Annotated in this window: 204 protein-coding genes, 1 tRNA gene, 3 rRNA genes and 2 pseudogenes (2 of these 210 only partly in view); 121 read left to right on the top strand and 89 right to left on the bottom strand. The window is 61.2% G+C overall.

What is annotated here, in order from left to right:
- Together N675_RS01325 and N675_RS14710 are read left to right on the top strand one after the other, a co-directional pair.
- On the top strand, positions 1-12 hold the 3' end of the coding sequence (locus tag N675_RS01325) for a YceI family protein (RefSeq protein ID WP_051913797.1). The gene continues 816 nt to the left of window position 1, outside the view; 12 of the gene's 828 nt are visible here — the last part of the coding sequence; its start codon lies beyond the left edge, outside the window; its stop codon occupies positions 10-12.
- Between the two features lie 551 nt (positions 13-563).
- Positions 564-698 (top strand): hypothetical protein, encoded by a 135-nt coding sequence (locus N675_RS14710; protein WP_277870620.1) that lies wholly within the window; start codon positions 564-566, stop codon positions 696-698.
- A gap of 131 nt (positions 699-829) precedes the next feature.
- Here N675_RS14710 and N675_RS13375 read toward each other — a convergent pair whose 3' ends face one another.
- The 16 genes from N675_RS13375 to csx2 all read right to left on the bottom strand — a co-directional run bounded on the left by N675_RS13375 (position 830) and on the right by csx2 (position 20,167).
- A complete protein-coding gene (locus N675_RS13375) occupies positions 830-3,325 on the bottom strand; it encodes an AAA family ATPase (RefSeq protein WP_156100767.1) in 2,496 nt (831 codons plus the stop codon).
- 1,326 nt (positions 3,326-4,651) lie between these two features.
- Positions 4,652-5,653: a 3,4-dihydroxyphenylacetate 2,3-dioxygenase gene (gene hpaD, locus N675_RS01310; RefSeq protein WP_081886754.1), complete on the bottom strand. Its 1,002-nt coding sequence runs from the start codon at positions 5,651-5,653 to the stop codon at positions 4,652-4,654.
- An 18-nt stretch (positions 5,654-5,671) separates the two neighbouring features.
- Positions 5,672-6,262, bottom strand: coding sequence for a flavin reductase family protein (locus N675_RS01305; protein WP_197066249.1), 591 nt, complete (start codon positions 6,260-6,262; stop codon positions 5,672-5,674).
- A 15-nt stretch (positions 6,263-6,277) separates the two neighbouring features.
- A complete protein-coding gene (gene hpaB, locus N675_RS01300; protein ID WP_038037504.1) occupies positions 6,278-7,771 on the bottom strand; it encodes a 4-hydroxyphenylacetate 3-monooxygenase, oxygenase component in 1,494 nt (497 codons plus the stop codon).
- 38 nt (positions 7,772-7,809) lie between these two features.
- Entirely contained in the window at positions 7,810-9,348 is a 1,539-nt protein-coding gene (hpaE, locus tag N675_RS01295; protein WP_051913793.1) for a 5-carboxymethyl-2-hydroxymuconate semialdehyde dehydrogenase, read from the bottom strand.
- Between the two features lie 12 nt (positions 9,349-9,360).
- The gene (locus N675_RS01290) at positions 9,361-10,104 is read right to left on the bottom strand and encodes a fumarylacetoacetate hydrolase family protein (protein WP_038037502.1); all 744 of its coding nucleotides are present in this window, start codon (positions 10,102-10,104) and stop codon (positions 9,361-9,363) included.
- Between the two features lie 3 nt (positions 10,105-10,107).
- Positions 10,108-11,031 (bottom strand): 4-hydroxy-tetrahydrodipicolinate synthase, encoded by a 924-nt coding sequence (gene dapA, locus N675_RS01285; RefSeq protein WP_038037500.1) that lies wholly within the window; start codon positions 11,029-11,031, stop codon positions 10,108-10,110.
- Positions 11,032-11,077: 46 nt separating this feature from the next.
- Positions 11,078-11,851 (bottom strand): GntR family transcriptional regulator, encoded by a 774-nt coding sequence (locus tag N675_RS01280; RefSeq protein ID WP_231577886.1) that lies wholly within the window; start codon positions 11,849-11,851, stop codon positions 11,078-11,080.
- 243 nt (positions 11,852-12,094) lie between these two features.
- Positions 12,095-12,937, bottom strand: a complete 843-nt coding sequence (locus N675_RS01275; RefSeq protein ID WP_038037499.1) for a sugar phosphate isomerase/epimerase family protein — start codon at positions 12,935-12,937, stop codon at positions 12,095-12,097.
- A 14-nt stretch (positions 12,938-12,951) separates the two neighbouring features.
- Positions 12,952-13,995 (bottom strand): Gfo/Idh/MocA family protein, encoded by a 1,044-nt coding sequence (locus tag N675_RS01270; protein WP_038037497.1) that lies wholly within the window; start codon positions 13,993-13,995, stop codon positions 12,952-12,954.
- The gene (locus N675_RS01265) at positions 13,995-14,822 is read right to left on the bottom strand and encodes a sugar phosphate isomerase/epimerase family protein (RefSeq protein ID WP_051913791.1); all 828 of its coding nucleotides are present in this window, start codon (positions 14,820-14,822) and stop codon (positions 13,995-13,997) included. The genes N675_RS01270 and N675_RS01265 overlap by 1 nt, the downstream gene beginning before the upstream one ends.
- Before the next feature lie 18 nt (positions 14,823-14,840).
- Complete coding sequence (locus N675_RS01260; protein ID WP_081886752.1) at positions 14,841-15,488, bottom strand: sugar phosphate isomerase/epimerase family protein; 648 nt, start codon at positions 15,486-15,488, stop codon at positions 14,841-14,843.
- A 113-nt stretch (positions 15,489-15,601) separates the two neighbouring features.
- Complete coding sequence (locus tag N675_RS01255; RefSeq protein ID WP_051913787.1) at positions 15,602-16,435, bottom strand: SDR family NAD(P)-dependent oxidoreductase; 834 nt, start codon at positions 16,433-16,435, stop codon at positions 15,602-15,604.
- Positions 16,425-17,270, bottom strand: a complete 846-nt coding sequence (locus tag N675_RS13370; RefSeq protein WP_231577885.1) for a 5-deoxy-glucuronate isomerase — start codon at positions 17,268-17,270, stop codon at positions 16,425-16,427. The genes N675_RS01255 and N675_RS13370 overlap by 11 nt, the downstream gene beginning before the upstream one ends.
- Positions 17,271-17,280: 10 nt before the next feature.
- Positions 17,281-18,282, bottom strand: coding sequence for a LacI family DNA-binding transcriptional regulator (locus tag N675_RS01245; RefSeq protein WP_051913782.1), 1,002 nt, complete (start codon positions 18,280-18,282; stop codon positions 17,281-17,283).
- Between the two features lie 670 nt (positions 18,283-18,952).
- Positions 18,953-20,167 (bottom strand): TIGR02221 family CRISPR-associated protein, encoded by a 1,215-nt coding sequence (gene csx2, locus N675_RS01240; protein WP_038037495.1) that lies wholly within the window; start codon positions 20,165-20,167, stop codon positions 18,953-18,955.
- 162 nt (positions 20,168-20,329) lie between these two features.
- Here csx2 and N675_RS01235 point away from each other — a divergent pair, with 162 nt between their 5' ends.
- From N675_RS01235 to N675_RS01195, 9 genes are all read left to right on the top strand, one after another.
- Complete coding sequence (locus N675_RS01235) at positions 20,330-22,036, top strand: methyl-accepting chemotaxis protein (protein ID WP_051913781.1); 1,707 nt, start codon at positions 20,330-20,332, stop codon at positions 22,034-22,036.
- Between the two features lie 288 nt (positions 22,037-22,324).
- Positions 22,325-23,683: an ABC transporter substrate-binding protein gene (locus tag N675_RS01230; protein WP_038037494.1), complete on the top strand. Its 1,359-nt coding sequence runs from the start codon at positions 22,325-22,327 to the stop codon at positions 23,681-23,683.
- 976 nt (positions 23,684-24,659) lie between these two features.
- A complete protein-coding gene (locus N675_RS01225) occupies positions 24,660-25,487 on the top strand; it encodes an IclR family transcriptional regulator (protein WP_051913779.1) in 828 nt (275 codons plus the stop codon).
- A gap of 48 nt (positions 25,488-25,535) precedes the next feature.
- On the top strand, positions 25,536-27,101 hold the full coding sequence (locus tag N675_RS01220; RefSeq protein ID WP_038037493.1) for an ABC transporter substrate-binding protein: 1,566 nt from the start codon (positions 25,536-25,538) through the stop codon (positions 27,099-27,101).
- Between the two features lie 12 nt (positions 27,102-27,113).
- Positions 27,114-28,301, top strand: a complete 1,188-nt coding sequence (locus tag N675_RS01215) for a carbohydrate ABC transporter permease (protein WP_231577884.1) — start codon at positions 27,114-27,116, stop codon at positions 28,299-28,301.
- Between the two features lie 9 nt (positions 28,302-28,310).
- Positions 28,311-29,345: a carbohydrate ABC transporter permease gene (locus N675_RS01210; RefSeq protein ID WP_051913972.1), complete on the top strand. Its 1,035-nt coding sequence runs from the start codon at positions 28,311-28,313 to the stop codon at positions 29,343-29,345.
- A 57-nt stretch (positions 29,346-29,402) separates the two neighbouring features.
- A complete protein-coding gene (locus N675_RS01205; protein WP_038037492.1) occupies positions 29,403-30,158 on the top strand; it encodes an SDR family NAD(P)-dependent oxidoreductase in 756 nt (251 codons plus the stop codon).
- 21 nt (positions 30,159-30,179) lie between these two features.
- Positions 30,180-30,575, top strand: a complete 396-nt coding sequence (locus tag N675_RS01200) for an L-rhamnose mutarotase (RefSeq protein ID WP_081886749.1) — start codon at positions 30,180-30,182, stop codon at positions 30,573-30,575.
- A complete protein-coding gene (locus N675_RS01195) occupies positions 30,568-31,563 on the top strand; it encodes an aldo/keto reductase (RefSeq protein ID WP_051913777.1) in 996 nt (331 codons plus the stop codon). Before N675_RS01200 ends, N675_RS01195 begins: the two co-directional genes overlap by 8 nt.
- Here the strand turns inward: N675_RS01195 and N675_RS01190 are convergent.
- The 6 genes from N675_RS01190 to N675_RS01165 form a co-directional block, all read right to left on the bottom strand.
- A complete protein-coding gene (locus N675_RS01190) occupies positions 31,560-32,399 on the bottom strand; it encodes an amidohydrolase family protein (RefSeq protein WP_038037491.1) in 840 nt (279 codons plus the stop codon). The two genes, N675_RS01195 and N675_RS01190, sit on opposite strands and share 4 nt — an antisense overlap.
- Before the next feature lie 62 nt (positions 32,400-32,461).
- Positions 32,462-33,271 (bottom strand): energy-coupling factor transporter transmembrane component T family protein, encoded by an 810-nt coding sequence (locus N675_RS01185; protein WP_051913775.1) that lies wholly within the window; start codon positions 33,269-33,271, stop codon positions 32,462-32,464.
- Positions 33,258-34,118, bottom strand: coding sequence for an energy-coupling factor ABC transporter ATP-binding protein (locus tag N675_RS01180; protein ID WP_051913773.1), 861 nt, complete (start codon positions 34,116-34,118; stop codon positions 33,258-33,260). The genes N675_RS01185 and N675_RS01180 overlap by 14 nt, the downstream gene beginning before the upstream one ends.
- Positions 34,103-35,011: an energy-coupling factor ABC transporter ATP-binding protein gene (locus tag N675_RS01175; protein ID WP_051913771.1), complete on the bottom strand. Its 909-nt coding sequence runs from the start codon at positions 35,009-35,011 to the stop codon at positions 34,103-34,105. The genes N675_RS01180 and N675_RS01175 overlap by 16 nt, the downstream gene beginning before the upstream one ends.
- A 12-nt stretch (positions 35,012-35,023) precedes the next feature.
- Positions 35,024-35,617: an ECF transporter S component gene (locus tag N675_RS01170; RefSeq protein ID WP_051913768.1), complete on the bottom strand. Its 594-nt coding sequence runs from the start codon at positions 35,615-35,617 to the stop codon at positions 35,024-35,026.
- A gap of 120 nt (positions 35,618-35,737) precedes the next feature.
- Complete coding sequence (locus N675_RS01165) at positions 35,738-37,006, bottom strand: MFS transporter (protein ID WP_038037490.1); 1,269 nt, start codon at positions 37,004-37,006, stop codon at positions 35,738-35,740.
- 282 nt (positions 37,007-37,288) lie between these two features.
- Here N675_RS01165 and N675_RS01160 point away from each other — a divergent pair, with 282 nt between their 5' ends.
- The 7 genes from N675_RS01160 (at position 37,289) to N675_RS01130 (ending at position 43,498) form a co-directional block, all read left to right on the top strand.
- Positions 37,289-38,425, top strand: coding sequence for a substrate-binding domain-containing protein (locus N675_RS01160; RefSeq protein ID WP_038037489.1), 1,137 nt, complete (start codon positions 37,289-37,291; stop codon positions 38,423-38,425).
- 25 nt (positions 38,426-38,450) lie between these two features.
- Complete coding sequence (modA, locus tag N675_RS01155) at positions 38,451-39,419, top strand: molybdate ABC transporter substrate-binding protein (protein WP_038037488.1); 969 nt, start codon at positions 38,451-38,453, stop codon at positions 39,417-39,419.
- A 228-nt stretch (positions 39,420-39,647) separates the two neighbouring features.
- Positions 39,648-40,505: an ABC transporter permease gene (locus N675_RS01150; protein WP_038037487.1), complete on the top strand. Its 858-nt coding sequence runs from the start codon at positions 39,648-39,650 to the stop codon at positions 40,503-40,505.
- Between the two features lie 5 nt (positions 40,506-40,510).
- Complete coding sequence (locus N675_RS01145) at positions 40,511-41,347, top strand: hypothetical protein (protein ID WP_051913766.1); 837 nt, start codon at positions 40,511-40,513, stop codon at positions 41,345-41,347.
- Positions 41,348-41,361: 14 nt separating this feature from the next.
- A complete protein-coding gene (locus N675_RS01140; RefSeq protein WP_051913764.1) occupies positions 41,362-41,991 on the top strand; it encodes a molybdopterin-dependent oxidoreductase in 630 nt (209 codons plus the stop codon).
- 351 nt (positions 41,992-42,342) lie between these two features.
- The gene (locus N675_RS01135) at positions 42,343-42,831 is read left to right on the top strand and encodes a hypothetical protein (RefSeq protein WP_231577883.1); all 489 of its coding nucleotides are present in this window, start codon (positions 42,343-42,345) and stop codon (positions 42,829-42,831) included.
- Between the two features lie 193 nt (positions 42,832-43,024).
- On the top strand, positions 43,025-43,498 hold the full coding sequence (locus N675_RS01130) for a TIGR03668 family PPOX class F420-dependent oxidoreductase (protein WP_231577882.1): 474 nt from the start codon (positions 43,025-43,027) through the stop codon (positions 43,496-43,498).
- On the opposite strand, the gene N675_RS01125 is transcribed toward N675_RS01130, so the two are convergent.
- The 5 genes from N675_RS01125 to N675_RS01105 all read right to left on the bottom strand — a co-directional run bounded on the left by N675_RS01125 (position 43,452) and on the right by N675_RS01105 (position 47,594).
- A complete protein-coding gene (locus N675_RS01125) occupies positions 43,452-43,760 on the bottom strand; it encodes a hypothetical protein (RefSeq protein ID WP_051913759.1) in 309 nt (102 codons plus the stop codon). The two genes, N675_RS01130 and N675_RS01125, sit on opposite strands and share 47 nt — an antisense overlap.
- Complete coding sequence (locus N675_RS01120) at positions 43,732-44,670, bottom strand: universal stress protein (RefSeq protein WP_081886746.1); 939 nt, start codon at positions 44,668-44,670, stop codon at positions 43,732-43,734. The genes N675_RS01125 and N675_RS01120 overlap by 29 nt, the downstream gene beginning before the upstream one ends.
- 23 nt (positions 44,671-44,693) lie before the next feature.
- Complete coding sequence (locus tag N675_RS01115; RefSeq protein WP_051913757.1) at positions 44,694-45,980, bottom strand: Nramp family divalent metal transporter; 1,287 nt, start codon at positions 45,978-45,980, stop codon at positions 44,694-44,696.
- A gap of 106 nt (positions 45,981-46,086) precedes the next feature.
- Entirely contained in the window at positions 46,087-46,902 is an 816-nt protein-coding gene (locus N675_RS01110; RefSeq protein WP_038037485.1) for a cyclase family protein, read from the bottom strand.
- A gap of 29 nt (positions 46,903-46,931) precedes the next feature.
- Positions 46,932-47,594, bottom strand: coding sequence for an orotate phosphoribosyltransferase (locus N675_RS01105; RefSeq protein ID WP_051913755.1), 663 nt, complete (start codon positions 47,592-47,594; stop codon positions 46,932-46,934).
- A gap of 281 nt (positions 47,595-47,875) precedes the next feature.
- On the opposite strand from N675_RS01105, the gene N675_RS01100 reads away from it, so the two are divergent.
- From N675_RS01100 to N675_RS01070, 7 genes are all read left to right on the top strand, one after another.
- Positions 47,876-49,246, top strand: coding sequence for a bifunctional folylpolyglutamate synthase/dihydrofolate synthase (locus N675_RS01100; RefSeq protein WP_038037484.1), 1,371 nt, complete (start codon positions 47,876-47,878; stop codon positions 49,244-49,246).
- Between the two features lie 79 nt (positions 49,247-49,325).
- Positions 49,326-50,243, top strand: coding sequence for a Gmad2 immunoglobulin-like domain-containing protein (locus tag N675_RS01095; RefSeq protein ID WP_051913751.1), 918 nt, complete (start codon positions 49,326-49,328; stop codon positions 50,241-50,243).
- A gap of 44 nt (positions 50,244-50,287) precedes the next feature.
- Positions 50,288-51,097: an alpha/beta fold hydrolase gene (locus N675_RS13365; protein WP_081886744.1), complete on the top strand. Its 810-nt coding sequence runs from the start codon at positions 50,288-50,290 to the stop codon at positions 51,095-51,097.
- Positions 51,098-51,228: 131 nt separating this feature from the next.
- Entirely contained in the window at positions 51,229-52,605 is a 1,377-nt protein-coding gene (locus tag N675_RS01085; protein ID WP_038037483.1) for an MmgE/PrpD family protein, read from the top strand.
- Positions 52,605-53,543, top strand: a complete 939-nt coding sequence (gene prpB / locus N675_RS01080) for a methylisocitrate lyase (RefSeq protein ID WP_081886743.1) — start codon at positions 52,605-52,607, stop codon at positions 53,541-53,543. The genes N675_RS01085 and prpB overlap by 1 nt, the downstream gene beginning before the upstream one ends.
- Positions 53,524-54,672, top strand: coding sequence for a citrate/2-methylcitrate synthase (locus N675_RS01075; RefSeq protein ID WP_038037482.1), 1,149 nt, complete (start codon positions 53,524-53,526; stop codon positions 54,670-54,672). Before prpB ends, N675_RS01075 begins: the two co-directional genes overlap by 20 nt.
- Positions 54,673-54,745: 73 nt before the next feature.
- On the top strand, positions 54,746-56,209 hold the full coding sequence (locus N675_RS01070) for an NCS2 family permease (protein WP_081886742.1): 1,464 nt from the start codon (positions 54,746-54,748) through the stop codon (positions 56,207-56,209).
- Positions 56,210-56,393: 184 nt separating this feature from the next.
- Here the strand turns inward: N675_RS01070 and N675_RS01065 are convergent, their stop codons facing one another.
- Both N675_RS01065 and N675_RS01060 read right to left on the bottom strand, forming a co-directional pair.
- Positions 56,394-56,579: a hypothetical protein gene (locus N675_RS01065; protein WP_038037480.1), complete on the bottom strand. Its 186-nt coding sequence runs from the start codon at positions 56,577-56,579 to the stop codon at positions 56,394-56,396.
- 79 nt (positions 56,580-56,658) lie between these two features.
- Complete coding sequence (locus N675_RS01060; RefSeq protein WP_051913748.1) at positions 56,659-57,639, bottom strand: cation diffusion facilitator family transporter; 981 nt, start codon at positions 57,637-57,639, stop codon at positions 56,659-56,661.
- A 42-nt stretch (positions 57,640-57,681) separates the two neighbouring features.
- On the opposite strand from N675_RS01060, the gene N675_RS01055 reads away from it, so the two are divergent.
- Positions 57,682-58,614 carry a YihY/virulence factor BrkB family protein gene (locus N675_RS01055; protein ID WP_038037477.1) on the top strand — a complete coding sequence of 311 codons (933 nt, stop codon included), beginning with the start codon at positions 57,682-57,684 and terminating at the stop codon, positions 58,612-58,614.
- Here N675_RS01055 and N675_RS01050 read toward each other — a convergent pair.
- Entirely contained in the window at positions 58,575-60,257 is a 1,683-nt protein-coding gene (locus N675_RS01050; RefSeq protein WP_038037475.1) for an FAD-dependent thymidylate synthase, read from the bottom strand. The two genes, N675_RS01055 and N675_RS01050, sit on opposite strands and share 40 nt — an antisense overlap.
- A 181-nt stretch (positions 60,258-60,438) precedes the next feature.
- Here N675_RS01050 and N675_RS01045 point away from each other — a divergent pair, with 181 nt between their 5' ends.
- On the top strand, positions 60,439-60,843 hold the full coding sequence (locus N675_RS01045) for a hypothetical protein (RefSeq protein ID WP_038037474.1): 405 nt from the start codon (positions 60,439-60,441) through the stop codon (positions 60,841-60,843).
- Positions 60,844-60,861: 18 nt separating this feature from the next.
- Positions 60,862-61,416: an NUDIX domain-containing protein gene (locus tag N675_RS01040; protein ID WP_051913745.1), complete on the top strand. Its 555-nt coding sequence runs from the start codon at positions 60,862-60,864 to the stop codon at positions 61,414-61,416.
- A gap of 38 nt (positions 61,417-61,454) precedes the next feature.
- Here the strand turns inward: N675_RS01040 and N675_RS01035 are convergent, their stop codons facing one another.
- The 3 genes from N675_RS01035 to N675_RS01025 are packed head-to-tail and all read right to left on the bottom strand — an operon-like array spanning position 61,455 to position 64,720.
- Entirely contained in the window at positions 61,455-62,921 is a 1,467-nt protein-coding gene (locus N675_RS01035) for an ABC transporter substrate-binding protein (RefSeq protein WP_231577881.1), read from the bottom strand.
- 25 nt (positions 62,922-62,946) lie between these two features.
- Entirely contained in the window at positions 62,947-63,783 is an 837-nt protein-coding gene (locus N675_RS01030) for a carbohydrate ABC transporter permease (protein ID WP_038037473.1), read from the bottom strand.
- Complete coding sequence (locus N675_RS01025; RefSeq protein ID WP_231577880.1) at positions 63,773-64,720, bottom strand: carbohydrate ABC transporter permease; 948 nt, start codon at positions 64,718-64,720, stop codon at positions 63,773-63,775. Before N675_RS01025 ends, N675_RS01030 begins: the two co-directional genes overlap by 11 nt.
- A gap of 208 nt (positions 64,721-64,928) precedes the next feature.
- Between N675_RS01025 and N675_RS01020 the strand changes: the two genes are divergently transcribed.
- From N675_RS01020 to N675_RS13360, 6 genes are all read left to right on the top strand, one after another.
- Complete coding sequence (locus N675_RS01020) at positions 64,929-65,777, top strand: glycerophosphodiester phosphodiesterase (protein ID WP_051913743.1); 849 nt, start codon at positions 64,929-64,931, stop codon at positions 65,775-65,777.
- Between the two features lie 80 nt (positions 65,778-65,857).
- Positions 65,858-66,496: a TetR/AcrR family transcriptional regulator gene (locus N675_RS01015; protein WP_038037472.1), complete on the top strand. Its 639-nt coding sequence runs from the start codon at positions 65,858-65,860 to the stop codon at positions 66,494-66,496.
- Entirely contained in the window at positions 66,493-67,791 is a 1,299-nt protein-coding gene (locus N675_RS01010) for an isochorismate synthase (RefSeq protein ID WP_051913741.1), read from the top strand. Before N675_RS01015 ends, N675_RS01010 begins: the two co-directional genes overlap by 4 nt.
- A complete protein-coding gene (gene menD / locus N675_RS01005; protein ID WP_038037470.1) occupies positions 67,781-69,574 on the top strand; it encodes a 2-succinyl-5-enolpyruvyl-6-hydroxy-3-cyclohexene-1-carboxylic-acid synthase in 1,794 nt (597 codons plus the stop codon). The genes N675_RS01010 and menD overlap by 11 nt, the downstream gene beginning before the upstream one ends.
- A 107-nt stretch (positions 69,575-69,681) precedes the next feature.
- Positions 69,682-70,518 (top strand): 2-succinyl-6-hydroxy-2,4-cyclohexadiene-1-carboxylate synthase, encoded by an 837-nt coding sequence (gene menH / locus N675_RS01000; RefSeq protein WP_038037469.1) that lies wholly within the window; start codon positions 69,682-69,684, stop codon positions 70,516-70,518.
- 80 nt (positions 70,519-70,598) lie between these two features.
- Entirely contained in the window at positions 70,599-71,030 is a 432-nt protein-coding gene (locus tag N675_RS13360) for an acyl-CoA thioesterase (protein WP_051913739.1), read from the top strand.
- 182 nt (positions 71,031-71,212) lie between these two features.
- Here the strand turns inward: N675_RS13360 and N675_RS00990 are convergent, their stop codons facing one another.
- Complete coding sequence (locus N675_RS00990) at positions 71,213-72,550, bottom strand: acetyl-CoA carboxylase biotin carboxylase subunit (protein ID WP_038037467.1); 1,338 nt, start codon at positions 72,548-72,550, stop codon at positions 71,213-71,215.
- A gap of 9 nt (positions 72,551-72,559) precedes the next feature.
- On the bottom strand, positions 72,560-72,784 hold the full coding sequence (locus N675_RS00985; RefSeq protein WP_038037465.1) for a biotin/lipoyl-containing protein: 225 nt from the start codon (positions 72,782-72,784) through the stop codon (positions 72,560-72,562).
- A gap of 168 nt (positions 72,785-72,952) precedes the next feature.
- Here N675_RS00985 and N675_RS00980 point away from each other — a divergent pair, with 168 nt between their 5' ends.
- The 22 genes from N675_RS00980 to N675_RS00880 all read left to right on the top strand — a co-directional run bounded on the left by N675_RS00980 (position 72,953) and on the right by N675_RS00880 (position 93,169).
- On the top strand, positions 72,953-74,152 hold the full coding sequence (locus N675_RS00980) for an acyl-CoA dehydrogenase family protein (protein WP_038037464.1): 1,200 nt from the start codon (positions 72,953-72,955) through the stop codon (positions 74,150-74,152).
- A 49-nt stretch (positions 74,153-74,201) separates the two neighbouring features.
- A complete protein-coding gene (locus tag N675_RS00975; protein WP_038037462.1) occupies positions 74,202-75,734 on the top strand; it encodes an acyl-CoA carboxylase subunit beta in 1,533 nt (510 codons plus the stop codon).
- Positions 75,735-76,091: 357 nt separating this feature from the next.
- Positions 76,092-76,259: a hypothetical protein gene (locus tag N675_RS00970; RefSeq protein ID WP_156100763.1), complete on the top strand. Its 168-nt coding sequence runs from the start codon at positions 76,092-76,094 to the stop codon at positions 76,257-76,259.
- 16 nt (positions 76,260-76,275) lie between these two features.
- A complete protein-coding gene (locus N675_RS00965; protein ID WP_038037459.1) occupies positions 76,276-77,256 on the top strand; it encodes an NAD(P)/FAD-dependent oxidoreductase in 981 nt (326 codons plus the stop codon).
- Between the two features lie 30 nt (positions 77,257-77,286).
- Positions 77,287-77,418 carry a hypothetical protein gene (locus N675_RS14705; RefSeq protein ID WP_277870618.1) on the top strand — a complete coding sequence of 44 codons (132 nt, stop codon included), beginning with the start codon at positions 77,287-77,289 and terminating at the stop codon, positions 77,416-77,418.
- A 79-nt stretch (positions 77,419-77,497) separates the two neighbouring features.
- Positions 77,498-77,881, top strand: a complete 384-nt coding sequence (locus N675_RS13355; protein ID WP_051913737.1) for an ArsR/SmtB family transcription factor — start codon at positions 77,498-77,500, stop codon at positions 77,879-77,881.
- 16 nt (positions 77,882-77,897) lie between these two features.
- Entirely contained in the window at positions 77,898-78,122 is a 225-nt protein-coding gene (locus tag N675_RS14805) for an FmdB family zinc ribbon protein (protein ID WP_051913735.1), read from the top strand.
- 50 nt (positions 78,123-78,172) lie between these two features.
- The gene (locus N675_RS00950) at positions 78,173-78,592 is read left to right on the top strand and encodes a DUF302 domain-containing protein (protein ID WP_038037458.1); all 420 of its coding nucleotides are present in this window, start codon (positions 78,173-78,175) and stop codon (positions 78,590-78,592) included.
- A gap of 4 nt (positions 78,593-78,596) precedes the next feature.
- Positions 78,597-79,997, top strand: coding sequence for an MBL fold metallo-hydrolase (locus N675_RS00945; RefSeq protein WP_038037457.1), 1,401 nt, complete (start codon positions 78,597-78,599; stop codon positions 79,995-79,997).
- 49 nt (positions 79,998-80,046) lie between these two features.
- Positions 80,047-80,385, top strand: a complete 339-nt coding sequence (locus N675_RS00940) for a rhodanese-like domain-containing protein (RefSeq protein ID WP_081886739.1) — start codon at positions 80,047-80,049, stop codon at positions 80,383-80,385.
- Positions 80,382-81,173, top strand: a complete 792-nt coding sequence (locus N675_RS00935; protein WP_038037455.1) for a sulfite exporter TauE/SafE family protein — start codon at positions 80,382-80,384, stop codon at positions 81,171-81,173. The genes N675_RS00940 and N675_RS00935 overlap by 4 nt, the downstream gene beginning before the upstream one ends.
- 97 nt (positions 81,174-81,270) lie before the next feature.
- Entirely contained in the window at positions 81,271-82,590 is a 1,320-nt protein-coding gene (locus tag N675_RS00930; RefSeq protein WP_051913734.1) for a molybdopterin-dependent oxidoreductase, read from the top strand.
- A gap of 18 nt (positions 82,591-82,608) precedes the next feature.
- Positions 82,609-83,148, top strand: coding sequence for a cytochrome c (locus N675_RS00925; RefSeq protein ID WP_231577879.1), 540 nt, complete (start codon positions 82,609-82,611; stop codon positions 83,146-83,148).
- Positions 83,149-83,231: 83 nt separating this feature from the next.
- Positions 83,232-84,275 carry a TIGR03617 family F420-dependent LLM class oxidoreductase gene (locus N675_RS00920; protein WP_081886738.1) on the top strand — a complete coding sequence of 348 codons (1,044 nt, stop codon included), beginning with the start codon at positions 83,232-83,234 and terminating at the stop codon, positions 84,273-84,275.
- A 224-nt stretch (positions 84,276-84,499) separates the two neighbouring features.
- Positions 84,500-85,624, top strand: coding sequence for a thiamine pyrophosphate-dependent dehydrogenase E1 component subunit alpha (locus N675_RS00915; RefSeq protein WP_051913732.1), 1,125 nt, complete (start codon positions 84,500-84,502; stop codon positions 85,622-85,624).
- Between the two features lie 16 nt (positions 85,625-85,640).
- Entirely contained in the window at positions 85,641-86,615 is a 975-nt protein-coding gene (locus N675_RS00910) for an alpha-ketoacid dehydrogenase subunit beta (RefSeq protein ID WP_038037451.1), read from the top strand.
- 29 nt (positions 86,616-86,644) lie between these two features.
- Positions 86,645-88,060, top strand: coding sequence for a dihydrolipoamide acetyltransferase family protein (locus tag N675_RS00905; protein WP_038037449.1), 1,416 nt, complete (start codon positions 86,645-86,647; stop codon positions 88,058-88,060).
- 232 nt (positions 88,061-88,292) lie between these two features.
- Positions 88,293-89,123 (top strand): 1,4-dihydroxy-2-naphthoyl-CoA synthase, encoded by an 831-nt coding sequence (gene menB / locus N675_RS00900; protein ID WP_038037447.1) that lies wholly within the window; start codon positions 88,293-88,295, stop codon positions 89,121-89,123.
- A 15-nt stretch (positions 89,124-89,138) separates the two neighbouring features.
- Positions 89,139-90,053 carry a 1,4-dihydroxy-2-naphthoate polyprenyltransferase gene (locus tag N675_RS00895; RefSeq protein ID WP_038037446.1) on the top strand — a complete coding sequence of 305 codons (915 nt, stop codon included), beginning with the start codon at positions 89,139-89,141 and terminating at the stop codon, positions 90,051-90,053.
- Positions 90,050-91,186: a mandelate racemase/muconate lactonizing enzyme family protein gene (locus tag N675_RS13345; protein WP_197066247.1), complete on the top strand. Its 1,137-nt coding sequence runs from the start codon at positions 90,050-90,052 to the stop codon at positions 91,184-91,186. The genes N675_RS00895 and N675_RS13345 overlap by 4 nt, the downstream gene beginning before the upstream one ends.
- On the top strand, positions 91,161-91,571 hold the full coding sequence (locus N675_RS00885) for a hypothetical protein (protein ID WP_038037445.1): 411 nt from the start codon (positions 91,161-91,163) through the stop codon (positions 91,569-91,571). Before N675_RS13345 ends, N675_RS00885 begins: the two co-directional genes overlap by 26 nt.
- Positions 91,572-91,597: 26 nt before the next feature.
- Positions 91,598-93,169 carry an o-succinylbenzoate--CoA ligase gene (locus N675_RS00880; RefSeq protein WP_038037845.1) on the top strand — a complete coding sequence of 524 codons (1,572 nt, stop codon included), beginning with the start codon at positions 91,598-91,600 and terminating at the stop codon, positions 93,167-93,169.
- An 84-nt stretch (positions 93,170-93,253) separates the two neighbouring features.
- Here N675_RS00880 and N675_RS00875 read toward each other — a convergent pair whose 3' ends face one another.
- From N675_RS00875 to N675_RS14190, 3 genes are all read right to left on the bottom strand, one after another.
- Positions 93,254-94,243: an ABC transporter permease gene (locus tag N675_RS00875; RefSeq protein ID WP_038037444.1), complete on the bottom strand. Its 990-nt coding sequence runs from the start codon at positions 94,241-94,243 to the stop codon at positions 93,254-93,256.
- Between the two features lies 1 nt (position 94,244).
- The gene (locus N675_RS00870; RefSeq protein ID WP_197066246.1) at positions 94,245-95,177 is read right to left on the bottom strand and encodes an ABC transporter ATP-binding protein; all 933 of its coding nucleotides are present in this window, start codon (positions 95,175-95,177) and stop codon (positions 94,245-94,247) included.
- Between the two features lie 76 nt (positions 95,178-95,253).
- A complete protein-coding gene (locus tag N675_RS14190) occupies positions 95,254-95,784 on the bottom strand; it encodes a hypothetical protein (protein WP_156100761.1) in 531 nt (176 codons plus the stop codon).
- Positions 95,785-96,098: 314 nt separating this feature from the next.
- Between N675_RS14190 and N675_RS14770 the strand changes: the two genes are divergently transcribed.
- The 3 genes from N675_RS14770 to N675_RS00845 all read left to right on the top strand — a co-directional run bounded on the left by N675_RS14770 (position 96,099) and on the right by N675_RS00845 (position 100,421).
- Complete coding sequence (locus N675_RS14770; protein WP_081886736.1) at positions 96,099-98,609, top strand: malic enzyme-like NAD(P)-binding protein; 2,511 nt, start codon at positions 96,099-96,101, stop codon at positions 98,607-98,609.
- Between the two features lie 209 nt (positions 98,610-98,818).
- The gene (locus N675_RS00850) at positions 98,819-99,355 is read left to right on the top strand and encodes a hypothetical protein (RefSeq protein ID WP_038037439.1); all 537 of its coding nucleotides are present in this window, start codon (positions 98,819-98,821) and stop codon (positions 99,353-99,355) included.
- Between the two features lie 16 nt (positions 99,356-99,371).
- The gene (locus N675_RS00845) at positions 99,372-100,421 is read left to right on the top strand and encodes a S1C family serine protease (protein ID WP_156100760.1); all 1,050 of its coding nucleotides are present in this window, start codon (positions 99,372-99,374) and stop codon (positions 100,419-100,421) included.
- A gap of 199 nt (positions 100,422-100,620) precedes the next feature.
- On the opposite strand, the gene N675_RS00840 is transcribed toward N675_RS00845, so the two are convergent.
- Positions 100,621-101,256: an HD domain-containing protein gene (locus N675_RS00840; protein WP_051913725.1), complete on the bottom strand. Its 636-nt coding sequence runs from the start codon at positions 101,254-101,256 to the stop codon at positions 100,621-100,623.
- The gene (locus tag N675_RS00835; RefSeq protein ID WP_038037437.1) at positions 101,253-102,038 is read right to left on the bottom strand and encodes a fumarylacetoacetate hydrolase family protein; all 786 of its coding nucleotides are present in this window, start codon (positions 102,036-102,038) and stop codon (positions 101,253-101,255) included. The genes N675_RS00840 and N675_RS00835 overlap by 4 nt, the downstream gene beginning before the upstream one ends.
- Before the next feature lie 169 nt (positions 102,039-102,207).
- On the opposite strand from N675_RS00835, the gene N675_RS00830 reads away from it, so the two are divergent.
- Positions 102,208-103,236 carry an NAD(P)/FAD-dependent oxidoreductase gene (locus N675_RS00830; protein ID WP_038037434.1) on the top strand — a complete coding sequence of 343 codons (1,029 nt, stop codon included), beginning with the start codon at positions 102,208-102,210 and terminating at the stop codon, positions 103,234-103,236.
- A 414-nt stretch (positions 103,237-103,650) separates the two neighbouring features.
- Here N675_RS00830 and queF read toward each other — a convergent pair whose 3' ends face one another.
- The 3 genes from queF to N675_RS00810 all read right to left on the bottom strand — a co-directional run bounded on the left by queF (position 103,651) and on the right by N675_RS00810 (position 107,896).
- Entirely contained in the window at positions 103,651-104,034 is a 384-nt protein-coding gene (gene queF / locus N675_RS00820) for a preQ(1) synthase (RefSeq protein WP_038037430.1), read from the bottom strand.
- Between the two features lie 300 nt (positions 104,035-104,334).
- Positions 104,335-107,286 (bottom strand): DUF7948 domain-containing protein, encoded by a 2,952-nt coding sequence (locus tag N675_RS00815; RefSeq protein ID WP_231577878.1) that lies wholly within the window; start codon positions 107,284-107,286, stop codon positions 104,335-104,337.
- A gap of 79 nt (positions 107,287-107,365) precedes the next feature.
- Positions 107,366-107,896 carry a hypothetical protein gene (locus N675_RS00810; protein WP_038037424.1) on the bottom strand — a complete coding sequence of 177 codons (531 nt, stop codon included), beginning with the start codon at positions 107,894-107,896 and terminating at the stop codon, positions 107,366-107,368.
- A gap of 983 nt (positions 107,897-108,879) precedes the next feature.
- Here N675_RS00810 and N675_RS14505 point away from each other — a divergent pair.
- Entirely contained in the window at positions 108,880-110,472 is a 1,593-nt protein-coding gene (locus N675_RS14505) for a helix-turn-helix domain-containing protein (protein ID WP_038037421.1), read from the top strand.
- Positions 110,473-110,662: 190 nt separating this feature from the next.
- Here the strand turns inward: N675_RS14505 and N675_RS00800 are convergent, their stop codons facing one another.
- The 4 genes from N675_RS00800 to N675_RS00785 all read right to left on the bottom strand — a co-directional run bounded on the left by N675_RS00800 (position 110,663) and on the right by N675_RS00785 (position 114,467).
- Complete coding sequence (locus N675_RS00800; protein WP_038037419.1) at positions 110,663-111,709, bottom strand: NAD(P)-dependent alcohol dehydrogenase; 1,047 nt, start codon at positions 111,707-111,709, stop codon at positions 110,663-110,665.
- Positions 111,710-111,767: 58 nt separating this feature from the next.
- Positions 111,768-112,796 (bottom strand): amidohydrolase family protein, encoded by a 1,029-nt coding sequence (locus N675_RS00795; protein ID WP_038037418.1) that lies wholly within the window; start codon positions 112,794-112,796, stop codon positions 111,768-111,770.
- Positions 112,793-113,548 carry an iron-sulfur cluster assembly protein gene (locus N675_RS00790; protein WP_038037417.1) on the bottom strand — a complete coding sequence of 252 codons (756 nt, stop codon included), beginning with the start codon at positions 113,546-113,548 and terminating at the stop codon, positions 112,793-112,795. Before N675_RS00790 ends, N675_RS00795 begins: the two co-directional genes overlap by 4 nt.
- 160 nt (positions 113,549-113,708) lie before the next feature.
- Positions 113,709-114,467: an IclR family transcriptional regulator gene (locus N675_RS00785; protein WP_038037416.1), complete on the bottom strand. Its 759-nt coding sequence runs from the start codon at positions 114,465-114,467 to the stop codon at positions 113,709-113,711.
- Between the two features lie 413 nt (positions 114,468-114,880).
- Between N675_RS00785 and N675_RS00780 the strand changes: the two genes are divergently transcribed.
- From N675_RS00780 to N675_RS00770, 3 genes are all read left to right on the top strand, one after another.
- Positions 114,881-115,813 carry an ABC transporter permease gene (locus N675_RS00780; RefSeq protein WP_038037414.1) on the top strand — a complete coding sequence of 311 codons (933 nt, stop codon included), beginning with the start codon at positions 114,881-114,883 and terminating at the stop codon, positions 115,811-115,813.
- Between the two features lie 20 nt (positions 115,814-115,833).
- Entirely contained in the window at positions 115,834-116,760 is a 927-nt protein-coding gene (locus tag N675_RS00775; RefSeq protein WP_038037411.1) for an ABC transporter permease, read from the top strand.
- A gap of 138 nt (positions 116,761-116,898) precedes the next feature.
- The gene (locus tag N675_RS00770) at positions 116,899-118,755 is read left to right on the top strand and encodes a peptide ABC transporter substrate-binding protein (RefSeq protein ID WP_038037408.1); all 1,857 of its coding nucleotides are present in this window, start codon (positions 116,899-116,901) and stop codon (positions 118,753-118,755) included.
- 72 nt (positions 118,756-118,827) lie between these two features.
- Here N675_RS00770 and N675_RS13340 read toward each other — a convergent pair whose 3' ends face one another.
- Complete coding sequence (locus N675_RS13340) at positions 118,828-119,616, bottom strand: anti-sigma factor (protein ID WP_051913723.1); 789 nt, start codon at positions 119,614-119,616, stop codon at positions 118,828-118,830.
- Positions 119,613-120,200 (bottom strand): sigma-70 family RNA polymerase sigma factor, encoded by a 588-nt coding sequence (locus tag N675_RS00760; protein ID WP_038037405.1) that lies wholly within the window; start codon positions 120,198-120,200, stop codon positions 119,613-119,615. The genes N675_RS13340 and N675_RS00760 overlap by 4 nt, the downstream gene beginning before the upstream one ends.
- Positions 120,201-120,339: 139 nt before the next feature.
- Between N675_RS00760 and N675_RS00755 the strand changes: the two genes are divergently transcribed.
- The 6 genes from N675_RS00755 (at position 120,340) to N675_RS13335 (ending at position 126,448) form a co-directional block, all read left to right on the top strand.
- Complete coding sequence (locus N675_RS00755) at positions 120,340-121,500, top strand: S1C family serine protease (protein ID WP_038037403.1); 1,161 nt, start codon at positions 120,340-120,342, stop codon at positions 121,498-121,500.
- A gap of 84 nt (positions 121,501-121,584) precedes the next feature.
- The gene (locus tag N675_RS00750) at positions 121,585-122,475 is read left to right on the top strand and encodes an oxygenase MpaB family protein (RefSeq protein ID WP_051913721.1); all 891 of its coding nucleotides are present in this window, start codon (positions 121,585-121,587) and stop codon (positions 122,473-122,475) included.
- Between the two features lie 62 nt (positions 122,476-122,537).
- Positions 122,538-123,512, top strand: a complete 975-nt coding sequence (locus tag N675_RS00745; RefSeq protein ID WP_081886734.1) for a D-alanyl-D-alanine carboxypeptidase family protein — start codon at positions 122,538-122,540, stop codon at positions 123,510-123,512.
- Positions 123,509-125,293 (top strand): LysM peptidoglycan-binding domain-containing protein, encoded by a 1,785-nt coding sequence (locus N675_RS00740; RefSeq protein ID WP_051913716.1) that lies wholly within the window; start codon positions 123,509-123,511, stop codon positions 125,291-125,293. The genes N675_RS00745 and N675_RS00740 overlap by 4 nt, the downstream gene beginning before the upstream one ends.
- A 132-nt stretch (positions 125,294-125,425) precedes the next feature.
- Entirely contained in the window at positions 125,426-125,836 is a 411-nt protein-coding gene (locus N675_RS00735; protein ID WP_038037401.1) for an ester cyclase, read from the top strand.
- Positions 125,837-125,974: 138 nt separating this feature from the next.
- Positions 125,975-126,448: a molybdopterin-dependent oxidoreductase gene (locus tag N675_RS13335; RefSeq protein WP_051913714.1), complete on the top strand. Its 474-nt coding sequence runs from the start codon at positions 125,975-125,977 to the stop codon at positions 126,446-126,448.
- Here the strand turns inward: N675_RS13335 and N675_RS00725 are convergent.
- Positions 126,445-127,704 carry a WD40 repeat domain-containing protein gene (locus N675_RS00725; protein ID WP_038037400.1) on the bottom strand — a complete coding sequence of 420 codons (1,260 nt, stop codon included), beginning with the start codon at positions 127,702-127,704 and terminating at the stop codon, positions 126,445-126,447. The two genes, N675_RS13335 and N675_RS00725, sit on opposite strands and share 4 nt — an antisense overlap.
- Before the next feature lie 141 nt (positions 127,705-127,845).
- Between N675_RS00725 and N675_RS00720 the strand changes: the two genes are divergently transcribed.
- The 5 genes from N675_RS00720 (at position 127,846) to N675_RS00700 (ending at position 133,098) form a co-directional block, all read left to right on the top strand.
- Positions 127,846-128,142: an SWIM zinc finger family protein gene (locus N675_RS00720; RefSeq protein WP_231577877.1), complete on the top strand. Its 297-nt coding sequence runs from the start codon at positions 127,846-127,848 to the stop codon at positions 128,140-128,142.
- Positions 128,143-128,269: 127 nt separating this feature from the next.
- Positions 128,270-129,178, top strand: coding sequence for a type II secretion system protein E (locus N675_RS00715; RefSeq protein WP_156100759.1), 909 nt, complete (start codon positions 128,270-128,272; stop codon positions 129,176-129,178).
- Between the two features lie 94 nt (positions 129,179-129,272).
- The gene (locus N675_RS00710) at positions 129,273-130,673 is read left to right on the top strand and encodes a sigma 54-interacting transcriptional regulator (protein ID WP_038037398.1); all 1,401 of its coding nucleotides are present in this window, start codon (positions 129,273-129,275) and stop codon (positions 130,671-130,673) included.
- A gap of 31 nt (positions 130,674-130,704) precedes the next feature.
- On the top strand, positions 130,705-132,804 hold the full coding sequence (locus N675_RS00705; RefSeq protein ID WP_038037396.1) for a VWA domain-containing protein: 2,100 nt from the start codon (positions 130,705-130,707) through the stop codon (positions 132,802-132,804).
- Positions 132,805-132,846: 42 nt separating this feature from the next.
- On the top strand, positions 132,847-133,098 hold the full coding sequence (locus N675_RS00700) for a hypothetical protein (RefSeq protein WP_038037393.1): 252 nt from the start codon (positions 132,847-132,849) through the stop codon (positions 133,096-133,098).
- Between the two features lie 31 nt (positions 133,099-133,129).
- On the opposite strand, the gene N675_RS00695 is transcribed toward N675_RS00700, so the two are convergent.
- Together N675_RS00695 and N675_RS00690 are read right to left on the bottom strand one after the other, a co-directional pair.
- On the bottom strand, positions 133,130-134,959 hold the full coding sequence (locus N675_RS00695) for a S9 family peptidase (RefSeq protein ID WP_038037392.1): 1,830 nt from the start codon (positions 134,957-134,959) through the stop codon (positions 133,130-133,132).
- 103 nt (positions 134,960-135,062) lie between these two features.
- A complete protein-coding gene (locus N675_RS00690) occupies positions 135,063-136,241 on the bottom strand; it encodes an NAD(P)/FAD-dependent oxidoreductase (RefSeq protein ID WP_038037389.1) in 1,179 nt (392 codons plus the stop codon).
- Positions 136,242-136,416: 175 nt separating this feature from the next.
- Between N675_RS00690 and hemC the strand changes: the two genes are divergently transcribed.
- The 7 genes from hemC (at position 136,417) to N675_RS00655 (ending at position 145,427) form a co-directional block, all read left to right on the top strand.
- Positions 136,417-137,337, top strand: a complete 921-nt coding sequence (gene hemC / locus N675_RS00685) for a hydroxymethylbilane synthase (protein WP_038037384.1) — start codon at positions 136,417-136,419, stop codon at positions 137,335-137,337.
- On the top strand, positions 137,327-138,148 hold the full coding sequence (locus tag N675_RS00680; protein WP_051913710.1) for a uroporphyrinogen-III synthase: 822 nt from the start codon (positions 137,327-137,329) through the stop codon (positions 138,146-138,148). The genes hemC and N675_RS00680 overlap by 11 nt, the downstream gene beginning before the upstream one ends.
- The gene (gene hemB, locus N675_RS00675; RefSeq protein ID WP_051913709.1) at positions 138,145-139,203 is read left to right on the top strand and encodes a porphobilinogen synthase; all 1,059 of its coding nucleotides are present in this window, start codon (positions 138,145-138,147) and stop codon (positions 139,201-139,203) included. Before N675_RS00680 ends, hemB begins: the two co-directional genes overlap by 4 nt.
- Before the next feature lie 20 nt (positions 139,204-139,223).
- Positions 139,224-140,516 (top strand): glutamate-1-semialdehyde 2,1-aminomutase, encoded by a 1,293-nt coding sequence (gene hemL / locus N675_RS00670; protein ID WP_038037383.1) that lies wholly within the window; start codon positions 139,224-139,226, stop codon positions 140,514-140,516.
- Positions 140,517-140,527: 11 nt separating this feature from the next.
- Entirely contained in the window at positions 140,528-141,790 is a 1,263-nt protein-coding gene (gene hemA / locus N675_RS00665; protein WP_038037381.1) for a glutamyl-tRNA reductase, read from the top strand.
- Positions 141,791-141,898: 108 nt separating this feature from the next.
- Positions 141,899-143,983, top strand: coding sequence for a glycosyltransferase (locus tag N675_RS00660; RefSeq protein WP_231577876.1), 2,085 nt, complete (start codon positions 141,899-141,901; stop codon positions 143,981-143,983).
- Positions 143,934-145,427: a hypothetical protein gene (locus N675_RS00655; protein ID WP_038037380.1), complete on the top strand. Its 1,494-nt coding sequence runs from the start codon at positions 143,934-143,936 to the stop codon at positions 145,425-145,427. Before N675_RS00660 ends, N675_RS00655 begins: the two co-directional genes overlap by 50 nt.
- On the opposite strand, the gene N675_RS00650 is transcribed toward N675_RS00655, so the two are convergent.
- From N675_RS00650 to N675_RS00615, 8 genes are all read right to left on the bottom strand, one after another.
- Positions 145,424-148,090 (bottom strand): phosphoenolpyruvate carboxylase, encoded by a 2,667-nt coding sequence (locus N675_RS00650; RefSeq protein ID WP_038037378.1) that lies wholly within the window; start codon positions 148,088-148,090, stop codon positions 145,424-145,426. The two genes, N675_RS00655 and N675_RS00650, sit on opposite strands and share 4 nt — an antisense overlap.
- A 102-nt stretch (positions 148,091-148,192) precedes the next feature.
- Entirely contained in the window at positions 148,193-149,038 is an 846-nt protein-coding gene (locus N675_RS00645) for a phosphosulfolactate synthase (protein WP_038037377.1), read from the bottom strand.
- An 18-nt stretch (positions 149,039-149,056) separates the two neighbouring features.
- Positions 149,057-151,405 (bottom strand): penicillin acylase family protein, encoded by a 2,349-nt coding sequence (locus tag N675_RS00640; protein ID WP_051913707.1) that lies wholly within the window; start codon positions 151,403-151,405, stop codon positions 149,057-149,059.
- 46 nt (positions 151,406-151,451) lie between these two features.
- On the bottom strand, positions 151,452-152,264 hold the full coding sequence (locus N675_RS00635) for a type 1 glutamine amidotransferase family protein (RefSeq protein WP_197066245.1): 813 nt from the start codon (positions 152,262-152,264) through the stop codon (positions 151,452-151,454).
- Positions 152,265-152,417: 153 nt separating this feature from the next.
- Complete coding sequence (locus tag N675_RS00630) at positions 152,418-153,185, bottom strand: class I SAM-dependent methyltransferase (RefSeq protein WP_231577875.1); 768 nt, start codon at positions 153,183-153,185, stop codon at positions 152,418-152,420.
- Positions 153,186-153,198: 13 nt separating this feature from the next.
- Complete coding sequence (gene ileS, locus N675_RS00625; protein ID WP_038037826.1) at positions 153,199-156,390, bottom strand: isoleucine--tRNA ligase; 3,192 nt, start codon at positions 156,388-156,390, stop codon at positions 153,199-153,201.
- 503 nt (positions 156,391-156,893) lie between these two features.
- Positions 156,894-157,718 (bottom strand): lipoate--protein ligase family protein, encoded by an 825-nt coding sequence (locus tag N675_RS00620; protein ID WP_081886729.1) that lies wholly within the window; start codon positions 157,716-157,718, stop codon positions 156,894-156,896.
- Positions 157,715-157,996: a lipoate-protein ligase small subunit gene (locus N675_RS00615; protein ID WP_038037376.1), complete on the bottom strand. Its 282-nt coding sequence runs from the start codon at positions 157,994-157,996 to the stop codon at positions 157,715-157,717. Before N675_RS00615 ends, N675_RS00620 begins: the two co-directional genes overlap by 4 nt.
- Before the next feature lie 416 nt (positions 157,997-158,412).
- Here N675_RS00615 and N675_RS00610 point away from each other — a divergent pair, with 416 nt between their 5' ends.
- The 5 genes from N675_RS00610 (at position 158,413) to N675_RS00590 (ending at position 163,469) form a co-directional block, all read left to right on the top strand.
- Positions 158,413-158,958 carry a YIP1 family protein gene (locus N675_RS00610; protein ID WP_038037375.1) on the top strand — a complete coding sequence of 182 codons (546 nt, stop codon included), beginning with the start codon at positions 158,413-158,415 and terminating at the stop codon, positions 158,956-158,958.
- A 10-nt stretch (positions 158,959-158,968) separates the two neighbouring features.
- Positions 158,969-160,381: an MmgE/PrpD family protein gene (locus N675_RS00605; protein ID WP_038037371.1), complete on the top strand. Its 1,413-nt coding sequence runs from the start codon at positions 158,969-158,971 to the stop codon at positions 160,379-160,381.
- A gap of 313 nt (positions 160,382-160,694) precedes the next feature.
- The gene (locus N675_RS00600; RefSeq protein ID WP_051913705.1) at positions 160,695-162,038 is read left to right on the top strand and encodes a cytochrome ubiquinol oxidase subunit I; all 1,344 of its coding nucleotides are present in this window, start codon (positions 160,695-160,697) and stop codon (positions 162,036-162,038) included.
- Between the two features lie 2 nt (positions 162,039-162,040).
- Entirely contained in the window at positions 162,041-163,084 is a 1,044-nt protein-coding gene (locus N675_RS00595) for a cytochrome d ubiquinol oxidase subunit II (RefSeq protein ID WP_051913703.1), read from the top strand.
- Positions 163,071-163,469 (top strand): response regulator transcription factor, encoded by a 399-nt coding sequence (locus N675_RS00590; RefSeq protein ID WP_038037365.1) that lies wholly within the window; start codon positions 163,071-163,073, stop codon positions 163,467-163,469. The genes N675_RS00595 and N675_RS00590 overlap by 14 nt, the downstream gene beginning before the upstream one ends.
- Here the strand turns inward: N675_RS00590 and N675_RS00585 are convergent.
- The 4 genes from N675_RS00585 to N675_RS00570 all read right to left on the bottom strand — a co-directional run bounded on the left by N675_RS00585 (position 163,444) and on the right by N675_RS00570 (position 168,538).
- Positions 163,444-164,559 (bottom strand): NAD(P)/FAD-dependent oxidoreductase, encoded by a 1,116-nt coding sequence (locus N675_RS00585; RefSeq protein WP_051913701.1) that lies wholly within the window; start codon positions 164,557-164,559, stop codon positions 163,444-163,446. The two genes, N675_RS00590 and N675_RS00585, sit on opposite strands and share 26 nt — an antisense overlap.
- A 77-nt stretch (positions 164,560-164,636) precedes the next feature.
- Positions 164,637-165,482 (bottom strand): carbon-nitrogen hydrolase family protein, encoded by an 846-nt coding sequence (locus N675_RS00580; RefSeq protein ID WP_038037364.1) that lies wholly within the window; start codon positions 165,480-165,482, stop codon positions 164,637-164,639.
- 57 nt (positions 165,483-165,539) lie between these two features.
- Positions 165,540-166,961, bottom strand: coding sequence for an L-lactate permease (locus N675_RS00575; protein ID WP_038037361.1), 1,422 nt, complete (start codon positions 166,959-166,961; stop codon positions 165,540-165,542).
- Between the two features lie 266 nt (positions 166,962-167,227).
- The gene (locus N675_RS00570) at positions 167,228-168,538 is read right to left on the bottom strand and encodes an MFS transporter (RefSeq protein WP_038037359.1); all 1,311 of its coding nucleotides are present in this window, start codon (positions 168,536-168,538) and stop codon (positions 167,228-167,230) included.
- A gap of 143 nt (positions 168,539-168,681) precedes the next feature.
- Between N675_RS00570 and N675_RS00565 the strand changes: the two genes are divergently transcribed.
- From N675_RS00565 to N675_RS14395, 3 genes are all read left to right on the top strand, one after another.
- Positions 168,682-170,676: a hydantoinase/oxoprolinase family protein gene (locus N675_RS00565; RefSeq protein ID WP_038037352.1), complete on the top strand. Its 1,995-nt coding sequence runs from the start codon at positions 168,682-168,684 to the stop codon at positions 170,674-170,676.
- Positions 170,677-170,680: 4 nt separating this feature from the next.
- Complete coding sequence (locus N675_RS00560; protein WP_038037350.1) at positions 170,681-172,303, top strand: hydantoinase B/oxoprolinase family protein; 1,623 nt, start codon at positions 170,681-170,683, stop codon at positions 172,301-172,303.
- Positions 172,304-172,405: 102 nt separating this feature from the next.
- On the top strand, positions 172,406-173,848 hold the full coding sequence (locus tag N675_RS14395) for a hypothetical protein (protein ID WP_038037348.1): 1,443 nt from the start codon (positions 172,406-172,408) through the stop codon (positions 173,846-173,848).
- 106 nt (positions 173,849-173,954) lie between these two features.
- On the opposite strand, the gene N675_RS00550 is transcribed toward N675_RS14395, so the two are convergent.
- The gene (locus N675_RS00550) at positions 173,955-174,695 is read right to left on the bottom strand and encodes a DUF554 domain-containing protein (RefSeq protein ID WP_038037821.1); all 741 of its coding nucleotides are present in this window, start codon (positions 174,693-174,695) and stop codon (positions 173,955-173,957) included.
- A gap of 836 nt (positions 174,696-175,531) precedes the next feature.
- On the opposite strand from N675_RS00550, the gene N675_RS00545 reads away from it, so the two are divergent.
- A complete protein-coding gene (locus tag N675_RS00545; protein WP_051913697.1) occupies positions 175,532-176,674 on the top strand; it encodes a VIT1/CCC1 transporter family protein in 1,143 nt (380 codons plus the stop codon).
- Positions 176,675-176,688: 14 nt separating this feature from the next.
- Here the strand turns inward: N675_RS00545 and N675_RS00540 are convergent, their stop codons facing one another.
- The 7 genes and pseudogenes from N675_RS00540 to N675_RS13325 form a co-directional block, all read right to left on the bottom strand.
- Positions 176,689-177,648 carry a glycosylasparaginase gene (locus N675_RS00540; protein ID WP_038037347.1) on the bottom strand — a complete coding sequence of 320 codons (960 nt, stop codon included), beginning with the start codon at positions 177,646-177,648 and terminating at the stop codon, positions 176,689-176,691.
- A gap of 115 nt (positions 177,649-177,763) precedes the next feature.
- Positions 177,764-178,915 carry a hypothetical protein gene (locus N675_RS00535; RefSeq protein WP_051913695.1) on the bottom strand — a complete coding sequence of 384 codons (1,152 nt, stop codon included), beginning with the start codon at positions 178,913-178,915 and terminating at the stop codon, positions 177,764-177,766.
- Positions 178,916-178,978: 63 nt separating this feature from the next.
- Positions 178,979-179,656, bottom strand: coding sequence for a DUF2249 domain-containing protein (locus N675_RS14800; RefSeq protein WP_422396421.1), 678 nt, complete (start codon positions 179,654-179,656; stop codon positions 178,979-178,981).
- A 35-nt stretch (positions 179,657-179,691) separates the two neighbouring features.
- Positions 179,692-180,144, bottom strand: coding sequence for an RrF2 family transcriptional regulator (locus N675_RS13330; RefSeq protein ID WP_051913692.1), 453 nt, complete (start codon positions 180,142-180,144; stop codon positions 179,692-179,694).
- A gap of 425 nt (positions 180,145-180,569) precedes the next feature.
- Positions 180,570-180,908: pseudogene (locus tag N675_RS00520) on the bottom strand (peroxiredoxin family protein); the annotation flags it as partial.
- Between the two features lie 12 nt (positions 180,909-180,920).
- The gene (locus N675_RS14765) at positions 180,921-181,052 is read right to left on the bottom strand and encodes a redoxin domain-containing protein (RefSeq protein ID WP_338417735.1); all 132 of its coding nucleotides are present in this window, start codon (positions 181,050-181,052) and stop codon (positions 180,921-180,923) included.
- A 46-nt stretch (positions 181,053-181,098) separates the two neighbouring features.
- Positions 181,099-182,076, bottom strand: coding sequence for an alpha/beta fold hydrolase (locus N675_RS13325; protein ID WP_051913691.1), 978 nt, complete (start codon positions 182,074-182,076; stop codon positions 181,099-181,101).
- 148 nt (positions 182,077-182,224) lie between these two features.
- On the opposite strand from N675_RS13325, the gene N675_RS00510 reads away from it, so the two are divergent.
- The 3 genes from N675_RS00510 (at position 182,225) to N675_RS00500 (ending at position 183,909) form a co-directional block, all read left to right on the top strand.
- On the top strand, positions 182,225-182,623 hold the full coding sequence (locus tag N675_RS00510; RefSeq protein WP_038037345.1) for a PPOX class F420-dependent oxidoreductase: 399 nt from the start codon (positions 182,225-182,227) through the stop codon (positions 182,621-182,623).
- Between the two features lie 25 nt (positions 182,624-182,648).
- Positions 182,649-183,401, top strand: a complete 753-nt coding sequence (gene cofE / locus N675_RS00505) for a coenzyme F420-0:L-glutamate ligase (protein WP_156100756.1) — start codon at positions 182,649-182,651, stop codon at positions 183,399-183,401.
- 76 nt (positions 183,402-183,477) lie between these two features.
- Positions 183,478-183,909: an OsmC family protein gene (locus N675_RS00500; RefSeq protein ID WP_038037340.1), complete on the top strand. Its 432-nt coding sequence runs from the start codon at positions 183,478-183,480 to the stop codon at positions 183,907-183,909.
- 74 nt (positions 183,910-183,983) lie between these two features.
- On the opposite strand, the pseudogene N675_RS00495 reads toward N675_RS00500, so the two are convergent.
- Positions 183,984-184,382: pseudogene (locus tag N675_RS00495) on the bottom strand (acetamidase/formamidase family protein); the annotation flags it as partial.
- Between the two features lie 793 nt (positions 184,383-185,175).
- Between N675_RS00495 and N675_RS00485 the strand changes: the two are divergent.
- The 8 genes from N675_RS00485 to N675_RS00450 are packed head-to-tail and all read left to right on the top strand — an operon-like array spanning position 185,176 to position 191,227.
- Positions 185,176-185,460, top strand: coding sequence for a hypothetical protein (locus N675_RS00485; RefSeq protein WP_038037336.1), 285 nt, complete (start codon positions 185,176-185,178; stop codon positions 185,458-185,460).
- Positions 185,453-188,236, top strand: a complete 2,784-nt coding sequence (locus N675_RS13320; RefSeq protein WP_051913689.1) for a toprim domain-containing protein — start codon at positions 185,453-185,455, stop codon at positions 188,234-188,236. Before N675_RS00485 ends, N675_RS13320 begins: the two co-directional genes overlap by 8 nt.
- A 2-nt stretch (positions 188,237-188,238) precedes the next feature.
- Complete coding sequence (locus tag N675_RS00475; RefSeq protein ID WP_038037334.1) at positions 188,239-188,577, top strand: VRR-NUC domain-containing protein; 339 nt, start codon at positions 188,239-188,241, stop codon at positions 188,575-188,577.
- Positions 188,574-188,894 carry a hypothetical protein gene (locus N675_RS00470; RefSeq protein WP_038037332.1) on the top strand — a complete coding sequence of 107 codons (321 nt, stop codon included), beginning with the start codon at positions 188,574-188,576 and terminating at the stop codon, positions 188,892-188,894. The genes N675_RS00475 and N675_RS00470 overlap by 4 nt, the downstream gene beginning before the upstream one ends.
- Positions 188,879-189,661 carry a CRISPR-associated protein Cas4 gene (locus N675_RS13315; protein ID WP_051913687.1) on the top strand — a complete coding sequence of 261 codons (783 nt, stop codon included), beginning with the start codon at positions 188,879-188,881 and terminating at the stop codon, positions 189,659-189,661. Before N675_RS00470 ends, N675_RS13315 begins: the two co-directional genes overlap by 16 nt.
- A 3-nt stretch (positions 189,662-189,664) precedes the next feature.
- Positions 189,665-190,159, top strand: a complete 495-nt coding sequence (locus N675_RS00460) for a hypothetical protein (protein WP_038037329.1) — start codon at positions 189,665-189,667, stop codon at positions 190,157-190,159.
- A 4-nt stretch (positions 190,160-190,163) separates the two neighbouring features.
- Positions 190,164-190,754 carry a hypothetical protein gene (locus N675_RS00455; RefSeq protein WP_038037326.1) on the top strand — a complete coding sequence of 197 codons (591 nt, stop codon included), beginning with the start codon at positions 190,164-190,166 and terminating at the stop codon, positions 190,752-190,754.
- A 56-nt stretch (positions 190,755-190,810) separates the two neighbouring features.
- Entirely contained in the window at positions 190,811-191,227 is a 417-nt protein-coding gene (locus N675_RS00450) for a hypothetical protein (RefSeq protein WP_156100755.1), read from the top strand.
- A 772-nt stretch (positions 191,228-191,999) separates the two neighbouring features.
- Here N675_RS00450 and N675_RS00445 read toward each other — a convergent pair.
- Both N675_RS00445 and N675_RS00440 read right to left on the bottom strand, forming a co-directional pair.
- Positions 192,000-192,338: a hypothetical protein gene (locus tag N675_RS00445; RefSeq protein WP_038037324.1), complete on the bottom strand. Its 339-nt coding sequence runs from the start codon at positions 192,336-192,338 to the stop codon at positions 192,000-192,002.
- A 22-nt stretch (positions 192,339-192,360) separates the two neighbouring features.
- Positions 192,361-192,603, bottom strand: a complete 243-nt coding sequence (locus N675_RS00440; RefSeq protein ID WP_038037322.1) for a hypothetical protein — start codon at positions 192,601-192,603, stop codon at positions 192,361-192,363.
- Positions 192,604-192,834: 231 nt separating this feature from the next.
- Between N675_RS00440 and N675_RS00435 the strand changes: the two genes are divergently transcribed.
- Both N675_RS00435 and N675_RS00430 read left to right on the top strand, forming a co-directional pair.
- Complete coding sequence (locus N675_RS00435) at positions 192,835-193,056, top strand: helix-turn-helix domain-containing protein (protein WP_038037321.1); 222 nt, start codon at positions 192,835-192,837, stop codon at positions 193,054-193,056.
- 64 nt (positions 193,057-193,120) lie between these two features.
- Positions 193,121-194,794, top strand: a complete 1,674-nt coding sequence (locus tag N675_RS00430; RefSeq protein ID WP_081886719.1) for a recombinase family protein — start codon at positions 193,121-193,123, stop codon at positions 194,792-194,794.
- Here N675_RS00430 and N675_RS00425 read toward each other — a convergent pair.
- Positions 194,697-195,437, bottom strand: a complete 741-nt coding sequence (locus N675_RS00425; RefSeq protein ID WP_081886718.1) for an acetamidase/formamidase family protein — start codon at positions 195,435-195,437, stop codon at positions 194,697-194,699. The genes N675_RS00430 and N675_RS00425 overlap by 98 nt on opposite strands.
- 163 nt (positions 195,438-195,600) lie before the next feature.
- On the opposite strand from N675_RS00425, the gene N675_RS00420 reads away from it, so the two are divergent.
- Positions 195,601-196,272 carry a response regulator transcription factor gene (locus N675_RS00420; protein ID WP_038037316.1) on the top strand — a complete coding sequence of 224 codons (672 nt, stop codon included), beginning with the start codon at positions 195,601-195,603 and terminating at the stop codon, positions 196,270-196,272.
- A 23-nt stretch (positions 196,273-196,295) separates the two neighbouring features.
- Positions 196,296-197,594 (top strand): sensor histidine kinase, encoded by a 1,299-nt coding sequence (locus N675_RS00415; RefSeq protein WP_051913685.1) that lies wholly within the window; start codon positions 196,296-196,298, stop codon positions 197,592-197,594.
- A gap of 157 nt (positions 197,595-197,751) precedes the next feature.
- On the opposite strand, the gene N675_RS00410 is transcribed toward N675_RS00415, so the two are convergent.
- The 7 genes from N675_RS00410 to N675_RS00380 all read right to left on the bottom strand — a co-directional run bounded on the left by N675_RS00410 (position 197,752) and on the right by N675_RS00380 (position 202,919).
- Positions 197,752-198,312, bottom strand: coding sequence for a ferric reductase-like transmembrane domain-containing protein (locus tag N675_RS00410; RefSeq protein ID WP_051913683.1), 561 nt, complete (start codon positions 198,310-198,312; stop codon positions 197,752-197,754).
- Complete coding sequence (locus N675_RS00405) at positions 198,309-199,277, bottom strand: FAD:protein FMN transferase (protein WP_051913682.1); 969 nt, start codon at positions 199,275-199,277, stop codon at positions 198,309-198,311. Before N675_RS00405 ends, N675_RS00410 begins: the two co-directional genes overlap by 4 nt.
- 10 nt (positions 199,278-199,287) lie before the next feature.
- Complete coding sequence (locus N675_RS14390; RefSeq protein ID WP_038037314.1) at positions 199,288-199,713, bottom strand: hypothetical protein; 426 nt, start codon at positions 199,711-199,713, stop codon at positions 199,288-199,290.
- Complete coding sequence (locus N675_RS00395; RefSeq protein ID WP_051913681.1) at positions 199,706-199,975, bottom strand: ferredoxin; 270 nt, start codon at positions 199,973-199,975, stop codon at positions 199,706-199,708. Before N675_RS00395 ends, N675_RS14390 begins: the two co-directional genes overlap by 8 nt.
- Before the next feature lie 2 nt (positions 199,976-199,977).
- Positions 199,978-201,285, bottom strand: coding sequence for an NADH-ubiquinone oxidoreductase-F iron-sulfur binding region domain-containing protein (locus N675_RS00390; protein ID WP_051913678.1), 1,308 nt, complete (start codon positions 201,283-201,285; stop codon positions 199,978-199,980).
- A gap of 270 nt (positions 201,286-201,555) precedes the next feature.
- Positions 201,556-201,963, bottom strand: a complete 408-nt coding sequence (locus N675_RS00385) for a TIGR03667 family PPOX class F420-dependent oxidoreductase (RefSeq protein ID WP_038037313.1) — start codon at positions 201,961-201,963, stop codon at positions 201,556-201,558.
- Between the two features lie 62 nt (positions 201,964-202,025).
- Positions 202,026-202,919 carry a hydroxymethylglutaryl-CoA lyase gene (locus N675_RS00380; protein ID WP_038037310.1) on the bottom strand — a complete coding sequence of 298 codons (894 nt, stop codon included), beginning with the start codon at positions 202,917-202,919 and terminating at the stop codon, positions 202,026-202,028.
- Between the two features lie 349 nt (positions 202,920-203,268).
- Between N675_RS00380 and N675_RS00375 the strand changes: the two genes are divergently transcribed.
- The 5 genes from N675_RS00375 (at position 203,269) to N675_RS00355 (ending at position 209,618) form a co-directional block, all read left to right on the top strand.
- Positions 203,269-204,786, top strand: a 16S ribosomal RNA gene (locus N675_RS00375).
- A gap of 332 nt (positions 204,787-205,118) precedes the next feature.
- Positions 205,119-208,086: ribosomal RNA gene (locus N675_RS00370) — 23S ribosomal RNA — on the top strand.
- 94 nt (positions 208,087-208,180) lie between these two features.
- A 5S ribosomal RNA gene (gene rrf / locus N675_RS14795) occupies positions 208,181-208,300 on the top strand.
- Together the 16S, 23S and 5S rRNA genes with 1 tRNA gene alongside form the textbook arrangement of a ribosomal RNA operon.
- A gap of 21 nt (positions 208,301-208,321) precedes the next feature.
- Positions 208,322-208,393 (top strand) — tRNA-Met (locus N675_RS00360).
- Positions 208,394-208,460: 67 nt separating this feature from the next.
- Positions 208,461-209,618: an aminopeptidase gene (locus N675_RS00355; RefSeq protein WP_051913676.1), complete on the top strand. Its 1,158-nt coding sequence runs from the start codon at positions 208,461-208,463 to the stop codon at positions 209,616-209,618.
- 126 nt (positions 209,619-209,744) lie between these two features.
- Here the strand turns inward: N675_RS00355 and N675_RS00350 are convergent, their stop codons facing one another.
- Positions 209,745-210,599: an amidohydrolase family protein gene (locus N675_RS00350; protein WP_038037307.1), complete on the bottom strand. Its 855-nt coding sequence runs from the start codon at positions 210,597-210,599 to the stop codon at positions 209,745-209,747.
- A gap of 74 nt (positions 210,600-210,673) precedes the next feature.
- Positions 210,674-212,071, bottom strand: a complete 1,398-nt coding sequence (locus N675_RS00345; protein ID WP_038037304.1) for an aminomethyltransferase family protein — start codon at positions 212,069-212,071, stop codon at positions 210,674-210,676.
- 209 nt (positions 212,072-212,280) lie between these two features.
- Between N675_RS00345 and N675_RS00340 the strand changes: the two genes are divergently transcribed.
- The 3 genes from N675_RS00340 to N675_RS00330 are packed head-to-tail and all read left to right on the top strand — an operon-like array spanning position 212,281 to position 216,893.
- Positions 212,281-213,876 carry a long-chain fatty acid--CoA ligase gene (locus tag N675_RS00340; RefSeq protein ID WP_038037299.1) on the top strand — a complete coding sequence of 532 codons (1,596 nt, stop codon included), beginning with the start codon at positions 212,281-212,283 and terminating at the stop codon, positions 213,874-213,876.
- Positions 213,873-216,092 carry a 3-hydroxyacyl-CoA dehydrogenase NAD-binding domain-containing protein gene (locus N675_RS13310; RefSeq protein WP_051913675.1) on the top strand — a complete coding sequence of 740 codons (2,220 nt, stop codon included), beginning with the start codon at positions 213,873-213,875 and terminating at the stop codon, positions 216,090-216,092. Before N675_RS00340 ends, N675_RS13310 begins: the two co-directional genes overlap by 4 nt.
- Before the next feature lie 27 nt (positions 216,093-216,119).
- The gene (locus tag N675_RS00330) at positions 216,120-216,893 is read left to right on the top strand and encodes an enoyl-CoA hydratase/isomerase family protein (RefSeq protein WP_038037298.1); all 774 of its coding nucleotides are present in this window, start codon (positions 216,120-216,122) and stop codon (positions 216,891-216,893) included.
- 328 nt (positions 216,894-217,221) lie between these two features.
- On the opposite strand, the gene allE is transcribed toward N675_RS00330, so the two are convergent.
- Genes allE through N675_RS00310 form a run of 4 tightly spaced genes read right to left on the bottom strand, consistent with a single transcriptional unit; the run spans position 217,222 to position 222,027 of the window.
- Positions 217,222-217,983, bottom strand: a complete 762-nt coding sequence (gene allE / locus N675_RS00325; protein ID WP_231577873.1) for a (S)-ureidoglycine aminohydrolase — start codon at positions 217,981-217,983, stop codon at positions 217,222-217,224.
- 16 nt (positions 217,984-217,999) lie between these two features.
- Positions 218,000-219,355: an allantoinase gene (locus N675_RS00320; RefSeq protein ID WP_038037295.1), complete on the bottom strand. Its 1,356-nt coding sequence runs from the start codon at positions 219,353-219,355 to the stop codon at positions 218,000-218,002.
- An 18-nt stretch (positions 219,356-219,373) separates the two neighbouring features.
- Complete coding sequence (locus N675_RS00315) at positions 219,374-220,627, bottom strand: allantoate amidohydrolase (protein WP_038037293.1); 1,254 nt, start codon at positions 220,625-220,627, stop codon at positions 219,374-219,376.
- A complete protein-coding gene (locus N675_RS00310) occupies positions 220,627-222,027 on the bottom strand; it encodes an aldolase/citrate lyase family protein (RefSeq protein ID WP_051913672.1) in 1,401 nt (466 codons plus the stop codon). The genes N675_RS00315 and N675_RS00310 overlap by 1 nt, the downstream gene beginning before the upstream one ends.
- A 125-nt stretch (positions 222,028-222,152) precedes the next feature.
- Between N675_RS00310 and gcl the strand changes: the two genes are divergently transcribed.
- From gcl to N675_RS00275, 7 genes are all read left to right on the top strand, one after another.
- The gene (gcl, locus tag N675_RS00305; RefSeq protein ID WP_038037291.1) at positions 222,153-223,880 is read left to right on the top strand and encodes a glyoxylate carboligase; all 1,728 of its coding nucleotides are present in this window, start codon (positions 222,153-222,155) and stop codon (positions 223,878-223,880) included.
- Between the two features lie 23 nt (positions 223,881-223,903).
- A complete protein-coding gene (gene uraD / locus N675_RS00300) occupies positions 223,904-224,449 on the top strand; it encodes a 2-oxo-4-hydroxy-4-carboxy-5-ureidoimidazoline decarboxylase (protein ID WP_051913670.1) in 546 nt (181 codons plus the stop codon).
- 43 nt (positions 224,450-224,492) lie between these two features.
- Positions 224,493-225,428, top strand: a complete 936-nt coding sequence (pucL, locus tag N675_RS00295) for a factor-independent urate hydroxylase (protein WP_038037288.1) — start codon at positions 224,493-224,495, stop codon at positions 225,426-225,428.
- A gap of 14 nt (positions 225,429-225,442) precedes the next feature.
- On the top strand, positions 225,443-225,796 hold the full coding sequence (gene uraH, locus N675_RS00290; RefSeq protein WP_038037285.1) for a hydroxyisourate hydrolase: 354 nt from the start codon (positions 225,443-225,445) through the stop codon (positions 225,794-225,796).
- A 56-nt stretch (positions 225,797-225,852) separates the two neighbouring features.
- Positions 225,853-227,265: an FAD binding domain-containing protein gene (locus tag N675_RS13305; RefSeq protein ID WP_051913668.1), complete on the top strand. Its 1,413-nt coding sequence runs from the start codon at positions 225,853-225,855 to the stop codon at positions 227,263-227,265.
- Positions 227,253-229,442 (top strand): xanthine dehydrogenase family protein molybdopterin-binding subunit, encoded by a 2,190-nt coding sequence (locus N675_RS00280; RefSeq protein WP_038037283.1) that lies wholly within the window; start codon positions 227,253-227,255, stop codon positions 229,440-229,442. The genes N675_RS13305 and N675_RS00280 overlap by 13 nt, the downstream gene beginning before the upstream one ends.
- A 217-nt stretch (positions 229,443-229,659) precedes the next feature.
- On the top strand, positions 229,660-230,686 hold the 5' portion of the coding sequence (locus tag N675_RS00275; protein WP_038037279.1) for a BMP family ABC transporter substrate-binding protein. It continues 143 nt past the right edge of the window; 1,027 of the gene's 1,170 nt are visible here — the first part of the coding sequence; its start codon is at positions 229,660-229,662; its stop codon lies beyond the right edge, outside the window.

Raw genomic sequence — 230,686 nt, 5'->3', positions numbered from 1 at the left:
ACGAGTTCCTAATCCCCCTCCCGCCACAGCCGTTGCGGCGCTGCGCTGGGGATGCCCTGGCGCGGCGCCGTCATGTGGCGCACCTCGCCTCCGCGACGTCCTGCCCGGCGTTCAGTCCGTACGGTCGGAACGCCGCTGGTCCGTGCGTGGTTCGCTGGCAGCGCCTGTAGCCATGGAAGCTGCCCGAACCAGCCCCGTAGGTGCACGTCCCGGCTGTCCGGGTTCACGAGCCAACACGCCGGTAGTGCCGCGCCATCGCCGCGCCCGGCCCCGCATACGTGCAGCCCCGCGGGTGAGCAACATCGCGCGCGAGCAGCAGCGCATGCGCGCGGCAGTGTGCGCGTCCAGCAGCGTGTGTAAGCAGCAGCGTGCGCGGAGCACGAGTGTGCGTGAGCAGCAGCGCATGCGCGCGGCACTGCGTGTGAGCAGCCCCGCATGCAAGCCGCCCCGCACGCAAGCCGCACCACGGGTGAACATGGCCTGGCGTTCGGCGTCGCGCGTGGCAGCCGTGAGAAGGCGGGGCCGATAGCGTATGCTCAGCGGCAGGAATACTGGAGGACGTGATGTCGCTTCTGATCCGAACAATCATGACAGCGCTGTTCAGCGTGCCGGCCGTCGTGCTCGTCGTCATCATCATCGGGCCACACCGCGTGCGCGCTGCGCTGGCAACGCTCCGCCGCCGTCTGCTCGGCCGCTAGCGCCCTGCCGCTGCTCGCGCTCGGTTGCCGGGAAGCCGGTGGGGAGCGCGACGGCCGCGCTGGCCGCTGCCCCAGGCACACGTCGCCAGGGGTGAGGCGGGTGCAGCCTGGGGCGAGCGCCCGCGGCGCCCTCAGGCAGCCGGCGGGGAAGGCGAGAGGGGCAGCTTGGCGAGCAGCCGGGCGATGCGGGCACGGCGCGGGTCGAGCCACTGCCGGCGCAAATGGGCGAACTCCGCTGGATCCAGGTCTGGGCCCGGCACGATGCGGTAGCTTGGCCCGGCCCGCTCCAACCGTGCCCCGACCGCCCGCATGCCGCGCAGCGTGCCGACCAGCTCGGAGGAGCCGGGGACGCCCCCGTCCAGCTCGTAGGCCAGCCGGAAGAGCTGCTCCCAGAGCGCAGCGTCGTCGGGCGAGTCGTCGCGTGGGTCAACAAAGTAGCGTTCGGCTCGTGCAAAGCTGTCGCTGTACTGTATTCCGCTTAAAGAATGCGATTGAGCAGTATCGTTCCTCTCTTTTGTCTCGATACTCTGAGCCGCACACGCTTCGTCCACTGCCTCAGCTTCGCGCGCCCAGCCTGCCGCTGGCTGGCCTGTCTGTCCTGCACCACTGTCAGCTGCCTGCGCGGTTGCCGGCGGAGCGGGGGCGTCCTCGTGGTCCGGCGATCGTGACGGAGCAGGCGGCGTGCTGGTGGGGGATGCGGGTGACGCCGGTGGCTCGGTTGCCCGTGACCGGGCGAGTGCGCTGGTGCGGTGGGGCGCATCGGGTGCGTGGGCGGGCGCGGGTGATGGAACCGATGGCGTGCGCGTCGCAGTGCTCGACGCGGTTGACGCGGGTGATGCGGGTGCGTCGGTTGACGTAACTGACATCGGTGATAGTGGTTGACAGTGGTTGAGTTGGTTGAGCGGTTGAGTGGTTGAGTGCGGTTGAGTGGTTGAGTGCGGTTGAGTGGTTGAGTTGGTTGAGTGCGAGTGGTGTAAGTGGTGTGGAGCAGCGGGCTGAGAGGGGGACAGTGGTGCGTCACTCAACCCACTCAACCGGTGCTGGGTCAAGGTGGTTGAGTGGATTTCCGCGTCGTCATGCGGTTTTTGCCGGTACTCAACCGACTCAACCACCTGTGCACGATGTGCGTGTTTTGGGGTTGAACTCGGGATGGCGTACGCTCCGTTGGCGTCGGCCTGGACGATGCCTTCCGCGGCGAGCTTCTGCAGGAGCTTCCACGCAGCCTGGAGCGATGTCCCGCGGGCGCGGGCGAGCTCGCTCGCGGTCATCGGCCCGTGCTGGTGCAGCAACTCGAGCACGGCGCGGCGTTCGGGCGACTGGGCTGGCGCCGAGAGTTCGTTGGCCGACTTCATGAGTTGCCAGTGCCCAGCCCGGAACTGTAACGCATGTTCTCCGTCTTCCAGGTCGCGGCCGGTCGCCATCAGCGTCGCCTCGGCTGAGCCGCGCGAACGCTGGAGCACCAGTACGGCATCGGCGGCGCCGGTCAGGCCAGTTGTGCCGCTCACCAGGTCGAGCGGGTCGTCGGCGTCGGCTTTGCGGGTGTGGTGGACGACCAGAACAGCCAGGCCACGGCTGGCGGCGAGCTCAGCCAGTGGCTGCAGCGCCTCGTAATCGACGTCGTAGAGCGCCTGGCGCATTCGTTCGCGCGGGCGGATCCGTTTGAGCGTGTCGATGACGACGAGCCGGCAGTCGGGGTGGACGGCGAGCCAGGCGGCCAGCAGTTCCAGTCCGCCGTCGTCGAGCCGCGGCCAGTGGGTTTCGAGGGCGAGGCGCTGGAGCATGCCGGGTTGCCATTCGGGCAGGAGCCAGCTCATGCGGTCTTTGAGCCGGCGTGGCGTGTCTTCGAGCGCGAGGTAGAGGACGGTGCCGGCCTCGACGGGCACGGTGCCGAGGGCGCGGCCGCCGGTGGCGACGGCCAGCGCAAGGTCGAGCGCGAGCCAGCTTTTGCCGAGCTTGGGGCGTCCGGCCAGGATGGTGAGGCCTTCGGGCAGCAGGCCGGGCACGATCCAGCGTGGTTCGGGGAAGTCGCGGGCGAGGAGCTCGTCGGCGGTGATGGTCGGTGGGATTGGCGGAACAGACTGCTCGTTCGGCTCAACTGTGGGATCCGGCAGCGGCCAGGGCGCGGCGGTGGCGAGCAGCTGTTCCACGTCGGCACGGGTGTGTCCTGCGGCCAGGTAGTCGGCGGCATCCCCGCCGGGCGGGGCGTCGGGCCAGCGGATCTGCCGGATGGCGGAGCAGCCGAGGGCGTGGAGCCGGGCGGCGATGCGGGCCATGTGGTCGTGGCCGACGGGGTCGTGGTCGGGCCAGAGGTAGACGGTGCGGTCGCGGAGGGGGACGAGGGCGGCGTCGCTGGGGGTGGCGCTGGCGCCGGTGACGGTGCCGACGGCGGGCAGGCCGTGCTGGCGGAGGGCGTCGGTGGCCTTTTCGCCCTCGCAGACGATGGCGATGGGGCTGGGGCCGAGCTGGTCGATGCCGTAGAGGGGGAGGGCGGTGGTGGGGCGGCCGGCGAGGCCGGGGGCGCCGTCGGGGGTTTCCCACCAGAGGCGCTTGCCGGTGGGAGTGTCGCGGCGGCAGTGGACGGCGACGAGCTGGCCGGTGGCATCACGCACCAGGTAGCGGGTGACCACGCCAGCCTCCTGCTCGGCCGGCGCAGCCGGAGCGCTGCTCCCTGTGTGGGTAGCCGCGCTGCTCGTGCGGGCAGCACGGCTGCCCTCCGCCGGCGCAGCCGGGGCACTGGCCACACCGCTGGCAGCACGGCTGCCTGGCCTGGTGGGGGTGACGGGGGTGGCGGGCCAGAGGCCGCGGGCGCGCAGGGCGGCGAGGACGGCGGTCTGGGGGCAGCCGGCGTGGCAGTGCACGAGCAGGTGGTCGCCCTGGAGGGAGAGGCTGAGGCTGGGGTGCTGGTCGTCGTGGGCGGGGCAGTGGGTGCGGCCGGAGCCGCGCTGGGCGGTGCGGTGGCAGGGGCAGCGGGGGTTGGGGCAGGTCAGGGCGGCGAGGAGGGGGGCTGCCAGGGGAGCGGTGGTGGCGTATACTGAAGGGGAACCGGGGGGCATTCCCGGGATCCTTTCGTGGTGGGGGCCGAGCTGGGGCGCGCTCGGCCCCTTCTGCTGCACGGCGACTCCGGCCGGGGCGCGGGGTGGGATGGTGCCGGAGGGGACGGGAAGCGGGCTGCGGGGTGGTCGTGGGAAGGGAGAGGTTGTTCCCCGGGTGTCCCCACCGGCTTCCCGTTCCTGTTCGGAGTGTAGCAGGTGTTCGAGGGGAATGCAAGCTAATGTTTTGACATAACATGCTGAATGGAACGAGAGGGGGTGGTGCGGCGGAGCCGAGGAGTGGGGGCGGGCGTGGGGCGTGGGGGCGCGTGCTGGGCGCGACAGCCGGGCGTGGGCGCGTGCGCCCGGGGCTGGGGCGGTCGCTGCGAACCGGCGGGGCAGCCCGCTGCAGCCGACTGCAGTCTGCTGGCGTGTGACGGCGGTGTGGTGTGTGCTCCGGCCGCGGCGACCTGGAGGCGTCCCGTGGGCGATGGCGTGCGGGATGCCCCCGGCGTTGGCCGGTGGTGCTCGTGCGGGGGTGTCCGTGAGCGAGCGGCCAGGGTGAGTGGAGCTGGGGCGCGTGCGCCCGGGCGGCTGCCCGCCGCTGTTGTGATGGCGGCCGAACAGGTATGCCACGGCGACGGAGTGCCGTATGCCTGGGCGGAGCTGAACGAACAGGCCGGAACAGCCGCGCTCGGGCGGGGCAGGCTGGTCAGGAACTGGTCAGGAGCTGGTCAGGCGCTGAGGGCGGCGACGTCCGGGGCGGCGATGCTTAGCGGCGTCAAGGGGCAAGCGTGGGGCGTCGTGACCAGGGGCGCTCTCCCGGCTGATCCGCGCAGCGACGTTCAGCAGTGTCAGCGGGCAAGCGCCGGGCGGCTCAAACCCTGCGCCTGCTCCGTGCGGCGTACGATCACGCTCCCGGCGTCAGTGGGCGAGGGCGGGGCGGTCGGCCAGGGTCGGCGGGGTGAGTGGCACGAATGTGCTGCCACTGAAGTCTTCGACGTGGGCAGCGTCGTCGAACCAGCTCGGCGGGGCTGGATGTCCCCAGAAGGTCTGCCGCTGCGGGTCGTTCAGCCGCCAGCAGATCGGCGGGAAGTCGGGGTCGGGGATCAGGTAGTCATTGGTGTAGAGCTCGATGCGGTTGCCGTCGGGATCGCGCAGGTAGAGGAAGAAGGCGTTGGAGATGCCGTGCCGCCCCGGCCCGCGTTCCAGCGCGCTGCCCTGTCCGGCCGCTGCCAGGATGTCGGCGGTCCGCAGCACGTCGACCGGCTCCTGCACCCAGAAGCCGATGTGGTGCAGCCGTGGCCCGTGCCCGGTCATCAGCGCCACGTCGTGGACGTTCTGCTTGCGGTGGAGCCAGCTGGCCCACACCCGCGGCGGTTCCTCGTCGGTGATCGTATATTCTGATCGCTGGAAGCCGAGCGTGTCGATGTACCAGGCCTCGCCGGCGGCGACGTCGGGTACGTGCAGGTTGACGTGGTCGATGCGCATCACGTGGGCGCCGCGCTGGCGGTCGAACCGTTGCAGCAGCCGCTCCACGGGCTCGACGGTGTGGTAGAACTCGACCGGGAAGCCCAGCGGATCCTGGATGCGCAGCGCCCGGCCCTGGCCACGTTCGGCGCCGGGCTCGATCCAGCGGTGCGGCAGGCCGCGGGCGGCGACGAGCTGGGCCAGCTGGTCGAGGTCGTCCTCGCTGGCAACGCGGAAGGCGATGTGCCCCAGCCCGGGTGTCGCGGCCTGGCGGAGGATCAGGCTGTGGTGCTCCCACTCCTCGTAGCCACGCAGGTAGAGCCGCCCGTCCTCTTGCGCGGTCTCGACAAAGCCGAGCAGGTCGACGTACCAGGCACGGGCACGGGCGAGGTCGGTCACGCGCAACTCGACGTGTCCGGTCTTCAAGATGGTAAACGGCAGGCGGTTCGGTGTCATGCTGCCCCCCTTTCGCCGCTACTCGTCCCAGGGCACTGGATCCGGCGTGCCTTCATCGTAGTAGAGCGCAGCGCCGAGGCTGTCGAGCAGGTCGGGCGCGGGCGCGGGGGCCGGCGCGGCGGGCGCGAGCGTGCGGTATTGCCCGCCGTAGTAGAGGAGCGGCGTCCCCGGCTCACCCAGCGCCAGCGCGGTCACTTCGCCCACCACCAGCCAGTGGTCGCCTCCGGGCAGCCAGCCCACCACACGGCAGGCGATGGCCGCCAGGCAGCCAGCCAGCCGCAGCCCGCCCTCCCACGGCTCAATCGGCAACTCCGGCCGTGGCCCCAGCACTGGCTGCCCGGCGAAGTGGCGGGCGATCGGCTCCTGGTCGCGCGCGAGGATGTTGATGACGAAGTGCCCGGCCTCACGCAATACCGCGACCATGCGGGCCTCGCGGCGCACGCTGATCAGCACCAGCAGCGGCTCGAGCGACACCGAGATGACCGCGTTGGCCGTCATGCCGTGCTGCACCGTGCCGGCCTGCGCGGTAATCAGCGTGACGCCGGTGGCCAGTTGCCCCATCACCCGGCGGAACGTTGCCGGATCCCGTGCCACATCGGTCAGGCCCATCACCCGCTCCTGACGCTAGATGCCGCTGGCCGGGGCGGGCTCTTCGGCAAGCTCGCGCTCGACCCGCTCCAGGAACGCCGCGATCCGGGCCTTGTAGGGCTCCTTGTCGTAGCTGGTGTAGAGCGCGCCGGCCATGCGCACCGGGTCGCCGAAGAAGAAGCGTTCGTAGAGCACCTGGCGTGAGCCGAAGGCGCTGAGCGTGGCATCCCAGGCCAGCCGGAACAGCTTGAGCCGCTCGTAGGCTTCGCAGTTGCGCCCCTGCAGGTACTTGTCGATCAGCGGCCCAATTGGACTCTGAACATCGGCCTCGGTCGGGATCGCCATCAACCCGCTCGCGCCCAGCAGCTGGATGATCTCGATCATCCGCGGGTAGAGCCGTGGGAAGAGGTTGCGTGCGGCGTTGAGCGGCGCCCAGGCCGGGGTGACGATGCCCCAGCGGCTGCGGGCTGCGTCGGCTTCGGCCGCCCGCAGGAAGGCGCGCATCATCTCCAGGTACATGATCAGCTCGGCCAGCTTCTCCTGCACGTGCTGGAAGCCGTCGATGCCGATCTTGTCGGCAATCTGGGCGGCCAGGCCGAAGAGGAACTCTGCCTTGGCGACGTTCTTGACTACGACCTGGTGCGCCATGTGCACCACAGCGTTCGTCTCGGCGAAGACGCCGTTGCAGCGCTCGACGTCTTGGTAGAGGAACACGCGTTCCCACGGCACCAGCACGTCGTCGAAGACGACGACCGCGTCCATCTCTTCAAAGCGCGAGCCGAGCGGGTGGTCGAACGGCGAGCGTCCGTAGTCGAACGATTCGCGGCAGAGAAACTTCAGGCCCGGCGTATCGACCGGGATGGCGAAGGCGAAGGAATAGGGGGCATCTTCTTCAGTGCCTCGGAGGACGGTCGAGGGGAAGACCTCGATTTCGTCGGCGATCGGCCCGAGCGTGGCCAGCATCCGCGCCCCGCGGATGACGATGCCCGCGTCCGTCTCTTTCACCACCCGGGCGACGATGTACGGATCGGCTTGCCGGGATGGCCCGACCGCGCGGTTGACCTGCGGGGTGATCAGCGTGTGCGTCAGGCAGAGGTCGTTGTCGCGCACGTAGGCGTAGTACTGGCGGATATTCTCGCCGAAGCGCGGGTCGTTCTGGGCGAAGTAGTCGGCGGCCGCGGCCATCGCCGCCAGCCCGGCGTTCAGGTAGTCGGGCGTGCGGCCGAGCATGCCGCCCGAGTAGTCGGCCCACCGCTTCATCATCCGGCTGCGGCGCTGCAGGTCGTCGAGCGTCCGCGGCTGGATGAACGACAGGCCGGTGCGCTCTCCCGTCGAGGGCTCGAGGTAGGTCAGCTCGTCGCGCAAGGCGGGGTCGTGCTGCATGTCGTAGAGCGCGGCGATGCTGCGGGTAATGTTGCGGAAAGCCGGGTGGGCGGTGATATCGCCCTGCACCCGCTCCCCGTGAATCCAGACTTCGCGCGGGTGTTCGCGGAGCCGCTGGAGGTATGCGGCGCCAGTCCGTGCTCCCATGGTGCTCCTCCTTCGTGCTGCTGGGCATCCACTGTCACTTATTGTCCCACACCCATTCGCGGGATCCGGTGGGTGCCGAGCGCGACATGGATCGTCTTGACCTCGGTGTAGAACTCGAACGAGTAGAAGCCGCCCTCGCGGCCGATCCCGCTCTCCTTCATCCCCCCGAACGGCGTGCGCAGGTCGCGGACATTCTGTGAGTTGACCCACACCATGCCGGCCTCGAGCGCCGGCGCCAGCCGCATGGCCCGCGTGACGTCGGACGTCCAGAGGTAGGCCGCCAGCCCATACTTCACGCCGTTGGCGATGCGGAGGGCCTCCTCTTCAGTGGAGAAGGGGATGACGCACAGCACCGGGCCGAAGATCTCCTCCTGCGCGATCCGCATCGTCGGCTGCACGTCGACGAAGAGCGCGGGGCGCAGGTAGTTGCCGCGGGCAAGTGCGGGGTCGCTGGGCCGCTCGCCGCCGACGGCAAGCCGCGCGCCTTCCTGCTGGCCAAGCGCGAGATACCCCTGCACCCGGGCGAGCTGGCGCTGGTGGATCAGCGGCCCGACCTCGGTCGCGGGGTCGAGCGGGTCGCCCACGCGGATGTTCCGCACCCGCTGGATCAGCCGGTCGACGAACGTGTCGTAGATTGTGCGTTCCACCAGCAGGCGTGACCCGGCAGTACAGCGTTCGCCGTTGAGCGAGAAGACGCCGAAGATGGCAGCGTCGAGCGCGCGGTCAAGGTCGGCGTCGGCGAAGACCAGCACTGGCGACTTGCCGCCGAGCTCCATCGAGAACCGCTTCAGCGTGTCAGCGCCCACGCGCATCAAGCGCTTGCCCGTCGTCGTCTCGCCGGTGAAGGAGACGAGGTTGACGGCCGGGTGGGCGGCGAGGGCTTCGCCGACCTGCTCCCCTGGCCCGTAGAGGAGGTTGAACGCGCCCGGAGGCACGCCGGCCTCCTGCACGATCTCCGCCAGCAGCGTGGCCGAGAGCGGCGACCAGCTGGCTGGCTTGAGGATGCAGGTGTTGCCGGCAGCCAGGCAGGGGGCGACCTTCCAGGTCTCGAGCATGAACGGCGTGTTCCACGGCGTGATCAAGGCAGCGACACCGACCGGCCGCCGGACGGTGTAGTTGAGGAAGGTGGTGTCCACCGGGTAGCTCTCGCCGGTAATGCGGGTGGCCATCTCGGCAAAGAAGTCGAAGTTGTCAGCGGCGCGCAACACCTGCGCCTCGCGAATCTGGGTAATCGGGATGCCGGTATCGGTGCTCTCCAGCACAGCGATCTCGTCGGCCCGCGCGCGGATCCCCTCGGCGATGCGGCGCAGGATGCGCGCGCGCTCAGCCGCGGGCAGCCGTGGCCATGGCCCCTCGTCGAAGGCGCGTCGGGCGGCCTGCACCGCGCGCTCGACGTCAGCCGGGCTCGCCACTGGCGCCGTGGCAATCGGCTCGTTCGTTGCCGGGTTGAGGGAAACGAACGTTTCCGTGCTCTCGCCAACGGTGAACGTCCCATCGATAACGTGCGCCAACTGCTGTACGCGTGGCAGGACGCGCTCGCGCAACGCCGTGTAGTGTGCCTGCTGGGTCGTTGTCATCGTGCTCTCCTCTCATGCTGGTTCGGCGACGATGGGGTTCTCCAGTGCCCCCACGCCGACAACCTCTACCCGCACGACGTCGCCCGGCTGCACGAACCGGATGCCCTCCGGCGTGCCGGTCAGGATGACATCGTCGGGTTCGAGCGTCAGAAAGTCGGTGAGATAGGCGATGAGGTCAGCGACCTTGTGGATCAACTGGCTCGTGTGCCCCTCCTGGCAGAGTTCGCCGTTGACGAACGCCCGCAGCGTCAGGTTGTCCGGATCGATCGCCTCCCCTTCGACCAGCCACGGGCCGAGCGGGCAGAACGTGTCGAACCCCTTCGCCTTGACCGGCGGCCGGAAGTAGTTGGTGATAAAGTCGCGGGCCGTCACATCGTTGGCCACCGTATAGCCACGGACAACCTCCAGCGCGCGCTCCTTCGGCACCTTCCGGCAGCGTCGCCCGATCACGACGGCAAGCTCGGCTTCGTAGTGCAGCTGCGTGACCCCACGGGGATAGACGATTGGCGCGCGGTGGCCGATCAACGCCGTCGTTGGCTTGAAGAAGAGCACCGGCGCCGTCGGGGCTTCCATCCCCAGCTCGCGCGCGTGTGCGGCGTAGTTCAGCACCAGCCCGATGATCTTGCGCGGCTCAACCGGCGGCAGCCACGTCACCGCGTCGAAGGCGTAGGCGCGCCCAGCCTCGTCGATGAGTCGCTCGTCCTCAACCTGCCCCACGTGCAACCGGCCGTCGGCGAGAAAGCGTGCGGTGCGCATGCGTCAGGCTCCATTCCCCACCGGCGCTGCCGCTGTTTCAGCTACCAGGCCGTAGCGTGCCGCGACCGCGCGCAGCCGAGCCTGGTTCTCCGGCGACGGCAGGACGAGCGGAAGCCGCAGCTCGGGCTGGATTTTGCCCATCAGCCCCAGCACGTACTTCACCGGCCCCGGATTCGTCTCGATGAACAGCGCCTCGTTCATCGCCAGCAGCTGGTAGTGCAGGGCGCGGGCTTCGTCCCAGCGTCCGGCGACGGTCAGTTCGTACAGCTGGGCACACTCGCGCGGCAGCACGTTCGCGGTGGCGCTGAAGTAGCCAGCACCGCCCAGCGCGAGCAGCGGGAAGCAGAGGGCCTCGATGCCGGAGTAGACCAGCAGGTCGCTGCCGCAGCGGTCGAACAACCGGCTTACCTGGGTGAAGTCGTAGTTGGCCTCCTTCACCCCCACCACGTTCGGGCAGGCGCGTCGGATGCGGGCCAGCGTCTCCGGCTCCAGGTTGACTGCCGTGCGCCCGGGGATGTTGTAGAGGATCAGTGGCAGGCGCACCGCGCGCGCCAGTGCCGTGAAGTACTGGTAGAGCCCCTCCTGGGATGGCCGGCAGTACGGCGGCGTAATCACCAGCGCGGCGTCGGCGCCAGCCTGCTCGGCGAACTGCGTCAGCCGGAGGGTATCGGCGAACGAGTTCGCGCCGGTGCCGGCGATGACCGGCACGCGGCCACGCACGGCCTCAATCGCTGTCGCGATCACCTGCTCACGCTCTTCGAGCGAGAGCGACGCTGGCTCGCCGGTCGAGCCCGTCACCGAAATCCCATGGCTTCCGCTGGCCAGCTGCCACTCGATCAAGTCGCGCAGCGTCGCCAGGTCGACCGCCCCATCGCGGAACGGCGTCACCAGCGGCACCAGCGACCCACGCAACCCAGACGTCTCCATCACCCTTCACCCCTTTCGCTGGACTGCCATGCGCTGCGCTGTGTGGTCATTCGATCCTCCTCCTTTCCTCCGCACGGTCTGCGTGCTGGTCATGGCCATCGGCGGCAACCACGCCGCGGCCAGCCTCACGGCGGGGCGCCCGCTGGGCAAGCGTCCAGGCGTGGAAGGCGTCGGCGGTGGCCAGCTTGTGCTGGCGGACGACACGCTCGATCTCCTCAGCTGGCGCGCGCTCGGCGATCAGCTGGGTGATCCGCCGGTGGTCGTCGAGTGAGGCGCGGGCGCGCGTCGGCAGCAACACAAAGATCGACTGCCGCATCGAGTCAAGCTGCGTCCAGGCTCGCTCAATCTGCCCCACGAGATAGCGGTTCGGGCAATGGGCGTAGATGGCCTCGTGGTATGCCCGGTTCAACGCGCCGTACCGTAACATGTCGCCCGCATCCACGGCCGCTGCCATGTCGTCTTCAAACGCGCGCAGGATCGCGACATCGCGCGGCGTCATGCACGGGGCGGCCAGGGCTGTCGCGTACCCCTCGAGTACGGCCAGGGTTGACAGCACGTCGAGGTACTGCCGTTCGTCGATGGTGACCACCCGGGCGCCAGCATTCCGCACGTACTCCACCAGCCCCTCCGCCTCAAGGCGGCGCACGGCCTCGCGGAGCGGCGTCTGGCTCATCTGCAGCTCGCGGGCGAGCTCGTCGATGATCAGGCGATAGCCAGGACCGTAGACCCCGCTGACGATCCGCTGCCGAAGAATCTGGTACGCCACTTCCTGCTTGTTCATCGCCATCCCTTGTCTGGCCTGCTGTACTGCAGCGATCATACAGGAAATCCTACACGATGTCAACTGCCACGCTATCCACCACTCCCTGCGCCCTCATCGCTGAACGGCAGCGTCACGCGACGTCGGGCACGGCCGCGGCATTGGCCCCTGCCTCATCTCCGGCGCGTCGCCTCAGTGCCCTGCACACAGGCGCACGCGTGGCCAGCCCCCACGTTAGCCCATGCGGCCGCGTCGGGCGTGATCGCTGCCGTGCCCGCGCGGCCGAACATCCCCTTGCCGGTATTAGCTGGAAGCGTGTGGCGCGGGAAGCTGCGCAAGAAGGCGCTGCAGTGCCGCGACAGCACGGGCAAACGCCTCCGGTCCGCTGAAGCCGCCGCGCTCGCCAGCGAGTGTCAGATGCGGTTCAAAGGAGAGATAGCCGTCATAGCCGCGGGCGGCCAGCGCAGCAAGCGTCTCGGCGACCTCGCCGTCGCCTTCCCCCGCCGGTGTCACCTGGCCGGTCGCCAGCTGCGCGTCCTTGATGTGCACGTGGGCAATGTACGGCGCGAGCAGCGCGAATCCCTCGGTATGCGGCCGCACGCCACACTGGACAAAGTTCGCCGGGTCCCACACGGCCCGGAGCCACGGCGAGTTGATCGAGGCGAGGATGTCGTGGCACCGCTCGGGGATATCCCCGTAGATCAGCTTCTCGTTTTCGTGCAGCAGCACAATGCCCCGGCGCGCGGCTCGCTCAACAAACTGCTGCAGGCGCGCGAGCACCTCTGCACGATACTGCTCTGGCACGGCCCCAGCCGGCAGATAAAACGAGAAGATCCGGATGCCCCAGGCCCCGAGTTGCTCGGCGATAGCAAGCGCACGGTCGAGCCGCGCCAGCTCGTGATCTACTGGGTCAGTAATCGGCGTCTTCCCGATCGGCGAGGCGATGACCGGGATGGGCATCCCGCGCGCGGCCGCTTCCTGCTGCACGATGCGCAGTTCATCATCGCTCAGCTCAAGCACGTTCTTCCCCCAGGCACTGCGGAGTTCCAGGGCCTGGACGCCAGCCTCGTGCATCACGGCTAGCGCGGCGGCTGGCTCAGCAGCAATCTCATCGCCGATCGCGGCAAGCTTCCACCCACCTGTCACGCGTGAGACTCCCTTCACCGTGCGCCCACTGGCAACGGCAACGTCACGGGCTCGCCATGGCGTGCCGAGGCATAGACCGCCAGGATCAACTCCAACGCGGCGCGCGCCTGTTCTGGCGTCACCGCCGGTTCACGGTCCTGCTCAATCGCCTCCAGAAAATCGGCAATCTGCTGCCGGTGGCCCTCGCTGGACAAGCTGCCCGGATCTGCTGCCGCGCTCGGGCGGGCCTGCTCAGCCACCTGCCGCGGACTGTCTGGCACGCCCCACAGCGTGAGGGCTCCCTTCTCCACGCGCACCGTTCCCCGTGTGCCGGTCACCTCAAGGCGCTCGTCAAAGCCAGGGTAGGCGGCTGTCGTTGCCTCGATCACGCCGACAGCGCCGTTGCGGAACCGCAGGTGCGCCACTGCCAGATCCTCAACCGGGATCGTGTGGGCGACGGTTGCACACGTGGCGTAAACGCGTTCCACCGGGCCGACGAGCCAGAGGAGCAGATCAACGAAGTGGACGCCCTGGTTCATCAGCGCGCCGCCGCCGTCGAGTTCCCAGGTTCCCCGCCACGCGGCGCTCTCGTAGTACGCCGCTGACCGGTACCATTTCATGACGACATCAGCCAGAAAGACGTCCCCGAGTGCGCCGGCCTCGAGTGCGCGCTTGAGTTCCTGTACCCCTGGATCCCACCGGCGCTGCGAGATGACGGTAAGCTTCACTCCCGTTTGCCGACAGGTCGCAATCAGCTGGTCGGCCGCTTCGAGCGTCACGTCGATCGGCTTTTCAACAATCACATGCTTGCCTGCGCGAGCTGCTTGCATGCCAAGCGTGGCGTGCAACCCACTCGGAGTCGCGATGCAGACAACATCGATATCCGGGCGGGCAAGCACAGGTTCCAGCTCGGTGTAGGCCTCGACGCCAAACTCGGCTGCTCGGTGCTCGGCAACCTCTGGCACAACGTCCACGATGGCACGCAACTCCGCGTTCGGTAGCGCCTGGATCGCCCGTGCATGGATTGGCGCAATCACCCCGCCGCCAACGATTGCAAACCCATAGCGTCGCTCTGCCATCACTCTGCCTCTCTCCGTTCTTGTCCGATTGCCGCAAGCCATTCCCGCAACACCTGCACGTGCTGCGGCAGCGCAACGGCTGGATCAGCCAGTTCTGGATGCCAGCGCTTCTCCCACTCGACGGAGAGCCAGCCGCGGTAGCCGTGCTGCGCCAGCAGCCCCAAGATCGCGCGAACCGGGACATTGCCTTCGCCAAGCAGGCAGAGTTCCCATGCTGGCCCGTCAACCCGCGCATCCTTGATGTGGACAAGCATCAGCCGGTCGCCGAGCAGGCGCATTGTCGCGTCTGGCGTCTCGCCGACCCGGAAGGGATGCAAGGTGTCCCAGAGTGCCCCGACCGCGCGGCTCGGCACCATGTCCAGTACGGCAGCGACGCGCTCGCCGCTGGCAAAGCTGTCATGGGTTTCGAGGGCAATTGCCACGCCCGTTTCCTCAGCCCATGGCGCTGCACGGTTCAAAATGCGTGCTGCGCGCGCCCGAACCGCTTCCCATGCCTCCTCGGGCGCAAATGGCCCGCCGAACACCCGAATCATCGGTGCGCCGAGCGTCTTGGCGAGGGTCAGTGCGGCCCGAATCGCCTCGCAGACTGCTGACTCGTCCTCGTCGCCAACGAGCCGGATCGAGGTGTCGAATGCCACGGGCGAAAGCCCGGCACGCTCAAGCGTCTCCCGGATCATGGCCTGGTGCTCCGGGGGAAGCGCGAGCGGGATCACTTCCCCGTTGAGGAGGCGTAACTCAATCCCCTCATATCCCCATTCCCGTGCTGCGGCAACAGCCTGGTCCAGCGACCAGCCTGGACAGGCCAGGTTGGAAAACGCCACGCGCATGCTGCTTCTCCCCACTGCTTACCCCTGCTCGCACAGGGCACGAACCATCCGGACACTGATTGGCAACTGCGTCGCCAAATCGTCCCAGCGGCATTCAAACGAACACAGCCCGCTGTATCCCGAGGACTGCAGGGTGGCCAGGAAGCCCCGCACGTCAGCCGTGCCGAACCCCGGTGGCTTGCGTTCGCTATCAGCCAGGTGTGCGTGTACAATCCGCTCGCGGTGCGTTGCGATCGCGCTGAGCGGCTCATGTTCAGCAAGCATGTGGTAAAAGTCGGCGACCACGCCCACGTCATGGAGATCGTAGGCCGTGAGGAATGCGACGGCCTCGCTGATCGTGTTCCAGACATTGCTTTCAGCCCGGCGCAGTGGCTCGAGCGCGAGCTGCAACCCGGCTTCCCGCGCGTGCTGGGCCAGCATGCGCACGATGCGGGCAAGGCGCTCGTTGGCCCGTTCAATTGACATTGATGGCGGGATGCTCCGCGCTTGCCCACTGCCGAACACCACCACCCGCCCACCAAGCCGCGCAAGCCGCCGAAGGAGCCCCCAATAAGGGTCACGTAGAATGTCCGTTGTACCACGGCAGCGATGACAGAAAGCGGAGGCGCAACAAGCACACCTGGTAGTACGAGCGCGATCCGGAGACGCTTGCGAACTCAGTGACATTCCCTGCCAGTGTTGTCTCGAGCCCTGGCCGTAGCAACGTCCGCCGTGTACGCCGGAACGTGGTCGGTTGTCTGTCGTATGCCTACTACCTGGCTCATACTTTCTCCCCGCTCTTACACCCCAGCGTCACTCAAGAACCCGCCGTCGACCGTCACCACCGTCCCCGTCACGAACTGCGCTGCCGGGCTCACCAGCCATAGCACTGCCCCACACAGGTCATCTGGCGTACCGAAGCGCCCTTGTGGGGTATGGGCAAGCACACTCCGCCCCCGCGCGCTCAATCCATCTGGTGCAGCCGGGTCAGTCAGCAGGAAACGGTTCTGTTCGGTGAGGAAAAAGCCCGGGACAACCGCGTTCACCCGAATGGCCGGGCTGTATTCCCGGGCGAGATACGTCGCGAGCCACTGGGTGAAATTCACCACGCCAGCCTTCGCCGCGCTGTACGCCACGACGCGCGTGAGTGGCCGGATGGCCGCAACCGAGGCAATGTTCACAATACTCCCTTGTCCCACCTCCACCATGTCTTGGCCAAAAACCTGACACGCCCAGATCGTGCCCAGCAGGTTCACCCGCACGACTGCGTCAAGCGCTGCCGGATCTAGCGCAAAGAACGATTGCTCAGGCCCCGTGGTCGCGTCGGGGCGATTGCCGCCTGCGGCATTGACCAGCACGGTCACTGGCCCGAGCGTGCGGCGAATTGTGGCGTGCGCCTCGACCAGCGAGACTGGGTCGCTCACATCCGCCGCAACACCCAGAGACTCCGGTTGCACGGCACGCACCTGCGCCACGGCGCGCTCGAGCCGCTCGCGCTGCCGGCCAAGAATCGCCACGCGAGCCCCCGCCTTCGCCAGTGCCAACGCAATCGGCAAGCCCAAGCCGCCAGTCCCGCCGGTCACGCAGGCCACGGTCTCACGCAGGTCAACAGTGCCGCGCGCTTCACCGCTCACGGTGTGCTGCCTCCGTCTCCCGTGTCGTCTGGCCAACCCACTGGTGTGCAGGGTCCTCGGTCCAGGCCCCGTACTGCTTGCCTTCTCCGCAGAGCGCCCACACGTAGCCCATGGCGTACCCCGGCGCAGCCACAACCGGGTGATAGCCGCGGGGGATGACGATGGCGTCCCCGTCTTCCACTGTGAACGCAACATCGAAGGGCGTGCCATCAGGGTGCTGGCCATAAATCCGCTGGAGCCCGAACCCCCCAGGTGGATCGAAACGGAAGAAATAGACTTCTTCATAGGGAAGTTCGCGTGGTGGATTGACCGTGTCGTGCTTGTGGGGCGGGTAGGACGACCACCCGCCAGGCGGATTGAGCGTCTCGCCAACCAGCAGCCGCTGGGTCACCGCCAGCGTTGACGTGCCTGGCCAGACTGTCCGCTGCCAGCTGCCTCGTCCAACGTCCCGCGCCGGCGCATCATGAGGCAACACGACCGCCCAGTCACCGCCCGTGGGCGCTGGCGCATGGACGGCAAGCAGGGTAGCAGGCGTTTCGGCCATGACCGCATAGCGTGACGCTGGTGGGATGCAGATCAACACTGGCCCGTGTTGGAAGAAGCCAGGCCGTGTCACGGTCTGCCATGGCTGCCCCTCGCGCAGCACCTGGACCGTGCCCGCAAGGAGATCGAGTACGTATTCGTGCTCGCCTGTCTCACCGCGTAGCTGCTCACCGGCGCGCACCACGTGCAGCGTAACCGTCAGCCAGCGCACTGTCCCGTCATCAGGCGAGACCAGCACGTGGTGACCCGGTTCCCCCAGCCGACTCGGCCGTTTCCACTGCTCCACCATCATCCCTCCCTGCCTATGGCGCACTGGCACGGACCACAAGCTCCGGCTCAACGACCACCTGACGCGGCTCCTGGCGCCCGGCGAGCCGCTCAAGGAGGAGCCGCGCGGCATGCTCACCGAGCATGTGCTTCGGTACACGCATCGTGGTCAGCGCTGGTGTGACCAGGCCAGCCACGGTGATATCGTCGAACCCCGTCACGGCAATCTCAGCGGGTACGGCACATCCTGCCTGCTGACACGCCTGGAGCGCACCGAGTGCGACCAGGTCGTTGTAGCAGACAAAGGCGTCAACACCCTGTCCTTGCTCAAGAATCTGCCGTGCGGCCACGACGCCCCCGTCGATGAATGGCGGGCAATCGACCATGGCAACGAGGTCGGCATGCCCCTGCAGTTCGTTCAAGGCCCGCAGCAGCCCGCGCCGGCGGCCTTGCCCGCTGTACGAGCGCGGCGGTCCGGCCAGGAACGCAAGCCGTCGCCGGCCGTTTTCCACTAGCCAGTGCACCAGCCGGTACATCGCTGCCTCGTCGTGCAGCAAGACGGCATCCGCTTGGTCAGTTGCGAGCGCCCGGTTGACGAGGACGACGGCAGCAAACTCGGCGAGCATCGGCAGCAGGGCTTCGTCGGCCAGACGCGTGCCGCAAAGGATGACGCCGTCGACGCGTTTCTCAGCCAGGGCGTGCAGCGCCTGCATTTCACGTTCTGGCTGCTCATTCGTATTACTGAGGAACACCTGGTAGCCTGCCGCCTGGGCCGTCTCTTCGACTCCACGCGCGATCTCGGGGAAGAAGGGGTTGGCGATGTCGGGCACGATCAGGCCAATGGTCAGCGTTCGACGCGTGACCAGGCTGCGTGCCACGCCATTGGGGCGATAGCCTAAGCGCTCAATCGCTGCAACGACGATCTCCCGGGTACGTGGACTCACTTCGCCTTTCGCATTCAACACACGCGACACAGTCTGCACGGACACACCAGCCTCACGCGCGACATCGACAATGGTGACCTTCTTACGGCCCATCACCCCGCCCGCTTCCTGAGGACGATCCGCTGCCACTCCGGCAACTGTGAACGTTCCCGTGAACGTTAACAGATGGCTCTATCATAGCGGACAGCTCCACGGCTGTCAACCCTCGGTTCACGAGGTGAAGTTGCCAGAGCGTATCCAGAATCTATCGCTGGACGTCGTCTATGCGCACATGCCAATGAAGGCGCGCACCCTTGCTGCGGCGACGTCCGCCGGAACGATGTGCTTGTCGCCAATGCTTGCAGGACCAGGGCTCACGTCGCGGCGAGATACGCAGGTGCTGCGCGCACGCGCGCTGTCGTCGTGCCCAGCGTCCGGAAGCTCACCGCCTGTTCATGCGTTGCGCGAGCCGAAGGCCATGGCGACGCACGCAGTGAGCTTGCGAAGGGCGCGTCGCCGCGAGCGCACGATGTTACCAGTGAAAAATGACATGCTGTTCGAGCAGCACCAAAGCGCCCCTTGAAGAGGGGACACGCACAGTGCCTGTCGGTTCTGCCGGATTCCCTGAATGGGGTGACTGCGCAGCTGACGGCCCTGTGCGTCGTGTTCGCGGGCAGCGTGGTGTGTGGGACCGGGGTGGCCTTGCCGGATCAATGAGAATGACATATCCCAGCAGCTATCCCAATAGCCGCCCCATCTCCCCAAGACATCGAACAGGCACATCTCATACAGCACTCAACACCTGCCGCACCTGGTTGATCAGCTTTTCTGCATGCGCACGCACCTGCTCTGGCTCCGGCCGCTGGCTCTGTGGACGCATGCCACAGTGGGCGAGGTCATTCCGGAGTTGTCCAAGCTGATCCCACAGCAGAAAAACCCGGCGCTCTGGGACCTGCCACGCAATCGCCGCACCCTCACGGAGTTTCCTCGCTCCGTTGTTGAGCGCTCGTCCCGCCTGGTCGCGGATCTCCGGATGCAGCCACCGCTCAGCGTTCTCCGGGAATCGCTCAAGGATGTACCAGCTGACCAGCCACTCGCGTGCCAGCGTGACTGCCTGGAGCACAAGTCCCTTTGTGAGGGCATAGTCAATCAACGCGAGCTGTGCCTGGAGGTTCGCGCGGGTAAGGCGATCTGGTTCGTGATGCGCAATCGCCGCAACCTCATCAGCGATCTCCTGCGCCAGCAGTGCAAAGGGCCGAACCCAGTGTGCAAGTTCCTCCTGTGCGGCCGCAATCGTATTCACCACCGTCCTCGCGGCTGTGAGCGCCTCGTGCGGCCGGTTCAGCTGCACCGCGGTCGAAAACGTCCCCAGCGCCTTGCCCACCCGCTGCAATTGGCGTGGCTTCGCATGCCCGTTCCCCCGACGCCACTGGCGGCGCTGTGTCTCGCCCAACCGCTGGGCAAGCAACTGGCCGTTGCCTGACTGCACCAATGCTTCAATACCGCTGAGCCAGTCAATGAGATCGACAAGCGGCGTCAGGTCAAACACCGGCGCATTCCCCGCAGCATCACGCGCCTCATACGCCCCATAGAGCACGCGCTCGATCGTGACGTCGCGCACGCGATGCAAGAAGAGTGCCGCCGACACAGCAAAAAGCGGCAGCGCTCGAAACCCGTGTGTGACGTCGAACAGCAACCGCGCCTTTGCTGGCACGCGCGTGACGAGCGCGTCGAAGACGTCCCACAGCTCCCGCTCGTTCCTGCCGATGGGAATCAGCACTGGCTCGGCTCGCTCACCGAGGAATGCCTGTAACGCCTGCCAGTTGTCATGCTCGAGCGCTTCGGGGGTAAGGAGAACCAGGACACGTTCAGGCGCAAACCATTCGGCCAGCGCTGTAGGGAAGAGGCGGGTGCGACAGCGTCGCCAGGTGTCCCCATCCCGCAGCTGATACGTGGCTTCCTGATAGTCGCCAGTCCCCAAGACGGTCACCAGCAGCATGACACACCGTCCCAACTCTTCGGCCGAACCATGATGTCGCAAGAGTATGGGCAACGGGACAGCGGTCTGTCAACATGTCAGACCATCGGGGCTCTTTCGCCTTCGGCTCGTTGTGCCGAAGACCGTGAGTGGGAGTTGCAGTCTGGTGAGGAGGCACAAGACGTGACAGGATTGCGCTTCAACCCCACGGCACCAGTAGCGCACGACGATGACCGGCCAGCTGAGCCGCTGCTGCTCGACACGCTGGTGACAATCCTGACGGATGGCCTCAACGCGCTCGCCCATCCACCGGCCATTGACGGAGCAGACCCGCGCGCTCGCGAGATCCGCCGTGCGCTCGAACGGCTCGGGAGCGATCTCCGCGGCTTGCTCGGCGAACTCGAAACCGTTGTCCAACGTTCCGCCATCGGCGTTGCGCGCACGAGCGTGCGGCTACAACACGTCGCTCGCCAGATCGACACGGCCCGCCAAGGCGCAGAGCACATCACTGCCGCGTTGCGGGAAGTGAATGCCGGGGTAGAAGAGATCGCGCAGTCGGCTGAAAGCGCCGCCACCGCTGCCCAACAGGTCGACGCCCGGGCTGCGGACGGCTTACGCGCCAGTGTCGCGGCAGAGGAGACCGCCGCGGCGTTACGGGCGCAGATGCAAGACGTAGCGAACCGGCTCGAGACACTCCTCACCCAAATCTCCGCCATCATGCGCGTCAGCGACGTCATCGCCAGCATCGCCAAACAGACCAACCTGCTGGCCCTCAATGCCGCAATCGAAGCAGCGCGCGCGGGCGAGCACGGCCGCGGATTCGCCGTTGTCGCCGAGGAGGTACGCAAATTAGCCGAACATACTGCAGCACAGACGCGCGAAATTCGCTCGTTGACTGACACCCTTGCTGCTCAGCTGACACCGGCACGCCAAGCTCTGGCCCGGAGTGTCGACCTTGTTGGGGCCTCAGTCGAGGCGATTGACCGGCTCAGCCAGGTTCTGCGAGAAACAAGCACGCTCGCCACCCAGGCAGCACACGCGATTGATGCGATCGCCGCTGCCGTTCAGCAACAAGCTGGAGCCTTGCAGACCGCAACCGGATCACTCGAACAAACGACAGAAAGCATCAGTGGCCTTGAGCGAGAGACGCAGCACATTGCTGAGGAAACCTTTGCGCTCGCACAACTGGCGCAACAGGCCTATGAGGGCTTTGCCCGCGTCGATCTGGACACCCCCTTCCATCGTGCGCTCAGCGCCTGCCGCGAACTCGCTGACCGTTGTCGTGCGGTTTTCGAACGTGCGATTGCCGAGCGGCGCCTCCGGCTCGACGATGTACTCGACTTGCGTTATACCGAGATCAAAGGCCCGGCAATCCGTTCGCTCGCCCGCCTGTTCGATGTCAGCCGTGTCCCACCTGAAGGCTTCCAGCCGCCGAAATACAGCACAGCCTATGACGCCGTTGTCGACTTGGCCCTTCAAGCCGAAATGGACGAAATCCTACGCCGCGACTCCCGCTTCGTCTTCGCCCTCGTCATCGACCTCAACACCTACGCGCCGATCCATAATCGAGTCTTTTGTAAAGACTGGACGGGCATTCCTGAACGCGACCTTGCCGGCAATCGCGTCAAACGCTTCTTCTCTGATCAGCCCGTGCTGGTGAAGGCTGCGCGTATCGGGCTCGGTGAAGCAGCCGAGCACCTGCCGCCGCGGGCGACGCGCCAGCAGTTCGTCCAAGCCGGCTGTGACCTCCGCGAACCACCCGGCGGTGATCAGCGCTTCATTGCCCAAACCTATGCCCGCGACACCGGCGAGGTAATGTCACTTGTCGCCGTGCCGCTCTACGTTCATGGACAACGCTGGGGTGCTGCCGCCATTGGCTGGCGGGTCTGAACCTGTACTGCACCCATCCTCCCACACAGTCCGGCGCAGACGCTCGTGTCACGATGCCGGTAAACCAACGCGCGATCGGCCTGAAAGGGATCACACACGAGCACCAACCCCCTGCTCTTCTCGTCCACCCCCGTTGAAACGGGGGTGGACATCGTTCACCGAGTGCGCCATGCCACGACAGCCAGCGTTGTGTGTCCAACATTGTTGAACATCAGACTTGTCGCTGCCTCGCCTACCTCGCTATCGTGTGACCAGTGAGCACACCGCAGAACGAGCGAGGAGGAGCACATGGAACGACAGCGTGCAATAACGCGACGAGCAGCTCTACGATTGCTTGGTGGGGGGATGCTCGGTGGCCTGCTGCTGAGCGCGTGCGGCGGCAATGCGACGCCGACACCGACCCGTGCGCCAAGCAGCGCCGCAAGTCCAACAGCGGCGGCAACGCCAACCCCTGCACAAGCGGCCACGGCAACGCCAGCCACAACGACCGCGACAGCTGCGGCGAGTCCCACCGTCATCGCGACGACGCAAGCAAGTAACCAAGGGCCGGTACTCGTTGGTGTCCTCGGTGACCTCAGCGGAACCTATTCGTCCCTTGGACAAAACGTGCTCCGTGGCATGCAGCTCTATTTAGAGCAGGTCCAGAACAAGGGTGGCGGCCGCCCGATTGAACTGCATTCCGAAGATTGTGCTGGCAGTCCAGACCAGACGCTTTCCAAGACGCGCAAGCTCGTCGAACAGGATCGCGTGCACATTCTGGCTGGCGTGACCCTCAGTAACGAAGCAGCGGCTATCCGTGACTACGTCGTACAGCAGCAGGTTCCGCTCATTGTCGCCAATGCCGGCTGGCAACCCCTCACGCGCGATCCCAAAGTGCGCAGTCCGTATCTCTTCCGCGTGTCCTTCGCCAATGGGCAATACGAAGCTCCGTTTGGCGATTATGCGTACAACAAGCTTGGCTACAAGCGCGTGATCCTTACCGCTCTGGACTATTCAGCTGGCCATGAGAAAGCCGATGCCTTCCGCAAGCGCTTTGAGCAAGCGGGCGGCAAGATTGCCGGTGAGGTCTACGTGCCAATGAACACGCAAGACTTTGGCCCGTACCTGCAGCGCATCCAGCAGTATCAAGCTGACGCTGTGTGGGCCTTCTACAGTGGCGCTGATGCCGTGCGCTTTGTCTTGCAATATACCGATTTTGGTCTTAAAGACAAGTTCCCGCTGACCGGGGCTGGCGACACGGTCGACGAGAACATCTTGAATCAAGAAGGCGATGCCGCTCTCAACGTTGTGACGTCGCTCCACTATTCGCCACTCTATAACTCGCCCGAGAACAAGGCCTTTGTCGACGCCTTCCGCGCCAAGTACAACGCTCAGGCGAACCAGTTTGCGTATCAAGGCTATCTGGCGGCTCGCGTGATTGTCGAAGCATTGAATGCGACAGGCGGCAAGGTTGAGGATAAGCAAGCCTTCCTGCAAGCCCTGCGACAGGTGCATTTTACCGGGCCGACTGGCGAGTTTCGCTTTAACCCGGAGTCGCAAGGACCGATCATCACCGTGCTCATCCGGAAGGTTCAGAAGTTACCAGACGGCAGTTATGGAAACGTTGTGATTGACACGATTGGCAACGTCGATGACCTTTCCTTCTAACTACGATGTTGTGGCTTTGGTGCGCTCGGCAGCGCAGTTCGTGACGGGCAAGGAAGACGTTAAGCGCGTTTAAGGGAAGGGGCAAGCGCTGCAGCTGATGTAGCCATAGTGGGATTGGTGCCTAACGGAGCAGTCTGGCGTGTAACGGAGAGCGGTGCACAAAAGGCACCGTCGAGCACGTCTTGGGGGTGTCAATAGCTTTCCGAAGCGTAGCGCATCACTGCCTGAGCCATTATCCATGTTTTTAAGCTGAACGCAGCCGCTGACGTGATGTACAGTGCGCCTGGGGCTGCGTAGTGAACGCAACAGGGATATGTCATTTAAAGGAACGTTCTGCTTTCACGTTGCTAAGAGCGGATCTGCTTGGCTCGCAGGCTCCTCCATGTATGTCTGCCATGCTGTTGACACGCGTGAGGAGATGTTGTGGGTGGCCAACATCGCCATCACGCATGGTACGGCCCGCCCAAGCACGCGATCCAGCAGCTCGTGTTCTAACTATCACTCGGTGAGCTGGACAAACACCGAGCCGCGACCAGTTGCGCAAGAACCCGGCTTAGTCTCGTGCCGGGCTGGATGACGGTAGTGTTGAAGTGAGGCTGAGCGGAAACGCGGTCAAGCCTGGAGGCTTACCTCCTTATAACACTCCGTCCGTCGAGCGTTTGACTGCGACGCAATAACCCATTAGCCACCAAACCTGTAGGGCTGCGCCTGCCTGTCCGTCTTTCTGCTGTCAGGCAGGAATGGAGTAGCCGTGCCCTGCTGCTTTGCAGGATGGCCTGAGACAGTCAATCAATGATGGTTGCCATGAGGGCTTTGTTTCCCAACCTGTCGCTTGCATCCTCAGCTCGCTCCCTGCAGCAAGCCGATAAAAGAGCAATACGTGCGCATATCTCTTTAACTTGCCAGCGGGTCTTGACGTTGGCTGAACACGATATTACAGTGAGAGTAGTCGGAATCATGAATGGAGTTCAGAATTTTGAACATTGGCGTACTCTTACCCCGTAATCGACAGCAGGCTTCACCAGCAGTCGCGCGAGCGCTGGCCACACTCGAGGCCCTTGCTCACACGCCGGATGGGATGACACTTGCCGAACTCAGTCGGACACTCGGTGAAGCAAAGAGCAGTCTCTTGAACGTTCTCCGGACATTGGAAGATGGGGGATTCGTTAGTCGTAATCCTGAGACAAAACGCTATCATCTTGGACCACAGCTTTTAGTGCTCAGCGCTGCCTATGCACGGCAGAGTAGCTTGCTACGTGAGTTCTATGCACTCGCTCCCGATATTGCCCGAGAGTTGGGAGAGACGGTGCAACTCGCTGTCTTACGTGGGCGATTCGTGCTGTATGTTGCCAAACAGGAGGGTACCCAATGGGTACGACTGGCATCCGAAGTCGGCACGCTCCTCCCCGCCCATGCGACTTCGCTTGGCAAATGTCTCCTTGCCTGGCTCGACGAGGCAGCGCTCGATGCCCTCCTTGCCGGCATCAAACTGGAGCAACTGACCCCATATACGATCACTGACCTTGCGCAGCTCAAGACCGAACTTGCTACCGTGCGCGCCCGAGGTTACGCAGTTGACCGTGGGGAGACATTAGAAGAGGTACGGTGCGTCGGCGCACCGATCCATGACGCTTCAGGTCGGGTTGTGGCGGCAATGAGTATTTCAGTTCCAAGTTCACGGTTTGACGGTCAGCGCGAACAGGAACTCATCGAAGCAATCAGAGCAGCAGCAGCGACGCTTTCGGCTCATCTTGGCTATCGAGAACCAGAGTATCGACGGCCTTTAACAGGCAGCGCTTCCTAGCATGTGCGGCTAGGAGTGCCACGGAATGAAAGAGGGAGGAGGAGCCCCATGGTTGAATATCACTCACAAGCAGGCACACGGATAACGCGGCGTTCTCTGCTTAAAGGTGCAACCTTGCTGGTCGGTAGTGCGCTCCTGGCCGCCTGTGGGGGTGGAGGAGGCGGTGGAGGGAGCAAGACTACTACAACTACAACAGGCGGCAGTGCACAGTCCTTTGCTGGGGTAACAGTCAATGTAGTGACCTTCACCGGGCCGCAGATTGCTGAGCCGCTCCAACGACATGCGCCGGAATTCGAAAAGCTCACTGGCGCGAAGATCAACGTGATCACGGTGCCATTTAGCGACCTCTACCAGAAAATTCTTACTGACTTCTCGACCGGGACCAACAACTACCACGTGATTGTCTTCGATCCACAATGGATGGCCGATTTCGTCACGCCGGGCTATCTCGAAGACCTCACGGATCGTGTCAAGAACGATCCAGCACTCCAGTGGGATGACATTGCTCCATTCTTCCGCAACTTTAGTGCAACCTTCAACGGCCGGGTCTATACGGTGCCACTCGATGGTGATTTCCAGATGGTCTACTACCGTACCGATCTCCTGGAGCAGGCCGGGTTGAAACCGCCCGAGACCTGGGAAGACTACTTGAATCTTGCCAAGACCTTCCACGGCAAAGACCTCAACGGCGACGGCTCTCCTGACTTTGGTTCAGTCATCGCCAAGAAGCGTGGGGCGCAGTCCTACTGGATGTTCTGGTCCATTGCGGCATCCTTCCTGCAGAGTCAGGGGACGAAGCAAGGGGCATTCTTCGACACGGATACAATGGATCCGCTCACGAATAACGAGGCCTTTGCCATGGCCCTCGACATCTACAAGGAGACGTCAAAATATGGACCACCGGACGAACTTAACTTTGATGTCGGCGATTCCCGATCAACGTTCATTACGGGTCGCGCCGCACTCTCCATCGACTGGGGCGATATTGGAACACTAGCGATCGACCCGCAGCAATCCAAGGTCAAGGACAAGGTCGGCGCAGTCATCTTACCTGGGACCAAGCAGATTCTTGATCGGAAAAGTGGTAAGCTCGTCGCGTGCGACCAGACCACGTGTCCATACGCAACCAATGGGATTAACCATGCGCCCTATGCTGCCTATGGTGGCTGGTCAGGAGCGATCAATAAAGCTGCCCCGGCCAAGGTTAAGGATGCTGGCTATGCCTTCCTATCCTATGTGAGCCAGCCCGCGCAGTCGAATGTCGATGTAACGATTGGCAAGACGGGTTTCAACCCATATCGCACCTCGCAATTTACGAATCTAGACCAGTGGATCAAGGCAGGCATGAGCCAACAAGCGGCGCAGAACTACCTGGGAGCAATTAAAGCCAGCCTCGAGAGTCCGAACATGGTGTTGGATCTGCGGATTCCTGGCACCCAGCGCTACCAAGGCGTCGTTCTCGATACGGTGCTTTCACGGTTCCTGGCTGGTGAGATCACTCGCGACCAAGCCATGAAAGAACTGACCGACGGCTGGAACCAGATCACAAATGAACTCGGCCGTGACAAGCAACTCGCGGCCTACCGCGCGAGCTTAAGCCTACCAACCAAGTAGGAGACGCTGGCTATGGCAGAGCGCCATGAGCATGTAGATATGACTGGACAAGTAGCCGCACCGCCGGTCGCTCCAGCACGGCCGCGTCGCCTTTCGTGGGTCACGGTGAGCGCATGGGCTGACCAGCAGGCAGGAGCAGTGATGCTCCTGCCTGCGGTCTTGATTATCCTCTTGCTCGCGATCTTTCCACTGATCTTCTCCCTCTACCTGTCTCTGTCACGGTTCCAACTGGTCAGTGGCGGCTTCCGTATCCAGTTCGTTGGGCTCCTGAATTACCAAAAACTCTTCTTCGGCGTAGAGCACGAGCACTTTCTTGGTACATTCGCCCCATCAACGCCACTCAGTTGGGTCATCTTGGGCATCGGGGCTATCATCCTGATTGGCTGGTTGCTGCGCTATGCCCGTAGTCGTCCACCACAACTGATACTAGGCCTGCTAGGCCGCGGGATCGTCGCTGCCGGCATCCTGGCAGCGCTCTGGCTGCTTGAAGCAACCCTTCGCTCAGGGGGAAGACCAGGGACACTTATTGTGACCCTCATCTATGTCGTCGTCGGTGTTGCCCTCCAATATGTTGTTGGCCTCGGCCTCGCTCTTCTCTGCACACAACAGATTCCTGGACGGCGGTTTTTCCGGGTTGTATTCCTACTGCCAATGATGATTACCCCTGTCGGTATCGCCTACATGTTCCGGATGTTGACCGACACCACAAAGGGCCCGCTGGCACCATTGTGGGAGTTCCTTGGGCTCGCAAACTTCTCATGGGTTAACGATCCGTGGGGGGCACGGATTGCAGTGATGATCGGCGACCTCTGGCAGTGGACGCCGTTCATGTTCATCGTCCTCCTCGCCGCACTCGAGGGGCAACCACAAGAACTCCTTGAGGCAGCGACCGTTGATGGAGCTAATCTTTGGCAGATCTTCTGGAAGATTACGCTCCCGCAGATTGCCCCCGTTAGCAGCACGCTTATCTTGATCCGCTTGATCGAAGCCTTCAAGATCTTTGACATGCCGAACGTGCTGACCGGTGGTGGCCCAGGAACAGCGACCGAATCGTTAACTCTCCACGCCTATGTGACCTGGAGGGCGTTTGACTTCGGAACCTCGGCAGCAATTGCCTACACCCTGCTCTTCATTGTCACCTTCGTTGGACTCAGCTACGTCAATCTGATCCACCGCCGTCTCACGGAAGCAGCAGGATAGGAGATGGCTATGTCCACGCGTACTGCGTTAGCCCGACAACGCTCGCCGCTGGCTCCTTCACCCTTGCGACTTGTCTTCTCCTATGTCGTGCTCGGCCTCTGGACACTTATCGTCCTCTTCCCACTCTACTGGCTGGCAATTACCGCGTTTAAGCTCCCGGTCCACGTCTACAATGGGCCACTCTATATACCTTTTGTTGACTTTCGACCGACGCTGGAGAATTGGCGCTATATTTTCGTCGATCTGCGCAACGATACGATTCGACCGTATATCAATACGGTTATCGTTGGGCTCTCCAGCTCGGTCTTAACACTTCTCTTCGGAGCGGCCGCGACCTATGGACTGAGTCGGTTTCGTTATCGTGTACCGCTTGGCATTGTCCTCACGTTCCTTCTCTGCTGCCTACTCGCGCTACTGGGGATGAACCTTGGCCTGCCAGACAGTCTGGCGATTGCCGCTGCCACTGCCCTCTTTGTGATCGGTGCGTTAACACTGGGCCGCCGCACGAAAGCAGCGCTCGGCAACAACGACATTGCCTTCTGGATCATCTCCCAGCGGATGCTTCCTCCCGTGGCGGTTGTGATCCCGATCTACATCCTCTTCCAACGACTCCATCTGCTCGACACACGGACGGCCCTCGTCATCGCCTATATCGCCGCGAACTTGCCGATTGCGGTCTGGTTGCTGCGCGACTACTTTCGTACAATCCCTCTCGACCTTGAAGAGAGTGCTGCAATCGATGGGGCATCACGTTACCAAATTCTTTGGCACATCGTACTGCCGCTCGCGCTTCCAGGTCTTGTAGCGACCTTTCTCTTTGTTCTCGTACTCGCCTGGAACGAGTATTTGCTTGCGCTCTTTCTCAGTAGCGCCAACGCCCAGACCATGCCGCTGCTGGTTGCTGCGCAGAATGCAACTCGTGGTCCACAATGGTGGTACATGTCAGTGCTGATCTTAATTATGATCGTGCCAGTCATTGTGCTGGCAATTGTGCTCGAGCGGTACATCGCACGCGGACTGCTGATTGGCGCGGTCCGTGGATAATTCCACATCAGATTTCAACTCGGGGGTCGAGGGCCAAGGGAATCGCGAGGGGAATGCATGGGTAAGCTGGATAACCAGATTGCACTCGTGACCGGGGCAGGGTCAGGCATTGGGCGGGCAATTGCGCAGCGCTTTGCTGCTGAAGGGGCAATGGTCATCGCCGCTGATATCAACCTCGAGGCTGCAGAAGCGACTGCCCAAGCGTCGCCCGAGCACATCGTGCCGCTTTTGGTTGACGTGACGGACGAGGCAAGTGTTCAGGAGCTTGCTGACATAGCCTTGTCACGTTTTGGGAAGATCGACATTCTCGTCAACAATGCAGGAATCGGCACAACAAAGGACCTGCTAGAGACGCCTCTGGAGGAGTGGGAACGAGTCTTTGCCGTCAATGTCCGTGGTGTCTTCCTCTGCACGCGCGCCGTGCTGCCACAAATGCTCAAGCGGCATCACGGCATCATCATCAACATCGCTTCAGTCGCCGGTCTCATCGGCATCCCTAAACGCGCAGCGTACTGCGCAAGCAAGGGAGCGGTGGTCACACTGACAAAACAAGTCGCGATTGCCTACGTCAAAGACGGGATTCGCTGCAATTGCATCTGTCCTGGTACCGTCGATACGCCATGGGTTGAGCGACTTGTTGCGCAAGACGCTGATCCGGTTGCTGCTCGCCGAGCGCTTGAAGCACGGCAGCCGATGGGACGGCTGGTTCGAGCCGAAGAAGTCGCCGCTGCTGCACTGTACCTCGCGTCGGACGAGGCGGCGGCGGTGACCGGCACCGCCCTGGTCGTTGACGGCGGCTGGCTGGCACAGTGACCAGTGGGAAAGAGGGCAGTCATGAAGGCCTACGGACTCACCCTCTGCCTGCGCGATGATCCAGACGCCATTGCTGCCTATCGTCGCTACCACCAGGCCGTCTGGCCACAGGTCTGCGCACGGCTGCGTGAGGTGGGTGTGCAGACAATGCGGATCTTCCTACGCGGCCGTCGCCTTTTCATGTATGTTGAGGCAGATGATGCGTTTGATCCAAGACGCGACTTCGCTCGTGTGAATGACGACCCAGTGTCGGCAGAATGGAACGCGCTCATGGCAACTTTCCAGGAACGCGCGCCAGAGGCGGACACGAACGAATGGTGGGCGCTCATGGAACTGGTCTTCGACCTTGACTGGCCCCAACACCGTACTCTTCCAGCGAGCGAAGGACACGACGGGGAGGAAGCAGGCCATGGCTGAAGCAGCATTGCCGACGCTGCCGCGCAGGCCTTTGGGAACGACGGGATTGCTCGTTACCCCGATCTGCGCTGGCGGGGCACCGCTTGGCAGCATGCCAGATACCTTTGGGTATGCTGTGCCTGAGGAGCAGGCGATTGCAACAATCCGGGCCATTTTTGCAAGCCCCATCAACTTCCTTGACACAGCGGCAGCGTATGGTGACGGTGAAAGCGAGCGACGCATCGGTCTGGTCATCCGCGAACTCGGCGGGCTCCCCAACGGATTCGTGCTTGCCACCAAGGCCGACCGTGATCTCGCGACGAGACGCTTCGATGCTGAACAGGTGAAGCGCTCAGTCGAACGGAGTCTCCGGCTTCTTGGACTCGCCCGCCTGCAACTTGTTTACTTCCACGATCCTGAGCATGCTGGGCTTTCTGTCGCCGAGGCAATGGCTCCGGGCGGGCCAGTGGAGGCATTGCTTCGTCTGAAAGCGGAAGGCGTCATCCAACACGTTGGTATTGCCGCCGGTCCCATTGAGATGATGATGCAGTACGTTGCAACAGGTGCCTTCGAAGTGGTCATTACGCACAACCGCTACACGTTGCTCAACCGCACCGCGGAGCCGTTGATTGCATTGGCAGCCGAACGCGGCCTTGGGGTGGTCAATGCTGCGCCCTACGGGAGCGGTATCCTGGCCAAGGGCCCTGACGCTTACCCGCGATACGCCTATCGTGACGCCTCACCAGCACTCCTCGAGCGTGTGCGCCAGCTCGCTGCCATCTGCGCGCGCTACAACGTCCCGCTTGCCGCTGCAGCACTGCAGTTCTCCCTGCGCGACCCTCGCATCAGTGCGACCATTGTTGGGATGAGTCGGCCCGAGCGTATTGCTGAGACCGTGCGATTGGCGACACTGCCCATTCCTGAAGGACTCTGGGACGAACTGCTCCAGGTTCCGCCATTCGCCGAAGACCCGCAGACTGGCCAGCCGGTGCGGCTGCCGTCTTCCTAGGGCAAACGGTAAACACGGCGAGCATTCTCACGGAACAGCATTTGCTCGTCATCCAGGGTCAGTGGGCCAAGCGCAGCGCGGAGCGTTGCATACGTTTGCTGGTAATCGGCAGCAAGTGTGCAGACAGGCCAGTCGCTGCCCCAGAGCATTCGCTCGATACCAAATTGGTCGAGGACGAACGCGATCACTGGACGAATTACTTCAACCGTCGGCTGTGGCCCAGCCTCTGTCAGGAGGCCAGACAGTTTCAACCAGACGTTGGGATATGGCACTAATCTCGCAATCTGCTCCCGCCAGCGCTCAAGTTGCCCAGTCGCAATTGGTGGCTTGGCAAGGTGATCGACCACCAGGGTCAGGGTAGGGAATCGCTCGGCCAGAGCTGGGACATGCGGCAGGTGCTCAGTTCGGACGAGGAGGTCGAGCGTTAAGCCCCGCTCAGCAACAGCAGCAATGCCACGTTGGACGTCTTCCCGGGCGAGCCAGGCAGAGTCCGGCTCATTTTCGGCCGTCGCCCGCACGCCACGAAACGCTGGATGGCGTGCATACATGTCCAGGTGGAGGTCAACCGCTGGCGCAGCGAGGTCGACCCAGCCAACAACGCCCGCAACAATTGGATATTGCTCGGCAAGTGAGAACCACCAGGCATGATCCCAGGCCGAACGCGCCGCTTGGACAATGACGATCTGGCGAACGCCAACGCGCTCAAGCCAGGGCAGCAGGTCGTCAGGGGTGAAACTGCGCTGCAGTGCCGTCAACTCAGGCGTCATCCAGTAGAGATCCGACCGTCCATACTGCCAAAAGTGCACATGGGTATCAACCCAGCCGGCTGCCTCCATGCCAACCACCTCCCGCCGCGAGTGGTATATCGCATGCCATAGCGTATTTTCGCGCTTCTTGCTTACCGTGGCGAGAGTGGCGCAAGCAGCGCACCGCCAACTCCCCAGACAACACGTGCGAGGAGCAGCCCAACGAGAAGCGAGCCGCCAGCGAGCAAGGCTACCCAGTCCTGCCAGCGCATCGTGAGGTCACGCAGCGCGGTTCGTTGGCGCGACGCCCCAACGCCGCGGAGCGCGAGCGCCCAGCCGAGTTGCTCGCTATATCGGAGGCTCGTGATCAGGGCTGCAATGAGAATGGGAACAAGCGCTCGCAGACGTCGCCAGCCACGTGGTGGCAGGATCAGTCCCCGCGATTGCATGGCGGCAGAAACCTGCTCGACAATGGCAGCAAAGAGTGGGATAAAGCGTAAGCCGATCGTTAAGGCAATGCCAAGGCTGAAGGGCATCCCCAGGCGAACAAAGCCTCGCACAAGAGCTCGTTGATCAGTTGTCCCCAGCCAGAGGAGGGCGATGAATGCCGTAGACGCAACACGCAGGGCCGCACTCACGCCAGCGAAGAGCGCTGGTAGCGTGATGTGCACTGGGCCAGCGGTCACCAACACTGGCGAGCCACCAGGATGAAAAACTGGCCACAGCAACACGATCAGGAGGAGGAACGGCCGGAGCGCACGCCAGAACGCCAGCACTGTTGCTCGTGGATAGCGGATGTGCCAGAGGACAAGCTGCGTCAACACCAGGAAGGCAGCAAGGAGCAGTACGCTATCCCAGCTCAACACGAGTGCACCCGTGAGGAGGGCAAGCACAAACTTGACTCGTGGATCAAGACGATGGAGCGCAGAGCGACCAGGGACAAAAAGATCAGCGTGGGCCATTGGCATCGTCCGTTTTTGTCGCAACCCGTGCCTGGCTCAGCAGGGCAATGAGTTCATGAGGAGAAAGCACGCCCCGTCGATGGAGGAGTCGATCGGCAAGTGTCGTTGCGGGCAGCGGATCGAGCCCGGCACGTTCCAACAAAGCAGCATCGCCGAGTATCGCACGGGCTGGGCCATCAGCCAGAATGCGCCCGTGTTCGATGAGCACAACACGCTCGGCCCAGGCGGCCAACTGTAAGTCATGGGTGATCAGCACAATGCTCCGCCCTTGGTGGCAGTCACGCTCTAGCATGCCTAGCACGTGCATCGCTTGTGGCACGTCGAGCGCACTGAGCGCTTCATCAAGCACAAGCACAGCCGGGTCGAGTGCATAGACAGCAGCGAGGGCGATCAGTTGACGGAGACCTCGACGCAAGAGGGTCGGATGCTGCCGGCGATAGGGTGTTAAGCTGAACAGGGCGAGCATTGCCTCTACACGCTTGGCGACAGCCGAAGGCGAGAGGCCGAGCGTGCGCGGGCCAAAGGCAATTTCCTGCTCGACAGTCGGTTGAAAGAGCTGATGATCGGGATTTTGGAAGACATAGCCGACGATACGGGCAAGTTCTCCCGGGGCACGTCCACTCGTGTCATGGCCAGCAACGATAACACGTCCTGCGTGCGGACGTAATAACCCGTTGCTGAGCTTGGCAAGCGTGGTCTTTCCCGAGCCATTTGGGCCGATAACCGCAACGCGTTCCCCAGCCGTAATCTCCAGGGAAACGTCCAACAGCGCTGGCACATCACCATAGGCATACTGCACGTGCTCAAACCGTAGCAATGGAGTGCCAGGAGCTACATCGCCAACCACGACGCGAGTGCCTCTTGCGCTTCATCGACTGTGCGCCAGGCCACCGCTATGCCGGTGCGTTCAGCGAACCAGGCAGCGAGTTCAGCCAGCTGTGGCACCGGTAGACCAAGGGCTTGCATGTGCGCACGTGCCGAGACGAGCAGTGCTGGTGAGGGGCCATCGAGCACACACTGGCCGTGATCAAGCACGATGATGCGGTCTACCAACGCGCTAAGCCAATCAAGGTTCCGTTCAGCAACGATCAACGTGAGTCGCTGCCCAAGCACCTTCCGCAGCTGCATCAGCGCCCGCAAGAGCTCACGGCGCCCGCCCGGATCAAGTTGTGCCGTTGGCTCATCGAGCACCAGTACACTCGGTTGCATGCTCAACGCTGCCGCAATGGCTAACCGTTGCTTTTGTCCACCGGACAATGCCCAAGACGGACGAGTTCGCACGTGGGCTAGCCCCATTACCGTCAGCGCCCAGTCGACGCGTCGGGCGATTTCGGCCGGTGGCACACCCATATTCTCTGGTCCGAAGGCAACCTCGTCCTCAACAGTCAAGCCCAGAAGGTTGCTCTCTGGATCTTGTAAGACAATGCTGACAGCAGCAGCTAACGCTGCAACGCTTACCCGGCGCGTATCATACCCAGCAACCAGCACACGGCCTTCAATAATACCGCCGGTTTCTTGGGGTACGAGTCCGGTAAGTGCTAAACAGAACGTGCTCTTTCCACTGCCCGCTGGTCCAGTAACGCCAACTGCCTCCCCGGATGTGATCGTCAGTGTCAGGCCATCAAGCGCGAGGGGCGGGGCTTGCCCAGCTTCGACTGGTGGATACCAGTAGCGCAATCCCTCGATCTGAACGGCTGGTGCTTGTGAAGCACGCTCGGCAGGGGTTGACGTTTCGTGCACGCACCGCCCCTCCTAGCGCGTGGAGGAATGTGGCTCAGACGGACTCTGCTCACGCCAGCGCTGCTGTACGGTCCACATGGTTGCCGGTGGATAGGCTAATCGCACAGCAGCCGCAAGGATTGTCCCGATAATCCCGCCACTCACTGCTTGCCCAACGTTGAACCAGAGGTCGGTCACGGCCGCACCGGAGCCAATTCGCAACACGAAGAAATCGTAGAGGAAGTAGCCGCCCACAATCACCAGGCCACCAACAATGGCGGCAGCGATCATTCGCCAGACGCCAGCGCGCCAGGCGATGAGGCCAGCCAGCACCCCCTCGGCCCCGTGGATGATGAAAGTCGCGGGCGCATAGTTGGCGTAGCCGGATGTCAGGTCAGCGAGGGTCGCGCCAAATGCTCCGGCGATGCCACCAGTCAAGGGGCCAAAGGTGAACGCGCTAAAGTAGATCATGCTGTCACCAAGATGCACATACCCTCCAGGAATTGGTACTTGGATGAGTCGAGTCGCGACGAACACAACAGCCGTCATGACTCCGACAACAGCAATGAGGCGAGGGTGCAGCGCCCAGCGCGCTTGTGTCGTCCGCTCCTCAGGTACGCGTTGCATTGGTGGTCCTGCCTTCCCCGAATCCACCCAGTTTCTAAACGGGACACAATGGCCGACCGACCGTGCCCAGTCAACAGCCAATTGGCCCCATCCAATATGCACGGGTGTTGCCTGCGTACCCTATGCGCTTAACCGCAGGCGCAGCACCTGCGCTGCTCGCCACTCAGCGAGCCAGGCCGCGAGGCCAGCCAGTCCGCCAGCACCGACAAGCAACCAGAACGGCAGAGCAAAGCCATTCCAATGGCTTACCAGAAGGCCAACGAGCGTCGGCGCAATCGCTCGAGCGATCGTTGCCCAGAACGCGATCACGCCGGCAACGCTGCCATATCGCGCACTACCGAACAGCTCAGCCGGTCGTGCCGCTCGAACGAGAGTGATCATGCCATTGCCAATGCCGAAGAGGGCAACGGCCAGAATCGCCCCAGCTGTGCTTGGGAACAGCAGCAACAATGCAAGTCCAGCGGCCTGTAGCCAGAACATGACTGGAGTGGCAAAGCGTTCGCTGAGCACGCGAGCCAGTGGTACAAAGAGCAACCGCCCAGGCAATTGGGCGAGGCCAACCAAACCAGCCACTGAACTCGCTGCAAGCACGCTCATGCCTCGCTCCACCAGGTACGAGACGAGATACACACTCACGGTTGCTGTCAGGAGTGCACTCAACACAAGGGCCCCTGTCAATCCCCAGAATGCCGCGGTGCGCACTGCGCTTGCCAGCTCCATACTCCGCTCCGGCTGCGCAGTGGCGTGGGCATCATCGGTAGCAGTTCCACCTTCTGCTGCGAGGATCTCCGCTGCTGATGGAGCGGGACGCAATATCAGGGCGTGAAGTGGAACTGTGCCAAGACCAAGTACGAGGGCAAGCACCACCAGCGCATGACGCCAGCCCAGTTGAGCAATCAGCCATGCATTGAGGGGCGAAAAGATAACGCTGGCGAGGCCCGCGACGAGTGTAAGCGTGGTTAGGGCAGCGCGGCGACGCCGCCAGAACCATTTGGCGATGACGGCGAATGCCGGATCATAGAGCACACAGGCCATACAGCAGCCAAGGCCAGCCCAGACGAGATAGAACGGCACGACAGTGCTGACATGCGCCCAGGCAAGCAGTAGCCCGGTCGCCGCAAGTGAGCCAGCGGTCATGACGAGCCGTGGCCCGTGCTCGTCTAGCCAGCGCCCAACGATTGGCGCAAACAAGCCCGAGAGGAGCAACGCCACTGAGAACGCGCCAGAAAGCACCGACGTCGGCCAGCCAAACTCGCGGCGCATGGCAGGCAGGAAGACGCCGAAACCATAATAGAGAATGCCCCATGAAATCGTCTCGGTGAACGACAATGCAGCAACGATGCCCCATCCAGCGTAGATACGCCGCCTCGGCCAACTCGGTCTGCGCATGCCTGCCCCTCTATCGGCCCCTATTCTACGCCGCTGACTTGGTGCATTGAAGCGTTCTGCTTGTGGGATGTACTCCCGCACCCCAGGCAACAGCACTCGATAGTCGGCGAACAGGCTGTACTCACACGGCACGAGAGCGAGCGGTTTGATGGCATCAGCTGCATGCGGCCTCAAGCCGGCAACATGCAGGCGATCTTCTGATTGCGTATTGGAAGATGTCAAGTTTGATTGACATGATGTTGGATTTTTCTTACAATCCCGAGGCAAGAAAGGGAGCGGGCTATGGGGCGCTATAGTGAACCAACGCCGCTGACCAGCACTGTCCGCACGTGGCGCCTGCGGCGTGGGCTGAGCCAGGAGGCGCTGGCCCGCGCTGTTGGTCTCAGCCGTCAGGCAATTCACGCGATTGAAACGGGGCAGAACATCCCAAGCACAGCTATCGCGCTGCGGCTTGCCCACGTGCTTGGCTGCCGTGTCGAGGATCTCTTCACCCTTGCCGAGCCAATGGTTGATGTCGAAGCTGAACTGCCACAAGTACTCCCACATGCACGGGAATCGCGGCGCGTTCGGCTGGCACGGGTTGGAGATCGCCTGGTTGCTCACCCCCTCGCTGGCGCCGATGGCATGGCATCGCCGGCTGATGGCACGGTCATCCAGTATGTCGCGCCGCAACGAGTACGGGTGCGACTTCACGATCCCGAGGAGCCACTCGATCAGACGCTCTTGCTCGCCGGCTGTGCGCCAGCGCTTGGTTTGCTTGCGGCGCTCGCGCGTCGCTGGGAGCGCGAGCTACGGGCTCACTGGATCCCTGTTGGTAGCCTCACTGCCTTGCGCGCGCTCGCCAATGGCGACGTGCACCTTGCAGGGACGCACCTCCGCGATCCGCAGAGTGGCGACACACTCCCGATGATCAAGGAGACGCTCGGAGCACGGCCGGTGATCGTGGTGACGCTTGCCCGCTGGCTCGATGGGCTCTTGCTGCCACCCGGCAATCCGCTCCACATTCGCCAGCCGGAGGATCTGCTCAATCCGGCAGTCACCATCGTCAATCGAGAGGCAGGAGCCGGGAGTCGCATGGCCTTCGATCAGTGGCTGACGCAAGCTGGCATCAACGGCGAGCAGATTCCTGGCTACAACCGCATCCTCGCCAGTCACGAAGCTGTAGCGATGGCCATTGCACACGGTCTGGCCGATGCTGGCCCCGGCATCCAACCGGTTGCTGAGGCGTTTGGCCTCGCATTTTTGCCGCTTTCGGAGGAGCGGTTTGACCTCGTGATCCCAGCCGAGCAGTTTGAGACGCCAGCAGTGCAGCGGCTTCTTGACCTCGCGACAACAGCACGCTTTCGGCACGAACTCGAAGCGGCCCGTGGCTACGATGTAGAGCCGCTTGGAACAGTTGTTGCCCGAATTGGCGGATAGTGTGACGAGAGGGAAGGGGAGAGAGATGCAACGGCGAACCACGACGCAGATCGTGCTGTGGGCGATCATGCCGATGTTGATCGGCCTTTTGCTCACAGGCTGCGGAGGGAATGCCACGCCAACAGCGACACAGCCCGCAGCTGCGGTGACCGCAACAGCAGCAGCCACACGGCCCGCCGCGACAGCAACGCCAACGGCGCAAGCGACAGCGACCACGGTCGCTGCGACGGCAACACCGACTACCGCCATGGCAACACCGTCAGCTAGCGCCACGATCACTGGGCAAGTAACAGTCTTTGCTGCGGCTTCACTAACCGACGCGTTCAAAGAGATTGCCCAGCAATTTCAGAGCCAGCACCCTGGCGTCTCGATAACCTTTAATTTCGCTGGCTCACCGACATTACGCACGCAGCTTGCGCAAGGCGCAAAGGCGGATGTGTTTGCGTCTGCTGACGAACCCAACATGCAAGGGGCAATCCAAGATGGCACGATTGCTGGCCAGCCCAAGATTTTCGCACGCAATGCCCTCGTGATTGTTGTGCCAGCTGATAACAAAGCTGGGATCACAAGCCTGAAAGACCTGGCCAAGAGCGGCATCAAGTTAGTCATTGAGCAGAAAGACGTACCAGCAGGCAACTATGCGCGTCAGGTGCTCAACAATGCCAGCAAGGACCCGTCATACGGCAGTGACTTTGCAAATAAGGTACTCGCCAATGTTGTGTCGGAAGAGACGAACGTCAAGTCCGCGCTCTCGAAGGTTGCGCTTGGCGAGGCTGACGCGAGTTTTGTTTATCGCACCGATGTCACACCCGACTACAAGAGCAAAGTCAAGATCATCGATATACCCGATCAATTCAATGTCATTGCCAAGTACCCGATTGCACTCGTCAAGAATGCGCCGAATGCGCAAGCTGGCCAAGCGTTCATCGACTACGTCCTCTCTCCAGCCGGGCAGGCGGTGCTGCAGAAGTGGGGCTTCTTACCACCGCAGTGAGGTGAAGCCGACGATGAAGCGAACGACCCTACGACCAGCATCATTCGGGAATACACTCGGGCGCCTTTGGCGCAGTGTGATTGCTCAAGTTGAGCAGCCAACGGCATGATGCCGAGGAGGGTGCCCTCCTCGGCATCCCAACACGGCCTAAGCCCAAGGCGGAACCGACACGCTTTGCTCACAATCAGCTGGTATGGAGGATCCACAACAAGGGCAGAGAGGCAACGAATGGCAAGTCAGCGCGCGCAGACAACGAGTTTCCCACACGCAGTTACCGAACAGCCCGCTTGGCGCAGACGGCCAGCGCGCCAGGCATCGTTGCTGATTGCGCCAGGGATCCTTTTATTGTTGTATCTCACTATCCCACTCGTTGCCTTAATCTGGCGTGGAGCACGCGCAGAAACGTTCCACGCGCTGTTTGACCCATTCGTCCTCTCGGCCTTGCGGCTCACCGCTCTGACAACTGCTGCAGTGCTCGCCATCGCGCTGGTCGGCGGCACACCGCTTGCCTATCTGCTGGCTCGACGGCACTTTCCCGGCAAAGCGCTGGCGGAAACACTTGTTGAGTTACCAATTGCACTTCCGCCGGTCATCGCTGGGGTTGCGTTGCTCATGGCGTTTGGTCGCCGGGGGCTCTTCGGCCCCACGCTGGAGCACGTGGGCATTACGTTACCATTCACGCCAATCGCTGTCGTTATGGCGCAACTCTTCATTGCTATCCCCTTCTACATCCGCGGCGCTTCACTTGGCTTTCGTAGCGTCCCCCGTGAAGTCGAAGAGGCTGCTGCAATCGACGGAGCCAGCGCCTGGCAAACCTACCGTCATATCACTTTCCCCCTTGCGTTCCCCGGTATTCTCTCTGGTCTCTTGCTCTGCGGTACACGTGCTGCAGCCGAATTTGGCGCAACGCTCCTCTTCGCTGGCAATTTGCCCGGCCGAACGCAAACGATGACGCTGGCCATTATGACAGCGATGGAGACCAATCTCACCCAGGCGCTGTCGCTCTCGGTCCTGCTTTTGGGCTTCTCCCTGGTGATTGTCATGGCAGCCTGGGTATTGCTTGGTCATCGGGAAGTTCTGGAGTGAGCACCATGCACAACCGTATCGCTGTGCTTGGCGCAAACGACGTCGCCTCAGCCGTGGCTCACCGGCTCTTCAGCGAAGGCTACGCCGTCGTTATCGCAGAAGACCGAGCGCCAACGACCACGCGTCGGCGCATGGCATTCACCGATGCCGTCTTCGACGGCGCAGCGGAACTTGCTGGCATCGTTGCCCAGCGTGTGGTGACACGAGCGGCAGTGGAGCACCTGCTCGAGAGCCGACGTGCCATCCCGCTGGTTGTCGATTGGAGCGTGCCAACGCTTGTCCAGGTGCTGGACGTTACGGTGCTCATCGATGCACGGATGCGCAAGCGCGAACAGCCGGAACGGCTTCGCGGGCTTGCTCCGCTCACGATTGGCCTTGGCCCCGGTTTCGTCGCCGGTGACCACGTTGATGTCGCGATCGAGACAGCATGGGAACGCCTTGGGGCAATCATCTGGGAAGGGCCAACCTTGCCGCTTGCCGGCGAACCTCGTGAGATTGCCGGGCACAGCCGCGATCGCTTCGTCTACGCGCCGATCACTGGTCGTTGGCAAACCGAGCGAGACATCGGTCACGCCGTGCATCAGCACGAACCAGTCGCCCAGATCATCCCGGATACCGGCGAGCCATACACGATTGAGGCTCCACTTGACGGCGTAATCCGTGGAATCACACGGAGTGGCGTGACGGTACGCACTGGAACCAAAGTGTTGGAGATTGATCCACGCGGTGCGAACGCCCAAATCCAGGGGCTCGGCGAGCGACCGATGCACATTGCTGAGGGCGTTCTTGCCGCCATAATGGTATGGCAACGCCAGGTCAACCCTACGTTCGTACTACGGTAAGTGAGGGGGGAGCAATGCGCAGCCGACTCATCGTTGCGCTGCTTATGTTCGTGCTCACAGCCTGCAACACAGCCGTGACCCCAACACCGGGTGCAACGCCGCGCAGTGCAGCTGGAACAAGTCCAACCGTTGTCCAGCCAACCGCGACGCCAACAGTCTCTACTCCAACCGCCCAGCGCTCGACGCCAACCTCAGGCGATACGCTCACCATTACTGGCCTTGTGAAGCAACCTGGGCAGCTCACGCCGGACCAGGCCAAGCAACTGGGGAGCGAGACCGTTGCCGTCCAATTTGTGAGCAGCAAGGGAACGGAGGAGCACCGCTATACTGGCGTACGGCTTTGGGCAGTACTCCAGCAGGTTGGCCTGCAACTCGATAGCACACGCAAGAACGATGAGCTCCGCAAATACGTCGTTGTGACAGGACGCGATGGGTATGAGGTTGTGCTCTCCCTTGGGGAACTTGATCCAAATTTTGGGAATCGTCCCGTGCTCCTCGCCTGGGACGAAGATGGCACGCCCCTCAGCGGCGACCGAGGGCCGTTCCGGCTCGTTGTCCCAGGGGATCAACGTGGCGGACGTTACGTCTCTGGTGTCATCAAGCTCGAGGTGCGGGATATCGATAGCCCGCCGCGAAGCCGATAGGGCGATCTGCTGTCCGGTGCTGTTCCTGGCTCGGCTAAACAACGCAGCGCCGGCCAGATCTCTCAACATTCAAACCGAGGAGCCATCAGTGATACGGCGGCTGCTGGGTATCCAGCGCGATAGCCGATGCGGTTCCTCCTCGGGCAGACTGGCTTGCGGGCAAGAAGCATCTCCGGAGCAATGAGATCGCCGACGGCCATATCCGCAGCATGATGCAGTCCAGTAACCATCGTCCTTGGGCAACCGTTGCGCCCCAGGTCGCCGACACCTCATCTGGCTATCTCCGCCGCCTCCCATCGTGCTACCCTTGAGCGTCGTGGATGTGACGAGATTGTTGGGGAGGATCACCCAGTGCAACGGCAACTGATCCCGTGGATGACATGGCTGAAGGCGGCAGGATTCGGTCTGGCTGCGGCAGGCATTACCATGATCGTCATCGGCGTGCCGACTGTCCTGATCCCGAACCCATGGTTCAGCCGGATGACGCCTGTACGCCCGATCGACTGGGTCTTCCTCGGCACGGCCACGCTCCTGGCCGGTTTGCTCGGTGCGAGCTATGCCTTCCCGGCTGCATGTCCACTGCAAGAGGGCAAGCTCTCCCTGGGCGGGCTGCTCACCTTCTTCGCCGTTGGCTGTCCAGTTTGCAACAAGCTCGTCGTCCTCGCCCTGGGGGTCAGCGGGGCACTCCAGTTCTTTGCCCCGCTTCAACCGATCCTCGGCCTGCTTGGCCTGCTCCTCCTCCTTGTCGCACTTTGGAGCCGCTGGCGGGCAATCGCCCAGGCAGTGCACGCACCGGCTCTCCAACTGAAGCGACCAGCCGGGCCACGCGGTGGCCAGTGAGGGTACGGCACGCACCAGGGGGTGAGGCAGATCCAGCAGGGGCGTCGCCAATAGGATCTCGCTGCGCAGCCGCGCGGCAGAAGGAGAGACACCCGGCTACCTGACGGCGCCAGGCATGCAGGCAAGAGCTTCGCTGGTGCAGTGTAGCAGAGCTTGGTGCTGAGACCATAGCATGAGGGACATGGCCGTAGGGATGGTAAGGCTGTCGCAGGCAGAGCAGGCATTCGTCGAAGTCCAGCGGATTGGGCACCTGGCAACCGTCAGCCGAGCGGGTGAGCCAACAGTTGTTCCAGTCTGTTACGCCTATGACGCAGCAAGTGGTCGCTTCTACACGCCGATTGACGAGAAGCCCAAGGGCTCGTGGGAGCAACTTGCACGCGTACGCAACATTCGCCACACTGGTCAAGCCGCGCTCGTGATTGACCGCTATGATGAAGACTGGTCACGACTCGCCTGGGTACTCGTTCGTGGTCCGGCTGAGCTTGTCATGCCGGGCTCAGCTTCCCACCAGCAGGCCATCACCCTGCTCCGGGCACGCTATCCGCAGTATGCGACGATGCAGTTGGAGGCACTACCAGTCATCGCGCTTACCCCGCGTCATGTGCGGAGTTGGGGACAGCTTACACCACCGAGCGAAGAACATGGACGAGCGTATACCCGCCCATAGCGAGCATGCTCAACCCAGCCAGCGCTGCACCCCAGCCACGGCGCCGGCCCTGTAGCACCAGCCAGCCACCCGAGAGGGCAATTGCCCCCGCAGCGGTTGATGAGGCCGCAATCATCACTGGGCGCCCAGTCTCAGCGAAGCTGCTGCGCCGTACCATCGTTGCGGTGACAAAGAGCACGAACAAGACGAGTGCACTGACGAGCGGGGGAAGCCAAACAGGCCACCGCGTGCGTTCATGCTCTCGTTCGATCAACGTCTCCATCGCGTCCATCCTTCCGTTCAGCTGGAATGAGCAGCAGCGGGGCCTCCAATCGTTCCAACAACCGCGCCGCTACGCTGCCACTCAGCCACCCTTCAAGGCCGGCCTTCCCATGCGTCGACATGACAACGAGGTCGGCATCACGTGAGGCAGCAGCCAACTCCGCAATCACGTCACCGCGACGCACAACGCCTTCAGCAACAACCCCAGCTGGACGACTCGCGAGCAACCGCACGAGATAGTCGTTTGCGTCACGCGCCTCAAGATCAAGGAGTGCACCGGATGTGGCCGGCAAGAATACAACCGGCGCGCGCTCGCGTACGCTGACGGTCTCCAGCGTGGGCACGACGCGGACCAACTGGACACGCGCGCCAACCTGCTCAGCGAGCGCCCAGGCCACGGGTAATGCGGCTTCAGCGTCTGGGGTGCCATCAAGTGGAACGAGGATTCGCTGGCAGCGATACTCCGCTGGCATACCACGTCGAGCACGCACAACGAGGACTGGACGACGCGCGAGTTGCAGCACCTGCTGTGCAATACGTCCAAACAGCAAGCCGCGCAGCCCGCCTCGACCATGGGTTGCGAGCGCGATGAGATCAGCGTGCACTTCCCGTGCGACTTTTGCGATCGTAGGCGCAACGCCATCATCCGTTACTGACACCACGCGGCTCTCGACTGCCACGCCTGCAGCGCGCAGGCGCTCAGCAACCTGTACGAGATACGCCTCGGCTTCCGCGGCGGTGCCAAGGTGCGGCTCGCCATGCACTTCTTCTGGGGGATTCCCTTCGACAACGTGCAACAACGTGACATGTGCAGTGCAGCGTGTTGCCAGTTCAGCAACAACCGGCATGATTCCTTCGGCAAGTCGGGACCCATCAAGGGGCACAATAATATGAGTAAATGGCCGTGTCATCGCTAAGTCTCTCCAATTTCATTCTATCCAATGCCAAGAAACGTGGAGACGAGGAGAAACACATTGAGCGCGATGATGAGCCCGGCGAGCACCCATGCCACGACCGTCGTTGCTCGACGATTGACAAGGATACCCATCAAGCGATGATCGCTCGTGAACTGGACAAGCGGCACGAGTGCAAAGGGGATGCCGAAGCTCAAGACGACCTGGCTAATTACCAACGCTTGAGTAGGATCAATACCAAGGCCGATAACAATTAACGCTGGCAGCATGGTTAATCCACGCCGCAGCCAAAGGGGAATATGCCACTCCAAGAACCCTTGCATGACAACCTGGCCAGCCATTGTCCCAACCGTTGATGAAGACAGCCCTGAGGCCAACAGTGAGAGCGCAAAGACCACGCTTGCCAGGCGTCCCAGGAGTGGCTCGAGCGTTCGATACGCTTCCTCAATTGACGCGACATCGGAGAGTCCTCGGGTGTGGAATGTGGTCGCAGCCATCATCAGCATCGCGGCATTGACAAGGCCAGCAATTCCCATCGCGATGACAACATCTAAGACCTCGAAGCGAAAGATCCGCTGTGCTTCTTCGGCCGTTCGCGGGACGATGCGCCGCTGTGTTAACGCAGAGTGCAGGTAAATGACGTGGGGCATCACTGTGGCACCGAGAATACCCGTTGCGAGCAAGACGCTTTCTGGGCCAGCAAAGCGTGGCGGCAGCAATGACTGCCCAACAGCCATCCAGTCTGGTGGCTCGAGCGCAAGCTCAATGACATAACTCACTGCGATGATCCCAATGAACCCTGTGATAACTGCTTCAATCGGGCGATGTCCATAGCGTTCAAACGCAAGGATGACAAACGTGATCACGCCAGTAAGTAAGCCAGCGGCGAAGAGGGGAATGTGGAACAGCAAATAGAAGCCAAGCGCCGCCCCAAGAAATTCTGCAAGGTCTGTGGCCATCGCCACAATCTCAGCAATGATCCAGAGCGCGTAAACAACCCAGCGCGGAAACCGTTCACGGCAGAGTTCGGAAAGATTTCGCCCTGTTGCAATTCCTAATTTGGCAGAAAGCGCCTGAATCAGCATAGCAGCAAAGTTGGCGGCGAAGACGACCCAAATTAGGGTGTAGCCGAATTGTGCGCCACTCTGAATATTCGTTGCATAGTTACCAGGGTCCATATACGCAACGCTGGCCACGAACGCCGGCCCAAGATAGGGCAGGATTCGTGCCAGTCGCCATGCCCGTACTGGTTGCGCCGCTTGCCCTCGGCCTTCTGGCGCTGATGCTGCTTGCCCCGGTCGCGCCATCGTTGTTCCCTTCCCGCGCCACTATAATTTAGCCGAGGCTAAATTGCCTCGGCACAAGCGTACTCCTGAAAGAGCCAGAGACGCAAGGGGAAGAGTTGAGGAATGACTAAGTGAGCGGGACGAGGGCAATCGGCCGCACGGGAGAGCCCGTCGCGCCGACGAACTTTAGGGGAGTGCAAACGAACGTGCAGCGGTGTACCCCGGCAGCGACAAGTTCTTCAAGATAGAGGTTCTCGATGATGAGGATGCCGCGTCGAGCAAGCAGGATGAGATGCCCTGGCAAATCACTGCCGATATCCGGATCAACGACACCGATGACGTCCCAGGCCATATTGTCTGCTCCAACAGCGCGGATTCCGCGTTCAGCAAGCCAGTGTGACGTTTTGCCAGCAATGCCCGGACCAGCCAGGTACCGCTCAGTGTCATGCCAATAGCGGGCATTCCCAGTTCGCACAAGCACAATATCACCAGGTTCGATGGTGACGCCCTGCGTTGCGCAACAGGCTTCAAGATCTTCAACCGTAATGGCATAGCGATCTGGCAGTTCATCAACACCTTTTGCCCGTGGCACATCGAGCACAACGGCTGGGCCAACCAACGGTGCTACCTGGTCGATCGAGAGCGTTCGGAAGCCAGACGGTCCTTCAACGTCTTGCGCACGAACACCCCCAGTCAACATCAGGTGTTCTGCCTGATGACACGGCGCATCAATATGCGTACCACTGTGCTCCATGCAAACAACGAGACCAGACGCGCTTGACCGCGGGCCTCGTTCTGGCGCGTACGTATCTTCATGGCGCCGATAAAGCGCGTAGTGGTATCCAGGGCGATGTGAGGGATGGATCGGCATCGTCGCAGTACGTGGCTGCTCTAAATCGAAGAGTTGGGCGCGCAGACCCAAGACATCGACAACCTCAGCCATGCTTTCCCTCTCGGCAATACGTTATTCCTTCATTCCTCTTCAGGCGGCAGTGCAGCCGGCCGGCGGCCAGTCTGCTCGAGATACGCCATAATCGTGCGATACCGCGCGCTGTCAAGCTGGCCGCTTTCATAGTAGTAGGTGAGCATCGTGCGGAGCCGGAGGATTGGCAGAACATGATAGCCGTGCTCACGTAGCCGCTCAACGCCGCCTTGCTCCCGATCGATCAGGACAATGAAATCCCGCACGACCAGTCCAGCGTCTTCGAGCGTTTTGGCTGTACGGAGCAAGCTTGTCCCGCCAGTCATGAGGTCATCGATGACAAGGACCGTTTGACCAGGAATAATTCGCCCTTCGATCACTGGTTCCTGCGTGTCAGGACGAATGTAAATCAGCGGGGTATCACTAACCAGCGCAAAGGCGGTGGCCAGATGCAAGCCGCCCATTGGGACGCCGGCAACAGCCCGAAAGCTCGCAAGTCGTGGACGACGGCGTGCTTGATCGGCTTGAATCTCATGATAGATCAGCTGAGCAATACGTCGCAAGACGCTTGGTTCGCTAATGAGAACCCGCGGGTTAATATATACCGGCGAACGCCCAGCTGTTGGCCCTAAATCGAACTCGCCAAACAACACACCGCCGAGGTCAAACAGGGCCTGCGCAAGATCGAGATTAGATTCTGCCCCGAATAGCACGTCCCTTCCTCCTGTATTGTCTTGCCTTTGCCACAGCCGATGGGGAACCAGCAGAAGGTTGACTTGCCTCCGGCATACCAGGAATAGCAGGAATAGTCGGTATGCCGCGCTCGCCCTTTACCCCTCCCGCGTGCTCCTGCCTCCATATTCACCGGGCTGTTCGTGTGTCGCGACGGCACAATGCCTGGACACAGCGCTGCCGCAAAAGTATAAGCGAACCAGGAAACAAGCGAAAATCCCCCTCCTCCGGGTATGCTAAAGCCAGCAGAGGAGGCCTGCCGATGACTCGCGCTCACCCATGGAGCTATCACGAGGCGATTCGCTATCTCAGCGCTCGCGCTGGCTATGATCGCGGCTTTGTCGCCAATCCGTTTGGTGATGAAGGTGCCGGTCTGGAGCGCACCCGGCACTTGCTGGCCCTCGTTGGCAATCCGCATCAGCAGTATCCCGTTGTGCACATTGCAGGGACAAAGGGAAAAGGCTCAACTGCTGCGTTCATCGCCACCATTGCGCATGCAGCCGGCTACCGCACCGGTCTCTACACCTCACCACACTTACACACGTTTCGCGAGCGTTTTCAGCTTGATCATCAGCCCCTTGCTCCTGATGTCTTTGCAACGCTTTTACAGGAACTTGCAAGCGCAAACGAACATCTTGCTGCTGCGCATCCTGACCTTGGCGAAGCGACCGCCTTTGAACTTACCACGGCCCTTGCTTTTCTTGCCTTTGCACGCGCTGACGTGGATATTGCTGTTATTGAGGTAGGCCTCGGTGGCCGACTGGATGCCACGAATGTCGTCCTACCGACCGTTGCAGCCATTACCCGGATTGGGTTTGACCACATGCACATTCTCGGCAACACTCTGGATGCAATCGCGCGTGAGAAAGCAGGCATTATCAAGCCGGGACGTCCAGTCGTCTCTGCGCCACAAGCGCCCGAAGCTGCAGCAGTGATCATTGCGACGGCTGCACAACAGAACGCGCTACTCTGGCTCGGTGATCGCGATTGGCATGTTCGGGGAACGCCCGAAGCGTTTACCTACGTCGGGCCAGGAGGCCAGCTAGAGGGGCTGCGAAGCGGCTTGCTGGGGCAGCATCAGGTGGAGAATGCAGGCGTTGCCATCACTATCGCCCACTCGCTTAGCCAGCAGGGCATTGATGTGCCCGACACTGCAATCCGCCACGGGGTAGCAGCGGTGCGTTGGCCTGGCCGACTCGAAGTTGTGCAGGAACGGCCAACGATTGTGTTGGATGCCGCACACAATCGTGAATCCGCTCAGGCACTTGCTACGGCGCTCTGTACCCACTTTCAGTGGACACATTTGACTGCAATTATTGGGCTGGCGCGCGATAAAGACCTGCTGGCGTTCCTCACGCCGCTCTTGCCGCTCTGTACCCGCCTCATTGCCGTTCCCACCCACAGCCCGCGAATCCGCGCGCCAGAAGAGATTGTCGAAGTCGCACGACAGCTTCGTCCTCACGTTGACGCCATGACAGCACCAAGTGTTGCGGCAGCACTCGCATTGGCTCGTGAACAGGCTGGTGTCGACGACCTGATTGTTGCAACAGGCTCCTTGACGGTCGTCGCTGAAGCACGAGAAGCACTTGGCTTGGCAAGCGCTGACCCTGACGAACGAGCCCTGCTCGGCTAAGGAGTCAGTGTGTTACCCTAGAAGCGTAAAATCGCCCGCCATGCCTGCTCCCCACTACTCGAGGATTGAAGGAGTGAGAATGCGTGTGCAATCAAAGCTGATCCTCCTTTTGGTGCTTGGCCTGCTCGTGATCGTTGCTTGTCAAGCAGTACCGTCGCCGACAACGACACCGCTCGTCCCATCAGCGACATCAGCAAGCACAGCGACCGCAACCCCCTCCGACGCTACCGCGACGCCGCCCCCGACCCCTGCCGTAACCGCTACGCTAACCCCAACCACAGCGACAACGACCACACTCTCCCTCTACTTCTTCCGGAACGGCAAGCTAGGCGTTGTGCATCGCAATCTTGAGCGCACAAGCCAAATCGGCAGCACCGCACTGCAGGCACTTTTGGCTGGACCGACCCAAGCCGAACAGTCACTCGGATTTCGCAGTGCAATTCCGTCTGGCACACAGCTTCACAAACTCACGATCAACGGCGACCAAGCAACTGTTGACCTTTCAAGCTCCTTCACAAGCGAGGCAACAGCAAGCCTTCTCAAACAACGGGTTGCGGAAGTCGTCTTTACGCTCACACAGTTTCCAACGGTTCGGAGTGTGCTCATTACAGTCGACGGCGTACCGATCGAGCCACAAGCCGCTGGTCTGACTTCCAACGCACCATTCACTCGGGCAGTCTTCGAAGACCTGCTGCCGGCAATCTTCATCGAGTCGCCAGCGCCGGGCGATACCGTGTCAACGCCCCTGCGAATCTGGGGGACCGCCAACGTCTTCGAAGCGACGTTCCATCTGTCCATCACTGACACGCGTGGCACAGTTCTGGCCGATCAACCAGTCACTGCAACCTCCGGCAGTGGTACACGTGGCACCTTTGAAGTAACGGTGCAACTGCCACTCCAGAAACCGACACCGGTGAATGTCATTGCGTTTGAGCTCTCGCCACGCGACGGCTCACCAACAAATCGCGTTGAAATTCCAATAACAGTTGCACCGTAACGCAGGCTGCAGCGTGGCCAATATAACATGTGAATCACGGAGGGATGATGACAGAAGCAAGCGTTCCGATCCAGCATGGCATGAGGCTGTGGGTGCACCGTGCTGGCGATGCAACCGCTCCACTCCTCGTCTTACTTCACGGCCTGTTTGACCGCTGGGAGAGTTGGGAACCAGTATTGCCAACGCTGGCAACCCACTTCCAGGTGCTCGCTCCCGACTTGCGCGGTCATGCACGGAGCGCCAAACCTGCCAGTGGCTACACGCTTGCCGACTATGCTGCTGACATCGCAGCACTCATCGCGAACACGAGTAGCCAGCCCGCAATGGTCATCGGCCATTCGTTAGGCGGCCTCATCGCACTCAAACTTGCTGTTGCCTATCCAACACAGGTTACCCGCATCGTTCTCGAAGATCCACCGCTTGCCGGTATCACGCCGAGCACACGCCTCTGGCTTGAAGCACTTCTCGAAGCAAAGCATGGTGGGCTGGCTCGTGCTGAAGCACTGTTCGCTGAGCTCGAGCCTGAGCGTGACCCTGCTGACCGGCAACGGGCGGCACAGTGGCTTGTCGAGACTGCTGACGGACCTTTCCTTGCCTTGCTTGATCCTGTGCCGGAAGACCGCGAGCCACTGGCCCTTCTCCATCAACTCCACCAGCCAACTCTCCTGCTCCGTGGCGACCCACAGGTTGGTGGCGTCATTGACGATGAGACTCTGTACGCAATCCGTGAGGCTGCCGCGCATCTTGCCGTCGTCGAGTTCCCAGGGCATGGTCATAGCATTCACACCGAAGCGCCAGTGGCCTTTCTGTCCGCTGTCGTACCGTTCCTTACCGAAAGTTCCCACGCGCACTGACGCTCGCGTGGGAACTCCTTACCATCGACCAGGACAGCTGGCCTGTCCATTACGGATCAACTGCGCGATAATAAAGGCAGACAGGGGGCTTGGCCCGCGCTGGCCGAGCCGGAGGGGGAAGGACACCAGCAATGAGCGACCGGATTTCCCGCACGCTTGCGGAGTATAGCGTCGCACCTCAGCTGGCATTTCCGCCGGAAGCACTCCACGAAGCGAAACGACGCATCCTTGATGCGATTGGCGTGGCGTTTGGTGCGTTCGGTGCTGCCGCGCCACGCGCCGCACGCCGCTATGCCTACACGCTGCCCACTGATGACCACGGCAGCGCCATCTGGGGCACGACACGGCGTGTGCATCCAGAGGCAGCGACACTGGCAAATGGCGTTGCTGTTCGTTACCTCGACTTCAACGATACCTACTTAAGCCTGGAGCCACTCCACCCGAGCGACATGATTCCTGGGCTCGTGGCTCTGGCTGAATGGGCTGGTCTCGACGGCCAACGGCTGCTCGAGGCCATTGTTATTGCTTACGAAGTTGGGGTTTCGCTGTGTGACGCCTTCTCGCTGCGCGCCCATGGCTGGGACCACGTGAGCGTCACAGCGATTGGCACGGCCTGCGGCGCAGCGAGACTGCTTGGGCTCACGACAGAACAGGCCGAACACGCGCTAGCCATCACCGTTGTCCCACACGCTGCGATGCGACAGACGCGGGCTGGCGAGCTATCCATGTGGAAAGGCTTTGCAGCCGCCGATGCTGTGCGTCACGCCGTCTATAGCACGTTGCTTGCTGCACACGGTGTCTCCGGCCCCTTCGCTCCATTCCTCGGTGAAATGGGCTTCGTCCGCCAGCTCCTCGGCGGCGAGATCCCGAACCCTGCCGCCATTGACCGCCTTGCGCAGTTTCCTGCACCACGGCGCATCTGTGACACGTACATCAAGGCCTGGCCAGTTGAATATCACGCACAGAGTGCGGTCGATGCTGCGCTGGCATTGCGTGCTGAGATCGGTGATCCCAAACAGATCGCCCACGTTGAAATCGAGACATTCCGGGCAGGCTACGAGATCATTGCCAAGGATCCAGAAAAGTGGCGGCCGAAGACCCGTGAGACAGCGGACCATTCACTGCCCTACATTACTGTCGTTGCACTCTTCGATGGGAAGATTGATGCCGAAAGCTTCCGGCCTGAACGATTCCAAGATCCAGCGATCCTCGATTTCCTTGCGAACCATGTCCAGCTCCGCGAAGATCCTGAGCTGACGGCGGGCTATCCCGAGGGCATTCCCAACCGAATCACCGTCACAACACAGGATGGACGGCGGTTCTCACGCGAAGTGCGGTATCCCCTTGGTCACGCGAAGAATCCGATGACCGATCAGCAAGTCGAGCAGAAATTCCGCCACATGGCAACACCACTGCTCGGCGAAGATGGATGCACCCGGGTACACGACATCATTTGGCAACTGGAGAACCATTCAGTCCGGACATTGACAGAAAGCCTGGTGTTGTGATGGACGAGGACAATACCACAACGCTTCCGCCGGCCTTCCAGCCACTTCCGCCAGCTGGAGCACTCGCTCGCGAACTCGCGCAGCTGCTCCGTGACGAGCGACTGCTGATTACCCCTGGCGTCTTCGCCCCAGTCATCGCTCTGCTCGCCCGAGAAGCCGGTTTTCGCTGCCTCTATTTCTCCGGCGCAGCCTTCTCCGCCCTTCTTGGCCTTCCTGACCTTGGGCTCTTTACGCTCTCCGAACTCGTGACAGCAGTACGACAGATCGTTGCCGCATCGCGACTTCCGCTCATTGTCGATGCCGACACCGGCTTCGGAGGAGCCCTCAACGTCGCACGAACCGTGCGCGAGCTGGAAGAAGCAGGCGCAGCCGCAATACAGATTGAAGACCAGGAAAATCCCAAACGCTGTGGGCACCTCGAGGGCAAGCGACTCATCCCACCTGACGCAATGGTCGAGAAGATTCACGCCGCGCGCCGTGCACGACACAGTCTCCTCATCGTTGCACGGACCGATGCACGCGCCATCGAGGGATTGGACGGTGCCATCGAGCGGGCTCGGCTCTATCGTGCTGCTGGTGCCGATATTATCTTCCCCGAAGCCCTGCTGTCACGTGACGAATTCGCAACCTTTGCCCAAGCTGTCGGTGGGCCGCTCTTGGCCAACATGACCGAATTTGGCAAGAGCCCACTCATTCCTGCCGACGAACTTGCGGCATTGGGCTACCAAATTGTGATCTATCCAGTTTCAGCGCTCCGTGTCGCGTTGCAGGCAGTCCACCGCTTCTTCACCGCACTTGCGCAGCAGGGAGACCAGCAGGCGTGGATCACACACATGTTCACGCGAAGCGAGCTGTACCAGCTTATTGCGTATGATGCGTATGAGCGGTTTGACCGTCAGTTAGCGGAGGAGGCGCACCATGGCGCAAGAAACGTATAGTCCCGGACTTGAAGGGGTGATCGCGACGATCACCGAGATCTCATACCTTGATGTCGACCACGGCCAGATTCTGGTGCGGGGGTACGACTTAATTGAATTGGCCCGTCACCTGTCGTATGTCCCGGTCGCCTATCTCGTCATCCACGGCCATCTCCCCAATGACGAGGAACTTGCCGCGTTCGACCAACGGTTGCGTGAGGATGCCGTTGTCCCCCAAGAGGTCTATCAGCTCTTCCAGTTGATGCCGAAGACAACGGCTGTCATGGACGCCCAGCGAACAGCAATCTCCTTCCTTGCAAGTTACGAAGACCCCGCGATGCTCCGCACACCAACACCCGAGAATGACATCGCGATGGGGACACGACTCCTCGCTCGTATGCCAGTCATTACGGCAAATGCTTACCGTGTGCTCCATGATCAACCAGTTGTTGAGCCCGATCCATCTCTCGGCTTTAGCGAGAACTTTCTCTACATGATTACCGGACAGAAGCCAGATGAGACTGCCCGTCGCATCTTCGACCTGACACTCACATGCTACATTGAGCATGAGATGCCGAATTCAACCTTCGCCGCCCGTGTCATTGCCTCCACGTTATCTGATCTCTATGGTGCAGTCACTGGCGCAACCGCCTCGCTGAAGGGGCCACTCCACGGCGGCGCCAACGAAGCGGTCGCGCACATGTTGCTGGACATTCTGGAGCAAGGCGGGGCCGACGTGGCCGAGCGCTATATCCTTGACCGGCTCGCGCGCAAAGAGCGCATCATGGGCTTTGGCCACCGGGTTTACATGAAGAAGTATGACCCACGCGCTGCCTTGATGAAGGACTTCATTCCCGAACTCGCCAAACGCCATCCCCAGGGCGAGGAACTCTATCGCATCTACCAGATCGTTGAAGAAACAATGCATCGCGAGAAGGGACTCTTCCCGAACGCGGACTACCCAGTTGGCCTCATTTACTACTTGCTCGGCATCCCGATTGATCTTGATACGCCGATTTTCCTGGTAGCCCGTACTGCTGGCCTGGTCGCCCACGTTGCCGAGCAACATGCCCATAATCGGCTCTTCCGGCCGCGAGTACGCTACGAAGGGCCACGCGACCTGCATCCGACCCAAGTTACTGTGCACTAACAAACCTATTGCGTTCTCCACGCCGCGACCGTACACTACACTGCCGTTGGTCGCGGCGTGGAGAGGAGGTTGCATGAGCAGCCAGGCAAGCCGCCCCATGCGGAGTGCTGTCCCCAAGGCGCAGGAACAGGGCTTCTTCGATCGAATCTTCCATCTCAGTGAACTCGGCACAGACCTTCGTACCGAGATCATGGCCGGTCTCACGACCTTTATGGTCATGGCCTATATTATCTTCGTCAATCCAGCAATCCTTACCTCAGCGAAGGTTCCCGATCAGCTGACCGTCTCGGCGGTTACTACCTCAACGGCACTCGTTGCCGGGATTATGACCATTGCCATGGGCTTGGCAACGAACCGCGCCTATGCTCTGGCTCCTGGCATGGGATTAAACGCAGTGGTGACCTATCAGCTCATGGGGGCAATGGGACTCACGGCACACCAGGCAATGGGTGTGATTGTTGCTGAAGGCATCGTCATTACCCTGCTCGTCGTCCTCGGCATCCGCCGCTATGTGATGGAGGTTGTGCCACTCGAGCTCAAGCAAGGCATTTCTGTCGGAATTGGTCTCTTCATCTTCTTCATCGGGTTAGTTGATGGCGGCATTGTTCAGGCTGATCCAGCGACGCTCGTTCGGATGGGTGATCTCAAGGGAATTCCCGTCCTCATTACCTTCATCGGCCTCGCGTTGACGCTTTTCCTTCTGGCACGAAACGTTCGGGGCGCACTGCTCTGGGGGATTCTCGGCACAACCATTATCGCCATCATTATTCGTGCCGTGACCGGAACCAACGCGTTTCCGCCCGGCGTCGCCCAATTGCCCTCCCGTTGGTTTGCAGCACCGGATTTTAGTCGCATTGGCGATGTTAGTTTCAGTTTCTTCACTAAGCTCGGCGTCATCACAGCACTTCTGATTGTGCTGTCGATCATGATGGCCGACTTTTTCGACACCATGGGCACCCTCATTGGTGTCGGTCGTCAGGCTGGCTACCTGAATGAAAAAGGCGAGTTTCCACAGGCACAGCGCGCGCTGCTCGTCGACTCACTCGCTGCCATAGCAGGTGGCTTGGCGAGCTGCTCGTCGGCGACGACGTACATCGAATCAGCCGCTGGCATTGGAGTCGGTGGACGGAGTGGCCTTGTCTCAGTCGTAACGGGATTGCTCTTCCTGCTCGCCATGCCATTTTGGCCAATTGTTGGTGTTGTGCCCCAACAAGCAACAGCACCCGCACTGATCATTGTTGGCTGGATGATGATGGGTGTACTGAGCGAAGCTGAAGCTGAGGCTGAAGACGGTCGCCAAATCCGTCTTGGTGGCATCGATTTCACAAACCTTGAAATCGGTTTGCCAGTCGCCGCAACGATGCTCCTGATGCCGCTGACATACAACATTACCAACGGAATTGGCGCAGGCTTCGTTCTATGGACCTTGCTTAAGATCTTCCGTGGAAAGGCGCGGCAGGTTCATCCAGCACTCTATATTGTTAGCCTGGCATTCCTGATCTACTTCCTCCGCCATCACTTTGGCATCGCACTCTAGCCAGGCACGACGTCGAGCGTGACACGCAACGGGCACAGCGCCACTTGAGGGGTCGGAGGCCAGCATGTACAGCCACCGTATCCCCTCAAGTGGCAATACGTTGGCTGACAGTGCGGCTCCTGTTCCCTACCAAAAGCAAGCAGCGATGCGGTCAACACTCGTGTGCCTTACCTGACGCCATTGTCTATGGTGACGGGCGCCGCTCATCGCTCTGCCGGGTGAGCAGCAGCGCAAGAAAGATGAATCCGGTTAGCACGATGAGCAAGATGCCAGCAAGTGCGCCACTCACCCATCCAGCAAACGTGAGCAGGCCCAAGAGCGCGAAAATCGGGAGCACAAACCAGAGGACAACTTGCAACCGCGATGACATGGTACGCTCCTCCAGGCGAGGTACCGCCTGCTCTTCTCAGAAGCTGGAAGCTAGGATAAGGATAGCACAGGCACAGGATTCAGGTTGAGCGACCGCGCCATGGTTCGTAGCCGCGCTGTGGCTGTAAGTGTTCTGCGGTCGCTGGCTCGACGTGGACAACAACATCAGCGGGAAGGCCAAGGGCTGCTTCCACCTGTTGGGCAACTTGGCTCGCAATCTCATGGGCTTCATCGACCCGCAGCTGGGGCGCAACCTGGATATGCAGATCGACCCAAATCATGCCTTCGCCGCCTCGTGTTCGTACGCCATGAACCCCAACAACACCGGGAACGGCCCGGGCTGCTTGTTCAACCGTTTCGGCGGAAACTACGGCACGATCGGCTAAGACCTGCGCTGCATCGCGCAACGCCGTCCATGCACCCCACGCAATGACGCCTGCGACACCAATGCTGACGACCAGGTCTGCCCATGGATACCCAAGCCGGACACCAACAAGGCCAACGATAACGCCAGTTGAGACGAGCGCATCGGCAGCAGTATGTTTCGCATCAGCACTGAGGATCGAGCTATGCAATGCTACTGCACGCCGCCGCTCGAGGAAAGACACGCCGAGGTTGATCACCAAGGTTATAACCATCACGACGAAGCTCAGCGGGGTAACATCCGGGCGCTCACCGGACTGAATGCGATGCCACGCTGATTCAAGAATTTGTGTCACCGCGAGCACCATGGTGGCAGCGATGAGCAATGACGCAAGGGTTTCAAACCGTCGGTGGCCATACGGGTGGCTACTGTCTGGAGGACGCGCAGCCACTTCCACGCCGACTAAGCCCACAATATTCGCTGCAGCATCCATCAACGAGTTGAGCCCATCGGCGGTCATGCTGAGACTCTGGGTGAGCAATCCATAGCTAAGCTTCGCGAGGGCGACCAAAAGGTTGCAGGCCAGCACGAGAATGAGCGTCCGGCGCACCTGCCGTTGCCGCTCCTTTGGATCACGGAAGATAGGTATGGTACGCTGGCCATTGAATGTAATGCTTCCCGACGTTTCACTCGGCATTATAACTGCCTCACGGAAGGAGCAAACGTTGTGCATTCACCAATGGAAACTCGTTCAACTCGTGAGCGGGTCAGAGTTCGCGAGCAGCGCCCACCGCAGAGCCGCAGTGCACAACTTCGTACGCTTTGGCAGCGTATCCAGCTTACGCCAGTGCTTGGCACCATAATCCAAACAATCTCGTTGTTCACCAGTCGGCAGGGCGGTACCTATGCCGCTGCTATCGCCTATTATGCGCTCTTTTCATTGATCCCGTTGCTGTTCGCACTTGTTACGGTCGTAAGCATCGTGCTCCGTGATGTCAACGCTCAAGCACGCGTCTTAACGTTTCTTTACACCCAACTACCGGCAACTTCACAAATCCGCGATACACTGGCACATCTCGTTGAGTCTCTTGCTACCCGCCAGGGTGGAGTTGCGGGGATCATCAGCCTTGTGCTCGCAGCCTGGTCCGCCAGTCAAGCAGTTGGCGCACTGCGCCAGGGGCTCAACGTCTTCTTTGGTCCTGGGACCCCACGCTTTGCATTACTCGTGCGCTTACGGGATACACTTCTGGTTATGGTGAGTGGAATACTGCTCGTCCTCTCGACTGTTGCGACTGCTGGTCTCGTGATCCTTCGGCACCTTATGCAATGGCTTGGCATTGGGCCGCTTGTGCCTGTTTTTAGCTCGCTCGTCGCCCTCGCTCTTTCATTCCTGCTCTTTCTCGCTGTGTTCCGGATCATTCCCAGTCAGCCGCCCGCTTTACGCCACGCCTGGCCAGGTGCATTGCTCAGTGCTGTTGGATTTGAGCTCCTCAAGCTTGGCTTTGGATTCTACATCAGCCGGATTCAACACGTTGAAGCGATCTCAGGCACGCTTGGTAGCGCCGTGATCTTCCTTGTCTTCGGTTATCTCAGCGCGACACTCATGTTACTTGGAGCAGCCTTCATTGTGGTTCAGAGAACACGTCGATCCGCCAAGTCCTCGAACACGTAGTTGCGCCAGACAGGGATGCCGCAGTAGCGCTCGCCTTCCGGACACGGTGGTCGCGTGCCAGCACGATCACGCAGGACACACGGTGGGCAGGCGATATATTGACCGATCAGGGGAAGAACACGCTTGACCTGCTCGGTCTCCTGTCGCGCTGTCTCAAAAATTTCCCGCTGCGCGTTGAAGCACAACCGCTTCACCCACTTCCACAGATAGTTCAACAAGCTACCAGTCTCATAAAAGCGTACCCGGTGTGCATTCGGCAGAAGATAGAGGGCAACATCGGGTGAAACCCCGGCATCCAGCAGCCGGTTTTTCGCATTCCAAAGCGCTTGGATTGTCGCATGGTATTCCTCGAGTGCAGCCGGAACGCGCGCGATATCCTCCGGCACAATAACGTCTGCCTCCGGTCGGAGATGGGCCAGCAGGACGGGGCGTGAGGCAAAAATACTGCGGTGGCGCTGACTTTGCGCATCTTCAGCACCACTAATACGCTTTTGGAACGTAAACGTTACGTGGCTCAGGGTGAGCATCAACTTACTGTGCATCCCAAGGAACAGTGGGTGGCCGAGATATGGATTCTGCGCTGGATCGAGCACACGTGCAATAGCATCAGCATCAGAGAGTGCACGGCGTGGGAGCCCAAGGACAGCACGGACAGCATCAGCAAGTAGACGCTCGGCATTTGGGTTATAGCTCACCAGCTTCGAGGAATAACCATCCAAGGCCGCATCAAACTCTTCGAAGAACGCCTCATCGGCAGCATGGACAAGGCTGTCACGGAAATTCGTCAGAACCTGATATTCCAGCGTGTCTTCAAGCGACAGTGCGCGCAGGTCGAGCGGCCGCTCAGGCGTCCCGAGGAAGTTGGGGTCGACTTTCAGCACTTCCTGGACCATTTGCCCGACGATGTAACGCACTTCAGCCGGGGCATCGAGTTGCTCAGCCAAGACGGCATACCGGAGCAAGGTCAACCCGTTAATCGTGTGGTAGAGATGTGCAGGCGTTGCGAGGGGCAAGACGTAGCGCGCAACCTCTTGCGCATGGCGCTGCACTGCCGTTCGGACACGGCGCTCAGCTTCAGGGCCCTGCGCCTTTACACGCGCTGGGAACACGCGAGCATACCGAGCGGTAATGTCAGGAGTGAGGAGTTCAACCAGGCGACGGTAGCCGTCAAGCGCCCGTTGAACAGCCTGTTGATAGATTTGCAAGAGGGGCTCAGGCAAATCAGGCGTCACCATCGTTTTGCCTGAGACTTCACGATAGCGCTGGGAAACCTGTTCGGAGTTATAGTAAGGGTGCTGATGAAAAAACGACCAGATCGCAAGCCGTGAGACACCATCGAGCACAAAGACAAAGTGTGCATGCTGGAACGTCGTGTGATGGCCTGCTTCGAACAGCTCGGGATACAGTCGCATCGCACGTTCTCGACGAGCCGCCCGCACGTCATCACTCGGTTGGCCGTCAGCGGCGAGAACATCGAGCACTCGCTCAACACTTGAGGGCCGGGCACCGTAGCAAGACCACGCAGCTGCGACCGTTAAGGCAAACGGATGGTTCGCTGATTCCGTCCGTACCAGCTTCACGACCGGCGGAGCTGAACGGAATGGGAATGGACTGGCTTCCAGCTCTGGCATCACGGCGCCCATTGCCTTATCCCTCGCATTCACATGTCGATGCACCACGATCGAGCACCCTGGTTTTACTCCAGTATGCCATAGTGTACGTACACAATCCAAGCGATGCAAGGCACGAGAGCAGATCGCCCATCTGGCGAAGGCAGTGTAGTGGGCTATACTTAGTGGTGTGGTGGGAGAGGACGGTTCATCTGTGGAGTCACATGAAGAGAGCCCCGGCGCGCTGATCGGGGATCAAGAACAGCCAGGTGATTGTCCCTGGCTGGCTAGCCGACCACGCTACTGGATCATTCGTCATACAAGCCCGGTACCGATCGTTCCGGGCATCGCGTATCTTGCTACCAATCGATTCTGCGATGGTGCTGACGAGACGTTGATTACCATGCGTGAGGGCGAACTCGACGTTCTCTCGTTCCTCGCCCAATCGCCGAGCGTGATTAGCGTCATGCCAGCCTCGTTCCGCTACTTTGTCGAACATCTCGATGCCGAAGTCATTGCGGTGCTGAATCCAACTGAGGCAGCCTGGTTTGCCTCGCTTGATGAGGCGCTCCAATGGGACCCGTTTGAAGACGCCTCCTGCGGCACGCCTGTCGCCTAAGGCAGAGGAGCAGCGGTGATGCCCGGCATAATGCCGTCTGGCATCGAAGCATATACCTGCATTGTGTTGCTCCATGGCCGCTCGTGTCTCCTCTTGCAGCGGTCGCCACACAAAGCCTTCGCAGGTCAATGGACTGGACTTGGCGGGCGCGTTGAGCCCGCCGAGTTTACTGACCTGTCCGCTGCTGCTTGGCGAGAACTTGCCGAGGAAGCTGGCATCACTCCTGAGCATGTTGATCGGTTACGACTCCGACGGGTCTTGTTGCATGCGCGCCCTGGCGAGGCGCTTACTCTCCTCTGCTACTTTACTGGGACGATTCGCACGCTGCCCCCAACGCTCCAGCCCCCGCTCGAACGAGGCGATACTCTAACCTTGGCGAGAACAATGCGGGAGGGTGCACTGTTCTGGGTACCGATTCCGCTACTCGACACCCTCCCGCTGATTGACAATACGCGAGAGACGATCCCATTACTCCTGCGGGATCTTGCCCACGATCCGGTCGGCCATGCGCCCATCCATATCGGGATTGCCCGAACGAACGAGCATGGCAAACTCCTGCTGCAATGGGCATGAGCATCCAATGCTCATGCCCACGCTTGTGCGGATCCTCGCTAGCCTTCTCGCCGCTTGAGCTGCTCGACCACTGGTTTCGCCGCATCCGTCAAGGTACGCGCAACATCGTTAAACACATTTTGGGGATCTTCGCGCTGAATCGTTACGCGTTCAAGGCCTTTGCCGATGATCTGGTCACCATTCGGAATCCACACCCGTGCGGCATCCTGCGGCCGGGTCTTGGGCAACTGATCAACTGCAGTCTTGAAATTGGGATGATTCTGGAAGTACTGCTGCATTGCTGTGCTTTGGGCTGCCGATTTACGCACAGGCATGTATCCAGTCTTTTGCGACCAGAACGTCGTCATTTCCGGTGACGTCGCGAAGGCCACGTACTGGAACGCAGCTCGCTGCACCTCAGCGGGCTTGCCTTTGAGAATCGCTAAGCCTGATCCACCGGTGCAGCAACCGAATCCGGCCGGCCCCTTCGGCAGCATCGCTGTCCCAACGGGAAACTTCGCTGATTGTTCCAGCCCGGCAAGGCTGCCGGTTGAAGCGAGCATTGCTGCCGTGACGCCATTCAAAAAGTCAGCATTGGGATCCTTTGATGAAACCGCCCAACCCTCAGTGATCGAGCGCTGCCAGAAGCGCCCCGCCTCGACCGCTGGTTGCTCCTGAAGATGAATGGTGAAGTCAGGGTCAGAATACTTTCCACCCCACTGCCACACTACCGGCTGGAAGACCCAGGCAGCATAGCTGGCAGCGTTTGGGTGAGCAAAGGCGAAACGAGTAGTTTTGCCCCCATCCTGTTTCAGCAGTTTGGGCACCCACTGGAGAAACTCATCCCAGGTCTCAGGACCACGATCGGGCAATCCCGCCTCCGACCAGGCAGCCTTGTTGTAGTAGAAGAGCGGCGTCGAACGCGCAAATGGCACCCAGTAGACCTGGCCTTTCCGTGTTCCTTCGTTAATCAGAGGATCGACATAATCGCTCAGATCGATCTTGGCCTGTGCAAAGAAGTCATTGAGTGGCTGGAGTACGTCGTTGAGATAGAATTTGAACCACCAGACATCCGAGAGGAGGACGATGTCAGGCGTCTGTTTTGCAGCCAACGCCTGGGTAAGCTTTTGTGCCGTATCCTCATAGCTCCCCTGATACTGGTAGGTGACTTCGACGTCATTCTGGGAGGCATTGAATCGGCGCACCACCTCCTGCTCGGCTTCGCCTAAGTTTCCACTAAAGGATCCCCAATAGGTGACCTTCACTTTGGAGCCAGTCTGTGTCACCACTGCAGGCGCACCAGTCGCTGCCATCGTCTTACTCGGGGTTGCGGCTGACGCTGCAGTCGCTGGGGCAGGCGTAGGGGTAGCCGCCTGCACAGCCGGTGCATTGGCCGTTGGACTCGCTGATTGGTTCTGACCGCAGGCTGCAAGGAGGGTAGCCGCGCTCATTCCAACGAGACCAGCCATCAGACGTCGCCGCGTCAGCTGGACACGCAACATGCCATGGTCCTCCCGCTGTACCACATGTTCCTCCTTCTCGCCCAAGAACCTATCCCTTCACAGCCCCACTAGTGATCCCACTGACGATCCAGCGTTGGGCGACGATGTAGACCAGAAGCACTGGCACCATGACAAAGAGGGTTCCGGCGAAGATCGGCCCCCAGTTCTGCACACCTTCGACCTGGTAGAGATAGGTGATGCCGACTGGTAATGTCCGCATCTCAACGGTATTGGTCACGACTAACGGCCAGAGAAAGTCATTCCAGCGTCCGACTAACGCTAAGAGTCCGACTGTCACAGCAACTGGACGCGACATCGGTAAGACAACATCCCACAGCAATCGCCAGTGCCCACAGCCATCGATGACGGCTGCATCAAGCACTTCGCGGCTCAGCGTGCGGAAGTGTTGGCGGAAGAGGAATGTGCCGAAAGCAACGGGCATCATTGGGACAATAAGGCCAAAATAGGTGTTGATCCAACCCAAACGACCTACAGTCAGATAATTCGGCAACAAGGTAACTTGCACGGGCACAAAGAGCGCAGCGAGCACGAACAAGAACACAAGGTTGCGCCCACGGATGTTGAGAAAGACCAATGCGTAGGCGGTGGTAAGCGCAAAGAAGAGCTTGGCGGCAGTGTCAGCTAGTGTCACGATGATGCTATTCAGATAGAACCGCCCGAATGGAGCAGCATGCCAGGCAGCAGAAAAGTTGTCCCACCGCGGATGTTGAGGTAGCCACACCGGCGGGAAGGTATAGATCTCGCGTGTTGTCTTCAGTGAGCCAGTCGCTACCCAGAAGAGGGGCAAGCCAATAGCGAACACAGCGACGAGCATGAGACCATACCAGGGCAGCTGACGCAGCAATCGCCATGACTTAGCCGCCATAGTGCACTCTCCGTTCACCAAGCCGCAGTTGCAGCAGACTCAGCCCAAGGAGAAGCACGAACAGCACGATCGAGGCCGCCGCAGCACGTCCAGCGTTAAAGGCCACAAAACCCTGCTGGTAGATGTAGAAGAGCAAGGTCGTGGTCGCATTGACCGGGCCACCGTCCGTTAGCACCTTGATCAAGTCGAAGGCTTGGAAGGAGTTGATCACCGATACGACCAGGACGAAGAGGGTTGTCGGGCCAAGCTGCGGGAGTGTCACATGCCGAAACGACGCGACAGCACCCGCTCCATCGATCCGCGCGGCCTCATAGAGCTCGTGGGGGATGTTCTGCAGGCCAGCGAGGTAGAGCACCATGCTGAAGCCAGTGTTTTGCCAAATGTAGACCAGTATGACCGCCACCATGGCCCAGTGCGGTGAGTTGAGCCAGTCGGGAACAGGCAAGCCCAGCCAACGCAACGGTAGCGCGACGAGCCCGAAACGGGGATCAAGCATGTTGATCCAAAACACGCTAATCGCTGCCCCACTCAACAGGACCGGGGCGAAGATAATGGCGCGAGCAAGTGTTCGGCCGCGGAGACGCAGGTTCAGTAACAGCGCTAGCGCAAGCCCAAGAATGGTCGTTCCACCAACGGTACCGAGCGCGAAGATCGCGGTGTTAAGCAGTACTGTGCGAAATTCCGCGGAGGCAGCAAGGTTGCGATAGTTTGTCAAACCAACAAAAGGCTTGACTGGAGCGATCAAATCCCAGCTTGTCAAGCTTAAGTACACGTTATAGAGCAGTGGCCAATAGGTGAAGATGGCGAGCAAGACAAGATTTGGACCAGCGAAGAGTACAAAGAGCGGCCAATCGCCAAGCTTCTGCTGCATCCAGGTCAGCATGGCTCGCCAGTGAAGTCCTGAGACGGCCGCTGGCTGCACAACATCACGTGCCATTGAGGGCTCACCCCCTTCGTCAACAGGCCTGCTGCCTGTTTTCATTGCAGAGGCTAGCGAGCTGTGACGCCGTACATGTTGCAGCCGTGTGAACGCGCGATGATCCAAATCGCAGCATTATTCACGATCCTTTCACGCCTTGGGCAGTCATCGAGCGCACACTTGTTAGTGGATTGGCGGTGCTGGTAGGAAAACAAGGAGAGTGCAGATGGATGTCGAGCTGGGGGTACGGTCTGGAGCAACGCGAGTGACGACACACACATCACCCCGGGTGATTGCACACCGTGGCGCGTCAGTCTATGCGCCGGAGAACACCGTGACCGCATTTGTGCTGGCTGCCGAGCTTGGCGTTGACATGGTCGAACTCGACCTGCGTCTCACCAGCGACGGGCAGCCGATCGTCTGTCACGATGCTGAAGTTGATCGAACCACCAACGGCCATGGCCTTGTCCACGAGATGACGTTGGCTGAGCTCCGACGGCTCGACGCAGGATACTGGTTCACGCGCGATGGTGGGGCAACGTATCCCTTCCGTGGATTAGGGATCATGCTCCCAACGCTTGACGAGGTGCTCGAGGCGCTCCCCAGTCATGTTGGCATCAACGTGGAAATCAAGGCCATGCCTTGGGACGCCGCCGACCGCGCCCGTGGGCAAGCTATCGCCCGTTGGCTTGCCACGCGCTGTCAACAAGAACCGGCTCTCGCAGAGCGCCTCCTCGTCTCATCGTTCACGCCATCCGTCCTTGACGTCCTGCGAGCACATGGTCCCACTATTCGCGTTGGTCTCTGCACCTTGCCAATCACGACACTCGCTGAACAACTCGACCACGTCCGCAGCGCTGGGTACGACGCCCTCCATCCGATGGATACCCAGTGCGACGCGGAGCTTGCCTTGATCCTCCCCACAGCCCACGCCGCTGGCATCGCGGTGAACATTTGGACCGTCGACACTGGCCCACGCATCGCTGCGCTCGCCGCGCTTGGTGTCGACGGTATCATTACCGACGTCCCAGACGTTGCGGTCCGTACCGTTCGGCAACTGCAACACCGGCGATAGCCTTGCGTGCTTGAGCCGTCACTGCTACACTCCCTACAGAAACCGACGCATGAGTCGGTTTTCAGCAAGGGGTGTGTACCGTGGCACCAGCCAGCCAAGCTCGTGCTCGTGCTCGCCGCGAGCGCATTCTCGATGCAGCACTGGCAGTCTTCACGAACCGTGGTTACCATGATGCTGCAATGGATGAGATTGCCGAAGAAGCGGCGACATCCAAAGGCGGTCTCTATTTCCACTTCCCAAACAAGCAAGCCGTCTTCCTCGCACTGATTGACCGTCTCGGTACACAACTGCTCGAGCGTGCTGAAGCGGCGATAACCGCGGAAACAGATCCTGGACGGCAACTCGACGCCGCATTGGCCGTCGTCCTGCACACGTTTGCCAACCACCGCTCCCTCACGCGGTTATTTCTCGTCGATGCTCTCGGAACAGGGCCGGAGATCCGTCACGCCCTGCTTCAGATGCATGATCGCGTCATTGCACTGATCGCACGCAGCCTCGACGCGGCGATTGCCGCTGGCACACTGCCGGCAATGGACAGCTGGCTTATCGCGACCGCGTGGTTCGGCGCATTGCATGAGGTCGTGCTTCGTTGGGCATTGACCGGCGAGCCTGCACGACTGGAGGACGCGTATCCCACGATTCGCGCTTGCCTCCGGCGCAGTGTTGGCCTTCCGGTTGGCCCTGATGAGACAAACGATGAGAGGCAGCGCAACGCATGACCCACCATGCCCTTACGCTCACCGAGGCAATCGTCTGCACGCAGCGCGTCGTAGCCCCCTTTGATCCTATCTGCCGATTCCTTGCTGCACCGTCCGTGTGGCGTTTCCTCTGGCTTCAGCCGACTGAAGGACTGCACATCGTCGCGTACGGTATTGCTGATATGCTGCCCACTTGGCCGACTGGCGACCGCGCGCGAGCAATCCAGGAAGCACTCGCAGCCATACAGGTTGCACTGCCTGGTCTGCCGCTCAACGGGCCACTCCTCATCGGCGGCCGATCGTTTGATCCTACTTCTTCTGGTACTGCTGGTACTGCCCCTTGGGAGAACTTTCCTCCAGGGTTGCTCGTGTTGCCCAAGCACCTTGCAATTGGCACGCAGGAACAGGCATGGGAGCTGACGATCACGGGGCAGTTGCCGATCGAGCACGCGTGGTCAGTCTCACCGCAAACAGATGTCAGCACGCGTGCCAATACGAACCAGATGCTCTCCTTCGCAGCGTGGACACAACTAATTGCGCGCGCACAAGCAGCGATGCGCGCCGGTATCCTCGAAAAAGTCGTGTTAGCCCGCGCTGTCGTTGAACGTCCAACAGTCACGCTCGAGCATACGCTTCGTTGGCTTACAGCCGCCTACCCAACCTGCACCATCTGTGCACTCGGCTGGGGCGATGCCTTCTTTCTGAGTGCGACACCCGAACGTCTCGTCCGAGTACAGGGTCAGCATATCGAAACGATGGCACTTGCGGGATCAGCACCGCGCGGCACCACGCCAGCCGATGACGCCGCAAAGGCAGCGGCATTACTTGCCAGCGCGAAAGATCGCCATGAGCATCAGCTCGTTGTCGAGGCGATTCGTGACGAGCTGGCTCCGCTCTGCCGCGAACTCACCATTTCCCCAGCACCATCAGTGCTCACGATGCCGAATGTCCAGCATCTGGCTACCCCCATTTCGGGAACACTCAATAGCACAGCAACGATTTTTGACCTTGTCGATCGGCTGCACCCAACACCGGCTGTGGGTGGCCAACCTCGCGCAGCGGCGCTCGCCTTCCTGCGTGCGAACGAGCCAATTGCTCGTGGCTGGTATGCGGGGACGCTCGGCTGGATCGATGCAAGAGGATCTGGGGATTTCGTCGTCACACTCCGCTCAGCCCTTCTCCGCGGCGGAGTCGCGTGGCTTTATGCGGGTTGTGGCATTGTTGCCGCCTCTCAGCCGGACAGCGAGTGGGAAGAGACAGAGCTGAAACTGCGGCCGATGCGTGCTGCCCTGGGAGTGTTAGCTGATGAGCGCTGATCCACGGGCCCTCGCAGCGTTTGTTGGTTCGTTCCTTGATGAGCTTGCTCGGAACGGCGTGCAGCATCTCTGCTTTGCTCCTGGATCACGCTCAACTCCGCTGGTCATGCAGGCAGCTCGCCTTGGACAGCTGCGGCTGTGGGACCATCTTGACGAACGATCCGCCGCATTCTTCGCCCTCGGCATGGCCAAGGCACTGCACGAGCCTGTTGCACTTGTCTGCACGAGTGGCACGGCTGCGGCAAATTTCTTGCCAGCCATTGTCGAAGCCTCTGCGAGCCACATCCCCTTGCTCGTTCTGACGGCCGATCGCCCACCGGAAGTACGTGACTGGGGCGCAGCACAGACAATCGACCAGATACGGCTCTACGGTCCATTCGTCAAATGGTTTGTGGACGTTCCACTGCCAGAGCACCATCCTGAGATCCTCCGCTATGCCCGTGCACTAGCAGCCCGTGCTGTGATGACGGCACGTGCCTGCCCGCCGGGTCCGGTCCATCTCAACTTCCCGTTTCGCGAGCCACTGATCCCTGCAACTGACGGCATTGCCCTCCACGACGGTCGCCAACAGACCGATGACACGAACCGGCCATCCGTCTGTGGCTGGCCAGCAGTGCTAATGGCCGATCCGCTTGCTGTGGCACAGGTTGTAGAACGGATTCGCGCACACCGGCGCGGCCTGATCATCGCCGGGCCGCAACCTGACCCACAGCTTGGGCCAGCAATCGTCAAACTGGCAAGCGTAGCTGGCTATCCGATTCTCGCTGATCCGCTTTCACAGGTACGAGCTGGCCCGCACGTGGATACGCTTGTTCTTGACGCCTATGACGCGCTTCTACGTGATGAGACGCTGCGTTACCTGCTCAGGCCAGACTTCGTGCTGCGCGTGGGTGCTATTCCGACATCGAAGGCGCTCTGGCAGTTCTTGGAAGGGCAACCAGCAGCCGACCATGTCCTCGTCGACCCTGCAGGCTGGCCCGATCCCTCCCACCTGGCACATGAACTTATCCAGGCACCGCCGACGCCATTCTGCCAGGCGGTCGCTGATGCCTTAGCCAATAACCAGCCACCCCTGGACATTACTTGGGTCAAGCAATGGCAGGAGGCTGATCGGGCAGCCCGAACAGCTCTCAATGCAGCACTTGCTGCAATGCCGGAGATCGCTGAACCACGCCTCTTCTTTGAGTTGGCTCAGTTACTTCCAGAGGGTGCGACCCTGTTTGTCGGCAACAGCATGCCGGTACGAGACCTCGATAGCTTCTTCCCAGCAACCACCCGCTCACTGCGCATCGTGGCGAATCGTGGTGTCAATGGCATTGACGGTGTTGTCTCAACAGCACTTGGGGTCGCCGCGGTCAGTTCGGAGCCGGTTGTGCTCGTCATCGGCGATCTCTCGTTTTATCACGATATGAACGGCTTACTTGCCGCTCGACGTCACGCGCTTCGCGCGACGATCATGCTGCTCAACAACGATGGTGGCGGGATTTTCTCATTCTTGCCCCAGGCAGCCTATCCCGACCATTTCGAATTGCTCTTCGGTACGCCGCACGGCCTCGACTTCCGCCATGCCGCGGCACTCTATGGGCTCCACTATGTTACGCCGAATTCCTGGCCAGCTTTCCAGTCAGCCCTTCGTGACAGTCTTGCTAGCCCAGGGGTTACAGTCATCGAATTGCGCACTGAGCGAGCACGGAACGTCGCACTGCACCGTGCGCTTTGGTCGCAGGCGATCGCCGCTGGCCGCGACGCCCTTGCTGCTGTCGCCACTCGATCAGCCGGCTAGCAGGCAAGGCGGCCAGGTCGAGCGCTGCAGGCAGCTGTTAACTAAGGTTTTTCTTGGTTTGTGAGGAGGACAAAATATTCGCGGACAATACGAGCAATGAGGGACCCATGGAGCCCACAACACGCCTGGTTACTGTTCGAGGGATACCATTTTCCCTTCAGACGGCCGGTACTGGACCAGGGTTGCTTCTTCTCCACGGCTTTACTGGCAGCAGCGCAACGTGGGCCGCGTTTTTGCCAGAGTGGTCAACACAATATCAGGTGCTTGCTCCCGATTTAATCGGCCATGGGCAGAGTGCTGCTCCAACCGATCCCGCACGCTACACGCTTGAAGAAGCAGTAGACGACTTGCTCGCCTTGCTGGACACGCTCGGTATCGACCAATGTATTGTGCTGGGCTACTCACTTGGTGGTCGCCTCGCGCTCACATTTGCCGTGCATGCGCCAGCGCGTGTAAGCGCGCTCATCCTCGAGAGCACATCACCTGGCATCGCTGATCCCAGCGAACGAGCGGCTCGTAAGGCCCAGGACGAGGCCCTCGCGGCCATGATTGAAGAACGGGGTATTGCCTGGTTCGTCGAATACTGGGAACAGCAACCCCTTTTCGCTTCGCAGGCGCGCTTACCGGCTGATGTCCGTGCTCGGATTCGCGCCGAACGGCTGGCGCAGCGCCCGAGCGGGCTCGCACATAGCCTACGCGGTATGGGCACTGGTGTGATGACACCGCTCTGGGATCACTTGCCACAACTGGATCTGCCGGTCCTCCTCATCGTCGGCGCGTTTGACACCAAGTACGTCACGATTGGTCAGAGCATGGCAGCGCAACTCCCGCATGCTGAGCTTGTCATCGTGCCGGACGCTGGCCATGCCGTTCATGTCGAGCAACCCGAGATCTTCCAGAACCTAGTTAGCACGTTCCTCCAACGAGTCACGTCACCCAGGTGATCTGCTGCATCTTACCGGCACATGAAATACTTTGGTATGCTGACTGCGGAACACAGCAGTGTGGCGCAAGGGGGGCAACAGTGCTAGAAGCGAGCGTACCGTTTGAAGTGACGTGGGGCGATGTCGATCCTTCAGGCTTTATCTACTACCCGGCAATCTTCCGTTACGTTACGCAAGCAGAAGCAGCGTTGTGGCGGAGCATTGGCTTTTCAGCTTTGTCGATGATCAATCAGGGATACGCCAATCCACGCGTCCACGTCGAGGCAGACTATCATACGCCGCTTGTTGTCGACGACATCGGCACCTGCCGGGTATGGCTTAGCCGCATCGGACGCTCGTCACTCCGGCTCGATTTCGCCCTCACCAAACAAGGGGAAAGCGAGCCAGCCGTTACTGGCCACCTCGTGATGGTCATGATCGACTTTGCAACAAAACGGCCGATTCCGATCCCTGAGCCAGTCCGGCAGGCGATCGCTGCTGTTGCGCCTGAACTCTTCGTCCCCACGACCTAAGGCGCTGACGCTGGAGCGCAGCCTAGTTTTCCACAGCGCGGCTGTGCTGCTTGTCTACTCGCCCATCTCGTCGCCACAGCTCGCCATCGTAGCTTGATAACACGGTGCGGGCCATACAAGCCTGCGCCCACCTTCGACTCCAGGCAATGTCACCGTAGGCAAAGCCTTACTCCGTGCGTGCCTTATCCAGTGCGCGCCGCAAGCAGGGTCGTATCGTACATACCCGAGCAAAACGCTGGATCATGCATGAGTTCCCGCAAGAGCGGCACGTTGGTCTTAATTCCCTCAATGACTATGCCATCAAGCACAGCCCGCATCTGTTCAATTGCCGCATCACGGGTCTCAGCCCAAACAATGACTTTACCAACCAGCGGATCATAGTACGGCGTCATTCGATTACCAGCCTCGACGCCGAACTCATATCGGGCGCCAGGTGGCAATTCGAGGCGTGTAATCTGGCCGGGCGAGGGCAAGAACGTCCGAGGGTCTTCAGCATAGACTCGGCACTCGATAGCATGTCCACGCTGGCGGATCTCATGCTGGTTTAGGCCAAGCGGCAAGCCAGCAGCAATCCGCAGCTGCAACTCAACGAGGTCGAGGCCCGTCACCTCCTCCGTGATCGGATGCTCAACCTGCAAGCGCGTGTTCATTTCAAGGAAATAGAACTGCCCTGCTTGGTCAAACAAGAATTCAATGGTACCAAGGTTCGTGTAGTCGAGAGCTTCAATCCCCCGTAGGGCGGCAGCACACAGTGCCGCACGCCGTTCTGGCGTGAGGAATGGCGACGGCGTCTCCTCAATGACTTTCTGGTGCCGACGCTGAACCGAACATTCGCGTTCGAAGAGGTGAACGCCATTCCCATGCACATCGCGAGCAATCTGCACTTCGATGTGCCGGGCATGTGGGATGACACGTTCAAAGAAGAGCGTGCCATCGCGAAAATAGCGCTGTGCGCGCTCGCGCGCTGAGTCAAACGCTTGAATAAGCTCTGTCTCAGAGGAAAGGTACTGCATGCCAATGCCACCCCCGCCCGCGCTGGCCTTCAGCATGAGGGGATAACCGAGCTGGGCAGCTACTGCGCGTGCCTGATCCAGATCCGTCAGCGGCTCATCCCAGCCAGGCAGCACCGGCACGCCAGCTTGGCGCATAAAGCGACGAGCGCCGATCTTGCTCCCCATTGCCGCGATCGCTTCGGGACGAGGGCCGATGAACACGAGTCCTCGCTCAACACACCGAGCAGCAAAGACGGGATTCTCTGAAAGAAAGCCATAGCCAGGATGAACAGCTTCAGCTCCGGTCGATTGGGCAACATCAAGGATCTTGTCAATCGCCAGATAGCTTTCACGGGCTGGAGGCGGCCCGATCAGCACCGCCTCATCAGCTTCGCGGACGAATGGCAGATCATGGTCGGCTTCGGAATAGATGGCAACGGTTGCAATACCAAGTCGACGGCAGGTACGAATGATCCGGCGGGCAACTTCGCCGCGGTTGGCGATCAAGATCTTGCGGAAGTACGACACCCTGTCCCCCTATGCAGGCTCACCAGCATCGAGCTCAACGAGCACTGCCCCTTCGTCGACAAACTCACCTTCCCGAACACGTACATCCTTGACCACACCACCATGTTCAGTCGCGACGGTAACCTCCATCTTCATCGATTCAAGGACAACGACCGTGTCTCCTGGCTGGACGACATCGCCAGGCTGGACACAAATTCGGGAGACAATCCCGCTCATACTCGCGGTCACCTGCATTCCTCCCGCCTTTCCATCGCTTCATCGCGCTTCACTCATGCTGCCGCCTTTGTGGTAGCTGATGCAGCAGGGTTTGTCAAGGCAAACGAGGCAGCGCTTGACAACGAGGTTGCCGATTCAGTACAACCAGGCTGTCACGCAGGCAAGCGGAGTGTAAGGAGCCGAGCGATGACAGGCGGAGAAGCGCTGCTCAGTGACGAGCTGCGAATGGTACGCACGACTGTTGAAGAGCTGTTACGGCGACTCGAGCCAAAGCGTGAGGAATATTACCGCCAGATTTTCGACGAGGTTGAATATCCACAAGAACTCTGGGACAAGGCCGCCGAGTTAGGTCTCCTCGGTGCGCTCATCCCAGAGCAATACGGCGGCACGGGCATGGGGTTACTGCCGTTGACCGTCGCTGTTGAAACCTTCGCAAGCCACGCGCTCGGCAATACCATGGTGATGCTAACGGCGATGGACACAGCCGCCATTCTCGAAGCAGGCACGGAGGAACAGAAACAGCGCTGGTTGCCAGCCATTGCCCGCGGGCAGCGCTGCTTGGCCTTTGCGATCACCGAACCCGACGCTGGCACAAACACCTTCCGGATTCGCACGCTCGCACGGCGTGATGGTGATGGCTACCGACTCAATGGACAAAAAGCCTGGATTACTGGCGTCGACCGCGCCCAGAGCGTGCTTGTGGTAGCACGGACGCTGTCATATGAAGAAGTGCAACGCCGTGGTCTACCGCGGAGCGCTGGACTTGGGTTGTTCTTTGTTGACCCTCGTGCCCCTGGAGTTACCCTCCAGGAGATGGATACCGTTGGTATTGAAGGGTTTCGCCAATACTTCGTTTTCTTCGATGACGTCTTTGTCCCAGCTGAAGACCGTCTCGGTAGTGACGAACAGGGGCTGACGCCGCTGTTCGCGGCCTTGAACGTCGAACGCATCCTCACAGCCGCGCTGTGTCTTGGTATGACGGAGTACGCCTTGCGGGCAGCAGCAGCGTACGCCAAAGAGCGCAAGGTGTTTGACGACACGCCGATTGGTGCGTACCAAGCCGTGCAACATCCGCTTGCTCGGCTTGCTGTCTTGCACGAGGCCGCTCGGCTCCTAACGTACCGGGCCGCCAAGGCCTATGACGATGGCGTGCCAGGGCGTGAGGTCGGGCTGCATGCCGCTATGGCCAAATATCTCGCCTCGGAAGTGACCTTTGATGCCTTCGACCGGGCTATCCAGACGCATGGCGGCAATGGATTCGTTAAAGGCTATCACCTGATTCAGATGCTCGCGCCAGCTCGGCTCTTCAAGACGGCACCGATCAACAACGAAATGTTACTGAACTACATAGCCGAACACGCTCTTGGGCTCCCACGCTCCTACTAACTAAGCATAGTCTAGTGCCGGGATGTGGACAGGGAAAGTGAGGAAACCGGTGGGTGAGCGTGAGGAACGAGTACGGCAGGAGATCGCCCGGATCAAGCAGGGCGGGCCACCGCGCGGCCACGAGCGTCAACAAGCAGCTGGCAAGCTCTTCGTCCGCGACCGATTACGGCTGTTCTTCGACGAACCAGAACCGTTGGTAGAGACTGGCCTTTTCGCCCGTAACTGGGATCCTGAGCTGGCAGCTGACGGCGTCGTGACCGGAGCCGGGCACATCGACGGACGTACGGTCTTCTTTGTCGCGAGCGACTACACGGTCAAGGCGGGCTCAATTGGCCATCTCCACGCGCGGAAATTCGTGCGCACCCAGCAAGCGGCAATTCGCGCACGGCGGCCCATCCTCTATCTCATCGATTCCTCAGGGGCCCGCATTGACGAGACCGGCGGGCACCATGTCGACAAAGACAGCGTTGGCGAGATCTTCTACCAGCACAGCATCATGTCCGGCGTGGTGCCACAAATTGGCGTGCTCTACGGGACCTGCTTCGCTGGAACAGCCTACACGCCAGTCTTCTGCGACCTGCTCGTGATGATGCGTGATTCAGCAATGGCGATCGCGTCTCCGCGCATGGTGGAAGTGGCGATTGGACAGAAAGTCACGCCGCAAGAACTTGGCGGCGCGGAGATGCATGCACGCAAGAGCGGCTCGGCCCACTTCGTCGTTGACACTGAAGAGGAGGCAGCAGCGCTCGTCAAACAGATTTTCAGCTATTTACCCGATCACTGTGAGACCACACCACCAGTTGCCCCGCCACGCGACCCTGCACTCGATCCAACGCAGATTGACGATCTGATTCCGCAGGATCCAAACCGCGCCTATGACGTGCATCGACTGATCGACGCACTTGTCGATGCCGGCAGTTTCCTCGAAGTCCGAGCCCAATACGCTGCCGAACTCGTCACTGGTTTTGCCCGGCTCAACGGACATGTCATTGGCATTGTAGCGAACCAGCCAGCTGTCCGTGGTGGGACAATCTTCCCAGAGTCGGCCGATAAAGGAGCAGAGTTTGTCTGGTTCTGCGACGCGTTCAACATCCCCCTGCTCTATCTTGTTGACACGCCTGGCTTTATGGTGGGAACCGCCGTTGAGCAGAACGCGATTCTTCGTCGTGGGAGGAAATTTATCTTTGCGACCGCCTGCGCCACCGTGCCGCGAATCTGCGTAGTCGTGCGCAAGGCGTACGGCGCAGGAATCTACGCGATGTCCGGCCCAGCCTACGACCCTGAGCTCACCATTGCTCTGCCATCGGCTGAAATTGCGGTCATGGGGCCAGAGGCAGCAGTCAACGCGGTCTACTATAACCGGCTTCAAGCAATCACTGACCCCGAGGAACGCCGACGTGTCGTCGAACAACTACGAGCTGAGTACCGAGCAGGGTATGACATCTTCCGGCTGGCAGGGGAACTCGTTGTTGACGCCCTGGTGCCGCCCAGCGAACTGCGTTCAGTGCTGATAGACACATTTGAGGTCTATCGCACAAAGCGTGTCGAGTTGCCATACCGTAAACACGGCACGATTCTCTAGGCATGTTCTCTCAGGTGAAACAACGGGTCATGCTCTGCTTCCGGAGCATGCGGGAGCGTAGCGCACGACTGATTGCCAAAGACAGGCTCGACTGGTGAGTAGCGCTTACGCTGCCCCTGCCACCCTGAGCGAGCCGATCGAGACCAAAGAATCGAGGCAGAGGACAAGCTGACAAACGGTGCTCTCACACACCGTTCCGCGACGCAGGCAACAGTCTATCCAGCGCTCGTCTGACGGCGGGCTGGATGGGCCGTCCTGCTTCCCAGGGTGGAGGAGTAACGTCCTTATCTTGCGTTGATGCATTTATTCGTGTATATTGATATTCAACTCCAGCAATTTTCCAGCAAGGAGGTGACCATGCGAGGAGAGTGGCGGCTTTGGTTCCTGCTACTGGGCGTGGCCGGACTGGCTCTGTGGTTGACCCCAGTTGGTGCGCGGTTAACAGCAGAGCTGAAAGCACTCAGTGACCGCCTTCTCATCTGGGGACTTCAAGTCACTTCGGAGTTTGAGAGCGAAAGCAGCTAAAGCAAAGGAGGGATCGATGACACGCAAACGCGTCGTCGTGCTTGGTGGTGGTATCGGTGGTGTCTCAGCCGCCGTGAACCTAGCCCAGAAGCTTCGGGGCAAGCATGACGTTATCCTCATCGATCGGCGCCCGTACCACATCTACCAGCCTGCGAATCTCCTTCTCATGACGGGCGAGCGTCGCCCAAGCGACATCACGCGTGACTTGACCCGGACAGAGCGATATGGTGTTCGAGTCATTCTGGGGAACATTTTGGGGATTGACCCCTCGACTCAGACCGTTGAACTGGAGAGTGAGCGTATCGGCTACGACTACCTCATCCTAGCGCTTGGTCTTGAAACCCACCCGGAAGAGATTCCTGGTGCCTGTGAGGGCGCGTACCATGCCTGGGAACTCGAGGCTGCTGTCCGGTGTTATGATGCCCTCCGCAATTTTTCGGGCGGAACCATCGTCGTGGGAATGCCAGCGACTCCCTATCGTTGCCCACCTGCTCCGTTCGAGGCGCTCTTCAGCATTGACACGTTCTTGCACAAGCGGGGCGTACGCCAGCGCACAGAGATCCACTTTGTTGCGCCGATGGCGCGCCCGGGCGGTGACCCCAAATCAGCTAATCGTTGGCTCACGGAGCACGCCGAGGCACGCGGGGTGATCACTCATTTCGATTGGCCTGTTGCAGAAATTGACCACGAACACAATGTCGTGCGCAATGCTCACGGCGACGAGCTACACTATGACCTCATGTTCATGATTCCACCGCATCGTCCTGCTCAGGTGCTACTGGACAGTGGGCTTGCAGAGCCAGCTGGGGTCCAAGTTGACTATGACACCCTTGCCACCCGTTACCCCAATATCTACGCCTTAGGAGACTGCGTGAACTTCCCTGCATCGAAAGCGGGAGTTGTGGCTCACCAACAGGCTGACTTGATCGCGCACAACCTCGCCGTGGAGTTGACTGGCCACGGTACCAAGGAACGATTCCGCCTGCACACAACCTGACTCGTTACCTACGGCGCCGGGCGCGCCGCGATGAGCCGGACGACTTACCCCAAGGGGTTTCCACCGAAAGGCGAAGGCCGTGGGCGCATGTGGGAGCCATCACGCGCGCTCTTTGTGGGCAAGCTCTTGTTTGAGAAATGGTGGCTCTGGCGTTACTTCTAACTGCCGGCCGTGCTTGACAGCGACTATGCTTCCCTTTATCATTTCATTCAGTTATTCGAATATATTCGGGGAGGTGGCAATGACCGACGACCGCACGCAAACACGACAGCTCTACCAGCTCCAGGCCGAGTTCTGTCGGGTACTTGCCGACCCAACGCGGATCGAGATTCTGGAACTACTGGCCGAGGGCCCACTGCCAGTCAAGCGACTCGTTGAGTTAACTGGCCAGCGACAGGCCAAGATCAGCCAGCACCTGGCCATCATGCGGCAGCTGGGCGTGGTGCAGGCCGAGCGCGTCGGTACCGAGATGCACTACTCCTTAACCGACCGCCGAATTCTCGAAGCCTGCCACCTGACGCGGGCCATCTTGATCGACCAGCTAGCGTGCCGGGGTTCCTGGGCAACGCAGCTGCGGGAGCAGATCCCGGTCGGGTCGACACCAGTGACCGACACAGCGGAGTGAGGAGAGGAGGATCGTAATGCCGCTGTATGTCTATCGCTGTGAGGCCTGTGGCACGTCGTTCGAGGTGCTGGTACAGCGACGAGAGCAGCAAACCGTCTCCCCCTGCCCCCAGTGTGGGGCCAGCACAGTGCGCAAGCAATTTGCCGCTTTCGCGACCGTCGGGCGCGAGACAAGCACGTGGACCAGTGACGCTGGGCCAAGCTGTGGCCTCGGTGGCTGCTGTTGCACCCCGAACGACTGACGCAGTCAAGCAGATACCGGGAGGTCGGTATCTGGAAAGGAGTTAAGGCGATGGGAAGCTATGGATTTGGTGTCACGGTTGCCGTGCCGCCTGAGGAGGCAGTCGCACGGATTACCGAAGCGCTCAAGGCTGAAGGCTTTGGCGTGCTCACAGAAATTGATGTGCAGCAGACGCTCAAGCAGAAGCTGGGGCAGGAGATGCCGCCCTATCGCATTTTGGGAGCGTGTAATCCCACCCTGGCACATCAGGCGCTTGAGCGTGAGCCAGAGATCGGCCTGCTGTTACCCTGCAACGTCGTCGTCCGGGCAGTCGATGGGCAGACGCGGGTAGAAATTGCCGATCCGCAGGCGATGCTGGGGATTGCTGGCAATCCAGCGCTGGAGCCGATTGCTGCTGAAGCTCGAGCCCGGCTGGAGCGCGCGCTGCAAGCGTTTGCTGCGGCGGTTCAGACGGCGGAGACACGGAGGTAATGCCATGTTCTTCCAGCAACTCGTTCGCACGGACATTGGCTGTGCGGCCTACCTTGTGGGATCGACGGCAAGTGGGGAGGCAGCCGTCATCGACCCACGCATCGATATGGTCGAGGAAATCCTCACAATCCTGGCTCGTGAGGGATTGCGCCTACGCTACATTATTGAGACGCACAACCACGCTGACCACGTCGCTGGGCACCACCAGCTGGCAGCCCGCACCGGGGCAACGATCGTCGTTCATGAGGCGGCGGGAGTGGCCTATCCACACCAGGCCGTACGGGACGGCGATGAGCTTGTGCTGGGCGATGTGGTGCTCCGGGTCATTCACACGCCAGGGCATCGGCCAGAGCATATCGCGATTGCAGTCATCGACACGACCCGTGGGCCGGAGCCGTGGGTCGTCCTCACTGGTGATTCGCTCTTCATTGGTGACGTTGCTCGGCCCGACCTGGCAGTCGATGGACTAGAGGGCGCCCACGGGCTGTTTCACAGCCTGCACGAGCGACTCCTCCAGCTACCTGAAGGCACAATCGTCTGTCCGGGCCATGTGGCGGGGTCGCTCTGTGGTCGGGTGGCCAACCGCATGACAAGTACATCAATCGGCTTTGAGAAGCGCTTCAACCCGGCGATCGCCATCGGCGACGAAGCGGCGTTTGTGCGTTACATGAACGAGCGGCTGCCGGTGCGCCCGCCGAACATGGAGCGGATCGTGGAACTCAACCGCGGAGCCGTGCCACTGGCCGTTGCCGAGCCACAGCCGCTCACCCCGGCGGCAGTGCGCCAGTTTCTGCGCGACGGGGTGCTCGTCCTCGACACGCGGGCGCCAGCCGCATTTGCCCAAGGCCATATCCCGGGAGCGATAACCGTCTGGTTCAAGGGTAGCCAGTTCCAAAACCGGGTGGGGCTGGTGGTGCCGCCTGATGCCCGCCTGCTGCTGGTGTTGGACGACGATACTGCCGCACGAGAGGTGGCGCAAGCGCTGGCAGTCATTGGTTTTGACCAGATCGTCGGCTACCTGGCCGGTGGGATGGCAGCCTGGCAACAGGCTGGTGAGCCGGTGGCGACGCTGTCACAGTGGACGCCACGGGAACTCGCTCAGGCATTGACTGAGCGGCGGCCAGTGCAGGTACTCGATGTGCGCGAGCCTGACGAGTGGGAGGCAGGGCATGTACCCGGCGCGATCCACCTGCCATTCTACCGGGTTGAGGCGGAAGCCCGCCAGCGACTTAACCCCACTGAGCACGTCGCCGTGGTCTGCGGCGGGGGCGAACGGAGCATCATCGCGGCCAGCCTGTTGCGCCGCCTGGGCTTCGGAAACGTCATCGACGTGGCCGGTGGAATGACTGCCTGGATTGCTGAACGGTTGCCGCTCGAACCGTTAACGACGGCCACGGCTGCCTGAGTTCCAGTGGCAGGAATCTGAACAGCAGGGAGAGGAAAGGACGGACAGGGTGATCTTCCAGTTGTTTCGGCGGGAGCCGCTGCCCGAAGTGACACCTTTAGAAGCACGGCAACGGCAGCAGAATGGGGCGACGATCCTCGATGTGCGCGAGCTGGATGAGTGGCAGGCTGGCCACATTCCAGGAGCCTGGCACATTCCTCTCGGGCAACTGCCACACCGGTTACACGAACTTGACCCGAACCGAGAGTGGATCGTCGTCTGCCGGAGCGGCAGCCGGAGTGCTCGGGCGACGGCGCTACTGCGGCAGGCTGGGTTGCAGGCCACGAACTTGGCTGGTGGCCTACTGGCCTGGCAGCAGCACCGCTTACCGGTGACGCGCGAGCGATGAGTGCGGGCTGGCTGGCACTGGTGCTCTGTGGTCTGCCGATTGGCCTCTCGCTCGGCCTGATCGGCGGCGGGGGGTCGATCCTCGCAGTGCCGGCGCTGGTCTACGTTGCCGGGCAGGATGCCCACGCGGCAACCGCGACCTCGCTGGTGGTGGTTGGCCTGACGGCTGGGGTCGGCGCACTGCCCCACTGGCGGGCGGGGCGCGTCGACCTCGGCACGGCCCTGCCGTTCGCGCTGGCTGGTATCCCTGGCTCATTTCTCGGAGCGATAGTGAACCGGCGCCTGCCGAACGCCGTGGTGCTTGTACTCTTCAGCCTGCTGATGCTGGTCACCGCGGCCCGGATGTTTCAGAGCGCGCGATCGGCACAACTGACGGGCGATGCAAGCAGTCGCCCGATCCAGCCGGGAAGCCAGACGAAGCGCTCGCAGCTGGCGGCCCTGGCTGCAGGCTTCGGCGTGGGGGCACTGACCGGGCTGTTCGGGGCAGGCGGCGGGTTCATCATCGTCCCGGCTCTGGTGCTGTTCCTGGGATTTTCGATGCGCATGGCCGTTGGGACCTCACTGGCGATCATCGCACTCAACGCGATTGCCGCTCTTCTCGTCCATCTGCACTTCGGCGGGCTGGACCTGCGCGTGGCCGGACTCTTCGCAGTAAGTGCGTTGGCCGGGGTGTTAGTGGGAGCGCGGCTGAGCGAGCGGGTGGGCGAGCGCTGGCTGCGGCTCGCCTTCGCTGGGCTGGTAGCGGCCCTGGGGGTGGCGCTACTCAGCACGGCACTGCTGGCTGTCTAGCGGGCATTGCGAAAGGAGGCAAACCGCGCGCCACAGTAGTCCGTAGAACCCATGGAGACCAGCGTGGAGGAGCGGAGTATCCGTGAGGAGGGATTCCATGGCGGAAAAGCACGAACGGCTTGGGTGGCTGGGGCGGGGGATCCAGCGCCGGCGGTTCCTGCAGGGGGCCGGTATCTTGGCTGCGACTGGTGCACTTAGCGGCCTGCTTGAGGCGGCCGCGGCCCAAGAGACCGGGCCGGTGCAGGAACCGATCCCATCGTTTACCGGTCCGGGGCCGAATCCCTACTGGAACAGTGTGAGCCCTTACGCAGTCTATCCCCAGAAAGTGCCCCTCTTACGCCTGACCGACCGCCCCGTCCAACTGGAGACCCCACGACATTACTTCCTGACACCACTTACGCCGAACGCTGCCTTCTTCGTCCGCTACCATCTGGATGTGATTCCCAATGCGGTCGACCTTAGCACCTGGCGGCTGCACGTGGAGGGAAACGTCGAGAACCCGCTGGCTCTCAGCCTGCCCGAGTTGTTAAAGCTAGAGGCAACAAAGCTGGTAGCCGTCAACCAGTGTTCGGGTAACTCGCGTAGCCGCTTCCAGCCCCGAGTCGCAGGAGGACAATGGGGCAACGGCGCAATGGGCTGCGCCGAGTGGCTGGGAGTTCGCCTGCGCACCCTGCTCGACATGGCTAAGCCCAAGTCCGGCACCGTCCAGATTCAGTTCCAAGGGCTTGATTCCGGGAAGGGACCTGAGGGCAAGGGCTCGCACGCGTTCCTCAAGTCGCTCGACCTCACCGACCCGGTGATCGACCAGTGCCTGGTGGCCTACGCGATGAATGGCGAACCATTGCCGATGCTCAACGGCTTTCCGGTCCGCCTTATTGTCCCCGGCAAGTTTGCCACCTACTGGGTCAAGCACCTGACGTGGATTCGGGCCTTGACTCAAGAAGACTCTAACTTCTGGATGGCTTCAGCTTATAAGATCCCGGACACGCCGAACGGCTCGACTACGCCTGACGCGGTGGCCGCTGGGACAGTCAAGATGGTACCGATCGGCAAGGTGAACATGCCGGTCCGGTCATTCATCATTGTGCCCGACGGCACCGTGCCGCTGGTTGCCGGGGTACCAACCGAGGTGCGCGGCATCGCCTTCAGTGGCTCGGGCCGAGTGGTCAAGGTGGAGGTCTCAACTGACGACGGGAAGACCTGGGTAACTGCGCAGCTCGGCGACGACCTTGGCCCCTACGCGTTCCGGACCTGGTCATGGACGTGGACGCCGGAGCAGCCGGGGCAGTATACCCTGGCCGTCCGCGCCACTGATGAGAAAGGGAATACCCAGACTGACGAGGGCGTCTGGAACCCGGGTGGCTACCTCTGGAACAAGATTGAGCGTCAGCCGGTTACCGTGCTGCAAAACCACTAGCGGTGAGGAGGAGAGGCGATGCTCCGCGCACGCGTTGCCATTCCGGTTGCGGTCGTGATCCTCGCGATCGTGGCCATCGTTGCATTTGTAGCCACCCGCGGGGGCACGACGATGAAGCCGCAGGCGGTGGCAAGTCCGTCTACAGCGACGGCCACTCCCACGGCAAAGCTCGATACGCCGACAGCCGTGGTCTTAAGCGGGCTGCAGAACACGAGTGTCGGCCTGCAGGCCGGGGGGAACTACATGACCGGTGCGCTCGGGCTCGTTGCCCAGCCAGCGCCGCCGACAGTACCGCCCGGCAGTGTCTACACCGTTGGGCCCTACCCGCTCTATACAGCCCAGCTGGCCGATGGTCCAGGCAAGGAGCTCGTGCTGGGCTACTGTCAAACCTGCCACAGCGTGACCTATATCACCATGCAGCCGCCGTTGCCAGCCAACACCTGGGCCGCTGAGGTCAACAAGATGATCCAAACTTACGGCGCGGTGATTCCTGACGACGCTGCGAAGCAGATCATCGCTTATCTGCAGAGCCATTACACGCCAGAGACGCGCAAGTAACACTAGCTGCATGGTTGCACGGGTCGGGCAAGGCGACTATCCTTTTGTCAGCCTTGCCCGACCCGTGGATGAGGAAGTGCTGTATGCGCGTAGAGTACCCACTCGATCTCGATGATCTTCGGGCTCTCCCACAGCTTATCCGGACGCTTGAGGCAGTTGGCTACGATGGTGTCGCAACAGTTGAGACACGCCATGATCCATTCGCACCGCTGGTGCTGGCAGCAGAGCACAGCCAGCGGCTACAACTTGCAACGGGCGTTGCCATTGCGTTTCCCCGCAGTCCAATGATCACGGCCTACGCCGCCTGGGATCTCCAGGCCTTTTCTGGCGGGCGCTTTGCCCTCGGGCTCGGGCCACAGGTGAAAGCCCATAATGAGCGGCGTTTCAGCGTGCCGTGGAGTGCTCCAGTACCACGACTCCGCGAGTACATCTTGGCGCTCCGAGCAATTTGGGCGTGTTGGCAACACGGCACCCCACTCAATTTTCGTGGACAGCATTACACCTTCACCTTAATGACACCGTTTTTCACTCCGCCGCCCCTTGAGCATCCAATGATTCCCATCCACTTGGCTGCCGTTAACCCAGCCATGGCGCGCCTGGCCGGCGAACTCGCCGACGGCATTCGCCTCCACCCGTTCATCTCGCCGCGTTACTTGCGCGAGGTCATCTTGCCAGCCGTGCATGACGGCGCAGCGCGCGCCGGCCGGACGCTTGCGTCATTCACCGTCGTCGGCGCTGGGTTCATTGTCACCGCTCGGCACGAGCGCGATCTGCACCAACAGCGCGAGCACGTACGCCAGCAGCTTGCATTCTATGCCTCGACGCCGTCATACCGGCGGGTGATGGAAGTGCACGGGTGGGCAGAGACGGCTGATACGCTTGCGCAGCTCGCGCGCCAAGGTCGCTGGGATGCTATGGCAGCCTGCATGACCGACGAGATGCTCGAGACATTTGCCCTGATTACACCTGATGCCGCATTACCCGAACGTCTTGCGGAACGGTACGGCGGGCTCGTTGACGTCGTGCAGCTTGCACTGCCGCTTGAGACGCCGGAGCAACAAGCCCGTGCCGCCGACCTCATTGCTCGCATCCACGCCTTGCCCGAGGCCCACGCTCCCCAGCCCTAACGCCCCCTTGTCCACACCCTTGCCGATTCGGTATACTTTAGCTGAAGCCGGGAACAGTTAGGGAGACCCAGCGATGGGCGTCAGGTACTGCCAGAACACGCGCATGATACAAGGCATGGTAGGCCTTTACCTTTTGATTCTTGCGCTTACGGCGGTCCTGACCGTCAGCTAAGAGCGAGCCCCCGGACTTCCGGGGGCTTTGCATTTGGGTAAGGAGTAGCGCCATGGTCCATGAACCGATCATTGCGACAGGCACCGCCTCGTTTGAGCCGTTTACGGCTCAGCCGATTGCCCTCCTCAACGAGGAGGGCGAGTGGATCGGTCATTTCCCCATTGATCTTTCCGATGCGCAGTTGCAACAGCTCTATCGCGATATGTTCGCGATGCGGCTGCTCGACGAGCGCTTCACGGTGCTCCTGCGCACTGGTAAGACCAGCTTCACTGCGCCGATGGCTGGTCATGAGGCCGCACAAGTTGCCATTGCCCACGCCGTCCGGCGAGGGCATGACTGGCTTTTCCCCTACTATCGCGACTACGGCTTGGCACTAACGCTGGGCGTACCGCTCGTTGAGATCTTTGGGCAAATGTTGGCAACACAAGCCGATCCAGCCAAAGGTCGGCAGATGCCCTGTCACCCCGGCTCACGACCACTCAACATCTTCACTGCAGCTTCAACGGTTGCTTCCCACGTCCCGCCGGCCACTGGGGCAGCCATCAGCATGAAACTGCGACGGACTGGACAAGTTGCTGTCTGTACCTTTGGTGATGGTTCGACCAGCGAGGGTGACTGGTATGCCGCGGTCAACTTCGCGGCGGTCCAGCGCGCTCCAGCGGTCTTCGTCTGCGAGAACAACCGCTACGCGATTAGCGTGCCGCTCGCCTTGCAATGCGCGACACCAACCATCGCGGAAAAGGCCCGCGCGTTTGGGATCCCCGGTTATCACGTCGACGGCATGGACGTCCTTGCAAGCTACTACGTGGTACGCGAGGCTGTTGAATATGCCCGGGCCGGCAATGGGCCTGTCCTGGTCGATTTAGTCGTCTATCGCTATGGTCCGCACTCGTCAGCCGACGATGACAGCCGCTATCGCCCCCGCGAGGAGGTGGAGTACTGGCGCCAGCGTGATCCACTGCTCCGCTTCCGCCGGTTTCTCGAACGACGTGGGCTCTGGAGCGAAAACTGGGAGCGACAGTTGCGTGAGGCAATCACACAAGAGCAGGCTGAAGCACTTGAAGCCGCTGAACGCGCTGGCGACGTCCCCGCTGACTGGATGTTTGACGACGTCTACGCCACTCCGCTTTGGCATTTGGAGCGGCAGCGGGCACTCCTTCGAGCCGAGCTGCAGTAACGCGGAGGCGGAAGCCATGGCTGCAGTGACGATGGTGCAGGCAATTGCACAAGCGCTTGCCGAAGAGATGGAGCGAGACGAACGCGTTGTTGTTCTCGGCGAGGACGTTGGCAAGCGTGGTGGCGTCTTCCTCGCAACCGAGGGTCTGCTCGAACGCTTCGGGCCGGAGCGTGTGCTTGATACCCCACTTGCCGAATCAGCAATCATCGGTGCGGCAGTTGGAATGGCGGCCCATGGTCTGCGTCCCGTTGCCGAGATTCAGTTTGCTGACTATGTCTTCCCTGGCATTGACCAGCTCTTCAGCCAGGCAGCAAAGCTACGCTACCGTTCTGGCGGACAGTTTTCCGCGCCAATGGTCGTGCGGATGCCGAGCGGCGGTGGTGTCCGTGGTGGTCATCACCATTCGCAGAGTCCAGAAGCACATTTCGTCCACACAGCTGGACTCAAGGTCGTCGTCGCCTCAACGCCATCCGACGCAAAGGGCCTGCTGAAAGCGGCGATCCGCGACGATGACCCTGTCGTCTTCTTGGAACCCAAGCGACTGTATCGCGCGAGCCGTGAGGAAGTCCCTGACGGCGACTACGTGGTTCCCCTTGGCAAGGCGGCCATTCGGCGCGAAGGTGATGCGATTACCATCATCGCCTACGGTACGAGCATGCCGGAAGTGCTGAAAGCGGGTGACGAGCTTGCGAAAGTTGGCATTGCTGCTGAGATTATCGACCTGCGCACGCTGCTCCCCTGGGACATTGACACGGTTATGCGCTCAGTGGCAAAGACTGGCCGCGTCATCCTGGTCGCTGACGCACCACGCACGGCTGGGGTTCTTGGCGAGATCGCTGCAACGATTGCCGAGGAGCTTTTCGACCAACTCCTCGCACCACCAATCCGCGTTGCTGGGTTCGATACCCCCTACCCGTACGCGCAGGACAAGTTGTATCTGCCAACGGTCACCCGCATCCTCAACGCCGCCAAACAGGCGCTGGACTACTAGCCGCCCAGTGGGTGCTGAAAGGACGCGCCATGCCAAAGGAGTTGCTTTTCCCGGAACTCGCTGAGTCAGTCGTTGAAGGAACTGTCGTCAAATGGCTTGTCGACGAAGGGGAACGGCTCACGAAAGACCAGCCCTATATCGAAATTACAACGGATAAGGTCACGGTTGAACTTCCCAGTCCCTACAGCGGAATCCTTGTCAAAAAGCTCGTTCAAGAAGGCGATACCGTTCCGGTCCATACGCCACTCGGCTTACTCGCTGACGAAAGTGAAGCAGAAGCGCCAAGCCAACCGGCTGCATCGCCTGCGATGGCAGTTGAAGAGAACGGTGATCACGGTGCTGACCTCTCGCTTTTCAAGCCAGATGAGCGTGCACCCTCTCCAGTGCGCAACCCATTCCTCGAGAGCCGTGGTAGCACAGCAACGGTAACAGCGCCACCGGAACCGGGGCGTGTGCGTGCCGCTCCGGCTGTGCGTCGGCTTGCGCGCGAACTCGGCATTGACCTCGCACAAGTACCAGGCTCCGGGCCACACGGCCGCGTGCGTATCGAGGATGTGCGCGCATATGCTGCACAACTGCGGGCAACCCCGGCCACTCCGGCTGCGAAGCCACCGGCTCCGGAAGTGCATACGCCATCTCCAACGGCTGCTCCCAGTGCACCAGCGGCTGCACCGGTTGGCGCGCCATCGCCTAGCTTTCCGCCGCCGCCGGTGTACCGGACACCGAAGGGATACGAGCAGCTTGAGGAACGGGTGCCGGTTTCGGCCATTCGCCGGGCAATTGCCCAACAGATGATGGTTAGCCATCTCTATACCGTGCGCACACTGGCCGTCGAAGAGGCTGACCTCACGGAGCTCGTTCGGCTGCGTGAGCAACTTAAGCCCGAAGCCGAACGAGAAGGCGTCAAGCTGAGCTACCTTCCCTTCATCCTCAAAGCCTTAACACGCGCTCTCAAGCAACATCCGACGCTGAACGCAACGTTGGACGAAGCACATGGCGAAGTCGTCTACCGGCGCTACTACAACATCGGGATCGCCGTCGACACCGAGCAAGGGTTGGTCGTTCCCGTCGTTCGCGACGTTGAGCGGAAGAGCGTCTTGGAGCTCGCTGCTGAAATCGAGGAGCTAGCCGAGCGCGCTCGCGCAGGGAAGCTGACCATTGAGGATGTGACCGGAAGCACGTTCTCGGTGACAAACATCGGCCCGATTGGCTCGCTCCTCTCCTTCCCGATTATTAACGTGCCCGATGTAGCGATCCTTGGCGTCCATCGCATCCAGAAGCGCCCGGTCGCGCTCCCTGATGACAGTATCGCGTTGCGCCACATGATGTACCTTTCGCTCTCCTTTGATCATCGGCTGGTCGATGGTGCAGAAGCTGTGCGTTTCCTCAAGGATCTCATTCGCCTCCTGGAACGCCCTGAACGCTTCGTCCTCGAGGTCGTCTAGGGCCACAACCAGCGCGTTCAAGTTGGGTCATACCCGTGCTGGGCCGGAGTTCCTGGAGCCAACTCTGGCCCATCATGCTTCTCGACAAAGGGCGGAGATTACCCGAATTAATCTTCGATCCGCTCCCTTCGGGTACGCTGATGGGATTGTGCCCTCATCGCTGGTGCTGCTCGCATATAGTTAAAGGAGGGCAATGTGTGGGACATTGCCTGTACACCGAGAGGGAGGCAGCATGGCCGCCAATGTGAAATGGATACCGATTAAGCAGTACACCGATATCCTCTATGAACGGGTCGAGGGCGAAGGGATTGCGAAGATCACGATTAATCGCCCGGAAGTGCGCAATGCCTTCCGTCCCCTGACCGTGATGGAGATGATGGACGCTTTCAATCACGCCCGTGATGACAGCTCGATCGGTGTCGTGCTGCTCACTGGTGCAGGTGATAAGGCGTTCTGCTCAGGCGGCGACCAGCGCGTGCGCGGCGATGGCGGCTACGTTGACGACCAGGGTATCCCACGGCTCAACGTGCTTGACCTCCAGAAGCAGATTCGCTACCTGCCCAAGCCGGTGATTGCCGTCGTCAACGGCTACGCCATTGGTGGAGGCCACGTCCTCCACGTCGTTTGCGACCTGACAATCGCAGCCGAGCACGCGAAGTTCGGCCAAACTGGTCCGCGCGTTGGCAGCTTCGATGCCGGGTATGGTGCAACGCTGTTAGCACGCATTGTTGGCCACAAGAAGGCGAAGGAAATCTGGTTTCTCTGCCGGCAGTACACCGCTCAAGAAGCACTCGAGATGGGTCTCGTCAACGCCGTTGTGCCCTATGAGCAGCTTGAAGAGACGGCCCTGCAGTGGGCACGTGAGATTTTGGAGAAGAGTCCGACAGCCATCCGCTTCCTGAAGGCTGCCTTCAACGTCGATACTGACGGCCTTGCTGGCTTGCAGCAGTTCGCGGGTGATGCCACCTTGCTCTACTATCTGACAGATGAGGCGAAGGAAGGGAAGAACGCCTTCCTGGAGAAGCGCAAGCCGGACTTCTCGAAGTTCCCGCGGTTCCCATAGAGCCTGAAGGTGGCCATGAGGGCAAGCTCGTCGTCGCACACCAGTTCACTTCCTCGCTGGCGTGTCTGGCTGCTCGGCGCACGCCCAGCCACATTGTTTGCCTCGGTGACGCCGGTGCTCGTCGGCACAGCGGTTGGCGTGCGCCAGAGTCATAGCCTGCGCGTGCTGCCCTTCCTCGCTGCCCTCACTGCTGCAGTGCTGATTCAAATTGGCACGAACTACGCAAACGACCTGTTTGACTATCTCAAGGGCGCCGACACGCCAGCTCGCGCCGGCCCGACCCGGATCACCGCGCGGGGGCTTGTCACCCCGGCCGAAACGCGCCGTGCGGTCATCATCACCTTCGGGTTGGCAGCATTGCTCGGGCTCTATCTGATCGCAGTCGGTGGTTGGCCGATCCTGCTGATTGGCGTACTTTCGATTGCGAGCGGCATCCTCTACACAGCTGGGCCATGGCCGCTTGGGTACATTGGTCTCGGCGACCTCTTCGTTTTCCTCTTCTTTGGTCTCGCTGCGGTCATGGGCAGTGCCGAACTGCAGAGTGGCGCCTTTTCATGGCTCGCCTTTTGGGCAGCAGTACCGATCGGCCTCTTAGTGACGAACATCTTGATTATCAACAACGTCCGCGATATTCCAACCGATCGCGCCGCGGGCAAACGCACGCTCGCGGTTCGCATTGGTGATCGGGCGTCGCGTTGGCAATACGCCCTCTTTCTGCTGATCGCCTACCTCGTGCCACTCGGACTTTGGCTGGGCGGCGCTGTTGACGGCTGGATTCTTCTGCCATGGCTCTCGCTGCCAGCTGGCATTTGGCTAGCTTGGCACGTGCTTTCTGGGGTAACCGGGCCCGCGTTAAATCCCTTACTCAAGCGGACAGGGCAGTTTGTACTGCTCTACGGTATCCTGTTCGCCCTCGGGGTGCTGCGGTGAGCAGTTGGCGTCTCACGGTTCAGCCTTACGCAGTGCCGCTGCGCCGTCCGCTTGAGACAGCATATGGCAGCACGACGCTGCGCCGGGGCGCGCTCGTTTCCCTGATCGCACCCGACGGGACCATTGGACATGGGGAACTCGCTTGCCTCCCCCAGCGGCCAACCCACTCCCTGCAGGATGCACTCCAACTCCTCGCCGCTTGCGCCTTCGATCTGCACAACGGCACCCCGCCGGAGACAATCCTGAACCATTGGGCACGCTGGGACGAGGCTGGCACAGCAGCGCGCGCTGCACTCGAAACAGCGCTCCTGGATCTTCGTGCCCGACAGTATGGCTGCTCTCTCGCCGAACTCCTTACGCCAACACCCCGACCTTCCATAGCAGTAAACGCTGTCATTACGGCGAGCGATTGTGATGCCGCAGCCACTGCCGCGGCCGCTGCCCGGGATGCTGGCTACCGAGTGATCAAGCTCAAAGTCGGCATGGCGGCACGCGGCGAAGAAGAAATCGCGCGCGTTGCCGCAGTCCGTGCTGCAATCGGACCAGACATCGCCTTGCGTTTGGATGCAAACGGCGCGTGGACACCAGAACAGGCAATAACGATGCTGCGTCGGCTTGCCGACTACAACCTTGCGCTCGTCGAACAGCCTGTGCCTGCTTGGGACATTGAGGGCCTGGCGCGAGTGCGGCGCTCCGTCAGTGTCCCGATTGCTGCAGACGAAGCCGTGACAAGCCGTGAGGCCGTCGAGCAGCTTTGTGTTGCCGAGGCCGTTGACGCCCTTGTGCTCAAACTTCCAGTGGTCGGCGGGATAACCGTCGCGCACGCGCTTGCGGAACTCGCCGCACGCCACCAGTGTGCCATTGTAGTCACCAGCGTTTTCGAGACCGGCATCGGACTTGCTGCTGCAATGCACACGGCTGCCGCTGTGCCTGGTGAGCTTCTCGCGTGTGGGCTTGCCACAGCGTCAAGCCTGGTGACAACCTTGGTGACTGGGCTGCCTGAACCAGTCCATGGCCAACTGGCAATTCCTCATGATGAACCAGGCCTGGGCGTCGCGCTGGATAAAGAGGCCCTACGATTCTGTGCAGATCTGATGGAGGATAGGCATGCCATCACGCATGCCCGTGACTAATGCGTCGTCTCCATCCTTGGCACGGGGACGATTTGGCTTCGGATGCTTGCTGCTGCTACTTGGCACGCTTGGATTCACCGTTATCAGCCGCTCGCTGGCCAGCGCGCAACGAGCGCGACCGGCGGAATATGCGGTTCTCGGCGGTGTTGGCATGTTTCTCGCTGGCTGGACCCTTTGTGGCACTGCCCTTACACCAGGTTCGCGGCGTGGCCTGATGGTCGCGCTCGGCCTCTACCTTCTGATTGGCATCGTCTGGACTGTGAGTTTTGCTGTTATCAACCCTTGGGCTGTTGATTTCTCACGCGTGAACACAGCCCTCTTCGTTCTTTATTCTGTATTCCTCTGGCCATTTGCGATCGCATTTGCCTTTGGGCTCTTTGGCTAGCAAACAAACGAGGAACAACGATGAACATGGTGGTTCCTGAATGGCTCTCCTGGCAGGCACAGCGTGTCCCTAACCGTCAAGCCCTGGCCACTTCAGATGCCACGTTCACATTTCAGCAACTTTGTGCCGCGGCTGATCGTCTCGCCCGCCAGCTCATCGCTTTCGGGGTAGCATCGGGCGATCGTGTTGCGACCTTGCTGCCCAATAGCTACACGATGGTGCTCGCAGTGCATGCCGTGAGTCGCATCCCAGCCGTTCTTGTGCCGCTGAACACCCGGCTCTCCCCAGCAGAACTCGCTCCACAATTGGCCGAGGCAAGCCCACGCGTGTTGCTCACCAACCAAACGCTGTTGGCGCACGCTCAGGCAGCGCTCGAACAGGCCACCACCCATGGTCTTGAGCAATCATGCCGTATCGTTCTCGCTGACACAGCCGATGCAGACGCGCTCTCAGTGCCGCTGCTCGAGACTGCGCCCGAGGCTCCGGCAACAGTGCAGCGCACGGTCGATCTCAATGCCGTACATACGATCGTGTACACCTCAGGAACCACCGGTCGACCGAAAGGCGTGATGCTGACCTATGGTAATCATTGGTGGAACGCCATCGGCTCGGCGCTCAATCTTGGGGTTACGCCTGATGATTGCTGGCTCCTCTGCATGCCACTCTTTCATGTTGGGGGAATATCGATCCTCTTCCGGAGCGTCATTGGCGGGTTTCGCGTGCTCGTACACGAGCGTTTTGATGCAGAGGCGGTGAACGCTGCCATCGACCGTGGCGACGTCACGATGATCTCAGTCGTCAGTACCATGCTCTGGCGAATGCTCCGTGCACGGGGCGAGCGGCCCTTCCCGCCTTCCCTCCGAGTGATCTTGCTTGGTGGCGGGCCAGCTCCGCGCCCACTCTTGGAAGCGTGCGCCCGTCTTGGTGCCCCGGTGGTACAGACGTACGGGCTTACAGAGACCGCATCGCAGGTTGTCACGCTCGCGCCAGAGGATGCGCTGCGGAAGTTAGGAGCGGCTGGCAAGCCACTTTATCCCAACGCACTTCGCATTCTTGGCAAACGGGGTGAAGCAACGCCGGGCGAAGTGGGCGAAATCCTCGTCCGTGGCCCCGTCGTGACGCCAGGCTATTTTCGCCAGCCAGAACGTACAGCAGCAGCGTTCCAGGACGGTTGGCTACGTACCGGAGACCTTGGCTACCTCGACGAAGACGGGTACCTCTACGTGCTCGATCGACGAGAGGATCTGATCGTAACTGGCGGGGAGAACGTCTATCCCGCTGAGGTCGAAGCTGTGCTACTGGCTCACCCTGCCGTGGCTGATGCCTGTGTCGTAGGCGTGCCTGATCCTGAGTGGGGCCAGCGGGTCGTCGCCGCAGTCCAACTACACCCTGATGCCCAACTCGACGCCGCCGCGCTTCAGGCCTGGTGCCGTGATCGCCTGGCCGGCTATAAAGTTCCACGGGATATCCGGTTCGTCGCTGCCTTGCCACGCACGGCCTCGGGAAAACTGCGCCGGCATGCCGTCCGCGACGGATGGACGCAGCCAGCCAGCGAAGCTGCACCGCCCGCCACGGCTCGTGGCCGGCCTGGCGAGTGAACGCTTGCATCCTATTCCTACAGTCGTGCTCCATTCCTGCCGTTGTCGACCTGGCGCAGGCCAGCTTCACTGACCAGATTTGCATCAAGCCAGTTCATCCCGGGTAAGCGCGACCCTTGCCAACCCAACGCCAGCAAGCAGCGTGAGCACAATCGCTGCCCCGGCCCACGCTGGTGCCGGCAGCCAGTGGCGCGGGACAATCCAGAAGAGATGCGCCATTTCCCAGGTTTGTCCACGCCGCCAGCCCATCCACTGCCCGACCCAGGTCGCGAAGCTCAGCGCCCCCAGCATCGTCTTTGTACGCCCAAGCATAAGCCAGGCCATCAGCGTCACCAGGCCGAGAGCCAGCCCACTCCCAGGACTGCGCGCAAACGCTGCTGCCGTCACCCCAGCGACAGCAAAGAACGCGACAACCACCAGCGCCCGCGCCATCTGGTCGATAGCAAGACTCCTCGGTAGTACCGGCAACCCAGGTATCGGTTCGATGCGGTAGTAGAGCGAGAAGCCAATCGAGGCAAGTGCCAGGCAGGCCCAGTCAACCACGAGCATGACCCAGCTGATCAGCACGGCTACGGTTACCTTCGACGCCAGCCACTGCCACCGTCGTGCCCCGATGCCCAGCACAGTACGTACCGTCCGCCACTGCCATTCACTCCCCATTAACTCGGCTCCTAGGGCCAGGAGGAAAAGCAAACCCGGACCACTCGCCAACCACCCTGCAGCCCAGATGCCAGTCTGCACGGGCTGGAGCAGCGCCATACGCGCAACGATCGGGGGAACGAGCGTCTGGGTGAACTGCTGGTCGATCTGCGGCTTCATCTGGCGGAACTGGTCTTGCGCCTGTTGACAAATCACCCCAGGGGGAAGGTTCAGCTGCTCGCAGGTCGGCACAGGAATACCGGTCTTTTGGATCTTACGGTATTGCTCGAGATCATCTGATAGCCCTTGCAACAGGCTGAACGCGAACAGAAGCTGCAAAAAGACAAAGCCGATGACCATAAGGAGGATGGGCGCCCGCCAGGACTTGCGCAACTCCAGTTCAAGCAAGCTTAGCCCGAGGCGCCACTGCGGCATGCTAGACTACCCCTTCCCGCTGAAGTACTTCCCGGTAGAAGGCAACAAGGCTCTGCCGCTCGATAGAGCTCGCCAACGGGAAAACGCCCCGTGTTGCCAGCGCCTGGTGTACTGCAGGCCCGACCGTACCATCGCCCGTCACGCGCACCAGCCCGTCAGACTGAGCCATCACGGGCCAGCCGACAAGCGCCTCGAGCGCTGTTGTCACCTGCTCCGGAAGCACGCGGACGACATACCCGACTGGTGGCGTTAGCTCAGTGAGTGTGCCCTCGGCAACAATCCGACCACGAACCAGCACGGCAACCCGATCGGCGAACGTCTCGGCTTCAGCAACCTCGTGCGTCGTCACGAGGACAGCCACCCCAGCTGCACGCCAGCGGTCGAGCAACTCGTGCAGCAGTGTTCGCCCAGGTTCGTCCAGGCCAGTGGCGGGCTCATCGAGGACAACAAGGTCAGGCTGGTAAGCCAGAACCACGGCTAATCCCAGTCGCTGACGCATGCCTCGCGAGTATCCACCAACCGGGCGATCGGCCACCGCATCCAACCCGACCGTGATGAGCGCGTCCTTGATCGTCTGATCGTCAACCGTCTGCCGGCCATCAGCGAGTGCTGCTAGTCTGAGGAGGTAGCGTACATTCGCCCAACCATCGAGTGTTGGGTAGAATGCGGGCTCCTCGACCAGGACAACGGCCCGGGGCGGCGGCGCGTGTGGAGGCAGCGTCGTCCCGTCGCCGAGTCGCCGCACGCCTGCGTCTGGTTGCAGCATGCCAGCGATAACCCGCAGTAGTGTGCTCTTCCCGGAGCCATTCGGCCCCAGCAGCACCGTCACGGCCCCAGCGGGCAAGGTGAGCGACACATCCTGGAGCACTGGACGCCGCTTCAGCCGCTTTGTAATGCCTTGGAGAACGAAACGTGCCTGCTCTTCTCGACTCATGATCATTTGCGCTCAGTGCGAGGGGGAACCGCTGGCTCGATCGCGTGCCTTATGGCCGGCTCCCTCCCCGTTACCGTTATAAAATCCACCCAAAGCCATACAACGGCTTACTGACACACGTACCGAGACCAGAGCTTATCTGTATCGTTCCCGCAACACTCACAAACCCTGACCCCGTATAAACGTGATCAACGTGGCTCCATTCCGTTGTTGGCAAGAAGACTTCCCAACCACTTCGGCTGATTGCCCCGACTGGCGCTGTTCCAGCCCAACTATAGCTTGCGTACACAAACGGTCCCTGCGAGCTCTCAACAAACAATGAAACATTCGCGTAGCCATCACCAGCATCACCGATAGACATAGAAGCCGTCCCACAATCGCCTTCAACCGTATTATCCGGCGAAATACGCTGAGAACCTGCTGCTAACCCCTGCTCGTTAGAGGACTGCAGACGATACAAAGGCACAGTAACCGTCGTAAGGTGAAGCGGGTACTTGCCTTTGTCGCTGCCAGCTGCACTTACAGATTCTAGAACAAGAGAGAAAGCAAGGAAGTTTATCAAGAAGACGCTGACGAGCAGTCCAAAGCATCCTCTCTTCTTCTGCATGCCATTGCCTCCTTGCTACCGTTCTCTCTCGCTGCGATCCCGTTCATCGTTGTGTAGCTTTTATCGCACACCACATTTGGCACCTTCTTTCCGCTACATCCACGCCGCCAGCTGGCTCAGCAGAGCGTATTCGTGGGCTGATACCCTATCGAAACCCCCTTTGAACGGTATCTGACTCATCTTCATTCTACCCCCTCCCCGGCCAATTTGTCAAGAGGATGACCTGCCATCGCCCAGTTGCTCAAGTGCTGGGCTGGGCGTACAATCGCGCGGTGACAACGGGGCAGGCCGATGGCTCAGGCGGAGGCGGAAGGGTGTATCTGCTAGACCAGCCAGATGCAACATTGGCGTTTCGCCGACAGTATCGCGGGCTGATTGGGATCGGCAGCAAGGTGCCGCTGCGCGACCGTGCGATGCTCAGCCTCGTCTACACGCCTGGCGTTGCCGAGGCATGCCGCGCAATCAGCCGCGATGAAGTCGCATCCTTTGAACTCACTGGACGCGGCAATACCGTCGCGATTCTCACTGACGGCACTGACCTCTTCGGGCCCACGCGTGGGCCTGTTGAGGCTGCACTGCCCTTGCTTGAGGCCAAAAGCGTCATCTTCAAAACATTTGCCGGCGTTGACGCCGTGCCGATTTGCGTCGATCTTCATGACCCACTCGCTATCGTCGAAGTTGCCCTGCGACTCACGCCAACCTTTGGAGCCATCTGCCTTGACCATATCCGTGCTCCGCATAGCTTCACCATCGCCGATCACCTCGAAAAAGGTGCGCCGATTCCAGTCTTTAGTAACCAGCACCACGGCACGGCCATCCTCGTCCTCGGCGCGCTCAAGAACGCGCTTGACGTCGTTGGCAAGCAGCTCGAGCAGGTGCGCGTCGTGATCGCTGGCGCTGGGCTCTCCGGCATCGGGGTTGCCCGGCTGCTCTATCGCGTTGGCGTGCGGGATATCGTCGTTTGTGACCGGGCCGGCGCGATCTACGCCGGACGCACGGTTCGGATGAACTGGGCTAAGGCCTATCTTGCCAAGGAAACGAATCCGGAACGGCGCCGCGGCTCGCTGGCTGACGTCCTCAAGGGCGCTGACGTCTTCATCGGGCTCGCCCAGGGCAACATCGTGACGCCAGAGATGGTCGCCAGCATGGCACCTGATCCCGTTATCTTCGCGCTCGCTTTGCCGACGCCTGAAATCGATCCAGAACTTGCCAAGCAAGCGGGGGCTGCAATCGTCGCCACGGGCCGCGCTGATTATCCCAACATGATGGATATTTCGCTTGTCTTCCCGGGCGTCTTCCGCGGGTTGCTCGATTCGGGCGCGCGCAACATTCGCCTGCGCACACTGGTCTACGCCGCAGAGGCACTGGCGAGCCTCGTGCCCCCCGGCCAGCGCTCGCCGACGTCGATCGTGCCCCAGCTCTTCGACTTCCGCGTCGCGCCAGCCATTGCCGCGGCGGTCGTCCAAGCGGCAAATGAGACACGCGAGGCGACCAGGTCGGTTGATCCAGCGACCGTGGCTGAAAACACGCGTCGCTACGTCTATGAAGGGACGTTTGAACCACGGCGGCCGCTGAGTATGCGGCCGCGTTCACTTGCGGAGGAGGCGATCGAACTCCGCCAGCGTCATCACGGCGTCCTCGAGATCCGCAGCAAGATCCCGATTCGTGATCCGCACATCCTCAACCTTGTCTACTTACCGCCGGCAGCCCTCGTGCCGGTGGACGAAGTACGGCTGAATCCGCCCGAGGTCTATAACCTAACCGTGAAGGGCAATCTTGTGGCCATCGTGACTGATGGCAGCGCGGTGCTTGGGCTGGGTGATATCGGCCCGCAGGCTGCCTTGCCCGTCATGGAAGGCAAAGCCGTGCTCTTCCAGTCGCTGGCTGGAGTCGAGGCGTTCCCAATCTGCGTCGCTGAACGTGACCCGCAGCAGATTGTCGATCTTGTTGAGGCTATTGCACCATCGTTTGGTGGAATTAATCTTGAAGATATCTCAGCTCCACGGTGCTTTGAGATCGAGGCGGCACTAAAGGAGCGGCTCGACCTGCCGGTCTTCCACGATGACCAACATGGCACTGCCGTCGTCGTGCTCGCTGGCCTCATCAACGCGTTCCGCTTGCGCGGCACACCCCTCAACGAGGCAAAGATCGTCATTAACGGGGCCGGAGCCGCCGGCATTGCGACTGCCAAACTCCTGCTTGTCTACGGGGTCGGCGATCTCATTCTCTGTGATCGCCATGGCATCATCGCGCGTGACCGTGAGATTGGCATGAACCGCTACAAGCTCGAAATGGCGCGGCTCACAAATAAGCAGGGGTTGCGCGGCACATTAGCTGACGCCCTGGTCGGCGCTGACGTCTTCATCGGGCTGTCCTCGCCTGATATCCTGACGCCACAGATGATTAGCACGATGGCCCCAAAGCCGATCATCTTCGCCCTCGCCAACCCTGACCCAGAAATTCACCCTGACGTGGCACTGGAAGCCGGCGCACTCGTCGTCGCCACTGGGCGCTCCGACTATCCAAATCAAGTCAACAATTCCCTCGCGTTCCCTGGCATCTTCCGCGGCGCACTCGACGTCCAGGCACGCGATATCAACGATGCAATGAAGCTCGCTGCCGCTGAGGCAATCGCGTCACTGGTCACCGACCGCGAACTCGCCAGTGGTCGCATCATTCCAGACAGCCTTGACCTCCGCGTTCCTCCCGCGGTCGCCGCGGCCGTCGCGCGGGCTGCGCTCGACACCGGCGTCGCGCGTGTCGCCGCCGACCCCGACGAGATCGCAGCCCGTACGCGGACGATGCTTTACGAGACCGTGCGGTAACTAACCTCACGCAGAAGACCACACCTGCCCACCGGGTTCCTGGATGCGAGATCCCGGTGGGACTTTTTTCGCTTTAACCAAGTTCAGCGAGCGTTGCCGAGATCGATCAACGACGATGCTTGTGGCATGATCCCCCCGCTTGACAAGACGCCGAGGATTTGTAATCATGTAATCACTCTTGCAAAGAGTACGAGAAGGAGTACAATGCGATGACATCACGAATGAACGACGACATCCGCGGCTGGTTTCTTGGCCGTCTCCCTGACCATTGGTTTCAAGGCGAGCCGGAGATTACCACGGATCGCGAGGAGATTCTCGTTGTTGGCACCTTGGCAGAACCCAATCTGCCCAGCGACCTTTCGCCCGAGGCGAGGCAGCAAGCGATTCTGGCACGTATCCAACGCTTCCGTGAAGAGACACGGCCGCTACGGATGGAAATCGCCCGCGAGGCTGAGTATCGCTTCCGGCGGAAAGTCTCCTGGGGGGTTGTCTGTGCCGGACAACGCCAGCTCTTCACTGTCCTGAGTGTTCCAGTAATGACCCGACTGCGTTTACCCGAGCGGCAGACGCTTGATACGCTGGTTGAAGCTGGCATTGCCCGGAGTCGTAGCGATGCGCTTGCATGGTGCGTCCGGCTCGTCGCCCGCCACCAGGCCGACTGGCTCGCGGAACTCCGTCAGGCTCTGGTGCGCGTGCAGGAACTGCGCCAGAGTGGACCAGCAACTGAAATCACCGACGAAAGTTGACGAGGGAGCAGATTCAATGCGACAGACACTCATCGTTCAGCCACTTGCCAATTCACAGCCCAATGGGCACGCACAGCCGACATCCACGATGGATGCGCGCGAGGCTGAGACCGTCCTTGATGCGTATTCGCAGGCCGTGGTGACCGTCGTTGACCAGATCCTGCCAGCGGTCGTTGGGATTGCGACAACCCGCCATGGGCTTGTCCGCACCGCACATGGTAATCAACCGTTCGAATTGCCCAGCGCTGGCACGGGCTTTGTCATTGCCCCAGATGGCTATATCCTGACCAATAGCCACGTTGTCCACGGTGCTGATCGCCTGACCGTGACCTTAAGCGATGGGCGTGAACTTCCAGCAAGCCTCGTCGGCGAAGACCCGGCCACCGATCTCGCAGTGATTCGTGTGCAGGCAAGCGGGCTGCCAACCGCACAACTTGGCGATTCTGACCAGGTGCGAGTTGGGCAGCTGGTGATTGCCATTGGCAACCCGTTTGGCTTTGCGGCGACAGTAACGACTGGCGTCGTCTCAGCCCTTGGGCGCTCACTCCGCAGCCAGACAGGGCGGATGATCGAGAACATCATCCAGACGGATGCCGCACTCAACCCCGGCAATTCCGGAGGGCCGCTCGTTGACACGCGTGCGCGGGTTATTGGCGTCAACACGGCCATCATCGCAGGAGCCCAGGGATTGAGTTTTGCGATTCCGTCCAACACCGCCCGCTGGGTCGCTGGCTTGCTCATTAAAGATGGCCGTGTCCGTCGAGCCTATCTGGGCGTCGTGCTCGAAGTGCGCCCGATGCCCGGGATTGTTGCGCGAGCCAACGGTCAACAGCAGGCTCAGGGGCTCGTCGTCCGCCAGGTTGCCCCTGGCAGTCCGGCTGCCCGCGCTGGGCTGCGTCCTGGCGACGTGCTCGCGCGCGTCAACGACCAGCCACTCACCGGCTTCGACCTGCTTCAGCGCATGCTCGGGCAAGCGGCAATCGGTAGCACACTGGTGCTTACAGTACGGCGGGGCCAGCAACTGCTGACCATTCCCGTGACCCTCGATGCTGAGCCCGACGCCTGACCGGCATGCTCTGATGGCCGGGAGCGAGTTGTCACGGACCCGATGGCGCTGGCAGCAACGGGATGCCAAGCGCCCTGTGCAGGTCCTCGTAGTGCAGACTATGGCCAGAGACTTCCAGGCGCGCACACCTCGGCTCGGCCATGGCCCCATGCCATCCCGTCCGTGTCCGTCGGAGCCCGTGAAACCTGGTCGAGAGCCGTTAGCTCGTGGATCCGGCTTTCCAAGTTGCCTGCAGCGCTGCCGCGATGTCCCGCAGCGCCGGATGCACCACAGCGTCGTCCAGGCCGAGCACGAACGAATCGATCACCAGCTCCGGCTGGGTTTCGTGGTACTCGAGTGCCTGCAGCGCTGTCTCAAGCTTATCAAGCTGACGAACCAGTTGCGCCTCGAGCGTTGCGCCCGTCTCGTACTCTTCCCACAACGACTGCAGTGCTTCCGCCAGCGATGGTGGGAGCACTGCCGTCATCTCATGCAGAGCTGCGCGTTCCGCGTGCGACTTGGCCGCGGTTGCAGCTGCGTCCCTCGGTGGTGGCTGGCGAAAGAGCGCCGTGCGATCAGCCCCAGCAGCAAGCGCGTCATCAAACGGTGTCCGATCACCGGCGAGCGCCTCGGGCATGTCGTGGACGAGCGCAAGCAGCGCCATTCGTGCTGGATCCGCACCGCCAACAGACTGGCCGATCAGCCAGGCAAGAAGAGCGAGACGAAAACTATGGTCGGCAACCGATTCTGGCTCGCGCACGCCACGGTCGATCCACCCTTTGCGGCGCAGCTGTTTCAGCTTGCCAACAAGGCGGAGAAAGGCCAGCAACTGGGACCATTCGCTCGCTGCGTTCACGAGGCTGCCTCCGCGGGCCGTGCCGCGACCGTATTGCGCAGCACGCCGATCCCCTCGATCTCGACCTCGATGACATCGCCCGGCTTCATCGGCCCCACGCCCTCCGGGGTGCCAGTCATGATGACATCGCCTGGTTCGAGCGTCATCACGTTGGAGATGAAGGAAACCAGGAACGCTGGTGGAAACAGCATGTTGCTCGTCCGGTTGTTCTGCCGCACCTCCCCGTTGAGTCGCGAGCAGATTGCCAGATCATTCGGGTCGAGGTCGGTGACGATTACGGGACCCAGCGGACAGAACGTGTCGAACCCTTTGGCGCGGACCCACTGCCCATCTTTGCGCTGATAGTCGCGATGGCTCACATCATTGCCGCAGGTATACCCGAGCACATAGTCGAGCGCTGACGATTCAGGCACGCGCGATGCTCGGCGCCCGATCACGAGACAGAGCTCTGCTTCATAGTCGATACGGTTCCCTGGCGGCAACAGGATGGTCCCGCCATGGCCGAGGAGCGCAGACGGCGGTTTCATGAACAACACGGGTTCATCGGGAATGGTGCGCGTCGGATCGTTCTCGGTTACATGCAACGCATAGTTGAGGCCAACCGCGACAATCTTGCTTGGTCTCGCTACCGGCGGCAACACGGTCTGTGCAGCAAACGGCCCGATCTCTTCACCTTTACGTACCACCCCCTGGAAGGGATCACCGTCAGCACGATAGGCTACCCCATTCTCGACGACAACCAGCACTGGCGTATCACCGAGCAGCACTCGCCCAAGTTGCATGCGTTCCTTCCTCTCCTCCTTTTTCACTGTGCGGTATCCTAGCACGCCGACCGCCTAGCCGAATCCCCACAGGCTCAGTTAAGATTGCACGTGTCGGAACACGGCCGATGCCGTCCGCGATCAACGGAGACCGCGGCGGCGCACCATGAGCGGTGCGGAGGAGCAGAAGATGAGCGAACACAACGTGTTTGATGTAACCATCATCGGTGGTGGGCCGGTGGGGCTCTTCGCCGCCTTCTACGCTGGCATGCGTGGCCTCACTGCCAAAATCATCGATTCCCTGCCCGAACTCGGCGGCCAGCTCATCGCGGTCTACCCGGAAAAGTACATCTACGATGTCGCTGGCTTCCCCAAGATCCTCGCTAAGGACTACGTCAAAGGCGCAGTCGAGCAGGGGCTCTCGACCGGCGCTGTCCCCTGCTTGGGCGAGACCGCCCAGACCCTCACTTGGCTGCCCGAGGCCGGCTACTACGCCCTCACCACCGACAAGGCTACCCACTACACCCGCACGGTCATCATCTGCGCGGGTGTCGGCTCCTTTGAACCCAAGCGCTTGCCCGCCCCGACCGTCGCCGCCTTCGAAGGGCGCGGTGTCCACTACCTTGTGCGAGATCTGGAGTCCTTCCGCGACAAAGACGTGGTGGTCGTGGGCGGCGGGGACTCGGCCGTCGACTGGGCGCTGGCGATCACGCCACTGGCCCGCTCGCTGACGCTGGTCCATCGCTCGAAGTTCCGGGCCCACGAGCGGTCGGTCGCCGCGCTCCATGCGTCGTCGGCCACGCTCTACTACCCCGGCTACGAAGTGGTTGAAGTGCGGGGCAACGCGCACCTTGAGGAAGTCCACGTCCACCACAGCCCCAGCGGCGAAACCCGGGTGATCCCCGCCCAGGAACTGGTGGTCGCCATCGGCTTTGTGGCGGACCTTGGCCCGCTCAAGAGCTGGGGGTTGACCATCGAGCGCAACAGCATCGTCGTTGATCCCCAGACGATGGCGACGAACCTGCCGGGGGTGTTTGCCGCCGGGGATGTGGTGACCTATCCCGGCAAGTTCAAGCTGATTGCCACGGGGGCGGCGGAAGCGATCACGGCAGTCAACCACGCGGTGGTCTACCTCAACCCCGCAGCCCGGCTGGACGCGGGGCACTCGACCAACGTGATGGAGAAGCGCGAGCGGGCAGCGCAGGCGGCCGAAGCCTAGCCGGTTCTCGCCCCTGCAGCGTGCCAGCGCTGGGCAGCAGCAAACGCACCAATGCCCAAGCAGGCTGCACGGGCACCGGGGCCGCCGTGAGCAAGTACGCGCACCGCGGCGGCTTCGAGCAGCGCCCTGCCAGCGTGCGACGCGCAGGCGAGCTGATGCGCACACGCGGCCCGCGCCACTCCCAGGGCCCGCGCCATCGCTCCCCACGCCGGCCAGCTGACGCGCACGCTCAGTGCCCGGACGCGGCGTCCTTCCCCCGGCCTGGCGCGGTACCGTGGAAGCCAGCTTGCCCAGGCGGCCCGGAGTGGACATGGTTCCGGTCGCCGCCCCCGTTGCCCGGCCGCGTCCCCGCCGCTGTCCCGGCGCTGGGCACCGCCGGCGGCGTCGCCGCTGAACGCACGCTGGGGCACGGGCTCAGTCGGCGGCTGCCGGCGCCGCCTCCACCGTCCGCTCGTAGCGCGCCGTCACCACCGTGTGCAGCCCACCCCGCACGTTGAAGTCCGCCACCACCGTCAGCCGCCGCGGCTGCAGCACCCGCACCAGATCATCCAGAATCTGGTTCGTCACCGCCTCGTGGTAGTGCCCCTCGTTGCGAAACGACCAGAGATAGCACTTGAGCGACTTCAGCTCCACAATCCAGCGGTCAGGCACATACCGGATCGTGAGCGTGGCAAAGTCCGGCTGCCCCGTCTTGGGACAGACGCAGGTGAACTCGGTCGTCGTAATCTCAATCTCGTAGTCCCGCTCCGGCTTGGGGTTGGGAATCGGCTCCAGCTCCTTGCTCGGCTGCGTCGGCATCGTCCACGCCCTCCCAATCGCACGGCATCTCTACGCCGACTACCTGGCCCGAGTATAGCCCGGCAGCGTGCATGAGCCAGGGCCAGGGGCACGGCCACCCCCGCACGGATGACCAGCCCGCTCACCGCAGCCCAGCTGCACGAGAGCATCCACCGGAGCAGCCGACGGGCCCCGCAGCCGCCGCCCCCGCGCCTGTGCCTGCTGCGGCGCACCCGCGGGGATCCGCCAGGGCCTGACGCAGGATACTGCCCCGGGGGTGGACGTCCTCCCCCGGGGCCCGCGCGGACTGCCTCCCCGCCGCTACTGGATCAGGAACGGCTGGGCCAGGCTGTTGTTGGTTTCGTTCAGTTCGACCACCCCATTCCCCCAGTCGGCCACCGCCACCAGGTACCCCTGCTGGTGCGGCGTGCGTGGCAAGGCGCGCACCGTCACCTGGCAACTGGCCTGCTGGCCAACCCCGAGCGGCCCAATCCCACAGGTGCCCAGCTGCAGGTCGTCAGCACTGGGCGTTGGGTCCGCGGAGAAGAGCAGGGCGACGGTGCTGGCCGGGGCAGGCGCGGTGCCCTGGTTGCGCACGGTCACCGTGGCCCGCAGCGGCCCACCGCGGGCTGCGCGTGGGCGGGCGTCGAGCGCGCTCACCACCAGGTCCGGCTTGGGCACCGGCGTCGGCGTGGGTGTCGGCGTCGGTGGCGGCGTCGGCGTTGAAGGCGTGGTCGGCACGAAGGTCGCCGTGCAGGTGAGGGTCGTGCCGACGGTGACCTGAATCGTCGGATTCGTCCCGGTGCAGTCGCCCGACCAGCTCTGGAACGTCCAGCCCGGGCTCGGCGTGGCCGCGAGCCAGACGAGCTGGTTCAGGAACGGCCGCTGGCTGGGCGTGTTGATCGTCTGGGTGCCGGGACCTGACTGATTGAAGCGCAGCGCGGTTGAGCCGTCCCAGTCCCAGACACTCGAGACGACGCTCCCCTGCCCCACCACCGTCAACTGCGCGCTCGTGGCTCGGGCCGGCGCCAACCCCCAGCTATTATCGAGGGAGTTCCACGCCAGCGGCTGCCAGACCGCGAGGTAAACGTCCTGGTCACCGGCCGGTTGAGGCTGGAGGACGCCGGCCGGGCCGACCGGCAGGTTGCGCGGCAGGCCGCTGAGGAGCTGCCCGTCCTGGCGGGTCGCGCGGGCAAGGAAATAGATCATGGCACAGGTGTCACCCTCGCACACGGTCTCGTCCCACAGTACGAGCCCGCCGGCAAATTGATTCAGGTTCCGGTCGCTGCCGAGGTAGCTCCAGGCCCGCACGGTGACGGTCGGTGCGGTGGCGTCGCCGCCCAGCTCGAGCAGGGCGAGGTAGTCGTTGACCGTACCACTCGGGCCGTTGTAGGTCTCGTCGAAGAAGGCGCTGCCTGCGGGCGTCCAGCCCGACCCGACCGGCCCGCGCACCGTCACGGCGAGCCCCAGCACCTTGCCGAGAATGGTGAGTCCTCTACCGCGATCGTCACCAGCCGAGCCGAGGCAGGTACCGTAGCGCAGGTCGCTCGCGTCGTTGCCGTTCGGCGCAATCGCGACCAAGAAGGCGTCGTAGCTCCCGTTCCCGCAGGCCTGCAGGCGGTTCACCGTCGTGGGGAAACTGGCGCTGTCGGTGAATCCGAGGATCCAGAGCAAGCCGGTCGCTGCCTGCCGCACAACCTGTACGGCTATGTCGCTGCCAGGTGAGCCGAGGAAGGTGCCGTACTGCAGGGTCTGCAGGTCGAGGCTGAAGACGGCCAGCCAGCCGTCACGGTATGGGTCACCGCCCTGGCAACTCGTCTGGAAGGCGCCGGGCGTCGTGTGGACGCCGCACGAATTGCCCACGACCGCGAGGCCGGTGTCCCAGACGACGAGGTCGTAGGCGTAGGAGGTGTCTCCTGGCACGGAGTTGTACGTCCAGGCGGTCAGGTTGCCGTTCAGGTCGAAGCGGGCGATGACCGCGGCTCCGAGCGGCGGCGTGCTGCCGGAGCGGTCGAACGAGGTGTCGTACGCCCCGTTGGGGATGTTGGCCGCCTGCCAGTCAGAGTCGGTAGAACCCACGGCGTAGACCGCCCCATTGGCTACCTGCACGCCAGCAAAATATTCACCGTAGACGTTCGCTGCGCCGCCGATGCGGCGTGCCCACTGGAGCGCGCCGCTGGCCGTGAGGCGGGCGATGAAGGCGTCCTCGGAGCCCCCACCTGTCCCGATCAGCGTGCCGGGGAAGTCGCTGAAGGAGGTGGTATGGCCCACGACGAAGACGTCGCTGCTCGTGGCATCGACGGACAGGACGATGTCGTCCCCGCTGCCGCCGAGGTAGGTCGCCCAGCTGATCGTCGTCAGAGCCGGGTCGAGGGCGACGAGCACGGCGTCGCCTGGCCCGCCAGGCCGTGGCCCACCAGCGCCTGGGAAGGTCGGCGACTGCGTGTAGCCAGCCACAACCAGCCGGCCGTCCGGCAGCCGGTTTAGAACGCGTCTGTTGTCAGCCGAGTCGAGACCGCTTCCCCCGAGAAAGCTCGCGCTGACCAGCGGGTCGATCACGACGGGCCGGGCTGGATCCACCGGGCCGCGTAGCTGGACGCCGTAGCGCTGCCCGGCAACCCAGTAGGCGGCCGGGATCGGGTCACGCCCGCCGTCTGCCCGCGGCTGAAACGCCTGGGGCGGTGCTACCTGTAACGGGGGACCACTCGCCGGCCGCAGCACCAGCCCGCCATCACCTGTGGACTCCACCGTCGCCCCCGCCACCTCTACCGCGATCGTCGCCGGACTCACCCCAGGCGCCAGCGTGAACAGCTTCTCCACCCCCTGGGACCGTGGCACCAGCCGGACGGTCACCCCCGGCCAGGGGTCAGCCAGCTCCAGCCACTGCGCTGTCGGCACCGCCTCCTGCCACTGCTCGGGCGTGCCAACGTAGCGGCGGACCACCGTCGGGCTGGCCGGCCCCGGCCGCACCGCCCGGGGCTGCCCCGCCAGCCGCTCGACCACAGCCGCCTCACGCGTCGCCAGCGTCAGTGTCCCGTCCTGCCCTACCCAGACGCCCAGCCCGCCCAGCAGCGTGCTCAGCCCCGCCACCACGCCCGCCGGGTACTGGCCCGTGTTGAGCAGGAAGGGCAGAGCCACCCCCGCCTGCTGCAGCGCCGCCTCCGGCGACGACGCTGGTGCAGCCTGCGGCCGGGCCACCCGCGGCACCAGCGGTAGCCCCGCCCCGAGTAACAGCACGACCATCGACCAGACCACCATGCTCCGTCTACGCATCACCCTGTTCCTTTCAGCGCTGCTGTCTCCTCGGGCAACTAGCCCACCCCTGGGCTAGCCACCCCACCACCTCAATCACTCACCGCGGCTGCTCCGGCTGAGACGGCACCGGTTTGCCACCCTGGTCCTGGCACCAGCCCTCCCGTACCCGGTTGAGCACCAGTGCCACCAGTCCGGCAACCGCTAGCGCTGTCTGCCACGGCGACGGCAACAGCGCCAGGAACGAGGCCATCCCTGCCAGCGCCTCGGTCACCGGCTGCCCCGCCCGCAACGCCTGGCAGACAGCCCGCAGGACATCGTCAAGAATCCCGGTCGCATGCACCGCTTCGTGGCCCGCCGCAATAGCGCTCGCACGCGTGAGGCGAAACAGCGCCTCAGCCGCCTCGTCCGGGTGACGAGCCATCCCGGTGCGCTCCTCGGCTACCAGCGCCGCTGGCTGCACGCGGCGTCGCACGTCCTCACGCGCACGCAACGTGACGGCCGTTTCACCTTCGAGCGCTGCCCCAATCCAGGCATAGGCCTCCTCATCGGAGACCGGCTGCGCCTGCAGCCACTGGGCCGCTTGCTGGATCAGGGTGGCCAGAGCGGCGGCATCATGAGACGTCGTCATCAGCCATCCTCCTTCCCTTGACGCCTCTGCACACCACTGACCAGGTGCCAGTCGGGCGAAGCCCGCGGGCTTGCGAGCGGTGCTGCCGGTCCTCACGGCCCTCCTCTCCCCGGCAGCATGCCACCGCCGCGCCGTCCAGCCAGGCACGGGCTGCTCGTTCACTCCTGGGCATAGCCGAATGCGCGGGGAAAGGGAATACGACAAAGCGCGTAATACTGGGGTGTACGGACTACGCCTTTTGTCGTATGCCGGGTGTACGTACTACGCCAAAAGGCGTAGTTTATGTTGTGAAGCTTCACAATTTTGGCTGTGAGGGTGGCCAGGTGGCAGCAGAGTTGGCCCAGCATCGCGGGAGCGGATACTGAGTGGGCCGTCGATGCGTTCGCCTGGCAGAGTGGCCCGGGTTGGTAGGCGGCCAACCGGTAGCACTGGGCAGCGGAGCTGGGAGGAGTGACGCTGAGTCGAATCCATCTGTTAGGCTGGCACCTGCAGCGTTACGCTCCTTTTTACGATTACGTTGCAACTACAGCATGGACGCTGCCGGCTACGTCGGCAACCCTCAACGTGAAAGTCGGAACGTACCGAGTCGTCCACGGTTACAGAGTGAGGGGATTTTGCTTGGGGGAACCTGCTTTCCTGGGAAGACCGGAGAATTCCGATGTGCCCGGTCGAGTATTATGCACGTTCATTGCAATTCCCCCCAATGGGGGATACACATCCACCGCGTTCGCGGTATACTGCGAGTGCGCGGACTGCAACCGTCCTGCTGGCGCGTCTCGATTGCTTGATCCGTTCTGCGTCATTCGGTTGTCTGAGGTTCAGTGCGATATTTCGAGGCACGCCGGGCACAGGACGGCCTCAGCTGGAGAGCCAGCGGCAGGGGTGTGGGGAGCCGGCAGCCCGTGGGTGTGCTGTATCTTCCCATAGCAACGCAGCTGGATCATACGTGACGAGGCCAGCGGGACGGCGGAGTATGGCAGGGGATGAGCGGAGTCTCGTTACCGATCACCATGGCCGATACCCAGCCATCTCGCCTTCCCACCGCACTGCGGCACGCGATCAGCCGGCCGGCTCTCGCGTTAGGGCTGCTGTTCGCCTGGATCCTCAGTCTGCCGCTTGCTGGGCCACTACTTCTGCGGGCTCAGCCCCCTGGCCTCGGCCCTCTTTCGGCCGCTGAGGCTTACACCCTCGCCCACACGCTCACCCTACTGACCGCCGGGCTCGCTCTCGGCCGTCTGCCCACTGCCTGGGCCACCCGCCTCGGCGCAGTGACCGCCCCGCTGGCCCTGTCCCTCGCCGTCCTTCCCGTCACCTGGTGGGCACCGTTACTCGTTGCCGTTGGTATTACCAGCGCTAGCGGCGTGCTCGCCGTGGGCCAGGCACTAGCTGCCCTGCCAGCCCCCGCCCGTCCCTGGTCTATCGCCGCTGGCGCATTCCTGGCCAACCTGGCCTATATGGCCGTCCTGTTGCTTCATGGTCCTGTGATCGACCGCGTGCTTGTCGGTGCGCTCGCCCTCGGCCCCCTGGCGCTGCCCTGGTTGGTCACTGGACACGACGAGCAGCTGCACGGCCAGCCCAGCGTGCCATGGCACACCCTCCTGCCGCTGCTGCCGGCAGTGTTCAGTGTCTACCTCGTCGGCGGTCTTATGTATGCCCTGGTGCTGCCAACCCTCGGGCCAATCGGCACCCGCCTAGGTGCCATACCCTACCTCGTCTTCCTACCTGTGGCCGCCTGGATCGCTACCCGTGGCCGCAGTCGGGCCGCCCGCCTTGGCCCCGGCATGCTTGGGCTGGGCTACGTCGGCTGGGCGCTGCTCAATGGGCCCCTGCAGGACATCCTCGCCCAGACGTTGATTGTTGGCAGTTACGCTTTTCTCGATGTCACGTTCTGGACGACGTTCGCCGACCACGCCGCCCGGCACCGGCGGATCTTAGGTCTCGGCCTTGGGACGATGACCTCGGCAATCTTCCTCGGCATGCTGCTTGCCGAGCCGATCGCAACCCTCGCAGCTGGTCGCGAAATGAACGCTGCGCTCCTTGCCGCCGCTGTCCTCCTTCTCGCAGCCATCACCTTCCCGGCACTGTGGCCTGAACTCGCCATGACGCCAGGAGCCACGCCACCAGCTACTTCCGGCCATCCGCAATCCCCGGCTGTTCCCCAAATGCCACCTGAACAGCCCACTCCTTCGGTTAGTGCTCAGGCACTCCCGTTCCCTCCAGCCATGCTTGTCACGCTTGACCACGCTGGGCTGACCTCGCGCGAAGTGCAGATCCTCGAGTTAGCTGCCCAGGGACTCTCCAACAAAGAGATCGCCCACCAGCTTGGTCTCTCGCTCGGTACTGTGCGCAAGCACCTCGAGAACAGCTACCGCAAGCTCGGCGCCCGCAGCCGTGTCGAAGCCCTCAACCGCCTCGCCCAGCTGCGCCGCGAGGCCGAGGCTCCCACCAGTAAACTACCAGCTTCCCGACTGCCTGGCGCTACTTCCCAGGCCACACGTTCAGTTGTTCCCCCAAGTGTGACGCCTCAGCTTCCCGCGCCCCAAGAGGAGGAGCATCGCACAGAAGACAATACCTGAGCAGCATTTGCGCGCCGTCTCTGCACGCGGGAATGCAGATGATACGGCGCGCATGGCCCTCCGTCATCAACGATATGATCCTGTGATGCCCGGATGGTGATCTCTTCGTCCTGTCGCTGTCACTCCACAGCTGGTTCGCCTGCACGGAGCAACCCGGCAGCCGACGCTCCTTGTGCTTGCCTAGCAACCGCTACGATGGCACGATGACCGCGCGACCGAAGTAGCGGCCATGCTTAAAGTCGTCGATCGCGCGGTTGATCTCGTGCAGGGGATAGCGCTGGACGTGGACACGCACCAAGCCACGCGCAGCCATGTCCATGAGCTCATAGAGTTCGGCGTAGTTGCCAACGAGGCTTCCTGCAACCGTAATCTCGTTGAAAATCATGTGTACGGTTGGAATCTCAATCCGACCGCCATACCCGATGATGATCTGCGTTCCACCTTTGCGCAGCATCTGCCAGGCCTGTTGCTCGACCCCTTTCTCCCCGACGAAGTCCAACACGACGTGTGCTCCGCCACCGGTCAGCTCCTTGACCTGCTCGACCAAGTCGGGCCCACCAGCGAGCACATCGTCGGCACCGAGTTCACGTGCGCGCTGGCGTGCTGCCTCGGACACGTCGACGGCAATGAGGCGCGCCCCACTGAAGGCCCGCAACACCTGCAGGGCGATGTGCCCCAGGCCCCCAATGCCAATGATCACCCCGGACGTCCCCGGCGGCAGGAGGCGCGCCGCCTTCTTGGCAGCCCGATAGGCCGTCAGCCCAGCATCGGCCAGCGGCGCGACCTCGACCAGATCAACATCTGCACTGAGTTTGACGAGCGCCCGTTCGCTCGTCAGCAGGTATTCAGCAAACCCGCCATCGCTGTCGAGCCCTGGGAACCGACCATTGAGGCAGTACATGTCCTCGCCGTGGCGGCAGGCCAGGCAGACACCACAGGTACGCAAGGGGTGGCAAATCACCCGATCGCCTGGCTTGACAGCAGTTACGCCACTGCCCACAGCCTCAACAATCCCCGTGTTTTCATGGCCGAGGGTGTAGGGCAGCAGCGTCCGTTGCGGGTCCAAAATATCCTTCCAGACACCTTCAATAATGTGCAAATCGGTGCGGCAAAGCCCAGCCGCCACCACTCGCACGATCACGTCGTCCGGCTGCGTTATCGTGGGCTCGGGAACATCTTCGAGCCGCAGTTGCTCATTCATCTCCGGATCATACCGATACAGTCGTGCTGCGCGCACTGCTTCCCCCTTACCAGTTCCCGGGGAGGGGTTCCCCTCCCCGTCTCACAGCCAGCCGCTAGGCAGCCGTGGCCAACTGCTGGCCAATCGGATCCTGGGCCAGCTTCGCCTTCTGCGCAGCAATGTCGATGCCGTAGAGCCGCGCAGCGTTCTCGCCCAGGATCTTGCGTTTGGCTTCTGGCGTGAGATCAACGCCATACTCGTCTTTGATATCGTCGGGCAGCTCAAAGTTCACAAACTTCTCAATGATCCACTTGGGCGTCCAAATCGCATAGTCGCTGCCGAAGAGGATGCGATCCTCGCCAACCCAATAGAGCAGATTCGCCATAATCTCGGCAAAGTAGCGCGGACGCAAGGCAATGAACGCACTCGCCACCGCCAGGCCCGCATAGATATTGCGGTCCTGCTTGGCAATCCAGCAGAAATCATCCAGCCGCGGCAGGCCGATGTGTTCGACGATGAAGTTCAAGTCGGGGAAGTCGGTGGCAGCGGTGTCCACATCATGGACGTCAAACGCGTCCTTGCTCAAGGGATAGACGGTCGGGCCCTTATGCACATGAATGTTCTTAATCCCCAGCTCCCGGCACAGCTCCAAGTACCGGTACGCCATCGGATCGGTCAGCTTCCAGCCACGCGAGCCGTTGTACCACTCTGCCGTGTAGAGCTTGAGCCCCTGAATCGGGTACTCGGCCACCATGCGGCGGAATGTCTCGAAGCCAGCCTCTCCCCAGCGGGGGTCAAAGGAGCCGCAGAGGATGAAGCGATCGGGATAGCGGTCTTTGAGCACGTAGTTCTGTTCGTGGGTGTTGAAGCCGTTCTTGAAGAACTCCTTGAGGTAGGTCGAGTTGAAAATCGCCATGTCGACGTGTCCCTCAAGGAAGAGATCACGTACCATCTTCTCGGCTGGGTATTTGCAGAACTCGTCAAATGACCATTGCCATTCTTTGGGTGTTAACGCCGTGTGGTAGTCGTAGAAGCATTTGATCCAGCCCTCACCCCACTGGTTGCGCCAGTTCTCCGGGCTGCCATCCCAAAAGTGCACGTGTCCGTCAATGACAAACGCCTCGTGCCCGTCAACGCGAATCATTGCACGGCCTCCTTGACCGTTATTGCGCCCCATTGCTGGCGACTTGCCAACAGTGCCTCACACAAGGCTGCACTCGCCCGTAGGTTAACCACGGTGGCCCGAATCTGCCGCAAATAATCAGACAGGCGGTCTGGGCACAGTGGTCGGCCATCAAGATCAACGAGAAGCCAGGCCTCTGGACCGTCGTCGCCAATCACCTCCCTCCGACGCGTCAGGTAGCGCTCCACCGCACGTGCCGGCCGAACCCACCGCTGTTCCCCCTGGTCATCGACCCAGTACTGCCCTGCTGCATGCCGGAGATCGCGCAGTCGCAACGCGCAGAGCGCGGCATCGCTCAGTCCCGCATGCCGCAGCGCCTGTACCATGACCAGTTGGCGGCTCAGAAACCCTTTCCGCAAGAAGAACCGACGCAGATCCTCGAGGTCATCCGTTGCTTCACCAGGGAAAATGGTGCTGAACGCGCACCGGGCGTTGACCCCGTGGGTGATCGCCTCAGCGGCAAAGTGATCCTCAAGCGTGACCAGCACTCGCTCGACCCCCGGCAAGCGCTCGAGCCGCCGTCGTGCATCGTCGGCCATCAAGTAGGCAAAGTTCGGCGAGCACCAGTAGGTTGGCAAGCGCAACCGGACCAGCACGGTGCTGCCCTGCACGGTCGCCTCCGTGACAAAGCCCAACCGTGTGATCGATTGATCCAATTCTGGGTCAAGGACCTGATCAAGCTCCTGCCAAATCTGGGCTACACTCGGCGGCATGGCTGTTCTCCTACAGCAAGCCTGTCACCGGCTTTGCTTCTCTTCATCCTTGCGGTACTGCAGCCGACTATATGTGCCACCCGAGTGTGCGGCAACAGATGTATCGACGTTTTCGCATCTGGTGCGAAAAAGTCGAGGAAACTTCGTGAGACAGACGCAATTACGAACGAGGTTGTGTCAACGAGCGCAGGAAAGCTGTCAATTCGGTGTGCTCAGCTGCAAAGCGACGTGGCGGAACAGAGATCGCGAGCGCAGCCTTCGCGGCTGTCTCCCGACCAGATTGGAGCAAGACCGGAACACTAATGCAACATGAACCAAGCGCGAACTCCTCGCGGTCGTAGGCCACACCAAACATCTCGACGCGCTCGAGCTCAGTTGCGAGCTGCGCTGGTTCAGTCACCGTGTACGGCGTGAAGGCTGGCAGTGAACGTGCGCGAAGGTATGCTGGCCAGTGTTCTAATGGCTGCCCCACCAGCAGCACTTTCCCCAAGGCCAGCGCATGTGCCGCGCCGCGGAATCCGCGCGCCATGCCGGGCAATTCGCGGTGGCCACGACGTCCACGGATATAGACGACTTCAACATCATTATCTGACCAGACTGCGACATACGCGCGGGACTCGGTGGCATCACTGACTCGATCGGCGAGACGTACCAGTGCATCGACATCAAGATGCTGACGCTCTTGAACGGTTTCCAGCAGCCGATAGAAGGTGGGCCCAGGCGAGACAACGCCGCGATGCCGTCTTGTCACAAATCCTGCTGATTCCAGTGCATGTATGATATGGTAGGCTGTCGACAGGCTCGTACCAAGCTGCAGGGCCAGTTCCTTCGGTGTTATGCCGTCGGGCCCTGCTACTATTAAGCGGAGTGCTTCCAATACTCGCTGTGCCACACGCATTGTCTGCTTCTCTGGTTGCATCGCCGGTCGCCTCCGCCCCCACGCCTACGGCCAACCTGATACTGCCCAGAGAACATCAGGCAACACAGCGGTGAAGGAAGGTAAGAGAAAGCAAGATAAATAATTAGGAAGATATTCAGCGAGGAGATATCAGTATCACACCATGCCCAGAACAACACTGTAGCTTCGAGTATAGGCATGTGCCCAAAGACAATGCAACACCTTGCACAATGCAGCATGCTCGGCTCATCACCAGCCACGTGTTATGGTCAACGCAAGCAGTGCATGCGCCGGAGAGCTCTTGACAAGCCGCTTGCGCGCATGCTATGGTCCGGTCGTCTTCCCGCATTTGGCGGGCCATCCGCCACCGGGCAATGGAACAGTGATGCTGGGAACAGGCTCAGTGGTCGAGCGGGCAAGAGAGAGGAGATCCTGTGGCACAGTATATTGTGCGGCGGCTTCTACTCGTGATTCCCACCCTGATCGCGATTTCGCTCATTACATTCATCATCATGCATGCGACACCAGGTAGTCCACTGCAACCACAAGCTGCCAACGCCAATCCCCTGCCACCAGAGGCGCAAAAAGCCCTCGCAAAACGCTTCGGCCTCGACAAGCCGCTCTGGCAACAATACCTTGTCTACCTTAAGAACATCTGGACCCTCGACTTTGGTATCTCCTACCAATACCGAACACGGCAAGTCCGCGAAATTATTGCCACCACCTTTCCGGTCTCGATGGAACTCGGCGCAATGGCAACGGTCGTCGCGATCGTGATCGGCATTCCGCTTGGCGTGCTGGCTGCAGTCAACCAAAACGGGCCGATCGATTACCTGTGTAGCATCATCGCCACTCTCGGCGTCTCACTCCCAAACTTCATCCTTGCCTTATTCTTGATCTTGCTCTTCGTGCTGCTTCTTCCGGTGATTCCGCGAACCGGCGGGTGGTCATCGCCAATCGACTGGGTCTTGCCAACGATTGCCCTCTCGCTCGGGCCGATGGGTATCCTTGCACGATACACTCGAGCCAGCATGGTTGAAGTGATGCGGCAAGATTTCGTGCGCACCGCTCAAGCAAAGGGGCTCTCAAATCACCAAGTGATCGTGCGCCACGTGCTCAAGAATGGCCTGATCCCGCCAATTACCATCATTGGCCCGATGTTCGCTGCGATTGGCACCGGCTCGCCATTTGTTGAGGCAATCTTTCGTGTTCCCGGCATGGGACGTTTCTATGTGGATAGTCTGATCGCTCGTGACTATCCGATGATCATGGCCGTCACCTTGATCTACGGCGCATTGCTGGCGGTCATGAACATCGTCGTCGACATTGTCTACGGCCTCGTCGACCCGCGCATCCGCCTAAGCTAGGGTGAGAGGAGAGACGAGCCATGGCAATGACTGGAGCCGGAGTCTCTGGCCGCGCCGAACGCGCTGATGCGCTGCTCTACGCTGCGCGTCCGCATCGTACGCTCTGGCGCGATGCGCTGAATCGTCTCATCGCAAACCGTCTCGCCCTCCTTGGCCTTGCGATTATTGTGCTCGTGACGTTGATGGCCATCCTCGCCCCAGTGATCTCCCCTTATCCCTATGACAAGCAGGACTACACGGCAATTTCCCAGTTCCCAACGTGGACTGGTCCGCATCCGCTCGGCACAGACCTTGTTGGTCGTGACATGCTGAGTCGGATGATTTGGGGCGCGCAAGTCTCCATTGCCGTTGGACTGGGATCGCAACTGCTCGTGCTCCTGATTGGGGTGCCGATCGGCGCGATCGCCGGCTACTTCGGCGGTCGAATTGACAGCTGGCTGATGCGCTTTGTCGATGTCATGTACGCCTTCCCGCAACTTCTGTTCGTCATTTTGATCATGGCTGCGCTTGGACGAGGCTTGCAGAACATTTTCATCGCGATCGGCATTACCGGCTGGGTAACCCTTGCTCGCTTGACCCGTGCCGAGTTCCTCGCGTTGCGCGAACGTGATTTTGTCACGGCTGCTCGAGCCCTCGGTGCCGGACCGTGGCGCCTCATCTTCCGCCACCTGCTTCCGAACGCCCTCTCACCCATCATCGTCACCGTTACCTTCGGCATTCCCCAAGCAATTTTCACCGAGGCAGCGCTGAGTTTCATTGGCATCGGTATCAACCCGCCACGCCCGAGCTGGGGACAAATGGCGGGAGAATATCAGGTGTATATCCAGTCCTACTGGTACATGTCGATTTTCCCCTCCATTGCGATTGCACTGCTCATGCTTGCGTTCACGTTCTTCGGCGACGGACTGCGCGACGCGCTCGATCCACGAACACGCAGCAGTCGCTAGCTCCGGCTGAGGAGGAGAGAAAGGGGGAATGAATGGCCTGCCGGGTACCACAACCGCCCTAGCGAACGCGCGTACCTGATGTGTCGTGAGCGTGATACGCATCGCTTGTCGAGTTCACAGTAAATAAGGAGGAAACCAATGGGGGATCCGTTGCGCTGGTGGGAAGACCCAGAGCAGCTGGCATTGCTCTGGCAACGTTTGCAGGCGATTAAAGTCGACCGACGCGACTTTCTCCGCATTGTCACGGCCGCTGGCGGTGCATCTGCTGCAGCCCTTGCACTGGAAGCTTGCGGCGGAGGCAGTAATGCATCCCCAACTGCGCCATTGTCTGCGGTGACACCGCCACCACCAGTCACGCCAACGCCGGTCACTGTACCAACGGCAGCGGCGACCGCGACAGCACCAGCTGCTGGTACAACGGCCACGCAGACAACTGGGGAGCTCGCTGCCACCCAGGTTCTGCGAGTCAGTGTGGAAGATGAACCACAGTCATTCGACTTCAATAAGGATCTCTACTGCGGCGGCGACGAAGCCTGCTTCGCCATGCTCGGCATGTTCAACCCGGACAATGAGGTCGTTCCCGATATCGCCGAGCGCTGGGAACCGAATCAGGATGCGTCGGTCTGGACATTCCACATCCGCAAGAATACGTATTGGAGCAATGGCGATCCTGTCACCGCCCACGATTACGAGTGGTCATGGAAACGCCAGCTCGATCCCGAAACCCAGGCCTCATACGCAGCGTTCCTCTACGACATCAAGAACGCCCAAGCCTTCAACAATAAGAAACCAGGCGTGAGCAAGGACGACGTCGGGGTAAAGGCGCTCGATGACTATACGCTGCAGGTGACGCTCGAGGGGCCGCGTGGGTACTTCCCCGTCCTTGCCGCGTATATTGCAGCCGCACCGGCGCACCGACCCTCCGTCGAAAAATACGGCGACAAATGGACCGAGGCCAGCAATATCGTCTGCAATGGGCCTTTCAAACTCGTGGAGTGGAAGCACGAGCAGGGCTTCGTCCTCGAAAAGAATGACAAGTATTGGAACGCCAAGAACATCACCCTGCAGCGGATTGAGCGGCCAATTATCAAGCCTGACGCGGCCTTCCTCGCCTATCAGAACAACGAGATTGACATTCTCTATCGCGCGCCACTGGGCCAGCTCCAACGTGTTCAGAGCGATCCCCAACTTTCAAAAGAATTTCATCGCTATAACCTCTTTGGCACGTGGTACATTGTGCCCGACCCAAACTTCGAACCGTACAACATCAAGGAAGTGCGCCTGGCGATGGCGCACTCGATCAACCGCGATGTGATTGTCCGCGACGTGCTCAAAGGGCTTGCGACGCCAGCCTATACGATGACCCCGCCAGGTATTCCTTTCTATATTGAAGACCGTTTCGATCAGTACACCAAATACGATCCTGACCTGGCACGCAGCCTGCTCAAGGGCACGCCTTACGAGGGCGGCAAGAACTGGCCAAAGGGCATGACCATGACCATGCGCCGTGAGGGCGATGCCGAGAAAGCGGCAGGCGAAGCCGTCATTGCGATGCTCAAGGATGTGCTTGGCATGCCACTCCAACTGGAAGTCGGTGAGCCGAACGAGACGTACGATCGCATGTGGCAACACAAGATCCCACTCATGTGGGTGCGCTGGTACGTCGATTACCCTGACCCAGCGAACACGATGTTCCAAGTCTGGTACTCAAAGCAAACCAGCGGCCATCGCCACTCGTGGTCAAACCCCCAGTATGACCAGTTGGTTCTTCAAGCGAGCGGCGAGACTGACCCAGCAAAGCGCCTTGAACTCTACAAGAAAGCGCAAGAGATCCAGCTTGCCGACGGCGCGGCGATCTACGTTTATAACCCCTGGAACTACGCGCTGGTTAAGCCCTGGATCACGAACTTGCCGAAGACCAAAAGTGGCGACTACGCGGCAAAGTGGAACATCTTCCTCCGCGACTATGATTACTACCGTGTCCTGAAGCACTGACGGCAGGAACATTGGACGGTCAGGGGCCAGGCAAATGCCTGGCCCCGTGGCTTTCCTTCCCATGCTCCAACGCTAATATCCCTTTGCCCAATCCCACGTACATCCAGCAACACGGGGCCCCGTTGGCCGTATGCTTCCTCCCGGACTTGGCTCAATGGTAATCCCCATACCAATAAAGGCTGTCCATGGATCGGGCGTGTGCAAGAGCACCATCGCCTGACGAGAGTGATCAACCGTGAAGACACCGCCGTTGACGCGCTGTCCATCTGGCCGGATCAGCCAAACCTGGTAGAGGTTCTGGGATGGCAATGGCGGCAGGCCATCAATGATCAGCACACCAGCCGTCCCCTGGGGATCGACATAGACTCGCCCAGAGACAGGAGCAGCACCGTTGGACTCTCCAAGGAGTGGCGCTGACCATCCTGCTTGACGTAATGTAGCAAGCATCTGCGCCAGACGCGCGTTCGCTTGCGCTTGGGCACGTTCAGCGTGCTCGAGGCGTACACCCAGCATGCCAAGCACGGCACTTTCAACCAGCAGAGCAACAAGAGCTGCCGCCCAAGCGACCCGGCGGAGCCGTGTCAGCCAGTGCTGCCGTTGCACTGGGACAACCACGCGACCTGTTGGCACTGCAGCGGGTGGCCCCGCAGCCATGGCGAGGACACGGGCCCTCAGGGCCGCTGGCGGAGATGTCAGGGGAAGAGCGAATCCGAGTGCAGCCGCCGCGATATCAAGCCGGGCAAGCTCAGCTTGGCACACTGCACAGGCACGCAGATGAACTGCCACACGCTGTGCTTCTTCATCGGCGAGCGCTCCAAGCGCGTAGGCGGGCAGATCATCCCAGATATGCTGATGTATCACTCCGTCTCTGTCCATATTCGCTCTCGTGCCAGCAATTCCGCAAGTCGACGCATGCCAGCTCGCACACGCGTCTTCACCGTCCCGAGCGGGATACCGAGCATGTCCGCCATTTCCCGCTGTGTCAACCCAGCAAAGTAGGCAAATTCCAGCACCTGCCGCTGGCTGGGCTCAAGTTCAGCAAGCGCCTGCCGCACATGCTCTGCCAGTATCGTACGCTCAGCAAGCGCTGCTGGATCGTCACCTCCATCAGCCGGCTCAACCCCACGTTCATCGATGATCACTTCAAGTGAGGCCGTGCCTCGCCGGCGTTGCCGTACCCAATCAAGCGCGCGATTGCGAGTAACGCGTAGCAGCCACGGTGCAAACGGGCCACGCTCTGGCACATACAGCTCCGGGGCTTGCCAAAGCCGCAGAAACACCTCCTGCGTGACATCCTCAGCGGCTCCGTCATCCCGCGTGATCATGCGGGCAAGACTGTACACAGCCGCCGCATAGCGGTCGTAGAGCTGAGCGAGCGCCTCTGGTTGACGCGCGCGCATTGCCTGCAATAACGCCTCGTCGCTCAGTTCTTCTTGACCAACCACAGGGCCATCCCCATCCCTGCATGCGCATGGTTACAGTTGGGTTACGTGCTGGGGGTATCATACCCCACAGTGACCGAAGCAGGGCATGGGATGGCGCCTGGTTTCAACCCATGTCTCGACGGAGTGGAAGGAGCTCACGATGCGCGCACGGATAGCGAGCTTGTTCATCGTTCTCATGCTGGTGTTCAGCATGGTGTTAACAGCCTGCTCATCCCGCCAGGCAACAGCAACAAGCACCAACACCTCTCCAACGGCTGCTACAGCTGTCACCTCCACTACCACGACGACGCCAGCAACATCCACAACTCCAAACGCATCATCCGGCCAGTCGACCAGCGCGGCAGCGAGTGCCGGGAGTCAAGATCTTTCGACGGCGGTTGAAGCCGTTGCACAGAAGGTGCTTCCGTCGGTCGTCTATATTTCGGTCCGGACAGTGAGCCCGACGGCCTTTGGTTTTGGCCAAGTCGTCCAAGGCGTTGGCTCTGGCGTCATCTTTGACCCAAAGGGCTACATCCTGACCAACGATCACGTCGTTGGTGATGCCCAATCGATTACCGTAGTGCTCTCTGATGGTCGCAAGTTCCAGGCACAGCTCATTGGCCGCTCACCGCAGAACGACATCGCGGTCATCAAGATTGACGGCACGAACCTTCCTGTTGCCACCTTGGGCGACAGCGACCAGCTCAAGATCGGTCAATGGGTCGTCGCGATCGGCAATGCGCTCGGCCTTGAAGGCGGACCAACGGTTACTGTTGGCATTGTCAGTGCGCTCAACCGGACACTGAGCGCCCAAGAGACCGGTGGCACGACCATGGAGCATCTCATTCAGACCGACGCGGCGATTAACCCTGGGAACTCTGGTGGCCCGCTTGTTGACCTCAATGGCAACGTGATTGGCATCAACACCGCGAAGATTCAATCGGCCGAGGGCATCGGGTTCGCTATCGCAATTAACCAGGCAAAGCAAATCGTCCAACAACTGCTCTCTGGCACACCACAAGGCTACCTTGGCGTTGCCGGCGTGACGGTCACTCCGGCCTTGGCAGCACGCTACAACCTGCCAGTCAATCAAGGCGTGCTGATTGTCGACGTATCACCGGGCAGCCCAGCGGCGCAAGCTGGCCTCCGGCCAGGTGATGTTGTGATCCAGGCGGATGGCAAGAACATGACGTCAATAAGCGACCTTGAACAGGTCATTCGCTCACACAAGCCGGGTGACAAGTTGACCTTGACAATCAACCGCAACGGCCAGCAACAGACCATCACCGCAACGCTTGGACAGGCCCCCGTCATAAAGTAGTACACGTATACCCTCGCACTCGTTGGTGAGGCATCAGTCTGCAGGATTGGCTGATGCCTCACCAACGGCGGGGAAAGGCGCGTAATGACAGTACCGAGCCTCGTTGGAGGACGGACTTACCAGGATTGGTTACGGGTGCAAGGCATTCCCAACGACGCTTTTCTTGTCGCCCAGCGAGTGAATCGTGAGCGGATAGTCCTCATTAGCTGGGGGCGTGCCGTGCTGTTGCAACTTGCTCATCCATTGGTTGCAGCCGGAGTCGCCGACCATAGTCATTTCCGCGACAGCAATGCGGCGATGCTCGCCCGCGTTTCTCGCACCGTCAGGGCGATGTGCGCATTCACCTTTGGCCCGCCGGCTGTGGCTCGTCGTACAGCGCGCCACATTCTTCGCGTCCATAGCCGAGTCCACGGTACCCTCACTGAGGCCATTGGGCCGTATCCGGTCGGTACGTTTTACACAGCTGAGGATCCTGCGCTGCTCACCTGGGTTCACGCAACCCTGATCGAAAGCGTGCTCCTGGCATACGAGACACTCGTTGCGCCACTCTCGTCTGCCGAGCGTGATCTGTACTGCCAGGCGAGTCGCGTCATGGAGTATTGGCTGCAGGTTCCAGTCGGCACGTTCCCCGGCACCTGGGACGAGTTACGCCGTTACCTTGCCGCCATGTTCACAAGTGGTCACATTACCGTCTCGGCGACAGCGCGTGCCCTTGCTCGTCATCTTCTCTGGCCACCGTTGCCGCCGCTCCTCCAGCCTGCCGCTGCGCTGCTCCGCTTGGTCACGCTCGGCTGGTTGCCGGCACCAATCCGAGCCGACTACGGTTTTCCAGCCTCAGCAGTTGATGCACGCCGATTGCGCATGATTACAACCCTCATACGCATGACGTTGCCACTATGGCCAGCACGCCTTCGCTTCTGGCCACATGGTGATGCAGCAATGCGCATGATGATGGCATGCCCATGGCACATCTAGACGCCGTCATGCGCTACAATCAGCGCGGGCCGGAGTAACCCGGGAAGGGCGGAGGATTGGGGGTGGCGAGACTGCGCATTGTTCTTGGCATTGCACTGCTTCTGGTCAGCAGTGCAATTGTCGGAGCAAGCGTCTATCGCTACAGCCAGCACAGTCGGGGGAACGACGGAGTCTCAGCCCATGCTGCTGTGACTCTCTCAGTTGTTGTTACTCCTTCGCCGCCACCCACCGCAACCCCAACGCCTCCAGCTTTAAGCGCCTCCGCTGCAGTGGTTGTTGATGTCACAGCACACCGGACGATCTTCGCGCTCAATCCAAACCAGCCGCTCGCGCCAGCAAGCACAACGAAGATCATCACGGCACTCTTGACCACTCGGCTGGCTCATTCTGAAGACATCGTCTCAGTCGACCCAGCTGATGTCGTCAACCCCGTTGAGGATTCAGCGATGGGGTTACAACCCGGCGATACGGTCACCGTCCACGATCTGCTTGTTGGCCTGCTTTTGCCTTCCGGCAACGACGCTGCGCGTGTCCTGGCCCACCACATCGGCTCACAACTCACCCAGCCTGCTGATCGAGCGCCTGAGCAACGCTTCGTCGTGGCAATGAACCAGCTGGCCAAAGAACTCGGAATGCAGAACACGACATTTACCACGCCGGACGGCGATGATGCCCCTGGGCAACACACGACTGCGGCCGATCTTGCCAAGGCTGCCGAGGCCTTCCTTGCCGATCCCGTGTTACCGCGCATCGCCGCAATGCCCCAAGCGACTGTGCGTATCGGTGGCCCGCATCAGCGGACATTACAACTGACGAATACAAACCAGCTTCTCGGACAAGACGGAGTCTTCGGGCTGAAGACCGGGACAACACCAGCAGCTGGTGAATGTCTCGTCTTCGCCTGGCAGACGAGCGACCATACCTACCTTGGCGTCATCTTGCAGAGCGCAGACCGCTACGCCGACGCCCGCGCGCTGATTCAGTGGGTCGCCCGCCTGGCACGACGACAAAGCTCGACCAAGGGAGGAAGTGCGTGAGTCAGCGTGAGTCACACACCAGTCATCGAGTGAGCGCCGAGCCACCGCAACCAGTCTTCGGCTGGCGTCCAAGCATCGACGATGAGCAGCCCATTGCGGCGCCCTCGCCTGCAGCACCACCGCCATCAACAATCGGCGGCAACGGCGTCCAGCCGCCAGTCGAGACACCAGCAGCCAACGAGCCTGCCGCGCGGCCAAGCATGCCAGTGCCTGCTCATGCGACCACTCCAACAGTACGCCCTCGACCGCACACGATCATTACCCGGCACCCACCGATGCCACCTGCACCACCAGCAACGCTCCGCACAGCTCTGCAGCGTCCTACCTGGCTTGGCCATCTCGTCTTGCTAGCCATTATCGTTACTATCATTGCTGGCCATGGTTTCTGGAATCGCATGGCTCCTACGCCAACCCCGGCACCAGCCCCAGCTGGCAACACAGAGCAACTTGGTGATTTGCAGACAATGCTTACTGGTTCTACAACCCTGACAACAGCGGCTGGCTCAGTCGGCGGCGCAAGCGGTGTCGACCCACTCTCCGGTTATTTCAGCGTTTCATCCAGTCCGGTCATTCCCAACCAGCTGAACATCCGGATTGTCACTGCTGAAGCGGGACAAACTCTTGCTGACATTGCTCGCCAGACAAAGCGAAGTGTTGATACGCTTCTGTGGGCAAACGGGATGAGTGACCCACTTGCACCCCTCCCCGCTGGCACGCCAATCCGGGTACCGCCAGTCGACGGTATGCTGCACATTGTCCACGATGGTGATACCCTCGCGAGCATCGCTGCACGCTATCAAGTTGATATCAGCGCCATCACCAACTACGCCCCCAATGGTGTGCAGAGCGACGCTGACCTCGCCCCCTACAAGATGATCATGGTGCCCGGGGGGAAGATGCCGGCCCGCACACAAGTGCTGCTCTACACTGTCCGTCCAGGGGATACACTCGCAACGATCGCGCAATACTTTGGATTACGACCAGAGACAATCATTTGGGCAAACAGCCTCCCAGACGGCGACCTTATCTATCCCGGGCAACGTCTTGCCATTCTGCCGACAGACGGCGTGATGGTCCAGGTCAAGGACGGCGACACCGTTGAATCCCTTGCCCAGAAATATGGTGTGACTCCTGACGTGATTCGCAACTACCCGCTGAACGGGCTAGGGAATAATGGCCAGCTCCGTGTCGGCCAACTCGTCATGATTCCAGGTGGCAAACCACCAGCTCCACCTCCGCCCCCACCAACGCCAACGCCAGCACCTGCTCCAGCTGCACCTGCTCCAGCTGCGGCGCCAGCAGCGGACAATACGACGAGCAGCGCGCCAGCGCCAGCTGTCCAGACGCAACCGCAACGCGCTCAGAGGGGCGGCGCAACGGGCCACTTCATTTGGCCAACCCAGGGGACAATTACCCAATACTTTGGCCCAACATCGTTCTGGATGGAGCCACCCTATCAAGGCTACGCTCACTTCCACCAAGGCGTTGATATTGCGAACGCGATGGGGACACCCATCGTTGCGGCTGACGGTGGCCGTGTCATCTTCGCTGGCTGGAGTACGGTTGGATACGGCTATGCGGTGGCGATCGATCACGGCAACGGTTTTGTCACCTGGTACGGTCACATGGCTGGCCCCCCAGCAGTCAGCGTCGGTCAGATTGTCAGCCAAGGGCAGTATCTCGGCCCCATGGGCAGTACTGGCGCATCCACGGGTCCGCATCTCCACTTTGGCATGATGCGCAATGGAGTGTGGGTTAACCCACTCGATTATCTGCCGTAGCACGCAGCGACGGGGCACGACGCGCGTTGCAATCGTCGTGCCCCGTTTGCCTTTCTGCGGCGCACTCGCTATACTCCGATGGTCGTTCAGTTTGGAAAGCGCCACCAGTGGCGTTGGAAAGCAGGAATATCCATGAGTGCAGAAGAAACACGCGTCCTCCTTGAGCGCTTCTTTGAGGACTTCTGGAACGGCGGCGATGAGGATACATGCCTGTCGCTCGTCGCTCCAACGTTTGTTCGTCATGACCCTAACATTGCTGGATTCCCGGAAGGGCCAGAGGGTTTACTGCTGCTTCGGCAGATTTACCTTGAAGCATTCCCGGATTTTCAGGTAACGGTTGAAGATCTCATTGCTGAACCCAATAAGGCAGCTGTCCGTTTAACTATTCGTGGCACCCATCGGGGCGAATTTATGGGTCTTCCAGCGAGCGGCCGTCAGTTTGCCATGGATGGGATCGATATCTTCCACCTGGACAACGGGCAGATTACCGAGAGCTGGACTACCTGGGACACACTTGGGCTTATTCAGCAACTCGCCGGGTAAGGCACGTCACAGGCCCTCAGCGCAATATAAACAGTGGCCAAGCACTGTGTGCTTGGCCACTCGTGCTTTCCACTGTCGCCCCTTGCGCCTTGCCCGCGCATATGCCTCCTGCTATCTTCAGTAGCAAGGAGGAACACAATGCCAGTAATTCACCGACACCTCCCACAGCATACTGTACCTGACCATGCAGTACAGCAGCAGACAGATCCGCGCTTGCAGATTTGCGGGGCGGTACGCCATCAACTCCTCGTAATGCCGAACGACCTGAACGCGTTGCCACGTTCTCGCTATCGCGCCGATTTTGTGTGTCAGCAGGGCTGGGTCGTGCCCCAACAGGAGTGGAGCGGCTTTCGTCTGCAGGATGTGCTCGCGCTTGCCGAGCCATTGCCCGAGGCTCGTGTTATCCACATCGGCGCTGGCGACTACGTGATCGGTCTTCCGCGTGCCGTTGCCGAGAGCGCACTTCTCTGTGATACGCTCAACGGGCAGCCGCTGCCGCTCGAACACGGAGCGCCGTGGCGACTCATCGTCCCTAGCGGCGCATGTACCACAAGTGTTAAATGGGTCGACCGCATTGTCCTGCTCACCGAAGACGTAAAGCAACCGCGCTAACGGATTGGCCAGACGCAGATTGCTCCATCTCCGCCCCATGCCAGGAAGCGCCCATCGCTTGACCACGCTAAGGCGCGCGCAGTGCCAGAGCATCCCTGCAACGTCACGACTGGCGTTTTATTGTTCACATCCCACACACTGTCATCGAACGCTAAGAATTGCCCATCGGGCGACCAGGCGGGATCAGTAATCCCGCCGGTCATCGGCAGCATTTGCAATGGGCCGTGGAGCCGGTCAAGCCGAAGCAAGGCCGTCAGCGAACGGGCTCGAATCGCTAACCACTGGCCATCTGGCGAAAAGGCGATGCCACTCACCATTCCAATGCCCAACGAACGCTCAGCAACGACGGTGCAGTGGGTAAGTTCGTAGAGTGTGAGCACGCCGCTATCGTCGCCAAGCGCAGCAAGCTGTCCATTTGGCGCAATGTCGATGGCATGAACCGGAGTATCGCCAAGAGGAGCAATCCGGCAGCTCGGTTCTTGGTTCGTGCGCCAGACAAGGAAGTCATGTCCCGCACCCGCTACAAGCACCGAGCCATCACGTGACCACCGTAAGGTAAAGGTTACGGTATCAGCCATTTTCCCGGTTTCCCACGTGCTCAACACCTGGCCGTCGACGCGCCAAATTTCGAGCCAGCCCCCCATGTTGAAACGAGGCTCTGGCACAGCAATCGCTCCTGCGGCCAGCATCGATCCATTCGGCGACCAGGCAACGGCAAGGAGGTGTGCTGCAGGATTTGGCATCATGAACGTTCGCCATGGATGGCCATCAGCTGTCCAGAGCTGGATCACACCAGTGGTGTACGCTGCAGCGACCAACCAGCTGTCGGGTGACCAGCTTAACCCGACAAGCCGCGCCCCACGGCCCGGCCCAGCTACTGCCGCCACTAGCCGACCTGTCCGTGTCCAGAGCCGTACGCCATCGCCATCACCGTTTGGACTCGGCGCACCCGTCGCAAAGCGCAAGCCATCAGGTGACCACGCGAACGGTAGATGGGCTGTGGTACTGAGTCGAATGAGCGGTGTCGCGTTCACTGCACTCAGATCGCTGTCTGGCAAGTCCGCAGACTGGACAACCGCGATGCCAGCATCGAGTTCCTCATAGCGATTAGGCCGGTCCTGCGCCATTCCAGCGGGGATAAGGTCATTCGGCGGCGTCGATCGGACTGGGCGCGACATCACCGCATGGACACCACCTCCGACAATGAGGCTGGCAACCACCACCGCCACAACGAGCCTACGCCGCCCAAATCGCATTGTCGTTCCTCGACGGCTCTTGCCAACGCACGATGGAGTACCAGTGCAAGCATACTCAATTCCCGGGCATCATGCACGATACCTGTGCCACTGTGGCATACTTACGTCATGTTGGAGATCGACACACTTGAGGCACCAACGATGATGACAACTGAACGACCAACCACACTCATTCCGCTTGAGGTCTGGTATCGGCTAGCGAAGAAGGCGCGGAAGGAAGGCATTCGCGCATATCGCCTCAATGACGACCCGCGGTACTGGGCAGTCACAAGTGGTACGCGGCCAGGCGTTGCGTATGAAGTTACGGTCCTCGATGGCGATTTGCTCTGTTCCTGCCCTGGCAGCGCCTACTACCCGTATTGCAAGCACCGCGCTCTAGTCCTTACCGAACTCGGTATCTTGCCGGCCATTCCAGCTTGCGCGCCGTCGTATCCTTAAAACAGTGAAAGGCACCTCATCCGGGGCCTTGGCATGATTGCCGATCCAACGCTCGCTACCCGCTAACGAGCATTGTCAGGGTAGCGGGGTACTTTTTCTTCACCACATCGTAGAGGGAGTGGGCAGCGTGTCCATTGATGAGCTACCTGGAGGCGAGACGCCTCCCTCCACGGAGCCAATGGAGTGGTGGGGCTATCGCCCTGTTCCTGAACACACGCTCTCGTTGGTCACTCTCGTGGCCAACCAGACGTTAACTGCCCGGGTCGCAGCCTTTCTCTGGCTTGCGATGGAGCAGCGACCCACCGTTATTGTCGCCGCGCGAGAACCGCAAGCTGGCAAGACGACGCTTCTCACTGCGTTGCTCGACTGTGTCCCACCCGAAATCACCCGCTACTACCTCCGCGGGTGGTATGAGCGCTTTGAGTTCGCCGAAACTGCCGATCCCATCCGGACCTATCTGCTCTGCAACGAAATCAGCAGCCACTTGCCGATCTATCTCTGGGGGCGTGGCGTCCGTCGTGCTTTTGCACTCTTGCGTCAGGGGCATGCTTTGGCAACGACTGTGCATGCAGCGAGTGCTGAGGAAGTACGCGCACTGTTCACACGTTATCCGCTTGAAGTACCCGAAACGGACCTTGCCGCAATCGACTTGATTATCAGCCTCGGCCTTGGATGGGATACACAAGGGCTACTACGCCGGGTCATGCGCGTTGAGACATTCACCTGTCGCGATGGGACGCTTGAACCGACCGTACTCGCTCACCGTGCCACGCTGCGTTCACCATTGCAGAGCGATCCAGCCGCCCTTGTCGATTTCCTCGCCAGCCGTTTCTCGCTTGATCCAACACTGGTGCGTCGAGCCCTCGCTCGGCGCGAGCGGTTGCTCAGTCGCTGGGTAGCGACAGGCCCGTACGACCGCGCAGCAGTTCGCCAGGCTTTTGCGGTCGAACGTGAGGCGTTCGCTCAAACACTTCGGCCGGACGTTGACAATGAGACAGGGCGGAGTAGGATTGAAGGCGAGCTGTCCGGAACCTGACCAAGCCAGCTCGCAGGTCTGCACCGGGGCATGATGCCCCGGTTGCCTGACTCACAATACACGATTGCTTGTGATTGGTAAGGAGTGTTGCCCCATGTCCCAACGACCGCAGACACTCGGTGAGCTACGCGAAAGCGGCTACCAGGTGTTACCTGTCCGCGAAGAAATGCGGCGCAATCTGCTTGCGAAGATTGCGAGTGGCGAGCCGATCTTCCCAGGAATTATTGGCTATGATGACACGGTCATCCCGCAGATCGAGAATGCTATCTTAGCTGGTCAAGACATCATCTTCCTCGGAGAACGCGGCCAGGCAAAGACACGACTTGCCCGTGCCTTAGTGAATCTCCTCGATGAGGAAGTGCCAATTGTTGCTGGTAGCGAAATTAACGATAACCCATTTGCGCCTATCAGCAAATATGCACGCGACCTGATCGCAGAAATGGGCGATAAGACACCAATCGCCTGGATTCGACGCGAGGATCGCTACGCCGAGAAACTTGCCACGCCAGACACAACGATTGCCGATCTCATCGGCGAAGTCGATCCGATTAAGGTGGCTGAGGGACGCTATCTGTCTGATGAGCTGACAATTCACTACGGCCTCATCCCACGGACGAATCGCGGCATCTTCGCCATTAACGAGCTGCCAGACCTCGCCGAACGCATCCAAGTTGGGCTTCTGAACATTATGGAGGAGCGAGACGTCCAGATTCGTGGCTATCGCGTACGGCTGCCGCTCGACGTCTACATCGTCGCAAGCGCCAACCCGGAGGACTACACGAATCGTGGCCGCATCATCACTCCGCTCAAGGACCGCTACGGTGCCCAAATCCGCACGCACTATCCCACTTCGCTCGATGTTGAAATTGCCATTATGGAACAAGAGCGGATGCCGCTCGAAGTTCCAGGCATTGCGATTGTTGTCCCGGCCTTCATGCGTGAAATTGTTGCTGAGTTAACACATCTCGCACGCCGCAGCCACGACATCAGCCAGCGCTCCGGTGTCAGCGTTCGGATGTCAATTGCCAACTACGAGACGCTTATCAGCAATGCAGCGAAGCGCGCTGTTCGGCTCGGCGAGAAACAGGCAGTACCACGCATCAGCGATCTCCCAGCGCTCATGGCATCGACGCTTGGCAAGATTGAGCTCGAGACGCTCGGCGATGTCCAAGAAGAGCGTGTTATCGAGAAGCTCATCAACGGTGCGGTCCTGGCGACATTTAACCGCTACTTTAGCGTTCGTGACTTTGATGATCTTATCCTCGCCTTCGAGAACGGCCTTGAGGTGGAATGCTCCGACCTTCAGCCAGCGATGCGCTATGTTCACCAGGTGGCGCATATCGACAGCCTGCGCAACGCGGTCAGCCGTCTCAACGCAGCTGGCAGCCCGGAGCAGATCGCCGCGGTTGTCGAGTTCGTGCTCGAAGGTCTGCATTTGAGCCGACGACTCAACAAGGATCGCCTGGAAGGGCGGGGAACACGCTATCGCGGATAATCCACCGGCCAGGCAGTAAAAGGAGACGCCAATGTCGAAGACACCGTTCGCATTCCGATACACACGCTGGGATGGCACACAGCAAATCGACTTGCTTGATGCTGACCAGCTCCTCGATGCTATCGCTGACGAAGTCCTTGCTGATGGTGATGTGACTCGTGCGCTACAACGGCTCTTCCGGTGGGGATCAGACAACCCACAGATGCCCCTGACTGGCATGCGTGATCTTCTCGAGCAGCTACGGGCCCAGCGTCAAGAAGCGCTCCGTCGCTATGACCCGAACTCGGTTTTGCGCGATATCGCGCGCCGGCTTGAGGAGATCATTCAAACTGAACGCAGCGGCATTGAGCGACGGCTTGCCGAGAGTCAGCAACGTCTCGCCCAAGCCAGGCAGCAGCCAACGGTGCAGCCACAGACCGACTCAGGGCAATCCAACGAGATGGCTTCTGAGCAAGAAAGCGAAAACACGTTAAGCCCAGAGGAAGCGCATCGGCTACTGGAGCAATTGGCACGCCGCAAGCAAGCATTCCTTGACCAGCTCCCACCGGATCCAGCTGGTCGTATCCAGCAACTCATGCAATATGAATTTATGGATCCACAGGCTCGCCAACAATTCCAAGAACTGCTCGCCTCGCTCCAGCAGCAGATGCTTCAGCAGACCTTCCAAGGACTGCAGCAGGCAATCCAACAGATGACGCCCGAGGATCTCGCAAACCTGCGCCAGGTGCTTCACGAGTTGAACGAGATGCTTGCTGAACGGGCTCGAGGCGGGCAGCCAGACTTCGAGCGTTTTATGCACAAATATGGCCACTATTTCGATCGTAACCTCAAGAATCTCGACGAGTTACTCGACTACCTCGCTCGCCAGATGGCAGCGATGCAGAGCCTGCTCGATTCGATGACGCCGGAGATGCGGCGGCAACTTGCTGACGCACTCGATGCAGCACTGCAAGACCCGGGAATTCGGCAGGAACTTGAGCAACTCGCTCACAACCTTAGTCAGTTGCTCCCCTACAACCCGTATCGGCAGGCCCAACCGTTCACCGGCAGCGAGGAACTCACGCTTGGCCAGGCGCTGCAACTCATGGAGCGCCTCCAGGGGATGCAAGAGGTTGAGGAACAGTTGAGCCATGTGCGCGACTGGCGCGACCTCAATCGAATCGATCTCGAACGCGTTCGCCAGCTTTACGGCGACGAACTTGCCGCTCAGCTTGACCAACTTCGTCAGTTGACACGGATTCTCGAGGAGGCTGGCTACATTCAGCGGACGCGCCGCGGCTACGAATTGACTCCGCGAGGCGTTCGTAAGATTGGGCAGAAAGCCCTGCGCGAGATCTTCCGTCATCTCAAACAGGACCGGATTGGGCAGCATCCGATCCCGCGAGCTGGGCGTGGCGGTGAACCGAGCGACGAGACGAAGACCTACGAGTTTGGTGATCCTTTCTATCTCCACCTGCCCAAGACCGTCATGAACGCGGTCTTCCGCGATGGCCCCGGCAGCCCGGTGCACCTCCATCCCGACGATTTCGAAGTCTTCCGTGCCGAACTCCTGACCCAGTCTGCTACGGTCTTGATGGTCGACATGAGCCGATCAATGCTCTACAACGGCTGCTTCCTCGCAGCCAAGAAAGTGGCGCTCGCACTCGATAGTCTCATCCGAGCCCAGTTCCCCCGTGACCACCTCTACATCGTCGGCTTCTCGTACGTCGCAACTGAGCTTAAGCCCGCAATGCTGCCCCACATCACGTGGGATGAATATAACTACGGCACAAACATGCAGCATGGCTTTATGCTGGCACGCCAACTGCTCTCACGGCACCGGGCTGGAACAAAGCAGATTATTCTCATCACGGACGGCGAGCCGACCGCTTACTTCGACGGCGAGCAGGTGCGCTTCTCCTACCCGCCGACCTATCAGACCTTCCAGGAGACCCTGAAGGAGGTTGCTCGCTGCACGCGTGAGCAAATTGTGATTAACACGTTCATGCTTGAGCGCAGCCCATACATGGCTGGGTTCGTCAGCGAAATGGCCCGCATTAACAAGGGGCGAGCATTCTTCGCCACGCCCGACCATCTTGGGGAATACATCTTGCTTGACTACGTTGCCAACAAACGCACACGCTTGCGCTAGGATTCCATGCCAGGGCAGGCAGCGTCAGAAGGGGCAACGCCAATGAGTAGTTGGCTCTATCGCTACGAAGATATCCTCCGAGCAGTCGGGAAGTTCATTGACACGCACGATCTCCAGGATGTTGTTATCTTACAGACGGAGCAGGGCATTCTGCTCCGTGGCTATCGTCGCCCCTCCGCGCGCGATCCCCGTCCCGACTCTTTTGTCGAGAAGCTTTTCTCGATGGACGAAATCGCCGCTATCCACGAGCAGAGCAAGCGCTTGCGCGGTACTGGCTCCAAACTCTTTCAATAGTTCGTGTGGACCAGAGAGGTGATCGCGAGGATTAGGATGCCTCGCGATCACCTTGATTAAGTAAGTGCCGTGCGAAGAATGCCCCAATCTCCCGGTACGCCTGCAGCCGGTTTGCAAGCTTGACAATTCCATGCCCTTCATCGTCGAACGGCAGAAAGATGACGTCACGCCCACGATCACGCAGTGCAGCGACAAGCTGTTCAGCTTCGCTAAATGGCACCCGAGGATCGTTGCGCCCGTGGATGACCATCAGCGGCGCGGTGATTCGGTCAACCCGAGTTATCGGCGAAATTGCCTCAAGCAATGCTCGATCGCGTTCAAGGCTACCGTACTCTGCTTCGCGCAAACGGCGCCGCCATGGGCCGGTGCGCTCAAGGAAGGTAATGAAGTTCACAATACCAACAATTTCAACACCACACGCCCAAGCCTCGGGAGCCTCAGTCAACGCGGCCAGGGTCATGAATCCGCCATAGCTCGCACCCATGACCGCAATACGATCGCTCCGCACGTCCGGTTGCGCTGCTAACCAATCGCGGGCCGCAAGCAAGTCACGCACCGCATCGGGGCGTTTTTCGACGTCATCCAACGAGAGGTAGGTTTTCCCGTAGCCAGCACTCCCTCGTACATTCGGTGCCAAGACGCCGATTCCCTGGCTCACCAGCCATTGGATCAGCGGGTCAAAGCTTGGTCGAGCTTGTGCTTCTGGTCCGCCATGAACATGCACAACAACAGGAAATGGTTGTTGTGCCGGACGATAGAAAAAGGCAGGGATCTGCCGACCATCGAACGTTGGATAGTGGATGAGCTGGGCAGGAGTAAACGCATCTGCCGGTAACCCCCCGCGACTGCTCCGTGTCAATGGTCGGGCAATCCCCGTCGCAACATCGACACGCCAGATATCGGCCGGCGCGGTTGCACTGCCCCAGCCAACCACAATGGCACGGCCATCTGGCGTCCACGCTGGCCGGACTGGGTCACGTCCACCCGGATCATAGAGCCCTTGCGGAAGCAGTGGGTCGGGCCGATGGACGCCACTCACACGATCAAGGATACGCAAGCGGGAATAGCCGCTTTCGTTGATTGCATAGGCCAGCAAGCGTCCATCTGGACTGAGCGAAGCCGCTTCAATGTCTGCGTCGTCTCGCGTCAGCCGCCAGGTCATTTGGCCATCGTTCAACGATAGTTCGAGAACCCCGAGGAATTCCCGCCCGCGATCACTGAGCGCCACCACTGTTGTACCGTCAGGGGTCAACTGGACATCCTCGAAACGCGCCTCTTCTGTAGGTGGCGTGAGCGGTTCGCTGGTACCAGCTACCAGATCGTAGCGGTACAGGACATGATGACGTGGCGTCACTGTCTGGTGCACGATGAGCGTCTGCCCATCAGGTGTGAATGCAACGGGCGTGTAAGTCCCATCAGCCTGGAGGAGCACACGCCGCTCCCCACTCTCCACATCGAGCAACACGACGTCGAAGTAGGCCGGGTGCCGTGCATTCGTGGCGTAGGCAAGCAGACGGCCGTTTGGATGCCAGGCCCCAAAGGTATGAATAACACCTGGAGCAACCGCAATCGGCCGCACTGTTGTGCCATCAGTGTCAAGGAGGAAGAGTTGCCAGCGTTCATCACCGCCATGATCTGCAGCGAAGACTATGCGTCCATCTCGAGGCGCATAGGAACCATGGAGGACGCGGTCAGCTAATACCGTTCGCTGCTCTGGCCAGCCGCCATCGATCGGCATTTCCCAGAGCTGCGGCGAGCCTGTCAGCGTGGTGAGGAAGAGGAGAGCCTGGCCATCTGGGCGAACACGCGGTCCCCACGCCTGCCGGACCTGGAAATAGGCTTCTAGCGGATACCCTGCCACGAGACAACGCTCCCTTCTCGTTCGGCGTTATGATCGCGCGCCCGCCCGGCCCCTGCAACAGGCCCACTCCATAGACATCACTGTCTCCACGCCGGCGATCTGATTAGTCTGCATGCCCACCCCAACGCGCGAGCCAACTCGCCAGTTCAGCCTCCATCGCCCCAACATAGAAGGCATCGGGCAAGGTGAACCGGAACGCTGGACTCGGCTGAGCAAGGAAATCAACATCGATAGCACCAACCTGCTGCGTTCCTGCAATGAACCAGCACCGGCCGGCACCACTCGGCTCAGGCGCAGGAGCATCGGCAGCGAGTGTGCGCGCCAGATCACGGGCAGCAACCTCGGCCTCAGCCTGGGCAAAGACCGCAGCCTTGGGCAACGCAACCCCGTTCGGCAGCGGCACACGGGTCACATCGCCGACGGCCCAGACACCATCGACCGCAGTTCGCATCGTCGCGAGCGCTGCCGTTATCCAGCCGCTCTCATCGACGAGCCCGGCCTCACGTACCACTGCCGGCGGCTGGTGAGGTGGGACAACGACGAGCAGATCAAATGGTTCACGCTTGCCCGAGGCGAAGAGAACTTCTTGGCGATCATAGTCGACAGTCTGCAACTGCTCACCAGTCACCAGGGTCACGCCACGCACAGCCAGTAACTCAGTTAGCTGCTCGCTAATGAGTGGGGGCGCGATGGCTAAGGGCCGCGGCTCGGGAGTAACAATCGTGAGTTCAGCACGCTCACGCAAGCCACGTTCTCGGAGGAGGTCATCGATCAGCAAGATGCCTTCATAAGGCGATGGAGGGCATTTATAGGGAAGGCGAGCGACGACGAGTACAACCCGTCCCCCAGCGAAGCTTGCTAGGCGCTCCCGCAAATGGAGCGCACCGGGTAGTGTGTAGTAGTGGCCAGCGAGGCCATGTTCGACCGCTTCCGCAAGGCCCGGCACGCTGTCGACGCTCACCTCAGCGCCTAACGCCACAACTACCGCATCGTAGGCTAGCTCGCCCTGGCTTGTTTGCACGCGCCGGTTTTCGAGATCGATATGCGTGACTTCCGCCTGATGGAAGACAATACCCTCACCCAGCGCTGGCGCCACATGTGCCGTTACAGCTTCAGGCGTACGCCAGCCACGCATCACGAGCAGGAGCGAGACACCCAACCGCTGTTCGTCTGTCCGATCGACAACAGTGACAAGGTCAGTTGGCGGTAGCCAGTGTCGAATTCCTTGTGCGACCGCTAATCCACCCGGTCCCGCTCCTAATACGACAACATGCCGACTCATTGCTCATGCTCCCTCCCAACTGAATCGCACGCTTTACCACGATTGTAGCTGCCCTTGTTTTCCAGAACAGGGACACGTAGAATCTTCCCGGCAAAAGCATGTGGGAGGTTTGAGCAGATTTGGAATACTTTTGTAAGGTTTTTTCTGATGCTGACACGGTAGGACGTCTGCACCAATGAGGAATGTGCTCCGGGCTGGCACACGCGCCAGCGCCCTTGCGCGCGCCCAAACAGCCATCGTCCTTCATCAACTCCGCACTGTGACGCAGCAGGCAATCGAGGTCGTGCCAATCACAACCCACGGTGATCGCGACCAGCATACGCCCCTCCATGCAATCGGTGGACAAGGGGTCTTCGTCCGAGCCCTCCACGAAGCACTGCTGGAAGGTGCTATCGACTTCGCTGTTCACAGTGCTAAAGATCTGCCAACCGACTTACCCTCGGGCATTGCGCTGGCAGCCGTCCTCATTCGAGATGATCCCCGCGATGCCGTCATCACCCGCAGCGGGCAGCCACTCGCCGCGCTGCCTCCGGGAGCCCGGATCGGCACAAGCTCTTCCCGGCGTATGGCCCTGCTTCGTCATCACCTGCCGCACCTTACTTCCGTGCCACTACGCGGCAACGTTGATACACGACTCCGCAAGCTTGATACCGGCGAGGTCGACGCTGTTATCCTCGCTGTTGCTGGGCTGCATCGATTAGGCTTGCTAGACCGGATTGTCACTGCGTTGCCGCCTGAGGACTTTATTCCTGCTCCTGGCCAGGGCGCGCTAGCCGTGACGTGCCGCATGGATGACGCAGCCCTGCAGTCACTGCTTCGTACGCTCGACGATCCCGCAACGCGTACTGCCGTTGAGGCCGAGCGCGCTTTTCTGCGTGCGCTCGGCAGCGGGTGCTCGTTGCCAGCAGGAGCATACGCAACCGTGGAGGAACAGACGGTTCAGATCGTCGCTTTTCTTGCCAGTCCGGAAGGAGACCGGCTGGTTCGTGCATCGCGCCGCGTTCCTGTTGCCGAGGCTACTACGGCCGCAACTGCGCTAGCAATTGCACTGGCTGAGCGCCTTGAGCAACCGCTGGAGGCACGCCATGCACCCTGAAGCCCTCAGCAACGAGTCAACACGCCCGCTTGCAGGTTGGCGCGTGCTCGTCCCCCGCGCCGAGGACCAGGCTGAAGAAACATGCGCCATGCTTGCTGCGCTTGGCGCTGAGCCAATTCGTTGCCCAGTTATTACCTTTGCCCCACCTGACGACATTGCAGCACTTGACGCCGCGCTGCGCCGGTTGGCGGCCGGCACATATGACTGGGTCGTTTTTACCAGCGTCAATGGCGTTCGCCACGTACACACTCGACTCCACACGCTAGCTTTGCCCGTGACAACGCTTGCGCAAGCCAGGATTGCAGTCATCGGCCCGGCCACAGCTCACGCACTCGAAGAGCTTGGCCTCCATCCAGCGCTCGTACCATCGAGCTACATTGCTGAAGCGGTCGCTGATACGCTCATTGCCCAAGGTATTCGCGACCAACGTGTCCTGATCCTGCGGGCCGCAGAAGCCCGGCCGGTTCTGCCGGAGCGTTTGCGTGCTGCTGGGGCGATAGTTGACGTGGTCGCCGCGTACCGCACGGTTCCGGCACCGCCACCACCGCACGTTCTCACGCTCCTCCGTCGTGGGGACATCAATGCCGTGCTCTTCACCAGCGGCTCAACGGTCCACAACCTGATCGCAGGTCTTGGGCCGGACGCCCCTCGGCTGCTTCAGCGCGTCCGCCTCGCCTGTATCGGCCCAGTTACCGCCGATGTTGTGCGTGGATACGGCTTACCAGTAGCCGTGGTTGCCGAAACGCATACCGTGCCAGGACTGCTCGCGGCACTTGTCGCCGCCTCTGTCACAGAAAGGAGCCAGGGATGAGTTTCCAGCTCGACGATAGCCAAGGGCTTGGCACACGAAGCGGAACGCCATTCCAGCGCTTCCGCCGATTGCGCCGTACCGAGGGCTTGCGTCGTCTTGTCCGCGAGACTCGGCTTTCGCTGGACGACCTCATTTATCCGCTCTTCGTGACGTATGGTGTGGGCATCCGACGCGAGGTGCCGTCTATGCCGGGTGTCTATCAGCTCAGCGTTGACCAGCTTGCAAGCGAAGCAGAGGAACTCGCGACACTTGGTATCGGCGCTGTCCTGCTGTTCGGCATTCCGGAGCACAAAGACGAGCGAGCATCGGGCGCGTATGACGAGAACGGCATTGTCCAGCAAGCAGTGCGCGAACTGAAACGATGTGCGCCTGAACTTGTAGTGATTACCGATGTCTGCAACTGCGAGTACATGTCCCACGGCCACTGCGGCATTGTTAGTCCAACAGGAGAAATTCTCAACGATCCCACGCTCGAACTCCTCGCCAAGACAGCGGTTTCTCATGTGCGTGCTGGAGCGGATATGGTTGCGCCGTCTGACATGATGGATGGGCGGGTCTGGGCTATCCGTCAGGCGCTTGATGCCGCTGGCTTTGTTGAGACGCCGATCCTCTCCTATGCCGCGAAGTTTGCCTCAGCGTTCTACGGTCCCTTCCGCGACGCAGCAGAGTCAGCGCCAGCCTTCGGTGATCGGCGCTCCCACCAGATGGATCCCGGGAACCAGCGTGAAGCACTTCGCGAGATTGCTGCTGACCTTGAGGAGGGCGCCGACGCCATCATTATCAAGCCCGCGCTGGCATACCTCGACATCGTCGCACTAGCACGTCAACGCTTTGATGTACCGATCGCGGCTTACAACGTGAGCGGTGAGTACGCAATGGTCAAAGCTGCGGCACGCAACGGCTGGATCGACGAACGCCGCGTTGTTCTTGAGTTGCTTACTGGAATCAAGCGAGCCGGCGCTGGCATGATCATCACCTACCACGCGAAGGACGTTGCCCGATGGCTCCGTGAGGAAACTGGCACAACGTCACTCGCCCGCCCGCTTGCGGTGTAAGGCTGGAAGGAGGCGGAGCGATGCTGGCGTTGACTCGTTCAACGAAGCTCTGGGAGCGGGCCCAGCAGGTTCTCCCGGGTGGTGTCAACAGCCCTGTGCGAGCATTCCGTGCAGTTGGTGGCACCCCGCCGTTCATTGTCCGCGGACAAGGTGCGATCCTCGAAGACGCTGATGGCAATCACTATCTCGATTACATCTGCTCGTGGGGTGCACTCATCGCGGGGCACGCTCACCCAGCAGTTGTTGACGCAGTGTGCTCGGCCGCTGCCCATGGCACCAGCTTCGGTGCTCCGACGCCTGCTGAAGTTGAACTGGCAGAGCTTGTCTGCTCGCTTGTGCCTTCTATCGAGCAAGTGCGCTTCGTCAACTCAGGTACCGAGGCGACCATGAGCGCCATTCGCCTCGCCCGCGCTGCGACCGGTCGCTCCAAGATCGTCAAGTTTAGCGGCTGCTACCACGGCCATGCTGATGCACTCCTTGCCACCGCCGGTTCAGGCGTGTTGACACTTGGTCTGCCTGGCACACCAGGCGTCCCATCGGCCGTCGTCGCCGACACCATCTCCCTCCCGTATAACCTACTCGACCCCGTCAGGCAGGTATTCGCTGAAGTCGGCGAGCAGATCGCGGCGGTTATCGTCGAGCCTGTCGCTGGCAACATAGGTGTTGTGCCGCCCGAGCCCGGGTTTCTTGAGGGGCTGCGCGAGCTTACCGCTCAGCATGGTGCGCTCTTGATCTTCGATGAAGTGATCACCGGTTTTCGGCTGGCCCCTGGCGGTGCCCAGGAACGCTATGGCATTATGCCTGACCTCACATGCCTCGGAAAGATCGTCGGCGGTGGGCTTCCAGTCGGCGCATATGGTGGCCGACGTGACCTGATGAGCCTGGTGGCACCAAGCGGGCCGGTCTATCAAGCTGGGACGCTCTCCGGCAATCCGCTTGCAATGGCAGCTGGGCTAGCAACACTCCGCCTCCTCCAGGAGCCCGGTCTTTACGAACGACTCGACACGCTGAGCCAGAGATTAGCTGAAGGGCTCCGCGCTGCCGCAGCCGCTGCGAGCCTGCCAATTACAGTGAACCAGATAGGCTCAATGCTGACCGTGTTCTTTACCCCTGGGCCGGTTGTCGACGAGGCGAGTGCGAAACGAAGTGACACAGCGGCCTTCGCTCGGTTCCACCGGATCATGCTCGAGTCTGGCATTATGCTGCCACCCTCGCAATTCGAAGCATGGTTCGTCTCGCTCGCTCACACCGAGGCTGATATCGAACGGACAATCGAGGCTGCTGGAGCAGCATTTCGCGCTTGTATGGCATGAAGGGGATGATCATGGCGGTTTGGTGCCTGACAATTAGCCATCGAACCGCACCGCTCGTCCAACGAGAGTCCCTGGCGCTCACGCCCGAGCAACAGGCAACACTCACAGCGACGCTTGCTGGCAACGGCGGCGAAAGTGCCATCTTGGCAACCTGTAACCGCCTAGAACTCTACTGGCTTGCTCCACCTGGTCCTGATGTCGCTACTGTTCATACTGTCCTTGCCAACATCACCGGCGTAAACACTCTTCTGATTCCGCAGATTGCGCGTGTCGCGAGCGGCGAAGCAGCTGCTCGTCATCTCTGCCGGGTCGCTGCAGGGCTCGAATCACAAGTTCTTGGCGAGCCGGAAATCCTCGGCCAAGTGCGCCAGGCACAAGAGGCTGCTCGCGCCGCAGGAACACTTGGGCCGGTGCTCGACCGGCTTTTCACCCTTGCGATCACCGCCGGCAAGCGGGCACGCGCGGAAACCGCGATTAGCCGTGGCCCAGGTTCCGTCGCCCACGCCGCTGTTCAGCTTGCCGCCAAGCGTCTCGGCGGGCTCTCAGGCCGCCGTGTATTCATCCTTGGGGCTGGCAGTACTGGTCGGCTGGTCGCGCACATTGTCCGTTCCTATCATCCCGCCTGGCTCGGCATTGCCAACCGCACACGGGCTCGCGCCGAAGCCGTCGCCTCCGCAGTCGGCGCCGTTGTCGTGCCGTGGGAAGCCCTGCTGCAGCCTCTCATTGATGCCGACGTCCTGTTTGTCGCCACTGGTGCATCCACGCCAGTTATCACTGCAGCAGATCTTGCTCCGATTCTTGCGCAGCGTCACGACCATCCGCTCGTTATCATTGACCTTGCACTGCCGCGTAACGTTGAACCAGCAATTGCGCTGCTCCCTCACGTTTATCTCGCTGATCTCGATGCCCTGCACAGCGTCTGTCACGAAGGGCTCGCGGCACGCGTTGCAGCAATCCCCCAAGTTGAAGCGTTCGTGGAAGAAGCCGTTGCGGCATTCCAGGAATGGGAGCGCACACGGGCTGTTTCCGCCCAGATCGCTGCCCTCTGCGCATGGGCTGAGCAAGTACGCGACGCGGAGGTTCAGAAAGCGCTCCGCAAGCTTCAGCATCTCAGTGAGCGTGATCGCGACGTCGTGCTTGGTCTTAGCCAAGGGCTTGTCCACAAGCTGCTCCATCGGCCCATCGCGGCCTTACGCGCACACAGCGACGATCCAACCCTATCAGAAGCCGTCAAGCTACTGTTTGCTTTAGACCAGATCTCCCTTACGTCCTAAGAACAATGTACTGGACGATTCCCCCGAAAGGGTTGGCCAAATCAGTTGTCTGGTAGATCTGGCCCTGGTATCCCTCATGCTAACGCGTACTCCGCTGAGGGGTGCCAGATGCGGTGGACAACCGTACCGGAAGAAGATCGAGAGTGGCTTGAGCGCCTCACGTGGTTGGCTGAACAGCGGGCAGTTGATCAGTCTACCCGGGAAGGAACGATGTCCGCTGCATGGTGGAGGCACGCGATGCACGCGCAGGCAACGGTGCAGCACACCACGTCGTCGCCACCAGCTAGTTCATCATCGCCTCCCAGCCCACCATCGCCGCCTACTGCCGGGACAGAGCCTTCGCAGCGCCTCGGTGAAGCGCTTGTCGCCTGTGGGCTCATCACGGCTGAACAACTCGAGCACGCGCTCGCCATTCAGCAACGGACAGGCGACCGCCTTGGACGCATTCTGATTGCACTCGGTGTTGTCAAGCGCCAACAACTTTACCAAGTCCTGGCAGAGCAATGGGGATGCCCGTTCATTGATCTGGTCAAAGAGCCTGTGGATGAAGCATTGGCTCGACAGTTTCCCCCCGATGTCCTGCTCGCACGCGGCTGCTTCCCCGTCCGGCGCGAGGACAACCGCGTGCTCGTTGCAACGGCTGAGCGGCCTTCTCCTGAACTCGTTCAGTTCATCCACGAGCATCTTGGGACAGTCGAGGTCGTCCCCCTCGCAACGACTGACTGGGACATTGCGTACGCTGTCCGAACGGTATTCCGTGCTTTCCTGCTCGACCACGCTACTTCAACTCTGCTCCAGCGAAGCCCAGACGAAAGTGCCCACCGCGTCCTGACCACGTGGCAGAAACTCGCCAGCGTGCTCTGCCTCGTTGTCTTTGGTATCGGGCTCTGGTGGGCAACGGTTCCAACGCTTATCCTCCTCTCAGCCGTTATCAATGTGTGCTTTATGGCAAACGTCCTCTTCCGCTTTGCTGTGGCGATGGCTGGCGCGGAATTTGAGCACATACAAGCGGTCAGCGAAGAGGAGGTGGCAGCACTCCGCGATGATGAATTGCCGATGTATACCGTCCTCGTCCCCGTCTACCGCGAAGCACGCGTGATCCCCCAGCTCATCGAGCATCTTGCTCAGCTCGATTACCCGGCGAGCAAACTCGAAGTGCTGCTGCTCTTGGAAGAAGACGATACGGAAACAATCGCAGCAGCACAGGCCGCTCACCCACCTGAGACGGTCACCTTCGTGATCGTGCCAAACGGGCAGCCGAAGACAAAACCCAAAGCGTGCAACGTCGGGCTCTTCTTTGCCCGAGGTGACTACCTTGTCATCTATGACGCTGAAGATCGTCCAGAGCCTGACCAACTCAAGAAAGCCGTCGTCGCATTCCGCAAGGGTGGCGACGATCTCGTCTGTGTTCAAGCGGCGCTCCAGTACTTCAATGCAGAAGAGAATCTCTTAACCCGGATGTTTGCACTAGAATACGCTTACTGGTTCGACTACATGTTGCCTGGACTCGACCACCTACGCCTTCCGATCCCCCTTGGGGGAACAAGCAACCACTTCCGCACAGATCGACTCCGCGAACTTGGCGGCTGGGATCCTTTTAATGTTACTGAGGATGCCGACCTTGGTCTCCGGGCTGCTGCTCGCGGCTACCGTGTCGGAGTTATTCCAAGCACGACATATGAGGAAGCCGTGAGTCGCTATCGCGGATGGGTTCGACAGCGATCTCGCTGGGTCAAGGGGTACATGCAGACAGCGCTCGTCCACTTACGGCACCCGCTTCGTCTGCTGCGACATGCCGGCTGGCGCACGTTGCTCGGTTTCCTTTTCTTAGTTGCTGGCACCCCACTCACGTTCCTGGCCAATCCAGTCATGTGGCTCCTCTATGTTGGCTGGCTCATGTTTCGAGCGCACGGTATCGATCAGCTCTTCCCACCGCCGGTGCTCTACGTTAGCCTCTTTGACTTGCTCATCGGCAACGGGCTGATGATCTACCTCAGCATGCTTGCGGTCTTCAAACGCCGGCGGTACCGCTTGATTCCTTTCGCGCTACTGAACCCGCTCTATTGGATTCTCCACTCGATCGCTGCCTATAAGGCGCTCTGGCAACTCATTTGGCGGCCGTTCTATTGGGAGAAGACGGAACATGGTGTCAGTCGCCTCGTCACCTCCGCTGCCGAGTCAAAGGCAACCTGATGCCCTGCGTCTCGTCGATCGCCGATGGTATGAACACCTGCTCCGAGCTATCGGATTCGGAATACCAGTCATTGCACTGGGACTGGCGAGCGCGAGCCTCGGGTTGTTGAGTAACCAACACGCGCATATCCTTGACAAGGCCTTCCTGGCCCACGACACTGGCCGATTGGAATCAATCGGATTTCTCTATCCGCCACTTCCCTTTTTACTGGCAGTGATCCTGCCGTCGCCGTGGGCGCTCGCTGTTATCGGCGGCTTAGCCGCTGGAGCAACTGCCTGGCTGCTATGGTACGGCCTTCAGCGTACTACACTTGACCCCATCACCCGCAGTCTGCTTTTAGCAGGTACCATCGCCACGCCCTCGCTACTCTTTCTGGCAAGTCAACAGATTAGCGACATGCTGCAGCTCCATCTCTTCCTGGTGTCCTGGTTTTACTACTTGAACTTCATCCGCTTGCGCCATACCTGGAGTGGCTTTACTGCTGGCCTCATCTTGGGCCTAGCGTTCTTCGCTGGCTTCTCCGCACTGATCGCCGCACTCGCCCTGGCATTCCTTACGCCGCTCTTTTCCCCGCCAGAAGATCAGCGCGTCGAAGCTCGCGTTGCTCAAGCACTCGTGATTCTGTTCCCAGCACTGTGGGCTGCTTTCAGCTGGGGCTACACGTCATGGACGTTCACCGGCCACTGGCTCGATTACCTCACTGACCCCACTGCTCCCGTGACGCTGCCGCATTCACTCGCTGAGCTCAGTGTGCGGGCATGGGATGTGACGCAACAGATGGTCCATGAATTGCCGCACGCTCCGCTTTTCCTTGGCATTTTTCTCCTGGTCTTACGATACCAGCCACGGGGAGCGATCGGACTGGGCACGCTCATCCCCGTGATCTGGCTTATCCGGGTGCTCGGATTCCCCTTTGGCACAGCCCTTACCATTGCGACATTGACCGTGATCGCTGTTGCAGGGATTTCTCGGCGTATTTCACGCCGCTGGGGACCAGTGCTCGTTGCCCTCGTCGTCCTGCAGATTCTCGTCAATACGCTTGTCTCACCACCAGCAACAGAACTTCGTGCATGGATTCAAGCACTCGTTCACTGGCAGCAACCCCCAACAGCCCAAGCAGAGCGCCAATTTGCTCGGTCCCTTGTCGATACCATGCCGCCACACCATATCCTCGCCGACGACCGTAGCGCGTATCGTCTCGTCGCGCAAGCAGGGACAGCGCAGCCGTTCCTCCTCCCCGCCGATCAGGGCTTCGACCAAGTGCTTGCTCAGCCCTGTGGGCGAGTTCACATTGTTCTCGTTTCCCGTATGCCAGCTCCTGGGGATCGTGTGAGCGCGCGCTATGCCATCACGCCACCCCCAGGTTTCACGCTTCGCACAACATGGGGCGAGTGGCTGGTCTATGCTCACGACCCCGCAATGCCATGCCCATCGACCAGTTAGCCAGCGTTGCGCAGCCCCGCAGCAATCCCGAGAATCGAGAGTAACAGAGGCCGTTCGAGCGCCGCACGCTCAGGTGCGTCAGGTGGAAGCGTGCGATAGCGCGCAAGCAGTGCCACCTGGATAGCGCTCAGTGGGTCGACGTACGGATTGCGCAGGTTGATTTGCCGCGCAAGAACAGGATGGTGAGCAAGGAGTGGAGCACCACGCGTCTCTTCGAGCAAGGAACAGGTCTCTGTAAACGCCTGTGCAATTATCGGGAAGAAACGCTCAGCAAGATCGGCCGGGACAAGCCGCAAGTAGGTGCGCGCAACGCCGAGGTCAGCCTTGGCGAGAGCCAGCGCTGCACCGTCGAGCACGGTGGCAAAGAACGGCCACGATTGCGCCATCTCCCGCCGGAGCGCTGGCGGGATTGCTCGTAAGCCCTCAGCAAGGCCATACCAACCTGGCAAGAGTAGCCGCACCTGCGTCCACGCCATCACCCATGGAATTGCCCGTAGTTCACGGATATTGCGGATCATGGTGCTGCGGGCAATCGGGCGGGAAGCAATCTTGAGCGCGCCGATCTCACGCAGCGGTGTCAAGGCTAGGAAGAAGTCGAGGAAGCCAGGTGCATCAACGAGTTGCCGATAAGCTTCCTCCGAACGCGCCGCTGCTTCCGCTAATGCCTGTCGCCATACGTCTGGAACTGGCAGACCCGCTCCTCGATGATCACGTGCAGCAGCGAGACCGAGATGGTAGACCAGTTGCTCGAGGTTGCGCAAGGCCAGTTCTGGATGACTGTACCGATCAGCCAGCGCCTCACCTTGCTCAGTTAAGCGCAACTGACAGCCGACGGTCCCTGGCGGCAAGCTCGCAATTGCACGCCCAGCCGTACCACCCCCGCCACGAGCCGTTGACGTGCCGCGGCCATGGAAGAACCGAACCGGCACCCGAAACTCACGAGCAACGGCGCTGAGGGCTTCTTGTGCTTGGTAGAGGGCCCAATTTGCTGCCAAGTAGCCGACATCTTTATTGGAATCAGAGTAGCCGATCATGATCTCGAGGCCGCCACGCTTGTGGACGTGGGTGAGGAAGAGTGGCAGCGCGAGGAGCTGCCGCAGTGTTTCAGGCGCAGCCGCAAGATCGGCCGCTGTCTCGAAGAGCGGGACAACATCGAAGGGCAAGCCATCGCCAGGACGATAGAGGCCAACCTCTCGCGCGAGGAGGAACACCTCTAGGACATCCGATGGCGCACGACAGCCGCTAATGATGTAGGCTCCGCGCTCGCGCCAGGCACGCAATGCGCCGAGTGCCACCGCCAGCGCGCGAGTGCGTGGCTGGTAGCCGACCGGGGCAAGCGGGCGTGCCGTAGCAAGCTCGCGGGTTAGCAATGATGCACGCGCCGGCAGAGAAAGCGAGAGATAGTCTGAACATACGCCCCCGGCAGCCAACAACTCGGCCACTGCTTCAGCATGCGCTGTAACATGTTCACGGAGATCAAGTGGGACAAACGCAAGCCCGAACGTTTCAGCGCAGATACGCAGCGGGGTGACAAGCACCCGTGCAACCGGCTCAAGACGAGCTTGTATCAGGCTGGCCTCGGTTTCAGCTAGAATCCGCACGACGTGCGCGGGGTCTATGCTTGATGCCCCAGGATGGGCAAGTAACTGCTGAAGCTGACGGCGTAGCGGCTCGAGACGTCGGCGGAACGGTTCACCAGGAAAGCGCTCGGCCACCTCTGGGTCAGCCTCGTCTCCAGCTTGGACACCTTCAGGCAAACGTTCAGCAGCCAGGGAGAGATCACGGATAAGCGCATCGAGCGCGACTACATAATTCCGTGCTGCTTCGGCCTGCGCATAGTCCTGTGCCCATGCTGTGACATCTGGAGTGACATGAGGGTTACCATCGCGGTCACCGCCAATCCAACTCCGAAAACGGATCGGACTGGGCAACTGCGGGCGGACACCGTAGATCGCTTCAACCGCATGCTCGAGGCCAGCAACTACCCGCGGTAAGGCATCCCACAAGGTCGTCGGCAGGTAGCTGAGGCCGCCGCGCACTTCGTCAGCAACCGTGGGCGCGCGCACCCGTAACTCACGCGTCATCCACAGGAGATCAACGCGCGCCTGGAGCGCTTCCTCAACCACTTCGCCACGCTCAAGTGCATCAAGCAACGCGTTGAGGACTTGAAGATGGTGACGCAAGGTACGGCGCCGTGTCTCCGTAGGATGGGCAGTCAACGTAAGCTCAAGGCGCAGGCTTGTCAGCAGCGCAATCGTTTCATCGGCTGACCAACCAGCAGCTTTGAGCGCGGCGACCAGCGCGAGCAGTGACTCGGGGCGCGGCGCCTCAGGCGTACTTTGCCGCTCGCGAGCACGGTTGACCCGAACACGGTGACGTTCTTCGGCGAGATTGACGAGGTGGAAATAGGCGGTGAACGCGCGCACTAACCCTTCGGCTTCTTCGGGAGTTAGGCTCGCAACGCGCGCCATGAGGGCCTCTCGCGCAGTGGGATCGTCTGGCTGACTACGAAGCTGCTTGGCCAGGGCTCGCACGTCTTCTTCTAGCTGGAAGAGCGCTTCGCCGGAGAGGCGGCGAATTGCGTTGCCGAGGAGCCGTCCAAGCAGGTCAACTTCCCGCCTGAGGGCAGCATAGAGCACATCGTCGCTGGCTGAGAGCGTCATGGACAAAGCCTCCCTCGTTGGAGGAACCAGGCAAGCGCCGTTGCATGCCTGGCACCAATACTGTTCCGCTCGCTCAACGATAGCGCGGCACAGTCCTGCTCGCTAGGACGCGTTGCCTTCGTCTTTGTAGGTCAGCACACGTGCCCACGTGCTCGTTGTGCCCCAGATGCCAGAGCGAAGACATTCAAGTTGCACAATCTGGCTGTGATCGACGAAGAGATTGACTTCAGGTCCGTAATTCTTGATGTACCACTCAAAGACAGGCGGATCGGCCGCCTCGAACATGATTCGCTCCAGCCCGAGTGCGTCGATGATCTTGGCTGGGACGTCTGTGCGCCAGGTACGGACATTCTCCGTAATTCCTTCAGACTCGATCATGATCATCCATGCACCAGCGTCGAGATAGCGGCGGGCACGAGCAATCGCCCATTCCACTGCCTGTGTTCCCTCAGCCTCAAGCGCTTCCGTCGCGCTCGCGCCGCCAGCGCCAAACTGGATGCCAACTTCTGGCTTGGGCTTGAGACCAGCACGTTGGACCTTGTCGATGAGCCGAAGCACGTCATCGACCGGGATCGAGATGAAGCCCGCTGAAATCTCGATGATATCGAATCCAACAGCCTTGCACTCTTGGATGTAGCGATCGACGACATCTGGTCCCTGCAGCAATACTCGCTCAACGAAGCCGCCAGTTGACACCTGCACATCATAGCGGTGACAGAGGTCGAGTAGTTCCACCAACTGATCGCGGGGCATGAGGGTGAATGAGCCTCCCGCGAATTTGAGCGTGTCAATCCACCAGCCGAAATTCTCAAGAATATCCTCTAGGTAGCGCTTGCCCATCGGCGTGTAGTATGGACCACGGATTTCCGTTAAGCCGCGGCGGCGTGGCTTAGGATCACGAGGATTCAAGCGGATGAATGGGAACGCACGGTGTTGCTCGTTGCTCATGGAGTACTCCTCCCTTGCTCAACTTCTATCGCGCGGTGCTGCGGTTGCAGCCGGCCGCACCATGAGCGTTGCGGTGGTCACACGTGCCACTGCCTCATCACTCCATGCCAGTGGCACGCCTCGGTTGGTGTACCAGGCCGCGAGCTGGTCATCATACTGTGGTGAGAGCGGGTCGCCAGATTGTCCGCCAGGAAGCGCAACTCGCGTGGCATCCCAATCACCAACATCGATGACGAGCCGAAGCGAGGGGAAGAAAGTCACTGGTCCAAGCGGATCAAGCGGATTGACCCCGCCAGCCGCGATCGTGTTCTGGTCGCCACCCCATGGCAGCGGCCCTCGGTTCAGCAACCGGCGGAGCAGTGGCACGACACCGAGCGGGTGCTGGAGGACAAGCGGACGAACACGGCCCCAGCGCCAGCGCCACGGATCAGGACCATAACGCTCTTCGAGCTGGCGGACAACTGTGGCAAGCGCATCGGCCATTTCACTCGGCCATGAACGTTCAAACCAGCCGGCGGGCTGCTCGCGCAGCAGGTGAACGAGGTGAGCAACACGACGGTCAGCCCAACTTGTGGTGCTGGTGAACGGCGAGACACTCTGACCAAGCACCCAGCGAGCGGTGTGTGGCGCTTTCGCCTCCGCAACCCTCCTGGCTAACTCAGCCCAGAACATGGTGAAGACTGTAGCAGCCGGCGAATCAGGCGAGAGGACACCATCCCACGCACGGAGTAGCGTAAGGCCGCGCGCTGCCGCTGGATCAGTAGCTGGGATCGCCAGGACGACATCACGCACGTCACGCCACGGCAACGAGTACTGATCAAGCTGGAGGAGTTGCAAACCCGTGACGTCCCAGTCAGTGCGGCGAGCGAGGATTTCGCGGATACGGGCGACACGATAGCCATCGAGGAAATCGACACCGAGAAATGGTTCAGCATCCCACGGTTGTGGGGGATTATTCGCCGTAGCGAGGAAACCTTCCGGTGGATTGACAACCCAAGGCAATGCGTCGGCAGGCAGTAAGGCATCCCACCCAGCGCCAGATTCCCAGCCAGGACGAGGCAGTAGCCCATCGCCGGGACGACGTTGTGGGACCTGCCCAGCAAGGAGCCAGCCAATCACACCAGTCACATCGGCATAGACCACATTCAAAGGAAGGTGCGGCCAGGCAGCGAAAGCAGCACGGAATTCGTCGAAACTCCGTACCTTCGCCAGGCGGAGAAGCCCATCAATGGGTAACGGATCAAGCCAGACTGCACGCAGCGACAATGCCCACGGGATCCCCGGTAGGGCAGGGCTGATCACCGGCCCACGCGGCGTCTCAAGGACAACATCGTCAACCGGTGCTGCTCCCCGAACGGCAATGCGCTCAACTCGCACTGAACATGGCACAAATTTGTCACCCTGGCGCACTGAGCGGCCATCTGGCCCGATCTCTTCGATGAAGAGGTCGGTATTGTCGCTGAGCCCTGCGGTGACTCCCCACGCGGCAAATCCATTGTGACCAGCGGCAAACGCTGGTGTGCCAATCAACGCCGCGCCAGCAACAGCCCAGTCTGGCGTCTTGAGATGACCAAGATACCAGTACGACGGGATAACTGGATCGAGATGGGGGTCATTCGCGAGGAGCGGACGGCCGCTTGCCGTGCGACTCCCCGCGACAACCCAATTGTTGGAACCGCCACGACCAAGCAAACTCATGGCGGGGATCTGGCGCGTAAGCGCTGTCAGCCATTCTGGCGGCTGACCAGCGAGCGCCCCGGGCGGCCGCGTCACTGGCACGGTCGCGTCTCCCGCCGGATCGAGCGCTGCGAGTGCCTCAGGGCCATCACCAGCGAGGATCAAGAGCCGGACGAGCTCCGACGTCCAATTTGAGGCAAGGACAAAGGAAAAGAGCTTCACCATCGCCAGGACATCGGCCGGCGTCCAGAGGCCGGGCCGCGTTCTGAGTAAACGGAACTCGAGCGTTGGGCGAAGGCCAGCGTTCAGCCCGGCAACAAACGCCTCAGCCTGGGCACGAACATCAGCCGAGAGAGCAGCCAGGTGACGTTCGGCGCTGTGGATAAAGCCAACACGTCGAGCAATGCGATCAATCGGTAAGGCCCGCGGACCAACGATCTCAGCGAGGCGGCCATGCACAATCCGCCGCACACACTCAAGCTGAAAGGCGCGGTCTTGTCCTTGACAGAAGCCGAACGCGAACCAGGCGTCATGATCATTTTGCGCGGTTATGTGGGGAATGCCCCACTGATCACGACGAATAATCACAGGAGCAATGAGACCAGGCAGCGCAAGTTCACCATTGAGAGAGGGGGGTGACAAACGGAGCAGTCGCTGCGCTACCCACGCCAACACCCGGCGAGCACGCATTCCTGCCCCCTTTCCTACCATTTGAGTGTACTGCGTTTGACAACTGCTACGGCAGCACGGGATCAGCACGTAACCATGCGAGTGGAAACGCTCGGCCGTGTGGAATCGTCCGCTCACCAGCCTGCGTTAGCAGTGTGACCTGGCCAAGCCCATGGACCGTGACCTGTTCGTTCTGCGGATCGATGATGCAGGCTGTCTGTTCGTCAATGCCAAGAATGACCGTATCTGGCGGCAACATGCGACGGAGATAACGGAAGCGCTCAACCCCCATAAAGCAGTGACTGGTATCGAGTTCAGCTCCTCCCTCGCGGTTGTTCCAATGCGGCATGATGGCGAGACGCAGACCAAGAGCACCAAGCATATCCAGGCCATCAGCCCAGTACAGATCAGCGCCAACCTTGTAGATTTCGTAGACTGGCAAAGCATAGCGGCCAACGGCAATCGCTGCGGCACTGGCAAATGCGAGCGTTGCACCAGCAGCCCAGCGTTCGCGGAGCCGGGCGAGGGTTTGCGTTCCAGTCAAGCAGCGGATCATATAGGTTGGGCTCCCTGGCCCAGCAAACAGGTAATCGGCCCAGTCGATCGGCTCAACAACGAGCGGTGCATCTGGGTTGTAGACACCGTCACGCCTGCGCGCGGGGACAAAGCGCACGACGGGATGGTAGTTCTGCAAGTGCTCGACAAGAAAATCACGAATCTTCGCAGCGACAAGACCGGCATTTGGTTGAAAGCCAGCAGGGGTTTCGAGAATAGCGACGCGAACAGGCTGAGGTAAGCGTTGGAAGAGCCGCTCGTGAACTTGGCGCCCAGCGCGCGACGTCTCGCCTGAGCCGAAGAGTGCTACCGGGCCAAAGGGCATCGCCCGCTACTCCACTACGCCGTCAGTGCTCAGCGTAACACGGGATAGAGCAATCTACCAGGGGGTTACGCCGCTTAACGCGAGAACGGGACTGTAGTAGCAAGGGAGCACAAAAGGGCAGCGATCTCGTCCTACGCCTATCCACCCGATGCGTTAGCGCGAAGCCACGGGGCGCTGTAGAGCATGCACTGCGACCGTCACGTGAGCATCTCCAGCATCAGGCCACGGCCCGTTCCACGTCTCAACTGCGTCATTCCATCCGCGATTGTGTAGTTCCGCAACGAAGGCCGCAGCGGTTGTCCGGCCTGGCTCGGCCAACCAGAGCAACCCGCCAGGCAGGACGAGTCGCTCGACGAGGGCGAGGAGTGGGGCAACATCGCGCGCTTCATAGAGCACATCAGCAGCGAGAACCACTGGAAAGCCTTCACCAATGAATGCAAAGAACGATGCCGGAGGATGACGCCAGTTGAGTTGAAAACAGGTCGGAAGCCACTTGGCATTGACCGCACAGGTGTAGCGCGTTAGGGCAAGGGCTTCAGCTGCGTAGTCAGTGACAACGAGGTCAGCTCCGACCAGCAGCGCTGCAGCAGCGGTGACGCCAAGTCCGCATCCAAGTTCAAGAACCCGCTGTCCACACACACGCTCGGGATTCAGCAAAACAGCATCAGCAAGTGCAATGCCGCTCGGCCAAAGCTCAGCCCAATAGGGCAACTGCTCCTCGGGGTCTGTTGCAGCCGCGTCGAGTAGCCGGTCAATGTCCATTGGGCGCAAGAGACGAATAATCCGCCCAGTGCGCGGCAAACGAAGCGTAACTGGTTGCAACGGAGCCAGCGGCGCAAGGGCGGCCTCAAGCGCCGCAAGATCAACAGCGCTCGAGCCGCCCATCGGCGTCATCGCGAGTTGGTCACGCTGCCCGCCCAAATCGGGCCCCTTCTCAGCCCTCTGGATCAGCCACGGCTTTAGCCAGCCGGCCAACCCGGCGCAAGCTGATCGTCAGGGGCTGCTTATCAATCATCACCGTCGTAACGTACGTCGCATCAGACAGTGAGCCCGCCTCGACCTGCTCGGCGAGCGTCTCAGCCTTAATATAGTCGCTGAACCGAGCGAACGCCTCAGCTAACTCACCTTCGGCCTGGTACGTCAGGACGATGGTATCGCTCACCTCAAGACCGGCTTGCTTACGAGCCTCTTGCACGTGGCGAACAATGTCACGTGCCAGCCCCTCAAGCCGCAACTCTGGTGTGACGGTCAAATCGACAGCGACGAGCAGGTCACGATCGGCAAAGGCGGCAAAGCCGTCGCGGTCGAGTACATCGACCAGCACTTCGTCGGGAGCAAGCGTCAGCTCGTCACCATCGACCAACAGTGTAATTGGCCGACTTGTCCGAGCCAGGTAAGCGATTTCAGCGGGATCGCGTTGCGCAATTGCGGCTTGCACCTTGGGAACGAGCGGGCCAAGCTTCGGACCGAGGACTGGCAGATTGAGGCGGATGCGATAGGTCTGGTAGTCCTCAGGCCGATCGCTCAGTTCGAGCGCCTTCACGTTCAGCTCGTCAAGCAACTGATCTTGCAGCAACTCGATCGCCGCACGTGCCTGTGCACTGCGGGTGGCAACGACGACGCGCGGCAGAGGCTGGCGGACCTTGACATTGGCCTTGCTCCGGGCCGCGCGGCCCAGCTCAACCGCCCGGAGCAACCACGCCATCGCGTCATCGAGGGCAGGGTCACGCAGCGCAGAATCGGCCTCAGGATAATCGGTGAGATGCACTGAAACCGGAGCCGTGGGATCAACGCTGCGCACGAGGTTCTGGTACATCGTCTCAGCTAAGAAGGGGATGAACGGCGCAAGCAGTTTTGTCAATGTCACAAGGACAGTATACAGCGTCTGGTAGGCAGCTACCTTGTCTTCGTCATGCTCGCTCTTCCAGAAGCGACGGCGATTGCGCCGGATGTACCAACCGGAAAGCTCATCAACGACGAATTCCTGCAAGACACGGGCAGCGGTCGCAGCATCGTAGTCAGCAATCCGTTCGCGGACGGTGGCAATGACGTCTTGCAAGCGCGAGAGAATCCAGCGGTCAAGCAGCGGGCGTGCACTCACCGGAACCTGTGGTGCCAGCGTGGGGTTAAAGCCGTCGAGCCGCGCATAGTTGGCAAAGAAGGCGTAGGAGTTCCAGAGTGGCAAGATGAACTGGCGACGCACTTCATCGAGGAGACGCCAGCCGAAGTTGAGGTTCTGAGCTGGATTTTGCCGCAGGTAGAGCCAGCGCATGACATCGACACCGGCGCGCTCGGCAGCTTCATCGAACCAGATCGCGTTCCCCTTACTCTTGTGCATCTCTTCGCCCTTCTCGTCACGGAGGAGGGCGAAGCCAAGACAGGTCTTCATTGGCGCCTGGTTCACCAGCACAGTGCTCTGAGCGAGCAACGAGTAGAACCAGTTGCGGAACTGGCCCGGGAAGGATTCTGTAATGAAATCGGCTGGGAACCATTCCTGCCAGTAGGCCCGATCGTGTCGATAGTTCAGCGTCGAGAAAGGCACAATGCCAGCATCGAGCCAGGGATTGCCGACATCTGGAATGCGGCTTGCGACACCACCACAGCGCTCGCAACGAATCTTGACCTTGTCAACCCAGGGTCGATGCGGCGAGTGCCCCTTGAATTCATCCCAGCCGGCAATCGCGCGCTGCCCAAGCTCGACTTCACTGCCGATCACATCGAACCAGCCACACTCCGGACACTGCCAAATTGGCAATGCAAGACCCCAATAGCGCTTCTTAGAAATCATCCAGTCATCCATGTTGCGGAGCCAGTCCAGCTCACGCTCGAGGCCGAAGTCGGGAATCCAGCGCACGGTCTTCGCGGCTTCCATAACACGCTCACGCCAGGGGTCAACGGCGATGAACCACTCATCGACAAGCCGGAAGAGCAGCTCCGTGCCACAGCGCCAGCACGTGGGATAACGGTGGGTATACCGCTCAGCCCGTTCGAGCCGCCCCTTGGCTTCGAGGTCGCGTGCGATCAGCTCAGCTACCTCTTGCGCCGAGCGGCCGGTGAGCCAGCCATAGCCATCGACATAGACGCCTTCTTCATCAATCGGGGCGAGGGTAGCAAGGCCGTGCTCCTTACCAAGCTGATAGTCTTCGCGGCCAGCACCCGGCGCGATATGGACAATGCCCGTTCCTTCGGCCGGATCGACAGCATCCCAGGGAATCACCCGGTGCTCAACGCCCTGTTGCGCCGGCAACTCGTCGAAGGGGCCGTGATAGCGCAGACCGATCAGCGCCTGTCCTGGCAGTTCTTCAAGCACCTCACCTTGCCCGTGGAAGAGGCGCGCATAGGCATCCTTAGCGAGGATCAGCACCTCATCACCACGGCGGACACGGACGTACGGCAGGTCAGGGTGAACGGCTGCCGCAACGTTGGCTGCGAGTGTCCACGGCGTCGTCGTCCATACCAGCAGCGACTCGCCTGGCCGGTCCACCAGCGGGAAACGGACGATGAGACTCAAGTGCGTGATGTCTTTGTAGCCCTCAGCCACTTCCATTTCTGAAAGGCCGGTAGCACAACGCGGGCACCAGGGCATGACGTCGTAGCCATGATAGATCCAGCCGTTCTGGTGACAAACTTTGAGAAAGTGCCAGATCATGTAGTTGTTTTCGTCCGAGAGCGTATAGTAGGAGTTGTCCCAGTCCATGAAGTAGCCGAGGCGCTTGGACTGCTCGGTCTGGATAGCGGCGTACTTGAAGACACGCTCCTTACACTTCTCGACGAAGCGGTCAATGCCGTAGGCTTCAATCTCACGCTTGGAGCGGAAGCCAAGCTCACGCTCGACTTCGACCTCGACCCACAACCCCTGGCAGTCAAAGCCGTTCTGATAGCGCTGGCGATAGCCAAGCATCGTGTAGAAGCGCTGGTAGAAGTCCTTGTAGGTACGCCCCCAGGCATGGTGCACACCCATCGGGTTATTGGCCGTGATTGGACCGTCGAGGAACGACCAGCGCTTCGGGCTCTGCGCATTCTTACGCAGGTACTGCTGGACAATACCACCCTCATACCACCAACGGAGCAGTTCTCGCTCCATTGCGGGGAAATCGACGTCTTTGGTCGGCACCGGCTTGAACATCGCTGGCAACACCTCCCGGTTCCTCGCTGATGATGCTGATGACAGCACCTGAACAAAAATCCCGTCCCCAATCGAGGACGGGGTTACCCGCGGTACCACCTCGCTTGGCCTGCGACGTTGCAGACCCGCTCAGTAGGCCAGAGCACGGGCCACATCGATGCTCGTGGTGCTATGGCCCTGCCGCAATAACGGGCGGCTCCCGACTGCGCCTACTACTCCCTTGCCGGAGGTTCGGGCAGCGGCTCAGGAACGATCTCCTGCCACATCAGAGGCACCTGGCTTCCACCATCCCAGGCTCGCTTCTGGCATGACATGGCAGGCACTGGTTCCGTCATCGCCTTTGCAAGCCAACAAGCGAATACGGGAGACATCCGCATCCGCCTCCCATTCATTGCTAACCGTAGCATGCTCGCTTGCCGATCGGCAAGCCCTCCAGCCACCCCGCCTGCTCTCTTATGCAGCACCGCGCGCAGCCACCGTGCTCAACGTGAAGTCACCAGTTGCTACGGTAGTGCCGCCGTCCACGCTTCGGTGCCGAACTTCGTGCGCACGAGCTCTTCGGCTTCGGCAATTTCATCGGGCAGCAGTTCGCCGGGCTCAAGGCCGTACCGTTCGCGGAAGACCGCGACGAGATGGTCGATGATCACCTCACGCGGCAGATGGGTCTGTTGCCGGAGCGGTGCGACGCGCTTTGCTGCGCTTGGAATGCCCTTATCGCTGAGCTTCTCCTGACCAATACGCAAGACTTCGGCGACTTTCTGCGGGCTGACATCATAGGCCATCGTCACATGGTGGAGGACTGCTCCGAAACGGCGAGCCTGGGCTGCGCCGCCAATCTTGCCAGCCGCTGAGGTAATGTCATTGATCGGCTCGTACCAGGCGTCGATGCCGAGCGCTCGCAGGCCAGCGATGACCCAGTTATCGAGGTAGGCATAGGAATCAACAAAAGACAGGCCTTCGACATGCTCTGGCAACGTGTAAATGGAATACGTGATAACTCGGCCAGGCTCGGTCAGCATCGCACCGCCACCCGTAATCCGGCGTACGACGGTGATGCCATACTGACGGGCCAGGTCAAGGTTCACTTCATTGCGCAGCGATTGAAAGCGCCCAAGGACGACAGCCGGCGCACTCCATTCCCAGAACCGCAGCGTCGGCGGACGACGCCCCTGGCCAACACGGCGGGTCAGAACTTCGTCTAACGCCATCTGCATCGGCGGATCAAAGGCTGGGCCGATGAGAAGCTGCCAGCGGTAGCGTCGCCAGCGCTGGCGCTCCTCAGGCGTCTCTTCACGGATGATGGCGGGCTTACTGGTTGGGGTGCTCATGCGAACGCTCTCCTTACAGCACGGGCCACAGCTTCCGGTGAAAAGCCAATGAGGGCGGCATCGGGCGGCAAGGCTTGGCGCACACGAGCCGCGATGGCATCCTCATCCAGCTCCGCAGCGGGCAGACCTTCAAGCGCCTGCGCAATCTGATCGATCGCATCTTCAGGTTCAAGGAAGAAATCACCACTGACGACGACGTGCGTTAACCGGCCATCGTGCAAGTCAAAGTCGACGACGACCAGCTTGCCGCCAGGCGTCTTGTATTCACCATGAGGCATCGGCAACCTCACTTTCTCCTTACCGATGATAATTCTACGCCCGCGGCTGCTCGTGCGCCGTCCCCTTCCTTATCCAGGGCTCACTGAAGTCCTGCGTCAGATGCTACCGTCTTCGCATGTTCCCGCAGGAACCATAACAACGCAGTTGACCCCACAAGGTACGGCCTTCAGCCGACGGCGCTTGTTCTAGACGAAACAACCGGAACCGTCGTGGTGGGGACAGCCGATGGGCATCTGGTCGCTCAATCGCGCCGCTGCCAGTGATGACAGGCGACTGTCCCGTTCATCTCTTGTTTACGTTGTCCCTTGACAGGGCAGCGACGACCATCGACACTTCCAACGACTTACTCCTGGAGAGATAGGCACATGTTCTTCGCTCCGTACGTGCAGTCAAGTACAAGAGAAGGAGAACAACGATGATGCAGGGATCGCTTATTGAACGAGCAATTGGCGCAGCGAAGCTCGACCCGAACGCATATGAAGCCGTCGAGCACGACACTGACGCGACAACTGCAGCACTGACGATCGTCGTGCTCGCGGCTCTGGCTGAAGGGGTGAGCAACGTTGGACGTAACGGCATCGTTGGCTTAGTCAGTGGAGTCGTCGGCGGAGTCATCGGTTGGGCAGTGTTTGCTGCTTTTACCTATCTCATTGGCGTCAAGCTCTTCGCTACCCCACAGACCGAGGCGACATGGGGCCAGCTTCTTCGCACGACTGGCTTTGCTCACGCTCCGGCTATTCTCAACATTCTCGGCATCATTCCCGTGCCGGGGCTCGATCTCTTTGTCGCGCTCATAACGGCAATCTGGGTGCTGCTTGCGACCATCGTCGCGATTCGGCAAGCGCTCGACTTCACCACGCTGCGGGCAATCGGGACGGCTGTCGTGGCTACGCTGGCAGAAGTGTTCACCATTTTTATTATCGGTAGTCTTTTTGTCGGTCTGGCCTCGCTGTTCCGCTAGGAGACACGCGGTGGACATCCATGGCGGTGGATTGACAGCAGCCGTCGCTACGTGGGTGGCAGGACTCCGGCTTGATGCTATCCCTGAACAGGTTCAGGAACTTGGCATCCGCCACTTACTCGACACCGTTGGGGTAACGCTGGCTGGCGCGACCGAGCCGCTTAGCCTCATCCTGCAGGCTGATGCTCAGCTGCAGGGTGGCGCTGCGCAGGCGAACGTACTTGGCACACGCTTGCGGTTGCCACTGGCGCTCGCAGCCCGGCTCAACGGCGCCGCAGCCCACGCGCTGGACTATGACGATACGCAGCTGGCTGAACGTCCAGACCGCGTTTCAGGGCTCTTAATGCATCCCTCGGCGCCAGTCTATCCAGCCGCGTTAGCCATGGCGGAGCACACAGGTGCAAGCGGCGAGGCCTTCCTGACGGCCTATTTGGCTGGTGTCGAGGTCGCGTGCAAGCTGGCTGAGGCAGCCAACCCACGACTCTATGCGGCCGGCTTTCATACGACCGGCGTGGTCGGCTGTCTTGGGGCAGCGGTGGCTGCGGCGAAGTTACTCTGGGCAGCACCAGACGTCATCGCCCGAGCGCTCTCTTTGGCCGCGGCCATGGCTGGGGGGTTACGTGAACAGTTCGGAACCATGACCAAGCCCTGGCACGCTGGGCGTGCTGCCGAAAATGGCGTCACCGCGGCACTTCTTGCAGCGCGGGGCTATACCGCTGCACCGAATATTCTCGAAGCCGAACGCGGCTTCTTCCACGCCTACGCCGATGGATACGACCCAGCGGCTGTGCACGAGCGGCTTGGCAACCCTTGGACGTTCGAACGTCCAGGGATTGCCCTGAAGCCCGCGCCCTCCGGCTCGCTCACACATCCAGCGCTTGATGCAATGCTTGACCTCGTCCACAAATACGACCTACGGCCAGAGCAGGTTGTGCGCATCGACGTGGGCGTAAGCCGTTACATGACCAGCGCTCTCCTGCACCCTCGCCCCCAGACAGCGCTCGAGGCCAAGTTCAGCTTGCCATATGCGATTGCTATCGCCCTGCTTGACCGCGCGAGTGGACTGGCCCAGTATAGCGAAGAGCGAGTACACCAACCAGATATAGCGGCAGTGCTGGAGCGGATCACTGTTGCCATCGATCCCGCTGTCGAGGCTAGCGGCTTCCACCAGATGACTACCCGGGTCCGCGTAACACTGCACGACGGCAGGACTCTTGAAACGACGGCATCCTCAGCTCGTGGACATCCACAGCACCCGTTCAGCCGCGAGATGCTGCTAACGAAGTTCCGCGACTGTGCGGGGCGTGTTTTGCCAGCGGAGCAGATCGATCGGTTGATTGCCGCGATTGAAGCGATTCGCACAGCACCAACAGTGCGACACCTTGTCACTGAGGCAACACCTGAGGAACGCCCAATCACCTAATGTCTCCGCTCCTGTTCCCTTTGGCCATTCAGCCATGCCAGCAGGAGTGTTTGCACTCGCTTTTTGCAACGCATTCGCTGAGCGAGCTGTGGCACTCGCGAACTGAACCCGCTAGCCCGCTACGTGAGTATCACGCATGGCGTATCCTTGGCAGTGTGACAGCTCTACTAGCGGAAATCCCTTAAATCGCCAAAGATTTCCTGACGGTTATCGCTGGACGTTTCCCGACAGGAGTGCAACGCTGGTTGGCCTACGCTTACAGCGGAGATTGCGGCAAGAGCCGCAAAGCGGTCGACTGACAGGGGGCTAACCGATGAGTGATCTCCTTGCCGCCCGTTCGACCATGGCCTTATCACTCGCATTCCATATCATCTTCGCTGCAATCGGTATTGCGATGCCCTGGCTGATGGCAATCGCTGAGTATCTCTGGCTACGGCGCGGCGACCGGCTGTACCTTTCGCTTGCCCGCCGTTGGGCGCGGGGCACTGCGATTTTCTTCGCTGTTGGAGCCGTCTCCGGCACCGTGCTCTCGTTTGAACTCGGCTTGCTCTGGCCGACCTTCATGCGCTATGCAGGCGGCATTATCGGCATGCCGTTCTCGCTCGAGGGGTTCGCCTTCTTCACCGAGGCTATCTTTCTCGGGATTTACCTCTACGGTTGGGAACGCGTGCCGCCACGCATGCATCTCCTTGCGGGCATCCTCGTCGGACTTAGCGGCGTGTTCTCAGGGCTATTCGTAATTATGGCTAACTCGTGGATGAACACACCGACTGGCTTCCGCCTTGAGAACGGTCAGCCGGTTGATATTAACCCGATCGCAGCAATGTTCAACCCAGCCTGGCCCCATGAAGCTTTGCATATGACTATCGCCGCATTTCTGGCAACCGGCTTTGGGGTCGCCGGGTTGCACGCGCTGATGCTTTTGCGACGTCCCACTGACCGGTTCCATCGTGCAGCTTTGGGCATCGCGCTGAGCGTTGGAGTCATTGCTGCACTGATCATGCCAATAAGCGGCGACTACGCTGGGCGTCAGGTCTACCGGCTTCAGCCAGCGAAGCTCGCGGCCATGGAGGGTGAGTTTGAGACCCAACGCTGCGCCCCGCTGCGCATTGGCGGTATCCCCATCCCAAGCGAAGGCACAACCCGCTTCGCTCTTGAGATTCCCTGCGGGCTGAGCTTGCTCGCCGCCCACAACCCGAATGCCGAAGTCAAGGGGCTAAACGCATTTCCGCCATCCGATCGCCCGAACCCGATCATCCCTCACCTTGCATTCCAAATCATGGTCGGCATCGGTGTCTTTCTCTTCCTGCTTGGCCTATGGGCCACGTGGTCGTACGTGCGCCGACGGACATTGCCAGCCTCACGCTGGTTTCTGCGGCTACTGATCATTGCCGCACCACTTGGATTCCTCGGAATCGAAACGGGCTGGTTCGTGACAGAAGTCGGCCGCCAACCGTGGATCATCTACGGTGTGATGCGGACAAAAGACGCTGTGACACCGATGACTGGGTTAACAGTACCCTTCGCGCTCTTCACGCTACTCTACTTCTTGCTCGCGATTGTCGTTGCCGTCGTCTTTTGGCGACAGGTTGTCCAGCGACCCGACATACCGCCGTTGCCCGGGCAGACACCAGCCGTTGCCACGGAAGGAGACTGAGAATGGTGCTGGGTCTCCCTGACATCATTGCGGCCATCGCGCTCATTGCCCTCATCGCCTATGCGCTGCTAGGCGGTGCCGACTTTGGCGGAGGAGTCTGGGATCTGCTGGCGAGTGGGCCACGAGCCCAGGCTCAACGCGAGACAATTGCTCATGCCATTGGCCCGATCTGGGAAGCGAACCATGTCTGGCTCATTCTCGTGGTTGTCATCCTCTTCACTGCCTTCCCGCCAGCATTTGCTGCGATTATGACTGCACTTTCGATCCCGCTGCATGTGCTGCTGGTGGGAATCGTCTTGCGTGGAGTATCGTTCGTCTTACGGGCCTATGCTGCTGATGACGACCGTACCCAGAGGCGTTGGGGACGAGTGTTTGCAGTCAGCAGCACAATCGCGCCGGTGTTGCTCGGTATCGTGATTGGAACTATCTCGACGTCGGCTATTCGGCTGGAGAACGGCATAGTTGTAAGCGGCTTCTTCAGCTGGCTCCAGCCATTTGCCTTCGCTGTCGGCTTCTTTGCGCTGGCCCAGTTCGCGTTCCTTGCAGCTGTCTACTTGACGCTTGACACGACGGATCCAGCCCTCCGCGAAGACTTCCGACGACGAGCACTTGGGGCAGCGGTTGCAGTCGGCATCATGGCGGCTACCGTCCTCCTCTTGGCAGGCGCAGCCGCCCCGACGATCCGCAACGGCTTACTCCACCGCTGGTGGTCGCTACCGCTGCACGTCCTAACGGGTGCAATGGCCATCGGGGCCATTGTCGCGCTGTGGCAGCGCTGGTACCCACTTGCACGAATCCTGGCAGCAGGGCAGATTGCACTGATCCTACTGGGATGGGGATTGGCAATGTACCCCTACCTGATCGCTGGACAGCTGACAATCCAGCAAGCGGCTGCACCCGCAATCACCTTGCGCCTCCTGCTGATCGGGCTTGCTGCTGGTGCTGTCATCCTGCTGCCGTCGCTTGCCTACCTGTTCCGGACATTCAAAGGCGGCCTGCTCTTTGGCCCGCTACAGACAAGTGAATCGACCGATGAGCACCACTGATGAAGCGAATCGACCGCTTGTGCTGCTCGTCGAACCAGAGTGGCCAACCCGAGCCTATTTGAACGCCGCGCTCGCTGAGGCGGGCTTCCAGGTCCATCCCACCGAGTCAGCACGGGATGCAGTACGCTGGGAGCTCACAGTCGGCGACGTTCCACGCGTGATTGTGCTTGACGTCGGCACTCTGCACGCCGACGACCTGCTAGCCGCGCGCCAGCTCGTACAACTGGTTCCGTCGGCCGCACTGCTGCTTTTGGCACGGCCAACCGTCGCCGTCGACCCGATCCTGGCCAGTCGCGCACGAGAGATTGTGCGTCGGCCTTTCAGCATCGGCTACATCGTCGCTCGGACGCAAGCGCTCGCTAGCGCGGAAAGCGGTCAGGGCTGAAGGGCGCAAGGAGTGGATCACGTTCACCAGACAGGATTTCACGTGCCAACAAGCGGCCGATGAGCGGGCCGAGAGTGACGCCGCTGTGGGTAACTGCTTCGTAGTAGCCAGGTAGAGCAGTAACAGCTCCAGCACAGGTCCGACCATCACGCGGAATTGGCCGGACGCCGACGCGGGCTGCGACCACGCGAGCCTCCTCGAGACCAGCCAGCACGTCGCGAGCGCGGCTCAGCAGGGCAGCACACCGCGGGTCGTCTGGACTGACAATACGAGCCTCGCCAAGCTCATCGTCGATCGACTCATGGTGCACCAGGAGGAAGCCTGAGCCATCGGGACGCACGTTAACAATCGGCGTATGCACGACGTGGCGCAGCTGGCACTCGGGCGCGGCGACGCGCACGACGAGGCCAGGCTCGCGCCGCAGTGGTAATGGCAGTCCAGCTAGCTCGGCAACTTGGGCAGCTGCCGGCCCAGCCGCGTTCACCACGGCAAGGGCAGGGAAGGTAATCCCGCTGGCCGTCACCACCCCGACCACCTGACCTTGCTTCTGCTGAATCTGCTTCACGGGGTCACCGCAGTGAAGGCGCGCACCACGTGCCTGCGCGCGTTCAAGGAGAGCATGGACAAGCAGTGGCACATCGACCCAGGCTTCTTCGGGGTAGAAGGCTAGGCCGGGAGCCGCCTCGAGGCCACGCAGCGCTGGCTCACGCTCAGCAGCTTCCTGCGGTTTTAGCCACTGCACACAATAGCCCCACTGTTCGAGTTCGCTAACACGGTCGCGGAAAGCACGCAGGGCTTCCGTGTCAGGCCAGACGAGATTTCCGCCAGTGTGGAGCCAGGATGCTTCTCCAAACGTCTCAGCTAAGCGCCTGTGCTCGACTACGCCGGCAGCATTCAGCGCGTAGTAATCGTAGGGAGATTTCGCACTGGCATTGATCCAGGCAAAGCTAGCACTGCTCGTGCCAAGTCCAGGCCCAGGTAGCGCCTCAACTACTGTAACGAGAGCCCCTGCTTCAGCAAGATGATAGGCAATGCTCGCCCCGATCACGCCGGCGCCAATGACAACAACCTGTGTTTGCGCGTTCCTCACACGTATCCCTTTCCATCACATGGCCCCGCCTTTTCAGCAGGATGGTGACACGGGACAGTGTCGAGCGCAAGAGCTGGCTAGTGTGTCGGGAGTGCCGCGAGCAGCCCTTGATAGGCAGCAGGACGCCGGTTGGCGAGCGCGGGCAGCTCACGCCGTACCTGCTGGAGGTAGGCAAAATCGATGGTGGCAACAGCAATCGCCTCGCGTTGGTTCGGCGCTTCTGCCACCACTGTTCCCCATGGATCAACGATCACGGCATGGCCGTAGCACTGGCCACCATCGTGCGGGCCGATCTGAGCTGGAGCAGCGATGTAGCACTGGTTCTCGATCGCCCGCGCCCGCAGGAGTACATGCCAGTGATCTTTACCGGTGTACAGTGTGAAAGCAGCAGGGACGAAGATGAGCTCGGCCCCAGCCAGAGCAAGCAGCCGGTAGAGTTCAGGGAAGCGGAGATCGTAACAGATCGTCAAGCCAACGGAATGCCCAGCGATCTGCGCTGTGACGATTTGCTCACCCGGCAACGTGGTCTCCGACTCACTCGTGCTGACATTGCCGGTTAAGTCAACGTCGAACAAGTGGATTTTGCGGTAGACAGCTAGGATTGCGCCATCGGGGCCAAAGAGGACGCTCGTGTTGTAATGCTTGCCGGGAACCGGACTCTGCTCGAGGATTGAGCCACCGAGGAGGTAGATACCATGCTGCCGCGCTTTGGCAGCAAAGCGTTCGGTGGTTGGGCCGGGGATCGGCTCGGCAAGGTCGGCTTGCATCACATGTGGGCCGAGGAAATCAACACACTCCGGGAGCGCCACAACCTGTGCCCCGGCCGCGACAGCCTGGTCGATAAGACGCTCGGCAGTGGCCACATTCGCTGCCTTGTCAGACTGGGAGTTCATCTGTACGACGGCAACCCGCAGCGTATCCATCGACATCCGTCCTTCCGTGCTCTGTGCGTTCGATTGTCGCTGGGCAGGAATATCTCGTCAAGCAGGAAACGCTCGCGCTCCAGCGGCCAATAGCAGGCTCACTGCAAGCAACGCGAGTCCATCGACCAGCAGTACGAGTCGGCTGATGAACGGATCACGGTCAGCTGGATCGAGCAAAGAGAGCACGAGGCTTACCCGAGGCGGTGACGCCATCGTCAGCAGAGCAGCGCCGACGTTCTGGCCAGCGACCATAAGCAACGGCGAATAGCCCAGAGCGCTTGCAGCCTGCGCCTGTGCTGCAGCGAACATGGCGTTGGCACCGGTGTTGGAGCCGGTCAGAAATCCGCCCACACCGCCAACCCACGGAACCGTCAAGACGTAGGCTGGACCGAGCGCACTGACAAGGTGCGCAAGCGCAACCGTCATACCTGAGGCAATCATCACACCACCAAGCAAGACAAAGAGGAGCGTCGTCACAGCAACCGGCAACCAGCGCTGCCATACCACCCGTGGCCAGCCTGCATGCTCACGGCCAGCGCGCCGCTCGAGCATGGCGAAACCAGCGCAGGTGAGCGTAAGCGCAGCAACCGGGTGAGCAATAACAGTTGCAGCTCGGGTGCTGACTGAAGTGAGAAGCAACGCAGCCAGACGTCCCAACAGGAGGAGACCAACCAGTGCAAGATAGGGAGCAAACGCCCGTAGTACGAGCGGCGTACCGACAGAGCGGGCCGAACGTGGGAGTGGGACAACCAGCGCGACAATGGCAAGGAGACTACCGAGCATACCAGCTAGCGGTGTGCCAAGCACGGCGTTGACAAGGGTGATCCCGATCCAAAGGCTAAGGGCTCCGCGTAGCAGCAAGGGCCAGCGTGCCAGAGCAGCGTGGCGTCCCACTGCAAGCATGAGTGCCGCCGCACCAGCAACGAGGAAGACTGGCAACGAGAGCATCCCGCTGAGGGTGCCAAGCCAGCGATAGGACACCCCAGCAAGTCGAGCCGCGACCAATGTTCCCGGGGCAAGTGCCCCCCACGGGACAGCAACTAACCCTAGCAATGCGAGCATGGCACGTTTCGGCCCCGCGACACCGACAGCGGCAAGCAGTGATAATGCGATCACCGCACCAATACCAAAACCGGTGATCGATTCGAAGAACGGCGTCAGTCCAAGCGTAATGAGAAGGACAGCATGAGGGACATCGCGAGTGACCGTGCGAAGCCAGGAGCCGACTGCCGCCATTGTGCCAGCATGGCGGGCAAGCTCATCCAGTGTGATCCCACCAAGAATGATCACGCACACCTCAGCTGCGGTAACAGCCGCCCGCTGCTCGGCCTGGAGGAGTGTGGCAAGTGAGGTTGGAAAGACGAGTAATGCACTAAGGCCAACGGCATACGCAATGAGCGCAGCCAGTGTCGGTCGTAGGCCACGGAGCAGCAAAACTGCTGCAACCGCTGGCGGTAAAAGCGCAAGCACACTCGCCATCACCCAGCCCCTTGGTCGTACTTAACGTAATCCGGAACCGGTGCACGTCCTCGGAAACAACGTAAACAGCATCGCCGCCCGCTCTCTCCTCACAGCACGACTGCGTCCTCGACCGCTTGTCATCGGGCCAAGGTTGCATTCTGCTCTCGCAATCCTATCGCAGCGCCACTGGTTGGCAGTGCGGCGCAAGCCTCGCTTCATCTGCGCCGTGTACCAGGGCACAGCGACGAGGCAGCGCGTGATTGAGGGTGATGGGAGACAAGCCGTTACTGGACGGCGACGAGGGCCTTGCCTCGAGTTTCAGGCAGGAAGAGCAACGCGATGAGGCAGAGCGCATAGGCGAGCGCGCCAAAGCCAATGGCACCGGCAAGCCCTACCTGCGCCGAGAGGAAGCCAATGAGTGTCGGGAAGAAGGCGCCCGTTGCTCGCCCGACATTGTAGGCGAAGCCTTGTCCAGCTCCACGCGCTCGGCTCGGGAAGAGTTCGGCAAGATAACTCCCAAAGCCACTGAAGATGCCCGAGGCGCAGAAGCCAAGCGGCCCGCCAAGTACTAACAGCAAGCTATTTGCCCCGGCTGGAATATTGACATAAAGAACGATCAGGATAGCGCTGAGCACAGCATAGAGCGCGAAAGTGCGCTTCCGGCCAAGCCAGTCATTCAAGTAGCCACTGATAACGTAGCCAAGGAACGAACCGACAATGACGACACCGGTATAGGCGCCAGTGCCAACGACGCTCAAATGTCGCTCGGTTTTCAGATACGTCGGCAACCAGGTGAAAATACTGTAGTAGCCGCCCTGAGCACCAACAGCCAAGACCGACGCGGCGATCGTGGTACCGATGAGATCACGACGGAAGAGTTGGCGCAGTGGGTTAGCGGTTGCACCACTCTGGATGGCCTCACGCGAACGCGCCTGCTTGGCGCGTCGGGTCTCGATGAAAACCTCCGGCTCAGGCACATACGCACGGATATAGAGGGCAAGCAAGGCAGGGATAATGCCGAGCCAGAACAGGATGCGCCACCCCAACGATGGGTCGACTAGGCTAAAGACGACGGTGTAGGCAATTGCCGCAAGTCCCCAGCCAACCGCCCACGCGCTCTGCACCGCTCCGAGCGCCCGACCGCGGTGCTCGGGATTGGCGATCTCGGCCATCAGGATAGCCCCGGCTGCCCACTCGCCACCGAAGCCAAGCCCCTGGAGCGCGCGGAAGAGCAAGAGTTGCTCGTAGCTCTGAGCAAGACCAGAGAGAAACGTAAACAAAGAGTAGACTGCAACAGTAATCATGAGCGTGCGCACGCGGCCAATCATGTCGGCGAGCATGCCGGCGAGCATGCCGCCAAACGCCGAAACGACGAGTGTTACCGTTGCAATCAACCCAGACTGGCCTTTATTGAGGCTGAAGGTTGCCGCAATCGCGCCGAGCGCAAAGGAGAAGACCATATAGTCAAACGCGTCGAGCGCCCAACCGAGAAAGGAAGCCCAAAAGGCATGCCGGGCGTTGCTGCCGAGCATGCGATACCAATCGAGCGTGAAGAGCCCCGCTTCCGTTGAACGTGTTGCACTGTGTTCTGCCATCGGCAATGCTCCTCCGTCAATCGGTCGTTCTCGGAGCGGCAGCATAGCAGTGACTCAACAGGACGGCAAGTCCCGCTTGTCATCCCGGCCGAACTACGGCATCCTGTTCACGAGTGTGCGCGAAGAGGGAGGGCGCGACACGGATGCTGATTGTCGGAGTCGATACCGGAGGAACGTTTACGGATTTTGTCGTCTTTACTGATGGCCAACTCCGCGTCTACAAAACACTCTCAACACCCGATGACCCCGCCCGCGCCATTCTGAGCGGACTCGAGGCGCTCGGGCTACGAGAGCACGTTGATGTGGTGGTGCATGGCTCGACGGTGGCCACGAACGCAGTGCTGGAGCAGAAAGGCGCACGAACCGGGCTGATTACGACAGCCGGTTTCCGCGACGTGCTGGAGATTGGGCGTCAGAATCGGCCGCGTATCTACGACCTGCGGCAAGTCAAACCACCGCCATTGGTGCCACGCGAGCTTCGACTCGAAGTCGTCGAGCGCCTGGACGAGCGCGGCAATGTCCTGATCCCGCTCGACCACGCCAGCGCCGAGGCGGCGATCGCTCAGCTGAAAGCGGCCGGCGTCGAGTCGGTCGCCGTGTGCTTCCTCTTCAGCTTCGCCAACCCAGCCCACGAGCAGGCGGTGGCAGCGATGGTCGAAGCAGCCGGGCTACCAGTCTCGGCCTCACACATCGTTTTACCAGAGTTTCGCGAGTATGAGCGCACAAGCACCGTGGTTCTCAACGCCTACGTCGCGCCGTTGATGGCGCGCTACCTGCGGCGGCTGGCGAGCGCACTGCCGACACAGACGGTGCTGCGCATCATGCAGTCGAACGGCGGCACCATTTCTGCCGAGACAGCAGCTCGCGAAGCTGCGCGCACGTTGCTGTCTGGCCCGGCGGCTGGCGTCGTTGGGGCCGCAGGCATCGCGCGGATGGCAGGCTTCCCGCGGGCAATTAGCTTCGACATGGGCGGCACCTCGACAGACGTCTCGCTCATCGACGGGCAACCAACACCGACGGCTGAAGGAAAGATCGGGCCATATCCGATGCGGCTGCCGATGCTTGACATCCATACGGTCGGCGCGGGGGGAGGATCGATCGCCTGGTTCGACACTGGCGGAGCGCTGCGTGTCGGACCACGCTCAGCCGGCGCTGACCCGGGCCCGGCAGCCTACGGCCGTGGTGGCAGCGAACCCACCGTGAGCGATGCCAACGTCGTCCTCGGCCGCTTGCTGCCGGACGCCTTCCTCGGCGGCACCATGCGGCTCGACGTCGACCGGGCGCGGGCAGCCCTGACGCCGGTTGCTGAGCAGCTCAACGTATCACTCGAAGCTGCGGCACTTGGCATCACCCAGATCGCCAATGCCAACATGGAAGGAGCGATCCGCGTCATCTCAGTCGAGCGCGGCTATGACCCGCGCGATTTCACGCTCGTCGCCTTTGGAGGGGCAGGGCCACTGCACGCTTGCGAACTCGCCGAACGGCTGCGCATCCCGCGTGTGCTCGTGCCAACCGCACCCGGCGTGCTCTCGGCTCTCGGCATGCTGATGGCCGATATTCTCAAGGACTACGTGCAGACGGTAATGCGGCCGATCGAGGACGCGGCCGATGCACTCGATGCTGCTTTTACCGCCCTGGAAGCCCGCGCCCGCACCGAGCTTGCTGCTGAAGGTGTCCCCCCAGAGGGGCAGACGCTCGTGCGGCTGCTCGACCTGCGCTATCGCGGCCAGTCATACGAGCTGGCAGTGCCCTACACCGGCGACCTCGCATCAACTGCCGCCGCCTTCCATGCCGCCCACGAGCGGCGTTACGGCTACGCCGACCCCAACGAGCCGGTGCAGGTCGTCAACGCACGCTTGCAGGCGATCGGCCAAGCGCCACATCCCGTATTCACCGCCCAGGCAGTGCCGGAGCCGTGGGAACCGACGCCACAGGACTATCGGCCAGTCGGCTTTGCCGGCACTGGCGGACTGGAAACCCTTAAGGCAGCTATTTACGATCGGGCAACGCTAACGCCGGGGGCACGACTCCGTGGGCCAGCGATTGTCACTCAGTACGACGCGACCACCGTGCTGCCCCCACGTTGGGTCGCCTACATTGACGGATATGGGAACCTCATCGCCGAGCGAGAGGAGTAATTCGGTGCACGTCGAGACGTCGGTCGTCGATCCAGTGACACTCGAAATCTTCCGTAGTGCGATGACCGCCATCGCCGAGGAGATGGGAGCCGCACTCCAGCGTTCGAGCTATTCCCCGAATATTAAGGAACGACTCGACTTCTCCTGCGCGCTCTTCGACGCGGCAGGGCGAATGGTTGCCCAAGCAGCGCACATTCCAGCGCACCTCGGCTCGATGCCAGACTCAGTAGCAACGGCCATCAAGGTCTTCCGCGAATTCGCTCCGGGCGACACAGTAGTAGTGAATGACCCGTTCCTTGGTGGCAACCACTTACCAGACATCACGATGGTCTCGCCGATCTTCATCGAGCGCGACGGCACGCCGATATTAGTCGGCTTCGCGGCGAACCGTGCCCACCACGCAGACGTTGGTGGAATATCGCCGGGATCGATGCCGATTGCGACCGAGATCTATCAGGAAGGCATCATTATCCCGCCGATTAAGCTGTGGGAGGGCGGCAAACTCAACGAGGCAGCCTTCGCACTGATTCTCCGCAACGTTCGTACCCCAGAGGAGCGCCGCGGCGACCTGACGGCACAGTTAGCTGCCAACCGCACCGGCATCCGTCGCGTACAGGAACTTATCGCGCGGTATGGGCTCGAGCAGTACCAAGCCTGCTGCCAGGCCCTGCTGGCCTATGCCGAACGAATCACTCGCGCGACGATCGCCGCTATCCCTGACGGTGTCTACCGCTTCACCGACTACCTCGATGATGATGGCGTCGGCACCGAGCCCGTGCCAATTACCGCAACGGTGACCATTGCCGGGACAGAGATGACCGTCGACTTCACCGGCAGCGCGCCAGAGCAGCCGGGCAGCATCAATACGGTAGAGACAGTAACGAAGTCTGGTGTCTACTACGTCGTACGCTGCCTCATGCCCGACGATGCGCCGATGAACCACGGTGCATTCGTCCCGATCCACATCATCGCTCCCCTTGGCACTGTCGTGAACGCACGACCGCCGCGGCCGGTCGCTGGTGGGAACGTCGAGACGTCGCAGCGGATCGTTGACGTCGTCTTTGGGGCCCTAGCCCAGGCTTTGCCCCAGGTGATTCCCGCAGCCAGCCAGGGAACGATGAACAATCTAACAGCTGGGGGCATCGACCCACGAACCGGCCAACCATTCGCCTACTACGAGACTATGGGTGGGGGCATGGGTGCACGTCCGGGCCTCGATGGCATTTCCGGCGTGCACGTCCACATGAGCAACACGATGAACACACCGGTTGAAGCTTTCGAATTCGCCTACCCAATGCGCATCACCCGCTACGCCCTGCGTGATGGGTCAGGCGGCAGCGGTGCGTTCCGTGGCGGTGATGGCCTCATCCGTGAAGTTGAGTTCCTGACCGAGGCCGATGTCACGCTGCTGACCGAACGGCGCCGCCTCGCACCCTGGGGCTTGCATGGGGGTAAACCGGGAGCAGTGGGCATTAACGAGCTGCACCGCGCGAACGGTGAGGTCATTCGCCTGAGTGGCAAAGCGCGGCTACGGGTTGGTCCAGGTGACCGGCTGGTTGTGCAGACGCCAGGCGGCGGCGGGTGGGGTACGCCCACTGCGGAGGCCAGCACAGTCGAATCAGCCTAGTCAATCGTCCCGCGGCAAATTCCGACCAGGGTACTCTTCCGCCCTGTCCTTCTATCGCGTACATCTCAGGTGAGGAACACGGGCGGGAAGGGCAGGGGAACAATGTGGGACGAGCCAGAAATGCTGGCATGCCCATTCTTCCGACTCGCAAATGATCCCGAAGTGCGGGCGGTGACGCTCGGGCAAGCACGCCAGTGTGTGGCCGGGTCAAAACGAGTGCCAGACATTTCCTGGCAGGCACAGTACTGCCTGGGGAACCATCAGGCTTGTCCCCATTTCCAGCAATTGCAGCGCCGGCGACAGGCAAACCGCGCCGCTCAGCGAACAGCGACGCTGCCGCTAAGCGGGCCGGCCGCCGCTGTAACGCTGCACAGCCATGCACCGCGGTCGCGGCCAGTATCCCAACAACCCCCAAGCGCGGGCTGGATTGGACAGGTGCGCGGGTGGCTACCACGCTGGCTCCATCGCCCGGCGAGCGCAGTTGTCATCGCTGTTTGTGCCACGCTTGGGCTCTGGGTCGGCATTGCCCTTGCAGGCGGCATCCCCGGCGTGCTCGTTCGCCCTGGTGGAGAGAATGCCAGCGGCAATGTGCGCACCACGCAGGCATATACCTTGACAACTGAGCGCGTGACACCAACGCCGACACCGATCCCCCCAGCCCCAGCCCAACCCAGCCACCTCACGCTCAGCGCGCGGACCCCAGTAGTGATCATCCAGCAGCCAGCCCAAGCTGCGACCAGACCAGCAGCATCACCGGTCACTGCAACGGCGACTGCGCCAAACAGCACCTCCCCAGCCGGGGCCGCTACTCCGGCGCCAGTCATCGCGAATGGACCAGCCACCAGTGCACCAGTGTCAGCCCCTGTGGTCACACAACCTGTTGCAAGCAACGCCGCTGTGCCAGCAAGCCAACCAACGCCTGTCGCCACACCAGTGAACGCGACACCGACACCGCTCCCGCCGACGCCGACACCTGTTCCGCCGACCCCAACTCCGCAGCCCACACCAACTCCCACACCTTCGCCAACGCCAACCCCAACACCTGACCCGTGGACACAGATCCCAGCTCAGGCGCAAGCCGGCCAGCCGGTTGCCGCAGCAGTCGTCGCCCCACTGGTGCAAGGGATGCGGGCGGCCAGTGTCAACGGGGCGAACCTGGTTGGGCCCTACCGCCCTGCGCAGGATGGCCCATTCCCTGGCGGCCCACAGAATGGCGGTGTGCTCTTTGGCCAAGGCAGCGGCTACAACAGCGTAACGATGACGTTACAACCTGGCACACCCCCTCGGCGGCTGGTGATTGAGATCAACGGCATGGCTGGCAGTGGGATAACACCGATACTGCGGCTTGCTGTCAACGGCCTGACAATCTGGGAAGGCATCAGCCCGTTTCCAACCGGGAGCTGGCAGACGATCGCGTGGGTGGTGAATGATCCATCGATCCTGATCAGCCCAGCAGTGCACATCACTGTCACAATGGTCACACCAGGGACGGTTGGTACCACCCCGTGGGTAGCGATCTCCAGCATGACCGTCTTCGCGAACTAGCCCCAGTCCCTTGACCGACGAGCGAGGGGGCTTGAATTGGACACTTTTGCCCCGCTGGTTCCCTTACTCCCTCGGGGAGAAGCGGATAGGAGGATAAGCGGCAATCTTAGCCGAGGCGACTGGCGAGTACAGAGAGCAAGGGGGCTAAGAACAAACCGGGGAGGAACGAGGCAACACGTATCCGTCGAAGCTCCAAGAGGTTAATGCCGATACCAAGAATCATCACTCCTCCGACGCCAGTGATCAGGGCGATGCGGACATCATTGGCTGGGTCCGGGATAACGCTCGCGAGCAACCCCGCTGCCAGCGAGACGCCCCCCTGGTAGACCAGGATAACCAGGATTGCAAAGCCAACCCCCACTCCAAAGACGCTCGAGAGTGCAATCGAGGAGAGCCCATCTAACGTAGCCTTGATCACCAGCAGCGTGGCATCACCGCTTAGCCCGTTGTTGAGCGCGCCAATCAGCGTCAGAGGGCCAACGCAGAAGAGTAGACTGGCCGCCAGGAAGCCTTCAGTGAACCGACCGCCACCCCGAACAGCTCGCTTGAGGCGTTCTCCCACCGCCTCTAATCCATCCTCAATCCGCCACCACTCTCCAAGTACACCGCCAATGACCAGGGCGAGCAACCCTAGGACAACTCCGTCGATCCGCCCAGCTTTGGCCTTGCCCAGGCTGGCTGCCATCGAGATACCGATGAAGAGCGTCATCAGCCCGACACCCTGCACCATAATTTGCTGGATGCGTTCTGGCAGCCGGCCACGAAGCAACAAACCAACGACGGTGCCGATCAGCACCGTCGCCGCATTGATCCACGTCCCGCTCGTCCGCAACCACAACTCCGCCACCACTCCCCCAATCACCTTGCACGACCTGCACAGTTGCCACTACGATCGTAGCGCATGCCCCAATCAGGCACCAGCTCCAAAGAGGCTCGCGCTCGCCTGCGCCTCGCTTGAGACACTGGATAGGAGGAGGAAGTGCTCGCACATGACCAGTGCAGCCATCCGGATATCTGCCTTCTCTTCGATAGTAGAGTTTGCGGCAGTAAGATAGCGGCTCCCACCAGGCAAACCACCCGCGAAAACCTGCTTGCGCCACAGTGCTTACTGAAACGGCGCTCCGCTGGTCCGGCATCGAGCGTTATAAGCCACTGGCGCTCATGTCGTTATCCCTTACTGTCTCCGGAGGTGACGCTTGTCGCAGCAGCTGCCTCTTCGCTAGCGAATCGCTTCGCCGACCTGATCTGCCTCTTTCTCGCCCCACAGATTGGCTATCACTGAAGGGGCCACGAGGGGGATGGCACAAGCAGGCAGCATAACCGCCTCCATTGCCCTCACGGACAGCGTGGCAGTACTGTGCGAATTGCAGCTGGGCTGCCGTTTATCAGCCTCGGGATTCAGTTGCCTATGACAGCATAGGGAAAGATAGCCTCAAATTGTCGCTCGTATCCCGCTCAAGCACGGTTGATACATGTCTTCTCCAAGTTCACTCTCTTCCTGAGACAAAGCGTTCACTTCATCGGTAAGACGCACGGCGATGTGAAGAAGCCATACTCCCAGTATCTGAAGCTATGCCTCAAGCAGATCGCTTCGTACTCGTCATTGAGACAGGATGCCAGTATATTGCTGACGGTTGGGTCAACATCTCTTGTCAGTTGCAGGGTATCAGGAGGATGGTGAACATGCAGCAAGACGAACGCATACGTAACTACCTTGCTAATCTTCGCGCAGAATGTGAGAGCGCGGCACTCTATGCCGCATTGGCAGAACGCGAACAGCAGCCTGAACTCCGCGAAGTCTTTTCGCGGCTCGGGCAGATGGAACAAGCGCATGCCCAGTACTGGCAAGCACTTTTACGTGCCCAGGGTTATACTGCCGACTGCCCCCGTCTTGGATGGCGCGCACACGTCCTTATCTGGCTCGGTCAGCGTTTTGGCCCCGGGATTGTCCTCCCAACAGTCATGGCGCGTGAAGTGCGTGATCATCAGCAGTATGCAACACAACCCGAAGCGATCGCAGCACGCTTACCAGCACTTGAGCACGGACATGCGCGGATTCTGCAGCTACTGATGCGAGATCGTCCGGGTGGGTTACCCGGGAGCATGCTTGCGACTCTCGAAGGTCGGCACCGTGCCATTGGCGGGAACGCCCTGCGAGCTGCTGTTCTCGGAGCTAACGACGGACTCGTCTCAAACGTTAGTCTCGTCATGGGTGTTGCTGGCGCCGACCTAAGCGCGAAGGCTATTCTGCTAACAGGTCTTGCCGGATTGCTTGCTGGATCACTCTCAATGGCCCTTGGCGAGTGGCTCTCGGTGCAAAGCGCCCGTGAACTCTATGCCGCCCAGGTCGAACGAGAACGGCAAGAACTTGAGGCATTTCCGGCTGAAGAGCAACTCGAACTCGAGCTTATCTACCGAGCCAAAGGCCTTCCGCCTGACCAAGCTCATGCCCTCGCTACCCAACTTGTCAGCGAAGCTGGCACGGCACTAGACACCCTGCTCCGCGAAGAACTCGCTATCGACCCCGAAGAGCTTGGCGGCTCCGCCTGGGAAGCCGCAGGGACATCGTTTTTGCTTTTCTCCATCGGCGCAATTATTCCGGTCTTCCCGTACTTTTTTGTATCTGGGACGCTCGCTGTCAGCATCAGCATCGGGCTGAGCGCCCTTGCGCTATTCCTCCTCGGAGTTGCCAGCACCCTCTTGACGGGCCAGTCCGCCTGGCGAACAGGATTACGCCAAGTCCTGATCGGCACTGCAGCTGCCCTCCTCACTTTTGGAGCTGGGCGCATCGTGAATATGCTCTTTGGGCTTTCGCCAGCCCCTTGAACAGCCACAACAGCCTAGGATTCCGTGAGCGGAACGTGTAGGCGAGGGCGCTCCTCTGGCTCGTCCATCTCGACAGTCTGGACAACGTAGGTTGCGTCGGAGGCTGTTGAGGCTGCGGCAACATTGCCCCACCGATCCATCGCGACAATGTTCATCACGTTCGCCCGCTCGGCAAACGGGTCTTCAAGCGCCCGCAGGTCAAGCATCACTTGGCAAAGCGCTTCCTCGAGCGACAGCCCCTGACGTAGGTACATAACAACGCTATGGGCTGAGGCACAGCGGATCGCCATCTCGCCACGGCCGGTACATGCCGCCGCACCGTAACGGTTGTCGGCATAGTTCCCTGCGCCGATGATCGGCGAATCGCCCAGCCGCCCCGGCCACTTGAAGCCCCAGCCACTTGTTGAGACCGCACAGGCGATGTTGCCCGCGAGATCCCGCACGATCACGTTCGTCGTGCCGAAGATCTCCTTATGTAGCAACTTTACCCAGTCGCGCACTGCATGCATATACAACTGGTAGGCGTCCTCGTAGACGCTGGATTGGGTCTCGGCCTCTCCATAGACGACGCGGCGCCACGCGGCCTCGGACTCAGGCGTAAGGAGATTTGCTGGCTCGAAGCCATGCAGCCGGGCGAAGAGTTCCGCCCCCTCACCAACAAGCATGACGTGCGGCGTCGTCTCCATCACCTTGCGGGCGATTTCGATCGGATGCGGATAATGCTTGACCGCTCCAACCGCGCCCGCCGCCAGCGTGCGGCCATCCATGATACTTGCATCAAGTTCGACATGGCCAAGAATATTTGGAATACCGCCGATACCAACGCTCTGGTCAGCGACGTTGGCTTCAACTTCCTTGACCGCTGCCACTGCTGCATCAAGGGCACTCCCTCCAGCGCGCAGGATTGCAATCGCTGCGGGAAAACCAACACGCGCATTCCGGCTACCAACGATAATTCCGCGCACGTCACCCATGACTCGCTCGCCTTTCCTCTGCTCAACCTGTTCCCCAGCACCACGGCACACCGCCAGTGCACCGGCAGTGTACGCGAACCTGGCAGCCAGCGGTAGAAAGTGTGTTGCCGACTGCTTACTCTGCTGCAGAGGAGGACTGGGCTGTACGCGCGGCACGGACGCTCGTTGCGATCGAGAGGACAAAGAGCAACAAGGCGACCGCGTTACCCATGCCGCCCCACTGGCGGAGCCGTGGCAGATCAGCCAGGTCACCAGCGAGGCGAACGACCAGCGTCACTGCCAAGAGGGCAGGGGGAAGGTATGCAAACGGCAGGTAACGATAGCGCAATCCAGTCACAGCTGGGAAGATAATCGGCGCATGGGCGAAGACGAGCGAGAAGACAAAGCCGAGAGTCAGGGCGTGGACTTCGGCATCATAGCGCAGGCCAACTGTCTGTGGGCCAAACACGAGGAGAAAGAAGCCTGCAATAGCCAGCCAGGCATAGCCGGCGAGCAAGCAGACCGCGCTGAAGCGGTGGACGCCTCGCTGACGAATCGCTCGGCGAGCCAAGTCATAGCGGAACAGCCAAATGGCAAGACCGATGAGAGCCACCCCAAAGAGACGCGCTGCGATTCCTGGCCAAATCAGCCACAGCGGGAGCGAAAGAAGCAATGCCCCTGCGAGACCGAGGAACTGGTCACGTGCCGATCGACGCAGGGCAAGAAAGCGGCCAAGTTCCAACCGTTCACCCGCAATGACGAGGACGAAGCCTGCGAGCCACCACGGCGTCGCACGGAAGACAGGCTGGTAGGCCAGCACAAGTACCGTCCCGCCGAACCAGGCGAGTGTGCCACCGAACATCACGACAAGGTGCGGCATCCGTCCAGTCAATGCGAGGAAACCAAACGTAAGAGCAACACCAGCTGTCCCCAGCGTAAGCACTGCTGATGGCACTGGCCAGGGAACATCGACAACGACCAGAACTGCCCCAAGGACCGCTAGCGCCGGGCCTATATAGGTCCAACGCTTGCCGAGTGCGACCGCGCGCTCTAAGCCAATCAGGCTAGCGAAGAACCCTAGAACCATGAGGGCACCATGACCAGCAATCATCGTGCTGCGTGCCGCTGGTAGTGCCCATCCCATACGCGCTAACCCGCCCCAGACGCCGAGGACAAGCATGATCGCTCCCCCTGCAAGGATCAGCCGACGGAGTAGCAAGCGGGCAACGCGAAGTTGACCTAGTTCAGCTGCAGGCTGGCCTGAATGACGCGCTGACGGGTATGCCACGGTCACACTCCCCTGTGCGGAAGCGCCGCCAAGGGGTCGAAGCTCCTTGGCGGCGCACTGCCCTTAGCGTCGCCCAATGCGGACGCGCCAAACGACCGGGCCTTGCTCGAGATAGTCCCAGGTAAACTCGCCAGTATGTTCAGCCTGGAACTGGTAGTACAGTGGCCGAGGATCGTGGTCATTAACCAGGATGAACGCCTGCCCCGGCTGTAGCTGTTCGTACGTCTCAAAGATCAACTCATGACGGCGTACTGGTGGGATCTCACGGACATCAAGGATGGTCTCAGCCGACTCCGAATCTGCACCGCCAGCCACGGCCAACTGAGCGAGGAGCGGCAAGTAGGCCGTCTCTTCTTTTTGCAGGTGCAAGCGAATGACTGCGCCTAACCGGTCGGCCTCACGCCAGAATCGTGCTGCAAGCGCTTCCTGTTCAGTTTGTGGCGCTTGGGCAAGTTGTCCTGCCAAAGCTACGAGGCGTTCGGTCATCTGCTGAATGTACGCGTGGTCAAGCCGCATCGTCTCCGTGACACGGAACGACGCCTTGACTTGCGCATCAATGACATCATAGACCTCTCGCTCTTCCTCATGAGCGTGAGGCAGAAGCTCATCACGGAGAAAATGGACGACCGCAGCTGGATCAGCGTTCATCCAATCTCTTGGCGGATCAACCGGCAGCAACCGATCGAGTTCCGCAACAAGATCCCCATGGTGCGCGCGGATCATCTCCGGCGTAAGCGTCATCTGAACAATCCTCCCTTCATCCTCAACGCAATACCTCAGACAACGTCGTTGTGGCTGGCGGCCATCGCCCGCTCAACGGCCAGCAGTGGCTCGTCGGCGGAGGTCAGCAGATCAGCAAGGGTAGTGGTCTCAAAGAACTGCCGGGCTTGTTCAACGATCGGCACCCAGAGTGCATGAGCGGCACAAGGCCGACCATCGGGGCAGGTATCGCGGCCCAGGAGACAGCGCGAGAAGAACTGCGCATCCTCAAATGCATCGATGATTTCAATTAACCGAATCGCCTGCGGCGGACGTGCTAGCTGAAACCCTCCACCAACCCCTCGTGAGGAGGACAAAATCTGCCGGCGCGTTAAGGTGTGGAGGATCTTGCTGAGGTAGTTCGCTGGAATACCCGCACGTTCGGCAATCTCGCGAGCGTTCGCCTGACCGCCCGATTGAGCCATCAAGATCAAGGCATGAAAGGCATACCGCGAGGTTTGGCTGAGCATGACCGCCCTCCTTTCTTAATTCGGATAATATCATGAGGTTATTCTGATTTCCAGAGGACGAAGTCTGGTCGTTTTCCAGCGCGTGACACAGAGAGCAGCAGGATGCTGGAAGCACAGCACTCGCAAGGCAGTTAATGCTCAGCGCTTGCTCCGTGGGACGGTAGCTGCGCACACCCAGCCGGGCAATTCATGCCAATTGACCAGTGGTCATTGAATGGAGAGGACGCGTCTCATGAGGTTTGCTAGCTGGTAGGGTAAAGATCACTTGGCCAAGCCGTATACAGCCTTACTCGGCCGCTTTCCTCCGGCCTTGCCCCCTTCAACTGGCGAGAAATCCTGTCACGGGTCTCTGACAGTCGATGACAGGGCTACGTACGGCGGCGTGGTTCCTCAAACCATGACATCGTGCGCGATTCTGTGAAAGGTTACTTGACACCCTCTTCAGCATTCAGCTGATCGAGTAATGCCAGCAGCGGCTCATTGAGCGGGATATCACGCATCGAACCGCCATAGTGGACGTAACGGATAATACCCGTACAGTCGACGAGGACGAGTGCGGGTAAGCGCCCCAGCCGGAGCACTTTGGATTCCTGGCCATACACACGAGCCACTTGATGTTCTGGATCAGGCAAGCCAGGGAAGGGAAGGTCACGCTCACGCCAGAAGCGTTGAAAGGCTTCCGGAGAATCAGGACCAATCGCAAGAATCTCGGCATGACGAGCCTGAAACTGTGGGTAATCCTGACGCAACTGCGTCAGATGCCGGCGGCAGTATGGTCAAGCGAACCCGCGAAGGAAGACAAGCAAAACATGCACCCGGCCACGGTAGTCACTCAGCCGCACGAGGCGGCCGGTGACATCAGGCAAGGCGAAGTCAGGCGCTGGCATCCCGACCTGGAGTTGTGGCATAGCACCCCCTTGCAATGCCCAGTAGAGAGGATACCCCACTGGACAGTTAGGGAGTAAGGGTTGCCAGGAAAGCATTCATCGCATCCTCAGTTGCATCAGGACACTCGAGATGAGGTATATGGCCGCAGCCCGGTAACGTCGTCAGCCGCACATGTGAGCCCAGCTGCCGCACAGCCGCAGCAACCTGGTGCGGCGGCACGACGCGATCATAGTCACCAACGAGCACCGCGACGGGGAGCGTTGGTGGCAGCGAGAACGCAACCGGTAACGGTGCTCGTAGTGTCGCCTTTGTCACGCGCCAGAGTCCAACATCCCAGTCGGCAACCGTGAAGCCAAGGCGGGTTTCCTCCAGGAAATGCGGTGGAGCAGCATCCGGCTTAGCCCAGAGCCCGCGCAACGCCTCCGGTCGCTCGAGCAGTCGCGGGAAGAGCCGGAGCAGCAGCGGGCCAAGCCAGTCGACAAGCGGAACAGCCAGTAGCCAGCCAATTACCCCTGGCATGGCTAGTGCCTCAAACGCTGGTGCGATTAAGACAAGTCCTCGCACGCGTGCCGGGTCACGCTGGGCTGTAGCGAGCGCAATTGGCCCACCGGCAGAATGCCCAATCAGCACCGCGTGCGTGACCTCAAGACGTTCGAGCACAGCGGCTGCAATTGCTGGTTGCACCACCGGCGCATAGGGATCCTGCCCGTGCCAGGGCACGGTTGGACGCGGCGTGAGACCAAAGCCTGGACGATCAAAGGCAATAACGCGATGTCGCCGGGCAAGACGCGTCAAGAACGGCAGGTCAAGCCGTACTGAAGCACCAAAGCCATGAAACCAGACGAGCGTGGGATCACCCTGACCAAGCACCACAGTATGCAGCCGCAACCCACTGCCAACATCGATCCAGCGACTTTCCGGCAAGGCAAGCTGTTCAGGTGGGATTGTCCCATGCACACGCGGACGTGGTAACCAGCGCGGCACAACCAGCGCGCCAACGAATCCAGCGCCGATACCTACCCATCGCCACAAACGCCGTCGCATTGCCCATCCTCCCATGTTGTGGGCAGTAGCGTACCATGAAAGACGACGCTGCGGCCGAGGGAATAGCGCAGCAGCTATCGGTGTTAGAGCCTCAGCAGGAACAAGGTGGTCCTGCTGAAACAACGGAAGAGAAAGGAGGGAAAGCACGATGCAATTGCCGCCAGACGTACGGGAATTTTTGGCTGCGCCGCGCTTTGCCGTACTCGCGACGCTCCGGCCCGACGGGCTGCCGCGGCAGTCAGCAATGTGGTACGACCTCGAAGGTGACCAGATTCTGCTCAATACCGCAGAGGGACGCAAGAAGCTCGACGACATCCGCCGCGATCCGCGCGTGTCTCTCTGTATTGTCGACGGCTATCGCTATGTGACCATCATCGGCCGGGCAAAACTGATCGACGACCCCGAGCGTGGCCAAGCCGATATCGCACGGCTTGCTGTCCGCTATCATGGGCCGGAGGAAGCGAAGGCATACATTCCGCAGTACCAGCAGCAGCGGCGGGTGACGATCCTGGTCGAGCCGGAGCAGGTGTACCGGCACGGCGTCTAACCCGCGGACGATCGGGGGCATGGGCGTGAGCAACGAGGTTCGGCTGATTGGGCTCAGTGGCATTCCGGAAGCGGAGCCGGGCGACGACGTCGGTGCATTAATTGCGCAGGGGATTGAACATACCGGGCTGCGACTTGAGCCGCACGACGTTATCGTTGTCACTCATAAGCTCGTCTCTAAGGCAGAAGGACGACTGGTTGATCTGGCCTCGGTCACGCCCTCGCCATTCGCTGAGACAATCGCGCGCCGGTATGGCAAAGACCCACGCCATGTCGAAGTCGTTCTGCAGGAAAGTGTGCGGATTGTCCGCATGGATCGCGGCGTGCTCATCTGCGAGACTCGCCATGGCTTCATCTGCGCCAACGCTGGCGTTGATGCCTCAAACGTTCCGCCAGGCTGGGTTTCGCTGCTTCCACTCGATCCCGACGCCTCAGCTGCCCGTATCCGCGCCACGCTGCTCGCGCGCTACGGTGTCGAGCATGCCGTCATTATCACCGATTCCTTCGGTCGGCCATGGCGCAACGGCATCGTCAACGTGGCGATTGGCGTGGCTGGCATGCTGCCATTGATCGACTATCGTGGGCAGGCTGATACCTTTGGTAACGAACTCCGCGTCACCATGATGGCGGTAGCCGACGAGCTCGCGGCAGCCGCTGAACTCGTCACGGGCAAAACGCGGCGGTGCCCCGTTGTGCTCGTTCGGGGCTACACCTACCTACGCGGCGAGGGCTATGCTCGCGACCTGGTCATGCCCGCAGAACGTGACCTCTTCCGCTAGTTTGCAGAGCAGAATTCTGGTCAGTTACACTCCAGGCAACGAGATCGTTTCATTCATAGAGAAAGGGAGGGAGACCATGCCAGTACGAACAGCAACGGCGGTTTGGCAGGGGGCAGTACCTGGCGGCACGGGCCAGATGGAAGCTGGCAGCAGGGCATTCAGTGTGCCGTTCAGCTTTGGCACCCGTTTTGGCAACGACCCAGGGACAAATCCTGAAGAGTTGATTGGCGCGGCCCATGCCGGCTGTTTCAGTATGGCCTTGGCTTTTGCACTGACGCAGGCCGGACATACCCCCGAGCGGATTCAGACGACTGCCCAGGTACAGATTGACCAGGTCGAAGGCGGCTTCCGTATCACCCGCATTGCTCTCGAGACCGAAGGTAAGGTGCCGGGCATCGATGAGGCAACCTTCCAGCGCTTCGCTGAGCAGGCCAAGAACGGCTGCCCTGTTTCACAAGCTCTTCGTGGTGTCAGTGAAGTAACCCTGAACGCGCGCTTGGTCAACTAAGTCTGTGCACAATACCGACGCCCCGCGCGAGTCTACGCTCAAGCGCGGGGCGTCATGCTTATCAATAACCGGTATTATCCAACGAAGATGTCCAAGGGCAACAGCGCCGTCACAATGAAGTTTGGCACATCGACAACTTGGCTCACCCGCAGGTCAACCGCGACACTACAGAGCGCGTAGGCTTGCTGCCGAGTAAACCCGCGATGCTCAAGATAGTCAATCATTCGCAGCAAGGCATCCCGTGCGGCGAGTGACAAGTCTTCAGATTCGTTTCGGCCGTCTTCGCGCACACAGATTCCGGTCGTGGCATAACAGCGTCGAGGCACGGCCAACTCCGGGTCCGTGAAATAGGTATCACGGACAAAGCGGAGGGTGCGAATGCCCTGGCGCTCAGCCTCGCCCTTATGGATGCGGAACTCGACGTGTACCACCGAGCGGATCTCAATTGCCGTTCCGCATGCCTCACAATCTCCTTGCGCAAAGTGAGCACAAAGTGTTGCTTAGCACGGTGCTCGATCTCCGTGACTGCGCCGCATAAGGAGCACCTCGTCGCACTCACGGTTGGTACCCAAGCGGCGTAGCTTTACCATCGCATTGCGCTGTACTAGAATAGGCACAGCTGAACGTACTCAACCGGAGAAATTGGCAGTGCCTTTGGTGCTCGAGAACGAGCGACAGCGAGGAGCGTGAGGCATGACCTTTTCGTTTCCCAGCACGACTCAGAGCGCACGGCAGAAGCACCGCTGGCGTGTCGGAGACCGCGAGTTTGTCGAGTATGCCTGCTGGCGGTGCGGTTACCGTCTCGGCGAAGCCGCTTCCGACGAACTGTGGCCGGGATATACACCTCGCTGGTGGTTCGCCGTCCCGCCAGGCTTTAAGCCGGTCGTCGCTGACCCGACGAATCCGAACGCGCCGGCGGTTCTCCGGCCGACGAAGAAACGGCGACAGGCATGGTTGAAGGAACGGCACAAGGCGGACAAACCGTCACCCTCGCGACTCACGCTCAGGGAAGGGTCGAACGCCTGGCTTCCGTTCCGAGACCCCGAGCTGTCTGACCACCGGGGAGACTCCATGCGCGTGCTCTTACCGCACCTCATGGAATGCGAGCGTTGTGGCGCGGTGAACAGACTCGAGGCGCCGACGGCACCTTGACACCGCCGCGCGGTGTCCGTACACTGTAGTTAGTCGGATACGGCGAGCGCCCATCGGGGGCCGGACGATCCCCTCCCGCGCGAAGCTCGAGGGGGTGGGACGGAGGTTTGCCCCATGGGCGACCAGTTTCTGACCCCCAATCAGCGCCGCACCCTCGCGGCGCGCGAGGCGTACCGCCGGAAGTACGCAGCAACCCCCGAGCAGGCACGGGAGCACTTCGCGCAACTCGCCCGGAAGCGCGCAGGGCGGGTTGACCTCACCCCCCAAGAGGCGGAAGCACTCATCGCCGCCTACGACATCTTGCGCGGCGCCGCTGAGCGCGCGCGAAAGAAGCTCGCCGCAACACGCGACGAGCTGGCAGGCCGCCTCACCGAGCGCGAGGAGGGCCGCAATGACTGAACGCGTCGATGTGCGCCGCATCCTCAACGCGCTCACGTGCGACAAGGCGCATTGCCGGTGCCAGCGGAGTGCGCGCGACGGTCAAGGTCTCGTCCACTGCCCGTGTCACTCCGACGACCGTCCGAGTTTGAACGTCACGGTTGGCAATGACGGCACGATCTTGTTGCGGTGTCACGCCGGCTGCCCCAACCACGCGGTGATTCGCGCGTTGCAAGACCGCGATCTCTGGCCGCGCCGCGAACGCCGTGAGCGGCCGCCAGTGCGCGAGACGCGTTACGAACTGCGTGACCTCGACGGCACGCTGGTCGCGATCCACATTCGCCGCGACAAGCCCGGCGGCTCCAAGGAGTTGTTCTGGCAGCTGCCGGACGGCCGCTGGGAACTCAACGGCAAGCGCGTCGAGGAGCTGCCGCTGTACGGCGTGGAGAAGCTCGGCGACGCGCCTGAGGTGATCATCGTCGAAGGCGAGAAGGCCGCCGGCGCGCTGCTTCAGCTCGGGCTTTCGGCTGTTGGCACTGTCTGCGGCGCGAGTGTGACCCCGAGCGACGACGTCCTGCGGCCGCTTGCCAGCCGGCGCGTCTTCCTGTGGCCAGACAACGACGCCGCCGGCATGCGGCACATGCAGCGGATCGCCGAGCGACTGACAGCACTCGGCTGTGGCGACGTGCGCTGGGTTGATTGGCCGGACGCACCAGAGAAAGGCGATGCAGCCGATTTCGTGGCGCGCGGCGGCACGGCTGAGGACGTGCGGCGGCTCCTCGAGCGCGCGCGGCCATGGACGCCAGACGAGGCACCGGCGAGCGCCAACGCGGAACATGGCTCGGCTGCACACCATGTCAGCACGGAGCGTGACGAGCGGCGCTCGCAGGCCACCCGGGTGCTGGAACTCGTCGAGTCACGCGGCCTTGAACTCTGGCACACGCCTGACGATGAGCCATGGGCCACGATTCCGGTCGGCGAGGAGCGTGAGCACTGGCCACTCGCCTCGCGCGCCTTCCGCACCTGGCTGCAGCGTGCGTTCTATGAACGATACGGCGAGCTGGCACATCACCAGGCCGTTGCCGACGCGATTGACGCGCTGAGCGGCCGCGCGCTCTTCGACGGTGCGGAACATCCTGTCTTCGTCCGCATCGCTGAGCACGCGGGCGCGCTCTACCTTGATCTCGCGGACGAGCAGTGGCGCGCCGTCGAGATCACGGCTGACGGCTGGCGGGTGGTGACCAATCCGCCGGTGCGGTTCCGCCGCCCGCGCGGCTTGCAACCGTTGCCGGTGCCAGAACGGGGCGGCTCGCTCGCGCGGCTCTGGCGCTTCATCCGCGTGGCCCCCGAAGATCGGCCGCTCGTCGCGGGCTGGCTCGTGATGACCTTCCGGCCACGCGGGCCCTACCCCGTCCTGGCCCTGGGCGGCGAGCAGGGCGCCGGCAAGAGCACCACGGCCCGCGTGCTGCGGCGGCTCGTTGACCCCAACGACGCCGATCTGCGCGCTGAACCCCGCGAAGAACGGGATCTGTGGGTGGCGGCCGTGAACAGCTGGCTCCTTGCGCTCGACAACGTGTCGCGGCTGTCGAACTGGCTGTCGGACGCGCTCTGCCGGATTGCCACCGGCGCCGGCTTTGCGGCGCGCACCTTGTACGAGAACCGCGAGGAAACCATTCTCGCGGCGCAGCGGCCGGTGCTGCTTACCGCAATTGCCGACGTGATTGCGCAGCCGGACTTGCTCGACCGCGCCCTCGTGTTGACGCTGCCGCGCCTTGGCGACGAGGAACGGGAACCAGAGTCGGCGTTCTGGACGGCGTTCGAGGCCGAGCGGTCAGCCCTGCTCGGGGCCGTGCTCGACGGCGTGGTACAGGCACTCCAGCGCGAGCCGCAGGTGCACCTGACGGCGTACCCGCGCATGGCCGATTTTGCCCGTTGGGCGGTCGCTGCGCTTGGTGAGGAGCTGGGCGCGCAGTTTCTCGCGCGCTATTGCGAGAACCGGCGAGAAACGGGGACGACGGTGCTCGACGCCTCACCGCTTGCGGCCGCGATCCTGGCGATGCTCGAGACAGGTGGCGACTGGCGGGGCACCGCGCAGGAACTCCTCGATGACCTCGAGGCGCAGGCTGATGAGGAGACGCGCCGCAAGCGGGAGCGGATGCGGAGTTGGCCGAAGACGGCGCGCGGGCTGGCGGGTGAGGTGCGGCGACTTGCGCCGGCGCTGCGCCAGCACGGCGTTGCCGTCGAATTTGTGCGGGAGGGACACGACCGGCGACGGCTCATTGTGCTGGCGCGCGCAAAAGCTGGGGCACAACCGTCCGCATCGTCCGCATCGTCCGCGCACGCAGCAAACCCGCATCCCGACGCGGATCTTGCTGCGGACGGTGTGCGGACGGTTGCGGACGATTGCGAGCAATCGGTCTTTGGTAACCGTCCGCAGCGATTTGGGCGTGCTGATGGGGAATTTCCGGAGCTGCGGACGGTTGCGGACGGTGCGGACGGTCACTTCGCTGGCTTTCGCGCGGATGGTGCACCTGGAGAAGCCGCGCTTGCCGAGCAGGTGCGTGAGCGGTTGCGCTGGCTTGCTCCGGTCTATGCGAGCCGGTTGGCAGAAGCGGTGGGGGTGCCGTTCGCGCAACTCCAGCCAGTGCTGCAGGACCTCGTTGAGCGTGGGCAGCTGGCCGTGGCCCATGGCGAGGCGCGCGTGATGCAGCATTCGGTGTTGGTGTTGCCAGAACAGGCCGGGAGGCTGGTGCGCCAGCCACCGCGCACGCTCTGGCGGCAGCGGGAGGAGCGATAGCGATGACCGCCTTCCCCTTCGGCCGTCACCAGCTCGATGCTGCGGTCACCGAGAAGGCCTTCACCCAGCAGGTGATCGAGCTGGCGCGTCTGCTCGGCTGGACCGTCTACCATACGTGGCTCTCGGTGCGCTCACCGGCGGGCTTCCCGGATCTGGTGCTCGCCAAGCCAGGCCGGCCGTTGATCCTGGCCGAGCTCAAGAGCGAGCGCGGCCGGCTCTCACCGGCACAGGAACAGTGGCTCGCCGTGCTCCGACAGGTGCCGGGGATTTGCGTCGAGGTCTGGCGGCCGAGCGAATGGGACAGGATCGTCGCCGTCCTCCAAGGAGAGGGGTTGCTGTGACGGACGCACGCTTCGCCGAGCTCGTCGCGACCCAGCAACAAATCAACCATTTGTCGCGAGAACTCTTGTCACTCCGATCGGCGTTGTGCCGGCGGCAACCAACCGAGCAGGACCGCAGGACCGTGAGCACGCTCGAAATCAAACTCACGAAGCTCTATCACAGGAAACGCGCCCTGCTCGCAACGATCAACGCGCGCTCTCTGCTCCCCGATCCGGAGGCACTCTGGTCGGTCGAAGAGCGTGCGATTTGGACGCTCGCGCGGCGCGTCACGCCGAACAGTCACGGGAAAGGACAGCCCGCATGCAGTTGCCACTGAGAGAGGGTGAGCGCCTGAACATCCACGGCACGCGGTACTACCGCATCGATGGGAAGCTGTACCTCAGCGTCACGAGCGTGCTCGCCGTCGTGGCCAAGCCCGCGATCGCCCCGTGGGCGGCCCGGGTCGCGCTCGACGCTGTTGCCGCCTACCTGTCCGGTCGCGAGCCGATCACACAAGGGGAACTCGCGGCCGCACTGGCCTACGCACAGAGCGAACCAGAGCGGCTCCGCGACCGCGCGGCAGCGCGTGGTTCCGCGCGGCACGGCCGCATCGCGTCGCCGGCACGCGATCCGGTTGCCACCGCCGTGCTCGACACGTTCGGCCTCGAGCCACTGGCACACGAGTACCTCATCCTGTCCGACACGGACGGCTATGCCGGCACCTGTGACCTCGTGGCGAGGACGCCGGACGGGGCGCTCGCCGTACTCGACTGGAAGACCGGTGGGGTCTGGCCAGAGCACGCGCTCCAGCTCGGCGCCTACGCCAGGGCGGTCGAGGAGATGACCGGCGAGACGGTCGAGCATGGCGTAGTCGTCCAGCTCCGAGACGACACCTACCGTGCGTACCGCGTGGATCTCGAGCGCGCACGCTACGGGTTCCGTGCCGCGCTCGCTCTCTACCGCGCCCTCCACGCTGAGCAGCTCCTGCAGCCGCTGCCGTGCGCCGACGACGATCCGGTTGGCCAGGTGGACGCGCGCGGTCGCGGCCCGCCTGTCTCGCCCGAGAACCAGTGCCGTGCCACACGATGCGTCGAATGGAGGTGACCGATGGAACGCTATGCAGTCGTACCAGACAAGGACGTGCCGGTCTGGCTCCGGCGAACCGCGTGGCAGCTTTGCGACGACCTTGCCGAACTGCTTGGCCTCGCTGTCGTCGTCGAGTTCGTGCGCAAGACTCCGTCAGCGGGAGATTATGTCTCCCCTGTCCCACTCCGCGGTGGCGCAGACCCGACCCGGTCCACGATCGTCCTGCGAGCCGATCTCCCTTGGGACGCCGCGCAGATCGAGAACACGGTCTGTCACGAGTTCGGGCATCTGGCAATTGCCCGGCTCGGGTACCGGCAGAGCGAGCAGCGCGCTGACCTGCTCGGTGAGTATCTCGCGCGGCAGCTGTGGCGGTTCCGGCTCGCGAAGCTGCGTGCGCGCCGGAAGCGGCCGCTCGTGACGGTGGGACGGACGCAGGACAGCGGACGGCCACGCTCTGTGCCGGCGTGGGCGCAACACAGACCGACGATCGAGTTCCGGATGGTGAAAGGACGGTAGACCGATGGCGAAGCTCAAGCGTGCCGAGACCTTCGTATACGAAGACCTTCCTGAACTCATCGCCGTACGGCGCCGGCTGGGCGAGATCGAGAGCGAGATCTTCGCGGCCGGCGAGACACGGCACCGGCTCGTCGAGCAGCGCGATGCGCTCAGCCAGCGCACCACGGCACTCGAGGTGCGCCAACTCGCCGGTGAGGACGTCGCAGAGGAACTCGCCGCCGCCCGAGCCGAGCTCGAGCAGGCCGAGCGCACGCTCGCGGAGTTCCCGAGTCGGCTGGAGCGACTCAGTCAAGCGAAGCGCTACCTCGAAGAGGAGGCCCGACGACTCGAGAGGGAAAACCGCCGGCGGAAATGGGCAGCGCTGGCACCGCACTATGCTGAGGCCGTGCGTGAACTCGCCGACGCGCTCCAGCGCGCCAAAGAAGCGAATGACCGTCTCGTGCGCCTGCTCGCCGAGGTCGGCTGGGACGTCCCGACGGACTGGCCGCAGCACTGGCACGAGTTTGTCACCGAGCGTGGTCACGGGTACATCAACCCGTCAAAGCTCGACCGCTGGCTGCAGGAGCTCGAAGAATTCCTTGCGAAGTGGACGTAATCTTGGCGGGGCGGCTCGATGTGGCCGCTCCGCTTTCTGTTAGGAACGGGGGGATTGTGAGACCGTCGGACGTCGAGGCGCTGCTTGAACGATATGAGGAACTCGACGCACGTGGCCGTTCACTCGACCGGCCAGTGCGCCGGCGGGGACGCGGCAGCCGGTTCGAGCCGCTCGCCTTGCGTGCTGCCGTACAGCGTGCTGACATCGATCGCGCACTCGCCGCACTGCGCCAGTACGACCAGGCGCTCTACGAGACCGTGGCGCTCGTCCACCTGTTCCCGTGGGCGACTGAGTATGCTGATCGTCGATGGCGGTTGCGCCACAGTCTCACGACACGGCGGCAGCTCGCCGCGATGGATCTCGGTTGCTCGTACGGGACGGTTTACCATCGGTGCCATCAGGCCTACCGCTTTCTCGCTCCGCTTCTCTCGTCCGACTCGCCACTCTCTGATCACCACTCGAGTGGTGCGTGATCGTTGGGATAACGTGGCGCTGTCTCGAGCACGCTGCTTGCTGACTGCTCGTATCTCCTGGACGGCGGCCATAGACGGGGAAGGGGGATAGGGGGTCGAAATCTTCACGGCTGGCCGTCTGAGACCCGCGCCCCCACCTCGGAAATTTTCCGTTCAAAATTGGCAATTTTTTGGGAAAACCGATTTTTTCGACGAAAACCTTTTGCTGGGGGCTAGTGAGGCTTGTTTGGCGATGGGGAAGCCGTGGGTGGGGTGAGAGTTCCCCCGCCAGCACCCGCGCATGCAGGTCAGGCCGCGCACGGCGAAGCCGTCGCAGCGCATAGGCGGCGGCGGTGCCGTTTGATCGCGTGTGTCGGCTCCGGCTCGCGCTCAACGTCACCCGGCGTCAGCTGACCACCGATGAGCAACGCGACCTTGTCCGCCGGCTGCGGCGCGAGTTCGGGTGGAGCTACCCCATGATCGAACGCGCGATGGGGATCGACCAATGGACAATCGCTCGCTGGTGTGAGGAGGAACAGCAGTGTTCAGGTGTCTCAAATGAGACACCTGAACACGCCACCCCGCCACCGAAGGTGCTCGGTCTCGACGGCAAGCGCTACCCGGCCGAGCGACGTGACGAGGACGAGCGTGCGACGCTGGTCGAGCGCGCGACGGGGATTGATGAAGTCACCGCCATGCGCTGGTGTGGTGACAACAAAGCCATGTGTCCAGGTTCTTCACATGAAGAACCTGGGCACGCCACTACCGCACCGCCAGCGAAGACACTCGGGGGTTACCGTTCAGTCTCGGCATGCGCGGCAGCGGTGTCCAACACGGGCTCCGCGCGTGGAACGAGCTCCTCATCAAAGGTGAGGGGGACCGGATCAAGGACGCGCCCGGCCCGCAAGGCTGACAGCGACAGCCGTGCGGCCTTTGCGGGGTGACAGAGGCTGGAGGCACCAGCAGCGAGGGCGGCGGCCTCGAGGCAGCTGCGGGCGGTTGTCAGCCAGAGGCTGGTGTTGGCATCGCCGGCCTTGAGCTCGGCTGCCCGCAAGGCCATGGCCAAGCAGAATGCGTCCTCTGGGGCGAGACACAACGTGATCAGGCGGTCGCGGATCTCGACCACGTCCATCGCTGGTTTCTCCCTTCAGCCCTCACGCCAGGCTACCACGTGCTCGGTCGAGTGCCTGTGCAAGTGCACGAAGCGGCGCAGCCTCATCTTCCGTGAGCGCATGCCGCTCCTGGAACAGCTCCAGCGCAACCCGGGCCATGCGACCGGTTGGGTCGTCCTCGGCGGCCAGGTGAGCGGCGAAAAACACGGTGACATCGTCGTAGCCGCGCCAGGCGTAGTACGTCGCAACATCCATGAGCAGCCGCTTTCGTTCACGCACGTCCATGGTTCCCACTCCGTTTCAGACCGACCGCCAGGACACGTCCCCAGCGGCTTCGGTGTCTTCCGACCAACTCGGCGGGGTATGAGTTGCGGCGAAATGCTGGTGGAGAGCGGATCATGATCGGTTCCGATCAGTTTGTTTCTGTCATTCTCTTCCTGTATCATATCATTTGTGTATGTTTTTGTCAACGCATCTCTGGCGGTCTCTCGTCGTGCTATGATCGGAGCGATGGTGATGATGACAGTCATTGAGAGGCGAGCAGTGGAAGAGCGACTCATCACCGTCAAGCAAGCAGCGGCGATGCTACAGCTCAAGCCGGCGACAATCCGCACCTGGATCCGGCAAGGGAAGATCCGCGCCGTCTATCTCGGCTCGGACGCTGCTGGCTACCGTATCCCGCTGTCGGAGATCGAGCGGTTTCTCAAGCAGGGTGAAACACGAGACGGACAGCAGTGAAGGACAACGCCCCGCGCCGTGCGTGCGAGGCAACGCGGGGCGTCAAAAGGTAAAGGAGGTTTCAATGACTAGTCTATCACTTCATTCCCCTGTGGTGTGCGCTACCTACGAGCGCGTTTCCCGGCAGTTCCAGGCCCAGCGCGGATTCTCCCTCTACGCACAAGCGCAGAGCCTCGAAGAGTACGCGGCGCAGCACGGGTGGCTCTTGCCCGATGATCTGCGCTTTCGTGACGGCGCCGACGCCGATGCCTCTGGCGCTGACTGGAATCTTCCCGGGTTGCAAGCGATGCTCGAAGCTGCCCGCCAGCGGCGCTTCCAGGTGCTCCTCGTCTGGGATCTCGACCGCTTTGCGCGCTCGCTCACTAAGGCGCTCGTGCTCGAAGAGCAACTCAAGCGGTACGGTGTCCGTGTCCATTACGTGCGGGTGCCTGTCGACGACACGCCGGAAGGACGGCTCCTCAAGCACCAGCTCTTCAGCTTCGCCGAGTACGAGCGGGAGAAGATCCGATTGCGGTCGGTCATGGGCCAGCGCGCGAAGGCCGAGCGTGGCGGCATCCTCTCCGGCGGACGCCCGGCATACGGCTACCGCTACATTCCGGGCGAATCACGCTACGAGATCGAGCCGCAGGAAGCAGCCGTGGTCGAGCGCATCTTCCGGTTGATTGGGATTGAGCGCCGCTCGACCCATGCCGTTGCGCGTCTCCTCACCGAGGAGGGTGTCCCGACGCCCAGTCAACGGCGGCAGTTGAACTACACAACCTTTGCGGTGAACGGCGTCTGGCACGATACGACGATCCGGCAGATGATCCGCAACCCCCTCTATAAGGGGCAGTGGGTGTTCGGCCGGACGAAACGGGTGAAAACCGAAGCGGAGACGATCACGACGCGGCCAGTCGCCCCCGAGCACTGGATCGTTGCCCCCGCTCCCGCAATCGTGACGCCCGAGCTCTGGCAGATCGCGAACGAGGCGCTGGATATGGGCAAGGCACGCGCTCAACGCAACAGCAAACGGTTCGACTACCTGCTTCGCGGGCTGATCACCTGCGCCTGCGGGCGCATTCTCGTCGGCTCCTTCAACCAGAGCCACAAGCGGTACTACCGGTGCCCAACACGCTCCGGTTCCGCGTGGTTCGACACCTGCCCCGTTGCCCCGTGGTACCCCGCTGACTGGCTGGAAGAAGCCGTGTGGCAGGCCGTTACTGCGCCGCTCCACGATCGTGACCTGTTGCGTGCGGCGATTGCCGACCAACGTGCCCGCGTCGCTGCCGAGCGGGAACGAATCACCGATCGGCTCCAGGCCGTCGAGGCGGCACTCGCGGACGTGCAGCGGCGGCTGAGCCAGCTCCTTGATCAGGCCTTGGACGGCTTCCCTGCCGAGGTGATTGCGGCCAAACGGAGAGAACTCGGCCACCAGTATCAGGCGCTGACGACCGAGCGCGAACGACTGCTCGGGGAACTGGGGACACTCGACGTCCCAGACGAGGAGACACTCATCGAGGCCCTGACGCACGACGTCGCCCTTGGCGTGAACGCGGCGACGCCGGATGAGCGGCGCGCACTCCTGGAACTATTGCGAGTGCGGGTAACGGTGCTGGACAACGAGCGGGTGCAGCTCGACTGGCTGCTGAGCAGCACTGTGCTCACTTCCCTTGCGCAAAGTGGACGTCACCGGTGGAGAAGAGAGCGCCCTCGACCCAGACGGGGAAAAAGACGCTCGCGCCTGGAGTCAGCTGCTTAATATCGAGATTGCCAGCATTCTCCCGTGGCGCGATCGTCCGCAGCCCCTCCGTCGCAACTGATCCGCTCGCCGGTACAGCATCCGTTGGATCCGGCAGGAGCGCAAAGCCGCCGCGTTGTGCGAGCTCAGCTTCGCGGGCCGTGATGCGCTCCCGCAACTCGCGCGATGGCGCAACTCCCATAATTCCAGGAAACGGTGCCCGTCGAATGCGTACCCCAGGCAACTGCGGCGACTCAGCGTAGTCACCAACAAGGTGCCAGTGGACAATGTAGGGGTCGGGGAAGACATCCCGCAAGAACCCGAATCCCGGCACTTCGACAGTATAGCCCCAGTGTTGCCAAGGATCGCACTCGATCGCCAAGAGCTTGACCTCAAGAAGATCGCCCGGCTGTGCCCCTTTGACATAAATCGGCCCAGTGAGAGGGTGGACGGGTCCAAGCCGCAGTTGACCAACGTCGGCGTCCGTTGATTGGGGCGTGAGCTGGGCATCGAACGCATCGCGCGTTTCGATGGCGACTGGAACACCAGGCTCGACCTCAAGTACTGGCGTCAGGGCTTCATGCCAGCGGTTATGACCAGTGTGTGGCTCAGCCGCCAGCGGCTTCAATGGATCAATGTGCACCCGCTGCTCCTGCACGACCATCCTGCCTCCACCTTTCTTGTTCCTCGCGATGCCGCTCACGCCGATTCTAGTAGTCCTGTGCAGGCAAGACAATCCCAGTGGTTCTCAGAGAATTCTCAGGATTGTTCCGTATACTGAGGTAGCAATACGATATTGCGACGTCACGGTGGAGGCCATTGCAGCTATGCGCATCCTCGTCGTCGAAGACGATCCTCGAGTTGCTCGGCTCGTCTCACGCGCATTGACAGAGGCAGGCCATCAGGTCGAACTCGCCGACGATGGACTCGCTGGACTCCAGCGCGCTGAAACTGGCCTGTTCGACGTCATTGTGCTCGATATCATGCTGCCGAAGCTTGATGGGCTATCCGTTAGTCGCCAGTTGCGTCGTCAGCGCGTGCGTACACCAATCCTTATGCTCACGGCGCGCGACGCTGTGGCCGACCGAGTCGAGGGGCTAGACGCTGGTGCCGACGATTATCTAGTTAAACCATTCGCACTCGAAGAATTGCTTGCCCGCATCCGGGCCCTCGGCCGCCGTTTCGCTGACCAATCCGAGTCTGACACGCTGGTTGTCGGCGACTTGGCTATCGATCTCGACCGGCATGAAGTACGACGGGGAGAACGTACCATTGAGCTGACACCACGAGAGTTCGAACTGCTCGTTTACCTGGCACGTCATCAACAGCGCGTGCTGACGAAGGAGCAAATTCTTGAGCATATTTGGGGCTACGACAGTAGTGCCACAACCAACGTCGTCGAAACCTACATTCACTATCTACGGGAGAAAATTGATCGTGGCTCAACTCGGCCATTGATTCGTACGATTCGTGGCGTTGGCTACTCGTTGCGCCCATAATGCATTGTATGAAGGAGCACACCTTGTTCCGTCGCATTCGCTGGCATCTGGTTGGATGGAACATCCTTGTCCTCACGCTGATCCTAGGATTTGTTGGCGCCGGCGTCTATGTGCTGACCGCGCACCAGCTCATGGCCCAGGTCGACCACGACCTCGTTACCCAGAGCATGACGCTACACGACCCTGGGCATCGTGAACACGATGATGTGGGCAGCGAGTCGCATGGCCTGAACAGTGGCTTTTTTCTGTTGATCATTGGGCCTAATGGCAGTGTGTTGGCAAATCCGCAGGGGATTGAACTTACTCGTGTGCCGCAAACGCTCTCTCCACCACAGTTCCTTACTATGACGGTGAACAATCAGCCTGTTCGCCTATTCATTTCACCGCAACCTCCCGGAAACAGCGAACAGGGCCTGTTGCTTGTCGTCGGCAAAAGCCTTACGCCTGTGCAACAAGCGCTCCATCGCCTGCTCATCGGCCTATTGCTTGGCGGGGCCGGCGGCCTCGGACTGTCTTTCATTGGTGCGTGGTTTTTGGCTGGTCGCGCGCTGATCCCGATTGAACAAGCCTTTCGCCGCCAGCTCGAGTTTGTTGCTGATGCTTCGCACGAACTGCGGACCCCGCTCACTGTCCTACGTGCCACGGCCGATCTTCTTGACCAGCATCGTCAGGAGCCTCTTTCAGCAAATCTCCAACTCTGGGAAGACTTCCGCCACGATCTCGCTCGACTCGAACGCTTAGCCAACGATCTGCTCCTCCTGGCTCGGGCTGATCTCAACGAACTTGACCTTGCGGTCGCGCCAGTCGACCTCGCGCTCATTACCGAGGACGTTATTCGCCGCGTTACCCCATTGGCAATCCAGCATGGCCTCCAGCTGCAATTTCAGCCGTCCGATGAGCACCTCGAAGTTGAAGTTGATCCAGACCGCTATCAGCAGTTGCTGCTCATCCTGCTCGATAACGCGCTCAAATATACGCCGCCGCCTGGTACTATTACGGTCACACTCCAGCGTCATGGTCGTATGGCCCAAATCCGCGTACGTGACACCGGTGAAGGTATTGCTCCCGAGCACCTACCTCGGCTCTTTGATCGGTTTTATCGCGTCGACCGGGCTCGCACGCGCCAACAGGGCGGCGCCGGCTTGGGACTTGCCATCGCCTGGTCGATCGTGCACGCGCATCGCGGGACGATCCGGCTCGAGAGCACACTCGGCCAGGGCACGACGGCAATCGTTGAACTACCACTCACGTCTTCGGCAGTGTCCAGCCATGCCTTTGGTCGAGTCAAGGCACGGGCCGGGAATCAAGCCCAACAGGCCTAACCCTCTGCAAGCCAATCTTGCGCCCTTGGCAACGTGAATGTGCTGAACTCCTGGTGACACACCTGCTTTCCATACAATGGGCGATGCCCCCTGCCAAGAGAGCATCGCCTACGGAATATCTTCAGCGCTTGCTTATAACGACGGCACTTCCCGTCAGTCAGCGGCTCGTCACGCGGCTGGTGGCAAACGAGAGCCGCGGCCATGGCAGCAGCCGCCAGATCGTTGCACCGAGCACAGCGATGGCTGAAGCGACATAGATCACCGTCATCCAGCGCGTGCCAGTATCCGTGCCCGTGCCGAGGCCATGGGCAAGGGAAGCAAGGAAGACGGGATAGGAAAGAGCATGAAGCACGTGCCACGCCCGATACCCAATGTGCTCACGCACCCAGACGCTTGCACCGATTGCAAGCGCAAGTTCAGCGCCAAGAATCCCAAGCCCCAACCAGAACGTCCGGTAGTTGCTAGCAAACGGCACCAGCACGTCAGTGAGCGAGAAGTGAACATAGGGATCAATGGCCACAGTCAGGATATGAATGCCGAGAAAGCAATAGAACACTAGGGTGGCCCAGCGATGCATCTCGTGGACAACGAAGCGTGGCCAACTTGGGCGATGCCAGCGCCGGCTCAGCGCAATGCCAAGGACGACCGACAGCGTCAGCAACAGGTATGCGACAACCCCACTCCCACGAGCAACGTACCAGAGCACAGGACTATTCATCGGATGTCTCCTTTCTGTTCGGGCCAGGGGCCAACGGTGATGACCGAGCCGTCTTTGGCTGCAAAGCGCCCAGCTAACCCGAGGTCCTCTAGCCACGCTGGGCCTTCCTCGCCTTTCAGCCAGGCCACTTTGGCAGCGACCTCTGCGACGGCACAGCTGCGCGCCGCCACGGTGACAATCCGCCAGGGGCTCACTCCCGGCAACCCTGTACGGGGATCGATGAGGTGATGCAGGCGTTCGCCGTTCCTCGTCCACTGCCGCCGACCCAGCCCCGACGTTGCGAGTGCGCCCTCGAACACTACGACGTGCGCCTCCGGCGGCGACGACACATCGACAGCAATATCACAGAGCCAACCACCCGGCGGCGTTGGTCCACGGACAGCAAGGTCACCGCCAGCGTTCAGCAGTACGCCAACGTCGTTCACGGGCAATGTTCGCAGCGCGTAGTCGACCGCAAATCCTTTGCCGATTCCACCGAAATCGAGACGCACACCTCTGGGGATGCAAACCCAGCCAAGCGCGCGATTGTAGCGAATGCGCAGCCACTGACCAGCTGGCAGTGCGGGCCGGTTTGGTCCCGGCCCCACTGCCTCAAGCTGCTCAATACTCCGGTCATAACCAGCCGCTTCAAGGGCGTCGCGAATTGTCGGGTCAAACCATCCCTCCGTATCACGCGCTGCTCGAAGCGCAAGTTCCAGTGCCTCTAAGAACAACGGCGAGGCTGGCTGGGGAAGGTCAACGATGCGTTCCAGCCGGGCGAGTTCGCTATCAGGACGGAAACGGCTGAGGGTACGGTCAATGACGTCAATACATTGCCGGACATGCTGCACGATTGGCCAAAGTTGCACTGGATCGGTAACCAGGACGGTTACCTCAGTGCCAAGCGCCGGAAACGCCGCTCCGTTGAGGGCAATACGTACGGTATCGGTGCTAGGCATGGCACGCATCGCGTCTTTATGTTGCACAGTGCGCCCCCTACGAGGATCGGCTCGTCGAACGATTCGAGAAGAACGACGGACCAGATGAGCCAGATGAGGAGAAGAACCATGCGCCATTGCCTGTCGTGCTCTGGCTCCAGCGTGGATGCTCGTCGTCTGATTCCTGCTCATTCTCTGATTCATGGGACCTCTTCGTGGCCACACCTGGTGCCGTTGTCTGACCGGCGAAGAAATGCCTGCTTGCCGATCGACTCTCTGTCGTCGTGACAATCGATGCCGGCGTTGTCGGCCCATTTGTCTCGGTATGGTGCGCGGCCGCAGCAGTGAATACGACTGTTCCGACAAGGCTCCCAGCAATCAGCCAGGAACGGAGTGTGCGAATGCGTGCCGCAAGCGCACGACGCTGTTGATCACCGGCATTCCAGAACGGCGACACCGGTGGGGTTGCCATTGGCTCACGCATGGCTTCCCTCCTTGATTTGCGTGTTCATGACTGGTTGGTCGATGTCTTCGGGGTCGGGCACTTCTTCAATGAGGATGGCCCGGCGCGGGCAGCATGCAGCAACCTGACGTACAAGCGCGGCTGCTTCAACATCCACTTCAGCTGCTTTCAGCCAGGCATATCCCCATTCATCGAGGTCGAAGAGTTCTGGACAAAGCTCGGCACAAAAGCCGAACGCCGTGCATCGAATCGGGTCAATGCGCAGACGGAGCCGCTTCGTCATGGCTAGTCCTCCAATCCTGGCAACACGCTGCGCAGCGGTCGGCCACACGTGCCATAGCGCAGGTGCCGCGCAAGATCATCTTGAAAGACCTGCAATGCTGTTCGAACGGCGATCGTCGCGCCGTCAAGATGGCCGCACGCACCACGCTTTGGCAGGACGTGCTCGGCATAGTGGCGCAGGCGCTCAACGTCGTCCGATCGACCTTCTCCACGTGCAAGGCGCTCCATGAGGTCAGCCATAGCAGCCGTTCCAAACGTACATGGCCCGCATTGCCGTGCAGATTCATCGGCAAAGAAGCGCAGCAGGCGCGCTGCCTGCCAGAGCCCACATACCGTCTCTGGCACGACGGTAATCGCGGCACAGCCCAGATCGCTACCCCACGCACCTAGGCTGCTTGGTGTGAGAGCAACACCCTGGTGCAACGCCTCTGCAGGGAGCCACCCGCTAAAGTACCCGCCTGGTAACACAGCCTGAACACCGTGTGGCATGCCACAACCAAGCATCTCGAGCACATCACGGAGGGCTACTCCACTTGGTACCTCCACAACTCCTGTGCGCCGCAGCGCTCCGTTCAGGGTCAGCAGGATTGTCCCTGGCAACTCATCCGTCCCAACGGATCGGAACCAGGCTGGTCCGTTACGCACAATAAGCGCAGCATGGGCGAAGGTCTCAACGTTCTGGACGAGCGTTGGCCGACCATTCACACCGCGCTCGTGAGGCCGAGGAGGCTTGCTCGTCGGTTTGGCAGCATGGCCATTGATGAAGTTCACCGCCGCACTCGCCTCCCCAGCGACATAGCGTGCTGGGCCGACGATTGTCCGCCAGGTCGGCAACTTCGCACCAGACTGCTTTAACTCATGCCAGGCTGCGTCGGCTGTCTGCGCTATCGCAGGGTCATGTGTGTAGAACATCAGCGTGTCAGCGCCGACTGCATACGCCGCGAGAAGCGCGCCTTCGAGTACCAGATGTGGGCGTGTGAGGAGCAGCGTGCGATCCTTGCGACTCGCTGGCTCTGACTCCGCCGCGTTTATCAGCACAACCTTGCGACCTGGCTGAAGGGCGACAGTGCGCCATTTGGTCCCTGTGGGGAAGCCTGATCCACTCCGACCGCGCAGCCCGCTTGCTGTGATAAGCGTGATAATCTCGTCTGGCGAGCGGCTCCACGCCTCGAGTGTATAGCCACCAGACTGGAGGTACTGTTCAAGAGATTCTGTCTCCTGAAGGTGTGGTCGCAGCACTCGCGGCATAACGAGTGGTCGTTCATGCTCGGATACTGCTGTCATTGAGTGAAGTGATACTGTCGTAACCATCCCGTATGCTCGTCTCCTTTCGCTTCCGAGCTGGGCTACTCCAGCCCAGCTACACTCCAGCGTAGGAGCATGAGCTTGGGACATGCTGAGAGCACCATAAGAATTTGCTGAGAACAGGGTGGTTATCCTAGTCCAGAGGAGAATACACCCAGTGCGCGAGCGAAGCCGTACTGCACGGTAGAACTAACACAAGCTACACGGCGGCACAGTATGCGACAGGAGGCCAGCTGGTACCGCGGGCCTCCTGTCGCAAGAGGCAAGCGCAACACTCTACCAGTGGACGAGATGGGTAGGGCGGACGCGAATGAGCGTGCTATAGGTAGTAGCGAACGAATCCGGTGTCATGCCAATCCGCATAATGCCATCGTGATACTTCGCTAAGTACTCTGACACAGACGTCGCCAGGGGTGGATTTTCGACGAGCTCTGCCATGCCATCCAGACGCGTCACTTGATTCGCCCAAGGATCACTATTGAAGTGCACTGAGACGCGTGGATTTTGACGGATATTTCGCACCTTCTGACTATTCGGCAACGAATAGATCAAGATGTGCTGCCCATCCCAGAGGAACCAGACTGGCACGACCTGAGGCTGGCCATCAGCACGCACCGTCGCCAGCCAAATGACCGGCTCCTCGGCAAGCTGTCGAAGCACTACTGGAGGATAGTGGGTCACCATACACCCTCCCCTTCCGATCAGAGTCAGAGAGTCTAGCACACGCGCAACATGCTGGCAAGCATCTAGACAGAAGCGGTACGGTGGCTCACTGTCGGCAATGCCGTTGCAAGCAGCGTACGGGCACGTACGAGCGCTGCTCGATCGATGCCGTGAGTGCAGCCTGCTGCATCGAGTTCATCTAAGACTGCCTCAGTTGCAACGTTGCCGGGCGCGCCTGGGGCAAAGGGGCAGCCACCCAGCCCACCAACTGAACCGTCGAATACCCGGATACCATAGGTGAGACCAACGCGAATATTTGCCCGCGCCAGCCCATTCGTATCATGGAAATGCAAAGCGAGTCGCTCGGCCGGAACCTCACGCAGCACAACATCGAGCAATTGCGCAACCTCATCTGGTGAGGCACGCCCAATGGTGTCGGCCAGGGCGACCTCCGCGCAGCCAAGTTCAAACAGCCGCAGGACAACCGGCATCACCTGCTCGGGCAGGACGCGTCCGGCATAGGGACACCAAAATGCTGTCGAGACATACCCGCGCATCCAGAGGCCGAGTTGCTGGGCCCGGGTAGCAACCGGCTGAAATCGGGTGAACGTCTCGGCAATCGAGGCATGAACGTTAGCCTCTGAAAACGCCTCGGACGCCGCGGTAAAGAGCGCAATGGCATCACAGCCGACAGCCAACGCCCGATCGAGCCCTCGCTCATTCGGCACCAGTACCAGATAGCGCGTCCCCGGACGGCGACGAAGCTGCCGCATAACATCCTCTGCATCGGCCAACTGCGGTACAGCTTTTGGACTGACAAAGCTTGTGCACTCAATCACTGGGAAACCAGCATCACTCAGTGCGTTGATGAAGGCCACTTTGATGTCAGTTGGCACGACTGCCGCCTCGTTCTGCAGCCCATCTCGCGGTCCCACCTCAACCACCGTGACCGCGCACGGCTCACGAAGTCCTGACATCGTTGCCTCCTTTCCCTCGTGCGGCATGCACTGTAACGATAGCGCGCGATCCCCCTTGACAACCAGACAGCGGATACGTAGACTATGAGCTTGCGCGGCGCGAGAGCGGGCGCCGCAAGCGAGCGAGTTGCAAGCCAGCACACCACTTGACGCGCACATGAACACGCACTATACTGTGCGAGTGAGCTGGCGTGTGACACGAAGTCGCCGCTTCATGCACTTTGACAACTGAGGTGTGGTTTGCCTGTCGGTGCCTGGGCCTGCCAGACCAGCGCGGTGATGCGGTGGACTGGCATGGCGAATCTGTGAAGAAAGCAAAACGCCAGAGTCTTCTGGCGTTCTGGTTGAGGTGGTGGAGAGTTTGATCCTGGCTCAGGGACAACGCTGGCGGCGTGCCTAATGCATGCAAGTCGGACGGGAGCCGCGGAAGCGGTCGACCGTGGCGGACGGGTGCGGAACACGTGGGGAACCTGCCCTGGCGTGGGGGACAACCCTGGGAAACTGGGGCTAATCCCGCATACGCTCCTCTGGTGGTAGGCTGGGGGAGGAAAGGCCGGACGGTCGCGCTGGGAGGGCCCTGCGGCCTATCAGCTCGACGGTGTGGTAACGGCGCACCGTGGCGATGACGGGTCGCTGGTCTGAGAGGACGGCCAGCCACACGGGGACTGGGACACGGCCCCGACTCCTACGGGAGGCAGCAGCAGGGAATCTTCCGCAATGGGGGCAACCCTGACGGAGCGACGCCGCGTGGAGGACGACGCCCTGCGGGGTGTAAACTCCTGTTCGGGGGGGCGAAGGCAGTGACGGTACCCTCGGAGCAAGCCCCGGCTAACTCCGTGCCAGCAGCCGCGGTAAGACGGAGGGGGCGAGCGTTGCCCGGAGTCACTGGGCGTAAAGGGCGCGTAGGCGGCTGGGCGCGCCGCGCGTGAAAGCCCCCGGCTCAACCGGGGAGGGTCGCGCGGGACGGTCTGGCTCGAGGGCGGGAGAGGCGGGTGGAATTCCCGGTGTAGCGGTGAAATGCGTAGAGCTCGGGAGGAACACCGGTGGCGAAGGCGGCCCGCTGGCCCGTACCTGACGCTGAGGCGCGAAGGCGTGGGGAGCGAACCGGATTAGATACCCGGGTAGTCCACGCAGTCAACGATGCGGGCGAGGTGTGGGGCGTGTTGACCCGCTCTGTGCCGGCGCTCACGCAGTAAGCCCGCCGCCTGGGGAGTACGGCCGCAAGGCTAAAACTCAAAGGAATTGACGGGGGCCCGCACAAGCAGCGGAGCGTGTGGTTTAATTCGACGCAACGCGCAGAACCTTACCAGGGCTTGACATGGCCTCGGACCTGGCGGAAACGCTGGGGTGCCCTGCTTGCAGGGAGCGAGGTCACAGGTGCTGCATGGCTGTCGTCAGCTCGTGCCGTGAGGTGTTGGGTTAAGTCCCGCAACGAGCGCAACCCTCGGGGCCAGTTACGCGGGTGTCTGGCCCGACTGCCGGGCGCAACCCGGAGGAAGGAGGGGATGACGTCAAGTCCGCATGGCCCTGACGCCCTGGGCGACACACACGCTACAGTGGTCGGGACAATGGGCGGCCAAGGGGCGACCTGGAGCCAATCCCGCAAACCCGGCCGTGGTGGGGATCGCAGGCTGCAACCCGCCTGCGTGAACGCGGAGTTGCTAGTAACCGCCGGTCAGCCATACGGCGGTGAATACGTTCCCGGGCCTTGTACACACCGCCCGTCACGTCACGAAAGCCGGCTCCACCTGAAGCCGGTGGGCTAACCCACGGAAGTGGGGGGCAGCCGTCGAGGGTGGGGCGGGTGATTGGGACGAAGTCGTAACAAGGTAGCCGTACCGGAAGGTGCGGCTGGATCACCTCCTTTCTAGGGAGCTGGGTGGATGCTCAGCTTCTGGGTCAACCGGTGTGGCGCAGGTGCGGGCTGCACTGGGACGGGGTGGCGGTGGTCGCGTGGGGGCCTGAAGAAGCCGGCGGGGATGCCGGTGGAGGGTCTGCCCTAGGACCACTCACACACCGGAGTCGTCACACCGTCGTGCCAACACAGTGGGCACCGCAGGCAAATCACACCCCAGGGGTCAAGGTCGCATGATGGGCGACGTTGGCACCTTACCAAACGAGGAACGTCGTTGTACGCATCTGCACCTACTGTCCCGTGTCGTGCTGGCTCTTCCGGTGCGGAGGATGTCAGGCGTCCAGGGACTGGGTGAGGAGGGCGCGTGGTGGATGCCTTGGCGGCTGGGGCCGAGGAAGGACGCGGCCGAGCGGCGAAACGCCCCGGGGAGCTGCGGGCGAGCGGAGATCCGGGGGTATCCGAATGGGGCAACCTGCCCAGGCGAGGAGTCTGGGCGCCTCCACGGTGGTGGAGGAGGGCACCGGGGGAAGTGAAACATCTCAGTACCCCGAGGAAGCGAGAGGCAGGCCCGGAGTAGTGGCGAGCGAAACGGGCAGAGCCCAAACCGCACGAGCTAGGTGGCCCGCTGGCCGGAAGCTGGTGCGGGGTTGTGCGGCCCATCGGGCTTGGGCAGCGGACCGAGCACGGAGTGAGCAACCGCTGGGCTAGCCGAACGCGGCTGGAAGGCGCGACCGGAGAGGGTGAGAGTCCCGTAGGCGGTGGCGCAGCGGCTCCGGGATGGGTGCGCGAGTACTGCCGGGCACGAGGACCCCGGCAGGAAGCAGGGGAGACCACTCTCCAAGGCTCAGCACCCCAGCCGACCGATAGTGGACGAGTACCGTGAGGGACCGGTGAAAAGGACCCCGGCGAGGGGGGTGAAAGAGCGCCTGAAACCACGCGCCCCCAGGCGGTCGGAGCCTGTGGTGAGCAGGTGACGGCGTGCCTATTGGAGCATGAGCCGGCGAGTGGCCGTTCGTGGCGAGGCGAAGGGAGGGGCACCCGAAGCCGGAGCGCAAGCGAGTCCGCAGAGGGCGCAGAGTCGCGGGCGGCCGACCCGAAACCGGGCGAGCTACCCCTGGCCAGGCTGAAGCGCTGGGAAGACCGGCGTGGAGGGCCGAACCGGTGTCCGTGGCAAAGGGCTCGGAGGAGCTGGGGGTAGGGGTGAAATGCCAAGCGAGCTCGGAGATAGCTGGTTCTCCCCGAAATGGCTTGAGGGTCAGCCTTGGCGGGCAAGCCATGGCGGTAGGGCGCTGGTGCGGTGCGGGGGCGCGGAGCCTACCAAGCCGCGTCAATCGCCGAAGGTCATGGCTGGAGCGCCGGGAGTGAGACTTGGGGCGACAAGGTCCTGGGTCGAGAGGGGAACAGCCCAGACCGCCGGCTAAGGTCCCGAAGGTGGGCTGAGTGGGCAAGGAGGTGCGGGCGCGCAGACAGCCAGGAGGTTGGCTTAGAAGCAGCCATCCTTGAAAGAGTGCGTAACAGCTCACTGGTCGAGTGCCCGTGCGCCGACAATGGAACGGGGCGAAGCCCACCACCGAAGCCGCGGGCTGCAGGGCGTGGTGCGCTGCAGCGGTAGGGGAGCGTCGGCGTCAGCGGGGAAGGTGCGGTGGGAACCGTGCTGGAGCGGCGCCGAGTGCGAATGCCGGCACGAGTAGCGTGAGCGGACGGTGAGAATCCGTCCCACCGGAAGCCGAAGGGTTCCGCAGCGATGCTCGTCAGCTGCGGGTGAGGCGGGCCTCAGCTGAGGGCAGGAGCCGTAGGCGAGGGACAGCCGGTGAAGATTCCGGCCCCGCAGCAGGTCCGGTTGGAGCGGCGGGGGACGCAGTGCGAAGCGTCCGGCGGCCGCAGGGGCCGTCGAAGCGGGGTAGGGGGCCACCTGAGGGAAAGCCCGGGTGGCGGGACCCTGAGCCGCGAGGGCGAGGGGAGGGAGCGATCCCTCCACCGAGCGGGCGTGGGGCGCTGCCGCGAAAAGCCTCGCCGTGAGGGCCTGGTGCGTCCGTACCGCAAACCGACACGGGTCGGCTGGTCGAGGAGACCGAGGTGGGCGGGTGAGCCCCCGTCAAGGAACTCGGCAAGTTGCCCCCGTAACTTCGGGAGAAGGGGGGCCCCGGTAGGGTGAGGAGCCCGAGGGGGTTGCAGCGAAGGGGCCCAGGCGACTGTTTACCAAAAACACAGGTCTCGGCGAAGGCGGAAAGCCGACGTATCGGGGCTGACGCCTGCCCAGTGCCGGAAGGTGAACCGGAGGGGTGATGAGCCCCGAAGGGAAGCCCCGGTGAACGGCGGCCGTAACTCTGACGGTCCTAAGGTAGCGAAATTCCTTGTCGGGTAAGTTCCGACCCGCACGAAAGGCGTCACGACCTGGGCGCTGTCTCGACGGGGGGCCCGGTGAAACTGCAGAGTCCGTGCAGATGCGGACGACCCGCGGCGGGACAAAAAGACCCCGTGGAGCTTGACTCCAGCTTGCCATCGCGTGCGGGCCGGGCCTGTGCAGGATAGGTGGGAGGCGGAGAAGCGGGGCCGCCAGGTCCCGTGGAGCCGGCGGTGAGATACCACCCTGGCCGGGCCGGCGCGCTCACCCAGGCGGCGGGAGCGCCGCTGGGGACGGTGGCTGGTGGGGAGTTTGACTGGGGCGGTCGCCTCCTAAAGGGTAACGGAGGCGCCCAATGGTCCCCTCAGGCCGGAGGGCAATCGGCCGGAGCGTGCAAGGGCAGCAAGGGGGCTTGACTGCGAGGGAGACACCCCGAGCAGGGCCGAAAGGCGGGCCTAGTGACCCCATGGCGCCGGGTGGAAGGGCCATGGAGCAACGGATAAAAGCTACCCCGGGGATAACAGGCTGATCGGGCCCGAGAGTTCCCATCGACGGCCCGGTTTGGCACCTCGATGTCGGCTCGTCGCATCCTGGGGCTGGAGGAGGTCCCAAGGGTTGGGCTGTTCGCCCATTAAAGCGGCACGCGAGCTGGGTTCAGAACGTCGTGAGACAGTTCGGTCTCTATCCGCCGCGGGCGCGGGACGGTTGCGGGGGGCTGGCCCTAGTACGAGAGGACCGGGCTGGACGGACCGCTGGTGTGCCAGTTGTCGGCCGACCGGCAGCGCTGGGTAGCCAGGTCCGGCAGGGATAACCGCTGACGGCATCTAAGCGGGAAGCCTGCCCCAAGATGAGCCGTCCCATCCCATACGGGAGTAAGGCCCCGGGGAGATGACCCGGTAGCGAGGCGGCAGGTGGACGGCGGGTAACCGACCGGAGCTGAGCCGCCCTCATGGCCGAGGCCAGTCCCTGGCACCTGACATCCTTCGGCGGCGGAAGGCCAGCACGACACTGGATGGTGGGTGCAGATGCGTGCAACGACGATGTTGGCTGGGGGTGCGGTGTGCGCGTGGCCGAGAGCGGCGTCGATTCCACCCCGAACCATCCCGAACCGGGTCGTGCCCGACGCCAGCGCCGGAGAGTACTGCGCGGGGGACCGCGTGGGAGGCGAGGCCGCTGCGCGCACACCCCACCTCCAGCCAGTGGCGCGGGGTGGAGCAGCGGCAGCTCGCCGGGCTCATAACCCGGAGGTCGTGGGTTCGAATCCCACCCCCGCTACCGCCGCCGTGAGGCATCCCCTCACGGCGGCTTCGCGTTTTCGTAACAGATGCAAGGGGCAGCGCAGATGGACGGTGAACGGCTTACCCGCTTTGCAACGGTCCTCATCGATTACGCACTCAACGTGCAGGCAGGCGATACTGTGCTCATCAGCGGCCCACCACTTGCGCGACCACTCCTCACCGCTACCTATCGCCGGGCACTCGAGCGCGGCGCCTATCCAAGCCTGTTTGTTGAGTTGCCAGAAACCCTCGAGTTGCTCCTCACCCTCGGCTCAGATGAACAGCTCCAAACGATTACCCCCCTTGAGCGCATCGGCCCAGAACTCGCCGACGCATGGTTGCGCATTGGGGCAGCTGAAAACACACGCGCACTGAGCCATCTCGACCCCGCTCGTCAGCAGCGATATGCCCAGGCACGTGCAGCCCTCCACCAACAGTTCCTCGACCGCGCAGCAGCCGGTACACTGCGCTGGACCAGTACGCTCTTTCCGACGCATGCCTACGCACAAGAGGCAAGCATGTCGCTGCCAGTGTATGAAGATTTCTTTGCTCGCGCTGCCCTCCTCGATACCCCCAATCCAGCCGAACGGTGGCGCGCTGTCTCAGCCTATCAAGAACGCCTCATTGCCTGGCTGACTCCACATCGTGAAATTCGGGTCCTCGGCCCAGATACTGATTTGCGTCTGCGAGTGGATGGTCGACGATGGATCAACTCCGACGGTCATCGAAACTTTCCAAGTGGCGAAGTCTTTACCGGACCGATCGAGACATCCGTTGAAGGAACCATTCGCTTTGCCTATGCCACGATTATCCGCGGCCAACTCGTTGCCGATGTGCGCCTCCGCTTCGAGCATGGCCGTGTTGTTTCTGCTGAAGCACGGCAGAATCAGGCTGCACTCGATGCGATGCTGGCAACGGACGAAGGCGCACGATATGTTGGTGAGTTTGCTTTCGGTACAAACCGGGCAATCGATCGATTTACTGGCATTATCCTGCTCGACGAAAAAATGGGCGGGACAATCCATCTCGCCCTCGGGTCAGGCTACCCAGACACGGGCTCGCAAAATCGCAGCGCTATCCACTGGGATCTGATCTGCGATCTCCGGCATGGTGGCGAAGTATGGGTAGACGACATCCTCCTTCTCAAAAACGGGCAATTCCAACTACCGGACCTCGGCGAAGACCCATGGACACTACCGCCTGACGCCCCTGTAGCGCCATAGGTGCTCCTCTATCTATGCGCCGGGGCAATCTGTCCTGCGGACGGAGGAGCAGGCACTGCTTATTGCCCGTTCACGTCAACAGCGCGAGGGCAGCGGCGGGTCATGCCTACTCCTCCGAATGATTGCTCACGATTCTGCTGGCATCAGGCCGAGGAAACGTAGCGCGTTATCACGTAGGATTTTGGGCCGCACACTCTCCTTGATTGGCAATTCAGCAAATTCGCGTAACCAGCGCTGCGGAGAAAGCATCGGGAAATCTGAACCAAAGAACACCTTGTCCTGCACCAAGCTATTGGCATACTGGATGACACTTGGGGGAATATATTTCGGTGCCCACCCCGACAGATCCATATAAACGTTGGGTTTATGCCGCAGGACGGCGAGTTGTTCCTCATGCCATGGCCAGGCAGGGTGCGCCATAATAATCCGGAGTTCCGGAAACCGTGCCGCAATGTCGTCAATGTACGGGATCGGTCGGCCATACTCGAGGCGCAGTCCACCGCCCCCTGGCTGACCGGCTCCCGCCATAGTCGTCCCCGTGTGGAAGAGCACCGCAAGACCAAGCCGTGTACACGTCTCCCACAACGAGAAAAAGCGCGGATCATTCGGCGCGAAGTCCTGGACAGCTGGGTGAAACTTGATGCCCTTAAGCCCAAGAGCAGCACAATGCTCGACTTCCCGGAGCGCTTGCACTCCCTTCCACGGATCGACCGTTCCAAATCCGATAAATACGTCCGGATACTTCTTGACCCAGCCAGCAATTTCGTCGTTGGAGGCTCGCAATCCCGTCCGCGTTTCATCGTCAATATCGAAGATGACTGCCATACCACCGAGTTCGCGATACATTTCGGCCATCACGTCAGGCTGATCACTCAGGCCCTCGGGATTCTGCATCACATATGGATCATGTTCCAGCCGAGCATGATCACCAGTACGAACATGAACATGAATATCAACAAACACAATGTCGCGCAGTGTCACAGTTATACCTTCCCCTACCTATTCCACGCCATGCCTAGTGCTCACTCCAGGAGCAAAACATGCTCTGACGTGGTCTATGCCCGCCGACGTGCGACTGTCGCGCGGTACTGACGCGCTGGCTCAGCATATGGCGCTGGGCCAACGGTTACGGCGACCTCGGTCTGGACATGTCGTTCAACCGAGGGCTTCCGTGAACCGCCGTTGGGCTCACCCCACACAATACGGAGCCGTGTCCCCACTGTTGCAACAGCGGCGTCGACAGTTGCCAGTGACAGAACCCGTTCCTCGTTCGAACTAAAGCCTGTCCACATTGAGAAGCCCACGACCTTACCGGCATCATCGAGCACGGCATCGTACATCCAGGTCGCGTATTGAGCCAATGGGAGATCAAAGTACTTATATCGCTCACCTTTGGGCTTGGTGAAGAGACTGCCAATGACCCTCACCGCCTCATCTGGATCCCACACCAAAGTCACCTTCTTGCGATGCGGTTGGTTCGCCAGCCGCTCCAGTGCAGCCCGACCAACGAAATCATGATCGAACTTGACCAAACGTCCATAGCCGAGATCCCAGGGCGTCAGATAGTAGTCAGTAATATCCGGCGAAACGAAGCTACCGCCGAGTGAGCCTACGGCTTCGTAACTCGTGGCCGGCAACCATCCGCGATAGGGACGAAGCTCGTCACCGGTGTAGATTGCAGGGAGGGGATTAGGAATCCAACCCGACTCTAAGCCGTTAGTCGCATAGGCGCGAGAGCCGACTTGCCGCAGGCCCAAATCTTTACCGGCTTCCAGGATTGCTGCCTTGACAGCAGGCCCTTCGGCGAACGGTCCGAAAAACTCCGCGCCGGCTACACCAGCCATGCCATGGTGGAGCATGCCAACGGTATGGCCTGCAATGTTCACCCGCGTGAAATGGAAGAAAGGCACGTCCGGGATCGTGCCTCCAAGCAACCGCTCGAGTAGCAGCTGGGCATGAGGGCCCTGCACCTGGAAGCGATACGTCTTTCGCGGACGCTGAGGGTCAGTCACTGACCACTCATCTCGTTCCCAGCTCACAGCAGCCCCACTTGTCGCTGCATGATACTGGATCCAGTTATGGAGCGAAGGACGGCCAACAATCTGAAACGTTCCATCTTCCAGGTAGAACAAGATGCCATCGCCGATGAGATACCCGTCCGGTGTCACACAGACGAGTTGCTTGGCCTGCCCAGGTGCAAACCCGGTAAAGGAATTGACCGCTAACCGGGCAAGCAACGAAAAGGCATCTGGCCCCCACAGAAAGAGATCAGTCATATGGTAAGAAAGATCGAAGAGACAGACGGTTTCCCGCCAGGCATGCTGTTCGTCGCGCCAGTTCGTAAACTCCGGTGGAACGACTGGATAGACTCGTGCTCCTGTCGGATTGTTATAGAGGAACGGCTGAATTGCGCCCGCGCGGTCGAGAAGCGCTTGAAGACTCTGTTCTGCCATTGCTCATGCTCCCGCTATGAACCGTTGTCAACCGAGGCGCAGTCTAGCAACGGCCGGGGATTCACGCACACTCGAAGTTCAGCTATCCTGAAAGCACGGATTGTTCCCCCGCAGTACACCACGTAAGTATTGGAGCAAGAAACTGGCAGCTCGTTCCCATTGCTTACACCGGCCAGGAGGATCAATGCTGCGGTGGAGGTAAGCAGCCGATGAACCTTGATACGCTCACGGTGCATCATGTCTTTACCCGTGCTGCCCGCTACTTTCCCGACCATATCATCGTTGAACGGATAGGTGCTGGCCCACATCGCCGGATGACGTATCAAACGCTCACTGAGCGTGCTCTACGGCTGGCTCACGCTCTCCAACAATTGGGGGTGAAGCCGGGCGACCGCGTGGCGACGCTCCTCTGGAATAACAGTGCGCATCTTGAAGCCTATCTTGCTATTCCGATGATCGGCGCGATCTGCCATACCTTAAATCTCCGCCTTCATCCCAATGAGCTTGCTTACATCGTGAACCATGCGCAGGATCGTGTGCTCCTTGTCGACGCCTCGTTACTGCCGCTCTACGAAGCATTTCGTCACGAAGTCACGCTGGAGCATGTCATTGTTGTTGGAGAAGCTGCTCACCAGGCCAACACCCTAAGCTATGAAAGCATGCTGGCTACTGCCACACCATCCCTTACGGAGCTCTTCCCAGCATCAGCGAGCACGCCAGCCTTCTTGCTCTACACGTCGGGGACTACTGGCCGCCCCAAAGGGGTGCTCTACACCCATGGGCAGCTCGCACTTGCCGCGTTGGCATTGACCTCGACAATTACGTTCGCGGTCAGCCAAGATGACTGCATCCTCTTTTCCGTGCCGATGTTTCATGTCGCTGGTTGGGCCCTGCCCTACGCTGCCCTGGCTGTTGGCTCAACGATTGTCTTACCTGGCCCCCACCCCCAAGCACTCGACCTCCTCACGCTGCTTGCCGAAGAACAGGGCACCTTCGCCGCCGGTGTGCCAACAGTCTGGCACGATATTGCTAACCTGCTCGAGCAACAGCCACACGCCTGGCACCTCTCGCCGCGATTGCGTGCGATCATTGGTGGTAGCGCTGCCCCGGAGGCGCTTATCCGCCGGCTTGAAGCATTCGGCATAACTGTCATTCATGGCTGGGGAATGAGTGAAGTCTTGCTCGGCCTCCAGTCTCACGTCAAGCTGGCCTCGTTGCCTACCGAGGAACGATATGCCTGGATGGTTAAACAGGGCATGCCAGCTCCATTTGTTGAGGCCCGGGTACTCACCTTTGATGGTCATGATGCTCCCTGGGACGGCCAGACCCTGGGAGAACTCCTCGTCCGCGGTCCTTGGATCGCCGATGCCTACTATCGCGACGAACAACCAGCATCGTTTGTCGATGGCTGGTTGCGCACTGGCGATATCGCCGTGATCGATGAACAAGGGTATGTCAAGATCGTTGACCGCGCCAAAGACCTTATCAAGTCTGGGGGAGAATGGATTAGCACAATTGCGCTCGAGGACGCTCTGTTGAAACATCCTGCGGTCGCTGAAGCAGCGGTTATCGGGATTCCACACAAACGCTGGCAAGAACGGCCACTTGCGCTTGTCGTCCTGCGCCCAGGGCATTCGGTGACCGCAGACGAACTCCGTGCTTACCTGCAGAACTACGTCGTGCGCTGGTGGATCCCCGATGCAATTGTCTTTGTCTCAGAAATTCCCAAAACTTCAACCGGAAAACTCGCCAAGATGGTACTCCGTGAACAGTATCGTGACTGGAAGTGGGAGGAACGCACGTGATTCAGCGGCTTGGTGTTATCGGTGCTGGTTCGATGGGGGCAGCCATTGCTGGGCTCGCCGCCTCGGCTGGCATCTCGGTCGTGTTACTTGATGTTCGTGATCCAGATGATCCAGCTGGCCCAGCCCGTCGTGGGCTCGAACGTGCTCGTGCCCAGCGCGCCCTACTCGATCCAAGGGCAATCGACCGGATCCAGGTTGGCAATATCGAGGACAATCTTGACCTCCTAGCCACGTGCGACTGGGTGCTTGAAGCCATTATCGAAGACCTGGAAGCAAAGCGAAGCCTGTTTCAACAGCTCGCGAGTATCCTCCCACCAACAACAATCCTTACCACCAATACATCGACCTTTCCTCTCGAGCAGTTGCTGCCTCACGAGACACCAGCATGGCGTGCGCGCTTCTTTGCCACGCATTTCTTTAATCCCCCGCGTGCTCTCCTGCTGACAGAACTCGCAGCCTTGCCTGAGGGCGCTGATCAGCATGTATTTGACGGTCTACGACGCTTTCTTGAGCAGCGTCTTGGACGGCGTGTGCTCGTGGTCAAGAGTAGCCCGGGCTTCGTCGCCAACCGCTTCGGCATCTATGCCCTCGTCCACGCTATTCAGCTCACTGATACGCTTGGGCTAACCCTCGAGGAAGCCGATGCCTTGACCGGACCGCTCCTCGGTCGCCCGCGTTCAGCGACCTTCCGGACAATCGACCTGACCGGGCTCGATATCCTTGTCCTGGGAACACGCAGTCTGCAGGCCTCGACGGGCGATGACTATCGGCTCCCATCCTGGGTGCTCGACCTCTATCAGCAGGGGCGGTTCGGAGACAAAGCCGGAGCTGGGCTCTTCCGCACTGACGGTGATCAGTCACTTACCTTCGATCCCAAAGTTGGCGGCGATCGCCCAACACAGCCAGCTACAATCCCAGGTCTTGTCGAAGCCTCCGCCGTGCCATTCCCACAACGACTCCAACAGGCACTGCACCTACCTGACCCCTATGGGATGTTCGTGCGCCACCTTCTTGGGCGAACGTTCTGGTATGTCCTTGCCCGTACTCCAGACGTCGCTCACGACCTGGTCACTGTTGACTGCGCGCTTGAATGGGGATTCGGCTGGACAGCTGGTCCCTACCAGCAAATGGACATGCTTGGCATGTCCACTGTCCGTTCGCTCATCACAGAAGCGGGGCAGGCACCCCCACCGCTCCTTGACGCAGCGGAGCAAGCCGGTGGGTTCTACCGCGACGATTGCGTGCTTGACCTAGCAACTGGCACCATGCGCTCACGACAGACACTGCCTGTCGCTCGACGGATTAACCAGGTTCAGACACGAACAGTATTGACACGACAGTCGATTCTTCCCCTCACTGAGGATGTCATCGCCATACGCCCCGAGCGCCTTACTGACCTTCCCCAGGCAATCGACCACGCCCTTACTGCGCAATGGCCAACAGCTCTGGTACTTGTGCCCAGTTTTCAGCCTCCCGGCTACCCCTACGAATCAATCATCGATGCAGCCGAACATGGGCATTGGTCGACGTTCACCCACCTGCTCAAGACAGTCCATGACGCTGTCCTTGCCCTAGCCGAAATCCCCGTGCCAATCGTGGTTATGCTCGACGGCGACGCTCGCGGCGCGGCCACGATGTGTACCCTCTGGGCTGACGGTACAGTCGCTTACCTTACGAGCATCGTGGGTTTTCCCGGTGCATCGCACGGGCTCTATCCCTTCGGCGCGCTTTCTGGCCTGCTCTGGCAAGCCAACGTTGGCCGAACTGAGCCCCCCGCTGCACAGCCCCCCGAACATGGTGGGTGGCTCACGGCTGCACTCACGCTGTGCGCAAACGAGACAGTCTTTAGTTCGGCCGCCGAGGCTGCGCAAGACGGACTACTCGGACACAACGCTGCCGTGTTGCTCGATCGCGATGGGCTACTGGACAACGCTGTAGCACTCGCACGGATCCTCGGTGCACGCATCCCAACCCGACCTTCCTCCCATCCTCTCAAGCATGCTGCGGCAACTGACCTGGATATGTTGCTCGCCAGCCTCCCTCAAACGCCCGTCGCGCAGACATTGGCTGCGACGATGGCACCGGCACTGCGAACGGCTACGACGGTACGCGACCTCTTGGCTGCTGAACTGGAAGCGTGGCACGCGATGCTACATGATCCGAACCTGCGTAGCCAGGCTGCAACAGCACTTCAGAAGGTACGACCACGGCGATAAGCGGGAAAGAGAGAAGAGAGAAAAGCCATGGACACAATTCTTCTGGAACGGCGCGATCCAATTCTCCTCATACAGTTAAACCGACCACAGAAGCTCAATGCAATCAACCGCGAGATGCTTCAGGAGATTCAAGCAGCACTCGAGGATGTCCGGGCTGATGAGCGCATCCGCATTATTGTACTGACGGGGAACGAGCGGGCATTTTCCGTCGGCGCCGATATCGAGTTATTCGCCTCGGCCACACCGGCAACACTCCCGACCGTTCACTCTGACTTGCATTACTGGGAAACTCTGCATCACTTCCCCAAGCCACTCATCGCTGCAGTCTCGGGTTACGTCTACGGTGGCGGGCTAGAACTCGCTCTCGCCTGCGATCTCATTGTTGCCTCAGATACTGCCCGATTTGCTAGTCCGGAGATTCGCCTTGGCCTCATTCCCGGCGCTGGCGGTACCCAGCATCTTGCTCGGCGTCTCGGCAAATACCGTGCGATGGAGCTCGTGCTGACCGGCCGTGAATTCACGGCACAAGAAGCGTTAGCAATGGGCCTCGTCACTCGCGTTGTCCCCGCTGGCCAGTATCTCGACGAAGCACTCCGCCTCGCCCAAGAGATCGCCCAGCATTCACCAGCAGCTATCCGCGCTGCTAAGCTTGCGATCATCAGTGGACCCGAGATGTCCTGGGAAGCCGCGATGCGTTTTGAACGAGAGCTGTTCCACCTGACCTTTAGTACACCCGAGGCCCAAGAAGCGGTGCGTGCGTTTCTTGAGTCGCGGCGCCAGCGTCGCGACTCCTCACAGTAAGCGCTGACAACCATCTGGCCAGTGATTCACGTACTCTCATCTGTGCGGTGGGCAGGGCAACTGCTAGACAGTTGCTCCTGCCCACCCTATCGGCGCAGGTCAACTTGTGGCGCTCAAGGGCACCATACTGGGCACCATAGGGCTATTCTAGGCGCTCTTGCCGTACAAATGGCACCGTGCGCGGTCATAAATGGACTGATGCGCGTTGTGAGACGGGCCCATGTCCCTATCAATACGACACCATCCGCTCCTGCCTCCGTTATCTCTCCCGCTTCGCACCCAGCAGAAGACAACGAGGCGACCGCCCATAGCCTAATCAGTGCACTCGTCATCCGCTGAGCGGATGCCGGTTCCAGTCTTTGTAGATGAGATAGCGGGCTGGTCGTTCCCCAAGCGCAGCAAACCACTGCGGGCAATAGGGCGCCATCCAGATCACATCCCCGGCTTGGACAGGATGCCAGTGCTCGCCAAGCCGGTAGATCCCTTGGCCTTCGAGCATCACCAGCCCATGTTCCATCACATGCACTTCAACGAACGGCAACGCTGCCCCTGGCGGAAACTCCATGACGTTAACCGCAAGGTCAAACGCCGGGTGGTCTGGCACCAACTGTCGCACGATGACAGGCGAGCCTTCGACCAATGGCCGTCCCGGCCCGTCCACTAGCCGACCCCGACAGTAGGTGAGCATTCCGTCAACTGAACTATGCGGCGGCGGACAATAGGGCTTGTCAAGGACGATCGCAACGAGTCGCTCCCCATAAGCAGCCAGCGTATGCGGATATTCCGGCGGCAAGTAGACATAATCACCAGCAACGAGCAATTCTGTCTGTTCGGGGAGAGTAAGCTGCCCCTGGCCGCTGAGGACGGCGAGAAAGCGTTCGACGTAAGGAGCACTGGCGCTGAGCGTGCCGCTGTCGTTCAGGCGCACGGTCAACAGTGTGAATCGGGCCCCAAGTGCTGGCGCAATGTGGACGATAGCATCGCCATGCTCAATACCGGGGAAGGCTGCTTCGACATGGGTATCAGGCGTTACCAGGAGATGATCGTGCGCGCGACAACTTCGCGTTGCGCCAAGATGGCTGAGTGTCACACTGTTCCTCCTTCCTTCAACCATGCCGCTGAGGACGAACAAGCTGCCCGCCCCCTTCGCGCACGATTCGTCCATCGACATAGACCGTTTGGCCACGCACGATTGTCCGCTGTACCCTCGCCTGGAACTGCCGACCGAGGTAGGGAGAAAGCGGATAGCGGGAAAAGCTCTCAGCTGGTCTTGGACACCACGGTTCGCCGACAACGAGCAGCGTGAGGTCGGCCAGGTTTCCTGGTCGAAGCTGACCACGCCCAGCAAAGCGGAAGCGCTCGGCCGGCCGGGCTGCGAGAAGCCGAGCGAGCTGCGTGAGGGGCAAGCCATGTTCCAGCACACCAGCCGTAACCATAGCTGGCAAGGTGAACTGCACCCCATTAATACCGCCCCAAGCGGCAAAAAAGTCGGTGGATTGCTTGAGTTCAGGTGGTGACGGCGAGTGATCTGAGGCGATCAGGTCGATTTGTCCACGCAGTAACGCCTGCCAGAGTGCACGCTGCTCGGCAGCTGAACGGATTGGGGGTGCGCACTTGAGCACCGGGCCGAGGCGTTCAAGGTCATCTTCGGTGAAGAGCAAGTAGTGAGGGCAGGTTTCAATGCTAACGTCAACGCCGCGCTGGCGTGCTTCCCAGGCTAGGAGCACACCACGAGCAACCGTCACATGCACAATGTGCAGCGCGCAGCCTGTCTCTTCGGCAAAGAGCAACGCCCGCTGGATCGCTTCCAACTCAGCAATGATCGGCCGAGATCGGAGATAGGCGCGGGCGCTGTGGTGGCCTTCGCGCAGCGCCGCCTCAGCAAGCCGCCGCACCAGTGTGGCATTTTCTGCGTGGACAGCGACAAGCAACTGCAGCTGGGCAGCGCGGCGCATCCCTTCATAGAGGGTGTAGTCATCGGCTGCAGGGAATTCTTCAACGCCAGAGTCAGCGAGAAAGGCCTTCAGTCCAATGACCCCGACTTCGGCTAACTCTTCGAGCCGATCAAGGTTACGCGGTGTTAACCCACCCCAGAGGGCAAAGTCGACGACAGACTGGGCTTCAGCCGCTTGCTGCTTGACATGAAACGCCGCACCATCAAGGACTGGCGGAATCGAGTTCAGCGGCATATCGGCAAAGAGCGTGCCCCCGCCGGCCGCAAACGCTCGACTGCCGGTTCGCAGCCCCTCCCAGGTCGTCCGTCCTGGTTCGTTGAAATGGACGTGAATGTCGATAACGCCTGGGAAGACGACAAGCCCACGGGCATCGATCTCTTCACGCACCGCACCACTGATCTCCGGTTCAACAGCAACGATTTGGCCATCAGCGATTGCGATGTCAGCAACGGCAATACCCTCCGGCTGGACGACTTGGCCGCCACGGATGAGCACATCGTAGGCCACAACTCCGCTCCTTTCCGTCTAACCCTGTGCCTGGGCAGCAGTGAGACGCTGGTCAAGCAAGTCGAGCATGACCTGCCCAACGTGCAACGCCGTTGCGACATCGTCGACTATCACACGCTCGTCGGGATGGTGACTGATACCCTCGGCACAGCGGAGGAAGAGCATCGCCGCAGGCAGATACTGCGCAAGGATCATAGCGTCATGGCCGGCTCCGCTGACAAGTCGGCGTACGGGCACACCAACCTCGCGTGTTGCAGCCTCGAGCAATGCGACAAACTGGGGATCAAGCCGCACGGCTGGGACATCTGCCACGATCGTCCACGTAACACGGAGTCCACGGCTGCGCGCGATTTCTTCAGCATCAGCCTGGAGTGCAACAAGGGCATCATTGCGTACGCCGTCGTCAGCGTGTCGCACATCGAGCGCAAGGTGTGTTGCTTCGGGAACCACGTTGCTTGCTCCAGGCAAGACAGTCACCTGGCCCACAGTCGCTACCAGCCCAGGTGTCACCTGCGCACGTCGCTCGACAGCGAGGATAAACGCTGCCGCGCCAGCGAGCGCATCGTGTCGAGCCGTCATCGGTGTCGTGCCGGCATGGGCCGCACGGCCGTGGAACGTCACCTGGGCCCGGGTTGCACCGGCAATCGCTTCAACGACCCCGACCGGCAGACCGGCACGCTCGAGCACCGGCCCTTGTTCAATGTGAAATTCGAGATACCCAAGTGCCTGATCCGGTAAGGCGGCTTGTCCTCCTGCGTTGTGCGCGTGCAGGCCAAAGGATGTGATCGCTTCCCGGAGGGTGATGCCATCCACATCAGAGCGCGTTAACCAGTCGCTCGGGAGTGCTCCAACGTAGCCACGGCTTCCAATAAACGGGACGGCAAATCGCACACCTTCTTCGTCCATAAAGCCGACGACTTCGAGGGCATAGGAGAGACGACGACCACCGAGCGCTTCAACGAGCGCCAGCCCCAGCATGACACCAAGGACGCCGTCGTAGCGCCCAGCGTTCGGTACCGTATCAAGGTGAGAGCCGATCACCAGCACAGGTGCATCCGGCTGGCGTGCGGGATACCTCCCGATGAGGTTACCAACGCTGTCTCGCCGCACCGTCATGCCAGCTGCGCGCATCCACTGTGCAATCGTGTTGTGGACGTCGTGCATTGGTGGGGAAAAGCTCCGGCGCGTCAGCTGGCCTGGCACTTCTGAGAACGCTGCAAGTTCGTCACACCGCCGCAATACCGTAGCGGCAAGCGCCGCGCGATCGACCATCACGTCAGTGCTCCTTCGCCTGGTGACACGAGGCTCGGCAATGGGTGATCAATTGCCGTGTCAGCAGTCAACTCAGCAAGCAGACGGGAAAGTGCCGCATCCCCAACCGATTGGCATTCGGTCTGAAAGCGCTCTTCCGTAAGCCAATCGCCATCGTCGAGCTGCACGCGATGCCAACGCCATTGCCAGAGTTGTGCCCGTGTGACCTCCGCGGTCGAAAGGTCTTCGAATTCTCCATCATGGACGACCAGCGCGTTCCCCGCCTGCCATGCCCGGAGCCACGCTGCGAGCTTGTTCAGCGCCCGCTGTAGCGCAGCAACGGGGAGTGACGCGATTGTCGGCAGTGTGCACAGCTGCTGGGCGATAGTCGATTCATCGCCTCGCGCAGCAGGTACCGCAGGCACCATCGATGTGACCGCGTGGTAAGCCTGACGCACGAGCGGTACAGCCTCAGGGTGTCCAGCCCACGCTCCGTGGAATCCCAGTTGGGCTTCCCACTGCTTCTCGGCGAGGACAGCTCTAGCGCGTTCATCTGTCGCAAGGTTGGCAACCCCGCCGATCGCTAGCGCTTTCCGTCGCTGGCAGACACGGGTGAGTTGGCGCAGATAGGCCGCAAGAAACGGCGTCTGGCTTGTGAGCTGGTCGCGTGCTGGCAGCGGCGGAAGCACGCGACCGAGAGAACGGATCACACTCGCACAGTAATCCCAGCGCCCAGCGTTGAGGCCAAGCGCACGATTGCGCAATGCCCAAAGGATCTCGTCCGCTTGGAAGATTGCCGAGAGACACTCAATTTGCACGATCACCCGTACAGCGTTTGGCTGCCACGCTAACGCCTGCTCGGCAGCCGTGAGGGCCTGATCCCAGGCACAGGCCTCTTCCATCGTGGCGACTTTGGGCAGATAGAGCCATGCGCTGCCGTGGGACGCGACCGCAGTAAGGTAGTACGCGACGTCGACAGCAGCTGCACACGCCGGCTCACCATCGACGTAGACAGTTTGGTCCTGGAGCCAGGCCGGCCGTGGCCGTACCATGATCAGCGGCATACCAGGTTGTCGCACGGACAAGGTCGCGAGATGCGCCCAGCCACGCCGGAGATTCTGCAAGGACGGCGCAAAGGTATCATCGAAGTCGAGCAGCACTGTATCAGCACCTGAGGCAAGCCCACGGACGAGCGCCGTAGCATCACCAGCCGGCACAAGGAGTGTGACCTGCTGCCGAGCCAGTGACGGTGGCAGCGCAACGCACCAGTCGGCCTGGCGCACGGCTTGGGTATCGTCACGAAACCGCGCCTCTCGCGGTCCAGCGCCACTCTCAGCACGTAACGCACGATGAAGCACGGCAGCAAGCTGCCGCACTGCCGCATCGTATCCCTGCTCTCCGGTACTCGTCTGTGCGCCCACAGTACCCCTTCTCACTCCTGATCTGGTGTAACGATAATCGCACGACTATGTTTTGTCAACAGCAATTGTTGACAATTGAGCTGCTCGTGAGTATACTGAGGAAAACCGCAGAGGAAGGCAAGCCAATGGCACGGATGCGTGCGAGCGAAGCGCTCGTCAAGATATTGGAATCCGAGGGTGTCGAGGTCATTTTCGGCGTACCGGGCGCCAACATCAATCCGGTCTATCGCGCACTAGCGGCGAGCCCAATCCGTCACATCACAGTGCGGCACGAGGAGGGCGGGACACACGCTGCCGATGGCTACGCACGCGCCAGCGGCAAGATTGGCGTCTGCATCGGCACTTCAGGGCCAGCAGGCACCAACATGGTCACTGGGCTCTACACCGCCCTGGCAGATTCCGTGCCGATCCTGACGATCACCGGCCAAGCGCCAACACGTATTCTGCATAAAGAAGCATTCCAGGCTGTCGACATCGCTGAAATCGTGCGGACCGTGACCAAGCGCAGCTTCCTGGTCCGTGAGCCAGCTCAACTCCCATGGATCGTCCGTGAAGCATTCCGCATCATGCGCGACGGTCGTCCAGGCCCAGTGCACATCGATCTGCCGCTCGATGTCCAGCTTGCCGAAATCGATTACGATCCCGAAGTTGACGCCCCCTTGCCAATCTTCCGCGTTGCTCCACCGCCGGCAGCTGTTCAACGCGCACTTGCCTGGCTCCTCACGGCTGAGCGCCCGCTCATTCTCGCTGGCGGTGGAGTGATTTGTGCCAACGCAAGCGAGGAATTACGGCAACTGGCTGAGTACCTCCAAATTCCGGTCGTACCGACCCTCATGGGCTGGGGCTCCATCCCCGACGATCACCCACTTGCTGTTGGGCTGGTTGGCATTCAGACGCAGACACGCTCAGGCAACCAGACGTTCCTCGAGGCTGATCTCGTGCTCGCGATTGGCGCGCGCTTTGCCGAACGTCATACGGGTGACCTTGCAATCTACCGTCACGGCAAGCGGTTCATCCACGTCGACGTTGAACCAACACAGCTTGGGCGTGTCTTCCCGCCAGACCTCGGTATTGTCAGTGACGCACAACTCTTTCTCCGTGCGTTGCTTGCAGCCGCCCAAGCCGCAACACCGCCGCGTGAACCAAGCGCGTGGGTTCGGCGAGTGCAGACACTCAAGACAGCGTTGTCTCGCCCAACTGACTTCGCTGACATTCCGATCCGCCCAGAGCGCGTCTTCCAGGAGATTAACGCCGTCTTTGGCCCGCAGACAATCTTTACGACAGCTATCGGCCTCTATCAGATTTGGAGTGGTCAGTTCCAGCGTGTCTTTCGGCCACGGCACTACCTCGTCTGCGGGCAAGCCGGGCCACTCGGATGGGAAGTACCAGCCGCGATTGGCGCCAAACTTGCCCAGCCAAGCCATCCCGTCGTTGCAATTTGCGGCGACTACTCGTTCCAGTTCTTGATGGAAGAGCTCGCTGTCGCTGTACAGTATCGCATCCCGATTGTGGTGATCATTGTCAACAATGGAAATCTTGGGCTCATCCGCCAAAACCAGCGTTACGCCCATGGCATCCGATACGGTGTTGACCTTGGCTATGACCTCAACAATGGCTACGGCATTGACCACGTACAGGTCGCCAAAGGCATGGGGGCACTCGCGCGCCGTGTCCAGCATCCTGACGACATTCAACCGGCACTACGCTGGGCAGCAGCACTTGTTGAGCAAGCCGAACGCCCGGTACTCGTAGAAATTCTCGTTGATCCAGAAGCGGACGCCGCCATGGGAAGTGCACTCGATCAGATTCGCGAATTTGTGCCCACGCCTGATGTTGCAGGCGTTGGAGTATAAGCGAGGACGAGGGAGGTTGCAGGGTGGAGAACCAGGTGCTTAGGCTCGACGAACTGAACCAGCTCGACCGTGAAACCTTCGTCGCACGACTTCGCTTCCTCTTTGAGGACGCGCCCTGGGTTCTCGCTGCAGCGTGGGAACGCCGGCCATTTGCTCACCTTGAAGATCTCTATGCTGCACTCTGCGCTGCGCTCTACGCAGGCTCCGCTGAGCAACACGAGGCATTGATTCGTGCTCACCCTGAGCTTGCTGGCCGTGATGCGCTAGCTGGCGCCATCACACCAGAAAGTGCCCGCGAGCAAGCAATGGCAGGATTGAACCGCCTGGCCGCGCACGAACTCGCTCAGTTCCAAGCACTCAATCAGGCATATCGTGAACGCTTCGGTTTTCCGTTCGTCATCTGTGTGCGAGAGCACACACGCGAGGAGATTCTGGCAGCGCTCCAATCTCGGCTCACGAACAGCCGCCAGGACGAGCTACGCCAGGCATTACACGAGATCACGCGCATCTGCTGGTTCCGGTTGGTCGATACCGTGAGCGATACCCATGCGTCAGCGGCAACCACATAATGACAGCGGCAGCGGATGGAATCACAGGAGAAGGGCACAAGGCATGACAGAGATGGTAACGTACCAGCACAGTTACGGGAAAGCATACATTCCAGTTTATCGCTTCAGTGCGCGCCCGCTGACTGGTCTTTCCCCCATTCCTGAGTCATCGTTCACAGGACGCACCAACATGGCCTTTTTTCATGAAGTCGATCTCGAGGTGTTTGGCGAGCGGTTTCTCCGCTCCTACACCGACGGGGATAATCGCGACGTGATCGCTACTGACTCGATGAAGAACTTTATCCTGCGCCACTCACTCGATTTCGATGGCGCTACTCAGGAAGCTTTCCTTTTCTTCCTTGGATCGGCCTTCCTGAAAACCTACCAGCATGTCGAGCATGTCCGGTTGACTGCTCGCGAGATCCCCTTTGTGCCGCTGACCGTCCCACAGAACGGGCAGTTCGTATCAAGCACCATAGCCTTCGCTGCTTCTCCTGGAGCCTACGCAACAGCAACGCTGGCGCTGGCTCGAGATGGCGGCCACACGCTCGTTACTGAGCACCAATGCGGCTACGTCAACCAACTGTTGATGAAGCTCTCGGGCAGCGCCTTCACCGGTTTTATTCGCGATGACTACACGACGCTACCAGAAACACGTGATCGGCCGCTCGCTATCAAGCTTGACGTCTTCTGGCAGTATCAGACGGCCGACGACCTTCTCGCACCCGATCACGGCCGCTATGTTGCAGCTGAGCAAGTGCGCGATCTCACGCGCGCGGTTTTCGCCTCCTACACGAGTGAATCAATTCAGCAACTCGTTCATGAGATGGGGATGCACATCCTCGAACGATTTCCACAGCTCCGCAGTGTGCACCTTGTGGCTGAAAACCGTACGCGCCAGATCATTGCCGAATCCACAACCGATCCAATGGTCAAAGTCTGTTCAGATCCGTTCCCAGCCTACGGCGTCATTCGGCTGACAGTGCAGCGCGCGGTATGAGGGGAGGTTCAGCGATGGGCCAACTTACCACCCACGTACTCGATACGGCCCGCGGGCGGCCCGCTGCAGGACTCGCCCTGAGCCTCTGGCGCATTGCGCCAAGCGGCGAGCGCGTGCTGCTCACCACGACGCGAACCAATGCCGACGGGCGGACATCTGCGCCGCTGCTTGCCGGTGACGCTTTCACAGCTGGGACCTACGAACTCGTCTTCGAGGTCGGTGACTACTTCGCCGGGCACCCGGATGTAAGCCAGCCGCCGTTCCTCGACCAGGTTCCAGTGCGCTTCACAGTTGCTGATCCAGCTGCCCACTACCATGTCCCGCTGCTCGTCTCACCATGGTCGTACGTAACGTACCGAGGGAGTTAACGCAGGCTTGCCCCTGGCGGTTTTCACGCGGATGAGATGAACGGAGTGCACACTGTATGCTCTGGCAACACTACTATCGCCCAACGACACTGACCGACGCCCTTACGCTGCTTGACACTCTCCAAGGACAAGCACGCCTCGTCGCCGGCGGTACGGATGTCCTCGTTGAGCTTCGCCGAGGCATTCGGCCGACAACGACCTTAATCGACCTCACAGCGCTCTCGGAGCTGCGCTTCATTCGTGAAGAGAACGGCACACTCGTGCTCGGCGCGCTGACGACTCACAACGACGTCATTGCCTCACCACTATGCATTGAGCGCGCGTTCCCGCTTGCCCAGGCCTGTTGGGAAGTTGGCGCTCCAGCAATTCGCACGCGCGCGACCGTCGCCGGGAATATCGTCACCGCATCGCCTGCCAACGATACCATCACCCCGCTTGTTGCCCTTGACGCGGCAGTTGTACTGACCAGCCTGCAGCATGAGCGTGTTGTGCCATTGCGCGAGTTCTACACCGGCGTCCGGAAAACGGTCCTTGCCCCCAACGAACTCGTCCGTGAAATCCGCATCCCAGCCCTGCGTCCAACACAACGCGGCATCTTCCTCAAACTCGGGCTACGACGGGCGCAGGCGATCTCAGTTGTCAATGTCGCCATCGTACTCACGTTCGATGGAGCCCATATCGCCGAAAGTGCTCTTGCGCTCGGCAGTGTAGCCCCGACCATCATCCGTGCACGCAGCGCCGAGGCATTCCTGCGTGGCCGCGCCCTTACTCCAGAGACAATCGACCAGGCCGCGCAGCTCGCCAGCCAGGACGCTGCGCCGATCGACGATATCCGCGGCTCAGCCCGTTACCGACACACGGCAGTCGCCGCACTTGTACGTCAAGGACTCGAGCAGCTGGCGATCGGGCAAGAACGTCAGGGGTGGCCGACAAGACCTGTGCTACTGGAAATCCCCACACCCAGCCCAGCGATAGTGCCCTTTAACGGAACCATCCATGTCACGATCAACGGCCAGCCCACTGTCTTGCCGCCAAGTGCGGCCACGAAGCCTTTACTCGATGCGTTGCGCGAGGACGCTGGGTTGACGGGCGCGAAAGAAGGCTGTGCCGAGGGTGAATGTGGCGCCTGCACCGTTTGGCTGAATGGACAAGCGGTGATGTCGTGTCTTGTGCCAGCACCACAAGCACACGGCGGCGAAATCGTCACGATTGAAGGGTTAGCGGGCACGAGGCCGTCACCAACCGGCCTCCATCCTGTCCAAGCAGCCTTTATCGAACACGGCGCCGTGCAGTGCGGCTTCTGCATCCCGGGAATGCTCATGGCGAGCGCAATGCTGCTAGAGGAACGGCCACAACCGACCCCTGACGAGGTGAGAGTGGCGTTAAGTGGCAATATCTGCCGCTGCACAGGCTATCGGAAGATTGTTGATGCCGTGCTGGCAGCCGGAGGTGTCGCATGTCCGAAGTAATTGGCGCTGCGCTGCCGAGAGTCGATGCACTTGACAAGGTTACCGGCAAAGCGTGCTATCCGGCCGACCTCGTTCGGCCGGGCATGCTCTACGGGAAAGTGGTCTTTGCTCACCGCGTCCACGCGCGGATCACCCGGCTCGATACGCAGGCTGCACGTGCCTATCCCGGCGTCGTCGCCGTGCTCACTGCTGCAGACGTGCCATACAACGCCTATGGCTTGATCACCGAAGACCAGCCATTGCTCTGCAGCGACGTTGTCCGTTACGAAGGCGACAAGGTTGCACTCGTGCTCGCTGAGAGCAAAGACGCCGCTGAAGAAGGCGCGCGCCGTGTCATCGTCGAATACGAAGACTTGCCCGCGATCACTGACCCAGAGCGCGCACTTGACCCCGATGCCCCACTGGTCCATCCTGCGCGTGGCACGAACCTCCTGCTCCATGTGCCAATTCGCAAAGGGGATATTGCTCGTGGCTTTGCTGAAGCCGATGTGACAGTCGAGGGGGAGTTTCAGACGTCTTGGCAAGAGCATGCCTACCTGCAGCCTGATGCTGGCATTGCCTACATTGACGAGCATGGACGGGTTGTCGTCGAAACCGCTGGGCAATGGCTCCACGAAGATCGACGGCAGATCGCCAAAATCCTTGGCTTACCTGAGGAGCAGGTAGTCATTCGTTATGCAGCAATTGGCGGCGCTTTCGGCGGACGCGAGGACTTGAACGTGCAGCCGCTGCTTGCCCTGGCCGCATGGAAGCTGCGCCGTCCGGTCGCCATCGTCTGGAGTCGCGAAGAGACAACCATTGGCCACCATAAGCGTCACCCGGTGCGGATTCGCTGTCGCTGGGGCGCTCGACGCGACGGCAGGATCACAGCTGTGCAGGCAGACATTCTGGCTGATGGTGGCGCATATGCTTCCACAAGCGCGGAGGTGATCAAAGTCGCCGCGCTCTTCGCCTCCGGCTGCTATGAAGTGCCGAATATTTGGGTTGACGGCTACGCCGTCTACACAAACAATCCGCCAACCGGGGCGTTCCGCGGCTTTGGCGCACCACAGGCACACTTTGCCGCGGAGATCATGGTCACAAAACTTGCCCATGCGCTGGGCATTGATCCGAGTGAGCTCCGCCGCCGCAACATCTACCATGAAGGCAGTATCGAGCCGACCGGGCATCCGCTACCACCAGGCGTTAGTGCGCCGCTTGTCCTCGAGCGCTGTGTTGACGAAGCTCGAGCGCGGCTCGGCTACGGCCAGCCACGCGAGCATCCAGCCCCACATCTCCGCCGCGGCGTTGGGCTGGCCTGTGGGATCAAGAACCTCGGCTACTCCTTCGGCTATCCCGAACAGGCTACGGCCACCGTTGAACTCTTCGGCCGTGGCGACCTGGAGCGCGCCTGCGTTCGCATTGGCGCAGCTGACGTTGGCCAAGGAGCCCACACGATCCTGCGGCAGATTGCGGCTGAAACACTCGGTTTACCGCTTGAGCGGATCGAGTTAATCTGCGCCGATAGTGCAGAAGCGCCCAACGCTGGCAGCGCTTCAGCCTCGCGGATGACACTGATGGGTGGGCGAGCAGTACACGATGCTGCTCGTGAAGCGCTCCGCAAGTGGCACGAAACGGACGCTGAGCACGTTAGCGCCACCGTTCAGTTTCGCCCGCCACGCACGACGCCGCTTGACCCAGAGACCGGCGAATGCATCCCCAACTACTGCTACGGCTACACGGCGCAGGCCGTAGAGGTGGAGGTGAACATAATCACCGGGCAAGTTCGTGTCGTGCGTGTTATCAGTGTGCACGATGTTGGCCGAGCAATCAACCGCCAGCAAGTCGAGGGGCAAATCGAGGGATGCCTTGCCCAGGCACTCGGCTTCGCGCTGCTCGAGCACTTCCAGGTCCGTGATGGCAAGATCCTGACACCAAACTTCAGCACATATTTGCTTCCGACTGTGCTCGACATGCCCGAGGAGATCATCCCGGTCATCCTCGAACATGACGATCCGAATGGTCCCTACGGAGCACGCGGCATGGCCGAGATGCCACTGGTGCCGTTTGCCGCTGCCGTCGCGATCGCGATTCACGATGCCGTTGGGGTGTGGATCACACGCCTGCCAATGACGCCAGAGCGAGTGTTAGATGCGTTAGGAGCAGCTCAGCATCATCAGGCACCCGCGCTGCGTTAAGCAGTTGCCTGCATTCGACAGGAGGCAGATAGATGTGCAGGACACCGGCTGATCACAAGGAATCACGCGCCCCACCAACGCAGCATGACGCTCTGGATAGGGGATGTGGACCGCTGCTGATGACGGACAACAGTGAGGGCAATCGTACTGTCACGGCCCCTCATCTGCTTACCAGCAGAACGGCGCAGAGCACGGGGCCGGAAGATGGAGGAGGACGATGAAACGTCGCGACCTCATCAAAGCCATGATCGGCATGACCGTCGCAACGGCGTGTGGCCAAGCGAGCAGCCCAACGCCAACGCCAGCGAGTGGTGGAGCTGCGCCAACGGCGACGAAGGCCGCCGCAAGCACAAGCGGTGGCACGGCCACAAGTAGTGGCAAGCTCAAAGTCGCCTTTGTCTATCCAGCGCCAGTCGGCGACGCGGGTTGGAGTTGGGCCCACGACCAAGGGCGCCAAGAAATTCAGCAAAAATTCCCCGATATTGAAACAGCCTACCAGGAAAATGTGCCGGAAAATCCAGCGGACGCCGAGCGCGTCATCCGGGACTTTGCCCGCAAAGGATTCAAGATCATCGTGACCTGCTCCTTCGGCTACATGGACTCAACCCTCAAAGTCGCGCAAGAGTTCCCTGATACCGTCTTCATTCACATCTCTGGCTACAAGACGGCGAAAAACGTCGGGACAGCTTTCGGCAAGATCGAAGAGCCACGTTACGTCTCAGGGATGCTGGCCGGCAAGATGACAAAACGCAACGTCCTCGGGTATGTTGCCGCATTCCCAATCCCCGAAGTGATCCGCGGCATCAACGCATTTACGCTTGGCGTACGAGCCGTCAACCCTGCCGCAAAGGTCAAAGTCGTCTGGACCAACACCTGGTATGACCCGCAGAAAGAGCGCCAGGCAGCTGAATCGCTCATCGACAGCGGCGCCGATGTCGTTGCCCAGCATCAAGATTCGCCGGCAACACAGCAAGCCGCTGAAGCCCGCAATGTTTACGGCATAGGGTATGATAGCGACATGCACAATGCCGCGCCACATGCCAACTTGACGAGCCCAATTTGGCATTGGGGTGTCTACTATACGCAGCTTGTGCAGCAAGTAAAGGCAGGCACCTGGAAATCGGAGCAATACTGGGGCGGCTGGAAAGACGGTATTGTTGACCTTGCGCCACTAAACACGATGGTGCCAGCTGATATCAAGCAACAGATTGAGGCGGAGGTCAACAAGTTCAAGAGCGGTGAGA

Source organism: Thermorudis peleae, assembly GCF_000744775.1.
GTDB classification, from domain to species: Bacteria; Chloroflexota; Chloroflexia; order Thermomicrobiales; family Thermomicrobiaceae; genus Thermorudis; species Thermorudis peleae.
The sequence above is the reverse complement of the archived record's forward strand: the minus strand, read 5'-3'. Positions and strand labels throughout refer to the sequence as shown.

What these genes read in the sequence shown, in the direction of transcription:
- N675_RS01195 (WP_051913777.1), top strand. Translation starts at nt 30,568, where the DNA reads ATGGCTGAAGCAGCATTGCCGACGCTGCCGCGCAGGCCTTTGGGAACG.
- N675_RS01270 (WP_038037497.1), bottom strand. Translation starts at nt 13,995, where the DNA reads ATGGCAGAGCGACGCTATGGGTTTGCAATCGTTGGCGGCGGGGTGATT.
- N675_RS00590 (WP_038037365.1), top strand. Translation starts at nt 163,071, where the DNA reads ATGAGCACCACTGATGAAGCGAATCGACCGCTTGTGCTGCTCGTCGAA.
- N675_RS14710 (WP_277870620.1), top strand. Translation starts at nt 564, where the DNA reads ATGTCGCTTCTGATCCGAACAATCATGACAGCGCTGTTCAGCGTGCCG.
- N675_RS01140 (WP_051913764.1), top strand. Translation starts at nt 41,362, where the DNA reads ATGCGCAGCCGACTCATCGTTGCGCTGCTTATGTTCGTGCTCACAGCC.
- N675_RS00910 (WP_038037451.1), top strand. Translation starts at nt 85,641, where the DNA reads ATGGCTGCAGTGACGATGGTGCAGGCAATTGCACAAGCGCTTGCCGAA.
- N675_RS14190 (WP_156100761.1), bottom strand. Translation starts at nt 95,784, where the DNA reads ATGCAGAAGAAGAGAGGATGCTTTGGACTGCTCGTCAGCGTCTTCTTG.
- N675_RS13370 (WP_231577885.1), bottom strand. Translation starts at nt 17,270, where the DNA reads ATGATGGTGGAGCAGTGGAAACGGCCGAGTCGGCTGGGGGAACCGGGT.
- prpB (WP_081886743.1), top strand. Translation starts at nt 52,605, where the DNA reads ATGGACGAGGACAATACCACAACGCTTCCGCCGGCCTTCCAGCCACTT.
- N675_RS00640 (WP_051913707.1), bottom strand. Translation starts at nt 151,405, where the DNA reads ATGCGTGCTCGCCGGGTGTTGGCGTGGGTAGCGCAGCGACTGCTCCGT.
- N675_RS00980 (WP_038037464.1), top strand. Translation starts at nt 72,953, where the DNA reads ATGACAGGCGGAGAAGCGCTGCTCAGTGACGAGCTGCGAATGGTACGC.
- N675_RS00315 (WP_038037293.1), bottom strand. Translation starts at nt 220,627, where the DNA reads ATGGTCGATCGCGCGGCGCTTGCCGCTACGGTATTGCGGCGGTGTGAC.
- N675_RS01165 (WP_038037490.1), bottom strand. Translation starts at nt 37,006, where the DNA reads ATGCGCAGACCGAGTTGGCCGAGGCGGCGTATCTACGCTGGATGGGGC.
- N675_RS14395 (WP_038037348.1), top strand. Translation starts at nt 172,406, where the DNA reads ATGTGGGACGAGCCAGAAATGCTGGCATGCCCATTCTTCCGACTCGCA.
- N675_RS00845 (WP_156100760.1), top strand. Translation starts at nt 99,372, where the DNA reads ATGCGACAGACACTCATCGTTCAGCCACTTGCCAATTCACAGCCCAAT.
- N675_RS00875 (WP_038037444.1), bottom strand. Translation starts at nt 94,243, where the DNA reads ATGCCGCAGTGGCGCCTCGGGCTAAGCTTGCTTGAACTGGAGTTGCGC.
- N675_RS00680 (WP_051913710.1), top strand. Translation starts at nt 137,327, where the DNA reads ATGCACCCTGAAGCCCTCAGCAACGAGTCAACACGCCCGCTTGCAGGT.
- N675_RS01030 (WP_038037473.1), bottom strand. Translation starts at nt 63,783, where the DNA reads ATGGCGGCTAAGTCATGGCGATTGCTGCGTCAGCTGCCCTGGTATGGT.
- uraH (WP_038037285.1), top strand. Translation starts at nt 225,443, where the DNA reads ATGGGCCAACTTACCACCCACGTACTCGATACGGCCCGCGGGCGGCCC.
- N675_RS00635 (WP_197066245.1), bottom strand. Translation starts at nt 152,264, where the DNA reads ATGCCCTTTGGCCCGGTAGCACTCTTCGGCTCAGGCGAGACGTCGCGC.
- N675_RS00330 (WP_038037298.1), top strand. Translation starts at nt 216,120, where the DNA reads ATGGACACAATTCTTCTGGAACGGCGCGATCCAATTCTCCTCATACAG.
- N675_RS00920 (WP_081886738.1), top strand. Translation starts at nt 83,232, where the DNA reads ATGCGCGTAGAGTACCCACTCGATCTCGATGATCTTCGGGCTCTCCCA.
- N675_RS00570 (WP_038037359.1), bottom strand. Translation starts at nt 168,538, where the DNA reads ATGGCAGAACACAGTGCAACACGTTCAACGGAAGCGGGGCTCTTCACG.
- N675_RS00985 (WP_038037465.1), bottom strand. Translation starts at nt 72,784, where the DNA reads ATGCAGGTGACCGCGAGTATGAGCGGGATTGTCTCCCGAATTTGTGTC.
- N675_RS00595 (WP_051913703.1), top strand. Translation starts at nt 162,041, where the DNA reads ATGGTGCTGGGTCTCCCTGACATCATTGCGGCCATCGCGCTCATTGCC.
- N675_RS01290 (WP_038037502.1), bottom strand. Translation starts at nt 10,104, where the DNA reads ATGCGCACCGCACGCTTTCTCGCCGACGGCCGGTTGCACGTGGGGCAG.
- menB (WP_038037447.1), top strand. Translation starts at nt 88,293, where the DNA reads ATGGCCGCCAATGTGAAATGGATACCGATTAAGCAGTACACCGATATC.
- N675_RS00460 (WP_038037329.1), top strand. Translation starts at nt 189,665, where the DNA reads ATGGAACGCTATGCAGTCGTACCAGACAAGGACGTGCCGGTCTGGCTC.
- N675_RS01160 (WP_038037489.1), top strand. Translation starts at nt 37,289, where the DNA reads ATGGGGCGCTATAGTGAACCAACGCCGCTGACCAGCACTGTCCGCACG.
- csx2 (WP_038037495.1), bottom strand. Translation starts at nt 20,167, where the DNA reads ATGCTGCTGGTGACCGTCTTGGGGACTGGCGACTATCAGGAAGCCACG.
- N675_RS00870 (WP_197066246.1), bottom strand. Translation starts at nt 95,177, where the DNA reads ATGAGTCGAGAAGAGCAGGCACGTTTCGTTCTCCAAGGCATTACAAAG.
- N675_RS00510 (WP_038037345.1), top strand. Translation starts at nt 182,225, where the DNA reads ATGCAATTGCCGCCAGACGTACGGGAATTTTTGGCTGCGCCGCGCTTT.
- N675_RS01085 (WP_038037483.1), top strand. Translation starts at nt 51,229, where the DNA reads ATGAGCGACCGGATTTCCCGCACGCTTGCGGAGTATAGCGTCGCACCT.
- N675_RS00710 (WP_038037398.1), top strand. Translation starts at nt 129,273, where the DNA reads ATGTCCCAACGACCGCAGACACTCGGTGAGCTACGCGAAAGCGGCTAC.
- N675_RS00755 (WP_038037403.1), top strand. Translation starts at nt 120,340, where the DNA reads ATGCGCGCACGGATAGCGAGCTTGTTCATCGTTCTCATGCTGGTGTTC.
- N675_RS14800 (WP_422396421.1), bottom strand. Translation starts at nt 179,656, where the DNA reads ATGACGCTTACGCCGGAGATGATCCGCGCGCACCATGGGGATCTTGTT.
- N675_RS00795 (WP_038037418.1), bottom strand. Translation starts at nt 112,796, where the DNA reads ATGATTCGCGTTGACGGGCACGAGGCGTTTGTCATTGACGGACACGTG.
- N675_RS00945 (WP_038037457.1), top strand. Translation starts at nt 78,597, where the DNA reads ATGTTCTTCCAGCAACTCGTTCGCACGGACATTGGCTGTGCGGCCTAC.
- N675_RS00970 (WP_156100763.1), top strand. Translation starts at nt 76,092, where the DNA reads ATGCGAGGAGAGTGGCGGCTTTGGTTCCTGCTACTGGGCGTGGCCGGA.
- N675_RS00810 (WP_038037424.1), bottom strand. Translation starts at nt 107,896, where the DNA reads ATGACGACGTCTCATGATGCCGCCGCTCTGGCCACCCTGATCCAGCAA.
- N675_RS00475 (WP_038037334.1), top strand. Translation starts at nt 188,239, where the DNA reads ATGACCGCCTTCCCCTTCGGCCGTCACCAGCTCGATGCTGCGGTCACC.
- N675_RS00485 (WP_038037336.1), top strand. Translation starts at nt 185,176, where the DNA reads ATGGGCGACCAGTTTCTGACCCCCAATCAGCGCCGCACCCTCGCGGCG.
- N675_RS00575 (WP_038037361.1), bottom strand. Translation starts at nt 166,961, where the DNA reads ATGGCGAGTGTGCTTGCGCTTTTACCGCCAGCGGTTGCAGCAGTTTTG.
- N675_RS00690 (WP_038037389.1), bottom strand. Translation starts at nt 136,241, where the DNA reads ATGAGTCGGCATGTTGTCGTATTAGGAGCGGGACCGGGTGGATTAGCG.
- hemC (WP_038037384.1), top strand. Translation starts at nt 136,417, where the DNA reads ATGAGGAATGTGCTCCGGGCTGGCACACGCGCCAGCGCCCTTGCGCGC.
- N675_RS00395 (WP_051913681.1), bottom strand. Translation starts at nt 199,975, where the DNA reads ATGACGAAGCGGCTCCGTCTGCGCATTGACCCGATTCGATGCACGGCG.
- N675_RS01110 (WP_038037485.1), bottom strand. Translation starts at nt 46,902, where the DNA reads ATGGCTGAGGTTGTCGATGTCTTGGGTCTGCGCGCCCAACTCTTCGAT.
- N675_RS01145 (WP_051913766.1), top strand. Translation starts at nt 40,511, where the DNA reads ATGCACAACCGTATCGCTGTGCTTGGCGCAAACGACGTCGCCTCAGCC.
- N675_RS00705 (WP_038037396.1), top strand. Translation starts at nt 130,705, where the DNA reads ATGTCGAAGACACCGTTCGCATTCCGATACACACGCTGGGATGGCACA.
- N675_RS00345 (WP_038037304.1), bottom strand. Translation starts at nt 212,071, where the DNA reads ATGGCAGAACAGAGTCTTCAAGCGCTTCTCGACCGCGCGGGCGCAATT.
- hpaB (WP_038037504.1), bottom strand. Translation starts at nt 7,771, where the DNA reads ATGGGAGCACGGACTGGCGCCGCATACCTCCAGCGGCTCCGCGAACAC.
- N675_RS00905 (WP_038037449.1), top strand. Translation starts at nt 86,645, where the DNA reads ATGCCAAAGGAGTTGCTTTTCCCGGAACTCGCTGAGTCAGTCGTTGAA.
- N675_RS00830 (WP_038037434.1), top strand. Translation starts at nt 102,208, where the DNA reads ATGAGCGAACACAACGTGTTTGATGTAACCATCATCGGTGGTGGGCCG.
- N675_RS00645 (WP_038037377.1), bottom strand. Translation starts at nt 149,038, where the DNA reads ATGAGCAACGAGCAACACCGTGCGTTCCCATTCATCCGCTTGAATCCT.
- N675_RS01210 (WP_051913972.1), top strand. Translation starts at nt 28,311, where the DNA reads ATGTCCACGCGTACTGCGTTAGCCCGACAACGCTCGCCGCTGGCTCCT.
- N675_RS01060 (WP_051913748.1), bottom strand. Translation starts at nt 57,639, where the DNA reads ATGCCGAGTGAAACGTCGGGAAGCATTACATTCAATGGCCAGCGTACC.
- N675_RS01095 (WP_051913751.1), top strand. Translation starts at nt 49,326, where the DNA reads ATGCGTGTGCAATCAAAGCTGATCCTCCTTTTGGTGCTTGGCCTGCTC.
- N675_RS13320 (WP_051913689.1), top strand. Translation starts at nt 185,453, where the DNA reads ATGACTGAACGCGTCGATGTGCGCCGCATCCTCAACGCGCTCACGTGC.
- hemA (WP_038037381.1), top strand. Translation starts at nt 140,528, where the DNA reads ATGGCGGTTTGGTGCCTGACAATTAGCCATCGAACCGCACCGCTCGTC.
- N675_RS01100 (WP_038037484.1), top strand. Translation starts at nt 47,876, where the DNA reads ATGACTCGCGCTCACCCATGGAGCTATCACGAGGCGATTCGCTATCTC.
- N675_RS13325 (WP_051913691.1), bottom strand. Translation starts at nt 182,076, where the DNA reads ATGCGACGGCGTTTGTGGCGATGGGTAGGTATCGGCGCTGGATTCGTT.
- N675_RS00435 (WP_038037321.1), top strand. Translation starts at nt 192,835, where the DNA reads ATGATGACAGTCATTGAGAGGCGAGCAGTGGAAGAGCGACTCATCACC.
- N675_RS14505 (WP_038037421.1), top strand. Translation starts at nt 108,880, where the DNA reads ATGAGCGGAGTCTCGTTACCGATCACCATGGCCGATACCCAGCCATCT.
- N675_RS01280 (WP_231577886.1), bottom strand. Translation starts at nt 11,851, where the DNA reads ATGATCGCTGCAGTACAGCAGGCCAGACAAGGGATGGCGATGAACAAG.
- N675_RS00385 (WP_038037313.1), bottom strand. Translation starts at nt 201,963, where the DNA reads ATGGTGACCCACTATCCTCCAGTAGTGCTTCGACAGCTTGCCGAGGAG.
- N675_RS01125 (WP_051913759.1), bottom strand. Translation starts at nt 43,760, where the DNA reads ATGGAGACGTTGATCGAACGAGAGCATGAACGCACGCGGTGGCCTGTT.
- N675_RS00410 (WP_051913683.1), bottom strand. Translation starts at nt 198,312, where the DNA reads ATGAATAGTCCTGTGCTCTGGTACGTTGCTCGTGGGAGTGGGGTTGTC.
- N675_RS01190 (WP_038037491.1), bottom strand. Translation starts at nt 32,399, where the DNA reads ATGGAGGCAGCCGGCTGGGTTGATACCCATGTGCACTTTTGGCAGTAT.
- N675_RS00895 (WP_038037446.1), top strand. Translation starts at nt 89,139, where the DNA reads ATGAGGGCAAGCTCGTCGTCGCACACCAGTTCACTTCCTCGCTGGCGT.
- N675_RS00850 (WP_038037439.1), top strand. Translation starts at nt 98,819, where the DNA reads ATGACATCACGAATGAACGACGACATCCGCGGCTGGTTTCTTGGCCGT.
- N675_RS00785 (WP_038037416.1), bottom strand. Translation starts at nt 114,467, where the DNA reads ATGCAACCAGAGAAGCAGACAATGCGTGTGGCACAGCGAGTATTGGAA.
- N675_RS01205 (WP_038037492.1), top strand. Translation starts at nt 29,403, where the DNA reads ATGGGTAAGCTGGATAACCAGATTGCACTCGTGACCGGGGCAGGGTCA.
- N675_RS13305 (WP_051913668.1), top strand. Translation starts at nt 225,853, where the DNA reads ATGCTCTGGCAACACTACTATCGCCCAACGACACTGACCGACGCCCTT.
- N675_RS01115 (WP_051913757.1), bottom strand. Translation starts at nt 45,980, where the DNA reads ATGGCGCGACCGGGGCAAGCAGCATCAGCGCCAGAAGGCCGAGGGCAA.
- hpaD (WP_081886754.1), bottom strand. Translation starts at nt 5,653, where the DNA reads ATGACACCGAACCGCCTGCCGTTTACCATCTTGAAGACCGGACACGTC.
- N675_RS01265 (WP_051913791.1), bottom strand. Translation starts at nt 14,822, where the DNA reads ATGCGCGTGGCGTTTTCCAACCTGGCCTGTCCAGGCTGGTCGCTGGAC.
- N675_RS00880 (WP_038037845.1), top strand. Translation starts at nt 91,598, where the DNA reads ATGGTGGTTCCTGAATGGCTCTCCTGGCAGGCACAGCGTGTCCCTAAC.
- N675_RS01025 (WP_231577880.1), bottom strand. Translation starts at nt 64,720, where the DNA reads ATGGCACGTGATGTTGTGCAGCCAGCGGCCGTCTCAGGACTTCACTGG.
- N675_RS01200 (WP_081886749.1), top strand. Translation starts at nt 30,180, where the DNA reads ATGAAGGCCTACGGACTCACCCTCTGCCTGCGCGATGATCCAGACGCC.
- N675_RS01120 (WP_081886746.1), bottom strand. Translation starts at nt 44,670, where the DNA reads ATGACACGGCCATTTACTCATATTATTGTGCCCCTTGATGGGTCCCGA.
- N675_RS00420 (WP_038037316.1), top strand. Translation starts at nt 195,601, where the DNA reads ATGCGCATCCTCGTCGTCGAAGACGATCCTCGAGTTGCTCGGCTCGTC.
- N675_RS13335 (WP_051913714.1), top strand. Translation starts at nt 125,975, where the DNA reads ATGCCAGTAATTCACCGACACCTCCCACAGCATACTGTACCTGACCAT.
- N675_RS00750 (WP_051913721.1), top strand. Translation starts at nt 121,585, where the DNA reads ATGACAGTACCGAGCCTCGTTGGAGGACGGACTTACCAGGATTGGTTA.
- N675_RS01070 (WP_081886742.1), top strand. Translation starts at nt 54,746, where the DNA reads ATGAGCAGCCAGGCAAGCCGCCCCATGCGGAGTGCTGTCCCCAAGGCG.
- N675_RS00965 (WP_038037459.1), top strand. Translation starts at nt 76,276, where the DNA reads ATGACACGCAAACGCGTCGTCGTGCTTGGTGGTGGTATCGGTGGTGTC.
- N675_RS00925 (WP_231577879.1), top strand. Translation starts at nt 82,609, where the DNA reads ATGCTCCGCGCACGCGTTGCCATTCCGGTTGCGGTCGTGATCCTCGCG.
- N675_RS00540 (WP_038037347.1), bottom strand. Translation starts at nt 177,648, where the DNA reads ATGGGTGACGTGCGCGGAATTATCGTTGGTAGCCGGAATGCGCGTGTT.
- gcl (WP_038037291.1), top strand. Translation starts at nt 222,153, where the DNA reads ATGGCACGGATGCGTGCGAGCGAAGCGCTCGTCAAGATATTGGAATCC.
- N675_RS01230 (WP_038037494.1), top strand. Translation starts at nt 22,325, where the DNA reads ATGGAACGACAGCGTGCAATAACGCGACGAGCAGCTCTACGATTGCTT.
- N675_RS00720 (WP_231577877.1), top strand. Translation starts at nt 127,846, where the DNA reads ATGATGACAACTGAACGACCAACCACACTCATTCCGCTTGAGGTCTGG.
- N675_RS14705 (WP_277870618.1), top strand. Translation starts at nt 77,287, where the DNA reads ATGAGCCGGACGACTTACCCCAAGGGGTTTCCACCGAAAGGCGAAGGC.
- N675_RS00700 (WP_038037393.1), top strand. Translation starts at nt 132,847, where the DNA reads ATGAGTAGTTGGCTCTATCGCTACGAAGATATCCTCCGAGCAGTCGGG.
- dapA (WP_038037500.1), bottom strand. Translation starts at nt 11,031, where the DNA reads ATGGAGACGTCTGGGTTGCGTGGGTCGCTGGTGCCGCTGGTGACGCCG.
- N675_RS00355 (WP_051913676.1), top strand. Translation starts at nt 208,461, where the DNA reads ATGGACGGTGAACGGCTTACCCGCTTTGCAACGGTCCTCATCGATTAC.
- N675_RS00455 (WP_038037326.1), top strand. Translation starts at nt 190,164, where the DNA reads ATGGCGAAGCTCAAGCGTGCCGAGACCTTCGTATACGAAGACCTTCCT.
- N675_RS00935 (WP_038037455.1), top strand. Translation starts at nt 80,382, where the DNA reads ATGAGTGCGGGCTGGCTGGCACTGGTGCTCTGTGGTCTGCCGATTGGC.
- N675_RS01010 (WP_051913741.1), top strand. Translation starts at nt 66,493, where the DNA reads ATGACCCACCATGCCCTTACGCTCACCGAGGCAATCGTCTGCACGCAG.
- hpaE (WP_051913793.1), bottom strand. Translation starts at nt 9,348, where the DNA reads ATGACAACGACCCAGCAGGCACACTACACGGCGTTGCGCGAGCGCGTC.
- N675_RS00600 (WP_051913705.1), top strand. Translation starts at nt 160,695, where the DNA reads ATGAGTGATCTCCTTGCCGCCCGTTCGACCATGGCCTTATCACTCGCA.
- N675_RS00790 (WP_038037417.1), bottom strand. Translation starts at nt 113,548, where the DNA reads ATGCCGCCGAGTGTAGCCCAGATTTGGCAGGAGCTTGATCAGGTCCTT.
- modA (WP_038037488.1), top strand. Translation starts at nt 38,451, where the DNA reads ATGCAACGGCGAACCACGACGCAGATCGTGCTGTGGGCGATCATGCCG.
- N675_RS00380 (WP_038037310.1), bottom strand. Translation starts at nt 202,919, where the DNA reads ATGTCAGGACTTCGTGAGCCGTGCGCGGTCACGGTGGTTGAGGTGGGA.
- N675_RS00885 (WP_038037445.1), top strand. Translation starts at nt 91,161, where the DNA reads ATGCCATCACGCATGCCCGTGACTAATGCGTCGTCTCCATCCTTGGCA.
- N675_RS00930 (WP_051913734.1), top strand. Translation starts at nt 81,271, where the DNA reads ATGGCGGAAAAGCACGAACGGCTTGGGTGGCTGGGGCGGGGGATCCAG.
- menD (WP_038037470.1), top strand. Translation starts at nt 67,781, where the DNA reads ATGAGCGCTGATCCACGGGCCCTCGCAGCGTTTGTTGGTTCGTTCCTT.
- N675_RS01215 (WP_231577884.1), top strand. Translation starts at nt 27,114, where the DNA reads ATGGCAGAGCGCCATGAGCATGTAGATATGACTGGACAAGTAGCCGCA.
- N675_RS01170 (WP_051913768.1), bottom strand. Translation starts at nt 35,617, where the DNA reads ATGCAACGCGTACCTGAGGAGCGGACGACACAAGCGCGCTGGGCGCTG.
- N675_RS00615 (WP_038037376.1), bottom strand. Translation starts at nt 157,996, where the DNA reads ATGCCTCATGGTGAATACAAGACGCCTGGCGGCAAGCTGGTCGTCGTC.
- N675_RS00735 (WP_038037401.1), top strand. Translation starts at nt 125,426, where the DNA reads ATGAGTGCAGAAGAAACACGCGTCCTCCTTGAGCGCTTCTTTGAGGAC.
- menH (WP_038037469.1), top strand. Translation starts at nt 69,682, where the DNA reads ATGGAGCCCACAACACGCCTGGTTACTGTTCGAGGGATACCATTTTCC.
- N675_RS01040 (WP_051913745.1), top strand. Translation starts at nt 60,862, where the DNA reads ATGCCCGGCATAATGCCGTCTGGCATCGAAGCATATACCTGCATTGTG.
- N675_RS01055 (WP_038037477.1), top strand. Translation starts at nt 57,682, where the DNA reads ATGGAAACTCGTTCAACTCGTGAGCGGGTCAGAGTTCGCGAGCAGCGC.
- N675_RS00725 (WP_038037400.1), bottom strand. Translation starts at nt 127,704, where the DNA reads ATGCGATTTGGGCGGCGTAGGCTCGTTGTGGCGGTGGTGGTTGCCAGC.
- N675_RS00660 (WP_231577876.1), top strand. Translation starts at nt 141,899, where the DNA reads ATGCGGTGGACAACCGTACCGGAAGAAGATCGAGAGTGGCTTGAGCGC.
- N675_RS01245 (WP_051913782.1), bottom strand. Translation starts at nt 18,282, where the DNA reads ATGGGCCGTAAGAAGGTCACCATTGTCGATGTCGCGCGTGAGGCTGGT.
- hemB (WP_051913709.1), top strand. Translation starts at nt 138,145, where the DNA reads ATGAGTTTCCAGCTCGACGATAGCCAAGGGCTTGGCACACGAAGCGGA.
- N675_RS13330 (WP_051913692.1), bottom strand. Translation starts at nt 180,144, where the DNA reads ATGCTCAGCCAAACCTCGCGGTATGCCTTTCATGCCTTGATCTTGATG.
- N675_RS00280 (WP_038037283.1), top strand. Translation starts at nt 227,253, where the DNA reads ATGTCCGAAGTAATTGGCGCTGCGCTGCCGAGAGTCGATGCACTTGAC.
- N675_RS00390 (WP_051913678.1), bottom strand. Translation starts at nt 201,285, where the DNA reads ATGGTTACGACAGTATCACTTCACTCAATGACAGCAGTATCCGAGCAT.
- N675_RS01020 (WP_051913743.1), top strand. Translation starts at nt 64,929, where the DNA reads ATGGATGTCGAGCTGGGGGTACGGTCTGGAGCAACGCGAGTGACGACA.
- N675_RS00770 (WP_038037408.1), top strand. Translation starts at nt 116,899, where the DNA reads ATGGGGGATCCGTTGCGCTGGTGGGAAGACCCAGAGCAGCTGGCATTG.
- N675_RS01130 (WP_231577882.1), top strand. Translation starts at nt 43,025, where the DNA reads ATGGTAAGGCTGTCGCAGGCAGAGCAGGCATTCGTCGAAGTCCAGCGG.
- N675_RS00650 (WP_038037378.1), bottom strand. Translation starts at nt 148,090, where the DNA reads ATGACGCTCTCAGCCAGCGACGATGTGCTCTATGCTGCCCTCAGGCGG.
- N675_RS00815 (WP_231577878.1), bottom strand. Translation starts at nt 107,286, where the DNA reads ATGCGTAGACGGAGCATGGTGGTCTGGTCGATGGTCGTGCTGTTACTC.
- N675_RS00440 (WP_038037322.1), bottom strand. Translation starts at nt 192,603, where the DNA reads ATGGACGTGCGTGAACGAAAGCGGCTGCTCATGGATGTTGCGACGTAC.
- N675_RS14390 (WP_038037314.1), bottom strand. Translation starts at nt 199,713, where the DNA reads ATGCGTGAGCCAATGGCAACCCCACCGGTGTCGCCGTTCTGGAATGCC.
- N675_RS13355 (WP_051913737.1), top strand. Translation starts at nt 77,498, where the DNA reads ATGACCGACGACCGCACGCAAACACGACAGCTCTACCAGCTCCAGGCC.
- N675_RS13365 (WP_081886744.1), top strand. Translation starts at nt 50,288, where the DNA reads ATGATGACAGAAGCAAGCGTTCCGATCCAGCATGGCATGAGGCTGTGG.
- N675_RS01185 (WP_051913775.1), bottom strand. Translation starts at nt 33,271, where the DNA reads ATGGCCCACGCTGATCTTTTTGTCCCTGGTCGCTCTGCGCTCCATCGT.
- N675_RS00835 (WP_038037437.1), bottom strand. Translation starts at nt 102,038, where the DNA reads ATGCAACTTGGGCGAGTGCTGCTCGGTGATACGCCAGTGCTGGTTGTC.
- ileS (WP_038037826.1), bottom strand. Translation starts at nt 156,390, where the DNA reads ATGTTCAAGCCGGTGCCGACCAAAGACGTCGATTTCCCCGCAATGGAG.
- N675_RS00445 (WP_038037324.1), bottom strand. Translation starts at nt 192,338, where the DNA reads ATGGACGTGGTCGAGATCCGCGACCGCCTGATCACGTTGTGTCTCGCC.
- queF (WP_038037430.1), bottom strand. Translation starts at nt 104,034, where the DNA reads ATGCCGACGCAGCCGAGCAAGGAGCTGGAGCCGATTCCCAACCCCAAG.
- N675_RS01220 (WP_038037493.1), top strand. Translation starts at nt 25,536, where the DNA reads ATGGTTGAATATCACTCACAAGCAGGCACACGGATAACGCGGCGTTCT.
- N675_RS00610 (WP_038037375.1), top strand. Translation starts at nt 158,413, where the DNA reads ATGATGCAGGGATCGCTTATTGAACGAGCAATTGGCGCAGCGAAGCTC.
- N675_RS14805 (WP_051913735.1), top strand. Translation starts at nt 77,898, where the DNA reads ATGCCGCTGTATGTCTATCGCTGTGAGGCCTGTGGCACGTCGTTCGAG.
- N675_RS00620 (WP_081886729.1), bottom strand. Translation starts at nt 157,718, where the DNA reads ATGAGCACCCCAACCAGTAAGCCCGCCATCATCCGTGAAGAGACGCCT.
- N675_RS00565 (WP_038037352.1), top strand. Translation starts at nt 168,682, where the DNA reads ATGCTGATTGTCGGAGTCGATACCGGAGGAACGTTTACGGATTTTGTC.
- N675_RS00915 (WP_051913732.1), top strand. Translation starts at nt 84,500, where the DNA reads ATGGTCCATGAACCGATCATTGCGACAGGCACCGCCTCGTTTGAGCCG.
- N675_RS00950 (WP_038037458.1), top strand. Translation starts at nt 78,173, where the DNA reads ATGGGAAGCTATGGATTTGGTGTCACGGTTGCCGTGCCGCCTGAGGAG.
- N675_RS00545 (WP_051913697.1), top strand. Translation starts at nt 175,532, where the DNA reads ATGCAGCAAGACGAACGCATACGTAACTACCTTGCTAATCTTCGCGCA.
- N675_RS00500 (WP_038037340.1), top strand. Translation starts at nt 183,478, where the DNA reads ATGCCAGTACGAACAGCAACGGCGGTTTGGCAGGGGGCAGTACCTGGC.
- N675_RS00655 (WP_038037380.1), top strand. Translation starts at nt 143,934, where the DNA reads ATGGTGTCAGTCGCCTCGTCACCTCCGCTGCCGAGTCAAAGGCAACCT.
- hemL (WP_038037383.1), top strand. Translation starts at nt 139,224, where the DNA reads ATGCTGGCGTTGACTCGTTCAACGAAGCTCTGGGAGCGGGCCCAGCAG.
- N675_RS00775 (WP_038037411.1), top strand. Translation starts at nt 115,834, where the DNA reads ATGGCAATGACTGGAGCCGGAGTCTCTGGCCGCGCCGAACGCGCTGAT.
- N675_RS00430 (WP_081886719.1), top strand. Translation starts at nt 193,121, where the DNA reads ATGACTAGTCTATCACTTCATTCCCCTGTGGTGTGCGCTACCTACGAG.
- N675_RS01050 (WP_038037475.1), bottom strand. Translation starts at nt 60,257, where the DNA reads ATGGGCGCCGTGATGCCAGAGCTGGAAGCCAGTCCATTCCCATTCCGT.
- N675_RS00580 (WP_038037364.1), bottom strand. Translation starts at nt 165,482, where the DNA reads ATGGATACGCTGCGGGTTGCCGTCGTACAGATGAACTCCCAGTCTGAC.
- pucL (WP_038037288.1), top strand. Translation starts at nt 224,493, where the DNA reads ATGACAGAGATGGTAACGTACCAGCACAGTTACGGGAAAGCATACATT.
- N675_RS00425 (WP_081886718.1), bottom strand. Translation starts at nt 195,437, where the DNA reads ATGGTCGTGCAGGAGCAGCGGGTGCACATTGATCCATTGAAGCCGCTG.
- N675_RS14765 (WP_338417735.1), bottom strand. Translation starts at nt 181,052, where the DNA reads ATGCCACAACTCCAGGTCGGGATGCCAGCGCCTGACTTCGCCTTGCCT.
- N675_RS01065 (WP_038037480.1), bottom strand. Translation starts at nt 56,579, where the DNA reads ATGTCATCGCGGTTGCAAGTTGTCCTCTGGTTTGTGCTCCCGATTTTC.
- N675_RS01075 (WP_038037482.1), top strand. Translation starts at nt 53,524, where the DNA reads ATGGCGCAAGAAACGTATAGTCCCGGACTTGAAGGGGTGATCGCGACG.
- N675_RS01305 (WP_197066249.1), bottom strand. Translation starts at nt 6,262, where the DNA reads ATGGGCCTGACCGATGTGGCACGGGATCCGGCAACGTTCCGCCGGGTG.
- N675_RS01150 (WP_038037487.1), top strand. Translation starts at nt 39,648, where the DNA reads ATGGCAAGTCAGCGCGCGCAGACAACGAGTTTCCCACACGCAGTTACC.
- N675_RS13315 (WP_051913687.1), top strand. Translation starts at nt 188,879, where the DNA reads ATGCAGTTGCCACTGAGAGAGGGTGAGCGCCTGAACATCCACGGCACG.
- N675_RS01260 (WP_081886752.1), bottom strand. Translation starts at nt 15,488, where the DNA reads ATGTCACTGAGTTCGCAAGCGTCTCCGGATCGCGCTCGTACTACCAGG.
- N675_RS00340 (WP_038037299.1), top strand. Translation starts at nt 212,281, where the DNA reads ATGAACCTTGATACGCTCACGGTGCATCATGTCTTTACCCGTGCTGCC.